The sequence below is a fragment of the Methylobacterium sp. Leaf102 genome, from assembly GCF_001422425.1.
Lineage (GTDB): Bacteria > Pseudomonadota > Alphaproteobacteria > Rhizobiales > Beijerinckiaceae > Methylobacterium.
On the sequence record NZ_LMMX01000039.1, the window covers coordinates 1 to 213894 of the forward strand.

The window sequence follows — 213894 nt, forward strand, 5'->3', positions numbered from 1 at the left end:
CCATCGTCGGCCTTCCCAGCGGTCCGGAGCGTCTAGAGCCCCGTCGTGCCCCTGTCAACCCAAGCAATCCAGCAAGCCAGACCACCCAACCAACACGAAACACCACCCCAAAGACAAAAACAGTGGACCATCCAGCCAAAGCCGGATCATCCATCCGATAACGCCTCCAAGATAACCAGCGCCGCCGCCAAGACCAAAGTCCCGCTGGCCGCCGCCGATGAACAGGCTTCTACGGGCCCACAGCCCAACCGTCAACGGCCAAATGACNGCAGAAATACTCGCCGCCGATTCGAACGGCCAACGGATAGGCGGCAAAGCTCATCGGCGAGAGCCCCCAAGATAACCAGCGCCGCCGCCAAGACCAAAGTCCCGCTGGCCGCCGCCGATGAACAGGCTTCTACGGGCCCACAGCCCAACCGTCAACGGCCAAATGACCGAACGATGCGATTTTCGCGACAGATCAACGACACCCCAGCCAAAGGCCTTCTAAACGTAGGGAAACGCCGTTCCGGTCCGCCATGGCTTCGGGCCGGCATCAGCCCGTGGGTGAACGGCCCTCGACGATACGGCGCCGAAACCAATCCCGCAGCAGGTCACGCTCGTGGTCGAACGCTCCATTGGCGAAGCGCGATGCCCGCGACAGGAAATTGATGTCCGTCACCGTCTCCTCGGCGGCGGCCAATCGACGGCGGCCTTCTGTCAAGACGTAGTGCAGGCGAAACCGCGGCGGAGAAATGTCGCTGACGACGCGTAGGCCGAACGGCACGTTGGCACCCGGCCGTTCGATGCCAGCGAGGTCGATGTCGAGAACGTCGATGGCGAGGGTCCGGCCCGGCGGCAATCCCCGTGTCGCGAGCCCCTCGAAGATGCGGCGGATCTCCCCGAGGGTGACCCGCAGTGTGGCGCCAGACCCGAAACGGTTCTCCGCATCGGTGTAGCGCTCGGGCTCGATGAAGCGGACAGTGACCTGCGCCGTGGCCGCATTGGTCCAGAGGGTCAAAGCAAGGGTGAGAAGCATCAGGCCGGCGCGCATCGTCAGAACCCCTTCTTCACCTGAGCCAACGCCCGCGTGAGTTCCTGCGCGATCTCCTCGCGATCGATCGGCGAGACGTCGCGTGCGACAACCACATATTCACGGCGCGACACCAGCGTCAGGGTTTGAAGGCCATACTCCTCGTCCTCGATCCGGGTCAGCTTCGTCCACAGGGGGTTGAAGCGCCACTCGCGACGCTCGCCCCGATGGGTGACACGGGCCAGCATCACCACGAGGGGCGTGATCATCACTTCCTCGAACGACCGTCCCCGACGGAAGCTTGCCTGGAGGGCAAGGTAGAGGCCGATCATATCGAGGCCGAAGAACCCGGCCACGGGCCAAAATCCGGCCCGGATACAGGCAATGGAGGTGACGAGGGAGACGAGCCCGCACCCGATCATCACGTTCCGGAAGCCTTGAGGACTCAAGGATTGGTTCGGCCGGATCGTCGCCCGGAACACCGGACGGTCGAAGCTGTCGGGATCGAGGCCGTCAGGGTGCATCGGGATGTTGCCGCTCGCCATGCGGGCAATATAAGGCTCGGATGCGCACCCGACAGACGGCCTCGCCTAAGAACCCCCGAATTGTTGCCGCCCTTGTCGAACCGATCGTCGCAGAGGCCGAACCGGTCCGCTCGGTCGTGCCGCCGGATGTGCTTGCGGAAATCTTCGCGCGGTTGCGTGCCGCGGATCCCGAGCCGCGCGCCGAGTTGGTCTTCGGCAACGCCTATACGCTCCTTGTGGCCGTCGTGCTGTCGGCCCAAGCGACGGACAGGAGCGTGAACCTCGCCACCGCCCCGCTCTTCGCCATCGCGGACACACCGGAGAAGATGCTGTCGCTCGGCGAGGAGCGGGTGCGGGATTTCATCCGAACCATCGGGCTGTTCAACACCAAGGCGAAGAACGTCATCGCGTTGTCGCGCATCCTGGTGGAGCGGCATGGCGGTCAGGTGCCGAAATCCCGCGAAGACCTCGAAGTGCTTCCCGGTGTCGGCACAAAGACCGCGAGCGTCGTCCTCAACGTCGCCTTCGGGGTTCCGACCATCGCCGTCGACACGCACATCTTCCGGGTCTCCAACCGCATCCCCCTCGTGATCGCGCCGACGACGGACAAGGTTCAGGCCGGGCTGGAGGCTATCGTGCCGGAACCCTACCGGCTCAATGCCCATCACTGGCTGATCCTGTTCGGCCGCTACGTCTGCAAGGCACGGAAGCCCAACTGTCCGATCTGCCCCATCGCAGACCTGTGCCGGTATCCAGCGAAGACCGCGGCCCTCTGAGCGCGGCATGTTCCATTCACCGTGCCGCCCGAAACATGGGGCCAGCCCTCCCCCGCGCGGATGTCACCCATCCGGCCAACGCGTTGTGCTGACACGCCGCTTCGGGTAGTTTGCGCCACGGTCGCGGAGGCTTTCGACGAACGATGCGTTTTCACGGCCCGACCGCTTCGGCAGTCACCACGCCGCGGGTTCCGCATCGTCTCTCGCTGAAAGGAGCCACGGCCCTTGGACTTCCTCAAACCACGGTACACGCCTATGAACCGCCGCCGTCGCATCTACGAGGGCAAGGCGAAGGTCCTCTACGAGGGTCCGGAGCCGGGAACGCTCATCCAGCATTTCAAGGATGATGCCACCGCCTTCAACGCGCAGAAGCACGACGTCATCGACGGCAAGGGCGTGCTGAACAACCGGATTTCCGAGTTCGTCTTCCAGCACCTCAACGACATCGGCGTGCCGACGCACTTCATCCGCCGCCTCAACATGCGCGAGCAGCTGATCCGCGAGGTCGAGATCATCCCCCTCGAAGTGGTGGTGCGCAACGTCGCCGCCGGCTCGCTCGCCACGCGCCTCGGCCTCGAGGAGGGCACACAGCTGCCGCGCTCGATCATCGAGTTCTATTATAAGAACGATGCGCTCAACGATCCGATGGTCTCCGAGGAGCACATCACGGCATTCGGCTGGGCTACGCCCCAGGAGATCGACGACATCATGGCGCTGGCCATCCGAGTCAACGATTTCCTGTCGGGCCTCTTCCTCGGCGTCGGCATCCGCCTCGTCGACTTCAAGATCGAGACCGGCCGTCTCTGGGAAGGCGACATGATGCGCATCGTCGTGGCCGACGAGATCTCCCCGGATTCGTGCCGCCTGTGGGACATCAAGTCGTCGGACAAGCTCGACAAGGATCGCTTCCGCAAGGATCTCGGCGGTCTGATCGAGGCCTATACCGAAGTCGCCAAGCGTCTCGGCATCATGTCCGAGAACGAGAAGGTGCAGACGGGCGGTCCGCGCCTCGTCCAGTAGCCGTCAGCGCGGCGCGACCGGGCCGGTCATCTGCCAGCCGGATCGCAGCCGCGTGTAGGTGCCGAGATCGGGGTCGAACCCGGAATGATAATGGGGGTCCTGCGCCAGCAGCGGCCCCCATCGCTTTTTGAAGGCCGTGACCTCGCGGTCATGCCGTGCCCTGGCCTCGGGCGTCCAGCGGCGGCTCGCCGCTTCGTCGTGGATCAGGATCGCGCCGCCGACGTAGAGGGTGCGGTAACCGGCCTCGTTCAAACGCAGGCACAGGTCGACATCGTTGAAATCAACCGCGAAGGCGCCGGCGTCGAAACCGCCGACGGCTGCGAACTTTCGTGCTTCGATTACCAAGCAGGCCGCCGTCACCGCTGACACCGCACGGGTGGCGAGCAAGCCGGACAGATAGCCCGGAGCGTCCCCGGAAAAGTACCGATGCGCGTGGGTGACGAGGCCGCCGGGGCCGAGAATCACACCGCCGTGCTGGATGCGCCCGCGCCCGTCGATGAGCCGTGCACCGACGGCGCCGATCTCTGGCCGCAGGGCCTCGCGAACCATTCGGTCGAGCCAGGTCGGATCGGTGACGGTCACGTCGTTGTTGACGAAGGCGAGAACCCGCCCCTTTGCGACGGCCGCCGCCCGGTTGTTCATGGCCGCGAAATCGAACGGGCCGGGACACGGTACGACACGGATGACGCCGTCGGCTGCGAGATCGCCGAGATAGACCATGGTTTCTGGATCGCGACTGTCATTGTCACACACCAGGATCTCGCGGTCCGGCCAGTCGGTGCGATGGATCAGGCTGTCGAGGCAGGGTCTCAGGAGATCGAGGCGGTCGCGGGTCGGGACGATGAGGCTTACGCTCGGTACCGGGTCGGGTAGTGAGCGCCAGAGGGTGATGACGCCGTCCTCGTCCATCCGCGTCGCGACATCGCCCTCCCCCGCGCGCACGAGATCTCGGCGGACAATCGCGAGGCGGCCGGCGCGGCGGCTCCGCCCCCCCTCCCCTGCCGCAACCGCCGCGCCAATGGACAGGATCTGCGGGAGATGGCCGATACTGTCGGAGCCGAACCGTCCAGCGAGGCGCAGCAGAGCATCGAGAGCCGGCGCTTCGGGATCGAGATCGATGATGCCGCCGATCGCGTCCAGGGCAGTGCGGCGCACGGCGACGACGGGGCCGATGTAATCCACCGCCCTCAGATACTCTGCATCGAAGGCAGGCCGGAGGAGGGGCATAATCCTGGACCCCGACACGTCGAGGGCATCGCCATAGAGGGCAACATGGTGCGGATGCGCCGCGAAGGTGCGAACCAAACGTTCTTGGGAGCCCGACACCAGAGTGTGGCCGGGGGTGGTGAGAACGACGAGGTCCCTCTCTTCGATCACCGGCACGACCTCGCTCAGGAGATTGGCGATGCGCCGGTCCCGCCGCGTCAGCCAGAGTTTCCGGTGATCGAGCCCCAGCAGCGCGGCCCGGGCTTGTGCAGCACGGACGCGTTTGCCCATGAGCCGCGCCTTCGCGATGGCGAGGGTGGCGCTGGGGTGCTGCGCGAGGATCGCGACGGCCATGCGAAGGCGCGCGAGAATGCCCGGACGGATGCGGTGGGCGAACAGCAGGGCATCGCGGTGCTCGTCGGTCAGGGGACACTCTCCCACCGGGGCGCCGTCATTCGAGATCCTCGCCGAAGGTCGTGAGCGACAGACCCGGATGATAGAACGGGTCGTGCCGGATGGTGTCCCGCCAGCGCGCGACGAAGCGATCGGCCTCAGCCTCGAACCGGGCGCGGGCCGGGCCGATGGATGGGCCGCGGCTCGTGGATTCGAGATGGGCGAGGACGGCGTGGGGCGTCCAGACGGTCTTGTAACCCGCTGCGTTCAGGCGAAGACACAGGTCGACGTCGTTGAAGTCGATGGGAAACGTTTCGGCATCGAGGCCGCCGACCGCGTCGAATTTGCGCTTCTCCACGGCGAGACATGCGGCGGTGACGGCCGAGACCTCGTGGGCGACCCGCAGCTGTCCGAGATGCCCGGGGCTGTCCGAGGGGCGCCGGCGCAGGATATGTCCGGCGCGCCCACCGAGGCCGACGACGACGCCGGCATGCTGGAGGGTGCCGTCGGCGTAGAGCAGTTTCGCCCCGACGGCACCCACCTCCGGCCGGCAGGCCTGCCGGACCAAGGCGTCGAGCCAGTCGTCGCGCAGCACAGCGATATCGTTGTTCAGCAGGACGACGACCGAGCCCCGCGCCGCCGCGACCCCCGCATTGGTCATGGCGGAGAAGTCGAACGGAGCCGACCAGTCGAGGATCCTGACACGCGGATCACGTCGCAGACGCTCGTAGTAGGCGTGGACGTCCGCGTCGATGGAGCCGTTGTCGACGATGACGAGTTCGATCGCCGGATAGGCGGTGGCGCCGAGAACCCCGTCGGCGGCGATACGGATCAAGTCGAGCCGGTCTCGCGAGGGAACGACTACGCTGACGAGTGGGGCGGGCTCGGGGAGGGGCCAGAGCAGATCGGCGATGGCTGGATCGACACGCGGGCGCGACGGAACTTCGACCGCCTTCAGATTTTCCTCGAGGCGTTCGGTGTGCCGCGCCGTGGAATCGTTCGTGGGCCCGCGAAGAAGGACCCGCGGCACGTGGGCGACACGCGCAGGCAACACCGTCGCCGCGGCACGAACGCCGAGATCGATCCGGCAATCCTCGGGTGCGCCGAGGGGCAGATCCAGCAGCTGCGCCAGGAGTACACCCTTATGGAGTGTGAAGCCGGCATAACCCTGCGCCAGAGCGAGATCGGGACTCCAGTCCGGTTTCAGCCGCGGGCATAACAGGGCATCGCCGGTTTCCTCGTCGGCGTAAGCCATCTCGCCGCCATCGGGCGATTCCAGAGCTCTGGCGAGGAGCGCGAGGGCCTCCGGCTGCAGGCATTCCCCAGGGCTGAGAACCCCGACACAGCCCATCTCATCGGCGACGAGATCCCGAAGGGTTCCGCCCGCGGGCCATTGCACGTGGGTTACCCGGGGATCGGTCGCCGCGTCCACATCCGGTCCGTCGACCCAGGCGACGACCGCGCGCCAATCGGCTCCGACCTGGGCGGCGAGGCAGCGCAGGGTTTCGGCGACCCGGGCGTGATCGGCGTGCCGCGCCGGAAGGATCAGGCAGACCGGCAATGCCGAGGTGCCGACTGGGAGGACGGCGTTTCCCCTTCGCCGCGACTCGGCCCAGACGTCGTAGCGCGCCCGGGGTGTCGCGCCACAAGTACCGCGGAGGATGTCCCGAAAGCGGCGCTCGTCACCACGCATCGCATTGTAGAGGGCCGCCGCGGCACGCAATGGACGCTTGCCGAGGCACTCGGCCGTCACGCTCAGATGCGTGCGTAGGCCGACCCGCTCCAGCACGAACTCCGTGCGAGGATCGATGGCGAGGTGAAGATCGGTACAATCCTGCGGCAGGTAACCGAGCCAGGACGCCGCCCCGAGCGCTGACCCCGGCAAGACAAAGTCTTCGTACCGGGCCGGTCGGCGGATAAGGCGGAGCAGGGGCCGGAGCGGGCGCGCCACCGCCCGCTCGCGGTAGGTCAGCACGATCCAGCATCCGCGCGGCGACCCATGCAGGCGCAGGCGCCGACCGAAGACCGGATCATCGTGGGGCTCGAGGGTGAAGGCCGCGGCACGGCCGAGCCATCCACCGCGCGGCGGCGTGGTGCCGTCCCGTGCGCTCAGGAGCCGTGCCCTGGCGGCGGAGTGATCATTCGGCCGTCGCCGGAACGGCAACCGGCGCCTCGGAGGTCGCCAGCGGCGGCGCCGGCTTGCGCTTGGCCGGCGCGCGTTGAGGCGTCCCACCCCCGAGACGAACCTCGATGTCGTAATCACCCGTCTGGGCGACGGGCACCATCAGGTCGTCCTCGATGATGGAAAACAGACCCTGTGCCTCACCCGGCGGGACGATGACGGAGACGCGGCGGGCGCGGGAGACGATCGTCTTGCCCGAGGATTTGAGGGAGACCGTCAGCGGTGCCTCGAACCGGCCCGGCGCCCCGGCGGGGCCGAGGAGCACGTGGCCCTCGATACCGACCTTCACACGGATCGAGCCGTCCTGGAGCCGGTTGCATTCGCGGGCGAGGCGCCCGAGCGTGGTCTGGCTTCGCAATCCGGCGCTGCCCGTCGCACTGGGGGGATTGCGCAGGGCCGCGCCGCCTTCGGGCACATCCACCGTCGGGCAATAGGCCTCGTCGAGGGGCGCGGGCTGCGAGGGCGGAACGGTGGTACCGCCGTACTTGAACAGGTTCGAGAAGGCGTTGCCTTCCTGTGCCCCGGCCCCGTCCGCGGCGACGAGAACCGGAAGACCTACGATCAGGAGTCGCAGAGCGATCTGGCTGGCATGCTTCGACATGATCCGTTCCCGATTGGTGCCGGCGGACTGCCCGGTCCCGTTACTTCAGGCTCTCGAAACCTTGGCCGAACCCCTTCATGGAGAGGGGAATGCCGACGCCCTCCTCCGGGGTCTGGAACACGATGAATGTCGCCTGGGCACCGGCGTTGAACTGCTTGATCAAGCCTTCGTCCATCACGACCTCGGCGACGCAGCCCGTGGTGAGGCAGCGCACGAACCCGGCGCGGCCGACATCGGTCTTGTCGATCTTGAGCCCGAGGCCGGACGGCAGGAGCACGCCGAGCGGCGCCACCACCCGGAGCAGGTAGCCACGATTGTCGGCCGTCTTCAGAACGATCACCACGAGGGTCAGATTGGGGCGGTCCTCGGCGGCGAGATACTGCACCATGGCGCATTGCTCGGCTTTCGCGCCAGCCGGCGTCTCGCAGCGCAACTGCCAGTCCCCGAAGGTGTTGCGGACCATGCCCTGAGCGGCGGCGGGAAAGGCGGGCACAGCGCCCAGGAAACCCGCCGCTAGGGCGAAGCCGAACCAGCGGGCGACGGCACCTTCGCGTCGCAGCATTGCTCGAAACCCCACGCGCCAAACCCTTTCGTGCCGCGTCGGGCGCGGCGAAATCCGGGGCGTTGGGACCATGCGGACGCCGCATCTGTCAAGCGATGACCGTGCCGCGAGGCTCTCCAAACGCGAACAGGCGGCGCCATCGCGCCGCCTGTTCGATCATTCCGGACCTGACCGAGATCGGTCGGCTGATGAACGTTACTTCTTGCCGAACGACAGCGCGCCGAAACGCGAGTTGAAGCGCGAGACACGACCACCACGATCGAGCATCTTCTGCTCGCCACCGGTCCAGGCCGGGTGCGTGTTCGGATCGATGTCGAGGTTGAGGGTGTCCCCCTCCTTGCCGTAGGTCGACCGGGTCATGTAGTCGGACCCGTCGGTCATCACGACCTTGATGAAATGATAGTCGGGATGCTCGGTACCCTTGGCCTTGTCGGCCGCACTCTTTGCCATGACGAATCCTTGAAGTGCCACGCCGACCGGCTCGTCTGGCGGCCCGCGGCCATAGATCACGCGCAATCGGATGAAGGCGCGCCTATACCCCAGGCGTCGCCGCTGGACAAGCGCGCCGTCCCGGGCAATCGCGAGGCCGTCGAATTCCAAGTCCAGAGCAGCGACGTCCAGACAACCGGCGTCCCCAACACCGACGAGGCATGATGGCACGCGGTTCGAAGAAGAAGGCATCCGCCGAGGGACGGCCCAGGGCGCCCCTCGGCTCCCTGCGTCCGCTGGTCCCGTTCGCGGCCGTCTATCGCGGGCGCATCCTCGCCGCGTTCCTGTCCCTGCTGATGGCCTCGCTGGCGACCCTGGTGGTTCCCCTGGCGCTGCGCCGGGTCATCGATCACGGGTTCTCGCCGGAAGGTCAGAGCGTCATCAACGCTTATTTCGGCGGGCTCATCGGCGTCGTCGCCGTTTTGGCGATGTCGAGCGCCGCCCGGTACTACACCGTGGTCACGCTGGGCGAGCGTGTCGTCGCAGATCTGCGAAGCGCCGTGTTCCGCCGCCTCACCGAACTCGATCCGGCCTTCTTCGACCGGTCTCTCTCGGGTGAGATCATCTCACGGCTCACCGCCGATGCCACGCAGGTGAAGGCGGTGTTCGGCGTCAGCATCTCCATCCTGCTGCGCAACGCGTTCCTGTTCACCGGCGCCATCGCCATGATGGTGATCACAAGCCCGAAGCTCTCGATCCTCGTTCTCGTGGCGATCCCCCTCATCGTGTTCCCGCTGATCCTGTCGGGACGCGGCGTGCGTCGTCGCTCGCGCGCTGCGCAGGACCGGCTCGCCGATGCCTCGGCCTACGCCTCCGAGGCGGTGAGCGCGATCCGGACCATGCAGGCCTTCGGCATGGGTCGCTCCGCAGCCGCACGCTTCGCCGAAGCTTCGGAGAACGCATACGGCGCGGCCCGCAGTTCGATTCACGCCCGCGCGCTTCTCACGGGGGTCGCCATCTTCCTCATCTCGGCGAGCGTCGTCGGGGTGATGTGGTACGGCGCGCAAGGCGTCCTCGCGGGCACCATGACGGCGGGCCAACTCTCGCAGTTCGTGCTCTACGCGGTGTTCGGCGCGAGCGCTTTGGGCCAGCTGTCGGAAGTCTACGGGGAACTCGCCCAGGCGGCCGGTGCTGCGGAGCGCCTCGGCGAAATCCTGGCGGCCAAGCCGGCCATCGAAGCACCGGCGGACCCCGTCGCCCTTCCGACCCCGCCGCGCGGCGAGGTCGCCTTCGAGGCCGTCCGCTTCCTCTACCCAACCCGACCCGAGCATCCGTCGCTCGATGGAATCAGCTTCACCATCGCCCCCGGCGAACGCGTCGCCCTCGTGGGGCCCTCGGGGGCCGGCAAGACCACGGTGCTGCAACTGCTCCTGCGGTTCTACGACCCCCAGAGCGGCACGATCCGCGTCGACGGCATCGACATCACCCGCACCGACCCGGATGCCCTGCGCGAACGCCTGTCCCTCGTCCCCCAGGACCCGACCGTGTTCTCAGGCTCGGTCCTGGAGAACATTCGCTACGGCCGTCCGGACGCGACGGAAGCGCAAGTCCAGCGCGCCGCCGAACTCGCCCATGCCGACGGGTTCATCCGCGCCCTGCCCCAGGGCTACGCCACCACGGTCGGCGAGCGCGGCGTCACCCTCTCGGGCGGCCAGCGCCAGCGCGTCGCCATTGCCCGGGCCATTCTCAAGGATGCTCCGATCCTGCTCTTGGACGAGGCTACTTCGGCATTGGACGCCGAGAGCGAGCGGGCCGTGCAGACCGCACTGGACACCCTGATGCGCGGGCGTACCACCCTCGTCATCGCGCACCGCCTCGCCACCATCCGGGCAGCGGACCGCATCCTCGTCCTCGACGGCGGAAGAATCGTCGAGTCGGGCACCCACGAAACCCTGCTCGCGCGCGGTGCGCTCTACGCCCAGCTCGCCGCCCTCCAGTTCACCGACGCCTTCGAGGATACCGCCCGCAGCCGCGAGCCGCGCCGCGAAGCGCTGCCGGCCGAGTAGGACTCGCCATGGACCTGTCGCGGTTCCCCCGTCTGCCGCTCCTCGACCTGCCGAGCCCCATCGAGCCACTGGACGGGCTCGCCCGCCATCTCGGCGATGGTCTTGCCGGGGTGCGCCTTTGGGTGAAGCGCGACGACCTCGCGCGGTTCGGGCTCGGCGGCAACAAGCTGCGCAAGCTGGAATACCTTCTCGGCGCGGCCCGGGCCGAGGGCGCCGACACGGTGATCACCGTCGGGGCGATTCAGTCGAACCACGCCCGCCTCACCGCAGCCGCGGCGGCCCGGACGGGTTTCGCCTGCGAACTGTTCCTGACCCGGAGCGTACCGCGCACGGACGACGCCTATGCGCACAATGGTAACCGCCTCCTCGACGACCTGTTCGGCGCGACGGTGCACGAGCTCGCCGCCGGAGGCGATGCCCTGGCGTTGGCGGAACGGCGCGCCGATGAGCTCCGTGCAGCGGGGCGCCGCGTCTATGTCTTCCCCTCGGGCGGCTCCAGTCCCGTCGGCTGCCTGGGTTACGCGGCCTGTGCCGGTGAAATTTTCGCCCAGGCGGACGCAATGGGCCTGTCACTGAACCAGATCATCGTTCCCAACGGCAGCTGCGGCACCCACGCAGGCCTCGCCGCCGGCCTACGGGCGGACGGGCACGACCCGCGTCTCGCCAAGTCCTACGCGGTGCTGGAAACGGGTGAGCGAGCCGGGGCGATCACCCTCGACAAAGCCAACGCGACTTTGGCAATTCTGGCGCCCGGCCTGACGTTGACATCCGACGACATCGTCATCGACGGCGCGCATCGCGGGCCGGGCTACGGTATCCCCACGGCCGGCATGCTGGAAGCGGTCCGGCTTCTGGCCCGCACGGAAGGCCTGCTCCTCGACCCCGTCTACAGCGGCAAGGCGTTCGCCGGTCTCCTCCACGACGTTCGCGGAGGCCTTTACCCATCGGGAGCGAACGTGCTGTTCGTGATGACGGGCGGCGTACCGGGCCTGTTTGCCTACCCGGACGTGCTCACCGGACAGGTGGAGCAAACTACCGCTCCGTGAGTTTCATCTCGATTCGGCGGTTGCGCCCGTAGGCCTCCTCGGTCGTTCCCGAATCGAGGGGCTGGAACTCGCCGAAGGCACCGGCGAGGAGGTGCTGGGGCGGGACGCCCTTGGACGCCATGGCCTGCACCACCGCGATGGCGCGGGCCGCCGAGAGGGACCAGTTCGACGGGAACTGGGCGCTGGCGATGGGTCGGGCGTCCGTGTGGCCGTCGACCCGCAGCACCCACGGGATATCGGCGGGGATCTGCCGGGAAAGTTCCAGAATCGCGCCGGCGATGCGGTCGAGTTCCGGTCCCGCCTCGGGCTTCAGGGTGGCGGATCCGGCGGGAAACAGAACCTCGGATTGCAGAACGAAGCGGTCGCCGACGACGCGGATATCCGTGCGTGTGCCGAGGATCTGGCGCAGACGGCCAAAGAAATCCGATCGGTAGCGAGCGAGTTCCTGCACTTTTTGAGCGAGGGCCACGTTGAGGCGACTGCCGAGATCGGCGATGCGGGCTTGGCTCTCCTTGTCGCGATTCTCGGAGGCCGCGAGGGCATCCTCCAAGGCGGCGAGCTGCCGGCGCATCGCCGCGATCTGTTCGTTCAGCAGATCGATCTGGGTGGCGGCGCGGGCCGAGCCCGCCCGCTCGGCAGCGAGTTGCCGGTCGACGTCGCCCTGCTTGGCGCTGGCGCCCTGGCCCGATTCGGCCTGGAGCCGGAAGCGATCCCGCTCGGCCTCGGCGCCGAGCAACGTATTGCGCAGCGAAGAGGCGGTGGCCTCCTGCGCCTTGCGGGTCGAGCGTTCCAGGGCGAGGAGATCCGTGAGGTCGGCGATCTGGCGGTTGAGGCGGGTCAGCACCGAATCGCGGCCGGTGATCTCCTGCGACAGGAAGAATTGGCCGACGACGAAGATGGTCAGCAGAAAGACGACGGCGAGCAGCAGGGTCGCGAGGGCATCGACGTAGCCCGGCCAGACGTTGAGGGACCGGTCGCGCCGTGTGCGGAGCGAGGCCATCTCAGCTGCGCTCGCGGCCGAGGCGGTCGAGAACCTGCTTCAGTTCGCGCTCGCGGGTGGCCTGCGCCTCGACCCAGTCGCGGATCATCTGCTGCTCGGCCCGCATGTGCTGAACGAGGCCCTGGATGCCTTCGGCGAGGTTGGTCATCGCCTGTGTCGCCACCCGGCCGTTGGCGCCCTCGGCGATGACAGCCGTGAGGCGGTCTACCGCTTCCTGCAGTTCACGGGCGGAGGCCGGCTCCTGGGCTTTCGTCGGCGCGACTGCCACGGTCTCGCCGGAAACGAGCCAATCCTCGAGTTCGTTGTGGAAACGGGCATGCGCCTGTCCTGCCTGAAGATCCAGGAACCCGGTGACGAGGGAGCTCGCGAGGCCGAACAGGGAGGCGGAGAAGGCGAGGCCGATGCCCGACAGCGGCACGGCGAGCCCATTCTTGAGCTCGTCGAACATCGCCGCCGCCTCGCCGCCGCCGCGCATAGTCTTGATGACAGAGCCCACGGCGCTGAGCGTGTCGATGAGGCCCCAGAATGTCCCAAGCAGGCCCAGCAGGATGAGGAGCCCGGCGACGTAGCGCAGGATCTCGCGGCCCTCGTCGAGGCGCGCCGCCACGGTATCGAGGAAGGCGCGGGTGCCGGGCAGCGTGATCCCGTCCCGTCGGGCGGCCAGCGCGGACGCAAGCGGCGCCAGCAAAGACGGCGCCTTCGTGGGCGTTTCGCCGGCCGCCACGGCGTTGACGTAGGCGACCTCGCGATAGAGCCGGATCACCTGCCCGAAGGCGAGCAGGACGGCGATGAACAGCACGCCGAGGATCAGGCCGTTCAGGCCCGGATTGGCGAGGAAGGCCGGGGTGATCTGCCGGAACAGAACGAAAGCGAGAAAGCCCACGAGGGCGAGGAACACCAACATCCGCACGAGGTAGATGCCGGGCTTGGCGAGCGTCGCGGTCGCGGTCGCGGGAGGGGTCGCCATCGGCTCGGACACTCTTCACGCAAAGACTTAAGTGCCTGCTCGACCGAGCGGACAACGGGCCAATCCCGGCCGCACATTGGCTGTAGGTCGAGCGTCGATCAACCCGCCTGCGGTGAACATCCCCCGTAGGCGAGCTAATCCCAGCCGCGCGGCCAGGTTTCCTCAAGGTGCGGCCCGAGGCGCACGGGCCAGACGCCCGTGGCGAGGCCGGTGCGGTCGTCGGTCTCCACCGCGATGCCGCACAGGGTCCCCTCCCCGTGCGCAGCCTCCAAACGCGCGCCCGGCGTCTTTTGGAGGAAGCGGCGCAGAGGTTCGTCCTTCTGCATGCCGAGGATCGAATCGTAGTCGCCGCACATGCCCGCGTCCGAGAGGTAGGCGGTGCCACCGGGCAGGATGCGGTGGTCGGACGTCGGGGTATGGGTGTGAGTGCCGACCACCAGGCTGGCACGGCCGTCGAGGAAATACCCGAAGGCCTGCTTCTCGCTCGTCGCCTCGGCGTGGACATCGACGATGACCGCGTCGGCGACCTCACCGAGCGGACAAGCGGTGAGTTCGCGCTCGGCCGCCGCGAACGGATCGTCGAGGGCATCCATATAGATGCGGCCCATGACGTTGAGGACGAGGACCCGGGCGCCCTTGGCCGTCTCGACCACGGTGGCACCGCGCCCCGGCGTGCCGGGCGGGTAGTTCGCCGGGCGCACGAGGCGCGACTGCCGGGCGATGAAGACGAGGGCCTCGCGCTGATCGAACGAATGATTGCCGAGGGTCACGGCATCGGCACCGGCCTGGAGCAACTCGTCGCAGATGGCCTCGGTGAGGCCGAAGCCCCCTGCGGCGTTCTCGCCGTTGATCACGACGCAATCGAGACGCCAGCGTTCCCGTAGGTTCGGTAGGCGGTCGGTGATCACTTGGCGGCCGGGCCGGCCGACCACATCGCCGAGGAAGAGAAGACGCATCGCTTGTTCGTCAGGTTCGTTTCAGCGGGACCGGGCCCGCTTCGGTGATGAGATGATCGAGGGGCTGATCGTGCGATTCGGCCGGGACCTCGTCCACCGCCTGCACGGAAAACGCGATCCCGATGGTCAGCACCGGTCCGTTTCGCCCGAGGCGCGCGATGGCCTGATCGTAATAGCCGCGCCCGTAGCCGATTCGGTGCCCACGCGTGTCATAGGCGGCAAGCGGCACGATGAGCGCGGTGGGATCGAGGGGCGGCAGGCTGTCGTCCGGTTCGCTCAGGCCGAAGCTGCCACGCACCAGGGCTTCACCGGCGCGCCATTCACGGAAGACGAGGCCGTCGGGTGTCACTTTCGGCAGAGCGACCCGCTGGCCGCGCGCGAACAGGCGCTCCATGAGCGGTCGGGGATCGACCTCGCTGCGGATCGGCCAGAAACCTCCGACGATGGGGGCTTCGGCAAGGCCATCGATGCGCATCACGGCATCGGCAATCGCCCGGGCACCGGCACGCCGCACCTCCGGATCGAGGGCATCGCGCCGCCCGAGGGCCGCTTGGCGAAGGGACGCTTTCAAGGAAGCGTGCGAGTGAGAGTGCGGAGCCACATGAGCCGTTGGAGTGTCGATCCCGGGAAACCTACAGTGTAGGTGGGCGCCGTGTTGGCCGAGTCCAGGGACAGGGCCAGGGACAGCTCCCTGGGGAGTCGATAAGGCCCCGGGGAAAGTTCTCCTGACGAACGCGGCAGCCCCGCAAACCCTATGTAGCGTCGGCCAATGGCTGGCGCCAGGGGCATGGTGGCGTCAACCAGCCGAAAGCGTCTTTGCCAAATGCTCGATCCGCTCGGTGCAACGGCCGAGGCCGGCGGCGATGCGGGTCTCCTCCGCGGCACGGGTCGCATCGGCGGTCTCCACCTGGGCGCGCAGGCCGGTGGTCTCGGCCTCCAAGGCGGCGAGCCGACGCCGCGTCTCGTCGAGCTCATCGGCTTGCAACAGCGCCGCCATGACGTGCAGGCGCATGTCGCCGATCTCGCCGAACGACGCCCGCAAACCGGTGATGCGCCCGTCGAGCTCCGTCGCGAGGGCGGTGAGATGCGGCTCCTCGCCCTCGGCGCAGGCCATACGGTAATTCTTGCCATCGATGGTGACGTTGATCTGGGGCATCGAATCCAGGCTAGCGCGCGGGGGAGGATGGGACCAGTACGCCCTCGACGGCGGCGATGGCCCGGCCGAGGCGATGCCCGACGTCGTCGGAGGCGGCCTCCACCGCGGCGAGACGGGCGCTGGCGGCATCGAGCTCCGCGCCCAGGCGAGCGCGGTCTTCTCCCATGATGGCGAGTTCGGTTTCGAGGTCGCTGGGATCGCGCTCGGCCTCGAACCGCTGCCCCACGGCCGCCTCCAGGCGGGTCAGGGCAACTTCGAGCCGCGACAGGGCGTCGTCGATGGCCTCACTCACGAAACGCGTCTCCCAAAGCTCCGCACCGGTCTGCATCCACATGCGACACGCCCCGATACCATGACGTGCGCCGCGCGGCACAGCTAGCATCCGGCTCGGGAATGGAGTCGAATGACAAACAGGCTCCCGTGCCTGTGCGCGCAATGCCCGCAAAGCCCGACCGACCTTTGCCGGGCAGATCGAGCATGGTAGAGACCGGCCGCCCGCCAAACCGGATACAGCATTCCGTGACAAGTTCAGGCCCCTCGCGCGCATCGTCCGGTTCCCGGATGATCCCGAATGGCCGGATGGCGGTCGCAATTCATCGTGCGTTCAAACTGGATTCGCACAGAGCGAGCGATAAATCGGGGCTTGTCCTTCGGGCCGGCCGCTTCGATCTCCATGCTGGAGGGCGCCGCAGGGTCGGTGTCCGTTTAACGGAAGGGTTCACGCCGTGTCGGTGAAGGTAGCCATCAACGGGTTCGGACGTATCGGTCGCAACGTTCTGCGCGCCATCCACGAGGCCGGTCGCAAGGACATCGAGGTGGTGGCCATCAACGATCTCGGCCCCGTCGAGACCAACGCCCACCTCCTGCGCTTCGATTCGATCCACGGCCGCTTCAACGCCAAGGTCGAGGTGGATGGCGAGTTCATCGTCGTCGACGGCAACCGCATCCGGGTCACCGCCGTGCGGAATCCTGCTGAGCTGCCTCATCGTGAGCTCGGCGTCGATATCGCCCTCGAATGCACAGGCATCTTCACCTCGAAGGACAAGGCGAAGGCCCACCTGGATGCAGGCGCCAAGCGGGTCATCGTCTCTGCTCCCGCAGATGGCGCCGACCTCACGGTCGTCTACGGCATCAACCACCAGGCGCTCACCGCCGATCACCTCGTGATCTCCAACGCTTCGTGCACCACCAACTGCCTCGTGCCGGTGGCCAAAGTGCTGAACGATCTCATCGGGATCGAGCGCGGCTTCATGACCACGATCCATTCCTACACCAACGATCAGCCGTCCCTCGATCAGATGCACAAGGACCTCTACCGGGCCCGCGCTGCCGCCCTGTCGATGATCCCGACCTCCACGGGTGCGGCCAAGGCCGTAGGCCTCGTGCTGCCGGAGCTGAAGGGCAAGCTCGACGGAACTTCGATCCGCGTGCCGACCCCGAACGTTTCGGCCGTGGACCTCGTGTTCACCGCCAAGCGCGCCACCACCGTGGACGAGATCAACGGCGCCATCCGGGCCGCGGCGGACGGCCCGCTCAAGGGCGTGCTCGCCTACACGGACCAGCCCAACGTCTCCATCGACTTCAACCACGATCCCCACTCGTCGACCTTCCACCTCGACCAGACGAAGGTGATGGACGGCACCTTCGTGCGGATTCTCGCTTGGTACGACAACGAGTGGGGCTTCTCGAATCGCATGGCCGACACGGCCGTGGCCATGGGCAAGCTGCTCTGATCCGTGCGGACTGACGGATCGTCCGCTCCTTGAAGAAACACGATGGTGTGCCCGAGATGACAGAGACCTCCCCCACCGGACGCGACTTCATCCCAGGCACACCTCCGGCCGGGCCGTCGGTGGCCCCGCCCCAGCCCCAGGCGTCCACGCCGGTCGTCGTGGGCAAGGCCGAGACGCTGTCTCCAACCGCGGCTCCGGGTGGCGATCAGCTTGCCCGCATCGAGGACAAGTGCGCCCGTATCGAGGACAAGTATGCTCGCTCGGAGGCGCTGCTGTCGCGTGTCGAGGAAAAGATCGAAGGCGCTGCCGCGCGCATGAACGAGGCCGCCCGACAGACCGATCTCGCCGCCCTGCGCAGCGAAGTCCGCGCCATCGGCGACCGAACCCGGGGTCTGCCGGGTTCCGGCGCCCTGGTGTTGACGGCGATCATCACAGCGGTGCTGACCGTAGCGCTCACCATCGCCGCCCAGCGCTTCCACTTCGACGCACTCATTCCGCCGCGCTGACCCTCGAATCGCCGCCCAATTCCTGCCCGCGAGACCAAGACCTACTCGCGGGACGCCGGTACTTTCCGAGACCAAGGACCCGATGACCGCTTTCCGTACCCTCGACGATGCCGGCGCCCTGAACGGCAAGCGCGTTCTCCTTCGCGTGGACGTCAATGTGCCTATGGAAAACGGTCGCGTCACCGATGCGACCCGGATCGAGCGCATCGTCCCGACGATCCACGAGATCGTCGACAAGGGCGGACGCGTGGTGCTGCTAGCGCATTTCGGCCGTCCCAAGGGCAAGCCGGTTGCGAGCGAATCCCTGAAGCCCGTAGTCGCGACCATCGCCGCGCACCTCGGCCGGCCGGTGGCTTTCGCCGAAGATTGCGTCGGCCCCGCCGCCACCGAGGCCGTCGGTGCCCTGAAGGACGGCCAGGTGCTTCTCCTCGAGAACACCCGCTTCCATGCCGGCGAAGAGCAGAACGATCCGGCCTTCGTTGCCGAACTCGCGGCCAACGGCGACCTCTACGTCAACGAGGCGTTCTCGGCGGCGCACCGCGCCCACGCCTCGACGGAGGGGCTCGCCCACGTTCTGCCGGCTTATGCCGGGCGCCTGATGCAGGCGGAACTCGATGCCCTGACCAAGGGTCTCGAAGCGCCGACCCGGCCGGTCATCGCCCTCGTGGGCGGCGCCAAGGTGTCGTCGAAGATCGACCTGCTTCAGAACCTCGTCGCCAAGGTCGACATGCTGGTCATCGGCGGCGGCATGGCCAACACCTTCCTGCACGCGCAAGGCCTCGGGGTCGGCAAGTCCCTCTGCGAAAAGGATCTCGCCGAGACCGCCCTTCGCATCGTCGAGGCCGCCAAGGCTGCGAACTGCCGCATCGTCCTGCCGGTGGATGCCGTCGTGGCCAGCGAGTTCAGGGCCAACGCGGCGCACGAGACCGTCGCCGTCGATTCGGTGCCCGAGGCGGGCATGATCCTCGACGCCGGCCCCAGAACGGTCGCCGAGATCAACGCGGCCATCGACACCGCCGCGACCCTGGTTTGGAACGGCCCGCTCGGCGCTTTCGAGTTGTCCCCCTTCGACGCCGCCACCGTGGCGGCGGCCCGTCACGCGGCGGAGCGGACCACGGCCGGCAAGCTGGTCTCCGTGGCGGGCGGCGGCGACACCGTGGCGGCCCTGAACCACGCGGGCGTGCGCGAGACCTTCTCGTACGTCTCGACGGCCGGTGGCGCCTTTCTCGAATGGCTGGAAGGCAAGGAATTGCCCGGCGTCGAGGCCCTGCGCATCAGAGCTTGAGCGTCCGCCCACGTGGTCGTGACGGTTCCGACCGGCTTTATCCCGGCGAAACGATCAACAAGGCCGATTACGGTTGCAGTCGCGCCGTTCTGGCTTGAGAAGACGACGAATTCTGAAGGAAGGCGCTATCCGGCGCGTCTGAGCGAACTGCCCCGACGGCGGTCGAAATCGAGGAGAAACCCATGGCCCGCATCACCCTGAGGCAGCTCCTCGACCATGCCGCCGAGTACGAGTACGGCGTGCCGGCGTTCAACCTGAACAACATGGAGCAGGGTCTCGCCATCATGGCGGCGGCGGACGCCACCGATTCGCCGGTCATCCTCCAGGCAAGCAAGGGGGCGCGCGCCTACGCCAACGACATCGTGCTCGCCAAGCTCATCGACGGTCTCGTCGAGGTCTATCCGCACATCCCCGTCTGCATGCACCTCGACCACGGCAGCGACGAGGCCACCTGTGCCACGGCGATCCAGTACGGCTTCACCTCGGTGATGATGGATGGGTCCCTCAAGGCAGACGGAAAGACTCCGGCCGACTATGCCTACAATGTCGAGATCACCCGCAACGTCACCAGGATGGCCCATTGGGCCGGCGTCTCGGTCGAGGGCGAACTCGGCGTGCTCGGCTCCCTGGAGAGCGGCGAGGGCGAGGCCGAGGACGGACACGGCGCCGAAGGCGTGCTGAGCCACGACCAGCTTCTCACCGACCCGGACGAGGCCGTTAAGTTCGTCGAGGCCACCAAGGTCGACGCCCTCGCCGTCGCCATGGGCACCTCGCACGGCGCCTACAAGTTCACGAGGCAGCCCGATGGCGACGTGCTCGCCATGAACGTGATCGAGGAGATCCATCGGCGCCTGCCCACCACACACTTGGTGATGCACGGCTCCTCCTCGGTGCCGCAGGACCTGCAGGACATCATCAACCAGTACGGCGGCCAGATGAAGCCGACCTGGGGCGTGCCCGTCGAGGAGATCCAGCGCGGCATCAAGCACGGCGTGCGCAAGATCAACATCGACACCGACAACCGCATGGCGATGACCGGTCAGATCCGGAAAATCCTGGCCGAGAACAAGGCCGAGTTCGACCCGCGCAAGTACCTCAAGCCGGCCATGGAGGCGATGACGAAGCTCTGCCGCCAGCGCTTCGAAGAGTTCGGCACCGCCGGTCAGGGCTCGAAGATTCGCCCGATCTCCGTCGCCAACATGGCCAAGCGCTACGCCGACGGCTCCCTCGATCCGAAGATCGGCGCGGCACGCTGAGCGCCCGACGCTTCCTGAAGGACCCCTATGGCCGAGCCCCGTACCCGCCTCGCCCTCCTCACCCCGCACCGTATCGAGGCGGGTGACGCCGACGTCCTCGCGGCAGCCCTGACAGCCGCGTGCGCCGCCGGCGACGTCGCGGCCGTGATCCTGCGCCTCGCTCCCGCCGATGAGCGCAGCCTCGTCAAGCTCGTCAAGCGTCTCGCCCCCGCGGCGCAGGGCACGGGTGCGGCCTTGGTCTTGGCCTGCACCGGTTTCCCGGGCGATCTGGTGAGCGTCTCGGCGCGTGGCGGCGCCGATGGAGTCCATCTCGACAAGCCGAAGGATGGGACCCTGGCGGACCTGCGCGGACGCCTCGACGACGGGCGCATCCTCGGGGCTGGTGGCCACGAGCAGAAACACGCGGCCATGGAGGCCGGAGAGGCCGGCGTCGACTACGTGATGTTCGGCGGCCTGTACGCAGACGGAATCGCGCCAGAAGCGGCCACGATCCTCGACCGGACGACGTGGTGGACGGAGATCTTCGAAACGCCCTGCATCGCCGTCGCCCACGAAGTCGGGGAGGTGGCGGCCCTCGCCGCGACGGGCGCGGAATTCCTCGGACTCGAAAGCGCCCTGTGGATGGGCAACGACGCGGACGTGGCCGCGATCCAGGCGATGGTGAACGCCGCGGGGTCGGCTTCGTGAGAAGTGCCGCCCGTTTGCTTGCGTCGGTCCTGGCGTTGGCCGGCCCCGGAAGCGCGCTGGCACAGTCGCCCCAGCCGGTGATGCCCATCGTCCCGGGGGCGAACGCGCAGGCACCGGTCCCGAAGCCGGCGTCGAAGGAAGTCTTCACAGCGCCGCTGAAGGAATTGCCGACGCCCTACACGCCCGGCGTGATGGGTGCGAACCCGCCGACGTCGAACAAGGAAACCGATGTCGCGTTCGGTGCCTATCAGCGCGGCCAGTACACCACCGCCCTCCGCGAGGCGACGAAGCGGCTCTCGGCCAATTCCAGGGACGCGGCGGCGATGACGCTGCTCGGCGAACTCAACAACCAGGGTCTGGGCATCAAGCAGGACCCGGTGAAGGCCGCCGAGTGGTACCGTCTGGCCGCGGCCCAGGGCGATGTCCACGCCATGGCGTCCCTCGGTCTCATGTCCATCGATGGACGCGGGGGCCCCAAGGACCTGAAGGCCGGTCGGCGCTGGCTCGAACAGGCTTCGGACAAGGGTGACGCCACCGCCTCTTACAATCTGGCGCTGATCCTGCTCGGCTCGGGCACGGAGGCCGATCAAGCCAAGGCCGCGACCCTGTTCCGCAAGGCGGCCAACGGCGAGATCAGCGCCGCCCAGCACGGCCTCGGCGTCCTTTATCTTCAGGGCCGCGGGGTCGCGAAAGACCCGGCGCAGGCAGCCGAACTGTTCCGCCGGGCGGCCGACAACGGCGATCTCGCCGGCGAGGTCGAGTTCGCCATCCTGCTGTTCAACGGAACCGGCATCGCCAAGGACGAGGGCCGCGCCGCCCGCTACTTCCTCCATGCCGCCTCGCGCGGCAACGCCATCGCGCAGAACCGGATCGCACGCCTCTACGCCAACGGTCGCGGCGTACCGAAGAACCTCGTGGAGGCAGCGGCCTGGAACCTGGCCGCCGCGGCGCAGGGGCTCTCCGACGCATGGCTCGACCAGACCCTGACGGGACTCAGCCCCGAGGAGCGTACCCGGGCCGAGCAGATGGCGTCCGAACGCGCCAACGTGAAATAGGCGCATCCCGCCCGTGCTCCGACGGGGATGAGGCCGGCGCCAAACGTGCTATGGCCCCCCTCAGACCTCTCGCGTCTCCGACGCTCTTTGAATCGACCCGGACCCTTCAAGCGATGATCAGCTCACCCCTCATGACCGTCATGGTCGATGCCGTCCGCAAGGCCGCCCGCGGCCTCAAGCGCGACTACGGCGAGATCGAGAACCTTCAAGTCTCGCGCAAGGGACCGGGCAATTTCGTCTCGGCGGCCGATCGCAAGGCTGAGGAAGTCCTGCGCGACGCTCTGATGAAGGCCCGGCCCGGCTACGGCCTCGTGCTCGAGGAATCCGGCATCGTCGAGGGCGCCGACAAGAGCCACACCTGGCACGTCGACCCCCTCGACGGCACCACCAACTTCCTGCACGGCATCCCGCATTTCGCGATTTCCGTGGGCTTGGAGCGCGAGGGCCAGATCGTCGCCGGCGTGATCTACGATCCAGCCAAGGACGAGTTGTTCGTGGCCGAACGCGGCAAGGGCGCCTACCTCAACAACCGCCGGCTGCGCGTCTCAGGCCGTGTCGACATGGCCGACGCCCTCGTGGCCTACGGCTCACCCTACCTTGGGCGCGGCGATCATCCGAAGCTCCTGCGCGAGGTGGCGGCCGTGATGGCCGTGAGCGGGGGCATCCGCCGGTTCGGCTCGGCGGCTCTCGATCTCGCCTACGTCGCCTGCGGCCGCTCGGACCTGTACTGGGAGCGCGACCTGCAGACCTGGGACATCGCGGCCGGCATCATCCTGGTGCGCGAGGCCGGCGGCTTCGTCTCCAGCGCCGATGGCGGCGCCGAGCCCCTCGCCGCGCGTTCGGTGGCCGCCGGCAACGAGAACCTGCATGGGGATCTCGTGAAGCTCCTGCGCCGCGCCAACGCCTGAAACCCACGCCCACTCATCATCGAACTCGACGAAGGCCGCCGCCATGGATTCCCGCCGCCATATCGAGCTGAAAGAGTCGATCCGCTCGATTCCGGACTACCCGAAGCCCGGTATCGTGTTTCGCGACATCACCACGCTATTGAGCGATCCGCGTGCCTTCCGTCGGGCGGTCGATGCCCTCGTGCATCCGTTCGCGGGCGGCCGGATCGATCAGGTCGCCGGCATCGAGGCGCGCGGGTTCATCCTTGGTGGCGCAGTGGCGCACCAGCTTTCGTCGGGCTTCGTACCGATCCGCAAGAAAGGCAAGCTGCCCCACAAGACCGTGTCGATCGCCTATGCCCTCGAATACGGCACCGACGAAATGGAAATCCACGTCGATGCGATCAAGCCGGGCGACCGGGTGCTTCTGGTGGACGATCTCATCGCCACCGGCGGGACGGCCTGCGCGGCGGTGAACCTGCTTCGTCAGATCGGTGCCGAGGTCGTGGCCGCCTGCTTCGTCATCGATCTGCCCGAGATCGGTGGGGCGCAGAAACTGCGGGATCTCGACGTCCCGGTGCGGACGTTGATGGAGTTCGACGGGCACTAGGTCCGTAAGACGCGCGGTCCTGCAAGAGGGAATGCCTTCGCTGCGCGGAGGTCGTCTCCCTCGACCTCCCGCTCCGCGACCGCCCTCCCCGACACAGAGGGAGGGTCGAAGGCCCTATGCAGCCAAGCTCGCGAACAGGCCGCGCCCGTCCGTGCCGCCGACGAGATCTTCGACGAAGTTCTCCGGGTGCGGCATCAGCCCGAGTACGTTGAGCTTCTCGGAATAAATGCCCGCGATGGAATTAAGCGAGCCGTTGCGATTGGCATCCACCGTCAGCGCGCCCGACGCGTCGCAGTAGCGGAACGCCACGCGGCCATCGCCTTCGAGGCGCACGATGGTGTCGGGATCCGCGAAGTAGTTGCCCTCGCCGTGCGCCACGCACACGTCGATGACCTGATCCTTGGTGTAGGCCGTGGTGAAGCGGGTATCGGCGCGCTCGACGCGCAGGAGCTGCCGGTGGCAGATGAAGCGCCGGTCGACGTTGCGCATGAGGACGCCGGGCAGCAGACCCGACTCGCACAGAATCTGGAAGCCGTTGCAGATGCCCAGCACCAAGCCGCCGCGCGCCGCGTGCGCGCGCACGGCATCCATGGCCGCCGCGCGGCCCGCGATGGCGCCGCAGCGCAGGTAGTCGCCGTAGGAAAAGCCGCCCGGCAGGACGGCGAGGTCGGTGCCCGCCGGCAGTTCGGTGTCGGCATGCCAGACCTTGACCACTTCGGCCCCGGCCTGAGTCAGGGCACGGGCGACATCCGCGTCACGGTTGGAGCCCGGAAAGACGATGACGGCGGCGCGCATCAGGCGATCTCGATCGCGTAGTTCTCGACCACGGTGTTGGCCAGGAGCTTCTCGCAGGCGGCCTTGAGGGTGGCCTCGGCTGCGGCGCGGTCACCGCCCGCGAGTTCGACGTCGAAGACCTTGCCCTGGCGCACACCGTCGACGCCGGACAGGCCGAACGACGTCAGCGCCGCCTCGATCGCCTTGCCCTGCGGATCGAGCACGCCGGTCTTCAGGGTGACGATGATGCGTGCTTTCATGGGGTCGAACTCGGCTGCGCGTGGCGGGGCGCCCCCGCGATAATCGGGAAACGCCGCCCTGGCAACGCGGAGGGACCCTGCTCGGCTAGCGGCGCTGTACGGCGGGGGCGGCGCGCAGGGGTTCGATGCTGATGGCCCGACGCCAGAGCTGCAACATCACCCAAGCGGCGAAGAGGCTGAAGACGGCCATCAGCACGTGGCCGACGGTGTCGCCGAGTTCGAAGATGCCGGCCAGCGCCCATCCGGCCGCAATGGCGACGGCGAAGACTTCCGTGCCCACTAGCACCATCATGCTGACGATCGTGATGAGGTTGCGCGTGTTCACTGGCGTAGCATCCCGATTGTCGTTCCGTCACCGCGCGATCCCGTTGCGCGGGCGGTCGAGGGAAGTAGCGCGATCTGGTCGGACCACGCAACTTCGCCCCTTCCCGTCGTCAGCGCGGCGCGCGTTTGGCCAGGATGCGCTGCAGGGTGCGGCGATGCATGTTGAGGCGACGCGCCGTTTCCGAGACGTTGCGGCTGCACAGCTCGTAGACCCGCTGGATGTGCTCCCAGCGCACCCGGTCGGCCGACATCGGGTTCTCCGGCGGATCGGCCCGCTCGCCCGGCTGGGCCATGAGGGTGCCGTGGATCTCGTCGGCATCCGCGGGCTTGGCGAGATAGTCGAACGCGCCGAGCTTCACCGCCGTCACCGCCGTGGCGATGTTGCCGTAGCCCGTAAGAATCACGCCGCGGGCCTCCGGGCGACGCTCCTTGAGACGGGCGATGACGTCGAGGCCGTTCCCATCTCCGAGACGCATGTCGATGACCGCGAAGGCCGGCGCCCGCGCATCCACCATCGAGACCCCCTCGGCCACGCTCTCGGCGACGTGGACCTCGTAGCCGCGCATCTCCATGGCGCGGGCGAGGCGGGTCGAGAACGGTTTGTCGTCATCGACGATGAGCAGGCTACGATCGGTGAAAGCGGCCAGCGGATCGTTATCGCCAAGTTGCATGATATCGGCGCCAGGCGCCGTTGTACCGGTCTGCGTCTGCATTCGACGCGTCTCCTGCGTTCCTGTAAGTCTTCAGGAACTTATATAGGCGCCGGAACGGTCCTGATCAGGGGTTGCCAGCTCTCCATTCTGTGCATGACGCGCAACCGCGATGCCGCGCTCGAACACGTGCCGCGCCCAGGACACGCGCACGACGGCGCCCGTCGCAGTGGGATCGGGCGCGTTCGACAAGGTGAGTTGCGCACCTGAGCGCTCGATAAGGGTTTTGGCGATGAACAAACCCAGTCCCAGGCCTGCACCCGTGGTCGCGCCGGATTTCGCCCGGTCGTTGCCCCGAGTGGTCACGTAGGGCTCGCCGGCGCGAAGCAGCACCTCGCCGGAGAAGCCGGGACCGTCGTCGCGCATCTCGAGCCAGACCTGCTCATAAGTCCAGCGCGCCTCGATGATGACGCGGGTCTTGGCGAAATCCACGGCATTGTCGACGATGTTCGCGAGCCCGAACAGGACGCCGGGGTTGCGCCGGGTCGAGGGCTCCTGCCCCTCCCCCCTGCTGGTGACGTCGAGGATGATGCCCATGGCGCGTTGGGGCGCCACCAATTCCTCGACGAGGTGGCTCAGGCTCACGGTCTGGAGGAAGCCCCCCCCATCCCCATCGAGTGATGTGAGCTTCGACAGAATGCTGCGGCAGCGGTCGACCTGATCGCGAAGGAGCGCGAGATCCTCACGTACGCCCGGCGACGCCGTCGGAGCGAGCTGACGGCTCAGCTCCTTCGTCACCACCATGATGGTGCCGAGCGGTGTGCCGAGCTCGTGCGCCGCCGCCGCCGCCAGACCATCGAGCTGCGAAAGGTGCTGCTCGCGGGCGAGCACGAGCTCGGTGGCGGCAAGCGCCTGGGCCAGGAGCCGGGTCTCCTCGGAGACCTTCCAGGCGTAGACACCGGTGAAGGCCGTACCGAGGAGAATCGCGGTCCATACCCCGGAAATGTAGAGGAACGGCAGTTCGAGGCGGCCATCGGCGAACCACGGCAGCGGCCGGTGGATGAGGGCCAGCAGGGTCGCGAGGCCGATGGCGAGGAGCCCAAGGGCCAGGGTCCGCTCGGGCGGCAGGGCTGTGGCCGAGATCAGCACAGGGGCGAGGAACAGGAGCGAAAACGGGTTCTGCAGGCCACCCGTGAGGAACAGCAGGGCCGCGAGCTGGATGATGTCGAACGCCAGCAACAGTGCAGCCGAATCGTCGCTGAGGCGGTAACTCGCGGGAAACCGGATACGCAGGGCGAGATTCAGCCACGACGAGGCAGCGATGACGAGGAAGCACCAGCCGAACGGCAGTGGCAGCCCAAGGCCGAACTGGGCGCCGACCACGGCCGCGCTCTGGCCGGTGATCGCGAGCCAGCGCAGGCGGACGAAGGTATCGAGCCGGAGGTGCCGGGCGTCGCGCACGAAGCCGGTGGTGCTCATGTCCATCATGTCCATCAGAACGATAGGGCCGCGTGATCCAACGTCCATCCCATCGTGGGCAATCAAGTCTTCCGCGCCTGGTTCGAAGCGGACGCTTTCGTTCGCATCGCCACGCCGATCCGTGACAGGACTTCGCTCTCCCGCGTCGGAGGCGGCAAAGCGGCCGGAACGTCACGCACGGGACTTGTCGCCGCAGGTTGCGCCCTAAGTCGGAGACAAGCCCGGGCTGAATGGCGCGGCACGAACCATGCGCCATTCTTCATGCATCAGGCAGGCGCTGCGTTCCGGAACAGGGGGAGGCCATCGTGAACCTGTCCTACTACTGGTATGAGACCGCTCGGATCATGACGACGCCGGCGCGGGTTGCCGCCGACATGGTCAAGCACAGCCTTCAGAACCCAGCCAATCCGCTGTCGTACGGCCCCTATGCCCGCAGCGTCGCGGCGGCCTGCGAGATGTTCGAGCGGATGACGCGTCGCTACGCCAAACCGGGCTTCGGATTCACCGGCACCTGGATCGAGGGCCACAGCGTGCCGGTGAGCGAACGCGTGGTGTGGGAGCGGCCGTTCTGCCGGGCCATCACCTTCGACCGTGGTTTTGTTCGCGGTCCGAGCCAGCCACAGCCGAAGCTCCTCATCGTGGCGCCGATGTCCGGGCATTACGCCACTCTCCTGCGCGGCACCGTGGAGGCGATGCTGCCGGACCATCAGGTCTTCATCACCGATTGGGCCGATGCTCGCATGGTGCCGCTGAGCGCCGGGCGCTTCGACCTCGACACCTACATCGACTACCTCATCGCCCTGTTCACCATGCTCGGGCCCGACCTCCACGTCATGGCCGTGTGCCAGCCGGCGGTGCCGGTGCTGGCCGCCATCGCGGTGATGGAGGCGCGCGGGCACGCCACCGTGCCGACTTCCATGACCCTCATGGGCGGCCCCATCGACACGCGGCGTTCGCCCACCGCTGTGAACTGCCTCGCCCAGGAGCGCGGCACGAAGTGGTTCGAGCGCAACTGCATCACGACCGTGCCGGCTGGGTATCCGGGGGCGTGGCGCAGCGTCTATCCGGGCTTCTTCCAGCTGTCCGGTTTCATGTCGATGAACCTCGATCGTCACGTCGACGCCCACGCGGAGATGTTCGACCACCTCGTCACCGGCGACGGCGATTCGGCCGAGAAGCACCGCGACTTCTACGACGAGTACCTCGCGGTGATGGACCTGACGGCGGACTTCTACCTGCAGACGATCAAGACCGTGTTCGTCGATCACGCCCTGCCGAAGGGCACGATGATGCACGCGGGCACGCGCGTCGACCTTGGGGCGATCCGCACCTGCGCGATCCTCGCCATCGAGGGCGAGAACGACGACATCTCGGGGGTCGGGCAGACGCAGGCGGCCCTCGATCTCACGCCGAACCTGCCGCCCGAACGAAAAGCCTATCACCTGCAGAAGGGCATCGGGCATTATGGGGTGTTCAACGGCTCCCGTTATCGCACCGTGATCGCGCCGCGCATCGCCGAATTCATACGCGCGATGCAGGCCCGCCCCGCCATCGCCCACGAACCGGCGGACTGAGGCGACCTGCCCCCAGCAATTCGCCCTCCCGACGATGGCGGCGCGGCGGCGGCACCGCTAAGCTGCCCGCATGCGATTGGCGCTGCTGCGCGGGCCGGACCCGGACCATCTCGATATCGCCCACGAGGGTGAGACCTTCCGCATCGCCCTGCGGCGTCGACCGACGGCGCGTCGCTTGACGCTGCGCGTGTCGAGCGCCACCGGTGAGGTGGTGATGACCCTACCGGCGCGGACCTCGCTGGCGGTGGCGCAGAAATTCGCGATCAGCCATAGCGGCTGGATCGCCCTGCGGCTGGCCAAGCTGCCGGAGCGAATCGCCTTCGTGGATGGCGCGGTGCTTCCCCTGCGCGGCATCCCCCATCGCATCGTTCACCGGTCGTCGACGGGCGGCCTGACGCGGGTCGAGGCGACGGCGGACGATCCCGTGATCTCCGTTGCCTGCGAGGCACCGCACATCGCCCGGCGCATCGGCGATTTCCTCGAACGGGAAGCGCGCCGGGATTTGACCGCGGCCGTGAAGAGCTATGGGGGAGCCATCGGACAAGCGCCGACGCGCATCACCGTGCGCGACACCCGCAGCCGCTGGGGTTCATGCACGGCCCAGGGTGCCCTGAATTTCTCGTGGCGGCTGATCCTGGCCCCGCCGCTGGTGCTCGACTACCTCGTCGCCCACGAGATGGCGCACCTGAAGGAGATGAATCACTCGGCCCGGTTCTGGAGTCTCGTCGGCGCCATCTGCCCGCATGTCGAGGAGGCGGAACGCTGGCTCAAGCGCAATGGATCGAGCCTGCATCGCTACGGCTGAGGACGTACTTCCCGAACGCTCACCCAGCTTCGGCACGAGACGACGGAGAGGCAGGACCCTTTTCGTCAGCCCTTCACCCGCAGAACGCGGCGGCGCGAACCGGGCTCCTCGGGCCAAGTCGGACGGGCATCGACCTGACCTGGCGCGAGGGTGCGCGGCGCGACGCTGTCGCAGACTTCGCGCTGACGCAGAATCACGGGTTGGCCGAACTCGTCCCGGCGGCGGATGATGCCACCCTCGTGGCAGAAGCCGGCGAGTTCGGCGGACGAGCCGGACTGACGCCCACCCGGCGTCCGGGCGATGGGTCGATGCTCGACGACGAGACGGCCGTCGCGGTTCAGGGAGTTCTCGACATAGGTGGTCTCGTCGACCGGAAGCGACCCGGCCTCCACCTGCGCCATCCCGGCGAGGAGCATCAGTGCGGGAAGGGCGCAGAATCGCATGGCGTTCGTCCGTGTTGAAGCGTAGCCGTCAGGATTAAGGCCTGGCTGCCCCTAGCGATAGTCCACTGCGGGAACATCGATTCCGGGACAAGCCTTCGGCCAAACCCGTTAAGAATTCGCTAACCATGCGGTTCAACGCGGTATGAAGTCGATGGATCGCATCGGACCGCCGCTCGCGAGCGACGGTCCGGTCACATCCGTGTCAGTTCAGCAGGCGGTTCTGCGGGCGCGTCTCGGCCGCGAGGGTATCGCCCACGGTCAACCCGAGGGGCCCGAGCCGCACCGGCACCGATTCGCCGTCGTGGATCGATCCGGACAGGAGCTGCTCGGCGAGACGGTCCTGTACCGCCTTCTGGATCACCCGCTTCAGCGGACGGGCCCCGTAGGCCGGATCGTACCCCTTGTCCGCGAGCCAGTCGCGGGCATCGGGCTCGACGTCGATGGTGATCTTGCGCTCGTCCAGAAGCTTCTGGAGGCGCCCGAGCTGGATGTCGACGATGGCGCCCATCTCCGACCGCTTGAGGCGGTGGAACAGGATGATCTCGTCGATCCGGTTCAGGAATTCCGGCCGGAAGTGATGGCGCACCACACCCATCACCTCGTCGCGCACGGCATCGGTATCATCGCCCTCGGACTGGTTGACGAGGTACTCGGAGCCAAGGTTCGAGGTCATGATGAGGAGGGTGTTGCGGAAGTCCACCGTGCGCCCCTGCCCGTCCGTCAGGCGCCCATCGTCGAGCACCTGCAGGAGGACGTTGAACACGTCCGGATGCGCCTTCTCGACCTCGTCGAACAACACGACCTGATACGGCCGGCGCCGCACGGCCTCCGTGAGGGACCCTCCCTCCTCGTAGCCGACGTAGCCCGGAGGCGCACCGATGAGGCGGGCAACGGCGTGCTTCTCCATGTATTCCGACATGTCGATCCGTACGAGCGCCGTGTCGTCGTCGAACAGGAACCCAGCGAGCGCCTTCGTCAGCTCGGTCTTGCCGACGCCCGTGGGCCCGAGGAACATGAACGAACCGATGGGCCGGTTGGGGTCCTGCAGGCCGGCCCGGGCCCGGCGCACGGCGGTCGCGACAGCCTCAACCGCCTCGCGCTGGCCGACGACGCGCTTCGCCAGAGCCGATTCCATGGCGAGCAGCTTGTCGCGCTCGCCCTCCAGCATCTTGTCTACGGGCACGCCGGTCCAGCGCGAGACAACCCCGGCGATGTGGGCAGGGGTCACCGCCTCTTCGACCATGCCGTCGCGGCTGACCGCGGACTCGGCCGCCGCCTCGATCTCGGCGAGCTGCTTCTCCAGGCCCGGCACCACGCCGTAGGCGAGTTCGCCGGCGCGCTGGTATTGACCCTGGCGCTGGGCGTTGGCGAGTTCCGTGCGGGCCTCGTCGAGCTTCTTCTTCAGGTCGGCCGCTGCCCCGAGCTTGTCCTTCTCCGCCTTCCAGCGCGAGGTGATGGCCGAGGATTGCTCCTCAAGATCGGCCAACTCCTTTTCCAGCCGCACGAGGCGGTCGCGGGAGGCGGTGTCGGTCTCCTTCTTCAGGGCCTCGCCCTCGATCTTCCGGCGCACGATCTCGCGGTCGATATTGTCGAGTTCCTCGGGCTTCGAATCGACCTGCATGCGCAGGCGCGAGCCCGCCTCGTCCATGAGGTCGATGGCCTTATCGGGAAGGAAACGGTCGGTGATGTAGCGGTTCGACAGGGTGGCGGCCGCGACCAACGCCGCATCCTGGATACGCACGCCGTGGTGCTGCTCGTACTTCTCCTTGATGCCGCGCAGGATCGAGACCGTATCCTCCACGGTGGGCTCGGACACGAAGACGGGCTGGAAGCGCCGCGCCAGGGCGGCGTCCTTCTCGACGTGCTTGCGGTACTCGTCGAGGGTTGTTGCGCCGACGCAGTGCAGTTCGCCCCGTGCCAGGGCGGGCTTCAGGAGGTTCGAGGCATCCATCGCCCCGTCGGCCTTTCCGGCGCCCACGAGGGTGTGCATTTCGTCGATGAACAGAATGATGCCGCCGTTCGCCGCCGTCACCTCGGACAGCACGCCCTTCAGGCGCTCTTCGAACTCGCCGCGGTATTTGGCGCCCGCGATCAGCGAGCCCATGTCGAGGGCGAGCAGGCTTTTGTCCTTCAAGCTCTCGGGCACGTCGCCGTCGACGATGCGTAGGGCGAGCCCCTCGACGATGGCGGTCTTGCCGACGCCGGGCTCGCCGATGAGCACGGGATTGTTCTTGGTGCGCCGGGACAGGACCTGGATCGTACGCCGGATCTCCTCGTCACGGCCGATCACCGGATCGAGCTTGCCTTCGCGGGCGGCTTCCGTGAGGTCGCGGGCGTATTTCTTCAGGGCGTCGTAAGCGTTCTCCGCCGTGGCGTTGTTGGCAGTGCGGCCCTTGCGCAGGGCGTTGATGGCTCCATTCAGCGACGCCGGCGTCACGCCCGCGGCGGCGAGCGCCTTGCCGGACTCGGTGTCCTTCTCGACGGCGAGCGCCAGGAGCAGGCGCTCCACGGTGACGTAGGAATCGCCGGCCTTCTCGGCCGCCTTCTCGGCGGTGTCGAACAGGCGCACGAGTTCGCGCGTCGCCTGGGGCTGGGACGAATTGCCGGACACCTTGGGCTGTTTGCCGAGCCAGGTTTCGACCTGCGCGAGGGCGACGCGGGACTGCCCGCCCGCACGGTCGATGAGGCCGGCACACAGGCCCTCGGGGTCGTCGAGAAGCACCTTCAGGAGGTGACCCGGCTGCAATTGCGGATGACCCTCGCGCATGGCCAGGGTCTGCGCCGACTGGACGAAGCCGCGGGCGCGTTCGGTGTAGATCTCGAAATTCATGCTCTTTCCACCTCCCCGTGTCGGTCCGGTCCCGCCCGCATGAGGCGGCGCGGCCGTTCCGAGACGTCGTTCCCCGGCTCCGGTCCCATACCTTCACTGCGAGAACCCCGGCGCCATCCAGCCGCCGGTGACACGGATGTGGTGTTGTAAATACGCACCACAAGGGGGTCCGGATCGAAGTGGGGGCGGGATCTTCCGGACCCTTGCAAGCGGCTTCGTCACCGGTCCATGCTCTTCCGATGACGAACGAACTGCACCTCGACGCTCTCCATCGCTACCCCGTGAAGGGCCTCTCGCCCGAACGGCTCGACAGCGTCGATCTGGAGGCGGGCGACTACTTTCCCGGCGATCGCTTGTTCGCCGTCGAGAACGGCCCGTCCGGCTTCGATCCGGCGGCACCCGTGCATCAGCCCAAGATCAAATTCCTGATGCTCATGCGCCACGAAGCCCTGGCCCGCCTCGACGCACGCTACGAGGGGCATACGAACGTCCTGACGATCCACGGTGATGGCGGCGTCGCGGCGCAGGGTGATCTCGGCACGGCGGAAGGACGCGGCGCCATCGAAAGCTTCCTGGCCGGGTACCTGCCCGACGCCCTACGCGGCCCGCCCAAGGTGCTGGGCGCGCCCGACGGCTTCCGCTTCACCGATTCGCCCCGTGGCTTCGTTTCGCTCCTCAATCTCGCCAGCGTCGCGGCGGTCGAGACCCTGACGGGTGCTGCCGTCGATCCCCTGCGGTTCCGAGCGAATCTCCACGTCTCGGGTCTGGCGCCTTGGGCCGAACTCGACCTCGTCGGGCGCACGCTCGTCACGCACGGCGGGGTCGCGCTGCGCGTTCTCAAACGCACGGAGCGTTGCGCGGCAACCAACGTCGATCCGGTCACGGGCATTCGCGACCTCACGATCCCCCGCGCCCTGTCGCAGCACCTTGGCCACACGGATTGCGGAGTCTACGCAGAGGTGGTGGCCGGCGGCACCTTGCGGACCGGCGATCGCCTCACGCTCGAGCCGGCGAACGTCTGAGTAGGCCGACCGTCCGACGCCAACCGAAACCGTGCGTCGACGGAGCAGTCGTGCTGCGAGTGATGCGACGAAGTGGGGATCGACCGGGTTCGCGATCGGCCCCTTCGGCGTCAGATGGCGTCGCGGGGGACCAGGACAACGGCTGCCGCGTAGCCGGCGCGCCTCAGATGGCGCAGATCGGCGTGGCGGCGCTCGCAGGTGATCTTGAGGTAGCGATCGTCGCCTCCGGGCAACCCGGCCGACGCCGCCATGGCCTGTCCGTGGATCAGGCATTCCATCGGTGTTCTCGCGGGCGCGATGATCACGTCGAGGGCTGTTTGGCGGGAGCAGTTCTGAACCAGCATGGTTTGCATGCAGACGAGGGCGACGGACAGCAATTCGGACATGACGGACCTCTTGTTCGAGATGGCGAAGAAGGTCCGCGGAGTGGCTCTGGCGTTCGAGCGGCCGCGTGATTGTTGTCTGGGGCGTTCCTCGAAGATCTGGTTTCGGGTTATTGGTCTTGGTGTCCATCCTCCCCACGCACACCGTATGCCAGGGGCGGATTCTCGAGACGCATCGCGCCCGTGTGTGACGCTTGGGCCACCCTCAGTCCCGGCCCTGAAGCCAGAGAGGCTCGGGCTCGGCGCGCGGCAGCAGCGCCGCCACGGCGTCGAGATCGACGATGTAATGCTCGGTGAGACGGCGCCAGACCTCGGCCGTCGAGGCGGCCTCGGTGCCGATCCGGTGCAGCGCGCTGGCAAGCAGGCCCGGATTCGTCAGGGTCTGGCGGGGGGTGAAAGAATCGGAGTTGGACAACGGCTTAGTCCCTGATCGACGGGACCCAGGATCACGATTCAAAGTTAAGCGGACGTTAAAGGCCCGGTGCCTCCGGCGGAAATCAGTTCTCTCCAATCATCACGCTTCCGGGAGTGTCCGATGGATTGTGTTTCGGCATGCGGTCGCACCCGCAGATGAAGATCGGCCCGTCGTCGCATCGGAGCGCGGAACTCCAGGGGGACGGTGAGCGTCTCACAAGCCGGTCCCGCGACGCCTTCCCGGACGCGGCCGATGACGTTTCCCCCGAAGGACACCATGGACACGACGCCGCTTCCCGCCTCGGCCTTCAAGGCTCCCGCCATCCTGCTCTCCGGTCCCGTGGACCAGTCGATGTACAAGGATTTCCGCCAGCAGTTCGATGCGGCGTCGGATCAGGATTTCGTCGTGGTCGAACTCTCGACCCTCGGCGGTGATCCGGAAGTGGCTCGGATGATGGGCGAGGACATCCGCTTCGCCAGCGAGGTCGATCCGCACCGGCGGATCGTCTTTCTCGGAAAAGCAGCGATCTACTCGGCCGGCACCACCTTCATGAGCTTCTTCGCCCGCTCCAACCGCTACCTGACGCGCGGCACCCGCCTGATGATCCACGAGCGCAAGATCTCGAAGAAGCTGCACATCGACGGTCCGCTCACCACCTGCATCGCCACGGTGACGGCGGCCCTGCACGAACTCGAATGCTCCATCGAGATCCAGAACGAAGGGTTCGCCAACCTCGTCGCGGGATCGACGGTGAGCCTCGACGAAGTGCTGACCCGCGCCCCCTCGAACTGGTACATCGAGGCCGAAGAGGCCCGCGGCCTCGGCCTGATCGAGGCCGTCATCTGACGGACAGACCGGCGGTTGCGCCCGCTGCCGCGTGGCTGGGCGCAAAAATTGCCCGCTGCCTGCTTCGCAGGGTCACATGCCTGCGGTAGAAGCCCGGCGCCGTGCACGACCGCCCGGCACGCATCGAGGAACGAGCCCCACGATGAAAGACCCGTTGCCGAACGTGCACGTGCGTGCCGAAGTCCTGGTTCAGGCCCTGCCGCATATGCAGCGCTACGACCAGGAGATCGTGGTTATCAAGTATGGCGGCCACGCCATGGGCGACCGTGCCGCGGCGGAGGATTTCGCCGAGGACATCGTGCTCTTGGAGCAGTCCGGCCTCAAGCCCATCGTGGTCCACGGCGGCGGCCCGCAGATCGGCCGGATGCTCGGGCGGCTCGGCATCGAGTCGGAGTTCAAGGGCGGCTTGCGGGTCACCGACGAGGCCACCGTCGAGGTGGTCGAGATGGTCCTGGCCGGCTCCATCAACAAACAGATCGTCGGCTGGATCTCGGCCGAGGGCGGACGGGCCATCGGCCTGTGCGGCAAGGACGGCAATATGGTGCGGGCCAAGAAGGCCACACGCACCATCATCGATCCCGAGAGCCAGACCGAGCAAGAGGTCGATCTCGGCCTCGTCGGCGAACCGGATCACGTCGAGCGCGGCGTCCTCGATGCGGTGCTCAAGGCCGAACTCATCCCGGTCCTCGCTCCTGTGGCCTTCGGCGCCGACGGACAGACCTACAACGTCAACGCCGACACCTTCGCGGGCGCCATCGCGGGGGCGCTGCGGGCCAAGCGCCTGCTGCTGCTCACCGACGTACCGGGCGTCCTCGACAAGGACAAGAAGCTGATCCCCGAACTCACTCTGGAGGATTGCCGCCGGCTCATCGCCGACGGCACCATCACGGGCGGCATGATCCCGAAGGTCGAGACCTGTATCTACGCCCTGGAGCAGGGCGTCGAGGCGGTCGTCATCCTCGATGGCAAGGTCAGCCACGCCGTGCTCTTGGAACTGTTCACCGATTACGGTGCCGGGACCCTGATCCGCCGGAGCTGACACCGTGACCCGGTTCGCCCGGCAGGGCGAACCGGGACGAGGGCGGTCACGCGGGCAGCGATTGCGGGATCGATCGAAACGCCACCAGAGTCATGTCGTCCCGGCGCGCTTCGCTGCCACGGTAATCGGCAAGAGCCTGCTGCAGGGCCGCAACCTGATCGCCGAGGCCGTCATGCGATCGCGCGATGAGGATGTCGGCGACCCCACGATGACCGAGCAGTCGACGCCGCTCTCCGCCCATCTGGTCGGTGATCCCGTCGGTCATGAGGTAGAACGTCGTCTCCACCGAGGTCGGGACGACGATCTCGTCCACCGCAAAGATTTCCCCTGCCCGCCGAGGATAGCCGAGGCCGTTCTTCGCGCCGCGGATGCGCGTGACGGTCCCATCCGTGACACTCGTGAGGGAGAGGCCGGCCCCGGCGAAGCGCAGGGTCGCGGTTTGCCGATCCCAGATGCAAATCCCGCAATCGAGGCCGTCATCGGAAACCGCGCCCCGACCGTCCTGGCGCAATTGCACCCGGACCATGGAGTCGAGGGCACGCAGCACCTCGACGGGGTCGCGCAGGCGCCGCTCGTGCAGGATGCGGTCGAGGGCCGTGGCGACGATGAGGGTGAGGAAGGCCCCCGGGACGCCGTGACCGGTACAATCCGCCACCACGATGATGCCGAGCCCGTCGATGTTCTCGAGCCAAAAGTAGTCGCCGCCGACGACGTGAAGCGGTTCCCACAGGACCCCGACCTCGAGGCCGGTGCTCACGAGCGCCGCGCGGTCGGGCAAAACCGAACTCTGGATGCGTCGTGCGTAGCCGATACTCTCCATGACGAGGCCGTTGGCCTCGGCGAGCTTGGCATGCGCCGTCTCGAGTTCCTGTAGCAGCCGCTTCGCTTCGTCGCCCGTTCGGAGACCCTCGACCATGCGGTTGAACGCCTGAGAGATCACGTCGATTTCGTTGCTGGCCCTGAAACGGGCACCGGATTCGACGGTGACCCAGTTCTTGTGCTCGACCTCGCGCATGGCGAGGAGCAGGCGCTTGAGGGGTGCCAGAACGTGCGCCCGTACATTGGCGTGGAGGGTCAACACGAAGGCGAGCATCAGGATGAGACTGGTCACGAGGGCCAGAATCGCCTGCTTCTCGGCGTTGCCGCGCAACGCCTCGGCCGAGATGGCCAGGGTGAGGTGTCCAACGGGTTTGGTCTCGGATGGGAGGGAGAGATCAGCCTGCGCGACGACCATGTCCCAGGACCGACCACGCGGCATGTCACCCAGCGACATGACCACGGCCCCCGCGGCATTGCGCAGAACCACCGCCCGGAACGCCGGATCCAGGGTTAGGGCCTGGACTTGATACCGGTAGATTTCGGGCCGGGTACTCCAATCTGGCCGAGCGACGGCACTTGCGGTCAGGGCGGCGAGCAGCTTTGCCCGCTCGGTGTAGAGCCGGATCTGGTCGCTGTAGTTCACCCAGGCGATGCCGATCTGCGTCACCAGGACGACGACGGCGATGACCGGGTAGATCCGCAGGAACAGGGTATGGGCGAGACTATCGAGGTCGCGCCCTCGGGCAGACCCGCGCAGGGATCCGGGCCTCATGGTCGGGCCGGCGGCGCTTTCGGCCAGCGGCATATCGGTGAACCCGGCGGCTTCGAGGAAGTCGCTGCTACGGCGTGGGCCGGCACCCCGCAGGGAACCGCCGCGCCGAACCGGCGCAGCTTCGGCGCTCGGCATGCCCTCGGGAATCATGGGCCCTCGGGGGTCATGCGGATCGGTCGACCGGGGGCGGAGCCCAATGCATCGGGGGCACTGCGCACACGATCGCGTCCGCTGTCCTTGGCCGTATAGAGGGCGGCGTCCGCGCGCTGCATGGCGGCTTCGAGGGATCCACCGGGTCGGGCCTCGGCGACGCCGATGCTGACGGACAGGATGACGGTCCCGCCCGGCGTCTCGATCGCGGCCGATGCGACCGCGACCCGCAGACGTTCGGCAATCGCCAGGGCCGCGTCGAGGGCGGTGTTCGGAAGCAGAACGGCGAACTCCTCGCCGCCGGTGCGGCCGATGATATCGTGTGGACGCAGGTTCGCCAGGCAGGCCGCCACACAAGCGACGAGAGCCGCATCACCGGCGGCGTGCCCAAAGCTGTCGTTCACGAGCTTGAAGCGGTCGAGATCAAGCATCATGACGGTGATCGGCGTGCCGTCGATCGCATGGCGCTGCCACGCGCGGACGCTCATCTCCATGAAGCGCCGCCGGGACAGGGCACCCGTCAGGTCGTCGGTGTCGGCGAGGCGGCGCAGTTCGGCTTCGAGGCGCGAGCGGTGTTCGATCTCCCTGGAGAGCGCTTCGTTGAGCGCCTGGAGATCGCGACGCTGCTCGGCGAGGCAGTGATTGGCCTTCTGCAAATCGAGTTGCATCCGGTCGCTCATGCGGACGAGGCGTTGCTGCTCGCGGTAGCCGCGGCGGTACGCTTCCGCCAAGGCGTTGACGCCGGCGGCGGCATCGGAAAGCCCAGCCAGCATCGTCTCAGCTTGCCGGATCACGGCTTCCTCGGCATCGTAGAGGCTGAAGGCGTCGCTCGCGGGGCGGGCCGTGGCGGCACGGGGCGCGGCCTTGGGCACCGACGTCATGCGAGCTCCTCGACCATCTCGAAGCGGGCATGGGAGAAATCGGCGGCGAAATCCTCACCGGCTTCCGCGATTGTCTCGTCGCCATCGGCGTAGAACCAGCGGATCGTCACCGGCCGACCCTCGGCGGCGGCATCCTCCAGGGGCATGAACAGATTCATGAGCGCCTTGGCACTCGAGGAATTGAAGTAGGCGAGCCCGACTTCGAACACGATGGGATCGGTGGCGGCCTCGGCGAGATATCCCCGGAGGGCCTGAAGAAGCGGTCCGTAGAACGCCGCGGCGTCCTCGGGATAGGATTCGCCGCGCAAGGCGAGGTGGCCGCGCCCGAAATCGAAATCGATGCGCGGCGACCGCTCGGTCGCGGGAAGGCTGATGGTATCCATCGGTCCGGCGCCGTTCAGATGTAGGCTTTGAGGCAGAAGAAGCTCCGCCCATCGCCGAGTTCCTGGAAATCGTACTCGACGGGCGCGCTCGACCGGCGGGCGATCTCGATGAGGCCGATACTACCGCCTAGGCTTCCCTCGTCGGGCGGCTGACGGAGTTTCTCACGGTAGAACGCCTTCAACTCGTCACCTGTCATCGTGGTCAAGTGATCGAGGCGCGCGCGCAGGGTCGGTACATCGCTGTCCGGGACCTCGTTGCCGCACACCACGTAGAACCGCTCGCCAGCGACCCCGACGACGATCATGCCGGCGCTGATCAGACCGCGGGAACCCGTTGGCTCGGCGACCTTGTCGGCCGAGTAGCGGATGATGTTCTGCGCCTGCTCGACGAAGATACCGAAGACTCGCTTCGTGACACTCGAATGCGTCGCATCTTGGCCCATGCGCAATTTCAGCACTTCCCCGAGGGAAAAAAGAACGTTCTCCGAGAGATCACCGCCGAACGACAGGATCACGCCCTCACGTCGCGACGCGTTGAAGAAGCTCCGAAAATCTCGGGCGAGCAATGCATCCCTCCCAAAGGGTTCGACGTGTCGATTGGGATCGTCGTGAGACGGGCTGAACCCAACCTAAGACTGGGGTCGTATATGAATGTTTAAAAACAGCGCCAAGCCTACCCATTTGCGCCGGATCGACAAACGCTAGACAGGGGTTTGGTCTTCGTGTCCATGAGCGAATACAGGAAGGTGGTGACGAAATAAACAGCATCCTTGGCGCGCGAATGCGCAAGTCGAAGACAAACTCGACGTACGAGGCTTCGATAGATTCCAGGGTGAACGATGGCCCTGTCCCATATCAGACCGTGATGCACCATTCGGGCCATTGGCGAACCTTGGCGCTTCCAATTTCGGCGCCATGCCCCATCTTAGCCGTCCCGGCCGGATCATCCGGCCCAACCCTTAAGTCGAAGCGCCTTGTTCCTTCCCGGCGAAAACCATTTCACCTCCGTCCGATCCCGTGGGTTCGATCATGTCGACACCTGGGTGTTCGATCTCGACAACACGCTCTACCCGAGCGACGCACGGGTTTGGCCACAGGTGGACGAGCGGATCACCCTCTACGTGATGCGCCTCTACGGTCTCGATGGGCTCTCGGCGCGTGCCCTGCAGAAGTATTTCTACCATCGCTATGGCACCACCCTGAAAGCGCTGATGATCGAGGCGGCCATCGATCCGCACGATTTTCTCGATTTCGCTCACGACATCGACCATTCGAGCATCAGCCTCGACCCGGCCCTGGGGGCCGCCATCGCCGAGTTGCCCGGCCGCAAGCTCATCCTCACCAATGGATCGCGTCGGCACGCCGAGAGCGTGGCGCGAAAACTCGGAATTCTCGACCATTTCGAAGACGTGTTCGATATCGCCGACGCGGATTTCGTGCCCAAACCCGAACGCTCGACCTATGAGCGTTTTCTCCTCCGCCACGGGGTCGATCCGCGCCGTTCGGTTCTGTTCGAGGACATCGCCCGCAATCTCGTAGTGCCGCATGAGATCGGCATGGCGACGGTGTTGGTCGTGCCCCGAACCCTCGATCCGTTCCGGGAGGCGTTCGAGCAGGAAGCGGTGCAGGAAGCGCATATCGACCACATCACGAGCGATCTCGCGGGCTTCCTCACGCACCGCGTCCTACCGGTGATCCGGTGAGCGGCCTGCAGGACGACCATAGTCTAGAGGACACGCAGCAGGGGGACACACGGCAAGAGGACACACGGCAAGAGCCTTGGGCCGAACGTCATGCTCCGTCCCTGGACGACATCGAAGCGCTCGCTCATGCGGCGTTCGTAGATCTCCCACCTGCGTTTCGTGCCCTTTGCCCGGGGATCGTCATCCATGTCGACGAATTTCCCGACGACGACACTCTGATCGAGATGGACTGCGCCAGCGAATTCGATCTGCTGGGCCTGTTCCGGGGCATCGGACTGGCGCAATCGGGCGAGTTCACGACCGGCCAGATGCCAAACCAGATCTGGCTCTACCGCCGGCCCTTGCTCGATTATTGGGCCGAGCACGAGGAAACCCTCGGGCACCTCGTCACCCATGTCCTCGTCCACGAGATCGGGCACCATTTCGGCCTGTCGGACGACGACATGGCCGGCATCGAGGCACGTTCCGACGGTTGAGCCCGGAGCGGTGGCCTACGAAACAGGCGCCGCGCCGGAGGCTCAGAGGGTCTCCGGGTGACCGATCTGGCTCGCCTTCGGGCGGCGGGTGCGGAACTGGCCGCGTGCCACGGCGACGAAGGCCAGGATCACGACCGTCAGGGTGGTGAGCCACCACATCACCGTCAGGCCGACACCGATACAGGTGATGGTGAATGCGGCGGCGAAGGCCGCCATGGCGCCGGGGACGAGGACGGGCGTCCCCCGTCCGCTGCGGCGGATCGCGGCCTGAAGCGCGAACGCCGCGGCGAAGGCGCCGACGACGCCCAGTTCGTACCACAACTCGAACAGCAGCGTGGTGGGCGCATTGGCCGGGAGGAGATTGACGATCCTGCCCCGCAGCGCCGTCTCGAAACCGTGCCCCGTGACGAGGCGCAACGGCTCCGTGGTGACGATCTTCTGCCAGGTCTTGAGCGACAGGGCGCCGGGCGAAGCCGGGCCGAGCAGGGTCGAGGCGACGGGTCGTGCGAGGAACGGCAGCAGGGGCGCCCCCACCAAGAGGGCTGCCGCACCGAGGCTTGCGACGCGTACGCCGAGGAACGGCCGGAGACTGGTGAGGGCGAAGGCGGCGGCGCCCACCGCCAAGGCTGCGAGTTGAAGCGCGTTCGGCGAAACCACCAGGGCCACGGCCACGAGGAGCGCGAGGCCTAGGGATTCGAGGTCGCGCCCGCGCGAGCGCAGCCACGCCACGGCCGGCCAGACCAGGAGCGCGAGAAGCGTCAATCCACGGTCCAGAGTTCCATCGATCTCCGTTGGCGTTCCTGGGAGACGATGCCCGAACAGGCCGAGCAGAATCGCCACGAGAGCGGCGGCCGCGGTGCCCACGGGCAGGAGGTATAGGTTGGCCGAACGCATCCGCTCCGGCAGGGCGAGATAGCCCGCGAGGGTCAGAAGGATCGTCGCGATCAGGTTGAGCAACCGCTCGGCGGCAAGATCGAGGAACGGCGTCCACACCAGGGACAGAGCCGCCCACAGGATGACGAGGAGCCCGGCGAGGAAGGCCGGCATTCGCAGCAGGCGCCCGGCGGCTGGCCTCCAGGGCCCGGATTTGCCGTCGATGGCGCTGGCCAGCACAAGCAGCACCACGGCGATGGGCGCCAGAATGACGGCCGCGCGGCGACCCATCTGCGTCGTCACCGGCACGAGGACGAACAGGCCGAAGAACCCGATGCGCCGCAGGAGCGCGGCGGCATCGAGGGCCGGATCGACAGAAGGGTGGGACGCACGCGCCATGATTGCGACTGTCGACCGTGAACCGGCGCCACGAGTTGACCCGCGCGCTACGGCGCCAGTCGTAGTGCACTCGTCCTGGTCGGGCTGTAGATGCCGTGCAACACCTGTGCCCTGGCGGACACGGTTCAGGCGGTGACCGAGACGGACGGTCGATGGATCAGACGCCGCCCGAAGTCGCACAGAACCCGCCATCCCGCCCACGCGGCGAGGAACCCGAGGAGCCCGGCCACCAAGCCATCGGCGGTCGTCGGGATCGCGGGGCGATAGTCCTCGTAGGTCGCCCGCGCGAGATGGAGGTCGGGGTCGCGGATCAGGGCCGCAAGTCGGCCGAGAGAACCACCGGCGGTGTCGAGGGCGGCGCGGCGTGCCGTTAGGGTGGCGAGCCGATCGAGATCCGCGCGCGCGGCTGCCCCACGTCGAGAAACAAGAGCATCGGAATCGCCGCGCAGCCGCGCAATGGCACTGTCACGGGTATGTCCCGTCGCCTGTGCATCGGCTTCGAACCCGGCGACCACGCGGCGCAACTCCTCGACGGTCCCAGCCAACCGCTGGCCATACTGCTGAGCGAACTCAGGTCCCTGCGCCCCAACGATGCCCGCAAGCACGCCCAGTGCGAGGCCCAAGGTGCGGAGGACACGAAACACGGGCACCTCCCACACGGGTTCGACGCTCGGACAAGCCGCGGGGCAGCTCCGGTGTTCCCTGCCCTCGATCGAGGCGCGACGTCGGCTTCGTCCGGAGGGGGCCACAGAAGCGGTCACGTGTACGCTCGAACGATCTTGCGGGATGCCGCCGCAGGCTGCTTGACAGCCCGGGCGGCCGAACATACACCCCCGACACCGCAGCGGAGACGAGGCGGGACGCCACGCGGGCGTAGCTCAGTTGGTTAGAGTGCCGGCCTGTCACGCCGGAGGTCGCGGGTTCGAGTCCCGTCGCCCGCGCCATTTACAAGCCTACCATTCCGAAAGTCCGATCTCGCGCGACGCGAAACGTGTCTTGTGCGGATCGCTTTCCACGCCACGCGGGCGTAGCTCAGTTGGTTAGAGTGCCGGCCTGTCACGCCGGAGGTCGCGGGTTCGAGTCCCGTCGCCCGCGCCATTTTTATTCCCCGACAATCTGCATTGTGTTGCAAGGACTTCGCGTCCCCAAGGTCCCGCCTGCCCGCGGCGGCGACGTTGCGCCGGCTCGCTTTCGCTTGTGGGAATCCTAAGCTCATCGAACGCAACCGGCCGGAAGATGCTCGTGTCGTCGGTCAAGGCTTGCGGAGGGTGAACGATGCCGGGGTTTTTCTTCCTCTACTTCACAGCCTGCATGACCAACGCGCCGGACACCTGCGAAGCGCGGCGGCTCGCCCTCGACGTCGCCGACGCGCGTGCCTGCCACCACGTGGCACAGCCGCAGCTGGCGCGCTGGGTCGGGACGCATCCGGACTATCGCATCACCGGATGGCGCTGCGGTGCGCCGTTACGCGATCCGGGTACGCGGATCTGAGCCGGGGCGTGCCCAGCATGCCACGGTGACGAGCGAACGGATCGGCGTGGGACCGTTGCCGCGTTTTCGCCGCATGGGGCCGCAAGGGGCATGGAACCGGGAAAAGCATGGAGCCGATCCCGCCCGAGCCCATGAGCCGATGCCCAAGTTATCCTCACGCGCCTTCGCTTACGTCGTGGCCGCATCCGTCGCGGTGACTTTGGCCGGTTGCAGCGCACCCACCCTCCTCGGTCCCGATACGCCGACCAGCGTCGTGATCCTCGATGAGCAGGCAGCGGCCGCCGCCATCTCACGCTACCGGGCACAGCACGGTCTCGGGCCGGTGGTGATCGACACCAGCCTGATCCGGGCCGCGTCGTATCAGGCGGCTTCCAATGCGAAGGCCGGCCGTCTCAGCCACGAGATCGGCGGCACCTTCGATGCACGCATGGCGGAGGCGGGCTTCGGCCGCGCCTACGCGGCGGAGAATCTCAGTGCAGGCTCGAACACCTTCGACGAGGTGCTGGCGCGCTGGAAGTCTTCGCCGGAGCACAACAAGAACATGCTGATGCCGCAACTGAAGCGCGTCGGCATCGCCCGCGTCGATGCGCCGGGCACTCGCTACAAGCGCTTCTGGGCCCTGGTCCTCGCCGGCGGCTGAGTGCCGTCAGCTCTCGCCGGTGTCGGCCTCGGCCAGGCCGTCCTGCAGGGTTCGAATGATGGTTCGCATCTCGGGGATCATCGCGATCGCCTTCGCGATCCGTTGCGCCTCGTCACGGGTCATCGCGCCGGTTGCCGTGCGCGAAGCCTCATCGTCCGAGAAATAGGTCCACGCGACGGCCACGCCGGCGGCATCCTCGACGCAGAAGCTTTCCGCTTTCTCGACGACGAGCCAAGGGGTGGGAAATCCGCGTGGCTCGGTCATGTCAGGCGATCCGATGTCGTCCCGCGAGACGGGACAGGGCCTGGTGGGCGGTGACGGGCTCGAACCGCCGACCCTCTCCGTGTAAAGGAGACGCTCTACCAACTGAGCTAACCGCCCAGGCGCGCCGTGTCGTACCGAAGCGGCCGTCGGCACGCAACCCGTAGCCTCACGAGGATGGGAAGCCGCACGAAGAAAGAGACCCCGGAGTTTCCTCCGGGGCTTCTTCGCCTGTCAGCGGTTCAGTGCGCGATGACCGTGGCGGTCTCGTCCTCACCGATCACCGGGCGAACCGGCGGGGCCGGCTCCTCCCACTCGATGGGTTCGGGTACCCGCACCAGGGCATGCTTGAGAACCTGATCCATCCGCGAGACCGGGATGATCTCCATCCCGTTCTTAACGCTATCGGGCACCTCGGCGATGTCCTTGGCGTTCTCCTCGGGGATCAGCACCGTCTTGATACCTCCACGAAGAGCCGCGAGCAGCTTCTCTTTCAGACCGCCGATGGGCAACACCCGGCCACGGAGTGTCACCTCTCCGGTCATCGCCACATCCTTCTTCACGGGGATGCCCGTGAGGGTGGAGATGATGGCGGTGGCCATGCCGATGCCGGCGGACGGGCCATCCTTCGGAGTCGCTCCCTCCGGAACGTGGACGTGGATGTCCCGGCGCTCGAACAGCGGCGGCTCGATGCCGAAATCGACGGCCCGCGAGCGGACGTAACTCGCCGCAGCGGAAATCGACTCCTTCATCACGTCGCGCAGGTTGCCCGTCACGGTCATCTTGCCCTTGCCGGGCATCATGACGCCTTCGATGGTCAGCAACTCCCCACCCACCTCGGTCCACGCGAGGCCCGTGACCACACCAACCTGATCCTCCTCGTCGATCTCGCCGTAGCGGAACTTCGGAGCACCGAGGAACACCGGCAGGTTCTCCTCGGTAACGGCAACCGCCTTCACCTTCGTGATGAGAATCTCCTTCACCGCCTTGCGGATGAGGTTGGAGATCTCGCGCTCCAGGTTACGGACGCCCGCTTCCCGCGTGTAGCGACGGATGAGCATCAGCAGCGCGGCATCGTCGATCTGCCATTCCTTGGCGTCGAGGCCGTGCTTCTTGACCGCGCCCGGGATCAGGTGCTTCCGCGCGATCTCAAGCTTCTCCTCCTCGGTGTAGCCGGCGATGCGGATCACCTCCATGCGGTCCATGAGGGGCGCGGGGATGTTCAGCGTGTTGGCGGTCGTAACGAACATCACGTTCGACAGGTCGTAATCGACCTCGAGGTAGTGGTCGTTGAAGGTCGAGTTCTGTTCGGGGTCGAGGACCTCGAGCAGGGCGGCCGAGGGATCGCCCCGGAAATCCATGCCCATCTTGTCGATCTCATCGAGGAGGATGAGCGGGTTCGAGGTCTTGGCCTTGCGCATGGACTGCACGATCTTGCCGGGCATCGAACCGATATAGGTACGGCGGTGACCGCGGATCTCGGCCTCGTCGCGCACGCCGCCGAGCGACATACGAACGAACTCACGGCCCGTCGCCTTGGCGATAGACTTGCCAAGCGAAGTCTTGCCGACGCCGGGGGGACCGACGAGGCACAGGATCGGTCCGGTGAGCTTGTTGGCCCGCTGCTGCACAGCCAGATACTCGACGATGCGCTCCTTGACCTTGTCGAGGCCAAAATGATCCTCGTCGAGCATCACCTGCGCGCCGAGCAGATCCTTCTTCATCTTCGAGCGCTTGCCCCACGGGATGCCGAGCATCCAGTCGAGGTAGTTGCGCACGACGGTGGCTTCCGCCGACATGGGCGACATCTGACGCAGCTTCTTCAGCTCCGCCACCGCCTTGTCGCGGGCCTCCTTGGTGAATTTGGTCTTCTCGATCTTGTCTTCGAGTTCGGCGAGCTCGTCCTTGCCGTCCTCGGAATCGCCCAACTCCTTCTGGATCGCCTTCATCTGCTCGTTGAGGTAGTACTCGCGCTGAGTCTTCTCCATCTGCCGCTTCACGCGGGTCCGGATGCGCTTTTCCACCTGCAAGACGGAGATCTCGCTCTCCATCAGCGACAGCACCCGCTCCAGGCGCTGCGCGACCGTGGGAATCTCCAGGATCGCCTGCTTGTCGGCAATCTTCACCGCCAGGTGGGAGCCGACTGTGTCGGCGAGCTTCGAGGGCTCGTCGATCTGTGTGACGGCGGAGACGACCTCGGGCGAGATCTTCTTGTTGAGCTTCACGTAGTTCTCGAACTCGGCGATGACCGAGCGGGCGAGCGCCTCCGCCTCGACACTGTCACCGAGCTCATCGGTGAGAGTCTCGGCCTCGGCCTCATAATAAGAGTCCGACTTGCTGAAATGGGTAATCTTGGCGCGACCAGCCCCCTCGACCAGCACCTTCACGGTACCATCGGGCAGCTTCAAGAGTTGGAGCACGCTGGCGAGCGTTCCGATCTTGTAGATCGCGTCGGTCGCCGGATCGTCGTCGCTGGCATTGATCTGGGTCGCGAGAAGAATGTGACGATCCGTCCGCACGGCTTCCTCAAGGGCGCGGATCGACTTCTCGCGACCGACGAAGAGCGGGACGATCATATGCGGAAACACGACGATGTCGCGAAGCGGCAGGACGGCATAAGAGCCCGTCGAGCCCGGGACCACAGGCTGGCGCGATTTCGGTTGAGTCATGTCGGACTTCCTCATGAGGGACGCCGGGCAGTCGCTCCTCCGGGGAGCAAGCAACCTGCCAGGAGCCGACCGGGCCGCGAAGGGGTCGGAAGTGTTATCGGAGAAGCGGCTGGCGGCGGGACACCGCACCTCGAAAGGCGAGCGTGCGGCCATCGCGCGTCTGAATTCAGATGGAAGCGGGGGCGGATGTTTTCAAGCATCCGCCCCGAGGCCGGCCATCATGACGCGAGCCGGACAGGGTCAGGCAGCGCTCAGGCGCTGACGCTGGCCGGGGCTTCCTTGTTGCGGTCCCCGTGGATGTAGAGAGGACGCGACTTGCCGTCGACGACCTCGGGGCCGATCACCACCTGCTCGACGGATTCGAGACCCGGCAGATCGTACATGGTCTCGAGGAGAATGGTCTCGAGGATCGAGCGCAGGCCACGTGCACCGGTCTTCCGCTCGATGGCCTTGCGGGCAACCATGGACAGGGCCTCGTCCTGGAACGTCAGGTCGACGTTCTCCATCTCGAACAGGCGCTGGTACTGCTTGACCAGAGCGTTCTTAGGCTCCTGAAGAATCCGCTTGAGGGCGGTCTCGTCGAGATCTTCCAAGGTCGCCAGCACGGGCAGGCGGCCGACGAACTCGGGGATGAGGCCGAACTTCAGCAGATCCTCGGGCTCGACGTTGCGGAAGATCTCGCCCGTGCGACGATCGTCGGGAGCTTGAACCGTGGCGCCGAAGCCGATTGAGGTCCCCTTGCCGCGCGCCGAGATGATTCGCTCGAGGCCTGCGAAGGCGCCACCGCAGATGAACAGGATGTTCGTGGTGTCGACCTGCAGGAACTCCTGCTGCGGATGCTTGCGGCCGCCCTGCGGAGGCACGGAGGCGACGGTGCCTTCCATGATCTTCAGGAGCGCCTGCTGCACGCCCTCGCCGGAGACGTCGCGGGTGATCGACGGATTGTCGGACTTGCGCGAAATCTTATCGATCTCGTCGATGTAGACGATGCCGCGCTGCGCCCGCTCGACGTTGTAGTCGGAGGCCTGGAGCAGTTTGAGAATGATGTTCTCGACGTCCTCGCCGACGTAGCCCGCCTCCGTCAGGGTGGTCGCGTCCGCCATGGTGAACGGGACGTCGAGAATGCGGGCGAGCGTCTGCGCGAGCAGCGTCTTGCCCGAGCCCGTCGGCCCGATCAGCATGATGTTGGATTTGGCCAGCTCGACGTCGTTGTGCTTCGAGGCGTGGGCGAGGCGCTTGTAGTGGTTGTGGACCGCGACGGAGAGAACCTTCTTCGCAAAATCCTGACCGATGACATAGTCATCGAGGACGCGGCGGATTTCCTTCGGCGTGGGGACGCCGTCGCGCGATTTCACCAGGGAGGATTTGGATTCCTCGCGGATGATGTCCATGCACAGTTCGACACACTCGTCGCAGATGAACACCGTCGGGCCCGCGATCAACTTGCGGACCTCGTGCTGGCTCTTGCCGCAAAACGAGCAGTACAGCGTGCTCTTCGAGTCGTTGCCGCCAGTCTTGCTCATATCGGTCTCCGTTCGCGGGCATGGCGCCGGTCCGGGGCGCACACGCATCCTTCGAATTTAATGGCATCGGCCTAAAGAAACAGTCACCTGCGCGCATCTGCCGGTTTCGGATCAGACTGACGATGCAAGCACGCGGCCGCGGCCGGATCAAGGCAGAGACGACGCCCCGCCTCGAAACGACGCGGCCGAACCCCGGAATGGGGTCCGGCACCTACGGGCGGGATCAGGCGGCAGCCGGCTCCGGACGCTTCTGGATCACCTCGTCGATGAGGCCGAATTCCTTGGCGGCGTCGGCCGTCATGAAATTGTCGCGCTCGAGCGCCTGGACGATGGTGTCGTAGTCCCGTCCCGTGTGCTTCACGTAGATCTCGTTGAGGCGCTTCTTCAGGGCCTCGATCTCGCGGGCATGGATCAGGATGTCGGTGGCCTGACCCTGGAAGCCGCCCGACGGCTGGTGCACCATGATGCGAGCGTTCGGCAGGGCAAAGCGGTGCCCGGGCTCGCCGGCGGTGAGCAGAAGCGAACCCATCGACGCGGCCTGGCCGACGCAGAGGGTCGTCACCGGGCAACGGATGAACTGCATAGTGTCGTAGATCGACAGACCCGAGGTCACCACGCCGCCGGGCGAGTTGATATAGAAGGAGATCTCCTTCTTCGGGTTCTCGGCTTCGAGGAAGAGCAACTGCGCCACGATGAGCGAGGCGCCGTAATCCTCCACCGGGCCGGTGAGGAAGATGATCCGCTCGCGCAGCAGGCGCGAATAGATGTCGAAGGCACGCTCGCCGCGGCTCGACTGCTCGACCACCATGGGCACGAGCGCGGAGTTATAATAGTCGACCGGATCTCTCATCATCACGTGCCCCAGGCTTCGAGGGGTCCGGCCGCGCCGCGAATCGGGCGCGGGCCGGACATTTCAGCGAACTCCGACGACGGTGAACGTCGCCTCTACTCTCGGCCCGCCGCCCACGAAGGGAGCACCGGGCTCAGTCGGCCTTGGCGACGGCAGGCAGGGCCTCGTCGCCGGTCGAAACAGTCTCGTCCTTATCGGACGTGGTCTTGGAGGCCCCGTCGGACGCCTCGGATTCATCCTCGTCGGCGAACAACGCCTCCTTGGAGACGGGCTCTTCGACGAGCTTCACCTGCGCGAGCACGTGGTCGACGACCTTCTCTTCGAAGATCGGCGCACGCAGTTCCGCGAGCGCCTGGGCATTCTTACGGTAGAAGTCCCAGACCTGCTGCTCCTGACCCGGGAACTGCCGGACCCGGGCGATCAGGGCCTGATTGACCTCGTCGTCGCTGACCTTGATATCGGCGGTCTCACCGACCTGCGCAAGCACCAAGCCGAGACGCACGCGACGCTCAGCGATTTTGCGGTACTCGGCGGTGGCCTTCTCCTCCGTGGTCCCCTCGTCCTCGAAGGTCTTCTCGCGGGTCTTCAGGTCCTGCTCGACCTGGGCCCACACGGCAGCGAACTCCTGGTGGACGAGGCTGGGCGGCAGCTCGAACGCATACTTGGTGTCCAGGGCGTCGAGGAGTTCCTTCTTGAGCTTGCGCCGGGACTGCGCCTCGAAGTCGCCGCCGATGGCGGTGGACACGGCCTCCTTCAGCTTATCGAGGGACTCCATGCCGAAGCCCTTGGCGAGTTCGTCGTCGATCTTGGTCTCGCCCGGCGCCTGGACGGCGGTGACGGTGACGTCGAACTCGGCCTCCTTGCCGGCCAATGCCTCGGCACCGTAGCCCTCGGGGAAGGTCGACTTCACCACGCGGTTCTCACCGGCCTTGGCGCCGACGAGCTGCTCTTCGAAGCCGGGGATGAACTGGCCCGACCCGAGTTCGAGGTCGATGCCCTCACCCTTGCCGCCCTCGAACTCGACGCCGTCGATGCGGCCGACGAAGTCGATGGTGACGCGGTCGCCGGTCTCGGCGGCGGCACCCTCGTCGCGCGCCGTGAAGCTGCGGTTGGACGACGCCATGCGGGTGATGGCTTCGTCGACCTCGGTGTCGGAGGGCTTGGCCACGAGCTTGGTCAGGCTGACGTCGGAGAGATCGGCGAGCTCGAAGGTCGGGAGCACTTCCAGGGCGACGTTGAACTGCAGGTCGGCCTTGGCGTCGAGGGCGCGCTCGACAACGGACTGCTCGCCGGGGAACTCGACCTTGGGCTCGAGGGCGAGCTTGAGGTTGTTGTCCTGGACGATCTTCTGGTTGGCCTCGTTGACGGCGTTCTGCAGCACGTCGGCCATCACCGAGCGGCCGTAGAGTTTGCGCAGGTGGGCCACCGGCACCTTGCCGGGGCGGAAGCCCTTGATCTGGGCCTTGTCCTTGAGGGTCGACAGCTCGCTGTTCAGGCGCTCCTCGAGCTCATGCGCGGCAAGGGATACCTGAAACTCGCGCTTCAGCCCCTGGGAGAGTGTCTCGGTCACCTGCATGGTCGTCTTTCCGCTGTCGTGCGTATGTTGGCGCAAATTTCGTTCGCTCCCCGCCACCCGTCGGGGCCGGGGAAGGTCGGCGCCAGGATATCACGCGAAAACCAGAGGCCGAATCGCGACGAACGGCCCGGCCGGCCATTCGCGGTGAGCCAATCCGTTCCGACGGCGATGGACTGGTGCGGGCGGAGGGGCTCGAACCCCCACGTCTTGCGACACTGGTACCTAAAACCAGCGCGTCTACCAGTTCCGCCACGCCCGCAAGCGACGACCTCCGGCGCGTAATCCCACCGCCAGAGCGCGGTCCTATAGCACGGGCGCAACGGGCCGCAGCAAAAAAAGTCGGGGTGTGCGATTTCCGCGTGGAAGGCCGCCGTCGGCGGCGATCGGCAGACCGGTTGGCGGGTCTTGGCCCTGAGTCTACAAGCAGCGCGGATCCGTTCGACGGACCGCTTCCGTCCTCCGCCAGAGGTGTCATGCCGCATCGTCGCTCGTCGCGTATCGGGTTGGTCTCCGACCCGGCCGTCTCACGCCGGACCCTGCTCGGTGGCGTCGCGGCTTTCGCCCTCGGATCGACGGAAGCCGTCGCGCAGGCGCCGGCGCGCCCGGCTGTGCCGGCAAAATCCGCCCCCGAGGTCAAGCCCGATGCCAAACCGGAAACCCCAGTCCGCACTTTGAGCGCCGTGCCCGGTACGACGCGGCTGAAGCCCGAGCCGGCCGTCGCGACCCCGGTGTGGTCCTTCGACGGCGCGGCCGTTCCCCCGGTGGTTCGGGTGAAGCTCGGCGAGACCGTGCGCTTGCGGGTCGAGAACAAGACCGACAGGCCGCTCTCCCTGCATTGGCACGGTGTGCGCAACCAGAATCCCATGGACGGCGTCGGCGGCCTGACCCAGGCTCCGATCCCGCCGGGCGGCGATTTCACCTACGCCTTCGTGCCTCCCGACGCCGGCAGTTTCCTGATTCGGCCCCTCGTGGTGGGCGGATCGAGCGAGCCATCGGGCCGAGGGCTCGCCGGCATGCTGGTGGTCGAGGAGGTCGTGCCGCCCCCCGTCGACCACGACCTCACGGTCCTGATGCAGGATTGGCGTCTTTCCGACGACGGAACACTGTTGCCCTTCGGCCAGACCGCCTTCGCGGCGAGTTCGGGACGGCTGGGCAATCTCGTCACGGTCAACGGGAAGCCGGTGCCCGACGCCATCACGGTCCGCCCGGGTAGCCGGGTCCGCCTGCGCCTCGCCAACGCGTGCAATGCGCGCGGCACCCGCATCCGCTTCGACAACCTCAAGGTCTACGTTGCGGCCGTGGACGGCCAACCGACCGACACCTTCGAGCCGCTGCGCGCCACCCTCCCGTTCCCACCCGGCACGCGCTACGACCTCATGCTCGACATGCCGGCGGAGGCCGGCGCCTCGGGCAGCATCACCGCGCTGGTCGGGAACGGCCTGGCGCTCGCCACCCTCACGACGAGTGGCGAACCGGTCACGGGCAAGCGTGGGGCGATCGGGCCCATCGGCGAGAACAAGCTCCTGCCGGCGGAGGTAAGACTCCAGAACGCGTTACGCCGGGACGTAGTGCTGACGGGCGGCGCCCGCATCGACAAGGACAAGCCCGCGGCCGAACCGGCCTACACGGGTGATGCGGGGAAGGTCTGGGCGGTCAACGGTGCGTGGGGCAATGCCGGCGTGGCGCCCCTGTTCACGGTGAAGCGCGGCCAGGTGGTGGTTCTGGCCCTGCGCAACGACACCGCCTTTCCCCAGGCGCTCCATCTGCACGGCCATTCCTTCCGCCTGCTCCACCCCCTCGACGATGGCTGGGAGCCCTATTGGCTCGACACCTTCCAGCTTTTGGAAGGCCGTACCGCCCGCATCGCATTCAAGGCCGACAATCCCGGCCGCTGGGTGATCGGCGCGACGGTGCTGGAGCGGTTCGACACCGGGCTGTGGGGCTGGTTCGAGGTGACCTGAACCGTTCGGTCAGGCTTCGATCAGCCCCCGCAGCACTGCCGGGATCAACTCCGGCATATCCTCGGCGATGAGGCCGGGGCCGTGGCGGCGGCCGGCATCGCCGTGCATCCAGACGGCTGCGGCCGCCGCCTCGAACGGATCCATTCCCTGCGCCAGCAGTCCCGCGATGAGGCCGGACAGCACGTCGCCCGAACCGGCCGTACCGAGATAGGGCGTGCCGTGGTCGTTGATGGCCGCCCGGCCATCCGGCGCGGCGATCACCGTGTCCGCCCCCTTGAGAACCACGACCGCCCCGGCCACCGCCGCGGCCCGACGGGTGCGCTCCAGCTTCGACAGATCCTCGGCCACCGCGTCCGTCCCCTCGAACAGCCGGGCGAACTCGCCGTCATGCGGGGTCAGCACCGCCTGCGCGTCGCCGTCGGCGATGTGGGCGGCGAGGAGCCGGGCCTGCGCCTTGAAGCTCGTCAGCGCGTCGGCATCAAGCACGAGGCGACGCCCGGCGGCGGCGGCCATGGCGACGAGGTCGCGCGTGGCCTCGCCGATCCCGAGACCGGGCCCCGCCAGAACGACGTTCAGGCGCTCGTCCACGAGGAGGTCGTCGAGATCGTCCGCGCTCTCGTACGGGCGCATCATGATGGCGGTGAGATGGGCGGCGTTCTCCGCGAGCGCGGCCGGTGGCGAAGCCAAGGTGACGAGGCCGGCGCCGATCCGCAACGCCCCGCGCGCGGCGAGCCGCGCCGCGCCGGTGCGGTGCGCCGGACCGGACAGGACCAGGGCGTGCCCCCGCGTGTACTTGTGGCTCGACGCGTCCAGGCGGGGGAACGCCGCGCCCCACAGGGCGGGGCCGTTCCGCCAGAGCGGCGCCTCGCCATCGAAGCCGGCCGCCAGATCGTCCGGGCCGGTACCGATCCCGGCGACGTGCAGGGCTCCGCAATGGGCGCGCCCCGGCTGAAGCAGATGCCCCGGCTTGAGCGCTACGAAGGTCACGGTCTCGACGGCGCGCACGGCGACGCCGCGCACCGCCCCGGTGTCGCCGTCGATGCCGCTCGGGACGTCGACGGCGATCACCGGTACGGCCGCTCGCGCCAGGCGCTGCACGAACGCGGCGGCCTCCCCATCGAGGTCGCGCGACAGGCCGGCGCCGAACAGGGCATCGACGACGAGGGCGTAGGCCGCGAAATCTTCGACATCGGCGAGCGTCATGACCGCGCCCGTCCATCCGGCCGCTGCGCCGGCGGCATCGCCCGCGAGGTCGGCCACGGGTACGAGTACGGCGAGTTCGACGCGGACTCCACCCTCCGCGAGATGCCGGGCCGCGACGAATCCATCACCGCCGTTGTTGCCCGGTCCGCACAGGACGAGCACGCATCCGCCCTCCGGGAGATGGGCGCGCACCCGCGCCGCGACGGCGCCACCGGCCTGTTCCATCAAGGTGGAACCCGGCGTTCCGAAGAGAATCGCGGCGGCATCGACCCGGCGCATCGCCTCGACGGTGAGCAGGCGCGTCGTGTCCATCGGGAGTCCCCAAGAGTTCGCGAAAAAGAGGTGGCGGAAGACGCGTTGGCCGTCGAAGCTTCGGCTGGCAACATGCCCGCATCCCGCCCAGCCGTGCCCTCGATCGTACCAAAGAGGGACGAAGGCCCGAACGATATGCAGGGCATGCACATTCGTTGTGCAGATTTCCGCGTGCCATCGTCAAAACGGCGTGGCGGCGATCCGGCGGCGATGATACCAAAGTGGTTCAGAGCAGCATCGAGGTCAGGCCCGCCCGGCATGAAGAAGATCGAAGCGATCATCAAGCCTTTCAAACTCGACGAGGTGAAGGAAGCCCTTCAGGAGGTCGGCCTGCAGGGCATCACCGTGATCGAGGCGAAGGGTTTCGGCCGCCAGAAGGGCCATACCGAGCTCTATCGCGGTGCCGAGTACGTGGTCGATTTCCTGCCGAAGGTGAAACTCGAGATCGTTCTGTCGGATGCCCTGGTGGAAGGCGCCGTCGAGGCGATCCGCAAGTCGGCCCAGACCGGCCGCATCGGCGATGGCAAGATCTTCGTCTCGACCATCGAGGAAGCGATCCGCATCCGCACCGGCGAGACCGGCACCGACGCGATCTGAAGTCCGTCCCCTGACGTCCAGCGAAACCGTACGACAAGAAGGTGTCATCGCCTTCCAGTCCCGGCGCGTCGATTGCGCGGGCCCGGGCATGATGACGGAATCGTCGACCAGTTGCACGGCGATGGCGTTTTCTTCTCGCCGCCTGGGTCCACCCCGCGCGAAAACCCTATAAACCCGAGCCAACCGCGGGCCGCCCTTTGGCGGCCGGCGGCAAAACCACGGCTGAATGCCGCGACACGAAGGAGACCCCCGAGGATGGCCAAGACTGCAGCCGAAGTCCTGAAAGAGATCAAGGACAACGACGTCAAGTACGTGGACTTCCGGTTCACTGACCCGCGCGGCAAGTGGCAGCACGTGACGTTCGACGTCTCCCTCGTGGACGACGAGATTTTCACCGACGGGACCATGTTCGACGGCTCGTCCATCGCCGGCTGGAAGGCCATCAACGAGTCGGACATGCTGCTCATGCCCGATCCGGCCACCGCCTGCATGGACCCGTTCTTCTCGGCCTCCACCATGTCCATCGTCTGTGACGTGCTCGAGCCCTCGACCGGTGCGCCCTACAGCCGTGACCCGCGCAGCACGGCGAAGCTCGCCGAGGCCTACCTGAAGTCCACGGGCATCGGCGACACCATCTATGTCGGCCCCGAGGCCGAATTCTTCGTGTTCGATGACGTGAAGTTCGCCTCCGAGCCGTACCAGACCGGCTTCAAGCTCGATTCCACCGAGCTGCCAATCAACGGCTTCACCGACTACGAAGGCGGCAACCTCGGCCACCGCATTCCGATGAAGGGCGGCTACTTCCCGGTGCCGCCGCAGGATTCGGCGCAGGACATGCGCGGCGAGATGCTGGCCGCCATGCAGTCCATGGGCGTGAAGGTGGAAAAGCACCACCACGAGGTGGCGAGCGCCCAGCACGAGCTCGGCATGAAGTTCGACACGCTCACCCTGCTCGCCGACCACATGCAGATCTACAAGTACTGCATCCACAACGTCGCCCAAAGCTACGGCAAGACGGCGACCTTCATGCCGAAGCCCGTCTACGGCGACAACGGCTCGGGCATGCACGTGCACCAGTCGATCTGGAAGGACGGCAAGCCGCTCTTCGCCGGCGACAAGTACGCCGACCTCAGCCAGGAATGCCTGTGGTTCATCGGGGGCACGATCAAGCACGCCAAGGCCCTCAACGCCTTCACCAACCCGTCGACCAACTCCTACAAGCGCCTGGTGCCGGGCTACGAGGCTCCCGTGCTGCTGGCCTACTCGGCCCGCAACCGCTCGGCCTCCTGCCGCATCCCGTGGACGACGAACCCGAAGGCCAAACGCGTCGAGGTCCGTTTCCCAGACCCGATGGCCAACCCCTACCTCGCCTTCTCGGCCCTGCTCATGGCCGGCCTCGACGGCATCCTCAACAAGATCGATCCGGGCCCGGCCATGGACAAGGATCTCTACGACCTGCCGCCGCGCGAGCTGAAGAAGATCCCCACCGTCTGCGGCAGCCTGCGTGAAGCCCTTCAGAACCTCGACCGCGACCGCGCCTTCCTCAAGATGGGCAACGTCTTCACGGACGATCAGATCGACTCGTTCATCGAGCTCAAGATGACGGAAGTGATGCGCTACGAGATGACCCCCCATCCCGTCGAGTTCACCATGTACTATTCGCTCTGAAACGAGCCGGCCGGGCATGATGCCCGGCCTTCGGACGACCGTGACGCCGGAGCCCTGAAGGGGGCTCCGGCGTTTCGCGTCGGAGACGCCGCGGCGACCGGAACCGAACGGGCCGCGTCCGGTCCAATCGGACATGTCCGCCCGGTTGCGCAGACGATCCGTGGTCGAGTGCGGGCTCTCCGTCACCGCTCATCGTCTCGACGTGTCCGATCTGATAGGGCGGGTGCCCATGGTCCGCACGATCCTCTTTCGCCTTCACTGGGCTCTCGGCCTCACCGCCGGCCTCGTCCTCGTCGTCCTCGGTGTCACGGGGGCGTTGATGAGCTACGAGGAGGCGATCGGCGAATGGGCCGACCGCGACCGGGCCTCCATGCCGGTTCAGGATGCAGCCCGCCTCGGTCCGGAGGCCTTGGTTGCACGGCTGCAGGCGCAGCGACCGGGCGCGAGGGTGAGTACCCTCACCCTTTCGGGCGACCCGGAACGCACACCGCGGGCCCGATTCAGCACGGACGCCAAGACCGGCGCGCGGCCGCCCTCGGCCTACCTCGATCCCTACGACGGACGCGACCTCGGCCCGCCGCGCCTCGAATCTGCCTTCGCGACGATCCGCGACCTGCATCGCTGGCTCCTCGTGCCGGGCGACGGCAAAGGCTGGGGCCGCAGCGTCACGGGCGCCAGCACCATCGCCTTGCTGGTGTTTCTCGCAACGGGCCTCTACCTGCGCTGGCCACAGATCCATTCCTGGCGGGTCTGGCTGAGGCCCCGCCTCGCACGTCCGGGCCGCGCGCGCTGGTGGTCGCTCCACACCATCGCGGGAACCTGGCTCCTGCCGGCCTATGCCCTGATCGCACTCTCGGGCCTGTGGTGGTCCTACGACGGGTACCGGACGGTCGCCACCTGGGCGCTGACGGGCGAGGCTCCGCGCACGCGGCCTGGCCGCATGCCCGGCCGCAGCGGACCGGCGGAACCGCTTGCCCTCGACCGGGCCTGGGCGGCGTTCCAGGCCGGGGAAGGCGCCGGTGCCACCCTCGCCATCGTCACCCTTCCGGCCGCCGACGCCACCGCGATCCGCATCCGCTACCTCACCCGCGACGCCCCCGATTCAAGAGCGCGCAACGACATCACGTTCGATGCGGCCACCGGCGCGCAAGCCTCGGTGAGCCGCGACGCCGACAAGCCCCTCGGCCAGCGCATGGCCGACAACATGCTGGAGGTCCATCGCGGACGCTTCTTCGGCGGGATCGTCGCGTTCGTGTTCTTCGCGGCCTCGCTGCTGATGCCGGTCCTGGCGGTGAGTGGCCTCGTCCTCTACGCGCTGCGCCGACGCAGCGCTCGCCGGCGCGCGACATCCGCAAGTCCCGGTCTCGAAACCGCTCGACCTTTGAAGGTTTGACAGAAGGGGCTGGCGGCGCGCTCCCCCGCGCGTAGATTGAGCGGAACGGGCCGCAGATGCCCACCGCCTGGGAGACCGTCCGCCATGCCCGTCATCTTCTCCGCCCCGACCGTCACCGCCTACAGGTGCGGCCGTACGCTGCTCCTTGGCGCCGTTGCGAGCCTTGCTCTCACGAGCCTCGCGGCGACCGGCGTCCGGGCGGAGGGCGACGCCCGCATCATCGGCCTATGGAAGCTCGTCTCCTACGAGGTCGAGGTGCGCTCCAGCGGCGAGAAGGACCCGGTGATGGGGGCGCACCCCACGGGCTACGCCTATTTCACGCCCGAGGGCCGGGTGTTCTTCAACCTCACGGGCGAGGATCGCAAGCCGGCCAAGGACCCCGAGGGCAAGGCGCGCCTCCTCGACACCATCGTGGCTTACACGGGCAAGTTCACCACCACCGGCGACCAGTGGACGACCCGCATCGACACAGCCTGGAATCCCGACTGGATCGGCACCGATCAGACCCGCACGTTCAAGCTCGACGGCAAGCGGCTCACAGTGCTCACCCCGTGGCGGATCATGCCGAACTGGGCCAAGCAGGGCGAGACCCGCAGCATCGTCACCTTCGAGCGCGCCACCGACGGCTGACCTGGACCAACCCAACACCGGAGCACGCCATGACCCTCGTGATACCCGTGATCCTCGGCTCCGTCCGCACCGAACGCCAGGGCCTGCGCGCCGCGCGGTTCCTGGTGACGCAACTGGAGGCGCGCGGCGTCGAGGCGCCCCTGGTCGATCCGGCCGAGTTGCAACTGCCGCTCCTCGACAAGATGTACAAGGAATACCCCAAAGGTTCGGCGCCGCCGGCCCTGGAGGAACTGGCGACGCTCTATCGCCGCTCGGATGCCTTCGTGGTGGTCTCGGCCGAGTACAATCACTCGATCCCACCGGCTTTGTCGAACACCCTCGACCATTTCCTCGAGGAGTATTCCTGGCGGCCTTCGGCGATCTGCTGCTACTCGGCCGGGCAGTACGGCGGCGTGCGGGCGGCGATGCAGTTGCGGGCGATGATGGGTGAACTCGGTGCGTCGAGCATCCCGTCGCTCCTGCCGATCCCGCGCATCGGCAAGGCCCTCGACGCGGAGGGCAATCCGCAGGAGGCGTGGCTGACCCGGGCGGCTTCGCGCTTCCTCGACGAATTGGTCTGGTACGCCGAAGCGCTGCAGGCCAAGCGAGCGGGCGGTACGCCGTATTGAGATCGCGGTCTGGCGCGGGGCTTGCCCTCCTCCGGCACCCGCTTTCGCCAACGGACGAACCCCATGAACGATGTCAGACCGCTCCTTTCCAGCCTCGTGAAGGCGGCCCTGATGGGGGACGACCGCGCCAGTCTCCTGTGGCGCGAAGAGGCGCGCCAGAGCCACGCCCGTATCCTCGCCGACCCGTCCGCCGTCGCAAACCTCAAGATCGACGGAATGTGGACCCTGGCCGTGGGCGATGCGGAGGCGCCGGAGTTTCGGGAGGCGGAGGGTCAAGTCGAGTTCGGATTGCCGGCCCTATGCCCGTTCACCCTCAGGGAAATCGCCGCCCCCGATCTCGACATCGACGCGGCGGTGGAGCGCATCCGCGGATCGGCCGCCACGGGCTGATTCCCTGCGGCCGACGAAACCGTGTTGAGGGGCGCGACCGTGCCGTTGCCCGAATGCGGAGTCGGGCCCATGTTACGGGCACAGGCCGTGATCCCGCGCCGGGATCGGCCGATACCTTATAGTGTCGGGCCCTTCGCCCGCGCCGCGAGCCCGAGCCTTTGGCCAAACGCATCAATCCGAATCCAGCACGTCCCGCCCTCCCCTCCCGCGAAGAGATTCTCGGCTTCATCGCCTCGGCGACGGAAAAGGTCGGCAAACGCGAGATCGCGGCGGCTTTCAACATCAAGGGCGCCGACCGCATCGGCCTCAAGCGCATCCTCAAGGAAATCGAGGAGGACGGGGCCATCGAGCGTGGTAAGGGCGGCCTGACGGAGGCTGGACGCCTGCCGGCGGTGGTGCTCGCCGACATCAAGTCCCGCGATCGCGACGGCGATTTCCTGGCGATTCCGGTCGAGTGGGATCAAGCCAAGGGCCCACCTCCGAAAATCACCGTGATCGCGCCACGCCCCGGCCGGAAGCCAGGGCTCGCAGCACCGGGCGTCAACGACCGGGTGCTCCTGCGCGTCGAGCCCACCGAGGGCGAGACCGGGCGCTATTCCGGCCGGGTCATCAAGGTCGTCGGGAAGAACAAGGCCGAGATCATCGGGGTCTACCGCGCTGGCAAGGATGGCGGCCGCATCATCCCGGTGGAGAAGCGGGCGCAGGGCCGCGAGATCGCGATCCCGGCGGGCGAAGAAGGCGAGGCCCGAGACGGCGACCTCGTCAGCGTCAGCCTGCAGCGCGAGACCCAGTTCGGCCTGCCCCAGGGCCGGGTGAAGGAGCGCCTCGGCTCGCTCGGCTCCGAGAAGGCCGTGAGCCTCATCGCGCTCCACCTACACTACATTCCCCACGTCTTCGCCGCAGCGACCCTCGCCGAAGCCGATGCGGTGGAAGCCGTAGGGCTCGACGGACGCGAGGATTGGCGCGCCGAGCCGTTGCTGACCATCGACCCGCCGGACGCCAAGGACCACGACGACGCCGTGATGGCGATCCCGGATCCCGATCCGGCCAACACAGGCGGTTTCGTAATCACCGTCGCCATCGCGGATGTGGCGACCTATGTGCGCCCCGGTTCGGCCCTCGATCGCGAGGCCCTGATGCGGGGCAACTCGGTCTACTTCCCCGACCGGGTGGTGCCGATGCTGCCCGAGCGCATTTCCAACGATCTGTGTTCCCTGCGGCAGAACGAGGACCGCCCGGCGCTCGCCGTCCGCATGGTCGTCACGGCCGATGGCACGAAGCGCCGCCACAGCTTCCATCGTGTGATGATGCGCTCGCGGGCGAAGCTCTCCTACGCCCAGGCGCAGGCGGCCATCGACGGGTTCACGGACGAGACCACCGCGCCGCTGGTCGAGCCTGTGCTGCGTCCGCTCTATGCGGCCTACGAAGCGCTGAAGCTGGCACGCGACGCGCGCGGGCCGCTGGCCCTCGACCTGCCCGAGCGCAAGGTGCTGCTCACGGCCGAGGGCGCCGTGGATCGCGTCGTAGTGCCGGCGCGCCTCGACGCGCACCGGCTCATCGAGGAGTTCATGATCCAGGCGAACGTCGCCGCCGCCGAGACCCTGGAGCAGGCCAAGCAGCCCCTGATCTACCGGGTCCACGACGAGCCGGCCCTGGAGAAGATGCGCGCGCTCGGCGAAGTGCTCGCCTCCATCGGCATCAAGATCCCCCAGGAAGCCAAACTCCGTCCCGCCCTGTTCAATCGCATCCTCAGCTCAGTGGCCGAGACCGAACATGCGATCTTCATCAACGAGGTTGTGCTTCGGTCCCAGGCCCAGGCGGTCTACGCCGCGCAGAACCTCGGGCATTTCGGCCTCAACCTGCGCCGCTACGCTCACTTCACCTCGCCGATCCGGCGCTACGCCGACCTCATCGTCCACCGCGCCCTGATCGCGGCCTGCCGCCTCGGGCGCGACGGGTTGTCTTCCGAGGTCACCGTGGGGATGCTCGATGGGATCGGCGAGCAGATTTCGGCCGCCGAGCGCCGTGCCATGGCGGCCGAGCGCGAGACCATCGACCGGCTCATCGCCCACCACCTCGCCGACCGCGTCGGCGCGACCTTCACCGGACAGATCTCGGGTGTCACGCGCTCGGGGCTGTTCATCAAGCTGGACGAGACCGGGGCCGACGGCTTCGTGCCGATCTCGACCATCGGCGCCGATTTCTATCGGCACGACGAGGCCCGGCACGCCCTCGTGGGTGAGCGCTCGGGTGAGACCCATCGTCTCGGCGACCGCGTCGAGGTGCGCCTTGTGGAGGCGGCCGCCGTGGCGGGTGCTCTGCGGTTCGAGCTGCTCTCGGAAGGCCAGGCCAGGCCGGAGCGGTCGTCGCCCGGGGGCAAGCCTCGGACCGCCCGCAAGTCCGGGGCACCGGGGCGTCCCCCTGGCATCCGCAACGCCGGGTCGCGTCACCGCGGGTCGCGCCGCTAGGTTGGTTAGGGTAAATTGGGGGGACCCGAGGCACAGGATGGAATCCGCATGACCGCGCGCGTCGAGACCCTCCCTGGCGAACGCAAGGGCCTCGTGAGATCGATGGGGCGCGGCTTTGTCGGCCGCTGCCCCCATTGTGGCGAGGGCCGAATCTTCGGGCGCTTCCTCAAGGTTCAGCCGGAATGCGGCACGTGCGGCCTTGCTCTGCACAGCCATCGGGCCGACGACCTGCCGCCCTACGTCGTCATCTTCATCATCGGCCACATCGTCGGGTACTTCATCCTCGAACTCGAGACGAATTACGACGTGCCGCTGTGGTTTCAGCTAACCTTCTGGCCGTTCATCACCTTGGCTTCGGCCCTGGCGTTGCTCCAGCCGGTGAAGGGAGCCGTCGTCGGCCTGCAATACGCCCTTGGCATGGGGGGGTTCGCCACGCTACCCGTGGGGCCGAGCGTGGCCGTTTCGGCGCCGAAGGAGCTTCAGCGTGGACCCGGCGACACTCGCGAGCATGGCCTCGGACGAACCTGACGCCCCGAGGTCGGGGATTGCGAAGAAAGCCGCCCTGCGGCCCCGCAACGCTGCCACCCTCATCATCCTCGATCGCTCGAAGAAGACGCCGAAGGTCCTGATGGGCCGGCGCCACGCGTCGTTGGCGTTCATGCCCGGAAAGTTCGTGTTCCCCGGGGGGCGCATCGAGCCGGGTGACCGGCACATGCCCGTCGCCGGGGCGCTCTCGGCCCGTGCCAGCGACGCTCTGGCTGCACAGGTGCCGCGTGCCTCGCATGGCCTCGGCCGCGCCTTGGCACTCGCGGCTATCCGGGAGACCTACGAAGAAACCGGCCTGATGCTCGGCACTCGCGAGTACGGGCCACCGGATTCGGCACCCGAAGGGGTTTGGCAGGTGTTCCGGGAGGCCGGGATCATGCCCGACCTCGAAGCCCTGCACCTCGTGGCCCGCGCCATCACCCCACCGAACCGGCCCCGCCGGTTCGACACCCGCTTCTTCGCCGTCGACCGCAGGGCTGTGGCGGGCAAGGCACCCGGCGTCGTGACGGCGGATTCAGAACTGGTGGAAATCGTCTGGGTCACGTTCGCGGAAGCCCGTGCCCTCGATCTGCCGCGTATCACGAGCCTCGTGCTCGCCGATGTCGAAGCGCAGGTCGCAGGCAATCTCGCCCCGTACCTGCCGATACCCTTTTATTACGAGCGTCGGGGCAAGGGACAGCGAGAGGTGCTTTAACGCCACCCTTCCCCACCGCTCGACGCCGATTCCGGAACTGAGTCCCGATCCAGCCCGTTGAAAAGTGAATATCTTCTCGGGAGTCGCATCATGCTAAAAGGTGGTTTGCTTTGGTTGATCGGCATTCCGTTGCCGATCATTCTGATCATCTACTTCTTCACCGGTTGGTTGCACTGAAGATTTCGCACCGGGAAAAATAAGAAGGCCCCGCTTCACCGGCGGGGCCTTTTCTCATTCGGCCGCGTCGAGCCGTGGCCGCTCGATCTCGGCGCGCTCACGCTTCACCAACTCGGCGGTGAGGAACGCCACCTCCAGGGCCTGCTCCGCGTTGAGCCGCGGGTCGCAATAGGTGTGGTAGCGGTCTTGCAGGTCGTCGGCCGTCAGCGCCCGGGCGCCGCCCGTGCACTCCGTGACATCCTTGCCGGTCATCTCCAGGTGAATACCGCCCGCGATGGTCCCCTCGGCGCGATGGATGCCGAAGAAGCTCTCGATCTCCTGCATCACCCGCTCGAACGGACGGGTCTTGTATCCGCCGGCCGAGATGGTGTTTCCGTGCATGGGATCGCACACCCACACGACCTTTCGGCCCTCGCGCTCCACCGCCCGGATCAGCCCCGGCAGGTGATCGCCGACCTTGTCCGCGCCGAAGCGGCAGATCAGAGTCAGGCGACCGGCCTCGTTGCCCGGGTTCAATTGGTCGATGAGTCCGATCAGACCGTCGGCCGTCATCGACGGACCGCACTTCAGGCCGATGGGGTTCTTGATGCCGCGGGCGTACTCGATGTGCGCGTGGTCGGCCTGACGGGTCCGGTCGCCGATCCACAGCATGTGGCCCGACGTGGCGTACCAGTCGCCGCTCGTGGAATCGACGCGGGTCAGCGCCTCCTCGTAGCCAAGCAGCAGGGCCTCGTGACTGGTGTAAAAGTCCGTGGTGCGAACCTCTTGGTGCGTCTCGGGATTGATTCCGATGGCGCGCATGAAGTCGAGGGTCTCGGTCATCCGCTCGGCGCAATCGGCGTAGCGCGCGGATTGCGGCGAATCCTTCACGAAGCCCAGCATCCAGCGGTGCGAGTTCTCCAAGTTGGCGTAGCCGCCGGTGGCGAAGGCGCGTAGCAGGTTGAGCGTCGCCGCCGACTGGCGGTACGCCTCCAACTGCCGGCGCGGATCGGGAATGCGCGCCTCCTCGGTGAAGGTGAGGCCGTTGACGATGTCGCCGCGGTAGCTCGGCAGGCTGACACCGCCCAGGGTCTCGGTCGGCGACGAGCGCGGCTTGGCGAACTGCCCGGCGATGCGCCCGACCTTCACCACGGGCGATCCGCCCGCGAAGGTGAGGACGAGGGCCATCTGCAGGAACACGCGGAAGAAGTCGCGGATGTTGTCGGCTGAATGCTCGTCGAAGCTCTCGGCGCAATCGCCACCCTGGAGAAGGAAGGCCTCGCCCGTGGAGACGCGCGCCAGGGCCGACTTCAGCTTGCGCGCCTCACCGGCAAAAACGAGGGGCGGGAAGCTCGCGAGTTGGGTCTCGACCGTCTTGAGAGCCGCCGCGTCCGGATAGGCCGGTACCTGCTGGATCGGCAGGTTGCGCCAAGATTTCGGCGTCCAACCAGTCTTCGATGTCCAACGCTCACCCATGATCGTCTCCCGCCACCCCTTGGCCGGCTTTCACGCGCAACACGATGCTGCGTGGAAAGCGCGGCTTATAGAGAGGTTTTTCGCAGGAGGCGAGTTAGCCCGGGAACCAGTCTGCCCTGCTTGAGGATCAGGCGACGTCGCCGTCCTCGATAGCGATTCCGTGCTCCGAGAGGATCCAGAAGATCGCCTCGAGATCCTCTGACGTCACGTCGCGCGGTGGCAAAGCCTCCTCGAGATCCTCGTAGGTCAGGCGGCGCATGCGTTGCGCCTCCGCTTTGGCCAGAAGCGTATCCACCGCCTTGCGCATGTCCGGCGGCAGGGCATCGTGGCTCGGCAGGCGATAGTCGTCGACCGGATGCAATGCCTCCGCCAGCATCCGGTCGATGATCACCTGACGGCGATCGTGCGCGTCGTCGTGCTGTTCCATGGGGGTTGTTATGGGTCGGCCAAGCGGTGCGTCGAGGGGTAAGGGTTAGGCCGGATGCGTGAGCGCCTCAAGACGCGGCAGCGCGCGCCACCCGCACGGGGATCGCCTTGGCCGCCGGGGTCTTCGCCTGTTCGTCGTGGTGCCAGAGCGGAATCAGCGGGTTCAGCTCAGGGTAATAACCACCACAATTGCCCGGCGGAATATCGTACTGGATCACACGCAGGCCCTTCACCGATCGCTCGAAGCCGTCATCGGACGGCGTCGACAGATCGACGGTCTCGCCATCCTTCACACCGATCCGGGCCATGTCTCCGGCATTCATGAACAGGATCGCGCGCGTGCCCTTCACGCCGCGGAAGCGGTCGTCGTAGCCGTAGATCGTGGTGTTGAACTGGTCGTTCGAGCGAAGCGTCATCAGATCGAGGATGTCGGGGCCGCGGGCCGGCATGTCCGGGTTCTCGTCGAGGCCCTCCGGCACGATGAAGTTGGCCTTACCCGTCTCCGTCTCCCATTTGCGCTCGCGGGCCGGGATCGGCTTGTGCAAGCCACCCGGATCGAACATCCGTCCGTTCAGGTCGTGGAACACCGTCGGGTAGGTCGTCTCGATGGCATCGCGGATCTTGGCGTAGTCTCCGACCCAGGCATCCCAGGTCACCTTGGGATTGGGAGCCAGGGTCGCCTTGGCGAGTTCGGCGACGATCCACGGCTCGGAACGGACATGCGCGCTGACGGGCTTCGTCACGCCGCGCGAACCGTGGAAGCACGAGGTCGAATCCTCCATGGACACGGCCTGCGGACCGGAGGCCTGCGCATCGATCTCGATGCGGCCGAGGCAGGGCAGGATGTAGGCGATCTTGCCGTTGACGAGGTGGGAGCGGTTGAGCTTCGTCGAGATCTGCACGGTCAGGCGCATGCGCCGCCACGCCTCCTCCATCCGGACCGTATCCGGGATGGCGCGGACGAAATTGCCACCGAGGCTCAGAAACGCCTTCACCGACCCGTCGACGATGCCTTCGCAGGCCTCGACGGTGTTGAGACCCTTCTCGCGCGGCGGCTCGAAACCGTATTGGGTGGCGAGGGCGTCGAGGGGGGCGAGTTCGGGCTTCTCTGTGATGCCCACCGTGCGCTGTCCCTGGACATTGGAATGACCGCGTACCGGACAGAGGCCAGCGCCGGGGCGTCCGACATTGCCACGAAGCAGCATGAGGTTGACGAGCATCTGCACCGCCTCGGTGCCCTTGCGGTGCTGGGTGAGGCCCATGCCGTAGACGCCAAGGACGGCGCGCGCCCGGCCGTAGGCCGCGGCCGCCGCCTCGATGGCGTCTCGAGTCAGCCCAGAATGCGCTTCCAGGGTCGCCCAATCCTTGCGCTCGCAATAGGCCTTGAACGCATCGTACCCATGGGTGTGCTCCTCGATGAACGCCACGTCGAGGATTCGCGGACGACCCACGACCCGGGCTTCGTCGTCGGCAGCGAACAGGGCCTTGCACATGCCGGTGATGGCGGCGATGTCACCGCCGGCCTTGACCTGATGGTACTGCGTCGAAATCTGCGTCTCGCTGCGGGTCACCATCTCGACGGGCGATTGCGGGTTGGTGAACCGCTCCAGTCCGCGCTCGCGCAACGGGTTGAAGGTGACGATCGGCACCCGGCGCTTGCGCGCATCCTGCAGGGGGTGAAGCATCCGGGGCGCGTTTGAGCCGACGTTCTGACCGAAAAACAGGATCAGGTCGGTGCTCTCGAAATCCTCCAGCACCGTGGTGCCGACGGCCGAACCGATGGAGGCCTTGAGGCCCACCGAAGTCGGCTCGTGGCACATGTTGGACGAGTCGGGCAGGTTGTTGTTGCCGTACATCCGCGCGAACAGCGCGTACATGTACGAGGTTTCCAGGGATGCCCGGCCGGAGGCGTAGCAGACCACGGATTTCGGATCCAAGGCGCGCAACTCCCGCCCGATCTCGGCGAAGGCCTCGGCCCATTCGACCGGAACGTAGCGGTCGCTCACGGGATCGTAGCGCAAGGGATGGGTGAGACGGCCCTTCTCCTCCAGTGCGTAGTCGGTCCATCCCAGGAGTTCCGTGACCGTGTGCGCGGCGAAGAAATCCGGTCCGACGCGCTTCGTGGTCTGCTCCCAGGCGGTCGCTTTGGCGCCGTTCTCGCAATACTCGAAGGCGGCTGGCTTCTTCGGCTTCGACCAAGCGCAGGACGTGCACATGAACCCGTCGGGCTTGTTCTGCTTCAGGAGCAAAGCCGCGCCGGATACGGGAATCTCCTCGCGCAGCAGGATCTCCGCCAGCGACGACGCAGAGCCCCAGCCGCCCGCCGGACCGGTATAGGGTTCGATCTTCGGTGCGGCCATCTTGTCGGTCATGGGATATCCGGTTCGCGCGGTCGCCCTGGGGAGGCGCCCCTCGAAAGCGCTATCGGGAACCGGCCCCGGACCCGACCTGTTCCCAGCTGCGACGCCAGGTGCGCGCCGACCCCGCTAACCGACCGCTTCCGGATGCTTGGTGACCACGGGCGAGCGCATGGTGACGAGCTCCTCGCCGGCGGTCGGGTGGACCGCGATGGTACGATCGAAATCAGCCTTGGTGGCGCCCATGGTGACCGCGATGCCCACCGCCTGAATGATCTCGCCGGCATCGTGCCCGAGGATGTGGACGCCGACCACTCGGTCGCTGGCGCAATCGACGATCACTTTCATCAGGACCTTCTCATCGCGGCCCGACAGCGTCGCCTTCATCGGGCGGAAGCTCGACCGGTAGACGTCGATCTTTCCGTAGCGCTCCCGCGCCGTGCTCTCGTTGTGGCCGACGACGCCGATCTCCGGCGTCGAGAACACGGCCGTGGGGATGAGGTCGTGATCGACGGCCCACGATTTGTCCCCGAACACCGTGTCGGCGAAGGCGTGGCCTTCGCGAATGGCGATGGGGGTCAGCGCCGCGCGGTCGGTCACGTCGCCGACGGCGTAGATCGAAGGCACGCAGGTCTGGGAGAGCGCGTCGACGGGGATCGCCCCGGCCTCGTCGAGGGTGATCCCGACGGATTCCAACCCGAGGCCTTCGACCTTCGGGCGCCGGCCCGTGGCGTAGAGAACCTGATCCACCTCGAGCGTCGTGCCGTCGCTCAGGGTCACGCCGAGGCCGCCAGCGACGCGCTCCAGGCGCTCGACGCTGATGCCGAGGCGCAAGTCCATGCGCCTGGCGTAAGCCTCGTCGAGGGCGTCGCGGATCTCGTCGTCGAAGCCGCGCAGGAGCCGGTCGCCGCGATGAGCCAGGGTGGTCTTCGAGCCGAGCGCCGCGAACACGCCGGCGAACTCCACCGCGATGTAGCCGCCACCGACAACGAGGATGCGTTCCGGGAGGCTTTCCAGCTCGAAGACCTCGTTGGAGGTGATGGCGAGCTCGCAGCCCGGCACCTCCGGGACTTTCACCGGATGCGCGCCCACGGCGACGAGGATGACCTTCGCCCGCACCCGCCGCCCGGAGGCAAGGCGCACCGTGTGGGCATCCTCGATCACCGCACGCTCATGCACGATCTCGACGCCGGCCTTGCCCAGATTGGTACCGTAGATGCCCTCCAGCCGCAGGACCTCGGCGTCGCGCCGCCGTTTCATCACGCTCCAGTCGAAGCGCGGCTCGGGCACGGTCCAGCCAAAGCCGGCGGCATCCTCGAACTCGTCGCGGAACCGGCTGGCATAGACCATGAGCTTCTTCGGGACGCAGCCCCGGATCACGCAGGTGCCACCGACCCGGTATTCCTCGGCGAGTTGGACCCGCGCGCCGTAGCCGGATGCGATGCGGGCGGCTCGCACACCGCCGGAGCCGCCGCCGATGACGAACAGATCGACGTCGAATTCCTGAGTCATGGATGCGGGTTCCGGCAATGGCAGCATTGTGCGCCCTCCATCGCCCGAACCTCGCCCGGCTTCAACCGTGACAGTCTGGCCGCGGCCCAACAAAAAAGCCGCCTCCCCTAGCGAGGAAGCGGCCCGATGGCCGGCGCTATGCGGCGATCGGCTTACTTGATCTTGGTTTCCTTGAAGTCGACATGCTTACGCACGACGGGGTCGTACTTCTTCATGGAGAGCTTCTCGGTCTGCGTGCGGGAATTCTTCTTCGTGACGTAAAAGTAACCCGTGTCGGCGGTCGAGATCAGCTTGACTTTGACGGTGACGGCCTTGGCCATGGCGCGGCGCTCCTGTGATGGCGGCATTCCGCATCAGCGAAACGCAAAAGGGCCGGCCCGAGCCGGCTGAATACCGGCGCGTGATTGCCCCATCGGACCGGGTTCGTCAAGGCCGGGGATAGCCTTGCAGGCGCCAAGCCACGAGTCCCGCATAGGCGAGGAACAGGACGCAGAGGCTGTAGGCGAAGCCCTGGGGCGGCACGAGGTCCATGCCGCCGCCGATGATCGGGGGGCCGACCATGAGGCCGACATTGTAGAGGAGCACGAAGGCCGCGTTGGCCCCGGCGAGTTCCGGCCCGCGCACGCTGGCGCCGAGCTGGGCCAGCCCCACGGTGTAGAGCGTGCCGGCCAAGCCGCCCCAGACGAAGAGGAGCACCAAGAGCGTCGGAAAGGACGCCGAGGCGACGGGAATCAGGATTGAGCCGAGGGCTCCGCACAGGGCCGAGGCCAGGAGGACGATGCGCCGGTCGATGCGGTCGGCGAGCCAGCCGAACGGGATCTGGAACACGACGTTGCCGAGGGCCAGGACCGAGACGAGACTGGCCGCCGTCTGCGCGTCGTAGCCGAGGCGCAGGCCGTAAAGCGGCAGGATCGCGAAGCCCCCGGTCTCGACGGCACCGTAGACCAGGGCGGCCCCGGTCGCTGCCGGCGCGAGGCGCAGATACGCCAGGATCGAACGACTGCCGCCGTGCCCGATCTCCGGCGAGAGGCCGCGCGCCAGCAGCAGCGGGACCATGGCGACGAGGAACAGGCACGACCCGGCGAGGTAGGGCGCGTAACCTTCGGTGCCGAGGAGGGCGAGCAGGGTCGGGCCGACGGCGAAGCCAAGGGCCAGCACGGTGGCGTAGATGCCCATCACCAACCCGCGCCGGGCCGGCGGGGCGGCCTCGCTGATCCAGAACTCGGACAGGACGAACAGGACGCCGAGGGTGGCCGAGAACACGAACCGCAGGGGAAACCACCAGGCGATGTCCTGGAACAGCTTGAAGCCCGTGAGCATGAGAGCGCCGAGCCCCAACGACAGGACCAGCAAACGGACCACGCCGATGCGCGCCGCCACGCGCGGGACGAACGGAACCGTGAGGATACTGGCGAGGCCGGCCACGGCAGTGTTGATGCCGATCAGAGTGCTCGACGCACCCATCCGTGCCATCTCGATGGACAGGAGCGGGATGGTGAGGCTGAGACCGATGCCGACGACGGCGACACAGACGATGGCGGCGGTGATGGAGGCGAAACGGGCGCGATCGTCGGGCTGCGACGGGTCCTGAACGGGCATGATCGGCGAAATCGGTCCTGGGCGGGCCGCGCCGCGGCCTCGGGACCGCTTTCTCTACGCCGAGATGGACGAGCGCAACCGCCAGAGCCGCGTTAGCGCGCCGCCGCCGTCACGGGCTTGTCGTCGGTCTTGGGAACCTGCCGCTCGATTCTCTGGCCGTCGCGCAGGTCGGCGGGTGGGCTGAGGACGATCTGCTCACCACCCTCCAGCCCCCGGTCGATCTCCAGGACCGTGCCGAGATCGCGCTGGACATGGACGTTGCGCCAGCGCGCCTGCCCGTCGTCGCCCGCGATCGCCACTTGGGTGCCGCGCTGATTGAAAACCATGGCCTCCGCCGGGATCACCGCGACTGATTGCGTGCGCGGCACCTTGAAGGTCACGGAGACATAGAGGCCCGCGCGAAGCGTCAGATCGGCGTTCGGGACGTCGACCTGCGTGGTCAGGGTGCGCGACGACAACAGAAGGGCGACGGAGCTGCGCTCGACCTTGCCCGAGAACACGCGGCTGGGCATCTGCGGTACGCGGACGGCGGCATCTAATCCCTCGCGAATCCCCCCCGCCGCACTCTGGGGCACGTTGACGGAGACGCGCAGGACGTCGTCGCGGTCCATGGCGAGAAGGGCCGTGCCGGTGCCGTCGGCGTGGACGAGGTCGCCGACATCGACGCCCCGTGTGGTGATCACCCCGTCGAAGGGCGCGACGATATCCTTGAAACCCGTCAGCGCCTTCAGGCGGTCGACCGTGGCGGTCTGCGCCTTGATGTTGGCCTCGGCCACCTTCACGCCGGCCTGGGCCGAGGCGAGGGTCGCGGTCTGGCTCAGCACGCTCGCCTGGGAATTGTCGGCGTTCTGTTTCGAGGCCCAGCCCTGGCCGGCGAGGGTCGAGGTTCGGGAATTGGTGACGTTGGCGAGGCCGACGTTGGCCTTGGCCTGATCGACCATGGCGCGGGCCTGGAGGAGTTGCGCCTCGAGCTGCCCGACCTGCGCCTCGGCCTGCGCGAGCTGCTGGTCGAGGTCGGGTGCGGCGATTCGCAGGAGGATGTCGCCCTTGCGCACGCGGGAGCCGATGTCGACGCGGCGCTCGGCGATGTACCCGGTGGCGCGGGCGTAGAGCGCCGCCCGCGCGAAGGCATCGGTCTGGCCCGGCAGGGTGATCTCCATGGGCTTGTCGGCCCGATCCACCGTGGCCGTGCGCAGGCGCGGCACGTGGGTGTCGATCCTGCGCTGGGTTTCCGTGGCGGCGGCGCGCTGCTGCCACTGGCCGTAGCCGCCCCAGGCCAGGAGCCCGGCGATCCCGAGGCCGACGAGGACGAACGGGCCGGCGCGGGGCGGCGGCGGCACGTCGGACGGGTCGCGGGGGCTGTGGGTCACGCGTAATCCTCCAGGGGCCGAACCTCGCCCCGGCGCAGGAGCGCGTAGAGGAACGGCACGAACAGCAGCGTCGAGGGGGTACCGACGGCGATGCCCCCCATCACGGCGCGGGCGAGGGCAGCGTTCTGCTCACCGCCCTCCCCCGTGCCGAGCGCCATGGGGATGAGGCCGAGGAACATGGCGCCCGCCGTCATCAGCACCGGGCGCAGACGGGTCTCGCCGGCGATGAGCGCGGCCTCCACCGCGCTGCATCCCGTGGCTTCCCGGTGTTCCTTCGCGAAGGTGACGAGGAGGATCGAGTTGGCCGACGCGATGCCGACCGACATGATCGCTCCGAACAGCGAGGGAATCGAGATCGTCGTCCCGGTGATGAACAAGCTGGCGACGATACCACAGAAGGCGAGCGGCAGGGCCGCCAGCACCACGAAGGGGTCGCCCCAGCTCTGGAAGTTCACGGCCATCAGCAGGTAGACGGCCACCAGCGCGATGGCGAGGCCGACCTGGAGCCGCGTGAAGGCCGATTGCATGCTCTCGATCTGGCCCCGGACGGTGATCTTGTCCGGCGCCGGCAGGCCCTTCTGTTCGTCCGCCACGATGGCGCGGATCTCCTTCGCCACGGACCCGAGATCCGAATCCTGAACCGCCGCGTAGACGTTGAAGGTCGGCTGGGTGTTGACGTGGTTGATGACCGTCTGGGTGCCCTCGCGCCGCATGGTCGAGACGCTGGAGAGCAGCGTCAGCACGCCGGGGGCCTCCGGACCGCCCTGAACGAGGAGCGGTGTGTTCTCTAGGGCGGTGAGGGAGTCGTTGCGGAATTCCGGGGTCTGGACCCAGAGTTGATAAGGAATACCGGTCTTCGGGTCTGTCCAGAAGTTCGGCGTCACCTGGAAAGAGCCCGATAGGGAGACGTTGAGCCCCTGCGCGATCTGCTGCTGGGTCAGGCCGAGCTCCGAGGCGAGCTTGCGATCGACGTCGACGAAGAATTGCGGCGTACCGACGATTTGATGGAGATGGACGTCGACGGCTCCGCGCGTCGCCCTGAGCCGACGGACGATGTTCTGTGCGACCTCCAGATCCTTCGCGGTGTTGCGGCCGGAAACCTGGATGTCGATCTGCGCCAGGGTGCCGAAGTTGAGAATCTGGGTGATGATGTCCGAAGGTTGGAAGTAGAACACTACGTCGGGAAAGCGCTCGCGCAGCACCTCGCGCAATTGCTTCGTATAATCGGCGACGGATCCGTGACCTTCCTTGAGATTGATCAACATCTGACCGTCGTTGTAGGCGACGAACGAACCATCCGAGAAGGCGAAGTTGTAGTTATTCGACGGCAGGCCGATGTTGTCGAGGATCTGATCGATCTCACCCTCGGGAATCACTTCCCGGACCACGCGCGAGACGTCGGCGAACACCTGCTCCGCCGTTTCGATCCGCATGCCCGGGCGGGTGCGCAAATGTAGGGTCATCTGGCTCGACGCCACCTGCGGGAAGTAGTCCTGGCCGACGAAGGTGAACAGGCCCGCCGAGCCCGCGAGCACGCAGGCGACCACCGCGAGAGTCGCGACGCGCCGGGCCAGCACGACGTGCAAGAGGCCGACATAGCCGCGGTGGAAGCGGGTGAAACGCGCCTCGAACCCGTGGCCGATCCAGCCGGCGAGCCGCAGGAAAGGACGGCCGAGCCAAGCGAGGGCGCGAGCGATGCGGCCCCGGCGTGGAGGCGCGCCGCCGCCGCCATGGCGCTCGGCGTATTCGCGCGCCACCAGGACATCGATGAGCACCGGCACCAGGGTGCGCGACAGGACGTAGGAAGTCAGCATCGCGAACACGACCGCCAGCGCCTGGGGCGTGAACAGGTACTTGGGCGTGTCGGTCAGCGCGAAGACCGACACGAAGGCGGCGCAGATCGACAGCGTCGAGATCAAGGCCGGCTTGGCGATGCCGGCCGCACCCTCGACCACGGATTTCCGGAACGGCTCACCCTCCTCGAACAGCCGATAGGTGTTCTCGATGGCCACCGTCGCGTCGTCGACGAGGATGCCGACGGCCAGCGCCAAGCCGCCGAGCGTCATCACGTTGATGGTCTCGCCGAGTGCGGCGAGGATGGCGAGCGACGTGAGGATCGAGAGGGGAATCGAGACCAGCACCACGATGGTGGAGCGCCAGGAGCCGAGGAACAGCAGGATGGTGAGGCCCGTCAGCGCCGCGGCGATCACCGCCTCGTGGATCACCCCCTCGATGGCGGCCGAGACGAAGACCGACTGGTCGAACAGGGGCTTGAGGGTCATGCCCTCGGGGGCGGCGGCGCGGATATCGGGGAGCGCCTTCTTGACGTTGTTGACGACGTCGAGGGTCGAGGCGGTTCCGTTCTTGAAAATCCGCATCAGCACCGAATGCACACCGTCGGCGCGCACGATATTGACCTGCGGCGGACCGCCGTCGCGGACGTGAGCCACGTCGCGCACCAGGATCGGCTGGCCACCCACCACACGGATGGGGATCTGGTTCAAGGCGTCGATGGCGTCGGGCGAGGCATTGAGCTGAATCGGGTATTGTTGCTCGCCGATCTTGGCGAGGCCCGAGGGCACCGTGAGGTTCTGAGCGGTGACGGCGTTGGTGACGTCGAGTGCCGTGAGCCCGAGCGCCTGGAGCGCGTGAAGGTCCAGATCGACCATGATCTGGCGCGGCGTGCCGCCGAAGGGCGACGGAAGGGTCGAGCCCGGCACCTGGGTCAGGCGTTGGCGGATGCGGTATTGGGCGTAGTCGTAGACCTTGGTCAGGCTCTCGCGGTCGGAGGCGAGGGAGAGCTGGATGACCGGTACGGAGGAGGCCGAGAATCGCAGGACGATGGGCGGCTGAACACCAGGCGGCATGGTCGCGCGGATGGAATTCATCGCCGAGACGGTCTGGGCGATGGCGAGATCGATGCTCACGGCCCCGTCAAAATAGATCTTCTGAATCGCCGTACCCTGCAGGGTGGTCGATTCCATACGGGCGATGTTGTTGACGTTGTTGGAGAGCGAGAACTCGGCGTAGGTGGTGATGCGCCGTTCCATCTCGGAGGTGGAGAGCCCGTTATAGGTCCACACCACCACGACCACCGGAATATCCACGGTGGGCAGCACGTCCTTCGGCGCCACCACCACAGCCGCCGCCCCGCCGAGCATCATCAGCACGGCGAGCACGTAGATCGTGATCCGGAACTTCAGCGCGTATTGAACGAGACCCATGCCGTCTCCACGAACGAGCGCTCAGCCGTGGTCGCACAGGCTGCCAGCCGGGACCCATGGATACTGGATGCAGGGGATTTGTTTCGGGATGAATGCTGACCGGCGCGACACAGGCGCCCGATCGGGCGCCCGTACGCTAGATACGGATCGGGTGGGGTGTCCTCAACAGCAACGAAAGCCGTTCCGGTTCCCCACTCCGAAGCGGGCATTCTCGCGGTTTCGGAAAAAATCCCGCTCGCTCATCGGCTCCTGATCCGCATGCGTCCTGCGGATGTGGCTGGCATAGGCCTCGTAATCACCCTGCCCGACCATGAGGCGGGCGCCGTCGCAGACGCATTTCGAGAAGGTCTTGAGACGGTCCCGCAACTCCATCGACGACAGCGCCATGGTGCCTACTCCGCTGCGACGGCGGCGGGGCCGCCGCTCTCCAGGGCTGTCCAGCGATCGGCGCGATAGGCCTTCACGCAAGCCTTGATGCCGAAGACGCCGATGGCCACCACCAGCCCGACGAACATCACCGCGAGGGCCGCGTCGATGCGGTCGTTGAAGACGATCTTGTGCATGTCGGCCATGTTCTTGGCCGGAGCCAGCACCTTGCCCTCGGCGATCGCCGCCGAGAAGCGGTCGGCATGCGACAGGAAGCCGATCTTGGGGTCCGCCGAGAAGATCTTCTGCCAGCCGGCGGTGAGGGTGCAGATGCACAGCCACACGGTGGGGATGATCGTGACGAAGGCGTAGCGCTCGCGCTTCATTTTGAAGATCACCACGGTGGCGAGCGTCAGGGCCACGGCGGCCAGCATTTGGTTCGAGATGCCGAACAGCGGCCACAGGGTGTAGATGCCGCCGAGCGGATCGGTGACGCCCTGGTAGAGGAAGTAGCCCCAGGCGCCGACGCACAGCGCGGTGGCCAGGATGCTGGGCGCCCAGGCCGTGGTGTCCTTGAACGTCGGTGAGATCAGCCCGAGGAGATCCTGCAGCATGAAGCGGCCGGCCCGGGTGCCCGCGTCCACGGCGGTCAGGATGAACAAGGCTTCGAACAGGATGGCGAAATGGTACCAGAACGCCATCATGGCCTTGCCGCCGATGGCGGAGGAGATGATGTGCGCCATGCCGACCGCGAGGGTCGGCGCACCGCCGGCGCGGGAGATGATCGAGTGCTCGCCGACGTCGACGGCAGTCTGGGCGATCTGTTCGGCGGTGATCGCAAAGGCCGGGTCGAGTTTCGTCACCGCGGCGGCGGCGCTCTCCGGCGTCGTGCCGACGAGGCCGGCGGGCGAGTTCATGGTGAAGTAGATACCCGGCTCGATGACGCTGGCCGAGACCAGGGCCATGACGGCCACGAAGCTCTCCATGAGCATGCCGCCGTAGCCGATGAAGCGTGCGTCGGATTCCCGTTCGATGAGCTTGGGGGTGGTGCCCGACGAGATCAGGGCGTGGAAGCCCGACACCGCGCCGCACGCGATGGTGATGAAGAGGAACGGGAACAGCGTGCCGGCCCAGACCGGACCGGACCCGTCGACGAACTTGGTGACCGCCGGCATCTTCATGTGCGGGGCGACGTAGACGATGCCGAGCGCCAGGCCGACGATGGTACCGATCTTGAGGAAGGTCGAGAGGTAGTCGCGCGGGGCGAGGAGCAGCCAGACCGGAAGGATCGAAGCGACGAAGCCGTAGCCGATGAGCATCCAGGTGAGCTGGGTACCGGTGAAGGTGAAGAACGGGCCCCAATACGGATCGGCCGCGACGTTGCCGCCGTACACGATGGCGAGCATCAGCAACACGAAGCCGAGGATCGAGACCTCGCCGACCTTCCCGGGGCGGATGTAGCGGGCATAGAGGCCCATCATCATGGCGATCGGGATCGTCGCGGCGACGGTGAAGGTGCCCCATGGGCTCTCGGCCAGAGCTTTCACGACGATCATCGCCAGCACGGCGAGGAGGATCACCATGATCATGAAGGTGCCGAACAGGGCGATGACGCCCGGAATGGTGCCGAGTTCGGCGCGGATCAATTCACCGAGCGAGCGGCCGTCGCGGCGCATCGAGATGAACAGGATCATGAAGTCCTGCACGGCGCCGGCGAGAACCACACCCGCGAGGATCCAGAGCAGGCCAGGCAGGTACCCCATCTGCGCGGCGAGCACGGGGCCGACCAGGGGCCCGGCGCCCGCGATGGCGGCGAAATGGTGCCCGAACAGCACGTTGCGGTTCGTGGGGACGTAATCGAGACCGTCGTTGTGCACGTGGGCGGGCGTCTGGCGCGTATCGTCCAGGCGCATGACCTTGCTGGAAATGAAGAGCGAGTAGTAGCGGTACGCGATCAGGTAGGTGCAGACCGCCGCCACGACGATCCAGAGAGCGTTGACCGTCTCGCCCCGGGTCGTGGCAACGATGGCGAGGGCGGCCGCGCCCAACGCTCCGACGAGGGCCCATGGCCCGTGCTTGGTGATCGCACTCATCGACGTCTCGCTCCTGCGACCTGTCCTTGCTGGCAGATCGTCAAGCCCCCTTGTTACGCAATTCGACGGCGAGGGCCAGACATCTCGCGCGATCCGCAAACATCATTTGCAGAGTGTCACCAGCCCGCCCACGTCCGGCGAATCAATCGACCACGATCACCCGGTTCGGCAGAAGGTCAGGTCCGCCGCCGCGCTCCGGCAGTTCGGCCGCGAGAATCGCCCCGACATCCACCACGGCGGCGATGAGACCAGCCTCCATCTCACCCCGGCGCAGGGCTCCGAGCAGCGCACCGATGGAAGCGTTCCAGGCGGCGGACGGAACCCGAGCGGCGATCCCGGAATCGGCCACGATCTCGGCATGCCCCTCGGCGCAGGCGAGAAAGATGAGCACCCCGGTGCGCTCCGGCGTCCGTGCCAGCCCCCGCGAACAGAATTCCCGCCGCGCCGCATCATGCGCCCGGGCCCGGCGGATCGCGCGCGGCACGAGAACCATCCGCAGGCGCGGGTGCAAACCGGCCGCCAGGGCCGCGAGAACGACGACGGCCTGCCCGAGGGCGATGGAGACGGCGCTCCACGGCGTCAGCAGGATCAGCGGCCAGGGCACGAGGAGGCCGCAGACCAGGGCGAAAGCCAAGGGCGCCGACCGGTAGGATCCCGCGCGGGCCGCGACCAGGACGACGATCTCGCCCGATGTCGCGGCTTCCGCACGGCTGACGGCTTCGGCGATCCGCGTTCGTGCCGCGCAGTCCAGGATCGGCTTACCAGTCACCCGAGGCTCCTCCGCCACCCGACGAACCGCCCCCACCCGAAAATCCGCCGCCATCACCGAAGCCGCCCGAAACGCCGCCGCTCCACCCGCCGGTGGACGGGCCGGGAAGGATGACGAAACCGCCGCCGCGCCGCCCACGATTCATCCGGTAGGCGAGAAACAGGATCACCAGGAAGATGACGATGAAGACGATGACTTGGCCGGGGTCGGCCTCGTCGCGGCGGATCTCGGCCTTGCGATGCCATGTCTCGGCATCTCCGGACAGGATCGACAGCATGGCATCGGTGCCGGCGTTCAGACCACCGACGTAATCCCCATCCTTGAAGCGTGGGGCGATCGCCGTGGTGATGATCACCTTCGACAGGGCATCCGTCAGGGCTCCCTCGAGACCGTATCCGACCTCGATACGAACCTTGCGGTCCTTGGGTGCCACGATAAGCAAAGCGCCGTTGTCGATCTTCTTCTGGCCGAGGGCCCAATACCGGAACAGGCGGTTGGCGTAATCCTCCACCGTCAGGCCCTGGAGGTCCGGCACCGTGGCGACCACGACCTGATCGGAGGTCTTGTCCTCGTAGGCCTTGAGCTTCGATTCGAGGCCGGCGCGATCCTCCGGTTTCAGGATACCGGCCGCGTCGACGACCCGTCCGGTCAGTGCTGGGAAGGACGGATCGGCCGCGAGCGCCAGTCCCGCCTGGAACACGAAGGCGAGCCCAAGAAGGACGGCACGCAATCCTCGCCCCGGGATCACCGGCATGAACGTCTAAAACTTCACGTTCGGCGGCCGCTCGGAATTCGGCGTCGCCGTGAAGGTCTCCATCGGCTTGGCCTCGGGATAGAACCACGCCGCGATCCAGCGTCCGGGAATCGTCCGGACCTCCGTGTTGTAGGCCTGCACCGCGCCGATGTAGTCGCGGCGCGCCACGGCGATCCGGTTCTCGGTGCCCTCGAGCTGCGACTGCAGGGCAAGGAAGTTCTGGTTCGATTTGATGTCGGGATAGCGTTCCACCGTCACCAGCAGGCGTCCGAGGGCACCCGAAAGCTGGTTCTGGGCATCTTGGAATTCCTTGAACTTCTGCGGATCGGTCACCGTCGAGGCGTCGACCTTGACGCTGGAAGCCTTGGCCCGCGCCTCGGTGACGCCGACGAGCACGTCCTTTTCCTGCTGGGCGTAGCCCTTCACCGTCTCGACGAGATTGGGGATCAGGTCAGCCCGGCGCTGGTACTGGTTCTGCACCTCGCTCCACGACGATTTGGCACTCTCCTCGAGGGTCGGCACCCGGTTGATGGCGCCGCATCCCGCGAGGGCGGTCGCGAGCGCCAAGGCGACGAATGCCGTGCGGATCCGACCGAAGACGGAGGGTCCGGCCGAAAGGGCGGCGCCAAGCTGCATGAACGAGACTCCCGGGGGCAACGACGTGCGGAACCGCACTGCCCTGCGACAGATAGGCATGACCGCAGGCACGGGAAGGGCCCGGCCCGACATACGCCTCGGGAAACGCGTGCCGGAGGCCTCGGTACGACCTCGAAAATACCTCCTCCAGACCTCCGCGCCGCAGCCGTCGCGCTGTTGACAAGGCAGGGAGGTTCGGTGCGCTGTGCCGGGCATGGACGGTACTGCACTCGCCCCGCAAGAGAAGCCGAGGGTCTCCATTACCTACTGCACGCAGTGCCAGTGGCTCCTGCGTGCAGCCTGGATGGCCCAGGAACTGCTCTCCACCTTCCGGGACGATCTCGGGGAGGTCGCCCTGATTCCCGGAACCGGAGGCGTATTCATCATCGCCTGCGGCCCCGACACCATCTGGGACCGAACGCTGGATGGCGGCTTTCCGGACGTGAAGGCCCTGAAGCAACGGGTGCGGGACCGGGTCAGTCCGGCGCGCGATCTCGGTCACGTCGATCGCCCATGAGGGAGCCCGAGCCGCATTCCGGCGATGGCACGCACGTGCCCGGTGGCTTCCCACCCGAGCGGACGCGGTTCGGACGATTCCGGCGGCGCTCGAAGCGTCTCGGCCGGCTCATTCCCGATCTCTGGCGCCGAGACGTCTCGACACAGGTCTACCTCATCGCCCTCGTCGTCGCGCTGATCGGGCCGGGCCTCTTGTTCACCGCGATCCTGCTCGTTCGCTACGCCGGAACCGAGCGGGCACGCTTCGAACAGGATGCCCGCGAGAACGTCCGGAGCATCGCCCTATCGGTGGACCGGGATACGGCCGGCCTCGTTTCCGTGCTCCAGACCCTCGCGACCTCGCCACGCCTAAGGGATTCGGAGTTCGCGAATTTCGACACGCAGGCGCGCCTCGTCCGCGACGCCGTCGGTCTCGACCTCCTCCTGCGCCGGCCCGACGGGCAGCAACTCGTCAACACGGCGGTTCCCATTGGCGCACCGATGCCGAAGGGGAGCCTGCCATTCGACCGGGAGATCACGGCGGGCGGGCAACGGGCCGTCGTGTCCGGGCTGCTGCACGGAGCGACTCCGCGGGCGGCCACCTACGCCATTGCGGTTCCGGTGATGCTCGACACCGAAGTCGCCTACATCCTCAGCTTCACCGCACCCGTGGGACGTCTGCAGGCCCTCACCGCCCGGGAGAGCATCGTCGGCTGGACCACGGGCATCTCCGACCGGGACGGGATCGTGCTCACCCGCATTCCCGATGCGGACGCCATCGTCGGTCAGCCACGCCTGGCGACCCTGCGGCAGAAGCAGACCGGTACCCCGGGGGTCTGGGAGGGCAAGGACCGGGCGATGCGGCCCGTCACCGTCGTCGAGGCCCGCGCCCGGCTCACCGGATGGACGGTGGGCGCCGTCATCCCGCAATCCCTCGTTGAGGCACGCCTGCACGGCTGGATCTGGGCGTTCTGCGGCTTCGGGCTCCTCGTCCTGGCGACCTCGTCGGTCCTGGCCGTGAGCCTGTGGTCTCGGGTGGCGCGCCCCCTGCGGCGCCTGGCGGCGACGGGGCCGGCCCTGGCGCGCGGCGAGGCGATCCCGCGCATCACCTCGCCGATCAACGAGATCCGCAGCCTCGGCGAGGTCCTCGCCGAGGCCTCCGAGCGCCTGCGGACCCGCATTACCGAACGTGACCGGGCCCTGGCCGAGACCGAACGCGGCTTGAGCGCCTTGCGGGAAAGCGAGGCGCGGTTCCGGCACATGGCCGATTCGGCGCCGGCCCTGATCTGGATGACCGACGCGTCGGCCGAGATCAGCTTCACCAACATGCATTTCGAGCATCTGTTCGGTGCGGCGGCCCACACCCTCGCGGGCGACGGCTGGCACCGGATCGTCCATGCCGACGACCTGCCCGGATTCACGGCCCTGTTCCGAGAGGCGTTCGAGGCTCGCCAGCCGTTCCGCGGCGAGGTCCGCGTCATTGACCGCACGGGGCGCATCCGCTGGCTCCGCTGCGAGGGCGTGCCGCGCCAGGACGATACCGGGGCGTTCCTCGGCTACACCGGATGCAATGTCGACATCACCGACGCCAAGCGCGCCGAGGAGCATCTCCTGCTCCTGATCCACGAACTCAATCACCGGGTGAAGAACACCCTCGCCACCGTGCAATCCATCGCCGGCCAGTCCCTGCGCCGGCTCGAGGGAGAGGACGCGGCCGCCGCGCGAGCCGCGTTCGAGGCACGCCTCCTCGCCCTGGCGCGGGTTCACGACGTGCTCACCCGCGAGAGTTGGGAAGGCGCCGAACTCGCCACGGTGGTGGCCGACGCCATCGCACCGCTCGATGCGTACGGGCCGAACGGCGATCCGCAATCTTCCCGCTTCCGCGTCACCGGACCACCCCTGCGCCTACCGCCGCGCTTCGCCCTCTCCATCGCCATGGCGCTTCACGAACTCGGGACCAACGCGGTCAAGTACGGGGCACTGTCCCGCGAAGGCGGCCGTGTCGCGATCGCCTGGTCGGCGATCCGGGATCCGGAGCTGCGCCTTCACCTCCGTTGGAGCGAGCGCGGCGGTCCGCCCGTCGTACCACCGACCCGGACGGGATTCGGCTCCCGCTTGATCGAGCGCAGCCTCGCCCGTGATCTCGCCGGAGAGGTCAAGCTTCACTACGCGTCGGACGGCGTGGTCTGCACCATCGAGGCACCGGTGCCATCCCCGACGCTCATGGAGCGCAAGGCCGGACTTGTTCTTCCGGCTGTCGACATCCCCTTGCCCGGCCCTGTCGGAACGGACGCGGGCGGCATCGCAGCACAGGCGTAACCCCGAAGGTCGATCACATTCCTGCGATTCTTGTGCGGATCCGAAGCGACGCCGTGATGCCATTGCATCGCAAAGGCTTGGGGAAATGGTTTATCGATATTTACCGCGCCCTATGACAATTCGATTTGCACCGCACAATGGTGGCGATACACAACCTGCCAATACGTTCTGAGCGCTGCATCGCAAGATTAAGCACAACTCAAGGATAGCTGCCGGACTCGAGTGCAAGTCGATTGATGTCCATGCCTTCAGCGTTTCTTAACTGGGGGACACTAATTTTTAGGCACCACCAACAGGACGCCCACGATGCTCGGTTTTCCCCTCGCTAGGTCCACGAAGACCCGAGCCGCGTCCGAAGAGCCCGTGGCCGCGATGCCGGCCTCGGACGATGCCCGTCTGGTACGCGCGGTCGAGCGCCTGATGACGACGCAGGACCGCGATGCCATCGATCTCCCTGACGGTCTTCTGAAGACCGCCTTGGGCCAGGTCCGGGTCGATGCCGATCGAGCCACGCTCCGTGCCCTCGGCAGCACGGCCCGCCTGGCACGGGAGGCGTCCGAAGCCGCCACCAACACGGGGTGGATGACCTACGACGTCGGCGAAGTGGCCCGCGCGACCCAGACCATCGCGGGTGCGACGGAGGAACTCGCCGCCTCCATCGCCGAGGTCGCCCAGACCTCCGACACCGTGGTCAGGGTCGCCGACGACGCGCTGTCCGCCATGCAGACCTGCATCACCGACGGCAGCCAAGCCCGCAACGCGATGCAGGAGATCGAGGGTCGAACCGTCCAGATCGCCGACCGCGTCGTGGTGCTGGAACGCGCCATCGCCCAGATCGAAGTGATGGCCACCGCCATCGCGGCGATTTCGAGCCAGACGAACCTGCTCGCCCTCAACGCGACCATCGAGGCGGCACGGGCCGGGGAAGCCGGTCGCGGATTTTCGGTCGTCGCCGCCGAGGTCAAGTCGCTGTCGGCCCAGACCGCAAAATCCACGGGCGAGATCCGCTCCCTGCTCAACACCCTCACGGTCGAGATGGGCTCCATCGCCCAGGCGGTGAGCGAGAGCCGCGTCGCCGTCGCGACGGGCCGCAACATTGTCGATGGTCTCGAGACACGGGTTTCGCAGGCCAACGAACGGATCGGTGAAGCGAGCGACCTCAACCGAGCCATCGCACACATGCTCGGACAGCAGCGTCAGGCCACGGCCGAAATCTCCAGCAGCGTCCAGAACATCGCCGGCAAGGCCTCGAAGACCCACGAGGAAATCGAGCTGATCACCAATCGCCTGGTGAAGGCCGAAGCCCTTGGGCAGACGGCTCTGGCATCGAGCGGTCATGAGCCGTCCACCTATGCACTTGTACGCCTTCCGGCGGATATCGGAGCCTGGAAGCGCAAACTGGCGCGAGTCTTGGTGGGACTCGCCGAACCCGACCGCGGCCTCGCAAAGCTGCCGTGGAACAATGGAGCGAGCCTCGGCGCGCTCCTGCGGACCGGTCCCCTCGGCGCTCACCCCGCTCTATCGGACCTTCTCAAGTCCGAAGCCAAAGCCCTGGAGGAGGCTGAACGGATGATCGCAGCCCTCGCGACGCAGAATTGGGACGTCGGGACGCCGGCCTATCGGGGTGCGACGGATGCGATGAAGGCGATGCTCGCCACCACCCGGACCATGCTCGGAGAAACCGAGACCGCGTAATACTGTTTCCGTCTGATTGACGCGGCGGGGATTCCCGCCGAGCGGAGTGATGGTTAGGGTTTGGGCCATGTCTCATGGAGGCGAACCCAGCTCACATCGTCGATCATCTATGTTTTGCGGAACTGGGTCGGCGTGCTCGAACCAGCGACGACCTGCGCGCGGCGCGGCATTACCAGGCGATCTGGCTTCTGGCGCAGAGCAAGCCGTTGGCGGAGGTCGGGGCCACGACCGGCTTCGTGCAGCGTTGGCTGGAACAGTTGGCCAAACGCTACAATCAGTTCGGTCCTGATGCGCTGGGCGACCGGCGCCGCCGCAAGGGAACGGCCCCACGACTTCTGCCCCCTGATCTTCTGGACAAGCTGTCGCGTACGCCTCGCTGGGCCTCCGCCCGATGGTGGGCCCTGGAGTAAGCCCACGATCGCAGCGTGGATGACAGCTGAACTCGGGTTGGTCTCGGTCTACCCGCAGCGTGCCTGGGAGGCGCTGCAGGCGATCGGCTGCTCGATCCAGGCACCACGGGCGAGGAACCCGGCCGCAGCCGGCCCCGAGACACAGACCACCTTCAAAAAACTCGCCGCCACCCTCGCCGAGGAAGAGGCACGCCACCCCGGCCGGCCGGTCGCGCTTTTCTGCACGGACGAGCACCGCGTCGACCTGAAGCCGATCACGCGCCGGGTCTGGCCGCCGCGCGGACGACGGTCGACCGCACCCGGCCGTCACCGCTACGAATGGCTCTACGTCACCGCCTTCGCAGCGCCCGCCAGCGGCGAGCGCCACTGGTACGTCGGCAACGGCGTCTCCAAGCCGCACTTAGGGCCTTCTGGCGCTGTTCGCCCTTGAGGTCGGGGCGGGCGAGCGACGCACCGTTATCCCACGTCTCGACGGGGCCGGCTGGCACACGGAGCCCGGTCTGCGCGCGACCAGAGGCCTACGCCTGATCTACCTGCCGCCCTACGCGCCCGAACTCCAGCCCGCCGAGCATCTCTGGAGGCTCGGCGACGAACCCATCGCCATTGATGACGAGCCCGGTCGTCGCCAGCATCCTGAAAGGACCGCGGGCCGTAGCTGTCAGATTGCGTTCCTCGCCTGATATCCGTTCCAGCGCGCACGCGCCGACAGGTTGATCACACCTGCTGCGCGCGCTCCGTTCCAACACCAAGACCGCGGCTGGCACCGGTTCCGCGTGGCGATCGAGGGCGATCCACTCATCCTCCGATACCATCCTGGCTTCATCTTTCCGCAGGACTGTGCGGCGTTGGCGGCGCGATCTCGCACGATCCGAAGCGCTCACGAGCCCGTCGGAATTCTTCCGGTCGAAACGGAGGGCGGGTGCGCTTCGATGGCGCGGATCCTGCTGGCTCCTTACCCCACGGCCGGGACGGTCACGAAACTCACCACCGCGCCCGTGATCGCCGCGTTCAGGGCCCGATACGGCGAGATCCGCACCACGTGGCGGCGGTTGCCGTCACGGATCGTGGGCTGCTCGATCTCGCGCTCGATCTCCTTGCCGTCGGTCAGGACGCGGGTGAGGTCCTCCGCAAGGTCAGGGTAGGCCGGACGTACGGCGAAGTCGGTCAGGGGCCGGCCGCGGTCGCTGTCCTGGATCGGGATGAACCGTGCCACCGCCGGCGTGAACGTGCGGATGATGAGGTCGCGGTCGAGAAACACGATGGCAAGGCCGCTGGCGTCGAACAGGTTGCGGAGATCGCTGTTCGCCCGGTCCAGGACGTCGATCTTACCGCTCAATTCATGGTTGACCGTCTGCAGTTCCTCGTTGAGCGATTGTAGCTCCTCTTTGGAGGCTTCCAACTCCTCGTTGGTCGATTGCAGCTCCTCATTGACCGAGACCAGCTCCTCGTTCGACGACTTCAGCTCCTCGAGGGCGGTCTCGTATTCCTCGATCAGCGTCTGCAGGCGCTCGCGGGTGTCGCGCAACTCATGTTCGAGTTGCAGCGCGTCCGAGCCGGGCTTCGGCCGCGCGTCGCGTTGCTCGGCGTCGCTCCGGCTCAAGGACGGCCCTTGATCGTGGAACAGCACGACGAGGAGTGGATCGGCACCCTCGCGCAGGGGTAGCGGCTCGACGGTGATCGAGACGACCTGGATACGCCCTTCTTCGCCCTCGACGGCGATATCCGAGCGGAAGGCGGGGCCGTGCGACTCGATCGCCTCGCGCAGGGCCGAGCGCAGATCGAGACGCAGGCCCCGGCGCGCCAGGGTCAGGAGCTGGCGGCTGGGCAGCCCGGCGGGCGCCTCCAGATACTTTCCGGTGCGGGTGGAGTAGTGGACCACGTCGCCTTCGCGGTCGACGACGACGTGGGCCGGGGCGAAACGCTCGACGACGTGGCTCTCGACCGCCTGCCGCACGGACGCGCCGGATTCCGGATTGAAGGGAGGCGGGCGCACGGCTTGGCCGGAGCGCCGCGCGAACGGGGCGAGTTGCGTGCCGCTGATCGCGAGCGGCAGCGCGGCGCCGGATCGCTCGGTGTCGCGTGCCTGGAAAATGCGGTGCTTCTTGTCGATCGGCGTGAAGAGGTCGCCGAACTGGCTGACGTTCTCGGCCGTGCCGAGGAAAAGGTGCCCGCGCGGGCGCAGAGCGTAGTGGAAGATCGGGATCACCTGCGCCTGCACGACCGGGCCGAAATAGATCAGCAAATTGCGGCACGAGACGAGATCGATACGTGAGAACGGTGGATCGCGGATCACGCTGTGGGGCGAGAAGACGCACAATTCGCGTACCGCCTTGACCACGACGTAGGAACCGCCCTCGGCCGAGAAGAACCGACGACGGCGTTCGGGCGAGACGGTGTCGAGAAGCGCCTCCGGGTAGCGTCCGGATCGAGCGACGGCCAGGGCCGGATCGTCGATGTCGGTGGCGAAGATCTGTACGCGCGGCACGGCGCGCAGGCCGTCCATGTGCTCGCGCATCAACATCGCGATGGAGTAGACCTCCTCGCCCGTAGCGCATCCGGGCACCCAAACCCGGATCGTGTCGCCTGCTCCGCGCCCCTCGAACAGGCGGGGCAACACCCGCAGCTTCAGGGCCTCGAACGCGTCGCCGTCGCGGAAGAAATTGGTCACGTTGATGAGCAGGTCGCGGAACAGCGCGGTGACTTCGGTCCCGTCCGCACGCAGACGCTCGACGTAGTTCTCGATTCGGTGGAGGCGGGCCACCTGCATCCGGCGCTGGACCCGCCGGGCAAAGGTCTTCGGCTTGTAACCAGAAAAGTCGTGTCCGACTTGATCGCGGAGCAAAGCGTGGATCTCGGACATGGCCGCCTCGGCGGCCGCCGTCTCCAACCCCTCGATCACACCGAAGCTGCGGGCGTATTCGGCGAGTTGGGCGCCGATGGCGTCGGCCGGCAACTCGAAATCGACGAGCCCGGTGGCGATGGCGCTGGCAGGCATGTCCGGATGACGCGGCACCGTGCCGTCCGATCCTTGCGCGAAGGTCAAACCGCCACGCTCCTTGATCGCCTTGATGCCGAGGGTCCCGTCCGTGCCACCGCCGGAGAGGACCACGCCGACGGCGTATTCGCCGTAGGCCCGTGCCAAGTCGCTGAAGAACAGGTCGATGGGGTTGCGCTCGCGCTGAACCGGGTCGTGCTCGCGCAGTCTGAGACGGCCATCGGCGATGCCGAGCAGCATCCTGGCCGGAAGCACATAGATGCGCCCCGGCTCCACCGGCATCCCGTCCTCCGCCACGATCACCGGGAGTTTGGTGAAGCGGCCAAGCACCTCATGCAGCAAGCTTTCTCTGTCCGGGCTGACATGGGTGACGACCACGTAGGCAAGGTCGCCGTCGAGGCCGAGGCCGGAGAACAGCGTCTCCAGCGCCTCGATTCCACCGGCCGAAGCGCCGATGCCGACCACAGGGAAGCGCGCGGGCCCGATCATCACGCGTCTCCGACGGGGCGCACGTGCTCGCCGGGCACCCTCGACCGGGGCGCCATCATGACGCCCGCGACCGGGCAAGGATCTCCCGCGACCGTTCCGTGGTTTCACGCGCCGCACGGATCACTTCGGCGATCTCGCCCGACAACTGGCGCGCCCGTGCCAGTTGCCCGGGCCGGGCCGACTTGCGCAGGCTGTTCAAACGCTCTGCGAAGGGTACTTCCATCAGGGGAATGCCGGCGGCATCGGCGATGACGAAGGCGTAGGGCAGTGGACTGAGCCCCTTGCGCGCGAATTCCGCCGCCATGTCGGGAATCGAAGCACAGACTTCGAGGTAAGCGGTGTCGAGGTCGGCCAGGGCGAGGCCGTCATCGTCGGGGTCGAGGCCGGCCGGCGTACGCAGGTGGAAGTGGAACTGTGGCAAGAGCGGGCTCGCGATGGTCTGAGCCGCACGGGCGGCGTTACGGCAAAAGAATGCTAACACAGGTCATGGCTCGATGAACTTACCTGGATCAGGTGCGGCGCGGTGTCCGCGTTCCGCACATGGATGGAAGTCGGAAACGGAGGACCGGACCGTGGATCACCCTCTGATCGCCAAATTGGAGCAGTTCAGTCGCCTGTCCGACGAAGATCGGCGGACACTCGAGATCCTCACCGAGGGCCCGGTTCGCCGCTTCGCCTCGCGTGCGGACATCGTCCGCGAAGGTGAGGCCCCGCGGGCAGTGCGCCTCATCCTGTCCGGGTGGGCCTGCCGCTACAAGCAACTCCCCAACGGACGTCGCCAGATCGTGGCGCTTTTTTTGCCCGGCGACCTATGCGACCACAACGTCTTCGTGCTGTCCGAGATGGATCACTCCATCGGAACACTGAGCCCCGTCGCGCTCGTCGAGATTCCGCCGCCCGCGTTCGAGGAGATGATGACGGCCCGTCCACGGGTCACGCGGGCGCTGTGGTGGGAATCCCTCGTGAACGCGGCGACGCAACGCGAGTGGATCCTCAACCTCGGCGGGCGGGACGCGGTGGAGCGCCTCGCCCACCTGTTCTGCGAGCTGTTCTATCGCCTGCGCGGGATCGGCCACATGCAGGACGGAGGCTGCGATCTACCATTGACGCAGACGGATCTCGCCGAGGTCGCCGGCCTCACACCCGTCCATGTCAACCGGACCCTGCAGTCCCTGCGTCGGCAAGGGCTGCTCGAACTGAGGGGGCGCCGCCTGACCATCCCGGACCTGCCGGCCCTGGAACGCGTCGCGTCCTTCAACCCGAACTACCTGCATCTCGACCGGGTCGGCGCGCGGTTCGATGCCTGAATGGGCGGCCGGGTGATCGAGCGCGCGCGGATTTCGCGTCGGTGAGTGGGTTTCCCGTTTCCGTCCGCAACGCGGGGACGGCATCCGACCTCGCTTCAGGCCCTGCGCTTATGGTTCGCCAATTGTGCGGCAACCGGAAACGGCGTCGGTGCCGCCGCCAGGATCGGCTTCCACGTGGCACTCCAGTCTTCGAGCGGAACGGGAGCGGAGCGGTGGACCAGATCGAGGAAGGCCAGGCCGACCTCCGCCGTCGCACGCTTCACCAGCGGATTCAGCGGTCCACCGTTCCTCAACGATCGGTCGGTGAACACGCTGTGCGAGCCGCCCTGGAACACCACGAGGGCCTTCTGTTGCGTCGGCATCGCCGCATAGACATCGAGGCGGTCCTGGACGGGGGAGTAGCGACCGGGAATGCGGATCGTGTCTTCCGTCGTGGTCACGTGGAGCGTGGGAACGTCGACGGAGGCAAGGACTGCCGCGAGGTCGGTCTCGCCGTAGAAGGGCGGGGCCGAGATGACGATGCTGGCCGAGAAGCGCGGGTCGCGGAAGCCGAGGAGCTTTCCATCGCGCACCACCTGGGCGCCGGTGAGGATCAGCGTGGTGTTGGCCCCGTAGGAATGCCCCGCCGCGACGATGCGCTTCCGGTCGATGGCGGCGTGGAAGGGATTGCCGCGCTGGAGCAACTGGTCGAGGCCAAAGCTCACGTCGTGCGTCCGCTCGATGGCCTCGCGTTCGTCGGCCGCGCTGTCGAGGCGGTCGAGGAGCAGGATCGGGTTGCCCTGCCACAAGGTCTGGTCGCTTCCGACGTGCTGGATGTGAAGGCTCGCCGTGCCCTGCGCCGACCATGCTTCGCCGAGGTAACTGTAGCCCGTCCGCGAGCCACCGAGGCCATGGGAGAACACGATGAGCGGCACCGGCCCCTTTCGGGCCGAGGCGCCCGGCCAGTACAGCCGCGCCGGTACCGCGCGGCCGCGTGCGGGATCGACCCATTCGAAATCGACGAACCGGGTCACGTCCGATGCCGGCGCCGACGCGGCTGGAAGCCCCGAGAGCAGCCCTCCCGCACCGGCACCGAGCAGCATGGCGCCGACGCGACGGCGCGTCAGGCCCCCGTTGCCCGTGCGTGGGCCCACGGGACCGGCCGGCGATACGGGAGCGACATCGTCGGCGTGGGTCACGTTAGCCTCGGGCCTGTAACGAGCTTGGCCTCTTCCGAAACCCTCGCGGCGGCGGAATGGTGGGACCGGATCCGCGGAAGGGATTCGGTCAACTTCACGGCCAAGGTGAATGCCGAAGGCGACGCGGTCTACAGCCGCCGGTGCCGGGCGGTGTGCTCCCGCACCGGCTGTGTCGGAAACGGGTGACAGGCCGGCGAGCGCAACCCCGGCGCGACCGGCAAACCGTCTGTCCGAGCCGGTCCGCCAGCCCCGAAACTCCACGGTGCACAGGGCCGATGCCGGAGGCGCTTTCGTCAAGGCGTCCTAAGCGTTTGATACGCAGGTACCAGATTTCCATGAGGCGATTCGGAACTTGCCCGGGTGCGGTCCGTTGGACGCCCGCTGCCACCCTGGCGGCGGGGAGCGAAGCGGACCCGTGACGTCTGGCGTCGACAGACATGAACTCCGGCAGATCATCGCCGGCCTCAGCGAGGGCGTGATCCTGGTCGAGCCAGATCAGTCGATCACCTACGCCAACGAGGCCGCGTTGGCGATGCACGGCGCCGACGCCCTGGAAGAACTCGGCGCCACCGTGGACGCCTACCGCGAGCGCTTCTCCCTCCGCTATCGCAACAACCGTGCACCCGAGCACTACCCGATGGAGCGCGTCGTTTCGGGCGAGACGTTCCATGATGTCGTGGTCGACGTGAAGCGGACCGACCGTCCGGACGTCGCCTTCGTGCACTCCCTGCGAAGCCTCGTGGCCACGGACCGGGAGGGACGTCCGAGCTGCCTCGCCCTGATCCTCAAGGACGTGTCCGATCAGTTCGAGGCGGAGGAACGATTCGAGAAAACTTTCAATGCCAATCCGGCGCCCGCGGTGATCACCCGGCTGTCGGATCTGCGCCACGTCAAGGTGAACGCCGGGTTCCTCGAAATGACCGGGCACACCCGCGACGCCGTGATCGGCCGCAACGTCTACGAAGTCGACGTGCTGGCCGGTGCCCGCAGCCGCGACCTCGCCATTGCCCGGCTCAACGCGGGCGGCACCATTCCGCAGATGGAAGCGTGCCTGACCCTGCCCGATGGCGGGACCCGCTTCGTCATCGTCGCCGGGCAGCCCATCGAGATGGGTGACGAGCCCTGCATGCTGTTCACCTTCGCGGACCTCGAGTTGCGCAAGAAAGCCGAGACCGCCCTGCGGCAGAGCGAGGAGCGTTTCGCCAAGGCATTCCAGCTCACGCCCGTTCCGACCATGCTGTGCCGGGCCGATGGCTTCTCCATCACGGGCGTCAACGAAGCCTTCAGCCGGGTGTTCGGCTACGGACAGGACAAGGTCACCGGCCGCACCCCCGAGGAGATCGGCCTCTGGGTCAACGAAGCCGCCCGCGTCCGATTCGAGGCGGCACTGACCCGAACCGGTTACGTGCTCGGGCTGGAGACCTGCCTGAGCTCCCAGGAGCCCAGCGAACTCGACTGCATGATCTCGGCGGAGCGGGTGACCATCGCCGACGAGGCTTTCGTGCTCATCGTCCTGCAGGACATCACGGAGCGCAAACGCTCCGAGCGCGATCTGTTCACCGCCATCGAGGCGGTGATGGCCGACACGTCGTGGTTCAGCCGCGGACTCATCGAAAAGCTCGCGAACCTGCGCCAGCCGGGTGAGCGGACTGGGGACGATCCGACCCTCACCCTCACGGTCCGAGAGCGACAGATGCTCGGCCTCGTCTGCTCCGGACTGAGCGACGACGCCATCGCCAAGCGCCTGAACCTCTCGCGCAACACGGTCCGCAACCACACCGCCGCGCTCTACCGCAAGCTCGGTCTTCACAAGCGCTCGGAGGTAATCGTGTGGGGGCGCGACAACGGATTTCCGAACCCCACCGCACCGTAACAAAAAGCCAAGATACCAGTACATCCGTATTATTGCGCCAAGTCCACAGAGGTCCATCTGACCATCGTGACCAGTGCATCGCCCTTGGGGACGGACATGACCGATACGCGCAAGCCGACCTCTGAGAAGGAGAAGAATTCCGTCGCCAAGGCGTCCATCAAGGAGGCCATCGGCAAGCTGACCGGTGATGTGAAGGTCGAAGCCGAGGGCAAGGCCGAAAAAACTTCCTCCGAGTCCGAAGGGACGCCCGAGGGAAAGTCCGGCTCGGCGCGCTCGTCGTAGCCCGAACCGCCAGAAGCGAATGCTTCCAACGCAACAACAACCAACAGGATGAACATCATGGTCGATACGGACCGCGTGATGGGTGCTGCCCGGGAACTCGCCGGACAGGCTCAGGGCACCATCGGTGATCTCATCGGGTCTCAGAGCGACTCCGTCGAAGGCCGCTTCCGCGAAGCGCAGGGTAGCGCCGAAAATCTCTACGACCAGGCGAAGGATAGCGTCGGGCATGCAGCCGACCAGGCGCAGGCTTACGCCGAGGACGCCTACGAGAATTCCGGCCACTACCTTCGCGAAGGCCGGCGTGCCGTGGCCCACCGAGTCGAGGAAAGCCCACTCGTCGCGCTCCTGATCGCTGGCGCCGTCGGCTACGGCCTCGCCCTCCTGATCCATTCCCGTCGCTGATATCCGGCGCCGCCGCGTGGGACGCCCTCGGCAAGACGCGGGGCATCCCGGGCGATCAGGCGAAGACGCAGACCGACGACGACCAGAAGCAGGACGACGGCGCCGTGGCCGACCGCTACGACGCGCGTCGCGCCTGATCCCTTCGGCCTCGGTTCCCCGGGGCCGGACCCTCCGCCGGTTGGGATCGACCGGTCCGTTCACCCCCCTCGCAGCACAGGAGCTTTTTCGATGAGCAGCACCACCGACAAGATCAAGGGCCTGGCCAACGAGGCCGTCGGCAACGTCAAGCAGGCCGCTGGCAACGTCACCGGCAACGACAAGCTCGTCGCGGAAGGCAAGGCCCAGGAACTGAAGGGCGAAGCTCAGAAGACCGTCGGCGACGTCAAGGACGGCGCCCAGAACCTCGCCGACAAGGTCAAGAGCAAGATCTGATCGTGCGCCTCGCGGGACGGCATCGCGCCGTCCCGCCCTTACGATTTGCCCATTGAAGTTGCCTGTCCCAATAGGAGCCGACCATGAACAGCGACCAGTTCCGAGGCGCCACGCGCCATCTCAAGGGTCGGGCGCAATCGACCCTCGGCGGCATCACGGGTGATCCCGCGCGTCAGGTGCGCGGCGCCGTCGATCAGGTCGCCGGAGGTGCGCAATACGCCTACGGACAGGCCCGCGACCGTGCGGAGGATTGGATCGAGGACGGCAGCCACCTCGCCCACGAGGCACGCCGCCGCGGCGAGCGCCTTCTCGACGACGGCAGCCGCTACGCCCGCGAGACCCGTCGCCGGGGTGAGGCTTACGGGCGACAGGCGGTCGGTTACGCCGACGCCAATCGCGGCGCAACGGTGCTGGCCCTGGCCGCGTTGGCCTTCGCCGCCGGTTGGCTGCTGCGCCCGTCTCGCTGATCCAGTCCTCCATCCTAGTCCAAGGTCTCGTCGTCGCCCGCCCCTTTCGGGCCCGACGTGCCACCGAGACGATCCCGTTCAGACGAAAAGGACACCACCATGAGCAAGGGCTACCCCTCGATGACCGCCCTTCTGGGTCTGCTGGCTGTCGCCGGCTACCAGAACCGTGACAAGATCGCCGAGCTGCTGAAGAGCGGCAGTGCCGGTGCCGCGCACGGCACCGTTCCGCACGTTCCACAGGGCAGCGGGTCGAGCAACCTCGGGAATCTCGGTAGCCTGCTCGGCGGAGTCGGTACGGCCGGCGTCGGTGGCCTCATCGCCAGCGGCTTGAGCGAACTCGTCGACCATTTCACCAAGGGCGGCCATGGCGAGACGGCGAATTCCTGGATCAACCAGGGCCAGAACCGCGACATCCCGGAAGCGGACCTCGAGAAGGCCATCGGCGCCGAGACCCTCGACGGGCTTCAGAAGCAGACCGGCCTGAGCCGGGCCGACATTCTCTCGCGCCTGTCGCGCGACCTGCCCTCGGCCATCGACCGCTACGCCCAAGACGGCCGCCAACCGGCCTGACGTCCCAGCAAGGCACGTGAAGGCCGGCGCAGAAGCGTGCCGGCCCTTCACGCGAGACGGTCACGCCGACGCGACGGACCTGCCGCTCAACCCGTGCCTTCGATGAGGTTGCGGATTCGGGCGGCCAGTGCTTCGAGGGCGAACGGCTTGACCATGACTTGCATGCCGGGCGCCAAGTGGCCGTGGTTGAGGGCCGCGTTCTCGGCGTAGCCGGTGATGAAGAGAACCTTCAGGCCAGGCCGCGAGAGTTGCGCCGCCTCCGCCATCTGCCGGCCGTTCATGCCACCGGGTAGGCCGACATCGCTGACCAGAAGGTCGATGCGCACATCCGATTGCAGCACCTGCAGCCCGGAAGCGCCATCGGCCGCCTCGATGGCCGCGTAGCCGAGATCCTCCAACACTTCTGTGACGAGCATCCGGATGGTCGGTTCGTCGTCGACCACCAGCACCGTCTCGCCCGCCCGCGCCCGTGCCGCCTCGGACAGGTCCGGGACCACCTCCACCCCTTCCGCCTCCCCGAGATGACGGGGCAGGTACAGGCACACCATGGTGCCCTCGCCGGGCTCGGAATAGATCCTCACCTGCCCGCCCGATTGCTTGGCGAATCCGTAGATCATGCTGAGCCCCAAGCCGGTGCCCTCCCCCATGGGCTTGGTGGTAAAGAACGGGTCGAAGGCCTTCGCGACCACGTCCGGCGTCATGCCGGTGCCGTTGTCCGAGACGCAGAGGGAGATGTACTGGCCCGGCTCCAGGTCCCGCTCGCGGGCGCTGCGCGAGTCGAGCCAGCGGTTGCCGGTCTCGATGACGATGCGCCCGCCGTCCGGCATCGCATCGCGCGCGTTGATGCACAGGTTGAGGAGCGCGTTCTCCAGTTGGCTCGGATCGACATGGGTCGACCACAGCCCTGCCGCCCCCACGACCTCGACGGAGACCGCCGGCCCGACGGTGCGGCGCACCAGCTCCTCCATGCCCTCCACCAGACGGTTCGCATCGATGGGCTTCGGGGCCAGGGTCTGACGACGCGAGAACGCCAGAAGACGATGGGTCAGGGCGGCGGCGCGGCGGGCCGCGCCCTGTGCGGCGGCGATGTAGCGCTCGATATCGCCGACCCGGCCCTGGAGCAGTCGGGTCTGCATCAGCTCCAACGAACCGACGATGCCCGCGAGCATGTTGTTGAAGTCGTGGGCGAGGCCCCCGGTCAATTGCCCGACGGCCTCCATCTTCTGGGACTGGCGCAGGGCCTCCTCGGTCCGCATCAGCTCGGCCGTCCGCTCGACGACCCGCTGTTCCAGGGTCTCGTTGAGGCTGCGGAGCTGCTCGGTGACGCGCTCGCGCTCGGCCTCGACGGCGCGTCGCTCCTCGACGTCGATCAGGACGCCCGGAAACCGCAACGGCGTGCCGTCCGGAGCGTGCTCGACACGCCCGTTCGCCTCCAGCCAGTAGTAGAGCCCGTCCGCACGCTTGGTACGGTATTGGTGCGCGTAGGGCCCGCCTTGCACCAACGCCGTGCCAATCGCCGCCGTCAGGGCGTCTCGGTCGTCCGGGTGCACGGTCTCGATGACCTGGGCGAGGCTCAGGCCTTCGCGTCCCACGGTGGGATCGAGGCCGAAACTGCGGGCGAAGGATCCCAAACCCAGGTCCCGATGATCGCACCGGCGGCCAACGCCAGTTGCACGCGCTCGACATTCTCGCGGGCCACGGCCTCGCTGGCACGCAGGGCGTCCTCGGCCGCGCGCCGTGCCGAGATGTCCCGGAACAGCACGGAGACCTGGCGCCGGCTCGGCGGTTCGATCCGGGCGGCGGAAACCTCGATGTGGCGCCCGGCGGCCGGAAAGGCGCGCTCGAACCGGATCGATTCGCCCGTCCGCAGGACGCCTCCGTAGAGGTCGAGCCAGCCATCCGCCTCGGCGGCCGCAAGATCGCGCAGGGTACGGCCGACGATGTTCGGGATGCCCGTATGGCGCTCGTAGCCCGGGTTCGCCTCGACGTGGACGTAGTCGCTCGCAGGTCCGTGAGGCCCGTCGAAGAACTCGATGATGCAGAAGCCGTCGTCGATGGCCTCGAACAGCGCGCGGTACCGTGCCTCGCTCGTAGCCAGCGCATCGCGGGCATAGCGCTGTTCGGTGATGTCGCGCGCCACGCCGGAGAAGCGGACCGGACGGCCGGTGCCGTCGCGCTCGATCTCGCCCCGGCGGGCGATCCAGCGGAGTTCCCCCGTATCGGGTCGCCGGATCCGGTACTCGACGTCACGGATGAGGTCCCCGCGCCGACGGCTCTCCGCCGTCGAGACGAGGTGTGAATCCTGCGGGATGATCAGAACCTCGAACGCCGCCGCCGGATAGGTCGCCCGCTCGGGCAAGCCGTAGAGGCGGCAGAATTCCGGCGTGGTGTAGAGGATGCCGTCGTCGATCCCGACGGAGAACACCCCGATGCCGCCGGCTTCCTGCGCCCGGCGCAGACGCGTCTCGGTCTCTTCGAGGGCGGTGCCGATCCGGTGCTCCTCGGTGCGGTCGCTCAGGACCTTCACGAGGCCGATGAGGTCGCCACCGGGATCGCGCAGTGGCGTCGTCTCCCCGGACGCCCAGAACCGGGACCCGTCCGCCCGCAGATACCAGCGCTCGCTGTCGGCACGGCTCTGGTCATGGGCACGGCGCCGCTCGGCTGCGGGGTGGCCGGACAGGACATCCTCCGGCGTGAACAGCCGTTCGATCGCTTGGCCCCGGATCGTCTCGCGGGTCCAGCCGAAGATGCGCTCGGCGCCCGTATTCCAGTCGGTGACGCGTCCGTCCGGGTCCATGCCGATGATGGCGATGCGGGTGGTACTGTCGAGGATCGCTCGCGCGTGCCCCTCGGCCTCTCCCGGCCCAGGCGGGGAGATCCCGGACTCCGGCACGGTCGTTGGGTCTTTGGCCCAGGGCACCTGCCCGTGCACCTGAGCACGCAACCGCGCGGCTTCCTCCGCGAGGGCGTCGGCACGCTGCAGGAGTTCGGCAGCCTCCGGACCCGTCATACGGACGAGCTCGAAGGGGCGCAGCGGATGACTTGAGCAGCGAGCGGTTCGGACGGGCACGGCCAAATCTTGCACCCCGCGTCGATGCGGCCGGCCGTGGGACGGGAATACGGTGGCAAGCGAATATCGGAGAGTGGGCGTCGTTCCATAGGCGTCTCTTGCCGCAAAACAGACTTGCGCTCCAGACGGCGACGCCATGGGTCGGCCGCAAAAAGCCGCGGCGACAGGTTCGAGGCCGCCTGACCGTCAGCGGCGACCGGAAGTGGCCTACGAAGATTCACGGAACCTTCGCCCGCAGGGCACACGCGAAGATGGATATAGGGGCAATACGCTCGGATTGTTCTACGGTCGAGATCACATCGCTGTACGCCAGCATGGATTCATGCGTTGCGGGCTTCCGCGTAGAGACGCTCGCATCGGTCGAGCCACAGATTCTGGGTAAAGTTTTGTCGCACGCGCGCATGCGCGATTCGGCGAGGGATCGCGAGAGCCTCCGCGATGGCACCGGCCAAGGCGGCCTCCAGGGCGTCCTCGTCGCCGGACGGGGCGAAGGCCCCCGCCTCGCCGATGACTTCGCGGGCCGCACCCCGATCGATGCTGGCGACGGGAAGCCCGCACGCCATGGCCTCGATGGCGACGAGGCCGAACGGCTCGTCCCAGCACGGCGTGAACAGAAATACGGAGGCCTTTCCGATTTCCCGTGCCAGGGATGGACCGTCGAGGTGCCCGCCATAGCGGATCGCGCCGCCGAGTAGGGGCAAGACCACGCCTTCCCAGTACGCGGTGTCCTCCGTCGAGCCGAACAGGGTCAGGGCGATGCCGGCGCGCCGTGCGGCTCGGATCGCCAGATGCGTGCCCTTGAAGGGGGTAATCCGGCCGCACCAGACCGCGCTTCCATCGCCGTGGTCGCGATACGGCCAGGCCGACGGATCGACGCCGTTGTGCAGCACCGAGACCTCCGGTGGGCTTCCTTGCGGAAACCACGCATGCATCTGGCCGTGCGACGTGGCGGTGATGCGGTGCACGGGCGAGATGCTGTTCTGCACGAACCAGCGCAGGGCGTCGTAGGGCGGAACGTGCAGCGATGTGACCGTCGGCACGGCCCGCGTCCGCCGCTGTTCCAGGGGCAGGCGGCTCAGGCTGTTGTTGTGCAGGACATCGAAGCCACCGGCGGCGATGCGGTCGCAGGCTGCCGCATAGCCGGCGTCGAGATGGGCGATGAGCGCCGGATTGCCGGTGTGCTCCTCGCCCGGGAACGACTTTTCCTGATGCTCGGGCAGCACCGGATCGATCGCGAAACGCCCGTCGCTGTCCCCCGAGGCGAACAGCACGACGTCGTGGCCGCGCGCCCGGAGCCCCTCGGCGAGGTGCCAGCTATGGGCCTCCATGCCCCCCCGGAACGGCGGCGCGATGGGCTGGCGCACATGCGCCAGGAGGGCGATCCTCATGCGGCTGCGGGCTCCGTACCTGCGGGTTGCCCGGCCGCGATTCGCGCGTCGAGGATGCGGATGACCGAGGCGGTGTTGGTATAGGGCTGGTGGCCATGCTGGCCCGTGAGTGCGCGATCGTCGGCATCCGGTTCGCGCAGGATGCGGATCGGCTGGCCGGGCGTATCGTCGATCAGGCCCATGAGGCGGAAGGCGTAGAGCCAGTGGCCCATGGTGCGGTAGCCCCACTTGGCCTCGAACAGCTCGGCGTTGCGCACCACGCTGGCGATGTGGTGAATCGGCGGCATATGGTGCGGATGGTGCTGGTGATAGACCAGCGCACCCTTCAACCACGCAATGGCGATGCCGCGTTCATCCAGGGTCTTTCCGAAATCCGTGTCCTCGCCGCCGTAGCCGGAGTAGCGCTCGTCGAAGCCGCCGAGCCGCAAGAAAGTCGCGCGCAGCATTGCGAAATTCAGCGACCAGAAGCAGCGGTAGTCGCCGCAGACCTCGATGCCCTCGGCCGGTGGTCCGCGCCGGTCCGAGTGCTTTTCGGCGACGGCCGCGAAGGCCTCGTAGGTCCAGTCGCCCAGGGTGGCACCGGCCGGGAGATAGAGCACCTCGCCCATGAGCAGGCCGTCGAATTCTTCGAGATGACGGGTGTAATCCGCGACAAGGGACGGCGCCGGGATGCAATCGACGTCGAGGAACACGATTACCCCGCCCGACGCCGTCGCCACGGCGCGGTTGCGCGCGGCTGCCAGGGGCAGCGGATCGCCGGCCATCACGATCTGGCGGATCGGGAACGGCGTCTCCGGCAAATCGTAGGGCTGCTCCTGCATGCATGCGACGATGAGTTCGTCCGGCATTCGGGTCTGGCGCATCAGGCCCCGCACCACGTTGGCGAGATGCTCCGGCCGCCCCTTGGCCAGCGTCACGACGGAAACGGTCGACATATTCTGCGGGTCCGAACTGGAGTTGAGCATACGATCAGACGCCGGGCGCGCCGGCCCAGAGGTCGTCGGTGAGGCTCTCGAGCCAGCCCGCGGCACGGGTTGCGGCGTCCGGCGCATGGAGCGGGCGCAGGGTTTCGCCGTCGAGGCGGCGGGCGCGGTCGAGGAGGTCGCGCCAGCCCTGGAGGTCACCGGGCCAGTTCGGCGCCTGCACGGCTGCGCCGAGACGTACGAGGGCGTCGGCCTTGCGCGTCTGCTCGCCGAAGTAGCGCCATTCCGGCATCACCACGAGCCGTCCCCCCACCCGTGCGACCTCGTGGACCGTGTTGTCGCCGGCCGAAGCGATGATGATGTCGGCGGCCGCGAGGTAATCGGTGACGGATGGGACCCAGCCGAGCTCGCGCAGGTTGGCGAAATCGGTTTCGTGACCTTCGCGATGGGTCGGTCCGAGGGTCAGCCACAGGGCGTCCGGCACGGCCCGCGCGGCAACCGTCAGCGGCGCGTAGGGCGTACCACTGCCTCCGCCTCCCGTGACGGCGACGACGATCTCGCGGTCGGGGTCGAGCCGCAAGCGGGCGCGGGCGTCAGCGCGCGACGGCACCGGATCGACGCTGGTGCACAGACCGCCGCTGTAGAAGGTCTTGGCGCGCAGGTAGGCGGGGTAGTCGTCCTGTTCCAGGCGCGGGTCGAACGGCGCGAGCATGCCGACACAGGCCTCGTAGGACCCGATATGGCCGATATCGGAACGGTCGCCGTGCATGCGGATCTGCACGGCCGGCACGCTCGCGGCGCGGGCCAGCAGGGCGATCTCGGCCGAGACGTCGACCACGAACAGACCGACCTGCCGATCGTCGAGGTGGTCGAGGATCGTCCGCATGGTCCGGCGGGTCTCGGCGACGCCGAGCGGCACGCAATGCATCACCTGCGGCGTCGGTTCGGCGAATAGGCGCGCCGTCGGCACGGCGGCGCCGATCATGTTGGGCAGGGCGATGATCTCGATGTCGCGCGAGAAGCCGTCGAACAGGCCGGGATCGGCGGTCAGCACCGAAACCGGCCGCGCGGCGGAGAATTCGGCCACCAGGGCGCGGGTGCGGTTGGCGTGGCCGCGCCCCTGATGGTGGACGAAGAAGGCGATGGGTTTCGGCATGGGCCTCGGGCGGGTCAGGAGAACAGGCAGGTACCGGGCCGGCGGGCGGCGGCGATCTCGGCAGGCGACGGCGCGCGCAGACGGCGGATCGCGGGCGCGTCCGCATCCCAACCGATGAGCCCGGCGTCGCGGAACTGGCCGAGCCAGTACTCCATGCACCATGTCCCGTGCCGGGCGTGGAAGCGGGCGGCGTTGCGCAGGATGGAATCGAAGTGCGGCAGGGGCGGCACGTGGACGGGGTGATGCTGGTGATAGGCGCGCGCGCCGGCGATCCAGTCGGTCGGCACGCCGGACGCGGCCAGACGCACGGCGAAATCCGTCTCCTCGCCACCGTAGCCGACATAGCCCTCATCCATGCCGCCGATCTTCGCGTAGGCGCGGGCCGGAAGGGCGAAGGACAGGCCCCAGAGTTCCTTCGCCTCGGGTTCCCGGCGCAGGCCGCTGGCGGGAATGGAGGGTTTGGCCGGATGCACCCGCCCGACCCGGTCGAGGGCTGCGCAATCGAGGTGCGGACCGATGGCGCCTTCGGGAAGGTAGAGCACCTCGCCGAGCAAAAGCCCCTCCGCCTCGGCACCCGCATAGGCCGCGACCAGCCCCGGGCCCGGGATGCAGTCCACGTCGAGGAAGATCAGGCGCTCGCCCCGCGCCGCAGCGGCGGCCCTGTTGCGGGCGGCGGCGAGCGGCATCGGCTCCCCGGGCACGTGGAGGTGGCGGACGGGACAGCCGGCATCCGGCAGATCCAGCGCGGGCTCCGGCTGCATCCAGGCGATGACGAGTTCCAGGGGGGGCATCGTCTGCCCGGCGAGCCCGAGCATGAGGTTACGCAGGTGCGCGTCGCGGCCTCGCACCAGGGTGAGGACGCTGACGCCGGCCGCTCGATCAGATGGCATGCGCCGGACTTTTCCGGAAATGGGCGACGCCCTCGATGACGCCGCGCGCATGGGTGGCGCGGGCGACGTAGGAATGGCCGAGCGCCGCGTGGCTCGCGAGGTCGTCGGAGAAATTCGCCACGATGATCGCCTGCCGTCGGGCACGCAGCATCTCGACATCGTTGCCGGAATCGCCCGCCACGAACACATCGGCTTCAGCGAGACCGTAGAGGGCACGGACGCGATCGACGGCGGTCCCTTTCGAGGCCGCCGGCGGCAGGACGTCCAGGTAGCGGCCATGGCTGTGGATGATCGTGGCCGCGAGGCCGTCCGTGTCGAGCCGCGCCCGCACCTGCCGGGCGGTGGCGACGTCCCCGAAATAGCTGAGCTTGTGCGTCCGCTGCTCCAGGGGCCCCTGCGGCACGAGGCCCGCGACTTCGGCGAGCGCCGCGTGGACGCGCGCCCGGTCCCAGCCGCGGGACACCACATCCCGCCAGGTCCGGTCGGCCGTGTAGCTCACCCCGTTGGGGTCGAGGTGATAGATTTCCGACCCCACGGAGGTGATCATCACCTGGGGTCGCGGGCTCGCCTGCTGCTCCAGGATCGCCATGGCGCTGTGGAACGAGCGCCCGGTGGCGACGCCGAACGCGAGGCCTTCCTGCTCGCTGCGCCACTGACTGAAGGCCTTCAGGCCCGCCTCGCAACCGACCAGGGTGTTGTCGATATCGCAGATGAGCAGTTGGCGCGGATTGCTGAGGGGCGGCTCGGCGACGGAAAGGGCGCGCAACAGGGCGTGATAGCGCGCGGCGTGCCGGTCCCAATCGTAGGCGGCGGCCGCCCGCGCGCCACCGGCGACGAAACGCTCGCGCAGGCCCGGCTCGTCGAGGATCCGCAGGCAGGCCCGCGCGATCTCGGAGGGCGCGCGCGGATCGACCAAGAGCCCGTTGCCGCAGGTCTCGACGATATCGTTGGGACCGCCGCTGTCCGTCGCCACCAGGGGGAGCCCTGCGGCCGAAGCCTCCAGCAGGGTGAGGCCGAAAGGCTCGTTCAGGGCCGGATTGACGAAGACCCCGCCCCGGGTGCGGGCATAGGCGTAGATCGCCGGCACGTCCTCCGGGCGGTGGGTCTTCGGATAAGCCACCCGCCCGTAGAGATCGTATCGATCGATGAGTACGAGCAACTCGCGCATGGTCTCGGCCATGCCGCCGTCGAGGTCATCGAGGTTGTCGCGGGTTCCCGCGACGAGAACCAGGTTGGCCCGGGCCTGAAGTTCGGGGCTCTCACCGTAGGCCGTCACCAGGGCGGCGAGGTTCTTGCGCGCCACCGGACGGGCGAGCGCCAGCAGTGCCGGCTTCCCGGGTTCGCGCAGGAACCGGTCGAGGGTGGCGTCCACCCGCGCGCAGGTCCGAGCCGACTGGAAGCGTGCGAGGTCGCTTCCCGGCGGCAGGACGCGAATGCGGCCGGCATCGTAGGCTGCGTAGGTCGCGTACTGGACCTCCGCTTCGTCGCGGGACGACGCGATGACGAGGGCCGCGCGCGCGAGACCCGTCTCTTCGGCCGCGATGCGGTGGTCGAGCGCCGGCGTGTCCGTCGCCGGGCATCCGAGCGCCCTCGCCTTCACACGCCCGAGGGAATGGGCCGTGAACACGAACGGAATGCCGAGTCGGTCCTCGACGTTCGCCGCGACGACGGCGGCATCGGCATAATGGGCGTGGATCACGTCGGGACGGGTCGGCTGCGCCAGGATCCAGGCGACCAGAGCGTCCGACAGGCTCTCCACCTCGGCGTGGAGCGCCTCCTTCGGCAGGTAGCCCGGCGACGCGCTCGCGAGTCGCACGATGGTCACCTTGCTCGACACTGGCTCCTCGGGCACGGCGTAGGCGTCGCCGAACGCGCTTCCGAACAGGCGGGTCGCGATCACGATCCGGGCGATCTCGGTGTCCTGCGCGCAGGCCTCGACCAGATCCAGCAGGTAGCGGATATGACCGCCCGTATCCGCCGTGAGTCCGTAAGCGACATTATCGCCGCGAAGACAACCCTGAAGCGCGATATGAAGAACGAACATCAAAGGCAAGGCGTCACAAGATGACGCGTGGGAAACTCGACGAACTTCATGTCTAAAGCCGAAATATCATCCGCGATCCGTGTCGCACAGGTTGCCCCCAACATCTTTCCGACGCCGCCCCTGCACCATGGGGGGACGGAGCGCGTCGTTCACGATCTGAGCGTAGCCCTGCAGAACCTCGGCGTGGAGGTAACGCTGTTCGCGCCGTCCGACAGTGCGACAGATATACCAAGGGTCGGGGATTACCCCAGTCTCGCCGCCCTCGAAGCCCGCGAGGGCCAGGTCGCACCGGGGGTGCCCTCCGCTTTGGAAGCTCTGCAGATGGAAGCGCTTGCCCGCCGGCTCGACAGCTTCGACATCGTGCATTGCCACGGCGAATTCGCCCATGCGGCGATCCTCGGCGCGCGCCGATGCCGCAGCCTGACGACGGTGCATTGGCGGGTGGACGAGCGCGACCGGGCACTGTTCTTCGCCGGCTTTCCCGATCTGCCGGTGGCGGCGATCTCGGCGGCACAGGAAGCCGGCGTCCCGGCGGCGAACAGGGCCGGCATCGTCCACCACGGCATCGCCCGCGACCGCTACGCCCTGAATTCGAATCCGAAGGGCCACCTCGCCTTCGTCGGCCGGATGACCGATCAGAAGCGCCCCGATACGGCGATCCGCGTCGCCCGTGCGGCGGGCCTGACCATCCGTCTCGCCGGCACGGTCGATGTCGGCAACCCCGACTACTTCGACCGGGCCGTGCGTCCGCTCCTCGACGACGACGCGGTCTATGTCGGTCCGGTGGACGACGCCGCCAAGGGTCGGCTGCTCGGCGATGCGCGGGCACTCCTGTTTCCCATCGACTGGCCCGAGCCCTTCGGCCTGGTGATGATCGAGGCCATGGCCTGCGGGACGCCGGTGATCGCCTGGAATCGTGGCTCCGTGCCGGAAATCATCGAGGACGGCATCACGGGTTTCATCGTCTCGTCCGAGGCCGAGGCAGTGGCGGCGCTCGCCCGCGTGGGAGACCTCGACCGGGCGCGCGTCCGGAAGCGCTTCGAGGCACGCTTCACATCCGAGCGCATGGCGGCCGATTACCTTTCGATCTACCGCCGGCTGCTCTCCGCGTGAGCGGAATCGTGCGCACGGCGCTGCTCGCCTGGGACTACCCGCCGGCCCCGAGCGGCCTCTCCACCGCCGCGCGGGAGATCGCCGAAAGCTTGGCGGCTCGGGATGTGGCCGTCACGGTGTTCACCCTCGACCGCATCGGCATGGGCGAGACCGGCGGTGTCGCCGTGCGGGGCATCGGCCTCGCGCCGGGCTCGGCCCTGGCGCGCTTGCGCCTGTGGGGCTCGGCCGGACACCTCGCCGCGCCGCTGGCGTTTTACCGGGCGGTTCTGGATGCCCACGCACGGCAGCCCTTCGACTGCATCGAGGCCACGAATTGGTATGCGCCGGCCGCCTTCCTGACGCGGTCGGGACCGCCGCTGGTCACACGCAACTCGACCCCGGCCGCGTTCACGCGGGGTCCTGCGACGTCCCTCCGCGACCGCCTCGACGGCCGTACCGCCGACTGGCTGGAGCGCTGGCAGGCGCGCGGCAGCGCCGGCCTGATCTCGAACACGGACGACCACGCGGTCCGGATCGCGAGCCTTTACGGCATCCCGCCCCAGCAGGCTCACGCCGTGATCGGCCTGAGCCTGCCGCCGGACATGCTCCAACGCGGCCGGACCGCACCCTACCCCGATGCCGTGGAGGCTCCGGTGCGGCTGCTGTTCGTCGGCCGGGCCGAGGCCCGGAAGGGCTTCGACCTTCTCCTCGATGCCGCCGCGCTGCTCGGGGCCGAGTGCGAGGCCGGCATCGTACCGCCCTTCGTCGTCGATCTCGTGGGCGTCTCCGAAGCCGACCTTCCGCAGGGCGTTTCGGCTTTGGCACGACGGCACTTGCGCCCCCTCGGTCGCATCGACGGGGCATCCCTCGCCGAATCCTACGGGCGAGCGCACCTCGTGTTGGCGCCCTCCCGCTACGAGAGCTTCGGCCTCGTCTATCAGGAGTCCCTCGCTTACGGCCGCCCGGTGGTGGCCTGCGCAGCCGATGCCAGCGCCCGCGCCTTCGTCGGGCGGCCGGGAGCCGGCCTGCTCGCACAGGAAGCGACCGGTGCGGCGCTGGCCGACGCCATCCGGCCGCTGCTTCGGGACCCGGACCTGCGCACAAAACTGCGCGCGCGGGCCCTGGCGGCGAGCGGGGCCTTCGACCGGGCGCGCCTCGGGAGCGAGACTTTGGCGCTCTACGAGCGCGCCATCGCGGCGGCGCGTCAGGGTCGATAGACCCGCAACAGGGCCGCCGCTTCTTCGACGCGTCCGCGGCCGGGGTCCAGGGCCTCGTACCGGATCGAGCGCGCCGCCACGTGGGCGCGCGACAGACGATGATCGATGGAGCCGTGAAGGGCGATGACGCTTCGGCGCCAGTCGCCGCCGAGATCCGGCCGCTCGTGCACGCGCCCCTGGAAGCGCACCGTCGCGTGGTTGAGGCGGTACTGCACGTCCGGGTACACGTCCGACAGCACGCCATCGACGACATTGCGCCGGGGCAGTCCGATGGACACGGCGGCGCCCTCCTCCGCCAGCGCGGCGAGCGCCGGAAGCAGCCCGGCGGTGGCGGGCGACAGCGCTTCGTCGGCGTCGAGCTGGAGCATCCAGGTCTGCCGCGCGAGGGCCTGGAGCGCGTTGCGCTGGGCCGCGAAATCACCCGCGAGGGGACGCGCCGCAACCCGTACCGCGCCGGGCGGAAATACGGCCAGCGCGCTGGTTTCCGGCGGAGCCTCCGGCGCATCGACGAGCACAGCCACGTCCCGGGTCCAGGCCGCGTGCGGCGGCAGGCCACCCAGGACGGATTGCAGGTCGTCGGGTCGGCAGAGAACCCCGAGGGAAACCTGGGCCTTCGGCATCGCCGCGAGGTCGACGAGGCCGCCGCGGGCCGCACGCTCGGAATGCGGTCGCAGAAGCGCCGCGCGGTCGTCCTCGCTCAGGGCGCGGATGCCCCGCGCGAGCCGGGTCGCGGCGGTGCGCAAGGTGTAGAGGTCGAGGCCGTAGGGCGCGTCCGGCGCGAGTCGGAACGTCTCACCGGCGAGATGCGCCGCGAGGTGGTCCCAGCATGCCGCTTCGTCGGCACCGCGCTCGAACAGCACGCCGCAGGAGGCGCAGGCGAACGGAAACCTCCGCCGGACACCGCCTTTGTAGGCGATCGATCGGTCCGTCGGCTCCAGGGTATCGGCCAGGCAGACGAAACAGCGTCGCATGGTTCCGGTCGCTCCTGCCCCTGCCCGACTGTTCGGCGCGACGCTGCGTACACTGTCGGGGCGAACCCCGCATCTCCTATGACCCGGCTCGACTTTCAGGTCCGAAGGCGTCCCGTTCCATGCCGTCCATCCCGGATTTCAACGCCCCGAGCCTCGCCCTCGTGGGCAATGCCCCCGAGCTCGGCGACCGGGGGCAGGCCATCGACGCGTCGGCATCGATCGTGCGATTCAACAACGCACCCGGTTTCGGCGGCCCGGCGGGCACGCGCGTGACCCTCCTCGCCCTCGTCAATCGCGGCGGGCAGGCGCGGGCTTGGGTCGAGGAGGACGGCTTTACCGCACGCCCGGCTATCCGGCGAGCCGCGCGGTTCCTGCTGCCGTTTCCCGAACTCGCGCCCGACGAGGAAGGCGCGTCCGAACGCGTGTGCTGGACGGCGCCCCTTCGGGACCGCCTTACCGGCCGCCCCGTGCATACCCTGACCCGCGCGCTGCATGCGCGCGCCCACGACGTGCTGGCGCCTCGAACCTCCGGGCCGCCGAACCCCAGCACGGGTCTGCTCGTCGCCCTTGCGATCCTGGACGCGCGCGCCCCGTCGCTGCCGCCCATCGATGTCTACGGATTCGGGTTCGCCGGGTGGCCGGGGCACCCTTGGGACGCCGAACGGCATTGGTTCGAAGAAGCCCAGGCGGACGGGCGCCTGCGACTCCATCCGCCTATCGCGTCCTGACGTCCCCTCCCTTTCACTTGGATCGCCCATGGCCACCCTCCTCACCGTCCTGAAGCATGGGGGCCGCTACGATGCGGTCTGGGTCGAGCGTCTCGCTGCCGGCGCCCGCCGGTTCGCACCGGCCTTCGACCGGATCGTCTGCCTGACCGATCGCACCATCGCCTGTCCGGGGGTCGAGATCGTGCCGCTGCGGCACGACTGGCCCACCTGGTGGTCGAAGATGGAGGCGTTCCGGCCGGGCCTTGCGACGGGTACCACGGTGCTGTGCGACCTCGACACGGTGTTCGCGGGCGATGCGTCGGCGCTGGCCGAACCGGGCTTTGCCACCATGGAGGACTACTTCCACAAAGGCAGGGTCTCCAGCGCCTTCGTGCGGTGGCACGCGGACGATCTCGCCTTCCTGTACGAGCGGTTCGCCACCGATCCGCAGCACTGGATGGCGCCGGGCTCGTGCGGCCCGGTGCCGAACGCCGTGCACGGGGATCAGGTCGTCATCGACCATTTCCTGCGCGCGGCCGAGCGGCCACCGCGATTCCTGCAGGCCTTGCATCCCGGCTTGCTCGACTTCTACCATCCGCCCAAGACCGCGTACGGGCCGCTGATCGTGTTCATCGGGGCGGCGAAGCCCGACACGGCGACGGGACCGGCGCATGCGCTCTGGATCTCGGGGACGCCGGAGGATTGACGGACGGTCTACCGCCGACCCTGCGCGAACTGCGCCGCGTAGAGCTTCCCGTAGGCACCACCGGCCTCCAGAAGAATCTCGTGCGGCCCCTGCTCGACGATGCCGGCCTCTCCCACGACGACGATGCGATCGGCCTGCCGGATGGTGGCGAGGCGGTGCGCGATGACCAGGGTGGTTCGGCCCCGGGCGAGGTCCGTGAGCGAGCGCTGGATCTCCTGCTCGGTCTCGGTGTCGAGGGCCGAAGTCGCCTCGTCCAGGATGAGGATCGGCGGGTTCTTCAAGAACACGCGGGCGATGGCGAGGCGCTGCTTCTGGCCGCCGGAAAGCTTGACCCCCCGTTCGCCGATGAGGGTATCGAGCCCCTCGGGCAGGCCGGCGAGTAGCCCGTCGAGGCGGGCCCGGCTCGCGGCCGCGCGGATAGCCGCATCGTCGGCATCGAGGCGTCCGTAGGCGATGTTCTCGCGGATCGAACCGGCGAACAGGAACACGTCCTGCTGCACGATGCCGATCTGGCGGCGCAGGGAGGCGAGGGTCACGTCGCGGATGTCGAAGCCGTCGATGGTGATCCGCCCGGCGTCGACCTCGTAGAAGCGCGGGATCAGGGAACACAGGGTGGTCTTGCCCGCGCCCGAGGGGCCGACGAACGCCACGGTCTCGCCCGCCCGGATGGCGAGGTCGAGGCCGGACAGGACCGGACGGTCCTCCGCGTAACCGAACCGGACGCCCTCGAAGCGGATGTCGCCGCGCAAGGGCGGCGCCGCGACGGCGCCCGGGCGGTCGACGATGTCGGGCGCGGTGGCGAGGAGCGCGGCGTAGCGCCGGAACCCCGCGATCCCCTTGGGGTAGGTCTCGACCACGGCGCCGATCTTCTCGAGGGGCCGGTAGAACACCCCGACCAGCAGGAGAAAGCCGACGAAGCCGCCGGGGGTGAGTTCGCCCCGCACCACGTAGGCGGCACCGCCGAGCAGCACCACGATCTGGACGAGGCGCATGCCGAGGTAGTTGATCGACAGGCTGGCGGCCATGATCCGGTAGGCTTCGAGCTTGGTGGACCGGTAGCGCGCGTTGTCGGAGGCGAAGAGACGCCGCTCGTGCGGCTCGTTGGCGAAGGCCTGGACCACGCGCATGCCGCCGACATTCTCCTCGATGCGGGCATTGAAGGCGCCGACGCGGCCGTACTGCGCCTGCCAGTTCCGGGTCATGCGTCCGCCGTAGCGCAGCGTCACGAAGGCGATCACGGGCAGGATCGCGGCCGTCATCAGGGCGAGCGGCGGGTGCACGAACAGCATCAGGGCGAAGGCGCCAAAGAGCGTCATCACCGCGATGAACAGGTCCTCGGGGCCGTGATGGGCGACCTCGCCGATCTCTTCCAGGTCCTTGGTCACGCGGGCGACGAGGTGGCCGGTCTTCTGGTTGTCGTAGAACCGGAACGAGAGCTTCTGCAGGTGGTCGAAGGCGCGGGCCCGCATCTCGGTCTCGATGTTGATGCCGAGCACGTGGCCCCAGTAGGTCACCACCACCATCAGGCCGGCATTGGCCAGGTAGACCAGCCCCAGGCCGAGGGCAGCGAGCAGGATGAGTTGCCAGTCCTGGCGCGGCAGCAGCACGTCGACGAAAGCTTTCACCGCCATGGGGAAGCCGAGCTCGAACAGGCCGGACAGGACGGCGCAGCCGAAATCCACGAGGAAAAGGGTCCGGTGCGGCCGGTAATAGGCGAAAAAGGCCTTCAGCATCGGAAACCCGGTCAGGCGTTTGGAGAGTGAAGGGCGGAACAGGCCCTCCCGCAGATGGTCAGGCACGGAAGCCGGTGGCGCAGGCAACTGGTGCGCCGCCGTCGGCGGCCGCCGGCACGGGGGACACGGTTTGTCCCGGGGGCTCCTAACGCAGCCGGCGCCGCCGCACCAGACACGGGGGCTATCCCCGAGCGGGCATGGCGCAAGGGCCACGAAGGGTCGCAGATGCCTGTCCACCAGCCCGGCGAGGCCGGGTAACGCGGGGGCCACCCGGGCCGAGGCCCTGTGTTCGACGACGCGGCAGGCCCGTTTATAAATTTTCGCTAATCAATTCGGCGTGGGCGACCTGCGTCTACAATCGTTTACCGTTATTCTGACGGTACGATCATTTGATTTTTTCTCCGGCTTATTGACGACGGAACCTCCGATTGGTGCATCGTGCTGTCAAGCCCTTGCGTAGATTCCGCGATGCTATGATTCAATGCTTTCGAGAGGTCGACTATCTCGAACGTTACAAGTGGTTCGGCATCGCCGAGTGCTATGAGGCAGGTCGATTCGATAAAATAATCGCCAAGATTCGGAGAAACAATCAAGTTTATCCAAATCGTATTCATGTACGATTTTGTACATTAAAGAGTTGGTAGACTTTTTGGTACCAAGCGACGCTCTGGCGCGTTGCAATTGCTGAGTATAAATCGGATTGGAAAATTTTTCGCACATCATGGGTTCATTGCAGATCTCATCGGTGGATATCCCAACCGGTGCCGATGCCTAAGAACACGCATTTCTGAGGTCAGGGTCATGGGCGAGACTTCGATGATTGGCCGACATCCACGGTTGGTATTTCAACGTGGTGCACCGATCCGACGGCTACAGAACGGCGTCCGATCGACGCATGGGCGAGACCGAACACCGCAACAATCGTGCCCAGCGTAATGCGGTGCCCGGTAGTCGAGGGCCCGTCGAAACAGATTTGGAAAGACGGTTTGATCTAGAACAGCGAGGGACGGATGTTATCAGCGATGACGAACGTTTTCGCCCCCGAGGCTGCGGGCATCGTCGGAACTTGGAACACCGATGTCGCCGCGGGCCTCTCCCTGCTGGACGAGGGGGCCGCCGCCTTGCTTGCGGGGAATCCCGATATCGCGGGCAAGCCGATCCCCCTCGATGTCGCGTTCGCACGCATCCACCCCGACGACCGCGAGTGGGTGTTCGCATGGGTCCGCCATGTGCGTGAGATCGGCGGCCCCGTTGCGGCCGAGTTTCGTGTCCTGACCGCATCCGGTGAAATCCGGTGGATCCTGAACCGCGGGCATCTCCACCGCGACGCGACCGGTGTGATGCGTGGACATGGAACCTACATCGACACAACGGACGCCCACCGGGCCCTGGCGCCGCCCGATGTCGAGGCCGACACCGACCCGCTTCATCAGGCCGCCGACCATTGCATGCGCGCCCATGCGGCGATCCGGCGGAGCGGTGACACCCACTTGGCCCTCATGGTCGACATGCTCCTGCTGGAGATCGGATGCGTCCTGGCGCGGAGATCGAGGCCCTGACCCGTCAAGATGCGATGACTTCCGGAGGTTCGTTGCGAGACCATCGAACCCCCTCGAAAGCTCGCGTATTTCTTCGCTCTAGTCGCCGTTTGGCCTCAAGCCGAAGCGGCAGACCAGATCTCGTGCAGGCCACCGGTGTTGCGAAACCAGTAGACGCTCCGGCACGTGTCGAGGCCGAATTCTCCGAACGAGGTCGCGAGGTGCCGCACGATCCGAGAGGCTTCTCCCTCGCTCTCGATTTCGCAGGCCAGAACCTCCGGCATGCAACATTGGGCAGGATCGATTCGTCTGACAAAAATCGAATACGACATCAGCAAACTCCAGATCGCGTGTTTCGATTTATGAAGTTAGAACCCTTGAATACGCGTCCCCATCTCAACGTCTGGTGGAACAACATGTGCCCGTCAAAGCCATAGGATAGTTAATACGACCGTTAATTATTGCAGTTTAAGCGATATTTCTGCTCATCATGCTCGCATCGAGCATTTTATCCATTTATCTGCTTTGAATTCGCTGCCCTGAAGACTGATCGACAGCGATGGTTCGAATGGCACCCGGCAGCGGCTCGGCGATGGACCTATCCCCGAGCCGTTGGGGATGATTCTCCGATCAACCCGGCAGGCGTCCCTCCTTCATCCCGTAATCGAGGAAATGTTGGAGCGGATCGATATTGGCGGCCACCACGTCAGGGTTGTTTTCGAGATAGGCGTTGGTGTCGAAAGCCGGGCCGGGGTTGCGCCCCTCGCGCCAGCCGAACTCCTCGTAGTGAAGGAGGGGATTGAGGCCCGCCTCCGCCACGTCCGTGTAGGCGGTGAGATAGGCGCCCGGGTCGAACAGGGCGTTCGGAGCGCGCCCCTCGTCGGCGCCGTAGTTCAGGTAATGCCGGAAGGCGTAGTCCGACGGGGTGACGGTCAGGGGCGCAGCCGCGGCCGCCGCTGCGGCAACGTCGGGGTTCTGCGTGAGGTAGAATCCTGGATCGAAGGCCCCGGTATGGCCGCGGTCGTTCTCCCCCTCCTGAACGTTCCGGCCCTCGCCGCGCCCGTACTGGAAGTAATGCTCCAGGGCGTTGTCACCGTGCGCCGCCACATCCGGGTTGAGGGAGAGGTAGGCATCCGCCGAGAAATGCGCGCTGGGGCTGCGCCCTTCCCGCTCGCCGTACGTAACGTAGTGTTCGAGGGGGTTCAGGCCGGCAGCCGCGACATCCGTGTTCGTGCCGAGGTATTCGAGGGTCGAGAAGTAGGCGTTGGGGTCTCGCCCCTCCTGCCAGCCATACGTGGCGTAATGGGTGTCGGCGTCCATCTTCGCCGCCCAGACATCGAGGTTGTGCGACAGGTACCAGACGTCGTCCACCACTCCGTGCCCGTCGTTCTGCCGGATCGACCCGTCGGTGAAGGTCAAGGTCCCGATTCCATTCAGGTCGTGCTGGGTCCCGTCGGGGGCCGTGAGAACCAGGGTTTCCCCCTTCAGGTCGACCCGCGCCTCGCTGAAGGCGAAGCCGAACGCGAGATTCTGTGGCGGAACCGCGCTGCCAAGGGAGACGGAAAGCCCCGCCGAAGTGGACAAGCCTTTCGCATCCGAGACCGTGTAGGTGAAGACTTCGGTGTACTGCCCGCCGGCACCGAGGTTGCTCGAACCGATGGCCTGGTAGCTGTAGCTGCCATCGGCCGCCATGTGCAGCGTCCCGTGCTCGCCGAGGATCGTGGTCGTACCGTCCGCCGGGACCGCCACGGTGATGCCGCTGGCAAACCGCACGGCGGTGACGTGCAGGCTGTCACCCGCGTTGGGGTCGGTATCGTTGGCGAGCACGTTGCCGATCACCGCAGCCGCGTGGGTCGCGGTCGCGATCCCATCCGAAACCGGTGTGGGCGCGAGGTTGCCGCCGTCCGTCGCATTCCCGCCACCGCTTCCCACCGGTCCGGCGTCGCGCGGATCGATGGTGAGGCCGTAGGGGATCGAGGCCGGACCGCGGTTGCCCGCCGCATCAGTCGCGCTGGCCGTGAAGGCGTAGCTTCCCTCCGGCAACGGCGGCAGTTCGACGCTCCAGAGACCGTCGGTTCCCGCCACCACCGTGGCCGTCCGGGGTCCGCCCTGCGTCTCATAGGCGATGAACACGGTGCTGCCGGGCTCGGCGGCGCCGAGAAGCGTCGGCGTCGTATCGGCGGTGACGCCGTTGCCGACGAGTCCCGTATCCTCGGTGAAGCCCGTGACCACCGGAGCGGCGGGGCCGACGGTGTCGAGGGTCACGGCGTTGCCGGTGGCCCGGGCTTCGTTCCCAGCGGCGTCGGTGGCGAGCACGGCGCTCGTCACCGGCCCATTCAGGCCCGTCAGGTCGACGGCGTAGCGTCCATCGGCGGTGACCCGGGTGGTGAGCGCGTGCGTCCCGTCCGTGAACGTCACCAGGGCGACCGCTGCGGCATCGAGGCCGGACACGGTGTAGGCCGTGTCGATGGCCTCCCGGGCGTTGATCACCCCGTCCGCAGTCGGCTCGATGCTGAGGGCGACGGCCGGGCCGGTATCCGCCACCGTGTCGACGACGACGGTGAAGGGCTGGCCGGCCTGCAGTACATTGCCCGCCGCGTCACGCCCTGCGGCGACCACGCTGTAGTTCCCATCGGCCAGATTCGGCAGCGGCGCCGTGAAGCTGCCGTCGGCACCGACCGGCACCGTGACGGTGCGGGGGCCGGTCCCGTCGGTGTAGGTCACCGTGACCAGGGCACCGGGCGTACCGGTTCCCGTCACGGTCGGCGTCGGATCGCTGGTGATGCCGTCGCCGGGAACACCCGTGTCGGGCTGGAGGCCGACGACCACCGGGGCGACGACGGAGGGCGGAGCGTTCTGACCGGGCTCCGTGCCCGTGCCGGGAGGCACGATCGGGGGAGTCGTCGGATCTTGGGGATTGGGGTCTTGAGGATTCGGATTCTGTGGGTTGGGGTTCTGCGGGTTGGGGTTCTGGGGGTTTGTGCCGGTCTGACCGATGACGAGGCTGTTGCCGCTGCCCGATGCGGTGTTGCCGGCAGTATCGGAGACCGCGAAGGTGGAGGTGACGGTTCCGGTCAGTCCCGACAGGTCGGCTTGATAGGTGCCGTCCGCCCCGGCGTTGACCCGCACCGTATTCGACCCGTCGGTGAAGGTGACCAGGGCGGAGGAGCCGGCGTCGAGGCCCGCGACCGTGAATCCTACGGCCGCCGCCTGGGCCGGGGTCAGGCTACCGCCCGCTGGGCCGTTCACGCTGAGCGACACGGCCGGCACCGCATCCGCGATGGTGTCGATGGTCAGAGCCAGGGGCACGGACGTTCCGGAGGGAACGTTCGCGGCCGTGACCGCCGACGCCGTGAAGCTGTAGCTGCCATCGGTCAGGGTTGGGATCGCGAGGGTCCATTGACCGGTGCCGTCCACCGGACCGGTCACGGATTTCGGCACGCCGGCCTCGACGTAGACGACCGTGACGGTGCCACCCGGCGCGGCGGTCCCCGAGAGGATCGGGGTGGTGTCGCGCGTGATGCCGTCGCCGGGGATGCCGCTATCCACGTCATAGCCGGTGATGAAGGTCGGCGCCGGTGGCGGGGTGGCGCCGATCGCCACCGATCGCGACGTCGCCGACAGGGTGGCGCCGTTGCCGAACCCGTCCGCGATGTCCGAAGTGCCGGCGAGGCCGAGCGACAGGGTACCGGTGCCGGTCACGTCCAGCACCGACACCACATAGGTGCCGCCGGTGCCGCTGACGGAGACGATCCGCCCCGCCGCGGTCCCGGTGCTCGCGAGGACGAAGTCGTCCAGGGTCACGTCGAGGACCGTTTCCGGGAAGGTCACCGTGTAGGTGAACCCGGTGGCGCCGGTGTCCGTCGGCGTGGACGGAATGGCGGTCCCGATCGGAGCGACCGCGTCGATGACCACCGCGGTGCCGTCACGGGTGATCGAGTTCCCGGCGGCGTCCTGAATGGCCAGGACGGAGGAAACCGGACCGGCGAAGCTCGACAGGTCCACGGTGTAGGTCCCGTTGCGGACATCCATGACCGTCAGACCATGGGTGACGTCGCGGAATGTCACCGTTCCCATGGCGTCCGGGTCGAGGCCCGCCACGGTGAAGGCCACGGTTCCGGCCTCGGCGGCATCGATCCTCTGATCTCCGCCGGGATCCACGGACAGGGTCGCGACGGCACCACCATCGGCGGTGGTGTCGATGGTCAGGGGAAGCGGCGCCGACGTCCCGATAGGGGCGCCGTTCGCATCGGCGAGGCTCGCCACGAACGCGTGGGCGCCGTCCGACTGGGTCGGGAGCGTGACGCTCCAGGTGCCGTTCGCCGCGACCGTCGCCTGCACGGACGGTGATCCGGGCGACGCCGTATCGGTGATGGTGACGGTCCCGTTCGCCAAGCCAATACCCGACAGGGTGGGAGCCTGGTCGGACGTGACGCCATCGCCCTGCACGCCGGTGTCGACGGTGTAGCCGGTGATGACCGGCTGGACCGGAGCGACGCCGGTGACGAGGCGGGTGGCCGGTACCAGGGTGGCGAGGTTGCCGGCGAGATCGGCGATGTCGGAGTCGGATGCCAGGCCGAGGGTCAGCAGCCCGGTTCCCTGGATGCCCGCCACCGTGACCACGTAGCTTGCACCGGAGCCCGTCACCGACGTGATCTCGCCGGTGAGACCGGGGGGGCCGGACAGGGCGAAATCACCTGCCGTGACGTTCGCGACGGCCTCCGAGAAGGTCACCGCGTAGGTGAAGCTCGCCACCGTGACGCCGCCGGAAGGATCGCCCACGGCCGTGCCCTGCGGAGCCACCACGTCCACGGTCAGACCCGCCGGCAGGGCGAGATTTGCCCTAATGGAATTGTCGGCGACATCGGCCAGAACCACCTCCGCCGTGATGGAACCGGACAGGGTCGAGAGATTGGCCGTGTAAGTCCCGTTGGCGGCGATCGGAACCGTGACGGTGGTCCGGCCGTCTGTAAACAGGATGCTTCCCGATGATCCGGTGTCGAGGCCCGTGAGTTCGAAGGTCACGGCACCGGCCTCGTTTGCGCCGAGGCGGGTATCGCCGGAGGCGAACTGCACGGCCACCAGGGGGACCACGTCCGCGTTCGTGTCGATGGTGAGGGCGAACGGCGCCGTGCTGGCGCTCGGCAGGCCGCTGGGACCCGTGGCCGACGCGGTCACCGTGTAGGCGCCGTCGACGAGGGTCGGCACCGTGACGCTCCAGACGCCGCCAGTGGCGATGGTCGGAATCGTCTGGACACCGCCCGGCCCGCTCACGGTGACCAGGACTGCGGCATTCGCCTCCGCCGTGCCGGTGAGGACCGGCGTGTTGTCGTAGGTGATCCCGTCCCCGGGCGTACCGGTGTCGGTGACCACGGCCGTTATGATGGGCGGGGCCGTCGGCGTGGTCTCGACCCGGATGGCGTTGCCCGCGACTGTCGCGGTGTTCGCCGCCGGATCGGTGACGATCAGGCTGGTGGCGACCGTTCCGTCGAAGCCGGACAGATCGACCATGAAGGTACCGTCGGCAGAGATCGGAACGTCCTTGACCAATGCGCCGAGGGCGAAGCGGACGATGGCCGTGCTGCCGACGTCGAGGCCGGCCACCGTGTAGGAGACCATGGTCGCCTCGGTCGCGTCGATCACGCCATCGGCGGTGGCGGACACGGCGAGGCTGACCCGCAAGCCCGCATCGGCGACGGTATCGATCACCAGGGGACGGCTGGCGGAGGTGCCGAGCACGTTGCCGAAGGCGTCCGTGAGGGTCGCCGTCAGCGCATAGGTGCCGTCGCCGAGGGACGGCAGCGGGACGGACCAGTCGCCGCTGCCATTGGCCCGCACGGTCACGCTGGCCGGCACGCCGGCCTGATCCGTATAGGTCAGCGTGATCGTACCGTTGGCCAGAGCGGTGCCGCTGACGACGGGGTCCGCATCGTTGGTGATGAAATCACCAGGCGCGCCGGAATCGGCCGTGATGGCGGCGATGACGGGCAGATCGCCCGGCTGGACCACCACGGGGACGTTGACGAGGTGCAGACCGGCCTGGGCCACGATGGCGGCGTTGCCGGCGAGATCCGCGATGTTGGACGAGCCCGCGAGCCCGAGGGCGAGGGACCCTGTCCCGGTGACATTGCCGACCGTGACCACATATGTGCCGTTGATCTCCGTCGCGGAAACGATCGTACCGGCCGCCGTCCCGGAGCCCGTGAGGACGAAATCGGTACGGTCGAGGTTCGCCACCGCTTCCGGGAAGGTGACCGTGTAGGTGAGGCTCGTGGCGCCGGCGGGGGCGGCCGGGTCGGCCACGATGATGGCCGCCGGAGCCACGGCATCGATGGTGATGGGGTCGAGCGGCAGGGTCGCGCGGTTGCCGACAAGGTCGACCACGGAGACGCTCGCCGTCACGGTCCCGCCGAGGCCGGACAGGTCGACGGGCGGGAGCGGTCCATTGGTGAGGACGACGGACACGGTTCCGCCCTGCCCCGTGAAGGTGAGCGTCGCGGTGGCATCGCTATCGATGCCCGAGACGGTTCCGACGAGGGCTGCGGCCTCCGAAGCATTGAGAAGGCGGTCGGCCGGCAGATTCAGGGTGACGCTGAGGGGTGTCGCATCCCCTTCGGCCAGGAGGTCGATGGTCACGGGCAGACCGACGGACGGGGCGCTGACGTTGCCGGCGGCGTCCTGTGCGGTCGCGGTCAGGCTCACGGTCCCGGCGCCGAGGGCCGTGGTCACCGGGATGCGCCAGTTGCCGCTGGTGTCGACCTCCGCCGTGAGGGTTTGTCCACCGACCACCACGGTGACGATGGACCCGGCTTCGCCGGTGCCGACGAGGATCGGGGTCTGATCGTTCGTCGCCGTCACCGCGACGGGCCCGGCGGAGGCGAAGCCCTGGATCGTCGGGACGGTCGGCAGCACCGTGTCGAAGATCGCGCCCGGCCCGACGAGAATTTCGGGTATGCCGTTCTGGACCGTATAGGTGAGGCTCGAGGTCACGAGGCCGTCGAGGGCCGACAGATTGAGGGTACCGCCCCCGTTGACGAGCGGGACCACGGCTTGCGTTCCGTCCGCGTCCGTGAAGGTCACCGACAGGACGGCGCCGGGGGGCAGACCGCCGAGGGTATAGGACAGGCCCGCCGCATCCGCTCGGTTGATGATGTTGCCGTCGAAATCGATGGCGAGGGTGAAGGGGAGAGCCGTCGGCGTGTCGATGGTGACGACCTTCGGCGCAGTGGGAAGGCTGACATTGCCCGCGGGATCCTGGGCCGTCGCCGTGAAGGCGTAGCCGCCATTGGCGAGGGCGGTCGGCACCGTGGCCGTCCAGTTACCGGCCCCATCGACGGTGGCCGCGAGGATCCCGGTCGCTCCGCCGGGCCCCTGGTAGGTCACCGTGACGGTGCTTCCCGCCTCCGTGGTGCCGGACAGGGTCGGCGTGGTGTCCGCCGTGAGGAAACCGTTCGGAACCCCACCACCGTCGCTCACCAGACCCGTGATGACGGGCCTCGGCGGTGGCACGAGATCGAGGGACACCGGGGCGACTGGGAAAAGTGTCGCGAGGTTGCCGGCGGTGTCCACGATATTCGCGTTGGCGGACAGGGCGAGGCCGAGGGTTCCGGCACCCGAGAGGTTGCCGACCACGACGGTGTAGCCGCCGGCTCCGTTCGCTGTCGCCTGGGTGACGGTGCCGACGATGGATCCGGTCCCGACGACCTGGAAGTCGGTGGTGTCGAGCCCCGTGACGGTCTCGGGGAAGGTGACGTCGAACGAGACCGTTGCGGCCGCCCGAGCGCCGAGGACAGCTGTGCCGACGGGGGCGATGAGATCGATTGTCAGGGCCGGGCCCGTGAGGGGCGCGGTGTTGCCCACCGGATCGGTGAGCACGATCGACGAGGTGACCGGACCAACGAGGCCGGAGAGGTTAACCACGGCGCTGCCGTTCGACCCCAGGGTGGCGGTGACCGTATTTGCGTTCGCATCCGTGAAGGTGACGGCGGCGATGGCGCCCGCATCGAGCCCACTCACCGCCACCGGCACGGCGGCGATCACGCCGGCTCCGACGGGCAGGCCCCCGTTGACGCCGAGGGTGAAGGGTGTGCCGGCATCGGCGGTGAGATCGATGGTGAGATTGGCGAGCGCCGGGATGGCGACGTTGCCCGCGGCATCGGTGGCGCTGACGGAAACGGCATAGGATCCGTCCGTCAGGGCCGTGCCCGCCCCCGCCGCCAGCGGCAGGGCGAAAGCGCCGTCGATCACGGCTGCGGTCGTGGTGAGAACCGCGGTGCCGGCGCCATTGGTGATGGTCACCGTCACGGTGGCGCCGGCGGCGAGACCGGCCGCAGTCCCTTCGAGAACCACGCCGGCCGCGAGTTCGGCCTGGGAGAGGACGCCGTTCCCGGCGATGGGCTGGACGGACAGGACCGGCGCGGTGCGATCGAGGGTGAGGATGGGGCCGACGGGCGCGGACACGCCCGGCAGGGCGTTGCCGGCGGCATCGACGATCCCGGCGGGGTTGAAGGTGAGGCCGAGGGTGCCTTCGGCGGTGGCGGCCGGAACCGTGACCGTGTAGGTGCGCCCGCCATCCGCCGTCACGACGGTGGGAACGAGGCCCCCGGGGGTCGTGGTGACGGCCGTACCGGTGAGACCGAGATTGGCCGCGGTCAGGCCGGTGACGGCCTCGGAGAAGGTCAGGGTGAAATCGATCACCGTGTCCTTGGTCACCGCGGCGTCCGGTGAGGTGACGCTCAAGAGGGTGGGCCTCACGAGATCGACGGTGACCGCCTGGCTCAGGGCGACGGAGGTGGCGCCGTCGGTCCGCTGGACGAGGACGCTGACGTCGCCGGACGCCTGCAGGACCGGAATGATGCCCGAGAAGGTCGTGACGCCGTTCGCCGTCACGACCGTGGCACCCGTGAGCGGCGTCACGGTGCCGCCGAGACGGACGGCCAGGGTCTCGCCCGCGCCGAGCGGCCCCGCGAGGGTCCCGGTGACGGGGACGGTTCCGGCGGCGGCCTCCGCGATGTTGACCACGTTGTCGCCTGCCACCCGCACGGCGGTGACAGTCTGCACGGGCCCCGGCGCGACAAGGTTGTAGACGGAGCCGAGCACACCCGCGACCGGAATGCCGGTGCCGACCTGCAGGGTGCCGGTGGTGCCGCTCGCCAGGGCGAGATCCTGGCGGCCGTCGCCGTTGATGTCGAGGAGGGCGAGGGCGCCGAGGCCAGCCTGGGTCTCGAGGATGACCGGGGCGGAGAAGTTGCCGGCGCCGTCGCCGTAGACGACCCGCACATTGCCGTCCGCGCCGGCGTAGAGGATGTCCTGGCGACCGTCGCCGTTGGTGTCGCCGATGCGGATATCCGTGGCGGCCGCCCCGGCCTGAAGGGTCGTCTGGATCGTCCCGGCGGCGGAGCTGCCGCGGATCTCGAGGGTGCCGCCCGTGCCGGACGAGACGATCTCGGCCCGGCCGTCGCCATTGAGGTCGCCGGCCGCAAGGCCGCCGGCGCTGGCGCCGACGGTCAGGGTCGAGCGTGCGAACGTGCCGTTGGCCGCCTGGGTGAGAACCGCGATCTGGGTGCCGTTGTCCGCCAGGGCCGCGAGATCGATGCGACCGTCTCCGTTGAAGTCGGCGGCCACGAAGGCATCGGGGCGGACCCCGAAGGATTGTGCCGTCCCGGCGCTGAAGGTTCCGGTGCCGTTGTTCGTCAGCACGGTGGCGGTGCCGCCCGCGAGACCCTTCACGACGAGGTCGGCGTAGCCGTCGCCGTTGACGTCGGCGATCAAGGCGCCGTCCGCGTTCGCGGTCGCGCGGCTGGTGACCGTGAAGGTGCCGTCGGTGCCCTGCTTCAGGATCTGAACCGTACCATTGCCGGCGGTGACGATATCGGCGAGGCCATCGCCCGTGATGTCGCCCGTCGCGATGGTGTTCTGCCCCGCCGCGATGGTCACGGTCTGGGTCGCACCGAGCGAACCGGTGCCGGTGCCCCGCGTCACCACCACGGTGTTGTTGACGAGGAAGGCCGCATCCCCGAGCCCGTCGCCGTTGAAGTCGGCCGTCGCAGTCTCACGCGCCGGACCGATGTTGACCGGGGCGAGAAGAGCGAAATCGGCGCCGCGCAGGCCGTTGCCGGCAAGGTCCGTCACGCCCGAGAGATTCGACGGATTGAGCGCGAGACCCAGGGTGCCAGCGCGCCGATCGAGGCTGACGCCGTCGAGGCCGAGGCCGACGCTGACGATGTAGGTGTTGGGGCTCAGGGTCGGCAGCAGGGTGACGAGGTGGATACCCGGCAGCGTTCCCGTCGCCTGGAAGAGGTTGGCCGTGAGGCCGAGCACAGGCTCCGAGAAGGTGACCTCGTAGCGCAGCACACCGACGAGATCGAGAAGACCCAGGGGATCGAGGGTATCGAGCTGGTTGACCGAGACGATGGTCGGTCCGGTGGTGTCGACGCGGACGGGAAGCGCCAACGACGTCGTCGTCGTGGTGATGCCGAGCAGGGTCGCGCTCTGGGTTGCACGCAGGTTGTGCGTGCCCTCCGACAGGTTGAGGCGCACGGACGAGAGTGAGGTGCCGAGGAGTCCCGCCGGGACGGTCGCGAGGATCTCGCCGGTCCCGGGGGTGCCGCTGTTGTCGCGATCGTCGAAGATCGTGATCGGACCACCGAGGAGATTGAGGCCGACGATGCCGACATCGACGCCGTTGCGCCGGGTGAGCCCATCGAGGGGAAGGCCCGTATCGCTCGTCGGGGCGAGGACAAGTGCGAGGGTGCCGGCCATCTGCATTTCCCGTTTCTGAGGCACGTTCCCGCATGCGCCGCGGAGGGACCTCCGGGCGGGGATGACGATGCCTGAATGAACTTGGTGCGCGTCTCGGCGGGCGTCGAAGCATCTCCGGCCCGGTTGCATATATCAACCTACAGAAGAACAGTCCGGCCTCAAGCCCGATCCCGGGCTAAGCCATTATTTTTCCTGATTTCGCCGTTCCGTACGCTACTCGTCCCAATTATTGTGAACGAACGTTAAAGATCGGATTTTAACTGCCGATCGTGTTCGGATTTTCCGGTTCACGGGTCGGCATTTTAGGAATGTCTTAACAGTCGCCCGTTCGTCATGGTTGTGCCCATCCCTGCTCTAGGCGAATTAGCACAACCGAATTCGCTCAAATTAACGATATAGAGGCGAATGCATTCGCCATACTCCCGCATCATCACTATCGAGAGGCGATCTGGCATGCGAGCGGATCAAACATCCGAGTTGAGGCGAGCGCTCTTGCGCTGCCGACGTGCCTTCCTCGGCGTCGCGGTCATGAGCGGTGTCGTCAATGTCCTGTACCTGACGGGGTCGTTCTTCATGCTGGAGGTCTACGACCGTGTGATCCCGGCCCGTTCCATTCCGACGCTCATCGGCCTCGGCGCCCTCGCCCTCGCCCTGTTCCTGTTCCAGGGGATTATCGAGCTCATCCGCGGACGGGTGCTCGCCCGTATCGGATGCTCCCTCGACGAGGCGGTCGCGCCCCGCGTGTTCGACGCGGTCGTGCGCTACCCGCTCAAGTCGCCGACCGGTGGCGACGGGTTGCTGCCGCTGCGGGATCTCGACCAGATCCGCAATTTCCTCTCGGGCCTCGGACCGACGGCGTTCTTCGATCTGCCTTGGCTGCCGGTCTACCTCGCGATCTGCTTCCTGTTCCATCCGCTCATCGGGCTCGCGGCTTTCGCCGGTGCGGTGATCCTGGCGGTGCTGACCCTGCTGACGGACCGGCTGACCCGGCAGCCGCAGCGCGAGGCCACCCGGCACGGCGCACGCCGCAACGAACTCTCGGATGCGGGGCGCCACAATGCGGAGGTGCTGCACGCCATGGGCATGCAACGGAATCTCGCACGGATCTGGAGCGAGGAGAGCAGATCCTACCTCAGCCGACAGCGCCGCGTCTCGGACATCGCCGGGGCGCTGGGCACCGCCTCGAAGGTGTTTCGCATGATCCTGCAGTCCGGGGTCCTGGCGCTCGGCGCTTATCTGGTGATCCAGGGCCAGGCCACGGGCGGCATCATCATCGCATCGTCGATCCTCGTCTCCCGGGCCCTGGCCCCGGCGGAGATCGCCATCGCCCATTGGAAGGGATTCGTCGCCGCCCTACAGGGATGGGCCCGACTCAACGAGATCCTGACCCGGTTCGCCCCGGAGGCCGACACCCTGGAGCTTCCCGCCCCGCGCGAGGCCTTGACCGTGGAGCAGGCCTGTCTCGTGCCGCCCGGCACCCAACGGGTGGTGGTTTCCGACATGAGCTTCGGACTGAAGGCCGGTCAGGGCGTCGGGATCATCGGCCCGAGCGCATCGGGCAAATCCACCCTCGCGCGTGCGCTGGTGGGTGTCTGGACCCCGGCCCGCGGTTCGATCCGCCTCGACAGCGCCACCCTAGACCAGTGGCACGCGGACAGCCTCGGCCGTCATATCGGCTACCTCCCGCAGGACGCCGAGCTCTTTGCCGGAACCATCGCGTCGAACATCGCCCGGCTGTCCCCCTCCCCCGATGCGGAGGCGGTGATCGCCGCCGCCCGCACGGCCGACGTGCACGATCTCATCCTGCGGATGCCGGAGGGCTACGAGACCCAGATCGGACCGAGCGGCGCGAACCTCTCTGCCGGCCAGCGCCAGCGGATCGGGCTGGCGCGCGCGCTCTACGGCAATCCGTTCCTCGTCGTCCTCGACGAACCCAATGCCAACCTCGACGAGCCGGGTGAGCTCGCTCTCACCCGTGCCATGCTCAGCGTGCGGCAGCGCGGCGGCATCGTCGTCGTCGTCGCCCACCGGCCGAGCGCCCTCGCGGCCGTCGATCTCCTCCTCGTCATGGAAGAGGGCCGGGCGCGAGCCTTCGGCCCCAAGGACGAGATCATGAAGCAGCTGATGCGCCCGACGGCCGTGCCGAGCGTCCGCGCATCGAAACGCCCCCCCGCGGTCCAGGCCGACCCCGCCCCGCAAGCGAACCTCAAGGCACGCGCATGACCTCCGCGATCCCCAATCCCACAATCCCCACTCCAGTGGTTCCGTCTCCCAGCGGGGCCGGTGCCCGGCCGTTCGACGCGGATCGATCCATCGGCGTCCACCTTCTCAGCGTTTCCGCTGTGATCTCCGTGCTGGTCTTCGGCGTCGGCGGATGGGCCACCTTCACCCCCATCCACGGAGCCGTCATGGCGTCGGGCCAACTCGTGGTCGAGAGCGACGTGAAGAAGGTCCAGCATCCGACCGGCGGCGTGGTCGGTACGATCCGAGTCCGCGACGGATCCCGGGTCACCGCCGGCGACATCCTCATCACCCTCGACGAGACCCAGATTCGGGCCAACCTCGACATCGTCCTCAAGGCCATGGACGAGCTGAGCGCCCGCCGGGCCCGGAACGAGGCCGAACGGGACGGGACCCCGCACATCCGGTTTCCCGACGAACTCGTCGCGCGCCGATCCGCGGACGCCGCCGTCGCCCAGCTCATCGACGGCGAGGTTCGCCTGTTCGAGACGCGGCGGTCGGGGCGCGAGGGCCAGAAGGCTCAGCTGGAGCAGCGGGTCCTCCAGATCCGGCAGGAGATCGGCGGCTTGACCGAACAGGCCGCCGCCAAGGCGCAGGAGATCACCCTCATCGGTGACGAACTCGTAGGCGTCCATGAGTTACGGGCGAAGAACCTCGTCGCCCTCTCGCGGGTGACGGCCCTGGAGCGGGATGCTGCCCGTCTCAAGGGCGAGCGCGGTCAGCTCATCGCCGCGCAGGCTCAGGCACGGGGCAAGATCTCCGAGACGGAGCTGCAGATCCTGCAGATCGATCAGGACATGCGCGGCGAAGTCGGCAAGGAACTCGCCGACATTCGCGGGCGCTGGTCCGAGCTGGCGGAGAAGCGCGTCGCGGCCCTGGACCAGCTCAAACGCACCGACCTGCGCGCGCCGCAGGACGGCGTGGTGCATCAGATGACAGTGCACACCGTCGGCGGCCTGGTGGTCCCGAGCGAACCCGCGATGCTGATCGTGCCCGATGACGACAGCCTCGCCGTCGAGGTGCGGATCCAGCCGCAGGAGATCGACAACGTCCATCTCGATCAGGAGGCCGTGCTACGGTTTCCCGCCTTCAACCAGCGGGTCACACCCGAGATCGACGGTCTCGTGACCCGCATCTCGGCGGATGTGAGCCAGGACGTGAAAACCGGGGTCAGCTACTACACCACCCGGATCCGCGTGCCCGAGGCACAGCGTGAGCGCCTGGGCAAGGTGCGCCTCGTACCAGGCATGCCGGTGGAAGCCTACATCCAAACCGGCGAGCGCTCGGTCCTCTCGTATCTCCTCAAGCCGTTGGGGGATCAGGTCGCCAAGGCTTGGCGGGAACGCTGAACCGTGGCTTTCGTCCGGTCATGGTACTGAGGCGAGCCCGGGGGTTCGGCTCAGTACCGCGCCGCTTCGCCCCTCGGGCAACCGAGGGGCTCGCTGTCGGTTCGGAGTAACGGAGGGGGACTCGCAAGACGGGAGGGTGAAGCGGACCACGCTCGCCCCAGCGCACGCGTCCGTGACTTCGCGGCGGGCCGGACCGGCCTCAGTACGCTACCGTCCGGCTTCGATCTCGCAAATCACGCGGGCAAGCTCGGACAGGAGATAGCGTGCGCGCGGATCCCGGATCTTCTCGAACGAATCCCTGAAGATCTTATCTTCTGCATTGGCACTCGAGCTCACGGGAGAAGCCAAAGCGCCCCGCTCGGCTGCGCTGTTCTCGGGCTTTCCATCGTAAAAGTAGCTGATATCGACACCCATCGTCTGAGCGATCTGGTGAAGCTTATCGGCCGCGATCCGGCTACGACCGCTTTCGTACTTCTGGACCTGCTGGAACGTCACGCCGAGCGCGTTACCGAGATTGGCTTGGCTCAGGCCAGCCGAACGCCGCAAGGATTTGATGCGGTGACCAATCTCACCTGCGGCAAACTCTTTGTTCGGCTCAGCCATAACGTCTTGCTCGATCTTGGTCTTTGTCACTGGCTTCACGAACGCCGTCCAGTTACCAGAAACCCATTCATCACGTTCTCCAAGCCTCGCACATGCCTGGAACTCTGATCCGCGGCGAGCTGTAAGGGAGAAACAGCGAAGCGCCAATCCAACCCGGGTTTCACATTAAGGTGTTCGCCAGCAGATACCCGATCATAGGTTAAATTCACCGATCGAACTTTTTGCCGCAAACTCACCATTATTGTCTTTGCTACATCCTCGCTCCGGATAATGCAAGCTTTGCGTGTATGGAGACTTGGTCGACGCTGAATACCAAGCCCACCGGCCATTCGATGTGCACGGATTTCGCCCGCCCAGGTATGACCGGCACTCCTACAGGCAAATAAGCCCGAAGGCCAGCATGCCACTCGGTCTGGAGTAAACTTCAAAATACTTAGGTAGCAATCAATCCTCAAGATAAACTTGGTTCAGGATGACCTGATGCTAAGATCAAGACAAATAACTTGAAATTTGGCTCGGGAAACAGCCATGATTTGGAGGATATGGCAAACGGCGCCAGCGGTTGAGTTTATTTTTTTGCGATATTTCGAAAAGGTGTAAAATTATAATGGATTGGACGGAGCGGCCAATGCCCTGGACGGGCGCACAAGGCGCTTCGTTCTCACCCCTCCGTTGCAAATGCGCCGCCTGCCCGATGCAAGAGCCGTCGAACGTCCCGTGCTCCGCAGCAACATCCGCATCGGATTCGCGCCCTTTCGTGGCGTACGAGAAAGCTCGAAATAGTACATCTGGCGAATGCTACTGAGGCGACATGTATCACCAGATGAATCGCTATCCACATCCCCGAACATTCTTCAACGGAAGGCTTGGATGTTGCCAGAGCCAACCAGCTGTGTTTCTGGTGCCCCTCCGGACCACGCGATGATCGAGATCGATCAGGCACTTAACCACGACCGCTCGGCCTGCCATCGGGGGCACGCGACGACCGCCCCGATGCTTGTAGCCTCACGATCTTAAGCACTTTCAAACCATAGTCGCAGATCAACTGAAAGGCGAGTTTCTCTTCCATAACTTCGCACTAACATCGATCAGGTTCGATCGAAGCTAGAAGTTCGCACTCAGGCTGCGGCCTGGTTGCAAGACACGCAAGGCAGGAGCGCGATGTCCATGGTGCATCCCACCCACGAGCAGGAACGGTTGGACGCCCTGCATCGCCTGCGCATCCTCGGGTCCACGCCCGAGCCGCATCTCGACGCCGTGTGCCGCATCGCCTCCGACATGTTCGACGTGCCCATGGTCTTGGTGCTCCTCGTCGATGAGACGCGCGTCTGGTTCAAGGCCAAGTGGGGTGTCGACGGGGAGGGCATCGACCGAGAGGGTGCGTTCTGCGATCTGACGATCCAGAATCAAGCCGGTTCACCGCTGATCATTCACGATCTCACGGGAGATCCCCGATCCGCCGAAAGTCCGCTCGTGGCCGGGCCACCCAATGCCCGCTTCTATGCCGGCGTGCCGCTCGCCCTGGGTTCCGGGTTCAACCTCGGCACCTTCTGCATCATGGACTGTACGCCGAGGCCGGATTTCACCGAGCGACACGCGCGCCAACTCAGGGACCTGGCCCTCATCGTCGAAGCACACCTGCGCCTTCACGAGGCTCGGGTCGACGGTGAGGCGGACGCGGCCAGGCGCCTCAAGGCGGAGAGCGCCTTGCGGGATAGCGAGCAACGCTTCCGGCTCCTGGCCGAGACCACTACGGATGTGATCCTGTGGTCGGGGCTCGATACCACGCGTCTGTACGTCTCGCCCTCCATCCGGACGGTACTCGGTTACACGCCCGAGGAAATGCTGGGCACGAAACCCCTCGACTTCGTTCATCCCGACGATGCGGGGAACTTCAGCCGCGTCCTCGACGACCTCACCAGCGGCCGGGTGGAGCATGCCTCCACCTGCCAGCGCTACCGACGCAAGGACGGGACGTGGGTGTTCATGGACGTGTCGCAGAGCCTCGCGCGCGATCCCACGACGGGCGCACCGGCCGGATACGTGACCTCCCTGCGCGACATCACCGAGCGCAAGGCCGATGAACGGCGCATCGCCCATCTCGCCCTGCACGATCCCCTGACGGACCTGCCCAACCGAACCCTGTTCTGGGAACGTCTGGCGGAGGAGACCCGTTACGCGGCGCAGCACGGCACCCGGGTCGCCGTCCTCACCTGCGACCTCGATCGGTTCAAGCTCGTGAACGACACCCTCGGTCATCCCGCCGGAGACCACCTGCTGCAGATCATCGCCGCGCGCCTCCTCGCCGTCGTGCGTGAAACCGACACGGTGGCCCGCCTCGGCGGCGATGAATTCGCCATCATCCTGGGCCGGATCGAGACGCGGGACGATGCAAGCATCCTCGCAAGGCGCATCATCGAGGCGATCAACCGCCCCATCGGCTTCAACGGCCACAGCATGAGCGTCGGGGCCAGCATCGGCATCGCCCTCGAAAGTGGGGGCGCCCTCGATGCCGTGGCGCTGTTCAAGCGCTCGGATATGGCCCTGTATCAGGCGAAAGCCGCCGGGCGGAACACCCACCGCTTCCACGATCCGGCGGCCGATCCGGCGTCGACGCAGCCGGGTCCCCTCAAGGCGGAGATGAAGGGCGCGATGAAGCGGGGTGGCTTCCTGCTGAACTACCAGCCCATCGTAGACCTGGCGACGGGTACCATCGCGGGGTTCGAGGCCCTGATGCGGTGGCGCCATCCCCGCAGGGGCGAACTGGCGCCGAGCGAGTTCATTCCGCTGGCCGAGGAGAGCGGCCTCATCATCTCCCTCGGCGCCTGGGTCCTGAAGGAAGCCTGCCGGGAGGCGGCCGCGTGGCCCGACCACGTGCGGGTCGCGGTCAACGTCTCGGCGCTGCAATTCCAGCAGATCAGCATGGAAGAGACGGTCCTGCACGCCCTCGCGGCCTCGGGCCTGCCACCGCACCGCCTCGAACTCGAGATCACCGAGACGATCCTGATGCAGAAGACCGAAACGGTGAGCCGGACCATGCGGCGCCTGCGCAAACTCGGGGTCCGCATCGCCCTCGACGACTTTGGAACCGGGTATTCGAGCCTGAGCTACCTGCACAACTTCAGTTTCGACACCATCAAGATCGACCGGTCTTTCGTGGTCGGCATGTCGAATCCACGGACCGTCGCCATCACGCGCGCGATCGTGGCGCTGGCGGTGGATCTCGGAGCCCGGGTGACCGCCGAGGGCGTCGAGACGGAGGAGCAGTTGGCCTTCGTGCGGGCGGCGGGCTGCACCGATGTACAGGGTTTCCTGTTCCATCCGCCGCAACCGGCCAAGGATATCGCACGGTTGATCGAAGGCGGTCCGGTCCGGCTCGCCGCCTGACTGCGGTTGCGGGAGGCGTGCATCCGGTCGAACGCCCGGACCCCGCCTCTCGCTATCGAGTGCGCGATTTCAGCTTTCCTTGAACCCGTACTCGGGCACACCGTCCTCGTTGTCGTAATATTTGTAGGGCAGGAACTTACCCGAGAGATTCATCTTCACCCGGTCGCCCTTGTTGTTCGGCTCACGCTCCATGGTCATGTTGAAGTCGATGGCCGACATGATGCCGTCGCCGAAATCCTCCTGGATCAGCTCCTTCCAGGTGGTACCGTAAACCATCACCAGTTCGTAGAAGCGGTAGATCAGGGGGTCGGTGGGGGGCATCTGCGGAATCGAGCCGCGATACGGTGCCTCGTTGAGCATCCGCTCCTCGGCCTGGGTGAGGCCGAACAGGGCCGCCGCCTTCGCCGCCTGTGCCTTCGGCAGCTTCATCTGCCCCATGCACGCGGCAGTGATCAGGATCGGCGAAATGCCACCGATCTCGGCCTGAATATGCTTCCAGGTCCAGCCCTTCTCGCGCTTGATGTCGAGGAGCTTCTCGGTGAGGTCTTCACGCTTCATACTCGTCTCCAGATTGTCGCGGTCGCAGCGCCGCGAGGGGCGGCATCCATGCGCGCACCAACCTGTCATCAAGGGTCATGCCACCGCTCCCACGGCCCGAACGGGGTGGAACGGGTCACCGGACCGACCCCTGGACTCTCCGGTCAGGCGACGGCGCCTGCGACGGGTGCCCGTGTCAATGCACTTCCGTCGCGCGCTTGACCTTCTGCTCGCGCTTGTAGGCCGTGATCGCCGAAGCGCAGGCGGGCGTGAGCTTCTTGATGTTCTCCCGGAAGCAGGCCTCCACCTCAGGACCACCCGGCGCGTGGTCGCCGCAATGCTCGAGGTAATCCCCCGTACAGGACCGCTTGAGAACTTCGCGGATCGCCGAGGGATCCGCTTGCGCGACGGTCGGAACCAGAAGGGGACCGAGAACGAGAAGTGTCTTCGTGAGGCGAGCCATGGGCGGAAACATCCTATGCGAGACGATGGCACCAATCCGCCGGCCGGCAACGATCGATGAGTGAAACGGGACTGGCGGCTTCAGGCCTGAAGTACCGGGGCGCGATAGAAGGTGCCGCCGGTCTCACCGGTGAGTTCGACGACCCAGGTCCGCGTCGCATTGCGGCTCGGCGGCGCTGTCCAGCGGCAGGCCCGGGCCAGCCGATCGGCCAGTTGCATCGCGTCGGCGAGGAGCGAGGTTTCGAGGGTCTGGGGGGCACGCCAAACCATCGCGTCGGCGGATCTTATTTGAAGACGATACACGGGACACACTCCTCGGAACGCCGAGAAGTATAGGCCTGCCCAGCGGTGGAGAGGCTTCTTCTAGGGATCGGTCGGGAACGCAGCAATCGTGTGGCGTTGCCTCAACGGTCCATTCTGGTCGCGATACATCCCAAACATGCGGTCCGCCTTCGCGGAGACGGATCAGCGGACCTCGACGAACCAGCGCTTGAAGCTCGCTTTCGGCGAAGCATCGCGGGCAGGACCTGCACCAGCGACCACGATGCACTGGCGGAACTCGCCCGGCGTCATCCCGAACGCCTCCCGGAAACTGCGATTGGCGTGGCTCGCACTGGTGAAGCCGCTGGTCCAGGCGACCTCCCGGATGGAACGCACGTCGTCCCCACGGGACAGGGCCCGGCGCATCGGGTGGATGCCGGCGATGCCGCACCCGAGTCGCGAAGCCGCCGAGGGGCTCGAACATGCGGTATAGCACGCTGCGCGACACACCCGTCCGCAACGCGATCAACTCGGCGGTGAGATCGAGGCGAGCGAGGTTCGCTTCGATGGAGCCGGGCATCTGGCTGCGCTTTGCTGCATCAAAAAGCGGCATGCCGCTCACGTTTCCAGCACTGACTCCCAGGGTCGTGCCAAGCAGGGCGCCTAAGGTCGCGGTGGCGGTCGCCTCCGTCCGGTCTCCCGTGGTCGCACCAGTGCGCGCCAGAGATTGCAGAAGATCCCGAAACAGGGCGTTCCCGCTCGCTGGCAGCACCAAGCCGTGGAGATTGATGAACGGCGACACCATTCCGCGCACATCCGCGGCAGCCCCCCGCGCCGCACGCGTCATGCGCAACACCGTCGCTCTGGAAGACGGCTTTCCCCTGATCCAGCCCGATGGCGTGTCGCGCCTCGACCCTGTCGATCCTCGCACCTCCGAACGCATCGACGTGTTCCGGGGGTCGCAATCGGCGCTGTTCGGCAACTATTCCACCGGCGGCGCCATCGCCCTGCGCACCCGGACGGGCCGCGAGATCGACGGCTACGAAGTCGGCACCGACCCCGGACAACCACTACGGGCTGGCGCGGCTCGGCTACGAGCAGGCCGGTGGCCCATTCAATGGGTTCGGAACGTTCGTCGAGGCCGTGGCCCAGGACGGGGCCTTCCGCGACAGCGCCGATCTGCTGACGACCCCCAGGCGACATGATCCTCAACGCCGGCGTGCCTTACGCCGTCGATCTGCCCGGCCCGTATGCCAAGCGAGTCATCCTCTATCTCGAAGCCCGCAACCTCCTCGACCGCACCTACGCGGCCTCGGCCCAGAACCTCGCCAACAGCGTCGATCCCCGAACCTGCCTGCAGAACGCGGCCGCGGTGCTCGCCGCCACGCCCGGCTCGCTCCTCGCCGGTGCCCCACGCAACATCGGCAGTGGGATGAAGCTGGCGTTCTGAACGCGGTCGTCAGGACATCCCTCGGCATCGACGTGCCAGGTAGACCGACCGGTGAAATTCAGGGGCACGGTGGGGGCACGCATCGTTGGATGGTTGTCTGATCGAAACCACCGGCCGGTGAACTTCGCGTTCGGCCAATCAAAAGTTGTCTACCGCTGGCGTCACCTGGGCGATGCATAAATGCATCGGCGACACCGAAAACCGAGCCGATGACGATGTAGGGAAACCTCAGCCTTGAGGCGGGCGAGAGCTTTTTTCCTGGGCGAATACGCTCGTTCCAGTCACGAAACCGCCGTACCGGTCCCGGGCATATCGAGCCGACTCGGTGCAGGCCGCCGCACCGGGATCCGCTCTGGTATCGCGCGGACGCACGTTGTGCAGGCAGAACCGGCGCCCCCGTCGCAGCCGCCAGTTAGAGGCCGCGCATGGAGGAGGGCACAGACCCGGACGAGGCGTGATTTTGTATTTTGGATTTGGAATAGATCCAGAACATAGCGCTTGCAGCGCTCGGCCGCCATGGCCAATGAAAAGAGTGCGCCGATGCCTCAAGTAGAACTATTCCAATCCGGCGCAGGCGTTCATCGAGTTCCAGTGCGAGTCAGAAATCCCGTGGATCACGTTCCTGCGAAGTCTTGCGAGATGCAGATTCAACCGAGCGGTCAACGCTTGATTGTCCTGGTGTTGCTTTCGAGCGTCGCCATGATCGGCCTGTCCGCCGGCGGGGCTTCTGCTCAGCCCGCTGCCCAGACCGTGACGCTCGATACCCTGTCCGTCGAGGGGGTTGGCCGCGGGCCGGCCGTCGCCGGAACCGATCCGGGGGGCGCCCTCGGAGCCGTGCCGGGTTACGTCGCCTCTCGCAGCGTGGTCGCCACGAAGACCGACACGCCGATCCTGGAGACGGCGCAATCGGTCTCGGTGATCGGGCGCAAGCAGATCGAGGACGCCAACGCGCTGACCATCAACCAAGCGCTGCGCTACACGCCCGGCGTCACCACGGAGCAACGCGGCGGAGCCGGCTCGACCCGCCTCGAACAGTTCCTCATTCGCGGCTTCAACGCTCCGGTCTTCCTCGACGGCATGGCGCTGCTCGGTGGGCGCGATGCCAACGCCAGTGTCGATCCCTACCGCTTGGAGCGCATCGACGTCATCAAGGGCCCGGCTTCGGTGCTCTACGGCCAGTCGGGTCCGGGCGGCATCGTCAACCTCGTCTCGAAGGTGCCGCGCTTCGTGGAGCACGGCGAGATCTTCGTGCAGGGCGGGGGATTCAACGAGGTCCGCGGCGGCGTCGATGTCGGCGGCCCAATCCATTCCGACGTGCCCGGTCTTGCCGACCAGTTCGCCTATCGCATCGTCGGCTTCGGCTGGAACGGCGACGGCCCCGTGGACACGACACGCGTCGAGCGTGTGCTGATCAACCCGAGCGTGACGTGGCGCCCGTCCTCCGACACCTCGCTGACCATCATCGGCAACTACCAGCGCGATCCGTTCTCGGGCTTCTACGGCGGCTTCCCGGCGGTCGGCACGGTGTTCCCGCGCAACTTCGGCAGCGGCGTCATCGGTCGCCTCCCCGTCAACTTCTACGACGGCGACCGCAACATCGAGCGCTCCGACCGCACCCAGGCCTCCATCGAGTACCTGTTCGACCACCGCGTGAACGAGAACCTCCGGTTCCACTCCGCCGGCCGGTACCTGCGCACGCAGGGCGACTACCGCAGCGTCTATAGCGCCTTCAGCCCACTCAACGGGCCCTTCGCGTCCGGCCCGCTGTTGCCGCGCGCGGTCATCGGCACACAGGTCGATGCCGAAGCCTACACCATGGACACCAACGCGGTGATGACCTTCGACACGGGCTTCATCGCCCATACGGCCTTGGTGGGCGTCGACCACCGTACCTTCAGCACCCGGACCCTCGGGACGCCGTTCCCGACGGCGCCGAGCCTCAACGCCCTCGCGCCGGACTACGCGATGAACATCGCGTTCCCGGCCTTCAACACCGCATCGCGTGTCGATGCGCAGCAGACCGGCGTCTACTTCCAGGACCAAGCGAAGTTCGACCGTCTCGTCCTCACGTTGGGCGGACGCTACGATGTCGCGAGCCAGACCGGTCCGACCCGGTCCTTCAACCTGGCGAACAACACCAGCACCCTGACCCTTCAGGATGCGCCGGCCGATGCCTTCACCGGCCGGGCGAGCCTGCTCTACCTGTTCGATTCGGGCGTCGCCCCGTACGTGTCCTACAGCCAGGCCTTCGAGCCCATCGTCTCGGGACGAGTCTTCGACCCCGCCTTCGGCACCGTCGGACGCATCCCCAACCCCCAGCTGAGCGATCAGTACGAGGCCGGCATCAAGTATCAGCCCCCCGGCACCGACATCCTGCTCACCGCGGCGGCCTTCGACATTCGTCAGTCGAACCGGACCACAGCCGATACGACGCTTGGCCGTCCCACCGGCTTCGTGCTGCAGACCGGGCAGGTCGGCGTGCAGGGCTTCGAGTTCGAGGCACGGGCGAACCTCGCCGAAGGTCTCAGCCTCATCGGCGGCTTCTCGGTTCTCGACGCCCGCAACGTACGCGACGACGGCAGGACCCTGAACGACCTAACCCAGCAGAACGTGGCCCTCGAAGGCCGCCGTCCCGTGCTGGTGCCGGACAAGACCGCCTCGCTGCTGGCGACCTACCGCTTCCTCGACGGGCCGCTGCTCGGCCTCGAGATCGGCGGCGGCGTGCGCTACCTCGGACCGTCCTGGGGCGACGCCGCCAACACCTTCAAGGTGCCCGAGAGCGTGCTGGTGGATGCGACGGCCTCCTACGACCTGAAGTATCTCGATCCCTCGCTCCAGGGCTTCTCCATGCAGGTCAACGCCACCAACCTCCTCGACGAGCGCTACGTCAGTGGGTGTAACGGCTACACGAGCTGCTATTACGGCTTGCCGCGCACGGTCTACGCGACCCTGCGCTACCGCTGGTAAGGTTCAGGGAGCCGGACATGAAGAACGGCTTTCGCCAATCCATGGCCTGGCTGCACACCTGGGCCGGCCTCATCGTCGGCTGGGTGCTGCTGGCGGTCTTCGTGACCGGAACGGCGAGCTACTATCGGGCCGACATCTCGCGCTGGATGCGGCCCGAGTTGCAGCATGTCTCGGCGGCCACCGATCCGGCCGCTTTGGCGAAGGCCGCCGAGATCGGCCTCGCCTACATGACCGAGCACGCGCCGAACGCCCGGACCTGGTTCATCGGCCTGCCCCGGGCCGAGAGCCCCGTCCTCGATCTGTTCTGGCGCACGAAGCCCGGCACGCCACCGGGCCATGCCGTCCTCGACCCGGTGACCGGTGCCCCGGCCCTCATGCGGGATACCAAGGGCGGCGATTTCCTCTACCGATTCCACTTCGAACTGCACATGCCGCCCCTCTGGGGCCGCTGGATCGTCGGCATCTGCGCGATGATCATGCTGGTGGCCATCGTGTCCGGCATCGTCACCCATCGGCGGATCTTCGCGGATTTCTTCACCCTGCGGCGGGACAAGTCGGCCCAGCGCGGCTGGCTCGACGCCCACAACGTCACCGGCGTGCTCGCCCTGCCGTTCCACCTCATGATCACCTACACGGGCATCGTCACCCTCGCGCTGATGTACATGCCGTGGGGCGTGACCACCGCGTATCGCGGCGACAATCAGGCCTTCTACGCCGAGAGCGGACAGATCACGGCGCAACGCCCAGCCGCCGGGCGCCCCGGACAGCTCGCACCCGTCGGACCGATGGTGACCCGGGCGACGGCACTCGTCTCCGAGCCCCTCGAACGCCTCTCCGTCATCAACCCGAAGGACGCCAACGCCACCGTGGTGGCGGTGTTCGAGGAGCCGCACGGCCTGTCGCACGCGCATCCGCAGGTCGCCTTCGACGGCACAACGGGGGCCGTCGTGGAGGTCCTGCAGGGTGGTCTCAAGCCGGCAGCCGAGACCTTCACCACCATGGTCGGCCTGCACGAGGCGCATTTCGCCGGCACGGCCCTGCGCATTCTGTTCTTCGTCTGCGGCCTCATGGGCAGCGCCATGGTGGCGACGGGTCTGATCCTGTGGTCGGTGGCGCGCCTGCCGAAGCCCGGCACGCAGCCGTTCCTCGGCTTGCGTCTCGTCCAGGCCCTCAACATCGGCACCGTCGCGGGCCTGCCGGGGGGCATCGCCGCCTACTTCCTCGCCAACCGCCTCCTGCCCGTCGGGTTGGTCGGCCGGGCCGATTGGGAGGTCTACGCCTTCTTCGGCACCTGGGCGCTCGCCATCCTGCTTCCCCTCGCCCGGCCGCAGCGCAGGGCTTGGGTCGAGGCGATGGCGGTGCTGGCGATGCTCACCCTCGCGGTGCCGGTCTTCGACGTCGCCACCATGCCCGCGCACCCTCTTCGCACGGGGACGGGCGATGCCGCGCTCTTCCTGTGGTTCGACGGCGTTCTGCTGGCGCTCGCCGCCCTGTTCGCCCTCTGCGCCCTCAAGGTCGGACGTTACCAGGGGCCGGGTGCGAACCGGCGCACCGCCACCGTGCAGGCGCCCCGCTCGACGATCGCACCCGCCGGACACCAAGCCGCCGAGCGTCACGCTGCCATGACCTGATCCGCGTCAGGACCTGATCCGCGTTAGGCCGTGGTCAAGCTCGGTGCCCGCCGCGCCGCGGTCTCGCGCAAGGAGCGGTCGGCGTAGGTGCCCTTCAGGGCCGCACGGCCGCCATGGTCGAACAAGTCGAGCATCAGCGCGCTGTGAATGAAGGCGAGGTGGCTGAACGCCTGCGGGAAGTTCCCGAGGAACGTCCCGTCCTCCGCCACCTCCTCGGCGTAGAGCCCGACATCGTTCTGAAGGGCGCGCAGGGCCTCGAAGCGGGTCCGGGCCTCGCCGTCGCGCCCGAGCCAAAGCAGGGCGTCGACGAGCCAGAACGCGCAGATCACGAACGTGCCCTCATGCCCCGGCAGCCCGTCGTCGGTCTTGTAACGGTACACCAGATGATCGTGCCCGAGGCGGGCGATGATTTCGTCGACGGTGCGGGCGAACACCGCCTCGTCCACGGGAAAACCCACCATGGGGGCGATGAGGAGCGCGGCATCGACATCGTCGCTGCCGATGAACTGCGGATAGTAACCCGCCGCGTGAACCGCCTTTCCGTTGACGCAGGCGACGATCCGGTCGCGCTCACGACACCAGTCCGGCCGCTCGCCGAAAAGACGGATCGCCCGGTCGAGGGCGACCCAGTTCATGATCGCGGCATGGAGGTAGCGTTGCTCCGGCTTGCGCGGCTCCCACAGGCCGGCATCGGGCTCGTTCCAATGCGCGGCCGAGAAGTCGGCGAGTTTCGCGCCGTGCGCCCGAATCGACCCGCTCAGGGTGCCGCCGAGGCGCTCGTAGAGATAGATGAGATCGAGCACCTGACCGTAGGCGTCGCTCTGGTGCTGCTCGGCCGCCTCGTTGCCATGGCGCACGGGCGCACTGCCGCGCCAGCCCTCGAAATGCGTGATGGTGCGCTCGGTGAGATCCGCCTCGCCGGCGATGCTATAGAGCGGCGCGAGGGCGCCGGTGTTGCGGTCGGCCAGATCGGCCACGAAGCCGAAGAACGCCTCCGCCTCTCCGATCATGCCGAACTTCTTCAGGACGTAGAACGACAGGCACGCGTCGCGGATCCAGCAGAAGCGGTAATCCCAGTTGCGAATGCCGCCGATCTCTTCCGGCAGCGAGGTCGTGGCCGCCGCCACGATGGCGCCGGTGGGCTCGTAGGTCAGGGCCTTGAGGACCAGGGCGGAGCGGATGAGTTCATCGGCGAGCGGCCCACGATAGGCCGCGTCCTCCGTCCACAGCGACCAGGCCCGACGTGTCACCTGCAGCAGGTCGCGCAGCTTCGGCAGGGCAGCCGGGGTTGCATGGAGATAGAGCGCGAAGCCGACATCTTGGCCGCCCTCCACGGTGAAGCGGGCCACCGCGATGCCGTCCTCGACGGTGAACGCCGCATCGGACACGAGATGGGGGTGATCCGGGGCAGTCACCTGGCCGTCCGTAATCATCAGATCCGCGAAACTCTCCGCGAATCCGTCGAGGGGGCGGTAGAGCGCCACCATCGGGACGGCGCCGGACACACCGGTGACGAGGCGCACGAGGCGGGGGCGGTCCACGCCGGCCTGCCTCGGAACCATGAAGTCGTGCACGGTGACGAGGCCGCTCGGGGTGGTAAATGTCGTTTCCAGGATGTTGGTGCGGCTCACGTACTGCCGCGCCGTCTCGAATCGCTCCGCTGGCTGAAGGGTGAAGTATCCGCCGCGCGTCCGGTCGAGGAGCCGCGAAAAGGTCGGGTCCGCGTCGAAGCGTTCGAGGCAGGCCCAGTCGATACCGCCATCGCGGGCGACGAGGGCACAGCCCTCGCAGTTTCCGATGAGGGCATAGGCCTCGATGGGCTGGTAGGGCCGGTCGCCGAACGCTGTCATGGGGATCCTGTGCGGGGCACTGCTCGGCGGCCGCCCGCTCTGTGGAAATGTGGGATGCGGAACACCGGTTCAGTCAGGCGGTGAGACGGAACGCCGGTTCGAGCAGCCCGCATGCACCGATGCCGACGAGGAGCGTCCGGCCGTGCTCCGGGTCTGCGGCACGCTCCGCCTCGTCCAGGCCCTCGTAGGCCGAGGTCACCAAAAGCTGGTCGAGGTCGCGCCCGGCGAAGGTCGGGCAGGTCGGCTGGCGCGGCGGCACCGGAACGGTGCGGATGCGGTCTCCCGCCGGGCTGTAGGCGTCGAGGCAGGCAGCACCGAAGCGCGCCGTCCAGATCACCCCGTCCGCGTCCACCGCCGCCCCGTCGATGCCACCCGTGCCGTCGCCGTGGTGGTAATGGGTGTCCGGCTCCCCCACCGGAATACCGGTGGCGGGATCGACGGCGACGCGCCGAAGCACGCCCTCCATTGTATCGACGAAGTATCCGACCCGGCCATCGGGCGAGAACGCGATACCGTTCGGGATCGTGATCCCGGAATACAGCCGCGTCACCCGGGTGCCGGCGACGTGATAGATCGCGCCGCGCCCCCGCTCGGCGTCGCGTCCCATGGTGCCGATCCAGAGGGCACCGCTCGGGTGCACGCGGCCGTCATTGGCACGGGTGGACGGATCGTCGTCCTCAAGGGCGCAGTGACGCGTCAGACGGCCATCTAAGGGCGTGCGGACATAGAGACCATCCTCACCCGCCAGGAGGTGGCGCGCTCCGTCGATAGCGGCGATGTAGCTGGCCATGAACGGCAGGTCGTGGACGCGTACGGGCCCGGCCCCCTCCCCAAGGGGCATTTCGAACAGGCGTCGGTCCAGGATATCGACCCACCAGGCCGTATCCGTTGCCGGGTCGTAGCTCGGCCCCTCGCCGAGATGGCACCGGGGGGCGTCGAGAACACGGATCGTCGGTTCGGTCGTCACCCGCATCTCCCGCTGTGATCGGCGGTCGATGACGCCCGCATGGGGGCAAAAGTTCCTTTCGGATCAACGCCAAAGGCCGATCGGTTGTGCTTATCCGCGCACGTTTGAGGCGCGCGGAAAATCCTTCCGCCCCGCGCATCGACCTATCCCCCCTGCAGAACCGGCGACCCCCTGCGTGGCCGGACGGCACGCCTGACAGATCCAGCGGTTCGTGAGGTTCAACGGGCGGGCACCATGATTTCGTAAGGACTTCGTCAAGACTTGGACATTATTGCCGGTCACATGCACGGCCGGCCGCCGCAACGATCCACCGGATCGAACGGGCCGATATCGAACGCTCCCTTCCCCGTCGTTTTCCACACCCTGCATCGGGGCCGGCCCCGTGCCGGCTCGGCGGCCATCATAGGATCTGAACCGTGAGCTTCACCGTCCACGCGCGGATTTCGCTGCGCGCGCTCTCCTACCAGCACGGTTCGATCGTCAGTGCCCTCGAGCAGGGGCTGTCCCTCCTCACCGCCGGCATGTCGGACGTCCGCATCGTCGATGCGAGTGGGCGGAGCCACAACCCGACGGCTCTCTACGCCGCGCTGTTCGGGCCCCGCTCCGCCGCTGCCGTTGCGACCGTCGAGGCCGAACCGTTGGTCCTGCCCCTAGCCGCCTGAAACCGGGCGTTACCGTCACGGTCGACGACGGGGCCGACCTCGTGGAAGGATGCGGGCGGTCCGGTCTCCGTCGCGCGCGACATCGGCCCGGGGAAGCGATTTCGGCCCGGAGGTCTCGTGACGGAGGACGTCCATCCCTACGATCTCGCCATCATCGGCGGTGGGGTGAATGGCTGCGGTATCGCGCGGGACGCAGCGGGGCGCGGCGCGCGCGTCGTACTCTTCGAGCAGGGCGATCTCGCGGGCGCCACCTCGTCGGCTTCGACGAAACTCATCCACGGCGGCTTGCGCTACCTCGAACAGGGTGCTTTCCGGCTCGTCCGCGAGGCGCTGATCGAGCGCGAGATTCTGTGGGGCATGGCCCCGCACATCATTCGCCCCTTGCGGTTCGTCCTGCCGCAGACGGCAGAGCAGCGCCCGGCCTGGCTCCTGCGCCTCGGGCTCTTCCTGTACGACCATCTCGGCGGCCGCCGTGACCTGCCCCCGACCCGCGCCTTCGACCTCGCCCGCGATCCCGCCGGATCGCCCCTGCGGGCCGGACCGTCGCGGGCATTCGAGTATTCCGATTGCTGGGTCGACGATGCCCGGCTCGTCGTTCTGAATGCCCTGGATGCCGCCGAGCGCGGTGCCGCGATCCACACCCGCACGAAAGTGATGCGGGCGCGCCGGACGAACGGTCTCTGGGAGATCGAGACGGGGGCGGCCGGAGGAAACGCCGTCGTGCGTGCCCGGGTGCTCGTCAACGCCGCCGGCCCCTGGGTCGCGGACGTGCTGTCGGGGATCGTCGGCCGCAACACGCGGGCCGCCATCCGCCTCGTTCAGGGCAGCCATATCGTGGTACCGGCCCTGTTCACCCATGACCGCGCCTACCTGTTCCAGAACGGCGATGGGCGCATCGCCTTCGCGATACCCTACGAGGGGGATTTCACCCTCATCGGCACCACCGACCGCGACTATGCCGACGACCCGGCCCAGGTCGCGGCGGGCCCCGAGGAGATCGCCTATCTCTGCGATGCGGCGAGCCGGTGGTTTCGCGCACCCGTACGACCGGAGCACGTGGTCCGGAGCTTCTCGGGGGTGCGCCCGCTCCACGACGATGGGGCCGGCGCGGCCCAGGCGGCCACGCGCGATTACAGACTCGACCTCGATGCACCGGACGGCGAAGCGCCACTGCTGTCGGTGTTCGGCGGAAAGATCACCACCTATCGGCGCCTCGCCGAGCACGCCCTCGACCGGTTGAAAGTCCACCTTCCCGCTGCCCCGGCCTGGACAGCAGGAAGCACGCTTCCGGGCGGTGATTTCTCACGCGACGGGATGCCGGCCCTGGTCGCAAGGCTTCGGGGCGCGGCGCCATGGCTCGCCCCGGGGCATGCAGCGCGGCTGGCAGGGGCCTATGGGACCCGCGCGAGGGAAATTCTCGGGACCGCCACCGCTCCAGCCGGCCTCGGCGAAGTCTTCGGCGCCGACCTGACGCGGGCCGAAGTCGACTACCTCGTGCGGGTCGAATGGGCGCGCACCGCCGAGGACATCCTCTGGCGACGCTCGAAGCTCGGATTGCGCGTCCGGCCGTCCGAGGTTGCCACCCTCGACGCCTATCTCCACCGTGTCGCCAGCGCGGCCTGACGCCGATCGGAGGCTCGCCCATGCCCACTTTCGTCCTCGCCATCGACCAGGGCACCACCTCGACGCGGGCGATGCTGTTCCGGCCCGACCTTTCAGTGGCGGGCATCGCACAGGCCGAGATCGCCCAATCCTATCCGGCCCCGGGCTGGGTCGAACACGATCCCGAGGGCATCTGGGCGAGCGTGCTCACCACCGTCCGGGCGGTGCTGGCCCGCGCCGGGGTGACGGCGGCGTCCGTCGCCGCCCTCGGAATCACCAACCAGCGCGAGACGACGCTGATCTGGGATCGCGCCACCGGTGCGCCGATCCATCCGGCCCTCGTCTGGCAGGACCGGCGCACGGCCGATGCTTGCGCGCGCCTGAAGGCCGAGGGGCACGAGCCCCTCGTCACCGCCCGCAGCGGCCTGATCCTCGACCCCTACTTTTCGGCCACCAAGATCGCCTGGCTCCTCGATACGGTGCCGGGCGCCCGCGCCAGCGCCGAGCGCGGCGAACTGGCCTTCGGTACGGTGGATTCCTGGTTGCTGTGGCGCCTCACCGGCGGCCTTCACGCCACCGACGCCACGAACGCCGCCCGAACCGCCCTGTTCGACATCCATCGCGGGACCTGGGACGACGATCTCTTGGGCCTGTTCGGCATTCCGCGCGCCCTGCTGCCGGAGGTGCGCGACTGCGCCGGGGATTTCGGCAGCACGCGGGCCGACCTGTTCGGCGCCGCGATCCCCATCCGGGGGGTCGCGGGGGATCAGCAGGCGGCGACCATTGGGCAAGCCTGCTTCACTCCCGGCATGGTCAAGGCCACCTACGGCACCGGGTGCTTCGCCCTTCTCAACACCGGCGCGGAGCCTCGCGCCTCCACCAACCGCCTCCTCACCACCATCGCCTATCAGTTCGCCGGTCGGCGCACCTACGCCCTCGAAGGCTCGATCTTCGTGGCCGGCGCCGCGATCCAGTGGCTGCGCGACGGGCTGGGTGTGATTCGTGACGCGGCCGAGAGCGGCCCCCTCGCCGCAAGGGCCGACCCGGCCTCCGAGATCTATCTCGTGCCGGCCTTCGTCGGCCTCGGCGCACCGCATTGGGAGCCCGACGTGCGCGGCGCCCTGTTCGGCCTCGTCCGCGACACGGGCCCGAAGGACCTCGCACGCGCCGCCCTCGAGAGCGTCTGCTACCAGACCCACGATCTCCTCGCGGCCATGCAGGCCGACTGGCCGCACGCGGAAACCGGAACAGTCCTGCGCGCCGATGGCGGAATGGCCGCCTCCGACTGGACCATGCAGCGCCTCGCGGACCTCCTCGGCCTACCCGTCGACCGGCCGGTGGTGCGCGAGACCACCGCGCTGGGGGCCGCCTACCTCGCCGGATGGCACGCCGGACTGTATCCGGAACCCGACGACTTCGCCGGCCTCTGGCACCTGGACCGCCGCTTCACTCCCGCCATGCCGGACGCCGACCGTTCGGTGCGCCTCGATGGCTGGCATCGGGCCGTGCGGGCCCTGCGCGGCATGCGGGCGCCCCTGGAGGCGGTCGAAGGCCCCCTGCCCTGAAGGATCTCCGTCGAACACCCCGACGCACGCCGACCGCGACGTCGTGACAGATGGCTCGCCGGAACTGGCGACGGGCCCCGTAGCTCCGTTCGCGCCCGGCACCCGGGCGATCGCCGTGATGCGCAACGCAATCCGCGACGGTCAGGCGGTGGCGCCGTAGACCTTGTCGGCGCGGGCTTCGAAAGCATCCGTGAACTTGCGAAAAGCCCGGTCGAACATCGTGCCCATGAGAAGGCCGAGGGTCCGGCTCTTGAATTCATAGGTGATGAAGAAGTCGACGTTGCACCCACGCCCGTCCGCCTCCTTGAACAACCAGCGGTTCTCGAGGTGGCGGAACGGGCCGTCGATGTATTCGGCAATGATCTTCAGGTTCGCCGGATCGAGGGTCACCCGGGTTGTGAAGCGCTCGCGGATCGCCTTGTAGCCGACCCCCATCTCGGCCACGAGAATCTCGGTGCCGTTCTCACCCGACTGCCGACGCAGGACGCGTAAGGATTCGCACAGCGGCAGGAACTCGGGGTAGCGCTCCACATCGGCGACGAGGTCGTACATCGCGCGCGGGCTGTGCCGCACGAGGCGGTCGATACGAAAAGACGGCATGCGGGGCTTCTACAGCATCGGTCCGGAGGGTGGGAACCGGTTTTCCGGCCGATGCGTCAAGCGTGCACCGCCTCCGGCGCGAAGCGGGCAAGCCGCGCAGCCTTCAAACGAGCGAAGTCTTCGCCGGCATGATGGGAGGAGCGGGTCAGGGGTGTCGCCGAGACGAGGAGGAAGCCCTTGGCATAGGCCGTGGTCTCCAAGCCCTTGAACTCGTCGGGCGGCACGAAACGGACCACCTCATGATGCTTCTTCGTCGGCTGGAGGTACTGACCGATGGTGAGGAAGTCGACGTCGGCCGAGCGCAGATCGTCCATGAGTTGAACCACCTCGTTCCGCTCTTCGCCAAGACCGACCATGATGCCGGACTTGGTGAAGATCGTCGGGTCAAGCTCCTTCACCCGCTGCAGCAGGCGCACGGAATGGAAGTAGCGGGCTCCGGGGCGGACGGTGAGGTAATTGCCCGGCACCGTCTCCATGTTGTGGTTGAACACGTCGGGCCGCGCCGCGACCACGACCTCCAGGGCGCCGTCCTTGCGCAGAAAATCGGGTGTCAGGATCTCGATGGTGGTGGAGGGGCTCATCCGCCGGATCGCCCGGATCGTGCGGGCGAAATGCTCGGCGCCGCCATCGGCGAGGTCATCCCGGTCGACCGAGGTGACGACGACGTGGTGAAGCCCGAGCTTGGCCACGGAATCCGCGAGCTTCTCGGGCTCGCCGGCGTCGAGACCCTTCGGCAGGCCGGTGCGAACGTTGCAGAACGAACAAGCCCGCGTGCAGGTGTCGCCCATGATCATGAAGGTGGCGTGGCGCTTCTCCCAGCACTCGCCGATGTTGGGGCAGCCGGCTTCTTCGCACACGGTGACGAGGCCGTGTTCGTGGACGATGCGGCTCGTCTCGGCCCAGCCGGGGGAACCGGGGGCCCGGACGCGAATCCAGTCCGGCTTGCGCTGGATCGGCTTGTCGGGCCGGTGCGCCTTTTCCGGGTGCCGGGGGCGCTGATCGTTGCGCAGGAGATCGAGAACGACGGCCATCTCACACCAACAGGGTGCGCCCGCGACGGCGGGTGCCACAGGCCAGACTTAAGGGGTCGCCGGGTCGATCGCAAACCGAGCCCGGGGGGTTCGCAAACGCCCGGGCCGATCTGTCAGTCGCGCTTGGCTGCACAATCCGTGCGCATATCGCCGTCGATCGGGGGAACCGACCACGGGCGAACCCGTTACAGACCGCGTTTCCGCGGCGATGAGCGCTGCGAGCTGCCCCAGAAGGTTAACCCCATGGCCCTGAAGACCATTTTCGCCGCTGCCCTCGTGGCGGCGCTGCCGACGCTCGCCTCCGCTCAGGAGACGGTGAAGCCGGCCGTGCCCGTCGCGACCACCGGCGGCATGACCATGGCCGACAAGGCCAGCGTGAAGGTGACCTACGTGACCGCGCAGCCCGCCGACGTGATGTCGTCGAAGCTCATCGGCCTCAACGTCTACAACAACGCCAACGAGACCGTGGGTGAGATCGAGGATCTGGTGATCGTCGACGGCAAGACCGTGAGCGCGGTGATTCTCGGCGTCGGTGGCTTCCTCGGCATGGGCGAGCGCTACGTCTCGGTCAGCCCGTCGAGCATCACCCTGGCGAAGAAGGACAACACTCTTCGCGCCCTCATCGACACCGACAAGGACACGCTCAAGTCCGCCCCGGCCTTCGAGTATTCGAAGAAGAAGTAAGTCTCTCGGCGCCTCAAGCGCCGTCGTTCAACCGTTCAAGGCCGTTCATGCCTGCGCATGGACGGCCTTTCGTTTTGCCGAATCAGGAGTGGATCACTTTGCCGTAAGCGTCGAGGACGCTCTCGTGCATCATTTCCGATAAGGTCGGGTGCGGGAACACCGTGTGCATCAGATCTTCTTCCGTGGTCTCGAGATTCATCGCGACGACGTAGCCCTGGATGAGCTCGGTGACTTCGGCACCGACCATGTGGGCGCCGAGCAACTGGCCGGTCTTGGCGTCGAACACCGTCTTCACCAGACCGTCCGGCTCGCCCAGCGCAATGGCCTTGCCGTTGCCCGCGAACGGGAAGCGGCCGACCTTGACGGCGAATCCCAGCTCCTTCGCCTTGGCCTCCGTGAGGCCAACGGAGGCGATCTGCGGCTGGCAATAGGTACAGCCGGGGATCTTCGCCTTGTCCATGGCATGGGTCGGCAGGCCCTTGATGGTCTCGACGCAGAGCACGCCTTCGTGCTCTGCCTTGTGGGCGAGCATCGGCGGCCCGGCGACGTCGCCGATGGCGTAGAGGCCGGGCACGTTGGTCTGGCCCAAGCCATCCGTGACCACGATCCCACGATCGATACCGACGCCGAGTGCTTCCAGGCCGAGCCCCTCGATGTTGCCGACGACACCCACCGCCGAGATGAGCTTCTCGGCCGTGAGCTGCTGGCTCTTGCCGTCACCGGTCTCGATGGTGGCGGTGACCGCGTCAGCGGATTTCTCCACCTTCGTCACCTTGGCACCCGTGAGGATCTTGATGCCCTGTTTCTCGAAGCGCTTGCGGGCGAGGCCAGCGATCTCGGCATCCTCCACGGGGAGGATCTGCGGCAGCAGTTCGATCACCGTCACCTCGGCGCCCATGGTGCGGTAGAACGAGGCGAACTCGATGCCGATGGCGCCCGAGCCCATGACGAGAAGCGACTTCGGCATCGCCTCCGGCACCATGGCCTCGTAGTAGGTCCAGATCTGGTGTCTGTCCGGCTCGATGCCCGGGATCGCACGGGGCCGCGCTCCGGTCGCGACGATGATGTGCTTGGCCGAATACGAACCGGCGGCGAGCGCCCCCTTCGGGGCTGGCGCGCGGGCGGTCTCCTTCACCGTCACCTTGCCGGGCGAGTTGCCCTTGGCCGCCGCCGCGATGGTGGCCTCGCCCCAGATCACATCGACCTTGTTCTTCTTCAGCAGCATGCCGACGCCGCCGTTGAGGCGCGTCGAGACCGCGCGCGAGCGCTTGACGATGGCGGCCGTATCGAACCCGACCTTCTCCGCCGACAGGCCGTAATCGGAGGCGTGCTGCATGTAATGGTAGATCTCGGCCGAACGCAGCAGGGCCTTGGTCGGGATGCAGCCCCAGTTCAGGCAGATGCCGCCGAGGTGCTCGCGGTCGATCACCGCCGTCTTGAACCCGAGTTGCGCCGCCCGGATCGCCGCGACGTAGCCGCCGGGGCCCGCGCCGATGACGAGGATGTCGTAGGTGTCGGCCATGCCTGTTCAACTCCGGATACGAGAACGCAGGCTATCAAGGGTGGTTCGTTCCGCCGGTAGCACGAAAGGAGCATCCTTTCGCCCGCGCAGACTGAGAATGTCTCCGTCCTTCCACTCCTTGACGCCCGGGCGATAGGCCTCAAAGGACGTACACTCCCAACCGCCGCCGCTCTTCCGCGTGGCGGGGTTGAAGCTGGCCGCGGGATAGCTGAAGCAAATCCGCGACTGTTCGAGGCGCCTGACGAGACGGCCTTTTTCCATGAATTCAGTCGCGAACGGCTCTGGCTTCCAGCGGCCTTCGAGGATCACGTCGTTTCCAGGATACCAGAGGTAGACTTTCCCATCTTTGGTAGCGAATTCGACCTGAGTTCCGTGTTCGGTGTTGTGCGTCAGAAGGGTGCTGTCGGACATCGCGGCCCGGACATCCTGGATCGTTACCGCCTCACGCAGCCTCAGGGCATGAACGAGGATGCCTTTTCCACCTTCCGTATCGACTTCAACGCGTTTGACGTTCGTATTCTCGGCTTTCCGGGTCTCCGCATGCGCAGGGTAAGCTGCGTAGCAGGTGAACAGAGCTAGGAAGAGGAAGGCGGATCGCATCGTGATAGGCCGGGGGCTCACACCAACATCCCCATCGGGCTCTCGATCAGGCTCTTGAACGCCGAGATCAGCTCCGCCCCCAAGGCACCGTCGAGCACCCGGTGGTCGCAGGACAGTGTCGCGGTCATCACCTGCGCCACGGCCGGCTGGCCGTCCTTCACCACGATGCGCTTCTCGCCCGCACCCACGGCGAGGATCGAGGATTGCGGCGGGTTGATCACCGCCGTGAAGTGCTTGATGCCGAACATGCCGAGATTGGACACCGAGGTGACGCCGCCCTGGTACTCCTCGGGCTTGAGCTTCTTGGCCCGCGCGCGGCCCGCGAAATCCTTCATCTCGTTGGAGATGGTGGAGAGCGTCTTCTGGTCGGCCTTACGAATCACCGGCGTGAACAAACCGCCGTCGATGGCGACCGCCACGCCGACCTCGGCGTTGTCGAACCGCAGGATACGGTCCTCGGCCCAGACGGCGTTGGCGGCCGGCACGCGCATGAGCGCGAGGCCCATGGCCTTGATGACGAAGTCGTTGACGGAGAGCTTGAACAGCGGCTTGCCGTCCTTGCCCTGGCCGGCGCTCCTGTTGAGCTGCTCGCGCAGGGCCATCAGGGCGTCGAGCTCGCAATCCACCGTGAGGTAGAAGTGCGGAGCCACCTGCGTCGCCTCGGTGAGGCGCTTGGCGATGGTCTTGCGCATGCCGTCCAGCGGCACTTCTTCGTAGGTGCCCTTGGCGTAGAAGCCGCGCACCTGATCGACGGACAGGCCGGCCGGGCTCGCGGCCTTGGCGGGCGCGGGCGCCGCCTTCGGCGGCTCAGCGGGAGCCGGCGCTTCGGTGAGGGCCGGAGCCTTGGTCTGCGCGGGGCCGGCGGCCTTGGCGGCGCGGACATCGCGCTCGATCACGCGGCCGCGCGGGCCAGAGCCCGTCACGGCGGCGAGGTCGATGCCCTCCTGCTTGGCGATGCGGCGGGCGAGCGGCGAGGCGAAGACGCGGGCCCCCTCCCCCTGGGTGGCGGCGGGCTGAGCGCCGTCCGGTGCCTCGTTCACCCGCGCATAGGACATCTGGCCGCCGCCGGGCGTCGCGTTCTCGCCGACGGGGTCCTTCGATGCCTCGGCTTTCGGCGCGTCGGCCTTCGGTGCCCCGCCGGCCTGGACGCTCGACGGGTCCTCTCCCTCGCTCGCGATGATGGCGATGAGGTCGTTGACCGGCACGTCGGCCGTGCCCTCGGGCACCAGAATCTTGGCCAGAATCCCCTCGTCGATGGCCTCGACCTCCATGGTCGCCTTGTCGGTCTCGATCTCGGCGAGGACATCGCCGGATTTCACTGCGTCGCCCTCCTTCTTCAGCCATTTCGCGAGGTTGCCCTTCTCCATCGTCGGCGACAGGGCGGGCATCAGGACGTTGATCGGCATGGCATCAGGTCTCGAGCGAGGGGGGCGGCGGGGCGGCCGGATCGTCGAAGGGGAACAGGCTGTCGAGGGGGAACGGGACGGCGTCGAACGGCGGGAGGCCCACGGTCTCGCCGCGCTCGACCGTTCCGAGAAGAAGCCATTGCCGACCGGTGAGCGCGAAGGCTTCGAGCACCCCGTCGCCGGGATCGAGGAGCCAGAGATTGCCGACACCGGCCTCCGCGTAGATGCGGCGCTTGGGGCCGCGATCGAGGCGCACGGTGGCGGGCGAAAGGATCTCGCAGACCCAGTCCGGCGGGGTCTCGATATAGGCGGTCTCCGGCTCGGCGGAGAGGCATTCGCGGCGCCATCCTGCCAGATCCGGCACCACGACGTGGGACCCCAGGTGAAGCTCCGGCTCGACCATGAAGATCCAGCCGCCCGGCCCCCCACGTCCGCGACCGAAGGGGTGGCCGAGTTCGGCCGCCAAGCCCGCCGCCGCCATGGCATGCCGCGGGCGCGGCCTTGGATGCGTCTCCAGGGTGCCGTCGACGATCTCGGCCACGAGCCGGTCGGGCACGGCTTCGAGATCGGCGTAGGTGGCCCGGCGGAACGCGGCCTCGGCCATGCTGAATCCCCCCGCTAGTTCAGATCGCCGGGATCGAGACCCTCGGCCTCCCACCCGGCGCGGATACGCTCGAAGGCTTCCTCGTCCGACATCTCGGTCTCCAGGGCGTAGGTCCGCGCCGCCTGCCGGGCGAGATCGATGAGCAGGCGGCCCCAGGTCGCCGGATCGTCGAACGAGCGGCGCAGGGCCACGCTGACCGCGCCGTCCACGACGGCGGCACGCAGGACCTCGATGCCACCGTTCTCGATGGCATCGGGCGGTGCGGAGAGTTCCACGAAGGTCTTCGTCATGTCCTGTCCGAACGAAAGCGTTGGCCCACCTCACCCCGGGGGACGCATCCAGCTACCCTAAGCAGGTTCCGCAAAAGTGGTCACCGGTTTTGCGTCGAAAACCTGCGACAGATCAAGGAGCTAAGCTGGGTGAAGCGTTGGCTTGCCAACGCGAACCTGCTTAGCGGTAGCAGACCGCTTTCACCGCCTCGATCACCTCGCCGACGTTGGGCAGGGCGAGTTTTTCGAGGTTGGCCGCGTACGGCATCGGCACGTCCTTGCCGGTGACGCGCAGGACCGGGGCGTCGAGGTAGTCGAAGGCATCGACCATGAGCCGCGCGACGATCTCGGCGCCGATTCCCGATTGCGGAAAACCTTCCTCCACGGTGACGCAGCGGCCGGTCTTCTTCACCGATTCCACCACCGTCTCGGTGTCCATGGGCCGCAGGGTGCGCAGGTCGATGACCTCCGCCTCGATGCCCTGTCCGGCGAGCGCCTGCGCCGCCTTGAGGGCGTAGGTCATGCCAATGGAGAACGACACGATGGTGACGTCCGTGCCGGGGCGGTGGATGCGCGCCTTGCCGATGGGCAGGACGAAATCGTCGAGCTTCGGCACTGGGAAGCTCTGGCCGTAGAGGATTTCGTTCTCGAGGAAGATGATCGGGTTCGGGTCGCGGATCGCCGCCTTGAGCAGGCCCTTGGCGTCGGACGCCGTGTAGGGTGCGATGACTTTGAGGCCGGGCACGTTGGAGTACCACGCAGAGTAATCGTGGCTGTGCTGGGCACCGACGCGGGCGGCAGCACCGTTGGGGCCGCGGAACACGATGGGACAGCCGAGCTGTCCGCCGGACATATAGAGGGTCTTGGCTGCCGAGTTGATGATGTGGTCGATGGCCTGCATGGCGAAGTTGAAGGTCATGAACTCGACGATGGGACGCAGACCCGTGAACGCAGCGCCGACGCCGATGCCGGCGAAGCCGTGCTCGGTGATCGGGGTATCGACGACCCGACGCGCGCCGAATTCCTGCAGCAGCCCTTGCGTGATCTTGTAGGCGCCCTGGTACTCGGCGACCTCCTCGCCCATGACGAAGACCGAATCGTCGCCGCGCATCTCTTCCGCCATGGCGTCGCGCAGGGCCTCGCGGACGGTCATGGTGACCATCTCGGTGCCCTCGGGGAACTCGGCCATCACCGGGGCGGGCGCCTTGTTGGTGATGGTGGCGGGGGCCGCCGGCGCCCTCTGAGCGTCGTCGCCGCTCTTCGCCGTCGCGGCGGGGGCATCCGCCTGCCCTTCCGCCTGCATCGTCGGCGTCGGTGCCGCCTGGGCCGGGGTGTTGGCGGCGGGCTTCGGCGCGGAAGCGGCCGAGACGTCTTCGCCCTCGGCGGTGATGATCGCGATGGGCGTGTTGACCTTCACGCCCTCGCTGCCCTCCGCGACGAGTATCTTGGCGAGCACGCCCTCGTCGATGGCCTCGACCTCCATGGTCGCCTTATCGGTCTCGATCTCGGCGAGCACGTCGCCGGATTTCACCGGATCGCCCTCCTTCTTCAGCCACTTCGCCAGCTTGCCCTCCTCCATGGTCGGAGACAGGGCGGGCATCAGGATGTCGGTCGCCATGAAAGACTCGTCGATCGAGAAGGAGGGGCGCGGTCCGGGGACTCGCGGGTCAGGCGCGCGCTTCCAGCAAAATATCCGTCCACAGCTCGGCGGGATCGGGCTCGGGATCGTGGGTGGCGAACTCGGCCGCGTCGTTGACCGTCTCGCGCACCTTCGCGTCGGTGGCCTTCAGATCCGCTTCGGGCACGCCGTGCGCCTCGATCAGGCGCTTGCGCACCATCTCGATGGGGTCGTGCTCGTCGCGCATCTTCGAAACCTCGTCCTTGGTCCGGTATTTCGCCGGATCGGACATGGAATGGCCGCGATAGCGGTAGGTCTGCATCTCCAGGATGTAGGGGCCCTCGCCCGAGCGGGCGTGCTCGATGGCCCGCGCGGCCGCCTCGCGGACGGTGCGCACATCCATCCCGTCGACCTGTTCGCCCGGAATGCCGAACGAGATGCCGCGCTTCGAGAAGTCCGTCTGCGCCGAGGCGCGGGCGACGGAGGTGCCCATGGCGTAGCGATTGTTCTCGATGACGTAGACCACGGGCAGCTTCCACAGCTGCGCCATGTTGAAGCTCTCGTAGACCTGCCCCTGGTTGGCCGCGCCATCACCCATGTAGGTCAGGCTGACCTGGCCGTTCTTCCTGTAGGCGTCCGCGAAGGCGAGGCCCGTGCCGAGGGACACCTGCGCGCCGACGATGCCATGCCCGCCGAAGAACTGTTTTTCGCGACTGAACATGTGCATCGACCCGCCTTTTCCGCGGGAATAGCCTCCGCGACGGCCGGTGAGCTCCGCCATCACGCCCTTCGGGTCCATGCCGCAGGCGAGCATGTGACCGTGGTCGCGGTAGCCGGTGATGACCTGATCGCCGTCGATGGAGGCCATCTGCATGCCGATGACGACGGCCTCCTGGCCGATATAGAGGTGACAGAACCCGCCGATGAGGCCCATGCCGTAGAGCTGTCCCGCCTTCTCCTCGAAGCGACGGATGAGCAGCATCTCGTGATAGGCGTGGAGGTCTTCGTCGCGGGTGAATTGCGGCGTGTTCGGCGCCGGCGCGTGGCTGCCGGCCTCCGACGGCGTCGGATCGGATTTGGGCTGGCCCGCCTCGGTTGCGGAATCCATCGGCTCTCTCCCCGGGGACCGTCTGTTCTCCCGGAGGTTCTAGGACACGTGTTTTCGGAAAGCGAGATCGGCCGCCCGACAGATCGGAACGGTTGTCAGGTGCGCTCCATCGCCGCCCGGCGAAGCGGCGGAACAGGGCTACGGATTGATGACCACCACATCGTTGGCGTGGACCCGGCCGAGGACGACGCGTGCCCGCTCCTCGAGGAGGTCGCGGTCGATCTGCTCGCTGCGCAGCAGGGTGACGCGGTGCTCCCACTCGGCCCGGTCGGCCTTCACGGCGGCGAGTTCCTGATTGAGGCCGTAGGCCTGGATCTTCAGGGCGCGCTTCGCTTCGAGGCCCCGGTTGCCGCCCTCGGCCTGATGCACGAAATAGCCGACGACGAGCCCCGAGACGGCGTACAACGCCAAGGGCATCAGCACGGAACGGACGCGACGACGGATCACCATGGTCAGACCATCGCGCCGCAGGGTTAAGAAAGTCTTTTCGCGAGGCATGGGCGGGGACACGGCGCGATGATGCGCTTCGATCTCGTCGATCTCGGCCTGTTCCGCCACGTGGTCGAGGCCGGCTCCATCACCCACGGGGCGGCACGGGCCAACCTCGCGCTGGCGGCCGCCTCGGCCCGCATCCGCGCCATGGAAGTGTCGCTCGGCGCCGCCCTCCTCACACGCGGCCGGCAAGGCGTGACCACGACGCCCGCCGGGCGCACGCTCCTGGCCCACGCGCGCGATCTCCTCGATGGGATAGACCGGATGCAGGGCGAGCTCGCGGGCTTCTCCGGCGGCACCGTCGGTCAGATCCGGGTCCTGTCGAACACCAACGCCCTGACCGAGTTCCTGCCCGAGGTGCTGAGCGCCTTCCTCGCCCGCCAGACCGGGGTCAGCGTCGACATCGAGGAGCGGACGTCGGACGAGATCGTCGGCCTCGTGGCGGAGGGCGGCGCCGACCTCGGCATCGTGGCCGGCACCGTCGACACCGGCGCCCTCGAAACCTACCCGTTCCGGCAGGACCGTTTCGTCGTCGTGGCGGGCGGCGGCCATGCCTTGCGCGACCACCCGGCCGTGGCGTTCGCCGACGTGCTGGAGCACGACCTCGTCGGCCTCGACCGGACGAGCGCCCTCACCCGCTTTCTCGCCGACAAGGCGGCGCGGACGGGGCGGCCCATGCGGTTGCGGGTCCAGTTGCGCAGCTTCGATGCCGTGTGCCGCCTCGTCGAGTGCGGCGTCGGCCTCGGCATCGTGCCGGAGACCACCGCCGCCCGCGCGGCCCGCACCATGGCCATCGCGATCGTGCCGCTCCTCGATCCTTGGGCGGTGCGCGATCTGACCATCTGCGTGCGGACGCTCTCCGCCCTACCCGCCTTCGCGCGGGACTTCGTGGCCCACCTGCGCGCACCGCCAACTGCCTGAGCGGATTCGAGGATTGACTTCGCATCCGCGAACACGCATATCGCGAATGCAGCGTCAGCGGCCGTCATGGTTCCGCTTGAGAGGGCTGCGTGACGGATCGACGGGTCGCTACGTGCGAATTCCGACCGACCTGAGCCCCTCTCTTCAACGTGCATGCACCCGGACTGCCCCGGCACGCGGGCGGCTCCAGCTCAACGGACCGATTCGCAATCGATCTGCGTACCGACCATCGTTGGATGGCGTGCGCCACGGTCCCGCTGCCTTGAAAGATTAGACTTGACCCAGTTCACCGATTTCGGCCTCGCCCAGCCCGTGCTGCGGGCGCTGGAGGAGGCCGGCTACAAGACGCCGACCCCGATCCAGGCCCAGGCCCTCCGCCCCGCCATGGAAGGTCGCGACCTCTGCGGCATCGCCCAGACCGGTACCGGCAAGACGGCCGCCTTCGCGTTGCCGATCCTGCACCGCCTCGCCCAGAACCCGCGGAAAGCCATCCGCCGCGGCTGTCGCGTGCTGGTGCTCTCGCCCACCCGCGAGCTCGCCAACCAGATCGCCGAGAGCTTCTCGGATTACGGCCGGCATCTTTCGTTCACCAACACCGTGGTGTTCGGCGGCGTCACCATCTCCCGCCAGGAGAAGGCGCTGGCCAACGGGGTCGACATCCTCGTCGCCACCCCGGGCCGCCTCATGGACCTCATCGAGCGCCGCTCGCTGACCCTCGAGGCCGTCGAGATCCTCGTCCTCGACGAGGCCGACCAGATGCTCGACCTCGGCTTCATCCATGCCCTCAAGCGCATCGTGAAGATGCTGCCGAAGGAGCGTCAGAGCCTGTTTTTCTCCGCCACCATGCCGAAGAACATCGCCGGCCTCGCCGACCAGTATCTTCGCGATCCGGTCCAGGTCGCCGTCACTCCCGTGGCGACCACCGCCGAGCGCGTCACCCAGGAAGTCATCTTCGCCCATACGGGTGCGAAGCAGGCCCTCCTCAACCACATCCTGCGGGATCCGAAGATCGAGCGCGTCCTCGTCTTCACCCGGACCAAGCACGGCGCCGACCGCGTGGTGCGTGGCCTGGAGAAAGTCTCGATCAACGCCTCCGCCATCCACGGCAACAAGTCCCAGCCGCAGCGCGAGCGGGCGCTCGCCGCTTTCAAGGACGGCTCGTGCCGGGTTCTGGTCGCGACCGACATCGCCGCGCGCGGCATCGACGTCGAGGCCGTTAGCCACGTCATCAACTACGACCTGCCGAACGTGCCGGAGAGCTACGTCCACCGCATCGGCCGCACGGCCCGTGCCGGCGCCAACGGTCTCGCGATCTCGTTCTGCAACGACGAGGAGAAGGCCTACCTGCGGGACATCGAGCGCACCACGCGTCAGAAGATTCCCGTCGGCGCCTTCCCCGAGGGCTTCACGCCCCCGTCGCGCCAGGAAGCCATGGATGCCGCTCAGGCCGAGGAGCGCCGTCCGGCGCCCCAGGGTCAGCGTCCCGGTCAGCGCCAGGGCCAGCGTCCCGGCGGCGGTCGTCCCGGTGGCGGACGCCCGGGCCAGGGCCGCAGCGAAGGCGGTCGTGGTGGCCAGGGTGCGCCCGGTCGCAACGCCCGTCCGGATGGGGCGGCCCGCCCGCAGGACGGTCGCGGCGAGCGCCGTCCGGCCGTTCACGGTTCGGAGAACCGCTCCGAGCCCCGCAGCGACACCCGTCAGCGCACGCCGCGCCCGCAGGGTGCCGGCACCGGCACCGGCGAGGGCCGCACCATCGGCTGGCTCGACCGTTTCCCGCGCTGAGTCTCTCCGCGCTGAGCCTTGCGGTCCGTCATGACGACACCGCCCCGGGTCTCCGGGGCGGTGTTTTCGTTTGGGGAAGCACCACTTGCCGCGAAATCGCGCGACGCCATCTCATGGCGTGATCGTGAAGCGTGAGGGTGCCATGCGGTTTGAACTCTATCGGGATGCGACCGGCGACTGGCGTTGGCGCCTGCGCGCCACGAACGGCAACGTCGTGGCCGACTCCGCTGAAGGTTATGGGCGCCGGGAAGATTGCGAGCACGGCATCGCCCTCGTGAAGGGCAGCCAGGCGGCGTCCGTCGTCGACATGACCATGAAGATCGCTTGAGCGACCCGAACGCTTCGTTGACCCAACCGACATCCGGAACGATCCGGCCCGGCAACACTTCCGGGCTTCGTGCGTTTCAAGCGACCGGGTCCGATTCCGGAACCGTCGGCGCTTCACGTCCTGCCGACTTATCTCAGGGAGTTTGAGAACGTGCTCAGGAAACTCGTGCTGGCCGCGTTGCTGGCCTTAGGCTTCGCCGCGACGGCGCCGCAGAACGCGTCCGCCGCCCCCATCGGCCCTGCCCTCGCCTTGCAGACCGAGGCCGCACCCGCGGTCGCCCAGAATGTCCAGTACTACGGCTACCGTCGCCGGTTTTACGGTCCGCGTCCGTTCTACCGTCGTCCGTACTACGGTCGCCGCTTCTATGGCCCGCGTCGGTTCTACGGTCCGCGTCGCTTCTATGGCGCGCGTCCGTTCTACGGCCCGCGCCGCTTCTACTACTAAGCTCCGACGCGGTGGCGCGTTCGTCGGCGCCGCAGCATCGCTCTGAATAGCTTTGCTCGAAAGCCTGGCACTCTGTTCGAGTGACCAGGCTTTTTGCATGAAAATGCATCATAAGATTAGGAAACATGCATGATCGTGCGATAGGTCTTGGCGGCGATGCGAGCTTCATCCTCGGGGCTCTCGGAGGCAGACCATGACCGAACTCACCGCGACCGAAGTGCCAGCCCATGGCCTCTGGCATTCGATCCCCCTCGAGCTTCTGATGTCGGTCGGCGCCGTGATCCTCGCGGGCGGTCTCAAACTCACGGGACTGCTACCGTGAAGGTGGCGACGCCGCCCCCCGACGGCAGGAAGTCTGCGTAGGATCGGGCTGGATGAAACGCAAAGGCGGATTGGTATGACGGTCGAAGAGGAAGGTGGAGGTCCGCGCGGCGATCTCACCGTTCGAACCAGCGCGATGCCGGCGGACACCAACGCCAACGGCGACATCTTCGGCGGATGGGTGATGTCGCAGATGGATCAGGCCGGCGGCATCGCGGGCGTCGACAGGGCCCAGGGACGCGTCGTCACCGTGGCGGTGGACGCCATGACCTTCATTCGGCCGGTTCGTGTCGGCGACGTCCTCTGCGTCTACACCCGCGTCGGGCACGTCGGGCGCACGTCGATGAAGATCGAGGTCGAGGCCTGGGCCCGGCGCTTCCGCACCCAGGTCCGAGAGAAGGTCACGGAGGCGACCTTCACCTTCGTGGCCATCGACGATGCCGGCCGGCCGCGGGCCGTCGATCTGCCCGCACGGGCAGACGATTGAGGCTGCCTTCCCTTCCGCTCGGACGCGCCATGCCGTAAAGGCGCGAGACCCCAGACAAGGTCCCGTGCGCGCATGATCCGCCTCGAAAAAATCGGCAAGCAGAACGGCCGGCAGATCGTCTTCATCGAAGCGTCCGCCGCCCTTCAGAAGGGCGAGAAGGTCGGGCTCGTCGGCCCCAACGGCGCCGGCAAGACCACCCTGTTCCGGATGATCACCGGCGAGGAGGAGCCCGACGAGGGTCAGGTCGCCACCGACAAGGGCATCACCATCGGGTATTTCAGCCAGGATGTGGGCGAGATGTCCGGGTGCTCCGTGGTCTCGGCGGTGATGGATGGCGCCGGCCCCGTCAGCGTCGTCGGCACCGAGTTGAAGGCCCTTGAGGCGGGGCTCGCCGACCCCGACCGCGTGGACGAGATGGAAGCGCTCATCGAGCGCTACGGCGAGGTCCAGGCACGCTTCGAGGAACTCGACGGCTACGCCCTCGAAGGCCGGGCCTACGAGGTGCTGGCGGGCCTGAGCTTCTCGCAAGGCATGATGGACGGCGACGTCGGCAAGCTGTCGGGCGGATGGAAGATGCGCGTGGCTCTCGCCCGAATCCTCCTCATGAACCCCGACGTGATGCTGCTGGACGAGCCCTCCAACCACCTCGACATCGAGAGCCTGATCTGGTTGGAGGCCTTTCTCAAGAACTACGAGGGCGCTCTCTTGATGACCTCGCACGATCGCGAGTTCATGAACCGCATCGTCACCAAGGTGATCGAGATCGACGGCGGCACGCTCACCACCTATTCCGGCGACTACGCGTTCTACGAGCAGCAGCGGGCGCTCAACGAGACGCACCAGCAGGCCCAATTCGAGCGGCAGCAGGCGATGCTGGCCAAGGAAATCAAGTTCATCGAGCGCTTCAAGGCGCGCGCCTCGCACGCGGCGCAGGTGCAGAGCCGAGTGAAGAAGCTCGACAAGATCGAGCGGGTCGAGCCCCCGAAGCGCCGTCAATCCGTGGCCTTCGACTTCCAGGCTCCGCCGCGTTCGGGCGAAGACGTCGTGATGCTCAAGAACGTTCACAAGAGCTACGGCAGCCGCCGGATCTACGAGGGGTTCGATTTCTCCATCCGGCGCAAGGAGCGCTGGTGCGTCATGGGCATCAACGGCGCCGGCAAGTCGACGCTCCTGAAGCTCGTCACCGGCTCGACCCAGGCCGATGACGGCACCGTCTCCGTCGGCGGCAGCGTCAAGCTCGGCTACTTCGCCCAGCACGCCATGGATCTGCTCGACGGCGAGCGCACGGTGTTCCAGTCCCTGGAAGATGCGTTCCCACAGGCCGCGCAAGGGTCACTGCGCGCCCTCGCCGGGTGCTTCGGCTTCTCCGGCGACGATGTCGAGAAGCGCTGCCGCGTGCTGTCGGGCGGAGAGAAGGCCCGTCTCGTCATGGCCCTGATGCTGTTCGATCCCCCGAACTTCCTCGTCCTCGACGAGCCGACCAACCACCTCGACATGGGCACGAAGGAGATGCTCATCGCGGCGCTTTCGGCCTACGAGGGCACCATGCTGTTCGTGAGCCATGACCGCCACTTCCTGGCCGCTCTGTCGAACCGGGTGCTCGAAGTGACCCCCGAGGGAATCCACCAGTATGGCGGCGGTTACACGGAGTACGTCGCCCGCACCGGCCAGGAAGCGCCCGGCCTGCGGAGCTGAGACCGACAGCGCCGGACATCAGACGTTCGGTGCAGCGACGCGCTTGCGAAGACCGGTGATGACCGCCTTCAAGATTTCCGATCCGGCCTCCTCGCTGTCCATGCCATGGCCCATGCACCGCATGGTGACGATGCGCTCGTGGACGAAGGACAGTTTGGCGATCACCGCCGGCGTCAGCTTGAACGGGTAGAGCGCCGGCTGCCCCATGCTGCGGCTCAGGGAGTTCACCGCGTAGGTGAGCGGCAGCCACGCTTCGACCAGGCGGCTGAAATCCGGAATCTGGTAGGGATCGTAGTCGATCACGACGGGGTCCGCCGGCCCGTTGCGCAGGCGCGGCCGCACGTGGAGTTCGAAGGTGCCGGCCGTCTCCACCGTGTCGACGATGTGGAGATACTGTGCCCAGGTCTCGGCGAAATCCTCCCACGGATGGCTGGTGGCGTAGGCGCTGACGTGGGATTCCTCCCAATCCGGCGGTGCGCCTTCCCGGTAGTGCCGCTGCAGTGCACGGCCGTAATTGTCCCGCTCGTCGCCGAACAGCGACCGGAACGTCCACAAACTCTGGTCGAACCGCACCAGCACGTTCCAGAAGTAATGCCCGATCTCGTGGCGGAAGTGCCCCAGCAGGGTGCGATAGTACTCACCGAACAGCATCCGCCGCCGCTCACGTTCGACGTCGTCGGCCTCGGCGATGTTCAGGGTGATGATGCCGCTGTGGTGCCCCGTCAGGACGGGCGGCCCGATGCGGTAGCTCTCCGACGGATCGACCAGGAAATCGAAGGCGAGCCCCGTGGTGGGATTCTCCGTCCGGTTCATCAGCGGTAGGTTCAGGCGGAGCAGGGAGTAGAACAGCCGATGCTTGGCCGCCTCGATCTGGCGCCAGCGCGTGAGGTTCCAGGTGATGCCGAGGTCCGGCACCACACGGTTGTGACGACATGCGGTACAGTACCGCTCCGGCATGTCGTCGGGCACGAGCCAGTTGCAGGCGCCGTGCTCCGCATTGGCGCAGAAGCGGTACTTGCGGGTCGGGTTGGCATAGGCGTGCCAGATCTCGCCGACGGGCTCCAGTGCCGACATCTCATGCACTTCACCCACATAGCCGAGGCGGCGCTGGCAGCTCTCGCAAGCCGTGCTTTCGAAGCTGACGGGCTGATCGCAGGCCTGGCACTGGAAGATCTTCATGATGCCGTTCCGATGCCCGTCCCTTACCACCCTCAAGCACCACGTGCCCACCGGGAACGACCCGCCCCCCGACGCGGTGAGCTAAGCGGTGGCGTCCGACTATGTTCCCAGACCGGGCCGCCAGCGGATCATGCACGGAACTTGCTTACGGACTCGCTTCGATGCGAGGTCTGTGCCCCACGGCACGACGGCACATCGTCGGCAAGCCCATCGCACAAGCGCGACCGTTGGCGTATGGCTTGAAGACAGCATCCCCCGGGAGCACCGCAGGGCGGTGGCCCGGTTCTCCGCAGCCGGATCGGGCGTGTCCACGCCCCTCCGGCCCCACGCCCTGGTACTGCGGGAGTCCCCGTGTCGATCAAAGCCGCCCTGCACCACGTCACGCACTACACCTACGACCGGCCGATCGCGCTCGGTCCACAGGTGATCCGCCTGCGGCCCGCGCCGCACACGCGCACCGCCGTACCGGCCTACTCCCTCAAGATCCTGCCCGAGAACCACTTCATCAACTGGCAGCAGGACCCGAACGGAAACTGGCTCGCGCGCCTCATCTTCCCCGAGAAGACCACCGAGCTGAAGATCGAGGTCGATCTCACCGCCGACATGTCGGTGATCAACCCGTTCGACTTCTTCGTGGAGGAGTATGCCCAGGCGCGCGGCTTCACCTACGCCGACGATCTCACGGCGGAGCTGAAGCCCTACCTCGTGCTCGACGAGGCCATGGCGCCGGAGGTCGACGAATTCCTGACCCGCCTTCCGGCCGAACCGAACACGGTCCTGTTCCTCGTGGCCCTCAACGCCCAGGTGGCGGGCGAGATCACCTACGGCGTCCGCATGGAGCCGGGCGTGCAGAGCGCCGCCGAGACCCTGACCCTGAAGAGCGGTTCGTGCCGCGATTCCGCGTGGCTGATGGTGCAGATCCTGCGCCGCCTCGGGATGGCCGCCCGTTTCGTCTCCGGCTACCTGATCCAGCTCATCCCCGACACCACCGCGGTCGACGGCCCCGTCGGGACCTCCACCGATTTCACCGACCTGCATGCCTGGGCCGAGGTCTATCTCCCGGGCGCCGGCTGGATCGGCCTCGACGCCACGTCCGGCCTTCTCTGCGGCGAGGGCCACATCCCGCTCGCCGCGACCCCGCACTACAACTCGGCTGCGCCCATCTCGGGGCTCGCCGAGCCGGCCGAGGTCGCGTTCGGCTTCGAGATGACGGTGACGCGGGTCGCCGAGGCCCCGCGGATCACCAAGCCGTTCTCCGACGAGATCTGGGCGGCCATGGACGCGCTCGGCGACCGCATCGACGTGGATCTGGCCGAGCAGGACGTGCGCCTGACCATGGGCGGCGAGCCGACTTTCGTGTCCATCGACGATTTCGAATCGGCGGAGTGGAACGCCGCCGCCGTGGGACCGACGAAACGCGGCTTGGCCGACAAGCTCATCCGGCGCCTGCGCACGCGCTTCGCACCCGGCGGCATGCTCCATTACGGCCAGGGCAAGTGGTATCCGGGCGAGAGCCTGCCGCGCTGGGCCTTCGCCCTGTACTGGCGCCGCGACGGCGTGCCGGTGTGGAAGGACGACAGCCTGATTGCCGCCGAGGATGGACCGCGCGACGCCAACGCGACCCAAGCCAAGGCCCTGATCGACGGGGTCGCCAAGCGCATCGGGCTCGGTCCCTATGTCTTTCCCGCCTTCGAGGATCCGGTCTACTGGACGGAAAAGCGCGATGAGCTTCCCGTCAACGTCACCACCTCGGAACCGAGATTTCCGAATCCCGAGACCAACGCTCGCATGGCGAGGGTGTTCGAGCGCGGGCTCGGCGCTCCCGCCGGATACGCGTTGCCGCTAGCGAGCCTTCCGACAGGCCGGGAGGGTGCTGCGGACCGCATCTGGGTCTCGGAAGCCTGGGAGTTCCGGCGCGGTCACGCCTTCCTCACGCCGGGCGATTCCCCCGTCGGCTACCGCTTGCCGCTCTCGTCGCTGCCCTACGTGCCGCCGCAGAGCTATCCCTACTACCAGCCCCAGGACCCCCTGGAGGCACGCGACGCCCTGCCGGAAGGCCATCAGGGCGCCGAGACCATCAACGGGTCGGGCATGACCGGCGTCGCGGTGCGCACGGCCTTCGCCGTGGAGCCGCGCAACGGCGTCATTCACGTATTCATGCCGCCCCTGGAACGGGTGGACGAGTATCTCGAACTCCTCGGCCATCTTGAGGACGCGGCGGCCGAACTCAAGCAGACCTTGCACATCGAGGGCTACGAGCCGCCGTTCGATCCGCGCATGAACGTCATCAAGGTCACCCCGGACCCCGGCGTCATCGAGGTCAACGTCCATCCTGCTCCGTCCTGGCGCGATGCCGTGACGATCACCACGGACCTCTACGAGGACGCACGCCAGATCCGCCTCGGCGCGCAGAAATTCATGACCGACGGTCGCCACACCGGCACCGGCGGCGGCAATCACGTCGTGCTCGGCGGCGCCACGCCGACGGATTCACCGTTCCTGCGCCGGCCCGACCTCCTGAAGAGCCTGGTGCTGTACTGGCAACGCCATCCGGCCATGTCGTACCTGTTCGCCGGACTCTACATCGGCCCGACGAGCCAGGCTCCACGCATGGACGAGGCGCGCCACGACGGACTCTACGAACTCGAGATCGCCATGGCGCAGGTGCCGAAGCCCGACGAGCCCAACATCCCGCGCTGGCTGGTCGATCGCATCTTCCGCAATATCCTCGTGGACGTGACGGGCAACACCCACCGCTCCGAGATCTGCATCGACAAGCTCTACTCGCCCGACGGCCCGACGGGACGGCTCGGGCTTCTCGAATTCCGCTCGTTCGAGATGCCTCCGGACCCCCGCATGAGTCTGGCCCAGCAACTCCTGCTGCGCGCCATCGTGGCTTGGCTCTGGCGCGAGCCGCAGGAGGGCGGTTGTGTCCGCTGGGGCACGGGCCTGCACGATCGCTTCATGCTGCCCCACTTCCTGTGGGCCGACTTCCTCGACGTGCTGGAGGATCTCCGGGGTGCCGGCTACGATTTCGATCCAGCCGCGTTCGTGGCGCAGCGCGAGTTCCGCTTTCCCGTGTTCGGGACCGTAGAGCATGGCGGCGTGAAGCTGGAACTGCGCCAGGCCCTCGAGCCCTGGCACGTGCTGGGTGAGGAAGGCGCCATCGGGGGAACCGTGCGCTACGTCGATTCGTCCGTGGAGCGGCTGCAGGTCAAGGTCGAGGGCTTCGTGCCCGGCCGGCACGTGATCGCCTGCAACGGACGTCGCCTGCCGATGACCGGCACGGGCACTGCCGGCGAGGCGGTGGCGGGCCTGCGCTTCAAGGCGTGGCAGCCGGCCTCGTCCCTGCACCCGACGATCCCCGCGCACGCGCCGCTCACCATCGACATTCTCGATGCCTGGAGCGGCCGGTCGCTCGGCGGCTGCCGCTACCACGTCAGCCATCCGGGCGGGCGCAACTACGAGACCTTCCCGGTCAACACCTACGAGGCGGAGGGGCGGCGCCTTGCCCGCTTCCAGGCCCACGGCCACACCCCCGGCAAGGTCGAAATGCCCGTGGAGGAGACCAATCGGGAATTCCCGATGACCCTCGACCTGCGGAGCCCGGCTCCGCGATGAGCGCTGCGGCCGAGGCGGAGGTCTCCGGGCGGGCGGAACGGCTGGCACGCTGGACCTCCGGCTACCGGCCGCTTTCCGGCGTACCCGATGCATTCATGGACGCCTCGGGCAAGCCGCGCGCGGCCTGGACGCGCGTCCTCGACCACCTCGGCAACCTCACCGAGGTGGATATCGCCGCCCGGTTCGTCTCGGCGGTACGCCACATCCGTGACACCGGGATCTCCTACCGGATCTACGGCGACAAGCGCGATCACGCTTGGCCGCTCGGCTCCCTCCCGTTCGTGGTGGAGGCGGCCGACTGGCAGGACTTGAGCGCAGGCATCGTCGAGCGGGCGGAGCTGATGGAAGCGATCCTCGCCGACATCTACGGCCCCAACCGCCTCGTCGCCGGCGGTCTCCTCCCGGCCGCGGTCGTTGCGGGCAGTCCGGAATTCATGCGTCCCCTCGCGGGCATCGCGCCGCCGGGCGGTCGCTTCCTCAAGCTCTATGCCGCCGACGTCACCCGGGGACCCGACGGGCGCTGGCAGGTGCTGGCCGACAGGACCCAATCGCCGTCCGGACCGGGCTACGCCCTGGAGAACCGGATGGTGCTCACCCGCGCCTTCCCGGATCTCTACACCGATCTCCACGTCGAGCGTCTGGCGCCGTTCTTTCAGGCCCTCCGGCAGGGACTTGCCCTGGGTTCCCAGCGCAGCGACCCGCGCATCTGCCTGCTCACGTCGGGCCCGTTCAGTTCGACCTATGTCGAGCAGGCGGTGCTCGCGCGCTATCTCGGCCTGCTCCTGGTCGAGGGCGACGACCTCGTGATGCAGGACGGCGCGCTCCATGTCCGCACGGTCTCGGGCCTGAAGCGGGCCGATGCCCTATGGCGCCGCATCGATTCCGACTACGTCGACCCCCTCGAACTGAACCCGTCGTCCCGCCTCGGGGTCCCGGGCCTGATCGAGGCCCTACGCAATGGAAGCCTCGTCGTCGGCAACATGCCGGGCTCCGGCATCCTCGAGTCCGGTGCCCTCGCCGCCTATCTGCCCGGCATCGCCCGGCAGATGATGAACACCGACCTTCGATTGTCCGGCCCGCGCACCTGGTGGTGCGGGGATCCGGACAGCCTTGCCCATGTGCGCCAGAACCTCGACGCCCTGACGCTCCGGCCGGTGGCGACGCCCCCCAAGGGCATGGCCCGCGACGCGATCATGGCCCCCCTCGCCTTCGGGGCGGACCGCGAACGGGTCGTGTCGGCCTTACGCGACCGACCGTTCGACTACGTCGCCCAGGAGCGGGCGCCCCTCGCGACGACGCCCGGTTGGGATCGCACCGGCGGCTCCCTGCACCTCGTGCCCCGCCCCTTCGCCTTGCGGGTGTTCGCCGCGATGACGCCGGAGGGTTGGCGGGTGATGCCCGGCGGCTTCTGCCGCATCTCGGAGCGTGCCGACCTCGACCCCATCGAGATGCGCGCCGGCATCAAGGCGGCCGACGTCTGGATCCTCTCCGACGGCCCCGTCGAGTCGGTCCCGACGATTCAGCCCGCGACCCAGAAGGTGCGTCGAATCGCCGGACACCTGCCGTCGCGGGCCGCCGACAACCTGTTCTGGTTCGGGCGCTACGTCGAGCGGGCGGAGGCGGTGATCCGTCTCGTGGTCGCGCATCTCGGCAGCGTCGGCGCCGCCGTCAGCGCCGATATCGTCGGTGATGCACGGTCTCCGACCTCGTTGCGGATCCGAGCCCTTCTCGACGATTGGGGGGCGATTTCGGCCCCCGATCTCCCCACAGCCACCTTGGCGCGCGAGGCCCTGAGCCAGCGCGACAATTTCGGTTCCGCCCTGTGCCACAGCCTCTCGGCACGCGCCAACGCGGCGATCCTGCGCGAGCGGCTCTCAGGCGAAGCCTGGCGGGTTCTGGCCGATCTCAAGGACCTCCTCGATATCGGCGACGCCCGTGCCTATTCCGAGGCCGAACTCGTCGGTTTGGCCGAGCGGGGCCTCGGTCTCATCGCCGCGCTCGCGGGTCTGGCACAGGAGAACATGAACCGCACGGCGGGCTGGCACTTCGTCGATCTCGGGCGGCGCATCGAGCGGGTGATCAACACCTGCGCCTTCGCGACCCAATTCGCCGGGGATACGGCCACCGCCGAGGATCTCGGCGTGATGCTCTCGCTCTGCGATTCGCATATCGCCTTCGGCGCACGCTACATGCAGGGGGCCGCCCTCGACCCCGTGCGCGACATGGTACTCCTCGATCCGTTCAATCCACGCTCCGTCGCCTTCCAGATCGTCGCCATCGAGCGGCACCTGTCGGATCTGCCGACGCTCCGCGTCGATGGACTGCCCGAGCCGCATCAGCGCCTCGCCGCCAGGATCGGTGCCGAATTCGCCACGGGCGAAGCGGCCGAGTTCGACGGTGCGACCCTGGCGCGCCTGGAGAACGAATTCGAGCGCTTGGCCGACGCCATCGCGACCCGCTATTTCCCCAATGGTCCGCACGCCCTGCGGCCGGAGAAGCTCGTGGGGCTCGGGTGATCTACACGCTGCGCCATCTCACGACCTACCGCTACGCCCGGCCCGTCCGCTATGCCCGCTGCGGCCTGCGCCTGCGCCCAACGGACGGCGAGGGCCAGACGGTGCTGGGCAGCACCCTCACCATCACCCCCGAGCCGCGCCAGCGGGTGGTCCGGCGCGACTATTTCGGCCTCGACGTGGTGGCGGTCACCATCGACACCCCGCATACGGAGCTACGGGTCGAGTCGCTTTCGCGGGTCGACGTCACGCGCGCCCCCGCACCCGCGCCCGAATCCGGGCCGTCCTGGGAGCGGGTCCGCGACGGCGCGTTGGATCGGCGGTCACTCGCGCCGGACGCACCGGTGCACTTTCTCTTCCCCAGCATTCGCGTGCCCCTCGCCCCCGAGGTGACCGAATATGCGCGGACGAGCTTTCCGCCCGGGCGTAGCGCCTATGGCGGCGCCTTCGACCTGATGCAGCGCATCCGAAAGGATTTCCGGTTCGACGCCAAGGCGACCTCCGTCCGGACCCCGCTCGCCGAATCGTTCGCCCTTCGGGCCGGGGTCTGCCAGGACTTCGCCCACATCATGATCGCGGGCCTGCGCGGTCTCGGACTGCCAGCGGCCTATGTCAGCGGCTACCTGCGCACCATTCCCCCCGTCGGGCGCCCCCGCCTGCGCGGCGCCGATGCCAGCCACGCCTGGGTCTCGGTCTGGTGCGGAGAGGGCTGGATCGGCCTCGATCCCACCAACGGAATCGGCATGTGCGACGACCACATCGTCGTGGCGCGCGGACGCGACTACACGGACGTCTCGCCCATCGACGGCATCGTCTCGTCATCCGGCTCGCAGAAGCTCAAGGTCGAGGTCGACGTGGTGCCGGATGGCGAGCCGATGCCCGAAACGGCGAGTGCGGAAGCAGTGGACTCCGTCTGACGTTCGCTCGCGAACGCACCCCCCGCATGGACACGCGCACCTCGCATGGCTTAATCGCGTCACGTCCCCGCAAGGGCGTCCGGTGGAGTGCGAGCCTTGGTCGAGAGACACAGCGTGGAGACGGTGAGCGAAGCGCGCGAGGCCATCCGCGCGTTCATCCTCGGGCGCAATCCCGGTCTCGCTCCCGACGCCATCACGGGCCGGACGTCGTTGGTGACGAGCGACGCGTTGGATTCCATCGGCGTCCTCGATTTGATGATGGACCTCGGCGAACGCTTCGGGTTCGAGATCGAGGAGAACGCGTTCGCCCTCGCCCATTTCGAGAGCATCGATGCCCTCGCGGCCTATGCCGCGGCCAAGCGGGATCGAGCCTGAGGCGATGGAAGGGCCGACCCGCGTTCACCATTTGCTGGACCGGCCGGCCGGGTACCGCACGGCCCTCGTGGCCGGCGCGGAGCGTCTGACCTACGCAGGCTTGCGTGACCGCGTCGCCGCTTTGGCGGCCCGGCTGATCGAAGCCGGTGTCCGCCCCGGCGATCGGATCGCGGTTCTGTTGCCGAAATCCACCGGCGAATGCGCGGCCCTGTTCGCCATCGCGCAAGCCGGCGCCGCCTTCGTGCCGATCCATCCGAGCCTGCGCGCGGCCCAGATCCGCCACATCGTCGAGGATTGCGGCGCACGCGCCCTTCTGACCGAAGCGGTCTTGCGCACCGCCCTCGGAGACGGTCTCGCGGTCGAGGCCGAGGCATCGATGCCCGGCGGCGTCCTCCTGATCCTGCCGGAGCGCGACGGGCCGGCCCCGCCCCCGGATCTCGCCGCCATCCTCTACACCTCCGGCTCCACCGGCCTGCCGAAGGGCGTCATGCTCTCGCACGCCAACCTCCTCGCCGGAACCCGCATCGTGCGGACCTACCTCGGCCTCACGCCGGACGAACGCATCCTGTCGGTGCTGCCCCTCGCCTTCGATTACGGCCTGAACCAGCTCCTCACGGCCGTCGAGCAGGGCGCCTGCCTCGTGCTCCTCGACGCCCGGTTCGGCGACGAAGTGGTGCGCGCCATCGAAACACACGGGATCACCGGTCTCGCCGGGGTGCCGACCCTGTGGACCCTCCTGACCCGCGCCGCGCCGCGCCTCGCCACGGCGGATCTGGCGAGCCTGCGCTACGTCACCAATTCCGGGGGGGCGGTGCCCCTGGACACCGTCGCACGCCTCCGCCGGGCACTGCCCCACACGGACATCGTGCTGATGTACGGGCTGACGGAAGCCTTCCGGTCGACCTGGCTCCCGCCCGCGGAGCTCGAAGCCCGCCCGGCCTCCATGGGTCGCGCCATCCCGGAGACCGAGATCTTCGCCGTCACCGCCGACGGACGCCGCACCGCGCCGGGCGAGCCCGGAATCCTCATGCATCGCGGCCCGACCGTGTCCCTCGGCTACTGGAACAGGCCCGAGGACACCGCGCGCGTGCTGGTGCCCGATCCGTTCGTTCCGGGCGGACCACCCGTGTGCCGCTCGGGCGACATCGTCGTCGAGGACGCGGACGGCTACTTCACCTTCGTCGGCCGCGACGATGCGATGATCAAGACCTCGGGCTTTCGCGTCAGCCCGACCGAGGTCGAGGCGGCGCTGATGGCGACGGGCGGCTTCCGTGCCGTGGCGGTCATCGGGCTGCCCGATCCGAGTCTCGGGCAACGCATCCATGCCATCGGTATCGCCGCCGAGGGCGGCCCGGACCCCGAGGCGGCCCTCCGCGCCCTGCGGGAAACCGTGGCGCCCCACATGGTCCCCCGCACCATCGAAACGGTGACGTCCCTGGCCGTCACGCCCAATGGCAAGATCGACTACAAGCGCCTCGCGGCGGAACGCCGGGATGTCTGACGACGGTCTCGCCCAACACCTGATCGCCGCCGATTTCCCGAGGCACGATGGGGTGATTCACGTCGGTGGACTCGATCTCGCCGCCCTCGCACGGGCCCACGGCACGCCGCTCTTCGTCTACGATGCCGATCTCATGCGACGGGCCTACCGTGCCCTGTCGCAGGCCGTCGCGGGCTTCGCCGAGGTCGATTATTCCGTCAAAGCCAATCCGCGCCCGGCCGTCATCCGCGTGTTCGCCGAGGCGGGAGCGGGTGCCGAGATCGCATCGGGTGCGGAATACGAGGCGGCCCTGGCCGCCGGCGTGCGATCCGAGCGGGTCCTGTTTGCCGGACCGGGAAAGAGCGAGGCCGATATCGATCGGGTCGTCGCCGGCGGCATCGGCGAGATCCATCTCGAGAATATCGAAGAGATGGAGCGCGTCGCGGCGGCCTCCGCCCGGCACGGATGCAGGACCGCCGTGGCGATCCGGGTCAATCCCGGGCCGGACGCGCAGGGTGGGGCCATGCGCATGGGCGGCAAGCCGTCGCCCTTCGGCTTCGACGAGGAGGAACTGGACGCCGTCGTCGATCGGGTCGAGGCCGAACCCGACCTCCGCCTGGTCGGCCTGCACCTGTTCGCCGGGACGCAGGGGCTTTCCGCCGCGACCCTCCTCGGCCAATGGGCCTACGGCCTGCGGCTGGCCGCCCGGGTCGCCGCTCGGATCGAGCGCCCCCTCGAGACCGTCGATCTCGGCGGCGGCCTCGGTATCCCGTACTTCGCGGGCGATACAGCCCTCGACCTCGACGCCGTCGGCGCCGGCATCCCGAACCTTCGCGCGATGGTGGCCGCCACTCCCGGCCTCGCGACCGCGCGCATCGTCCTCGAACCGGGACGCTATCTCGTCGGAGCGGCCGGGATCTACGTGGCGGAGGTCCGCGCCGTGAAGGTCTCGCGCGGGCAACGCTTCGCCATCACCGACGGCGGCATGCATCATCATTTGGCTGCGTCGGGCAATCTCGGGCAGATCGTCAAGCGCGACTATCCGGTCGCCGCGGTCGTCGAACCGCAGGGTGGCGTGCGCACGCCCTGCGCCGTGGTCGGCCCCCTCTGCACGCCCCTCGACATGCTGGCGCGCAATGCGCTCCTGCCCGATCTCGCCGCCGGGGACCTCGTCGCCGTGCTGCAATCGGGTGCCTACGGCCTGACCGCGAGCCCGACCGGCTTTCTCAGCCACCCCCTGCCGGCGGAAATCCTCGTCGATGGCGGACGGGCGGTGCCGATCGGGCGGTGACGCCCCTCAGACCTTGCCCTCCGAGAAGCGCCGGAAGGCTTCCAGGGTCTCGGCGCTGACATGGTGCTCGATGCCTTCGGCATCGCGCCGGGCCGTCTCGGCGCTGACGCCGAGGACGCACAGGAATTTCTCGACGATGCGGTGGCGCTCCCGGCTCTGCACCGCAAGCGCCTGCCCGGCCGTGGTGAGGAAGACGCCACGATACGGCCGCTGCTGGACGAGGCCGTCTTCCACCAATCGCTTGAGCATCTTCGCGACGGTCGGCTGGGCCACGCCGAGGCGCGCGGCGATGTCGACCTGGCGCGCCTCGCCGCCGTCACCGATGAGGTCGGCGATGAGTTCGACGTAATCCTCCACCAGCTCCAAGCGCCTCGCCTCGCGGGCCTGGCGAAAGCTCTCCACATGCACGTCGGGATCGACGAGCGCGGTGGCGGGATCGGATCGCGACGAATCCTGCATGTGACCGGCCGTCTCCCTTCCCGTGGATGCGCCGGATGGGCGTCCGATCTCCGCTGTGTAGCGAAGGCGGCGCGCGAAAGGGACCCCCCATCCGCACCGTCCGACTGCGTTGACACCTCGGCAACACCGGCGTGCTAGGGCTCGATGCGGCTCCAGCGGGTAAGCCCGCGTCGACGACGGGTGGAACAGAACGGTGGAAGCGACGGGACGCCATCGACGTCCAGCAACGCCCGCCCGATCCGTGGATCGTCGATGATCGCCCGCCACACCCTCACCTATGTCGGCTCGCGCGGAGTTGGAGCGGCCCTCAACATGGCGTCCCTGGCGGTCTTCACCCGGCTCGCACCGGTGGAGGCTTATGGCGGCTACCTTCTGATGCTGTCATGGGCCTTGGTCCTCTACGGCGCCACCTGCCAGTGGCCGAAGTTCTCGTTCTTCGCCCTCTACGAAGAGGTACGCGCGCCGGATCAGGTCGGTACCGTCGTGCGCCTGCTCGGGGCGATGATCGCCCTCGCCGCCCTGGCGGCCGCCCTCGGAGCCTGGCTCGGAATCGTCGCGCCCGCCGCGGCCGCCGCCATCGTGGCGGCCGTCCTCGGCATGATGGTGTTCGAGGGGGCCTGCGAGATCGCCCGTACCCGTCTCGAGGTCGGTGCCGTGGCCGTCGCCATCGTCCTGCGTGCAATCCTGGTTCTCGTGCTCGGAAGCGGCGTCCTCCTCTGGACCGGACACGCCGTCGATCTTCTGCTCGCGACGGCACTCGCCAACATTCTGGCCGCCCTGTCCCCGCTGTTCGCCATCGGACCGCTCCTGCGCGGGCGCGGGAGCTGGGCAGAAGCGCGCCGCCTGCTGAGTTATGGATGGCCCCTGGTCCTGTCCTTCGCCGCCGCGGCCCTGGCTCAAACCATCGACCGCCTCATCATCGGCCAGAGCGTCGGTGTCGCCGAACTCGGCGCTTACGGTGCGTTCTCCGATTTTCTCCGACAGAGCTTCGTCGTGTTCGGCGACAGCATCGCCCTCGCCCTCGTCTCCATCGCCAAACGGGAGGCGCGCAGCGGCGGCATGGAGGCCGCCCGCCCGGTTCTGGAGGGCGCCGCGCGGCTCATGACGCTCATCGCGGCTTTCGGGGGCGTCTTCTTCCTCGCCTTCGACGATCTCGTGGTCGCGATTCTCCTCGGGCCGGATTATCGCGCCGCCGCCCTCGGCGTGGCCCCCCTGCTCGTGGCCGCCAGCGTCCTTCTGATGCTGCGCTCGTACTATTTCGGGCAGGTGATCTACTTTTCCGCGTCGAGCCGCCTCGACGCCGTCGCGTCCGTCACACTCCTGATCATCATCACGGGCCTCTCGGCCGTGCTGATCCCACCGTATGGGATCATCGGCGCCGCCATCGCCGTCGTCGTCGGACAGGCTTTGGCGTGCCTCGTCTTCATCGTCGGCGACCCGAGCGGCATCCGGATGCCGGTGCCCTGGCGCGACGTTTCCATCATCGCAGCGACCGCCCTCGCCTGCAGGCTCGCCATCGGGTGGATCGAGGCTTCGGGCGCCGGGCGGACGGTACCGGCCGTCGTCCTCGAACTCGTGATCCTGCTCTTCGGGGCCGGCGCCATGGCGTGGCGCTTCGACATCCTCGGAGTCGCGACCCTGATCCGACGCAGACGCGGCACCTGATGGCCGGTCGCAGGGACACCCCGCCCTTGCATCGGGCCGATGACTGGGTCGCCGCGTTGCGCCCCCTCGATCCGACGGCGCCGTGGATCGCGGCCTGGCGGACCCTGAGCCAGCGTCCCTTCATCGAGAACCTGTTCTACGACGCCGATTTCGCCCTCTCCGCCCGGGAGGCCTTCGGGGCCGGCGTAGAGGTGCTGCTGGTGGGAGATCGCCCGCCGGAAGAGCCAGGCCTCCGCCTCATTGCCGTGTGGCCGTGCCGACGCGGATGGCGACGCTGGGGCTTTCCCCTGCGGCTCGCCATGGGCTGGATGCACGGGTTCGGTGTTTTCGGTGTTCCCCTCCTCGATCCGGACAGGCCGGCCCACGCCCTCGATGCTCTTCTGCGTGCGGCCGGTCACCTCGCCGGCCGGCGCCTGATGCTGACCTATGTGCCCACACGCGGCCCCTTCGCGGAACTGCTGTCGGGGGCGTGCCGCGCATACGGTTTGCCGCGTGCCGATTTCTGGCCCCATGCCCGCGCCGTCCTCGAGCTCTCCGGCCGGACGGAGCCCGAGCGCGCCGCCGCGCTCGACCACCTGTCCTCGCGACGCCGCCGGCGCCTCCGGCAATCGGCCAAACGCCTCGGGCCCCTGACGTTCGAGATCGTGCGTGATCCGGTGAACCTCGGCGCGGCCCTGGACGATTACGTCGCCCTCGAAGGTAGGGGTTGGAAGGGCCGCGCCGGGACCGCCCTCGGCGATTCTCCGGAGCAGGTCGCGTTCCTGCACGCATCCGTGGCCGCCTTCGGGGCGCGCGGAACGGCCCGGATCGACCGGCTACGACGCGGGGACACGACGCTGGCCAGCGCGGTGACCTACGTCACCGGAGGTACGGCGTGGTGCCTGAAAATCTCGTTCGCGGAAGCGGAGGCCCGCGACTCCCCCGGCGCACAACTCGTCCATCGCATGACCCTGAGCGTCATCGCGGATGCCGGTCTCACCGGAGCCGATTCCTGCGCACCACCGGATTTCCGCCTCGCCGAGACGTTCTGGGCGGGACGGATGCCCCTCGCGCACGTGCTTGTTGCGACGCCGGGGGGCGACCCGCTGTTCGGACTTGCCCGGCGGCTCGAAGCCTTACGTGCCTGGCTGAGCCGTTCCCTCGCTCGCCGAAGCCGGGCTTCGGTCCTCGCAAGCGTGTGGCCGTGGAGACGTTCGGCGCGCCCTACCAGCCGAAGCGACTGATCCGTGCCTGCGCCGCCGACACGGAAGCGGGATCGCGGCCGAAAGCGGCGATGCGCTGCGACAGGTCGTGGCAGGTGACGCAGAACGGCAGGGACGCCAGCACCACGGCCTCCCGCGAACGGGCGACGGAAGCGATGAGGCAGGCGATGGGGAGATCGGACGCGGGCTCCCCAAGGCAATCGCCGCGGGGACTTCCGAAGAACGGCCGGTTCGGCCAGTCGAGAACGACGACCGTGCCGCCGCGCCGGTCGGGCGCCGGCGGCAGGCTGTAGCTCCGCACGAACAGGGCGCAGAAGGCCAGAACCAGGGCCGGGATCAGGAGAAGACGGGACAGGCGTCGCATCACTCCTCAGCCCGGCTCGTCGAAGCGGCTTCGGCGAAACACCTCGGTCCCGGCCCCGTCGATGACCCGTACGGCTTCGGCGGGTCCGCCGCCGCGCTGCGGCGCGCGGGCGCGGGCGAACAGGCTCAAGGCACGCTCCGTGGCACTTTCCAGACTGCCGACGCGGACGGAGACCCGCTGGCGCACGGGGTCCTCGCCGTCCGCCACCGGTTCCGGGCTCAAGATCTCGATGTGGAAGGTCTCGCGTGGGGTCAAAGGTGGAACGCTCCGGCTTTCCGAAGGGGGCGACGGATGACATAGGGCATCGCGGGCGGCGTCGCGCGTGAAACCATGGCGGGCGGCTTCGCCCGTGAAACCATGGCGGGCGGCTTCGCGCGTAAAGCTCGGCATCGTTCCGCGGGATGTCGATCGCCCGGGCGCCCGAATTCCGGCGATGGATGCATGTCGCGCCGGGATATGGTTGAGTGTGCCCATCCCCGAGACTGCATGGATTCAGACAAGATGGCGACGACGCCTTTCGTGACCGCCGAATGGCTCAAGGCCCGGATCGCGGCCCCCGACATCGTGGTCCTCGACGGCTCATGGTACCTGCCGGCGCAGGGGCGCGACGCGGCGGCCGAGTACCGGGCCGGGCACATCCCCGGCGCCGTGCGCTTCGACATCGATGCCATGAGCGACGGGACGTCCGGCCTGCCGCACATGCTGCCGCGGCCGGAGGTGTTCGCCGCACGGATGGGGGCGCTCGGCATCGGCGATGGTGCACAGATCGTGGTCTATGACGGCTTGGGGTTGTTCTCGGCACCCCGGGTGCGGTGGATGCTGCAGGTGTTCGGCGCGCGCGACGCCGCGATCCTGGAGGGTGGATTTCCGGCCTGGGTCGCGGCGGGTGGGCCCGTCGAGGACGGCGAGGGGCGGGCGCGCGAGCCCCGGCCCTTCACGGCCCGCCTCGACAACGGGGCCGTGGCGGATGCGCAAGACGTTGCGCGCGCTCTCGAATCCGGATCGGCCCAGGTGGTCGACGCGCGGTCCGGGCCGCGCTTTCGCGGCGAGGAAGCGGAGCCCCGGCCCGGGGTCCGTCCGGGCCATATGCCGGGCGCCCGGAACGTCCATTATTCGGCGCTGCAAGCGGGGGGCCGGCTGAAGGAGCCCGACGCCCTGAGGGCGGTGTTCGCCGAGAACGGCGTCGATCCCGGCAAGCCGGTGATCACCACCTGCGGATCCGGCGTCACGGCCGCCATCGTCTCGCTCGCCCTGGAGAGCCTCGGCCGGCCGGCACGGGCCCTCTACGACGGGTCGTGGTCGGAATGGGGTTCGGACCCGGAGCGCCCCGTCGCCACCGGCGCATGAGGTGTCGGCGCGCGCCGGCGCACGCCCTGTTGTGACGGCCGGCGACCGTTCCACGCCGCCCATGCGCCAGCGCTCGGACGGGCGCGTGCACCTGCGCGTCGGACGGCTCGGTTCCGACACGCGAATCCTCGACATCGCCGAAGCCGGCCCCTTGCGCGTGCGCCTGCCGCGCGGGCCGGCGGGGCCGTGCGAGGCGGTGCTGCTGAACAGCGCCGGCGGCATCGCCTGCGGCGACCGCTTCGCCGTGTCCGTCGCCGTCGGGCCGGGGGCGGAGCTCGTGCTCACCACCACGGCGGCGGAGAAGATCTATCGCTCCGACGGGCCGAGGACGATCATCGAGACGCGGGTCGCAGTGGGTGCCGGCGGCCACCTCGCCTTCCTGCCGCAGGAGACGATCCTGTTCGACGGAGCCAGTCTGGAGCGCAGCCTCGTCGCCGATCTCGACGGCGATGCGGGCCTGCTCGCGTTCGAGGCGGTGACGTTCGGGCGGGTGGCGCGCGGCGAGCGGATCCGCGAGGGCCGCTTCCACGATCACTGGCGGATCCGGCGCGACGGGCGCCTCGTCTACGCCGATTCGGTGCGCCTCGAGGGCGCGATCGCGGACGCCCTGGAACGGGCGGCCATCGGGGACGACGCCCGGGCGATGGCGACTCTGGTCGACGTGGCGCCCGGGGCCGAAGGCCGCCTGGACGCCATACGGGCGCTGCTCGACGGAGCGGGCGCGCGGGATGGCGTCGAGGCGGCGGCGAGCGCCTGGAACGGGAACCTCGTGGTGCGGTTCCTCGGGAGCGACCCGGCGGCCCTGCGGGCCCTGGCCCAGCACATCCTCGTCGGTTACCGCGGCGGCCCCCTCCCCCGGGTGTGGCAGGCCTGATGCAAAAAGGGGCCCCGGCATCGCCGGAGCCCCTTTAAAGAACCGGATCAGGCGGTTCGAATCAGTAGGCGGCGGGATCGGGGCTGTCGCTCGGGTTGGCGAACGCCTTCACCATGGCCTCGCTCATGGGCAGGTTCAGGTTGATGCCCCGCGGCGGGATCGCCTTGGTGAACCAGGTGTCGTACAGCGCCTTGCCCTCGGGGCTCTTGTAGAGCTTGGCCGTGGCTTCGTCGACGACCGCCTTGAACGGGGCGTCGTCCTTGCGCAGCATGATGCCGTAGGGCTCGGGCTTCGACAGGGCCTCGCTGGAGATGCTGTAGGCGCCCGGCTCCTTGGAGCTGGCGGCGAGCGAGGCGAGGAGCACGTCGTCCATCACGAAGGCGACGGCGCGGCCGGTCTCGACCATGAGGAAGGCCTCGGCATGGTCCTTGGCCGGCAGGATGGTCAGGCCGAGGTTGCGGGCCGTGTTGATCTCGTTGATCTGACGGATGTTGGTCGTGCCCGAGGTCGAGACCACGGTCTTGCCCTTGAGATCGTCGATCTTGTCGAGCTTGGCGGACTTCTTCGACACGAAGCGGGTGGCCGTGAGGAAGTGGGTGTTGGTGAAGGTCGCCTGCTTCTGGCGGTCGGGGTTGTTCGTCGTCGAACCGCACTCGAGATCGATGGTGCCGTTGGCGATGAGGGGGATACGCGTCGCCGAGGTGACCGGGTTGTACTTCACCTCAAGCTTCGGCAGGCCGAGCTTGACCTTCACCGCATCGGCGACCTTCTTGCAGATCTCGAACGCGTAGCCGACGGGCTTCTGATCGTTGTCGAGGTAGGAGAACGGCACCGATGCATCGCGGTAGCCGATGGTGATCCCGTTGGTTTCCTTGATCTTCTTCAAGGTGCCGGTCAGATCGTCGGCCTGGGCAGAACCCACGGCCGTGGCCGAGACCGCAAAAGCAACGAAAGCCGCCGTGACGGCGGATCTTGAATGACGCGAACGCATTGTCAGGCTGACTCCCGGGGGGCGATTGGCACGACGTCCATCGCTGAAGGCGCTTATAGCAAGTTAGCGACGGCCACCGCCGACGCAATCGGTGATTTCCACGGATCTCGTGGAATGCGCACTGTTCGGCGCAACTTGTAACTCGCAACTCGCGTGCCGGACTGGGCCAGGCCGAGACGCAAAAAGGCCCGGCTTCGCAGCCGGGCCAGTTCGTGTTCTCGAAGGTGTGGTGGTCCCGACCGGTCGGATGTCGCAGCGACACCGACCGATCGAAAGCGGCTTAGAAGTCGCGCTGGATGCGCATGCGCATCTGGTAGGTGTCGTCGGCCGTGACCGTCTTGACGTTGCCGTTGGCGAGGTTGATCGCGTTGACTGCACCGTTGGAGCGGGTCTGATCGACCACACGGCCGCTCTGGACGCCGACCTTGGTGTAGACGCCCTCGACGCCGATATCGAGATCCTTGACGGGCGACCAGATCAGGCTGGCGCCGGCGACGATCTGATAGGTGTCACGCAGCACGGGGCTGACGTTGTAGGACGGCGTGCCGATGATGCCGGTGAACTGCGAGCCGGCAAGTGCATTGAGCACGGCGGAGCTGGCGCCGGGGGCACCCGTCGCCGTGGCGTACGCGAGGGCGTTGTTGAAGCGGGCGCCGCGGGCGAAGCTCAGCTCGCCGTAGCTGGCGAAGATCGCCGAACGCCACTCGGGCGACCAGTAGTGCAGGAACGAACCGACGACGGTGAACGAGGTCGAGAGCTCGATCTTGCCCGTGAGCGGGTTGAGGGTCGCATCCGACATGTAGGGGTCGAAGGCGGCGCCCGCGATGGTGCTGGCGCGGGACGTGTAGGAGCCGTTGTACGAGGAGTAGCCGGTGTAGAGGGTCGCGCCCTCGCCGTAGGCGCCCTGGAGATAGAAGGTGTCGCCCGGGGCGATGAACGGCATGTTGATCTTCACGCCGCCCTGCACGGCCCAGCCGAACTCGGAGGCGGGACGGGCGGTGAAGCCGGCGAAGTTGGCGATCGGCACGCCGGCCGGGGGAGCACCTGCAGCGTAGCCCTGAATGAAGTTGGCGGTGTTCAGCTCCTTGGCGGCGGCCGAGAGCTGGGCCGAACCCCAGGCGGCGTCGTAGCGCAGGACACCGACGAAGTCCGGCACGCGGTTGCGCTGGGACACGTCGACGGCGCCGAAGACCGGGCGACCGAAGGCATCGGTGCTGATCAGGACGCGCTGCGGCGCAGGCGAGGTGGTGGCCTCCTGCGAGTAGATGGTGTTGCGGCGGAAGCTCGGGTCTTCCAGCGAGACCGTGGCGGAGAAGCCGCCGGTGCCGAGCTTGGTGGTGTAGGCGAGCAGGTTGGTGGAGGCGAGGTCCGAGCCGCCGGTGGCGGAGCTGATCTCGAAGTCGTGGGCGTAGAAGTCGAAGAACGAGGAGGCGCGACCGGCGGTGAGGCCGGCGAACTGGATGAAGGCCTTCTCGGTGCTCACGAACTGCTGGACGCGACCAACCTGATCCTGACCGATCGCCGTGAAGGCGTTGCCGATGCGCTCCTGGGTGCCCGAGCGCAGGCCCTGGGTCGAACCGGTGCGAGAGGCGAATTCGAGGCGGGTGAAGGCGCGCAGGGTGCCGTAGGCGGTCTGGGTGCGGGCGTCGACGTTGATGCGGGCGAGGCCGCGGTAGCCGGTGGTGTCACCGTTGCTGCCCGAGCGGCTGTCCTGCTGCTGGTAGCCGATTTCGAGGCGGGCGCGGCCGGAGAGACGGATGCAGGTCTCGGTGCCGGGGATGTAGAAGAAGCCGGCGCCGTAGGCGGAGCAGACGCGAACGTATTCGATGGGGGCAGCCTTCTTGACCGGAAGGTCGGCTGCGTGTGCTCCAGCGACGGCTGCAAAACCAGCAGCAGAGGCAAGAAGCGAGCTCTTCAAGAGCTTCATTGATATCTCCAAAAGCTTCGAGACCCGAGGGATGAACGATTTCGGGCATGGTGATCCGGCGGACCACGACCCGTGTCGTCCTTATTTTTCAACAGCCGAGCGATGTTCGCTGGTTTGCAGAAGTGTTGCGCTGGCGATGCCCCCAGTGCCCAGTCACTCTGTGCGAGCCGGTTCCGCCGGGCAACTCGAAAACGTGATCAGCACAGCGGTTCCGCTGCCGTGTTGCGGCCATGCAACGTTGCACAGGCGGCTAAGCGTATGACGCACAGGCGGTTTCCAGGCCGCTGCGATGCGCGCCTAGACCTGGACCAGGGAGAACAAACTGCCCTATAACGGCTCAATCTTGAATTATGATTCCGCTTCTAGATTGAAAAAGGCCTAAAATCATTCTTCCGTTGATTTGAATGGCGTTTTCTGAGGCAGGCACGGGATTATTTTCAAGATGGATGCCGAGTCGGAGCCGACGCTTGGCATACCAAGCGATCCCGTCGGGCGATCCCGGTGGATCGGCCATCACGGCCCGGCGGCGTCCACACCCCCTGTGGATGACGCGGGGCCCGGCCTCCCAGCTCCGGGTAAGCCCGTGCGAATCGGGCGACGCCGGGGGATCGGGGTCCTGAGATCCGAAGGCGGCCAAGCGGCTTCGTCCCCCGGGCGTCCCGGGTGACGCAACACCGACGGTCCCCGGCCCGAGGCCCGACCCCGCGCTGTCGAGGCCATGCCCCGAGCGGTTCCATGGCGCCGATGGGCCGGGTGGGACTGCTCGGTCCCCCTCAGGCGGCGCGCAGGCGAGCGGCGGCCTCGGCCGAGCGGCGGATCACCGCTTCCTCGGGCAAGCCCGCGGGCACCACCCAGGAGCCGCCCACGCACAGCACCGGCTTCAGGGCGAGCCAGTCGGGCGCGGTGGCCTCGGTGATGCCGCCGGTCGGGCAGAAGCGGACGGCGTGGAACGGCCCGGCCAGAGCCTTGAGGGCCTTGATGCCGCCGGCGGCCTCGGCCGGGAAGAACTTGAACCGATCGAGGCCGTGATCGAGGCCGCGCATGATGTCGGCCGAATTGGCGATGCCCGGCAGGTAGGGCACGCCCCGGTCGATGGCCGCGCGGGTGAGGGACTCGGTGAGGCCCGGGCTGACGATGAACCGGGCGCCCGCCTGCAGGGCGGCGTCGAGATCGCGCGGGTTGAGCACGGTTCCGGCGCCGACGACGGCGCCCTCGACCCCGGACATGATGCGGATCACCTCCAGGGCGGCGGGGGTGCGCAGGGTCACCTCCAGGGCGGTGAGGCCGCCGGCCACCAGCGCCCGGGCGATGGGCTCGGCATGGGCCACGTCCTCGACCACGAGGACGGGGATGACGGGAACGGAGCGCATCAGCGCGTCGATGCTGGTCATGGGGCGGTCCTCGGGGTTCGGGAAGCGGAGGCTATCATACCAAACGCGTGCGCTCGCCTGGGATCGGGCGGTCGCGACGGGCTCCCCCTCCCGGGAGGAGAGGGAGCCCCCGCCTTGCCTCTCCCTCGCGGAGACACGCGGCGAACCGATGGGCCGGAAAGGCCATCCTACAATCCGGCGGCGGCCAGCATGGCGGAGGCGCCCTGCTCGGCGCCGTCGGCGCCGTGGCGCAGGAAGGCGAACAACTCGCGGCCGGTGCCGAAGGCGGGCGCGGGGGCCGCGGCGTCAGCGCGAAGATCCCATTCGGCGGGATCGACGAGGACTTCGAGGCTGCCGTCCTCCGCGCTGAGGCGCACCCTGTCGCCGTCGCGGATCTTCGCCAGGGGGCCGCCGCCGAGGGCTTCTGGGCTGAGATGGATCGCCGCCGGGACCTTGCCGGACGCCCCCGACATGCGCCCGTCGGTGACGAGAGCCACGCGAAACCCCCGGTCCTGCAGCACGCCGAGCTGGGGCGTGAGCTTGTGGAGTTCGGGCATCCCGTTGGCGCGCGGCCCCTGGAATCGCACCACCACCACGACGTCGCATTCAAGTTCGCCGGCCTTGAACGCCGCCAGGACGTCGTCCTGGTCGTCGAAGACGCGGGCGGGCGCCTCGATGGTCCAGCGCGACGGCTCGACGGCGCTGGTCTTGAACGTCGCCCGGCCGAGGTTGCCCTTCACGAGGCGCATGCCGCCATCCGTCTGGAACGGGTCGGCGGGGCCGCGCAGGATGCTCTCGTCGTGGGATCTTTCCGGCGCGTCCTCGAACACCAGCGCGTCGTCGACGAGCTTGGGGTCGCGGGCGTGGTCACGCAGGCGCGTGCCCGCCACCGTCAGGATGTCATCGTGCAGCAGCCCGGCGTCGATCAGGCTGGCGATGACGTAGCTCATGCCGCCGGCGGCGTGGAAGTGGTTCACGTCGCCCGAGCCGTTGGGATAGACCTTGGCGACCTGGGGCACCACCGCCGAGAGCCGGTCGAAATCCTCCCAGTCGAGGACGATGCCGGCGGCCCGCGCCATGGCGGGCAGGTGGATGGCGTGGTTCGTCGAGCCGCCGGTGGCGAGCAGCCCCACCACGGCGTTGACGATGGCCTTCTCGTCGATACAGTGGCCGAGCGGCCGGTAATCGTTGCCCGTGGCGCCGATCTCGGAGAGGCGGTGCACGGCGGCGCGCGTCACGGCCTGGCGCAGCTTCGTGCCCGGATTGATGAACGAGGCGCCGGGCATGTGCAGGCCCATCACGTCCATCATCATCTGGTTGGAATTCGCCGTGCCGTAGAAGGTGCAGGTGCCGGCCCCGTGATAGGAAGCGGATTCGGATTCGAGCAGTTCGTCGCGCCCGACCTTGCCCTCGGCGTAGAGCTGGCGGACGCGCTGCTTCTCCTTGTTGGCGATGCCCGACGGCATGGGTCCGGCCGGGATCAGGATCATCGGCAGATGGCCGAAGCGCAGGGACCCGATGATGAGGCCCGGCACGATCTTGTCGCAGATGCCGAGCAGGGCGGCGGAATCGAACATGCCGTGGCTGAGCGCGATGGCGGTGGAGAGCGCGATGGTGTCGCGCGAGAACAGGGACAGCTCCATGCCGCGCTGGCCTTGGGTGACCCCGTCGCACATGGCCGGCACGCCGCCCGCCACCTGCGCGGTGGCGCCGACCTCGCGGGCGAAGATCTTCATCTGCTCGGGGTAGCGGCCGTAGGGCTGATGGGCCGAGAGCATGTCGTTGTAGGCCGTGACGATGGCCATGTTCATGGTGCGGCCGGCGCGGATCGCCGGCTTGTCCTCGCCGGAGGCCGCGAAGCCGTGGGCGAGGTTGCCGCAATTGAGCATCGGCCGGTGGACGCCGTGGTCCCGCTCGCGGGCGACGAGATCGAGATACGCCGTTCGCGTCGGCCTGGAGCGCTCGATCACCCGCGCGGTGACGGCGGCGATCTCGGGGTGAAGCTCGGTCATGTCTGGTCCTCGCGTGGTGCGAAGTCTGGCGCGAAGTCTGGAACGCCTTCAGACCACGGCGGCACCGCCGTGGCTACCGGGGCGTCCGGTCAGTGCCCTGAGGCAAGGGTCGCGCCGGGTTTGTCGTGGGTGGCGAGACGCTCGACCAGGGTGGCGGTCGCGGCGTTCATGCCGACGATCTCGACGGTTACGCCGCGGTGGCGGAACTTCAGCACCACCCGGTCGAGGGCGTTGACGCCGGTGATGTCCCAGAAATGGGCCGCCGTGAGGTCGATGACCAGGCGCTCGAGGCCGTCCTCGCGAAAGTCGAAAGCGTCGTGGAAGGCTTGCCCCGTGGCGAAGAAGATCTGCCCCGTCACCCGATAGGTGCGTGCGGCCCCGGCGCGCTCGGAGGCGACGGCGAAGAACCGCGTCACCTTGTGGGCGAAGAACAGTCCGCTCAGCACCACGCCGAACAGCACGCCGCGGGCGAGGTCGTGGGTCGCCACCACCACCGCGACGGTGCCGAGCATCACGACGCTCGAACTCTTGGGGTTGGTCAGCAGGGTGCGGACGGAGCCCCATTGGAAGGTGTTGATCGACACCATGATCATCACGGCGACCAAAGCCGCCATGGGGATCTGGGCGACGTAGGACCCGAGCACCACGATGAGGAACAGCAGGAACGCGCCCGCCCACAGGGTCGAGAGCCGGCCGCGCCCGCCCGACGAGACGTTGATCACCGACTGCCCGATCATGGCGCATCCGGCCATGCCGCCGAAGCACCCGGCGGTGATGTTGGCGAGACCCTGGCCGGCGCATTCGCGGTTCTTGTTCGAGCCGGTGTCGGTCATCTCGTCGAGGATGGCGGCCGTCATCAGGCTCTCGAGCAGGCCCACCATGGTGAGGGTGAGCGCGTAGGGCAGGATGATCCGCAGGGTCTCCCACGTGAACGGCACCTGCGGCAGGGCGAAGAACGGCAGTTCCGTCGGAAGGGCCCCCATGTCGCCGACGCGGTGGATCGGCAGGCCGAACGCGACGGCGACGATCGTGAGCAGCACGATGGTCACCAGCGGCGAGGGCACGGCCCTCGTGAGGTACGGCAGGCCGTAGATCAGGGCGAGGCCGGCGGCCGTCATGGCGTAGACCGTCGCGCCCTGGCCTAAGAGTTCCGGCATCTGCGCGAGGAAGATGAGGATCGCGAGCGCATTGACGAAGCCGGTGACGACGGAGCGCGAGACGAACCGCATGAGGTTGCCGAGTTTCAGCGCCCCTGCGCCGATCTGCAGGAATCCCGTCAGGATGGTGGCGGCGAAGAGGTAGCCGAGGCCGTGCTCCTTCACGAGGGTCACCATCACGAGCGCCATGGCGCCGGTGGCGGCCGAGATCATCGCCGGGCGCCCGCCCGCGAAGGCCGAGACCACGGCGATGCAGAACGAGGCGTAGAGGCCGACCTTGGGGTCGACCCCGGCGATGAGGGAGAACGCGATGGCCTCGGGAATGAGCGCGAGGGCCACCACCGTCCCGGCCAGGAGTTCGCGCGTGATATCGGGAGCCCACTCGCTCCGCAGGTTGCGTCGGGTCATGGAAGATCAGTCCGTTCGCCCCGTGCGCGGGCCGGCCCGTTCGGGGCTGCGGCGTCGGGGGATGCCAGGAGGAGGCGCGGCGCCCATGCGGGCATCCGCGCGGAGACGCGGTCCGGTGCAGGCGACCTATGGCGGCCCGAGACGGCAGTAGAGTCTTGCGCGGTCCTTCAGCATGCCCGCCCCATAACACGCGCCTCTCGCAAAGGGAAAGAACGGCCGAAAACCATTGCGTGATACAAGGCCGCGCGGCGTTTACGGTCCTGCAAGCGAAATGTACGAAATTAAACCGAGTCGTACTGCCGGAAGAGACGTGTCGCCCCGATGTTACAGAGCGAAATCGATGCGAACCGGTTTCGTCCCTGGTACAGACTTTCGTTGCCGCCCGACCTCGAAGCGCGGTTCCGGGCCGGAGACGATGCGGGCGCGGGCACCTACATCCGCTCCTGGCTCCTCGTCTTCATCCTGTTCAACATCCTGTCGCTGAAGCTCGACTACGAGGTGTTCGGACCGGACGCGTTCGCCGTTCCGGCCTTCCTCACCCTCGGGGTGTTCACGCCGGTCGCCTGCCTGGCGATCCTGTCCCTGAACGACCGCCCCTCACCCCTGCGCCGAACCGTGGCGGCGACGGTGACGAGCCTGCTCGACATGGCCATCGTCCTCAACGGCGCCCGGACGGTGCCGGACGGGCATGCCGACGTCTACATGGTCCTCGCGGTGATCGTGCCCCTCGTGGTCGGCCTCATCGCCGCCCTGTCGTTCCGGCACAGCCTCGTGTTCTGCGGCCTCTCTTTCGCGCTCTACCTCGGCTGGGTGGTGGCCCTGCACGAGGGTGACCTCGCCGGGAACGGCCTGCCGCTCCTCGTGGCGAGCCTGATCCTTGTTCCGATCAAGGTGAGTTTCTCGCGGGAGCGGCAGGAGAAGCAAGCGTTCCTCCTGCGGCTCTCCGTGGAAGCGCAGGCCGCCGAACTGACTCAGGCCAATGCCCGCCTCAAGGTCCTGTCGGAGATCGACGCGCTCACGGGCCTCGCCAACCGGCGCGTCTTCGACGCGACCCTGGCTGCGGCGTGGGACGGGGCCGAGGATTGGTGCTGCGTGGTCGCCATCGACATCGACCGCTTCAAGGACCTGAACGACACGGCGGGCCACCCCGAAGGCGACCGCTGTCTCGCCGCCATCGCGGCCGCCCTCGACGGGCCGACGCGGGCGGCAGGAGGACTCCTCGCCCGCTACGGCGGCGAGGAGTTCATGGCCTTCGTTCCCGCCTGCACTCCGGAAGACGCCCTCGACTTCGGCGAGCGCCTGCGAGCGGCCGTGGAGACCATCGGCTTCCGCTATCGCAAGAACGGCCGCGACCGGACGGTCACCGTCAGTGTCGGGATCACCGCCGCCCATGGTGCGACACGGGTCTGCGGCGTTCGGCCCTCCGGTCTGCTCAAGGTTGCCGATCTCGCGCTCTACGACGCCAAGAGCCGGGGCCGGAACCGCGTCGAGGCCCGACCCGTCCTGCCTGACGCCGCCAACCGCGATGCCGGACCGCGCGACGGGATCTCGGGCGCGTACTCCGATGCCGGGTCCGGCGCCTATTCGGCCGCGTTCTCGTAGGGCGCCGCCGCCTCGCCGAGGAAGCCGCCGGACTGGCGCTGCCACAGGCGGGCGTAGAGACCGCCCGAGCGGATGAGGGCCGCATGGGTCCCCTCCTCGACGATGCGCCCGGCCTCGATGACGATGAGACGGTCCAGCGCCGCGATGGTCGAGAGGCGGTGGGCGATGGCCAGCACGGTCTTGCCCTGCATCAGGGTGTCGAGGCTGTCCTGGATCGCCGCCTCGACTTGGCTGTCGAGGGCCGAGGTCGCCTCGTCGAGGATCAAGATCGGCGCATCCTTGAGGATCACCCGCGCGATGGCGATGCGCTGGCGCTGGCCGCCGGACAGCTTGACCCCGCGCTCGCCGACCTGGGCGTCGTAGCCGGTGCGGCCCTTGTGATCGACGAGGGTGCGGATGAAGGTATCGGCCTCCGCCAGACGCGCCGCCCGCTCGACCTCCGCCAGGGTGGCGTCGGGGCGTCCGTAGGCGATGTTGTCCCGGATCGAGCGGTGCAGGAGCGAGGTGTCCTGGGTCACCATGGCGATGGCGCTGCGCAGGGACCCTTGCGTGACCTCGGCGATGTCCTTGCCGTCGACCAGAATGCGGCCACTCTCCAGGTCGTGCAGGCGCAGCAGCAGCGCCGTGATGGTGGTCTTGCCCGCGCCGCTCACGCCGACGAGCCCCACCTTCTCGCCCGCCCGGATGTGGAGGTTCAGACGCTCGATGATGCTGGAATCATCGCGCCCATAGTGAAAACTCACGTCCTCGAAGCGGATGTCGCCGCCGGTGACCCGCAGGGTGGCGGCCTCGGGCCGGTCGGTGATGGCGTGCGGACGCGCGATGGTCTGCATGCTCTCCTGGATCACCCCGACATTCTCGAAGATGCCGCGCACGGTCTGCATCACCCAGCCCGACATGGCCATGAGGCGCAGCACCAGGGCGAGGCCGGCCGCCGCTTCGCCCGTTGTCATGCCGCCACGCTGCCACAGGACGAGACAGACGCCCGCCGTGGAGACGATGAGGGCGCTGTTGAGGACGCCCAGCACCGTGGTGGTGGAGCTGACGAGGCGGAACTGGTGCAGGTAGGCGCGTGTGTGAATGTCGACGGCGTCGCGCACCGCCGCGCGCTCCTCGCGGTCGCGGGCGAACAGCTTCACGGTGAGGATGTTGGTGTAGCTGTCGACGATGCGCCCGATGAGGGCCGAGCGGGTGTCGGCCGTGACCAGCGACCGGGTGCGGGCGCGGGGCACGAACCAGCGGGTGAGGAAGCCGTAGGCCAGCACCCACAGGACCACCGGCAGGGCGAGCCACAGGGAGATGGACCCGAACAGGCCCACCGCCGTCACGGCGTAGATCGCCACGTACAGGAGCGTGTCGATGAACACGACGGCGAGTTCGCGCACCGCCGGCCCGACCTGCACGACGCGGTTGGCGAGCCGCCCGGCGAAATCCGCCTGGAAATAGGAAAGCGAGTGGCCGAGCGTGTAGAGATGCGTGCGCCAGCGGATCTGGTTCGTCACCTGGGGCACGATGAGCTGGTTCGACAGGATCTCGTGCAGCCAGATCGTGATCGGCCGCACCACCAGCACCAACCCGGCGGCGAGCAGGATCTTGGTGCCGTGATCGGCCCAGAACGTCGCCCGATCGGCGGTGTTGAGGAGGTCGATGAACCAGCCCATGAGCAGGTAAAGCGACGCCTCGACGGTGCCGGCGACGATCGCCACCAGGAACAAGGCGAGGAGCGCCGCCCGCACGGGCTTCAGGTAGAAGCCGGCGAAGCCCAGCACGGTCTTGGGCGGCATGCGCCCGTCATCGAACGGCGCGAACGGTTCGATGCGGCGCTCGAGCCAGTCGAGAAACATGAGATGTCCGATATGCGGTTGCGGCAGCGCCCTTATAGCTAGGCAGCGTAGGGCCCCTGCCAACCGGAGGCGATGCCGCACGAGAATCCGCCTGCCTTACTTGGTGCTTCCATCCGATACGCCAGCCACCCCTTCCCCAACCGCGACGTCGCCCATGCTCCGCCTCGCCCTCTACCAGCCAGATATTCCGCAGAACACCGGCACCCTGCTGCGCCTCGCGGCCTGCCTCGGGATCGCCGTCGAGATCATCGAGCCGGCCGGGTTCGACGTGTCGGACCGGCACCTGCGCCGCTCGGGGCTGGACTACCTCGACCACGTGACGATCACGCGCCACCGCTCGTGGACCGCGTTCGACGGGTGGCGCCGGCAAGCCGGCCTGCGCCTCGTCCTGGCGACGACGCAGGGCGCCCTGCCGTACGGCGACTTCGCCTACGGCTCGGACGATTGCCTGCTCATGGGCCGGGAATCCGCCGGGGTGCCGGATTCCGTCCATGCGGCCGCCGATGCCCGGGTGGTGGTGCCGATCCGGCCCGGATTGCGCTCCCTCAACGTCGCCGTCTGCGCCGCCATGATCCTCGGCGAGGGCCTGCGCCAGACGGACGGTTTCCCGGGCGGCGCGCAAGCGCCTATTTGAACGCCGTGCATAAACGCACTTGAACACTGTTCAATCCGTGGCAATCTCCTCCTCGACGGCAGCGCCCGTCGCTCGGGAGACCGCCCCATGTTCAACCTGTTTCGAACCCTCGCCCGTGGCGCCGCCGCCCAGGCCCGGGAAGACCTCATCGACCGCAACGCCCTGCTGATCCTCGACCAGCAGATCCGCGAGACCCGCGTCTCCCTGGAGCGCAGCCGCATGGCCCTGGCGACGGCGGTGGCCGGCGACACGTCCGAGGCCCGCCGCCTCGCCGAGGTGCAGAGCCGCGCCAGGGACCTCGAAGACCGGGCCGTCGCCGCCCTCGACGCCGGCCGCGAGGACCTCGCTCGGGACGCCGCCGACGCCATTGCCGAACTCGAATCCGAAGCCGAGGCCATCCGCACCGCGCGGACGCGGTTCGCCCGCGAACTCACCCGCATCCGCGCCGTGGTGAGCGACGCCACCCGCCGGCAGGCGGAACTGGAGCGGGGCCGGCGCATCGCGGCGGCGGCCGAATCCGCCCGCCGCCTCGGCGTCGCCGCCGCACCGGAGGACCGCGCCACCCTGCGGGAAGCCGAGGCGACCCTGGCCCGCCTGCGCAGCCTCCAGGCGCACGCCGCGGACACCGAAGCGGCCCTGGCCGAAGCCGAGTCGGGCGCCGACATCGCCGAGCGTTTGGAGCGCGAAGGGTTTGGGAAAGCGACGCGTCCGACGGGAAGCGCGGTGCTCGAACGCCTACGCCAGCGCGCGACCGCCCAAGCCTGATTCACGCACTTGCCCTGCGAAATACCCCCTTCAAAAAGGACCGATCCCATGACCAACGAAACCACGCAGCATTCCGGCGCCTGGGTCGCCTTCACCTACGCGTCGTTCCTCGGCGCCGCCCTGATGGTGGCGCTCGGCATCCTGTTCATGCCCATCGACATCTGGATGAAGGGCTACTTCGCCATGGGGGTGATCATGCTGGTCCAGTCGTGCATCACCGCCACCAAGACGGTCCGCGACGTCCACGAGGGCCGCCGCATGGTCAACCGCATCGAGGACGCCAAGACCGAGCGCCTGCTGATGTCGGTCGGCAAGGATTGAGGGCGCGGTGACGGCGAGGCGACGGCGAGGATTGAACCGCCGGGATCGATATGGGACATCGGGGCCATGACGCGCCCCGACACGCCCTTCACGCCCCTGCCCGAAGCCGAGCTGACGGCCCTCAAGGGCGAGGCGACGGCGTGGTTCACCACCCTGCGCGACCGCATCGTCGCCGCCCTGGAGACCCTGGAGGACGAGGCGACGGGGCCGTTCCACGAGGACGCGCCGGCCGAGGCCGGACGATTCGAGAAGACGCCCTGGGAGCGCACGGATCACACCGGCAAGCCCGGCGGCGGCGGCACCATGGCGATCCTCAAGGGGCGGGTGTTCGAGAAGGCCGGCGTCCACGTCTCGGCGGTGCACGGCGAGTTCGCGCCGGAGTTCCGGGCGCAGATGCCGGGGGCCGCGGAGGATCCGCGCTTCTTCGCCACCGGCATCTCGCTCATCGCCCATCCGTGGAATCCGAACGCCCCCACGGTCCACATGAACACCCGGTTCGTCGCCACCACCCGGACGTGGTTCGGCGGCGGCGCCGACCTGACGCCGGTCCTCGACCGCCGGCGCAACCAGGACGACACCGACACGCTCACCTTCCACGCCGCCATGAAGGCGGCCTGCGACGCCCATGCGCCGGCCGCCGACTACGCCCGCTACAAGGCGTGGTGCGAGGAGTACTTCTATCTGCCGCACCGCAAGGAGCCGCGCGGCATCGGCGGGATCTTCTACGATTATCATTGGACCGGCGATCCGGCGGCGGATCTCGCCTACACCCGCGACGTGGGCGGGGCCTTCCTCGAGGCCTATCCGGCGATCATGCGCGCCAACATGGGCACGCCCTGGACGGAGGCGGACCGGCTGGAGCAGCAGGTCCGGCGCGGGCGCTACGTCGAGTTCAACCTGCTGCACGACCGCGGCACCATCTTCGGCCTCAAGACCGGCGGCAACGTCGCGTCGATCCTGTCGTCCCTGCCGCCGACCGTGCGCTGGCCGTGAGCGAGACCGCGCTGCCGACCCGGTTCGCGCCGCAGCAGGATGCGGCGCTGAAAGCCATCGCCGACTGGCGCAAGGGCGGGGGCGCCCAGGTGTTCCGCCTGTTCGGCTATGCGGGCACCGGCAAGACGACGCTGGCCCGCCGCATCGCCGACGACGTCGACGGCACCGTGGTGTTCGGCGCCTTCACGGGCAAGGCGGCCTCGGTGATGCGGTCGAAGGGCTGCCACGACGCGGCGACGATCCACAGCCTGATCTACCGCACCAAGGAGACGGAGGAGGGCGGCCCCGCCTTCACCCTCAACCGCACCGGGCCCATCGCCAAGGCCGAACTCGTCATCATCGACGAGTGCTCCATGGTGGATTCCGACCTCGGCAACGACCTCCTGTCCTTCGACAAGCCCGTGCTGGTGCTGGGCGATCCGGCGCAGCTGCCGCCCGTGCGCGGCGGCGGCTTCTTCACCGAGGCCGAGCCCGACGTGATGCTCACGGAGGTCCATCGCCAGGCCGCCGACGACCCCATCGTCCGCATGGCGATGACGATCCGCGAGGGCGGCCGCCTCACCCTCGGCGAGTACGGCCGCAGCCGCGTGGTCTCCCGGCGCAGCCTCGACCCCAACGAAGTGATCGCGGCCGACCAAGTGCTCGTCGGCATGAACAAGACTCGGCGGCTCTACAACAATCGCCTGCGCGAGATCGCCGGCCACACCGACCCGATGCCGGCGGTGGGCGAGAAGCTCGTCTGTCTCCGGAACGACCGCACCAAGGGCCTGCTCAACGGCTCGACCTGGACGGTGCAGGCCCAGCGCGCGGCCCAGCGCCCCGACACGATCCGCCTCGACGTGGTGCCGGACGACGATCCGGCGCTCCGCCGCCGCCCCGTGGACATCAAGGTGCTGCGCGCGGTGATGTCCGGCTCCGAGGAGGAGATCCCGGCCTTCCTCCGCCGTGAGACCGACGAGTTCACCTACGGCTACGCGCTCACCGTCCATAAAGCACAGGGCTCGCAATGGGACAGCGTGGTCCTGTTCGACGAATCCTTCGCCTTCCGCGAGCACCGGGCGCGCTGGCTCTACACCGGCCTGACCCGGGCGGCGCAGGCGATCACGGTGGTGATGTAGGACCGCGCGACGCGGCAAGAACGCCTCGTGAAGCCAATCGCGAGGGTTGCGGACATGCGGGATTGTTGCCCGACCAAAGTCTGTCCGAAGACGAGCGGCCAGCTCATCAAATCCTCGCCACGACCGGATATAAACCAATGAATTCATGGACCGCTTGCGTCCGGATCGACGCCGACGCTCCGCGGAACTCAGCACATGATCGAGCCGTATCGCAGAACACATTTACGTTCCTGTACTTCCGATCGCCGATGCCGAATGGTTGTGCGAAATAATCACCTTGGGTTGATGGCCGTCCATGACTGCAACCACGCCGAACGAAGCCGACCGTCTGGCCGATCTTCGTGCACTCGCCCTCGTCGGGACGCCGCCGGAGCCGCATTTCGATGCCGTCTGCCGGACGGCTCAGGCACTGTTCGGCGTTCCGATCTGCCTCGTCACCCTCGTCGATGAACACGAGCAGTGGTTCAAGGCCAAGTGCGGTCTGGCCCTGGAAGGCACGTCGCGCGCGGTGTCCTTCTGCAGTCATGCCATCCTCTCGGACGCGGTCATGGTGGTCGAAGACGCGGAGAACGACCCTCGATTCGCCTCGAATCCCCTTGTCACGGGCGCGCCGCATATCCGTTTCTACGCGGGCGCCCCACTGATCCTGCGACCGGGAGTCCGGGTCGGCACCCTGTGCCTGATCGGCACGAAGGCTCGGGCCCTCACCGATGCGGAGGCACGCCAACTCGAGGATCTGGCGCGCGTCGTCGTGGCTCACCTGCGCCTCCGCGGCGCCTTGCGGGCCGGAGAAGCCGCCGCCGAGCAACGTGCCCTCGATGTCGCCGCCCGCAGGAACGCCGAGCAGGCGGCGGCCGAGAGCGAGGCGCGCTACCGTGAAGCCCTGGACTCGACCCACGATGCCATCCTGGGCCAACTCGTCGAGGGGGTCATCGTCACCGACGGCAACGGCCGCATCACCCTCGTCAACGAAGCAGCGGGCAGAATTCTCGGGACGGTCCATCTCGACGTGACGCCCGATCAGTACAGCGACGCCTACCGCGTCTTCACCGAGGACGGTGCGCCCTACGATTCGCAGAACCTGCCCCTGGCACGCGCCGTCCGGGGCGAGACGGTCCTGGATGCCCGCTGGCGGGTCCGGCGGCCGGACGACACCGAAGTGCTGGGCATCGGCAGCGCCCGGCCGCTGCTGACCCGTGACGGACGGCAGATTGGCGCCGTCATGACGCTTCGGGACGACACCGCGCGCGATGCCGCCGAGCGGGCGCTTCGGGCGAGCGAGACGGAGCTGCGCGGATTGAACGCCACCCTGAGCGAGCGGGTCGCCGCCCGGACGCATGATGCCGAAACGGCCAAGCGGGAGGCCGAGCGGGCGAGCCTCGCCAAGACCGAGTTCCTGGCCTCCATGAGCCATGAGATCCGGACGCCCCTGAATGCGATCATCGGCTTCACCGACGTGATGATCGCTTCGGATCGGCTTCCCCCGGACCTCCGGCACCAGGCCGAACTCGTACGCACCTCCGGGTCGGCGTTGCTGACGATCGTCAACGACATCCTGGACTTCTCGAAGGTCGAGGCCGGAGCCGTCGTGCTGGACCGGCAGGCTTTCGATCCACGGGTGCTGATCGACAACTGCCTCAGCATCGTTCGAGGCTCCGCGGACCAGAAAGGCCTGGATGTCAGGGCGATGATCGACTCCGCTTTGCCCCCAAGCCTGAACGGAGACCAGGCGCGCCTCCGGCAGGTCCTGCTGAACCTCCTGAACAACGCGATCAAGTTCACGGCGCACGGCTCCGTGACACTCAATGCCCAGTACGAGGGTACCGGGGAAACCGGCGAGCGCCTGCGCTTCAGCGTGGAGGATACGGGGATCGGCATCGCCCGCGCGAAGCAGGATCGACTGTTTCAGCGCTTCTCGCAGATCGACGGCTCCATCGAGCGGAACTTCGGTGGGAGCGGCCTCGGCCTTGCCATCTGCAAGCAGCTGGTCGACCTCATGGGCGGCGAGATCGGCGTCCGCTCCGAGGAGGGCATGGGTGCAAGGTTCTGGTTCGCCCTGACACTGCCGCTCGGGACCGGCGAACCGTCGGCGCCGCGCGCCAGTTGCCCCCCCATCGCGCAGCGGCCCGGGCGGATCCTCCTCGTGGAGGACAACCGGATCAACCAGGACCTCGCCCGGGCGGTCCTCGAGGTCGCGGGCCATGCCGTCGAGATCGTCGCGGACGGAGCCTCCGCCATCCGCGCCGTGGCCGAAGGGTGCTACGATCTGATCCTGATGGACGTGCAGATGCCGGGTATGGATGGCATGACGGCGACCCGGCACATCCGTGCGCTCGGGGCCGAAGCGGCCACGATCCCCATCCTGGCGATGACCGCCAACGTGCTGCCGGACCAGATCCGGATGTTCCGGGCAGCCGGCATGGACGATCACGTGGGTAAGCCCTTCGCCCGGGCGGACCTCTATCGCATCATCGATCGGTGGCTGTCGCGGGCGCCGGCCCGGACGACCCAATCCGACCCGCTTGCCACGGGCGTCGATCGGAGCGGCGAGGATTCGAGCCTGCTCGACCGAAGCGCCTACGACGCCATGATCGGCGTGATCGGCCGTGGGCCCGTCCACGACGCCCTGGGGATGCTCGCCGAGGAACTGGACGCGCGCTTCACCACGGCCGGGGAGACCGCGGCGGACCGGGATCAGCTGCGCTTCGAAGCGCATACCTGTGTGTCGTCCGCCGGCACGCTGGGTTTCCTCGCGCTCTCGAATGCCTGCCATGCCGTGGAGCTCTGCAGCGAGCAACGGATCGCCAGCGAAGGATCGGCGGTCTTCCAGGACCTGTTGGACGAAGCCCGTGGTCTGGCCCGGAGATCGGCGAGGCATGCCTTGCGGGTGGCGGCCCAGCCGCCAAGCCACGCGTCGGTCCATGCGGGTGTCGAGCGCCGCAACTGACGCCGATGCGCTTCACGCAGCGATGGGATCCGGTCCCGACGCCTCCGGCACCCGCATCCGCTCGGTGATCGCCGCCAGGGTGTCGGTGGTCAGAATTTCGATGGCCGCCAGGGTCTCGGCGTCGGGCGGGACACCGCCCGAGCGGGCGTCCTCCTCCAGGACGGCGAGGCGTGCCGCCAGGGCCCGGCCGCCGATGTTCAGACTCATGGACTTGAGGCTGTGGGCCGCACTGGCGAGCGCGGGCGCGTCGCCCGCCGCGCAAGCCGCCGCGATCTCCACCAGGGCGACGGGGGCGTGCTCGGCGTAGAGGGCGACGATGCGCTCGGCGAACCCGCTGCCGGCGGATAGTGCCATTTCGACGAGGCCGTTCACCACCTCGTCGTCGAGGAGGCCATCGGGCTCGGCACCGGGGTCATCGGGCGCGATTGCATCGGAACTCATCGCCTCGGGATCGAGAACGCGCGACAGCATCGCGGCGAGCGCCGCCAGGGTGAAGGGTTTGGTCAGCGTGCCGTCCATGCCGGCGTCGCGCCAGGCCTCGGCCGCCGCGCCGATCACGTGGGCGGTGAGCGCCACGATGGGGATGCGCCGGCCGGACGAAGCCTCTTCGGCCCGGATCGCGCGGGCGGCGTCGTAGCCGTCGAGCACCGGCATGCTGCCGTCCATGAGGACGAGATCGAACGCCTGCGCGCGGCACGCCTCCACGGCCTCGCGCCCGTCGACCACCGTGACGATCCGCGTGATGCCGCAGCGTGCCAGGGCCGCGCAGGCGACCTCGCGGTTGACGGCGCTGTCGTCGGCCACCAGCACCCGCGCGCCGGGGAACTGGGCCAGGGCCGCGCCGGCGAGCCCGGTCCGCGCCGCTGCGGCGAAGGGGGCGCCGCTGGCCAGGGCGCCGAGGGCCCGGTCCCATTCGTCCTGGACCACGGGCCAGCGGAGGAGGTCGTCGGCGAAGCCCGCCCCCAGCACCGTGCCGGCGGCCGGATCGCCCATGCGGGCGATGGCGAGCACCCGGCCCGTCGCCGACGGACGGCGACCGAGGGCGACGAGATCGGCCGCATCGGCGATCCAGTGGGCGGTCGCGGCCTGCGGCGCATCGGCGGCGACCGGCACGAAGCCGGCCGCGACCAGGCGCTCGCACAGGCTCGCGACGCTGGCGGCGCCCGCATGCGCCACAACGACGAATGCCGGGATGCCGTCGGCGCGCCGATCTGCCCTGACCGCATCGTCCACGGCCTCCAGGGGGAGTTCGGCCCAGAAGGTCGAGCCCTCGCCCAGGACGCTGTCGACCCCCATGGTGCCGCCCATGGCCAGCGCGAGGCGGTGGGCGATGGAGAGGCCGAGGCCGGTGCCGCCGAAGCGGCGTGTGGTGGATTGGTCGGCCTGCGAGAAGGCCGAGAAGATGGTGCCGACCTTCGACGCGGGAATGCCGATCCCGGTGTCGCGCACGCTGAGGCGCAGGCGGTCCGGGCCGGCCCGTTCGAGGCGCACCAGCACGTGGCCTTGCGGCGTGAATTTCAGGGCGTTGTTGACGAAGTTCGAGAGGATCTGCCCCAGGCGCACGGGATCGCCGACGATCTGACGGGGCACGTCGGGCGCGATGAAGGCCGCGAGATCGAGGTTCGCTTCGCGGGCCTTCTCGGCGAACAGCGACACCACCGTATCGACGATCTCGGCGGGCGCGAGCGCGATGCGCTCGAGGTCGATCTTGCCGGCCTCGACCTTCGCGAAATCGAGGATGTCGTTGATGATGGCCAGCAGATTCTGGCCCGAACGGGCGATGACCTCGGCGTAGCGCTTCTGCCGGTCGGGCAGGTCGGCGGCGGCGAGCAGTTCCGCCATCACCAGCATGCCGTTCAGGGGCGTGCGGATCTCGTGGCTCATGGTGGCGAGGAAGGACGATTTCGCGCCGTTGGCGGCTTCGGCCGCCTCCTTGGCCTCGTGCAGGTCGGCCGTGCGCGCGGCGATGTCGCTTTCCAGGCGCTCCATGTGGCGGGCGAGGCGGTCGCCGCGCTCGCGCACGGTGCCCAGCAGGGTGTTGAAGGTGCGAGCCAGCACGCCGACCTCGTCGTCGCGCACGATGCGGGCGACCTCGCCGTAATCCTCGGCCGCGCGGACCCGGTCCATGGTGGCGGCGAGTTCGGCGATGGGCTGTGTGATGGAGCGGTGCAGGCCGTACGAGACGGCGAGGCCGAGGGCCAGCGCCAGGGCCGAGGCCAGAGCCGACGCCTTCAGGATCGTGAGGAGCCGGTCGATCAGGTCGGTGGTGTCGGCGACGAGCACGAGGGTGCCGACGGTGAGGCCGGCATGCAGGATCGCGACGCGCACCTGCGCGGTCCGGCTGCCGAGCAGCCACAGGGGCGAGCCGCCGGCATCGAGGTCGACGTCGCTGTCGAGGCGGATGGCGAGCCCCTGGTCCGCCAGGGTCGAGCCGTCCGGGCGCTCGATGCCCGCGTAGACGAGGTCGGGCCGGCGGGCGATGGCGCTGAGCGTGCGCGTCGCCTCCGCGGCATCGCCTTCGGAGACGGCCCGGGCGCTCGACGCGGCGAAGACCTGCGCGATGGTCGAGAGGGCGTCGCGCTTGGCCTCGGCGTAGCGATGGACCTCCTGCCACAGGTTGAACGCCGCCGCCGCCGCGAGGGCGAGGGCGACGGACGCGAACACCGCCAGCGCCAGCCGCCCCGCGAGGGAGCGGAACACGGGCAGGCGCCGAGGGCGCGCGGACGCGGCCGGCGCGGTCACTGGGAGAGCTCCGTGTTGGCCGAACTCGGGCCGACGCCCCGGGGCACCGGAACGTCGGTGGCGCCGTACCGGGCGTTGAGGACGAGGTTGGGGCCGTCGTACAGGTTGATGAGCCGGGCGATGATCACCGTGTAGGCGGATTGATCGGCCACCGGCCTCTTCGAATCGATGATGAGTCGACCCGAAGGCAGGTAGATGGTGCCGAGCAGGGTCCGCGCCTCGTCGCTGATGATGCGGTATTCGCGCAACGGCAGCGGCCCGCCGGGCGGCGGCTTCGGCTTGCCCTTGCCGCCCAGCGGCGGCGGGAGTTCCACCACGAGGCCGACCACACCCGTGGCGAGACTGCCGACGCCGTTGACGACGCCGCCGACGCCCCCGAGGAGGGAGCCGACGAGGGAGCTGGACACGGCCTCGGCGACGAGGTTCCGCTCCTCGAAGAACAGCAATCCGCGCATGGGCTCTTCCTTGGGCGCGGTGAGGCTGATGACGCTCTTCTCGTCGAACAGCAGGCCCGCCCGCGGGCCGGTGAAGTAGAAGCCGACGTTGACCCCCTCCAGGGAGCTCTTCTTGTCGACCACCAGGGGCCCGTCCTTCATCACGTAGACCCCCGGCCGGAGCGTCACCGTCGCGCCCTTGGTGATGTGGAGGCCGCCGCAATAGGTTCCCGGATTCAGGGTCGCCACGGTGGTGACGATGTTCTTGCCGTAGGCCGGATTGTCGGGGTCCTCGACGTACTTCTTCGGGTTGAGCAGGCTCCCGAGGTCGAGGCACGGCTCGATCCTCGGAGCCGGGAGGTGCGCGAGGGGGTCGCGCATGACCGGACAGCCCGTGGCGGGCTGGGGTGAGAAGTTCGCCCGGCCGGCATAGCCGCCGGCCGAGCAGATCGAGATGGCCTGCGCCACGGCGGCGTTCTCGCCCTGGATGCCGGCGGGATTGATCGAGTTCGAGTAGAGCGAGCAATCCGAGGCGGTGATCCGCGCGGCACTCTCGAGGTGGAACGCGCCCATGGACAGGCCGTCCAGGGCGAGGAGGCACAGGCGGGTGGTGCCGGCGAGCTTGGCCGTCGACTGGACCCGGACGTCCAGGCTCGGCAGGTTCAGGAGCCGGCCGAGGGTGAGGACGATGGTCTCCGAGAGAGTGACGCGCACGCCGGAATGCGTACCCACCACCTCCGCCGCCGCCGCGACGGGACGCTGATTCCCGGCCTGGGCGCGGGCCATGGCGATGGCGGTGCGGACCGCGCTGGCATCGTCGGTGTTGGCGAGCTTGAACTGGTTGACGCCCGCGATGGCGCCGCTGTCGGCCGCGCGCTGGAGCTCGGACCGGCGCTTGACCAGGGACCCGTATTCCACGGCCGCGGCGCTCATCCCCGTCACGACGGGAAGCAGCAGCGCGAAGATCAACACGATGCCGCCGCGCTTGTCCCTGGCGAATTCGGCGAACGACCGGCTCATCTTTCAGCTCCCATGCCTAGGAATGGGCACGGACCGGTTGAGATTGAATAAACCTCGCGAAGTTGCGCCGCCGAGGCGAGACAACTTCGAACAGCCATCCTGATAAATTTTAAGGTTATCGGTTGACGAACACGTTATCGTCGGCGGATCGATGCTGGCGCACACGGTGAATTAACCGCCGCCATGCGATCCCGTTGCGAGCGTGTCGCCGTCGCGCCGCGCGCAGGTTCCCCTCACGCCCGTGTTTCCGCCCGCCGCTCACCGCCGAACACGAAGCTGCGCGGCTCCGGATGCAACGGAGGCCGGGCACGCGGGCGAGACACGTCCCATCGGGGCGCATCGACGAGTCCGGGGTCTGGCCGGGCGGTTGCGCCGGGACACGGGCGGGGCCGCGGCCGTCGAGTTCGCCGTGGTGATCGTCCCGCTCTTCGTGGTCATTCTGTTCGTCCTCGAGAACGCCCTCGTGCACTGGATCACGGCCTCCCTCGACAACGGCCTCGACAGCGCGATGCGGCAATTCTACGTCCGCGCCGACGGCTCGGGCGGCTCGCCCCTCGACGGGGTCCGCACGGAGCTGTGCCGGCAGGTCGCTCCCTTCGTGAAATGCGACGCCCTCAAGGTCGATGTCGCTGCCTACGACAGCTTCGCCAGCGTCGACCGCGCCTCTCCGGTCGATGCCGCCACGAAGGACTGGCGGCCGGGCTTCGGGACCCAGCACGGGTGCCTGCTGAAGGGCAGCGTCGTCGTGGTCCAGGCGGCGCTGGCCCAGCACACGTTCCAGCCCTTCGGGATCGCCCCGGGCCAGTTCCGAGACGGCAGCCGCCTCATCAATGCGGCGGCGGTGATCCAGCTCGAAGGCAATTCCCCCGTCGCGAGCGGATGCTGAGCCGGGCCGCACGGAGCGCAGCGCGTCGCCTCGCCGGGCAACGCGACGGCGTGGCCATCGTCGAGTTCGCCCTCCTGATCCCGGTCCTGCTGCTGCTCTACTTCGGCACCGTCGAGATCACCAACGTCCTGCGCCACGCGCGCAAGCTCGACATCCTGTCCCGCACCATCGGCGATACCCTGTCCCAGCGCACCCGTCCGACCTCGGCGGAGGTCGAGGACATCTTCCGGGCGGCCGCCATCGTTCTCGCGCCCTACGCCGCCGACGGGGTCCGCATCACCATCAGCGCCGTCGGCGTCCCCGGCGGCACCGAGCCCGGGCCCCTGCGGGTGTGCTCGAGCGCGGCGGCGTCCGGTTCGCCCCTGCGCGCGCCCGAGGCCCCGGCGCCGGTGAGCGACACCGAGGCGACCCAGCCCGCCGGCACCCGGCTCATCCTCGTCGAGATCACCAGCACCTACCGGCCCGTCTCGGGGCCGGGCGTGTTCCGGGACGCGGTGTCGGGCCTCGACCTCGTGCGCAAGACCCTGTGGCCCGTGCGCTACGGCCGGCGCTACGCCAGCGAAAGTCCCGAGATCGTGCTGCCGGGTGGGCTGCCCTGCCCGCCCTGAGGCCCGTCCGGTGAAGCGAAATGGCGCCGGCCGGAAGATTTCATTCACCCTGTGGCACGCGACGGGCAGCCAAGACGGCGCCGATAGTCCAGAAAACGAGCGCGACCGCACGGCACGGCGGGGGCTCGGCCCCCGGGCGTACGATGGCGGTCCGGGATCTCAAGGCCACGCGATGTTCGTTCTCGTCCTCGACGACGCCCCCCTGAACAACATGCTGATGGCCGAGGCCATCCGGACGATTCCGGACTGCATCGTGCGCGACTTCACGCGGCCGGCGGACGCCCTGGCCTTCGTCGCCGCCAATGCCGACGCCATCGGGCTGGCGATCTCGGATTACGACATGCCGGGCATGAACGGCGTCGCGTTCATCCGCGCCGCCCGCGCCGTGCCGGGCTTCGAGCACGTTCCGGTGGTGATGGTGACGAGCCTCGACCAGCGCAGCCTGCGCCGGGAGGCCCTGGAGGCCGGCGCCACGGATTTCCTGGCCAAGCCCTTCGACCCCATCGAGATCCGCGCACGGGTGTCGAACCTGCTCGCCCTCAACCGCGCCCGCATCGGAGAACGGGAGCGCGCCGCCTGGCTCGACCGCGAGGTCAAGGCGGCCACCGCCCTCATCGCCGCCCGCGAGCGCGAGATCGTGCTGATGCTGATGAAGGCCGCCGAGCATCGCGACAACGAGACCGGCAACCACGTCGCGCGGGTGGCCGGGCTCGTCGCCCTCATCGCCCGCGGCCTCGACCTGCCCGACGCCGAGGTCGAGCAGCTCAGCCTCGCCTCGACCATGCACGACGTCGGCAAGATCAGCGTGCCGGACACCATCCTGCTGAAACCCGGCCCCCTGACGCCCGAAGAGCGCACCGAGATGGAGCGCCACGCCGAGCGCGGCCGTCGCATCCTCGAGGGTTCGTCGTCCCTCCTCATGCAGCGCGCCGCCGAGATCGCCGCCACCCACCACGAGCGCTGGGACGGCAGCGGCTACCCGGCGGGCCTCGCCGGCGAGGCGATTCCCCTGTCGGGCCGCATCGTCGCCGTCGCCGACGTGTTCGACGCCCTCACCTCCGACCGGCCCTACAAGAAGGCCTGGAGCGAGCGGGAAGCCCTCAACCACATCCTGGCCAACGCGGGCTCGCATTTCGACCCGGCCTGCGTCGCGGCCTTCGCCCGGATGCTGCCGAAGGGCGGGACGCCGGCCTGATCCCGTCCCCGGTTGGCGCCCGGCGGCCCGACGACCTATCTCCCGGCCGGACACGCACACGGGAGAGACCACTTGGCATACGGGACGAGCTCGGCACACGAATCCGGCGGCCCGCCGCAGATGCACGCGACGACGATCCTGATGGTGCGCAAGGGCGGGCGCGTCGTCATCGGCGGCGACGGTCAGGTCAGCCTCGGCCAGACCATCGTGAAGGGCAACGCCCGCAAGGTGCGGCGGCTGGCCAAGGGCGCGGTGATCGGCGGCTTCGCCGGCGCCACGGCCGACGCCTTCACGCTGTTCGAACGGCTGGAAGCCAAGCTCGAACAGTATCCGGGCCAGCTCACCCGCGCCTGCGTCGAGCTCACCAAGGATTGGCGCACGGACCGCTACCTGCGCCGCCTCGAAGCCATGATGCTGGTCGCCGACCGCGAGGTCAGCCTGCTGCTCTCGGGGTCCGGCGATGTCCTCGAGCCGGAGCACGGCGTCATGGCCATCGGTTCGGGTGGCAACTACGCCCTTGCCGCCGCCCGCGCCCTCGAAGATGGACAGCACGACGCAGAAACCATCGTCCGGCGGGCGATGGGGATCGCGGCCGAAATCTGCGTCTATACGAATCACAGTCTCGTCATCGAGGCTTTGGATGCATGATGGACTGAGCGAAGTCTCGTACGATTAACGAACCTTTTCGAGATTCCCCCCAAACTGACGCGAAAAGCTGTTCTGGGGAGTCGAAGATCATGCGGATCAGGGCGAAGATTCTGGCGTTCGTCATCGCCTGCAGCGCGGTGACGCTTCTCGTGGCGGGCGTCGGGGTCTTCACCCTGCGGGCGTTCGACACCGCCATCGAGCAGGGGCGTCTCGCGACCCAACGCGCCCTCGACGCCGCCCGGCTCAACCGCCACGTCACCACCATCGCCCTCGAGTCCCGCGGGATCTACGCCGCCAAGGACACCGCCGATGCGGTGAAATACGCCGCGCGCCTGCGCCAGAACCTCACGGACATGAACGCGGTCCTGGCGGCCTGGCCGGCCCGCCTCACGCCGGCCGAGGAGGCGCTGTTCGCCAAGGTGGCCGAAGGGGCCGCCGCCTTCACGCCGCTGCGCCTCGAGACCGCGCGCCTCGGCACCGAGGTCTCGCCGAAGGCCGCCGCCGACCAGGGCTTCACGGAAGCGAACCGCGCCAATCGGCAGGCCTACCAGGACAGCATCGACGCCCTGGTGGCCGACAGCCTGTCCCGCCTCACCGCCATCGAGCGCGCCACCGACAGCCTCTACGATCAGCGCATCGTGCTCCTCGTCGCCCTCGCGATCGGTGGGCCCCTCGCCTGCCTGCTCATCGGCGTCGGCGTCGGCAACAGCCAGATCGCCCGCCCCCTGGTGGGCGTCGCCGCCGCGATCCGGCGCCTGTCCGAAGGCGATCACCAGCTCGCCGCCATGACGCCGCGCCGCGACGAGATCGGCGACATCCAGCGCAGCATGGCGGTGTTCGCCACCGCCATGCGGCAGGCCGAGACCCTGCGGATCGATGGGGACCGGGCCTCCACGGATGCGAGCGCGCGGCGCCGGGCCGATCGGGTCGACCTCGCCGATCGGTTCCAGGGCAGCGTCGGCGGCCTCGTCGGCACCCTGTCGGGGGCGGCCGCCGCCCTGGAGGAGACCGCCCGGACGATGGCCCGCAACGCCGAGCACGCCGACGCCCAGTCGAGCGCCGTCATGCAGGCGGCCAATGCCACCGCCCTCAACGTCCAGGCGGTGGCGGCGGCGACCGAGGAACTCGCCGCCACCGCCGACGCCATCGGCCAGCAGGTGGCGCACACCTCGGCCGCCGCCGCCGGCGCCGTGGAGAGCGCCCGGCGCACCCATGCGCGGGTCGACGTGCTCGCCGGCAGCGCCGCCCGCATCGGCGATGTCGTCGCCCTGATCTCGAACATCGCCGGCCAGACCAATCTTCTCGCCCTCAACGCCACCATCGAGGCGGCCCGTGCCGGCGAGTCCGGGCGCGGCTTCGCCGTGGTCGCCGCCGAGGTGAAGGACCTGGCGTCCCAGACCGCCCAGGCGACACAGGAGATCACCGCCCAGATCGCCACGATCCAGGCCGCGACCCGCGAGACCGTCGAGGCCATCGCGGAGATCGGGACCACCATCGGCAGCGTCCACGGCATCGCCCAGGGGGTGGCCGCCGCCGTCGAGGAGCAGCAGACCGCCACCCAGGCCATCGCCCGCAGCATCTCCGACGCCGCCCACGGCACCCAGGAGGTGACCCGGACCATGGGGCAGGTGCGCGCCGCCGCGGCCGAAGTCGGCACGGGCGCGGCCCGGGTCCTCGGCGCGGCGGCCGAACTCGCGCGCCAGACCACCACCCTCGACGGCGAGGTCACGGGCTTCGTCGGCACCATCCGGGCGGCCTGACCCCGCGTCCGGGCGGCGTGAGCCCGCGTCCGGGCGGCGTGAGCCCGCGTCCGGGCGGCGTGAGCCCGGCCGCACCCTGGTAAGGCAGCCCCGGCGCGCTTAAGTCGGCAGCGTGGAACAGCCCCCGACCGCCTCCGCCCTCGCCCTCCCGGGCGACGGCCCGCTGCCGAATCATGCGGTGCTCCTGCGCGCCGGGGTGGCACGCGGGATCATCACCGACGATCAGGCCTTGGCCCTCGACCGATTGGCGCGCGAGGACGTCGCCGCCCAGGACGAGCCCCGCGACGACGAGCGCCTGCGCTTCGTCACGGGGTTCGCCGATATCTTTGTGACCCTTGGCCTCGTACTGTTCTTCGGCACCACCGGTTATCTCGGGATAGATCGGCTGGGGCCGGTCGGCGGTTACGGTCTAGTCGCCATCGAGGCCTGGGTGCTCGCGGAGTTCTTCACGCGACGCAGACGCATGGCCTTGCCGAGCATCGTCCTACTCGTGGTCTTCGCACTGGCGACCTATAACGCCGCCGGCTTCACACTGGTCGATCCGGATACGGAGGCCTCACGGGGGACGACGTTGTTCGATCTCGTGTTTCGCGGTCATCCGGAAGCGCGGCCGTTGATTGGTACCGGCCTCGTCACGCTGCTTCTCGTGGGGCTGCATTACTGGCGCTTCAAGGTGCCCATCACCATCGCGGCGGGAACGGCGGCCCTGATCGGCCTGCTCCTTGGTCTCGTCGCCGCCGTCGATCCGTTCTTCGCCTACGACCGGCTGCCCTGGCTGCTGAGTGCCGCGGGCCTCGGGACCTTCGCGCTCGCGATGCGTTTCGACCTGTCGGATCCCCGGCGGTTGACGCGCCGGACCGACATCGCCTTCTGGCTCCACCTCCTTGCGGCCCCGATGATCGTCCATCCGGTACTCAGCGCTGTCGCGAATGGGAACACCTCGCAGATCGGCTTGGCCTTTCCAATTCTCGCCATCGTCCTCGGGTTAGCCAGCGTTGCCCTTGTGACGGACCGGCGGGCGATTCTCGTGTCGAGCCTGGTCTATGCCGGCCTTTCGTTCGACGCCCTCCTGCGTGAGATCGGAATCACGGGCAACGTTCTGCCCTTGGCGCTCCTCGCCCTCGGCACCTTCATCCTTCTTCTGAGCGCCGGCTGGCATCCCCTGCGGGCCCGAATCCTGCGCGCCCTCCCCCGCCCTTGGGCAGCCCGGCTGCCGCACCCGATCGGAGCGTGATGACCAGTTTCTCCCCCCGCGAGATCGTTTCGGAACTCGATCGCTTCATCGTCGGCCAGGCCGACGCCAAGCGCGCCGTCGCCATCGCGCTGCGCAACCGCTGGCGCCGCCAGCAATTGACCGGTCCTTTGCGCGAAGAGGTCGCGCCGAAGAATATCCTGATGATCGGCCCCACCGGCTGCGGCAAGACCGAGATCGCCCGCCGCCTCGCGCGCCTGGCCGGCGCGCCGTTCCTCAAGATCGAGGCCACGAAGTTCACCGAGGTCGGCTATGTCGGCCGCGACGTGGAGCAGATCGTGCGCGACCTCGTCGAGGTCGGCATCGGCCTGAAGCGCGAGGAGAAGCGCCGCGCCGTGAAGGCCAAGGCCGAGGCGGCGGCCGAGGGCCGCATCCTCGATGCCCTGGTCGGCCCTACCTCCGGTCAGGCCACCCGCGACAGCTTCCGCAAGAAGCTGCGGGCGAGCGAACTCGACGACAAGGAGGTCGAGATCGAACTCAGCGGCAACCCGTCCGGCGGCCTGCCGATGTTCGAGATCCCGGGCATGCCGGGTGCGTCCATGGGCGCGGTCAACCTCGGCGACATGCTCGGCAAGGCGCTCGGCGGCCAGAAGGGCAAGCCCCGGCGGATGACCGTGAAGGAGGCCTACGCGCCCCTGCTGGCCGAGGAATCCGACAAGCTCGTCGACACCGAATCCCTGACCCAGGAGGCGATCCGCGAGGTCGAGGACAACGGCATCGTCTTCCTCGACGAGATCGACAAGATCTGCGCCAAGGAGGGTCGCTCGTCCGCCGACGTGTCCCGCGAGGGCGTGCAGCGCGATCTGCTGCCGTTGATCGAGGGGACCACGGTGGCGACGAAGCACGGGCCGGTGAAGACCGACCACATCCTGTTCATCGCCAGCGGCGCCTTCCACGTCTCGAAGCCGTCCGACCTCCTGCCGGAATTGCAAGGGCGCCTGCCGATCCGCGTCGAGCTGCAGCCCCTCACGGTGGAGGATTTCAAGCAGATCCTCACCACCACGGAGGCGAGCCTGCTGAAGCAGACCGTGGCGCTGATGCAGACCGAGGGCGTGACCCTCGAATTCAGCGACGACGCGGTGGATGCCCTGGCCAAGGTCGCGGTGGACGTGAACAATTCAGTGGAGAACATCGGCGCCCGCCGCCTCCAGACGGTGCTGGAGCGCGTCATCGACGAGATCTCGTTCACCGCCACCGACCGGTCCGGCGAGACCGTGCCCATCGACGCCGCCTACGTCCGCGCGCGGGTCGAGAGCCTGGCGGCGAACGCGGACCTGAGCCGGTTCATTCTGTGAGGCGGCAGGGCGTCAGCCGGTTCATCCTGTGAGGCGGCAGGGCGTCAGCCGGTTCGTCCTGTGAGGCGGCAGGGCGTCAGCCGGTTCGTCCTGTAAGGTGGCAGGGCGTCAGCCCTGCCAGACCTCGCCCGGCCGGAACGCCCGGAAGCGCTCCGGCGCGATCCCGTTCTCGGCGCACGCCACCGCCAGGGCCTCGACGGGTTGCTCGATCCCCTCGTCGGTGAGCTGGAAGCTGCCCCAATGGTGGCCGAGCATCTGGTCGGCGCCGAGCAGCAGCCCGGCCGCTACGGCCTCCGCCGGGTCCATGTGCGCGTCCTTCATGAACCAGCGTGGCTCGTAGGCGCCGATGGGGAGCGTCGCGAGGCGGGGCGGGCCGAAGCGCTCGCGGGCGTCTCGAAAGATCGCGCCATCGCGAAATCCGGTGTCGCCCGAATGGTAGTGCACGCCCACCGGCGTCGTCAGCACGAACGAGCACCACAAGGCCATGCGCTTGTCGTTGAGCCCACGCGCCGACCAGTGATTGGCCGGCGTGACATGCACCGTGAGGCCGCCGCCGAGGTCGATCGCTTCGCCCCAGTCGCGGGTCTCCACATGCATGGTGTCGTCGTAGGCCCGCAGGATCGCGTCGTTGCCCAGCGGCGCCAGAATGAGCGGCTGATGCGCCTGCCACAGGCGCGCGGCGGTGGGGCCGTCGAGGTGGTCGTAGTGGTTGTGGGTGATCAGGACCACGTCGATGGGCGGGAGGTCGGCATAGGCGATGCCGGGCGGGTTGACGCGCTTGGGGCCCGCGAACCGCACCGGGCTGGCCCGGTTCGCGTAGACCGGGTCGACCAGGATGTTGCGCCCCGCCACCTGGAACAGGTAGCTCGCGTGCCCGATGAGGGTGACGCGCAGTCCCGCGAACCGCTCGGGCGGCCGGTCCCGGAACGGGCTCGGATGGTGCTTCGGCCACAGGGCCCGCACCGGACTGTCGATGCCGCGCCGGCGGCGCCAGCGGGCGATGTCCGAGAGATCCTTGTCGGCGGGCTGGTCCGGCCCGTGGAAGCGCAGGCCGTCGAAATGATCGCTCTTCGGCCCCCAGTAATACGGGTTGCGCGTGCGCTTGTGCGCCGCATAGCCGACGCCCCCGAGGGTCATCACCGTGGCGGCGCTGAGGGCCGTGATCAGATCGTTGCGCTTCATCCACCCGAGATGGCTGGTGCACGCGGCCGTTCAAGCGGCCACGCTGCGGTTCAAGAGCGCCAGCGCAGTTCCTGCGTCGCTAGGGGATTGCGGAACGGCCGGCCCTCGCGGGCGGCGGCGAGGGCCTCGCGCTTCAGGCGGAAGTACCATTGCGAGGGCAGATCGCCCTGGCCGAACAGCACCATGGTGGGCTTCCGGTCGAGGCCGGCTTGGGCGTGCTGGAGCACCTGCTGGTCCTGGGTCAGGAACTGGCGCATCAGCGGGCGGGCCACGGGCTTCAGCAGGTTCAGCGCCGGCATGTTCCAGTACAGGGCGTTGGTCAGCAGGGTGCGGTTGTGGGTGAGCGGCGTGGCGAAGGTGTAGTTCGCCACGCGCTTGGCCCCCGCCACGATCCGCTCCAGCCGCACGCCGGGCAGGCGGAACTCGATCTCCACCGCCGGGGCGCCGCCGAGCAGCCGATAGACCGGCGAACTCGTGGTGGTGGCGTGGCTCGTCATGGTGAAGCCGTGCGGCGTCGGCGTGAAGGTCTTCACCTTCTCGCGCAGTTCCTTCGACGGGCGGAACCACCAGGAATCGTGCACGAACGCGACGTGGCCGGGATCGACGAGACTCAAGGTGGTGAGATCGAACGAGGCCTCGACCACGAGTTCGATGACGACACGGCCGGCGGCCTCGAACCCGAGTTCGGGCAGGGCCGGCACGTCGGTGCCGGACGGGCTCCCAAGATACGAATTGACCCAGGCGAAGCCCGCGCTCTCGCGGACGGGGAAGCGCTGCACCGCGATCTTCGAAAAATCGGCGGCGTCGGAGGAGGACAGGGTCGGCACGTCGCGGCAGCGCCCGTCGGTGCCGAAGCGCCAGCCGTGGAACGGGCAGGTCAGGGCGCCGCCGTCGAAGCGGCCCTTCGACAGGGCCATGCCGCGGTGGGGGCAGCGATCCCGGAGTGCGAAGACGGCTCCGGCGGTGTCGCGGCCGAGGACGATCTGCTCGCCGTTGAGTTCCACCGCCTTGAGGCTGCCGGGCTTCAGACCGTCGGAGCGGGCGACGCAGTACCACGCGTCGCCGAGCGGCTGGCGCATGGCATCGGGATCGAGGGCGGCCTCGTCGGGCGCCGGAGCGCGCGGGCTGGGGCTGGCGGACATGGCGGGTTCCGGGCACGCCCTCCCGGGCGGGTGCCAGCGTCTTAGACTTGGGGCCTCGCCGTGGCCAGTCGACTTCAAGTCCACCTCGGCCCGCCCGGGTCTGGAGGGGAGCGGCGGAAGGGCGCAACCGGGGCCCTTTTCAAATCCCGATCCGACCCCTACCTTGCCCTCAGTCGCAACGAACGAAAGGAGGTGATCCAGTGTCTCATTGTCATCAGCCGCTCTCCCCGGCCACCCTGACCTGGACCGTCGCCTCCGGCGCTGCCTACTAGCGCCTCGGCGGGAAGAACAAGGGATCGGCCGGACAACGAGTGGTCCGGCAATGGAAGGCCCGCCCCGAAAGGGGCGGGCCTTCGGCCTGTCTGGCGCGCCTGCGGCTTGCCTGAAGACGAGCCTGCGGCTTTGCCTTGGATGTCGGTTCAGCGACGCTGGAACAAGGGCTGGGCCAGGGTTTCGGCCCGGGCCATCCAGAGATCCCGCTCCGAGCGGGCCTGAGCGAGCTCCTCGGCGTTGGCGTTGATCTTGGTGCGCATCTCGCGCATTTCGCTGGCGGCGGCGGCCGTGAGGGCCTTGAGCTGATCGCGCTCGGCGCGGACCTCGTCGAGGGCCTGCATTTCGGACTCGACATGGCCACGCAGGCCCCGCAGCTCGTCCGCCAGGACTGCCTGGAGGCTGTCGTAGCGCTCGAACTCGACCTTCAGCTTGGCCTTCAGCATCAGATTCTCGGCCATCAGGTCCGAGAGATCGGTCTCGGAATCGACGAGGGGCGCCGGCGTCGCCGCGCTCGGTGCGACGACGCGGGGGGTCCAGGCCGGGGCCTCGGCCTGCGGCTCGGCCACCTCTTCGACGGGCTGCGGCATGCCGGCGGGGCGCGAGGCCTGCGCCGCCTGGGTGGCCGTCACCGCCTTCATCGCGGCGAGCCAATCCCGGAGCGGACCCGGCTGGGGACGACCCGGCTGATCGTTGGGCGGGAATTGGCGGGCGGGTTCCGACATCGGATGTGTCCTCGGCTTTCGCGAGCATCCGATCAAAATATGCTTAACGAAGTGTGAAATTCGGCGCGCGAACCGTTACGGGCGGCTCGGATGTTTGGGGTGGCACCCGGCGAATGCCGGGATGGTCGTCGCGCTGTCCGGAACAGGGTATCGAGGCCTCCCCGTCGCCGGAGCCAACGACCATGTTCCTCGAAGCCCCAGAATTGCGGGCCCTGCCGGGCCTGCGCCACGCCTTCTTCACCCGGGAGGGCGGCGTCTCGGACGGGCTCTACGCCTCCCTCAACGGCGGCCTCGGCTCGGCCGACGATCCGGCGCGTGTCACCGAGAACCGGTCCCGGATGTGCACGGCCCTCGGCGTGGCACCGGAGAACCTCGCCAGCCTGTATCAGGTCCATTCCGCCAAGGCCGTGGTGGTGGAGGCCCCCATTCCCCACGCGGCGCGGCCGCAGGCCGACGCCATGGTGACGCGGGTGCGCGGCCTCGCGCTCGGAATCGCCACGGCCGATTGCGGACCGATCCTGTTCGCCGACGCGGAGAATGGCGTCGTCGGCGCCGCCCATGCCGGCTGGAAAGGCGCTCTCACGGGCGTGATCGAGGCTACGGTCCAGGGTATGGAAGGGTTGGGCGCGCGCCGGCCCGGCATCGTCGCCGTGCTCGGGCCGACGATCGCGCAGGCCGCCTACGAGGTCGGCCCCGACTTCATCGCGCGCTTCCGGGTCGAATCCCCCGGATGCGAAGCGTTCCTGGGTGCCGGAGAACGGCCAGACCACGCGCAGTTCGATCTGCCGGGGTTCATCGCCGCCCGCCTGGCCGAGGCCGGCATCGTCCAGGCCTCCAGTCTCGGGCTCTGCACCTATGCCGATGCGGAGCGCTTCTACAGCTTCCGCCGCGCGACCCACCGCCACGAGGCCGATTACGGCCGGCTGATCTCGGCCATCACCCTCGTCTGATCACCTTGGGGCGAGGTGCGACAATCTGGCAGAACTTTTTATGCAACGAATCGCGTCGAGGGTTGAACCTTGGCCATTGGTGCGCGTTAGCCCGGCGAGTTGCCAGAAGATCGAGGCGGGCACCGCCACAATGGGGCCGCCTTCCCGGCAAGCGACGTGTTCGCAAAGCCACAGCTTCTTCCGGTCGACTGGACTAAAGACGGGGAACTGCACCGGATGCCTCCAAAAGGAGCGGCGGGGCGAATTGGTAGAGGACCATACTATGAAATCCATTCTTCGCGGCGCCACCGCGCTCGCCGGCATCCTGATCGCCGGTTCTTCTTTCGCCGCCGACCTTCCGCGCCGCGCGGCTCCGCCGGTGTTCGTGCCGGTGCCGGTGTTCACCTGGACGGGCTTCTACGCCGGTTTCAACGCCGGTTACGG

General features: G+C 67.9%; 183 protein-coding genes, 4 tRNA genes, 1 other RNA gene and 1 pseudogene. 93 read left to right on the top strand and 96 right to left on the bottom strand.

Annotation, left to right across the window (positions count from 1 at the left end; translation table 11 throughout):
- Nucleotides 1-54 precede the first annotated feature (54 nt).
- The 3 genes from ASF27_RS22925 to ASF27_RS18870 all read right to left on the bottom strand — a co-directional run.
- On the bottom strand, nt 55-267 hold a 213-nt coding region (locus ASF27_RS22925; RefSeq protein WP_210166286.1), incomplete at its 5' end, for a hypothetical protein.
- 268 nt (nt 268-535) lie between these two features.
- On the bottom strand, nt 536-1033 hold the full coding sequence (locus ASF27_RS18865; RefSeq protein ID WP_056362485.1) for a DUF3016 domain-containing protein: 498 nt from the start codon (nt 1031-1033) through the stop codon (nt 536-538).
- A 2-nt stretch (nt 1034-1035) separates the two neighbouring features.
- Complete coding sequence (locus ASF27_RS18870) at nt 1036-1557, bottom strand: DUF2244 domain-containing protein (protein WP_056267915.1); 522 nt, start codon at nt 1555-1557, stop codon at nt 1036-1038.
- A 20-nt stretch (nt 1558-1577) separates the two neighbouring features.
- Between ASF27_RS18870 and nth the strand changes: the two genes are divergently transcribed.
- Both nth and purC read left to right on the top strand, forming a co-directional pair.
- Nucleotides 1578-2312, top strand: a complete 735-nt coding sequence (gene nth / locus ASF27_RS18875) for an endonuclease III (RefSeq protein WP_082479350.1) — start codon at nt 1578-1580, stop codon at nt 2310-2312.
- Between the two features lie 225 nt (nt 2313-2537).
- Nucleotides 2538-3332 carry a phosphoribosylaminoimidazolesuccinocarboxamide synthase gene (gene purC, locus ASF27_RS18880; RefSeq protein ID WP_055955211.1) on the top strand — a complete coding sequence of 265 codons (795 nt, stop codon included), beginning with the start codon at nt 2538-2540 and terminating at the stop codon, nt 3330-3332.
- A 3-nt stretch (nt 3333-3335) separates the two neighbouring features.
- On the opposite strand, the gene ASF27_RS18885 is transcribed toward purC, so the two are convergent.
- The 5 genes from ASF27_RS18885 to rpmE all read right to left on the bottom strand — a co-directional run bounded on the left by ASF27_RS18885 (nt 3336) and on the right by rpmE (nt 8726).
- A complete protein-coding gene (locus ASF27_RS18885) occupies nt 3336-4979 on the bottom strand; it encodes a glycosyltransferase (protein WP_056362488.1) in 1644 nt (547 codons plus the stop codon).
- 10 nt (nt 4980-4989) lie between these two features.
- Nucleotides 4990-7095 (bottom strand): glycosyltransferase, encoded by a 2106-nt coding sequence (locus tag ASF27_RS18890; protein WP_244481057.1) that lies wholly within the window; start codon nt 7093-7095, stop codon nt 4990-4992.
- Nucleotides 7070-7714, bottom strand: coding sequence for a hypothetical protein (locus ASF27_RS18895; RefSeq protein ID WP_056267910.1), 645 nt, complete (start codon nt 7712-7714; stop codon nt 7070-7072). Before ASF27_RS18895 ends, ASF27_RS18890 begins: the two co-directional genes overlap by 26 nt.
- Before the next feature lie 40 nt (nt 7715-7754).
- Entirely contained in the window at nt 7755-8276 is a 522-nt protein-coding gene (locus tag ASF27_RS18900) for an invasion associated locus B family protein (protein ID WP_056176159.1), read from the bottom strand.
- A 195-nt stretch (nt 8277-8471) separates the two neighbouring features.
- Entirely contained in the window at nt 8472-8726 is a 255-nt protein-coding gene (gene rpmE / locus ASF27_RS18905; protein WP_018045309.1) for a 50S ribosomal protein L31, read from the bottom strand.
- 203 nt (nt 8727-8929) lie between these two features.
- Between rpmE and ASF27_RS18915 the strand changes: the two genes are divergently transcribed.
- Nucleotides 8930-10771 carry an ABC transporter transmembrane domain-containing protein gene (locus tag ASF27_RS18915; RefSeq protein ID WP_056362491.1) on the top strand — a complete coding sequence of 614 codons (1842 nt, stop codon included), beginning with the start codon at nt 8930-8932 and terminating at the stop codon, nt 10769-10771.
- Nucleotides 10772-10779: 8 nt separating this feature from the next.
- Nucleotides 10780-11817, top strand: a complete 1038-nt coding sequence (locus ASF27_RS18920; RefSeq protein ID WP_056362494.1) for a D-cysteine desulfhydrase family protein — start codon at nt 10780-10782, stop codon at nt 11815-11817.
- Here the strand turns inward: ASF27_RS18920 and ASF27_RS18925 are convergent.
- The 7 genes from ASF27_RS18925 to ASF27_RS18950 form a co-directional block, all read right to left on the bottom strand.
- Nucleotides 11804-12817, bottom strand: coding sequence for a peptidoglycan -binding protein (locus ASF27_RS18925; protein ID WP_056362506.1), 1014 nt, complete (start codon nt 12815-12817; stop codon nt 11804-11806). The genes ASF27_RS18920 and ASF27_RS18925 overlap by 14 nt on opposite strands.
- A 1-nt stretch (nt 12818) precedes the next feature.
- Complete coding sequence (locus tag ASF27_RS18930) at nt 12819-13784, bottom strand: MotA/TolQ/ExbB proton channel family protein (RefSeq protein ID WP_056362509.1); 966 nt, start codon at nt 13782-13784, stop codon at nt 12819-12821.
- A gap of 134 nt (nt 13785-13918) precedes the next feature.
- Entirely contained in the window at nt 13919-14740 is an 822-nt protein-coding gene (locus ASF27_RS18935; protein WP_056362512.1) for a TIGR00282 family metallophosphoesterase, read from the bottom strand.
- 10 nt (nt 14741-14750) lie between these two features.
- Nucleotides 14751-15341, bottom strand: coding sequence for a 5-formyltetrahydrofolate cyclo-ligase (locus tag ASF27_RS18940; protein ID WP_056362514.1), 591 nt, complete (start codon nt 15339-15341; stop codon nt 14751-14753).
- Nucleotides 15331-15487, bottom strand: a non-coding RNA gene (gene ssrS / locus ASF27_RS21865) — 6S RNA. Before ssrS ends, ASF27_RS18940 begins: the two co-directional genes overlap by 11 nt.
- A gap of 49 nt (nt 15488-15536) precedes the next feature.
- Nucleotides 15537-15896: a cell division protein ZapA gene (gene zapA, locus ASF27_RS18945; RefSeq protein ID WP_056362517.1), complete on the bottom strand. Its 360-nt coding sequence runs from the start codon at nt 15894-15896 to the stop codon at nt 15537-15539.
- 10 nt (nt 15897-15906) lie between these two features.
- A complete protein-coding gene (locus ASF27_RS18950; RefSeq protein WP_082479352.1) occupies nt 15907-16224 on the bottom strand; it encodes a DUF4164 domain-containing protein in 318 nt (105 codons plus the stop codon).
- 397 nt (nt 16225-16621) lie between these two features.
- Between ASF27_RS18950 and gap the strand changes: the two genes are divergently transcribed.
- The 8 genes from gap to ASF27_RS18990 all read left to right on the top strand — a co-directional run bounded on the left by gap (nt 16622) and on the right by ASF27_RS18990 (nt 23915).
- Entirely contained in the window at nt 16622-17629 is a 1008-nt protein-coding gene (gap, locus tag ASF27_RS18955; protein WP_056176130.1) for a type I glyceraldehyde-3-phosphate dehydrogenase, read from the top strand.
- Nucleotides 17630-17685: 56 nt separating this feature from the next.
- Nucleotides 17686-18135, top strand: a complete 450-nt coding sequence (locus ASF27_RS18960) for a hypothetical protein (protein WP_056362520.1) — start codon at nt 17686-17688, stop codon at nt 18133-18135.
- Between the two features lie 82 nt (nt 18136-18217).
- Entirely contained in the window at nt 18218-19420 is a 1203-nt protein-coding gene (locus tag ASF27_RS18965) for a phosphoglycerate kinase (RefSeq protein ID WP_056362523.1), read from the top strand.
- 182 nt (nt 19421-19602) lie between these two features.
- Nucleotides 19603-20676 carry a class II fructose-bisphosphate aldolase gene (fba, locus tag ASF27_RS18970; protein ID WP_056176123.1) on the top strand — a complete coding sequence of 358 codons (1074 nt, stop codon included), beginning with the start codon at nt 19603-19605 and terminating at the stop codon, nt 20674-20676.
- A gap of 27 nt (nt 20677-20703) precedes the next feature.
- Nucleotides 20704-21363 carry a thiamine phosphate synthase gene (locus ASF27_RS18975; RefSeq protein ID WP_056362526.1) on the top strand — a complete coding sequence of 220 codons (660 nt, stop codon included), beginning with the start codon at nt 20704-20706 and terminating at the stop codon, nt 21361-21363.
- Between the two features lie 14 nt (nt 21364-21377).
- Complete coding sequence (locus ASF27_RS18980) at nt 21378-22418, top strand: tetratricopeptide repeat protein (RefSeq protein WP_244472950.1); 1041 nt, start codon at nt 21378-21380, stop codon at nt 22416-22418.
- A 113-nt stretch (nt 22419-22531) separates the two neighbouring features.
- Nucleotides 22532-23326: an inositol monophosphatase family protein gene (locus ASF27_RS18985; protein WP_056176116.1), complete on the top strand. Its 795-nt coding sequence runs from the start codon at nt 22532-22534 to the stop codon at nt 23324-23326.
- Between the two features lie 43 nt (nt 23327-23369).
- On the top strand, nt 23370-23915 hold the full coding sequence (locus ASF27_RS18990; protein ID WP_056362529.1) for an adenine phosphoribosyltransferase: 546 nt from the start codon (nt 23370-23372) through the stop codon (nt 23913-23915).
- A 114-nt stretch (nt 23916-24029) separates the two neighbouring features.
- On the opposite strand, the gene purQ is transcribed toward ASF27_RS18990, so the two are convergent.
- The 5 genes from purQ to ASF27_RS19015 form a co-directional block, all read right to left on the bottom strand.
- A complete protein-coding gene (purQ, locus tag ASF27_RS18995) occupies nt 24030-24710 on the bottom strand; it encodes a phosphoribosylformylglycinamidine synthase subunit PurQ (RefSeq protein ID WP_056176109.1) in 681 nt (226 codons plus the stop codon).
- A complete protein-coding gene (gene purS, locus ASF27_RS19000; RefSeq protein ID WP_056362533.1) occupies nt 24710-24949 on the bottom strand; it encodes a phosphoribosylformylglycinamidine synthase subunit PurS in 240 nt (79 codons plus the stop codon). Before purS ends, purQ begins: the two co-directional genes overlap by 1 nt.
- Nucleotides 24950-25034: 85 nt before the next feature.
- Nucleotides 25035-25274 carry a hypothetical protein gene (locus tag ASF27_RS19005; RefSeq protein ID WP_056176103.1) on the bottom strand — a complete coding sequence of 80 codons (240 nt, stop codon included), beginning with the start codon at nt 25272-25274 and terminating at the stop codon, nt 25035-25037.
- A 109-nt stretch (nt 25275-25383) separates the two neighbouring features.
- A complete protein-coding gene (locus ASF27_RS19010) occupies nt 25384-25986 on the bottom strand; it encodes an ActR/PrrA/RegA family redox response regulator transcription factor (RefSeq protein ID WP_056176100.1) in 603 nt (200 codons plus the stop codon).
- Nucleotides 25987-26016: 30 nt separating this feature from the next.
- A complete protein-coding gene (locus ASF27_RS19015) occupies nt 26017-27411 on the bottom strand; it encodes an ActS/PrrB/RegB family redox-sensitive histidine kinase (RefSeq protein WP_056362775.1) in 1395 nt (464 codons plus the stop codon).
- Between the two features lie 296 nt (nt 27412-27707).
- On the opposite strand from ASF27_RS19015, the gene phaZ reads away from it, so the two are divergent.
- Nucleotides 27708-28976 (top strand): polyhydroxyalkanoate depolymerase, encoded by a 1269-nt coding sequence (gene phaZ, locus ASF27_RS19020; protein ID WP_056362535.1) that lies wholly within the window; start codon nt 27708-27710, stop codon nt 28974-28976.
- Between the two features lie 70 nt (nt 28977-29046).
- Nucleotides 29047-29781, top strand: coding sequence for a SprT family zinc-dependent metalloprotease (locus tag ASF27_RS19025; protein WP_056176093.1), 735 nt, complete (start codon nt 29047-29049; stop codon nt 29779-29781).
- A 65-nt stretch (nt 29782-29846) separates the two neighbouring features.
- Here ASF27_RS19025 and ASF27_RS19030 read toward each other — a convergent pair whose 3' ends face one another.
- Nucleotides 29847-30224: a hypothetical protein gene (locus tag ASF27_RS19030; protein WP_056176091.1), complete on the bottom strand. Its 378-nt coding sequence runs from the start codon at nt 30222-30224 to the stop codon at nt 29847-29849.
- A 202-nt stretch (nt 30225-30426) separates the two neighbouring features.
- Nucleotides 30427-33054: an ATP-dependent chaperone ClpB gene (gene clpB / locus ASF27_RS19035; protein ID WP_056362538.1), complete on the bottom strand. Its 2628-nt coding sequence runs from the start codon at nt 33052-33054 to the stop codon at nt 30427-30429.
- A 239-nt stretch (nt 33055-33293) separates the two neighbouring features.
- Here clpB and ASF27_RS19040 point away from each other — a divergent pair, with 239 nt between their 5' ends.
- A complete protein-coding gene (locus tag ASF27_RS19040; protein ID WP_056267865.1) occupies nt 33294-34076 on the top strand; it encodes an MOSC domain-containing protein in 783 nt (260 codons plus the stop codon).
- A 110-nt stretch (nt 34077-34186) separates the two neighbouring features.
- On the opposite strand, the gene ASF27_RS19045 is transcribed toward ASF27_RS19040, so the two are convergent.
- Together ASF27_RS19045 and ASF27_RS19050 are read right to left on the bottom strand one after the other, a co-directional pair.
- The gene (locus ASF27_RS19045) at nt 34187-34462 is read right to left on the bottom strand and encodes a hypothetical protein (protein ID WP_056176082.1); all 276 of its coding nucleotides are present in this window, start codon (nt 34460-34462) and stop codon (nt 34187-34189) included.
- Between the two features lie 202 nt (nt 34463-34664).
- The gene (locus ASF27_RS19050) at nt 34665-34874 is read right to left on the bottom strand and encodes a hypothetical protein (RefSeq protein WP_056176079.1); all 210 of its coding nucleotides are present in this window, start codon (nt 34872-34874) and stop codon (nt 34665-34667) included.
- Nucleotides 34875-35150: 276 nt separating this feature from the next.
- Here ASF27_RS19050 and ASF27_RS19055 point away from each other — a divergent pair, with 276 nt between their 5' ends.
- Both ASF27_RS19055 and argB read left to right on the top strand, forming a co-directional pair.
- Complete coding sequence (locus ASF27_RS19055) at nt 35151-35720, top strand: hypothetical protein (protein WP_056176230.1); 570 nt, start codon at nt 35151-35153, stop codon at nt 35718-35720.
- 142 nt (nt 35721-35862) lie between these two features.
- Nucleotides 35863-36759, top strand: coding sequence for an acetylglutamate kinase (argB, locus tag ASF27_RS19060; RefSeq protein WP_056176076.1), 897 nt, complete (start codon nt 35863-35865; stop codon nt 36757-36759).
- A 46-nt stretch (nt 36760-36805) separates the two neighbouring features.
- Here argB and ASF27_RS19065 read toward each other — a convergent pair whose 3' ends face one another.
- From ASF27_RS19065 to ASF27_RS19080, 4 genes are read right to left on the bottom strand one after another with little or no spacing between them, the layout of a single operon-like run.
- The gene (locus tag ASF27_RS19065) at nt 36806-38485 is read right to left on the bottom strand and encodes a SpoIIE family protein phosphatase (protein WP_082479375.1); all 1680 of its coding nucleotides are present in this window, start codon (nt 38483-38485) and stop codon (nt 36806-36808) included.
- A gap of 11 nt (nt 38486-38496) precedes the next feature.
- Nucleotides 38497-39381: a GGDEF domain-containing protein gene (locus ASF27_RS19070; RefSeq protein WP_056362546.1), complete on the bottom strand. Its 885-nt coding sequence runs from the start codon at nt 39379-39381 to the stop codon at nt 38497-38499.
- The gene (locus tag ASF27_RS19075) at nt 39378-39764 is read right to left on the bottom strand and encodes a DUF1987 domain-containing protein (RefSeq protein ID WP_056267856.1); all 387 of its coding nucleotides are present in this window, start codon (nt 39762-39764) and stop codon (nt 39378-39380) included. The genes ASF27_RS19070 and ASF27_RS19075 overlap by 4 nt, the downstream gene beginning before the upstream one ends.
- A 14-nt stretch (nt 39765-39778) precedes the next feature.
- Complete coding sequence (locus ASF27_RS19080) at nt 39779-40330, bottom strand: SiaB family protein kinase (RefSeq protein WP_056267854.1); 552 nt, start codon at nt 40328-40330, stop codon at nt 39779-39781.
- 408 nt (nt 40331-40738) lie between these two features.
- Here ASF27_RS19080 and ASF27_RS19085 point away from each other — a divergent pair, with 408 nt between their 5' ends.
- Together ASF27_RS19085 and ASF27_RS19090 are read left to right on the top strand one after the other, a co-directional pair.
- Nucleotides 40739-41467, top strand: coding sequence for a pyrimidine 5'-nucleotidase (locus ASF27_RS19085; protein WP_056304328.1), 729 nt, complete (start codon nt 40739-40741; stop codon nt 41465-41467).
- A 101-nt stretch (nt 41468-41568) separates the two neighbouring features.
- Entirely contained in the window at nt 41569-41943 is a 375-nt protein-coding gene (locus ASF27_RS19090) for a metallopeptidase family protein (protein ID WP_056362776.1), read from the top strand.
- 42 nt (nt 41944-41985) lie between these two features.
- Here ASF27_RS19090 and ASF27_RS19095 read toward each other — a convergent pair whose 3' ends face one another.
- Entirely contained in the window at nt 41986-43215 is a 1230-nt protein-coding gene (locus tag ASF27_RS19095; protein ID WP_056362549.1) for a hypothetical protein, read from the bottom strand.
- Between the two features lie 125 nt (nt 43216-43340).
- Nucleotides 43341-43859: a DUF2937 family protein gene (locus ASF27_RS19100; protein WP_056362779.1), complete on the bottom strand. Its 519-nt coding sequence runs from the start codon at nt 43857-43859 to the stop codon at nt 43341-43343.
- A gap of 223 nt (nt 43860-44082) precedes the next feature.
- Between ASF27_RS19100 and ASF27_RS19105 the strand changes: the two genes are divergently transcribed.
- The 4 genes from ASF27_RS19105 to ASF27_RS19120 all read left to right on the top strand — a co-directional run bounded on the left by ASF27_RS19105 (nt 44083) and on the right by ASF27_RS19120 (nt 45346).
- Nucleotides 44083-44159 (top strand) — tRNA-Asp (locus ASF27_RS19105).
- Nucleotides 44160-44236: 77 nt separating this feature from the next.
- Nucleotides 44237-44313 (top strand) — tRNA-Asp (locus ASF27_RS19110).
- Nucleotides 44314-44490: 177 nt separating this feature from the next.
- A complete protein-coding gene (locus tag ASF27_RS19115) occupies nt 44491-44706 on the top strand; it encodes a hypothetical protein (RefSeq protein WP_056267845.1) in 216 nt (71 codons plus the stop codon).
- Between the two features lie 139 nt (nt 44707-44845).
- Nucleotides 44846-45346 carry a CAP domain-containing protein gene (locus tag ASF27_RS19120; RefSeq protein WP_056176052.1) on the top strand — a complete coding sequence of 167 codons (501 nt, stop codon included), beginning with the start codon at nt 44846-44848 and terminating at the stop codon, nt 45344-45346.
- A 6-nt stretch (nt 45347-45352) separates the two neighbouring features.
- Here the strand turns inward: ASF27_RS19120 and ASF27_RS19125 are convergent, their stop codons facing one another.
- The 7 genes from ASF27_RS19125 to ASF27_RS19155 form a co-directional block, all read right to left on the bottom strand.
- Nucleotides 45353-45610, bottom strand: a complete 258-nt coding sequence (locus tag ASF27_RS19125; protein WP_056176049.1) for a hypothetical protein — start codon at nt 45608-45610, stop codon at nt 45353-45355.
- Between the two features lie 41 nt (nt 45611-45651).
- Nucleotides 45652-45727: transfer RNA gene (locus ASF27_RS19130), tRNA-Val, on the bottom strand.
- A 122-nt stretch (nt 45728-45849) separates the two neighbouring features.
- Nucleotides 45850-48276: an endopeptidase La gene (gene lon, locus ASF27_RS19135; RefSeq protein ID WP_056362552.1), complete on the bottom strand. Its 2427-nt coding sequence runs from the start codon at nt 48274-48276 to the stop codon at nt 45850-45852.
- A gap of 251 nt (nt 48277-48527) precedes the next feature.
- Complete coding sequence (gene clpX / locus ASF27_RS19140) at nt 48528-49799, bottom strand: ATP-dependent Clp protease ATP-binding subunit ClpX (RefSeq protein ID WP_056097220.1); 1272 nt, start codon at nt 49797-49799, stop codon at nt 48528-48530.
- 223 nt (nt 49800-50022) lie between these two features.
- Nucleotides 50023-50649, bottom strand: a complete 627-nt coding sequence (locus ASF27_RS19145; RefSeq protein WP_026176059.1) for an ATP-dependent Clp protease proteolytic subunit — start codon at nt 50647-50649, stop codon at nt 50023-50025.
- Nucleotides 50650-50782: 133 nt separating this feature from the next.
- Nucleotides 50783-52225 (bottom strand): trigger factor, encoded by a 1443-nt coding sequence (tig, locus tag ASF27_RS19150; protein ID WP_056362555.1) that lies wholly within the window; start codon nt 52223-52225, stop codon nt 50783-50785.
- Nucleotides 52226-52399: 174 nt separating this feature from the next.
- A tRNA-Leu gene (locus ASF27_RS19155) sits at nt 52400-52484 on the bottom strand.
- Between the two features lie 214 nt (nt 52485-52698).
- Here ASF27_RS19155 and ASF27_RS19160 point away from each other — a divergent pair.
- On the top strand, nt 52699-54186 hold the full coding sequence (locus tag ASF27_RS19160; RefSeq protein WP_056362558.1) for a multicopper oxidase family protein: 1488 nt from the start codon (nt 52699-52701) through the stop codon (nt 54184-54186).
- Nucleotides 54187-54195: 9 nt separating this feature from the next.
- On the opposite strand, the gene ASF27_RS19165 is transcribed toward ASF27_RS19160, so the two are convergent.
- Nucleotides 54196-55701 carry a bifunctional ADP-dependent NAD(P)H-hydrate dehydratase/NAD(P)H-hydrate epimerase gene (locus ASF27_RS19165; RefSeq protein WP_056362562.1) on the bottom strand — a complete coding sequence of 502 codons (1506 nt, stop codon included), beginning with the start codon at nt 55699-55701 and terminating at the stop codon, nt 54196-54198.
- Between the two features lie 258 nt (nt 55702-55959).
- Here ASF27_RS19165 and ASF27_RS19170 point away from each other — a divergent pair, with 258 nt between their 5' ends.
- The 9 genes from ASF27_RS19170 (at nt 55960) to ASF27_RS19210 (ending at nt 64695) form a co-directional block, all read left to right on the top strand.
- A complete protein-coding gene (locus tag ASF27_RS19170; RefSeq protein WP_003600526.1) occupies nt 55960-56298 on the top strand; it encodes a P-II family nitrogen regulator in 339 nt (112 codons plus the stop codon).
- A 255-nt stretch (nt 56299-56553) separates the two neighbouring features.
- A complete protein-coding gene (gene glnA / locus ASF27_RS19175) occupies nt 56554-57966 on the top strand; it encodes a type I glutamate--ammonia ligase (RefSeq protein WP_056176032.1) in 1413 nt (470 codons plus the stop codon).
- A 229-nt stretch (nt 57967-58195) separates the two neighbouring features.
- A complete protein-coding gene (locus ASF27_RS19180) occupies nt 58196-59359 on the top strand; it encodes a PepSY-associated TM helix domain-containing protein (protein ID WP_056362564.1) in 1164 nt (387 codons plus the stop codon).
- Between the two features lie 84 nt (nt 59360-59443).
- A complete protein-coding gene (locus ASF27_RS19185) occupies nt 59444-59989 on the top strand; it encodes a lipocalin-like domain-containing protein (protein ID WP_082479356.1) in 546 nt (181 codons plus the stop codon).
- A 29-nt stretch (nt 59990-60018) separates the two neighbouring features.
- Nucleotides 60019-60597, top strand: a complete 579-nt coding sequence (locus tag ASF27_RS19190) for an NAD(P)H-dependent oxidoreductase (protein ID WP_056304335.1) — start codon at nt 60019-60021, stop codon at nt 60595-60597.
- 63 nt (nt 60598-60660) lie between these two features.
- On the top strand, nt 60661-60987 hold the full coding sequence (locus ASF27_RS19195) for a hypothetical protein (RefSeq protein ID WP_056176023.1): 327 nt from the start codon (nt 60661-60663) through the stop codon (nt 60985-60987).
- A 158-nt stretch (nt 60988-61145) separates the two neighbouring features.
- Nucleotides 61146-63455 (top strand): ribonuclease R, encoded by a 2310-nt coding sequence (gene rnr, locus ASF27_RS19200; protein ID WP_056362567.1) that lies wholly within the window; start codon nt 61146-61148, stop codon nt 63453-63455.
- 48 nt (nt 63456-63503) lie between these two features.
- The gene (locus tag ASF27_RS19205; protein WP_056362580.1) at nt 63504-63983 is read left to right on the top strand and encodes a DUF983 domain-containing protein; all 480 of its coding nucleotides are present in this window, start codon (nt 63504-63506) and stop codon (nt 63981-63983) included.
- Nucleotides 63964-64695 (top strand): NUDIX domain-containing protein, encoded by a 732-nt coding sequence (locus tag ASF27_RS19210; RefSeq protein WP_156467588.1) that lies wholly within the window; start codon nt 63964-63966, stop codon nt 64693-64695. The genes ASF27_RS19205 and ASF27_RS19210 overlap by 20 nt, the downstream gene beginning before the upstream one ends.
- Nucleotides 64696-64926: 231 nt before the next feature.
- Here ASF27_RS19210 and ASF27_RS19215 read toward each other — a convergent pair whose 3' ends face one another.
- The 13 genes from ASF27_RS19215 to ASF27_RS19275 form a co-directional block, all read right to left on the bottom strand.
- Nucleotides 64927-66327 carry a 3-deoxy-7-phosphoheptulonate synthase class II gene (locus ASF27_RS19215; RefSeq protein WP_056362586.1) on the bottom strand — a complete coding sequence of 467 codons (1401 nt, stop codon included), beginning with the start codon at nt 66325-66327 and terminating at the stop codon, nt 64927-64929.
- 127 nt (nt 66328-66454) lie between these two features.
- The gene (locus ASF27_RS19220; protein ID WP_056176006.1) at nt 66455-66754 is read right to left on the bottom strand and encodes an RNA polymerase sigma factor region1.1 domain-containing protein; all 300 of its coding nucleotides are present in this window, start codon (nt 66752-66754) and stop codon (nt 66455-66457) included.
- Between the two features lie 67 nt (nt 66755-66821).
- The gene (locus ASF27_RS19225; protein WP_056362787.1) at nt 66822-69113 is read right to left on the bottom strand and encodes an FdhF/YdeP family oxidoreductase; all 2292 of its coding nucleotides are present in this window, start codon (nt 69111-69113) and stop codon (nt 66822-66824) included.
- 126 nt (nt 69114-69239) lie between these two features.
- Complete coding sequence (gene gor, locus ASF27_RS19230) at nt 69240-70622, bottom strand: glutathione-disulfide reductase (protein WP_056362589.1); 1383 nt, start codon at nt 70620-70622, stop codon at nt 69240-69242.
- Between the two features lie 152 nt (nt 70623-70774).
- A complete protein-coding gene (gene rpmG, locus ASF27_RS19235) occupies nt 70775-70942 on the bottom strand; it encodes a 50S ribosomal protein L33 (RefSeq protein ID WP_018044575.1) in 168 nt (55 codons plus the stop codon).
- A gap of 106 nt (nt 70943-71048) precedes the next feature.
- Complete coding sequence (locus tag ASF27_RS19240; protein ID WP_056362592.1) at nt 71049-72221, bottom strand: MFS transporter; 1173 nt, start codon at nt 72219-72221, stop codon at nt 71049-71051.
- A 92-nt stretch (nt 72222-72313) separates the two neighbouring features.
- Nucleotides 72314-73591, bottom strand: a complete 1278-nt coding sequence (locus tag ASF27_RS19245) for an efflux RND transporter periplasmic adaptor subunit (protein WP_056362595.1) — start codon at nt 73589-73591, stop codon at nt 72314-72316.
- Nucleotides 73588-76815, bottom strand: a complete 3228-nt coding sequence (locus tag ASF27_RS19250) for an efflux RND transporter permease subunit (RefSeq protein ID WP_056304341.1) — start codon at nt 76813-76815, stop codon at nt 73588-73590. The genes ASF27_RS19245 and ASF27_RS19250 overlap by 4 nt, the downstream gene beginning before the upstream one ends.
- A 162-nt stretch (nt 76816-76977) precedes the next feature.
- On the bottom strand, nt 76978-77202 hold the full coding sequence (locus ASF27_RS19255) for a YbdD/YjiX family protein (RefSeq protein ID WP_056362598.1): 225 nt from the start codon (nt 77200-77202) through the stop codon (nt 76978-76980).
- 5 nt (nt 77203-77207) lie between these two features.
- Entirely contained in the window at nt 77208-79274 is a 2067-nt protein-coding gene (locus tag ASF27_RS19260) for a carbon starvation CstA family protein (RefSeq protein WP_056175991.1), read from the bottom strand.
- Between the two features lie 142 nt (nt 79275-79416).
- Nucleotides 79417-80043, bottom strand: coding sequence for a hypothetical protein (locus ASF27_RS19265; protein ID WP_056362601.1), 627 nt, complete (start codon nt 80041-80043; stop codon nt 79417-79419).
- A complete protein-coding gene (locus tag ASF27_RS19270) occupies nt 80033-80797 on the bottom strand; it encodes a TPM domain-containing protein (RefSeq protein WP_056362604.1) in 765 nt (254 codons plus the stop codon). Before ASF27_RS19270 ends, ASF27_RS19265 begins: the two co-directional genes overlap by 11 nt.
- Nucleotides 80798-80803: 6 nt before the next feature.
- Nucleotides 80804-81433 carry a LemA family protein gene (locus ASF27_RS19275; protein ID WP_056362607.1) on the bottom strand — a complete coding sequence of 210 codons (630 nt, stop codon included), beginning with the start codon at nt 81431-81433 and terminating at the stop codon, nt 80804-80806.
- Between the two features lie 214 nt (nt 81434-81647).
- On the opposite strand from ASF27_RS19275, the gene ASF27_RS19280 reads away from it, so the two are divergent.
- The 5 genes from ASF27_RS19280 to ASF27_RS19300 all read left to right on the top strand — a co-directional run bounded on the left by ASF27_RS19280 (nt 81648) and on the right by ASF27_RS19300 (nt 86782).
- Nucleotides 81648-81950, top strand: a complete 303-nt coding sequence (locus tag ASF27_RS19280) for a SelT/SelW/SelH family protein (protein WP_056304346.1) — start codon at nt 81648-81650, stop codon at nt 81948-81950.
- A complete protein-coding gene (locus ASF27_RS19285; RefSeq protein ID WP_082479358.1) occupies nt 81947-84247 on the top strand; it encodes an HWE histidine kinase domain-containing protein in 2301 nt (766 codons plus the stop codon). Before ASF27_RS19280 ends, ASF27_RS19285 begins: the two co-directional genes overlap by 4 nt.
- A 306-nt stretch (nt 84248-84553) precedes the next feature.
- Nucleotides 84554-85942, top strand: a complete 1389-nt coding sequence (locus ASF27_RS19290) for a methyl-accepting chemotaxis protein (RefSeq protein ID WP_056175976.1) — start codon at nt 84554-84556, stop codon at nt 85940-85942.
- A 74-nt stretch (nt 85943-86016) separates the two neighbouring features.
- The gene (locus tag ASF27_RS19295) at nt 86017-86352 is read left to right on the top strand and encodes a helix-turn-helix domain-containing protein (RefSeq protein WP_056362610.1); all 336 of its coding nucleotides are present in this window, start codon (nt 86017-86019) and stop codon (nt 86350-86352) included.
- A 19-nt stretch (nt 86353-86371) separates the two neighbouring features.
- A complete protein-coding gene (locus tag ASF27_RS19300; RefSeq protein WP_156467585.1) occupies nt 86372-86782 on the top strand; it encodes a hypothetical protein in 411 nt (136 codons plus the stop codon).
- Between the two features lie 522 nt (nt 86783-87304).
- On the opposite strand, the gene ASF27_RS19310 is transcribed toward ASF27_RS19300, so the two are convergent.
- Nucleotides 87305-89836 carry a CheR family methyltransferase gene (locus tag ASF27_RS19310; RefSeq protein WP_056362618.1) on the bottom strand — a complete coding sequence of 844 codons (2532 nt, stop codon included), beginning with the start codon at nt 89834-89836 and terminating at the stop codon, nt 87305-87307.
- A 55-nt stretch (nt 89837-89891) separates the two neighbouring features.
- Complete coding sequence (locus ASF27_RS22775) at nt 89892-90257, bottom strand: hypothetical protein (protein ID WP_200918890.1); 366 nt, start codon at nt 90255-90257, stop codon at nt 89892-89894.
- A gap of 151 nt (nt 90258-90408) precedes the next feature.
- Between ASF27_RS22775 and ASF27_RS19320 the strand changes: the two genes are divergently transcribed.
- Nucleotides 90409-91143, top strand: coding sequence for a Crp/Fnr family transcriptional regulator (locus ASF27_RS19320; RefSeq protein ID WP_056304349.1), 735 nt, complete (start codon nt 90409-90411; stop codon nt 91141-91143).
- 95 nt (nt 91144-91238) lie between these two features.
- Here the strand turns inward: ASF27_RS19320 and ASF27_RS19325 are convergent, their stop codons facing one another.
- The gene (locus tag ASF27_RS19325; RefSeq protein WP_244481058.1) at nt 91239-92321 is read right to left on the bottom strand and encodes an acetylhydrolase; all 1083 of its coding nucleotides are present in this window, start codon (nt 92319-92321) and stop codon (nt 91239-91241) included.
- Nucleotides 92322-92736: 415 nt separating this feature from the next.
- On the opposite strand from ASF27_RS19325, the gene ASF27_RS19330 reads away from it, so the two are divergent.
- From ASF27_RS19330 to ASF27_RS19355, 6 genes are all read left to right on the top strand, one after another.
- Nucleotides 92737-94194 carry a helix-turn-helix transcriptional regulator gene (locus tag ASF27_RS19330; RefSeq protein ID WP_056175961.1) on the top strand — a complete coding sequence of 486 codons (1458 nt, stop codon included), beginning with the start codon at nt 92737-92739 and terminating at the stop codon, nt 94192-94194.
- A gap of 96 nt (nt 94195-94290) precedes the next feature.
- Nucleotides 94291-94476, top strand: a complete 186-nt coding sequence (locus ASF27_RS19335) for a CsbD family protein (protein WP_056362621.1) — start codon at nt 94291-94293, stop codon at nt 94474-94476.
- A 57-nt stretch (nt 94477-94533) separates the two neighbouring features.
- A complete protein-coding gene (locus ASF27_RS19340; RefSeq protein ID WP_056362796.1) occupies nt 94534-94878 on the top strand; it encodes a CsbD family protein in 345 nt (114 codons plus the stop codon).
- Nucleotides 94879-95106: 228 nt separating this feature from the next.
- Nucleotides 95107-95310 (top strand): CsbD family protein, encoded by a 204-nt coding sequence (locus ASF27_RS19345; RefSeq protein WP_056267776.1) that lies wholly within the window; start codon nt 95107-95109, stop codon nt 95308-95310.
- Nucleotides 95311-95393: 83 nt separating this feature from the next.
- Nucleotides 95394-95777, top strand: coding sequence for a CsbD family protein (locus ASF27_RS19350; RefSeq protein WP_056362624.1), 384 nt, complete (start codon nt 95394-95396; stop codon nt 95775-95777).
- A gap of 99 nt (nt 95778-95876) precedes the next feature.
- On the top strand, nt 95877-96347 hold the full coding sequence (locus tag ASF27_RS19355) for a YidB family protein (RefSeq protein WP_056267771.1): 471 nt from the start codon (nt 95877-95879) through the stop codon (nt 96345-96347).
- 86 nt (nt 96348-96433) lie between these two features.
- Here the strand turns inward: ASF27_RS19355 and ASF27_RS19360 are convergent.
- From ASF27_RS19360 to ASF27_RS19385, 6 genes and pseudogenes are all read right to left on the bottom strand, one after another.
- Nucleotides 96434-99186: pseudogene (locus ASF27_RS19360) on the bottom strand (PAS domain S-box protein); the annotation flags it as partial.
- Nucleotides 99187-99737: 551 nt separating this feature from the next.
- Complete coding sequence (locus ASF27_RS19365) at nt 99738-100805, bottom strand: glycosyltransferase (protein WP_056362627.1); 1068 nt, start codon at nt 100803-100805, stop codon at nt 99738-99740.
- On the bottom strand, nt 100802-101740 hold the full coding sequence (locus ASF27_RS19370; protein WP_056362629.1) for a galactosyltransferase-related protein: 939 nt from the start codon (nt 101738-101740) through the stop codon (nt 100802-100804). The genes ASF27_RS19365 and ASF27_RS19370 overlap by 4 nt, the downstream gene beginning before the upstream one ends.
- 34 nt (nt 101741-101774) lie before the next feature.
- Entirely contained in the window at nt 101775-102884 is a 1110-nt protein-coding gene (locus tag ASF27_RS19375; protein WP_056362632.1) for a glycosyltransferase, read from the bottom strand.
- A gap of 14 nt (nt 102885-102898) precedes the next feature.
- Nucleotides 102899-103774, bottom strand: coding sequence for a galactosyltransferase-related protein (locus ASF27_RS19380; RefSeq protein WP_056175938.1), 876 nt, complete (start codon nt 103772-103774; stop codon nt 102899-102901).
- On the bottom strand, nt 103764-105818 hold the full coding sequence (locus ASF27_RS19385; protein WP_056362635.1) for an HAD-IIB family hydrolase: 2055 nt from the start codon (nt 105816-105818) through the stop codon (nt 103764-103766). The genes ASF27_RS19380 and ASF27_RS19385 overlap by 11 nt, the downstream gene beginning before the upstream one ends.
- A gap of 48 nt (nt 105819-105866) precedes the next feature.
- Here ASF27_RS19385 and ASF27_RS19390 point away from each other — a divergent pair, with 48 nt between their 5' ends.
- The gene (locus tag ASF27_RS19390) at nt 105867-106931 is read left to right on the top strand and encodes a glycosyltransferase family 4 protein (RefSeq protein WP_056362799.1); all 1065 of its coding nucleotides are present in this window, start codon (nt 105867-105869) and stop codon (nt 106929-106931) included.
- Between the two features lie 8 nt (nt 106932-106939).
- Nucleotides 106940-108127, top strand: a complete 1188-nt coding sequence (locus tag ASF27_RS19395) for a glycosyltransferase family 4 protein (RefSeq protein WP_056362802.1) — start codon at nt 106940-106942, stop codon at nt 108125-108127.
- On the opposite strand, the gene ASF27_RS19400 is transcribed toward ASF27_RS19395, so the two are convergent.
- Nucleotides 108115-109098 carry a hypothetical protein gene (locus ASF27_RS19400; protein WP_056362637.1) on the bottom strand — a complete coding sequence of 328 codons (984 nt, stop codon included), beginning with the start codon at nt 109096-109098 and terminating at the stop codon, nt 108115-108117. The genes ASF27_RS19395 and ASF27_RS19400 overlap by 13 nt on opposite strands.
- A gap of 119 nt (nt 109099-109217) precedes the next feature.
- Here ASF27_RS19400 and ASF27_RS19405 point away from each other — a divergent pair, with 119 nt between their 5' ends.
- Nucleotides 109218-109826 (top strand): hypothetical protein, encoded by a 609-nt coding sequence (locus tag ASF27_RS19405; protein ID WP_056362640.1) that lies wholly within the window; start codon nt 109218-109220, stop codon nt 109824-109826.
- A 28-nt stretch (nt 109827-109854) separates the two neighbouring features.
- The gene (locus ASF27_RS19410; RefSeq protein WP_056362643.1) at nt 109855-110511 is read left to right on the top strand and encodes a hypothetical protein; all 657 of its coding nucleotides are present in this window, start codon (nt 109855-109857) and stop codon (nt 110509-110511) included.
- 8 nt (nt 110512-110519) lie between these two features.
- Here the strand turns inward: ASF27_RS19410 and ASF27_RS19415 are convergent, their stop codons facing one another.
- Nucleotides 110520-112244 carry an ABC transporter ATP-binding protein gene (locus ASF27_RS19415; RefSeq protein WP_056362646.1) on the bottom strand — a complete coding sequence of 575 codons (1725 nt, stop codon included), beginning with the start codon at nt 112242-112244 and terminating at the stop codon, nt 110520-110522.
- Nucleotides 112245-113266: 1022 nt separating this feature from the next.
- On the opposite strand from ASF27_RS19415, the gene ASF27_RS19420 reads away from it, so the two are divergent.
- Nucleotides 113267-113803: a PAS domain-containing protein gene (locus ASF27_RS19420; RefSeq protein WP_244472953.1), complete on the top strand. Its 537-nt coding sequence runs from the start codon at nt 113267-113269 to the stop codon at nt 113801-113803.
- 95 nt (nt 113804-113898) lie between these two features.
- Here the strand turns inward: ASF27_RS19420 and ASF27_RS22505 are convergent, their stop codons facing one another.
- Together ASF27_RS22505 and ASF27_RS19425 are read right to left on the bottom strand one after the other, a co-directional pair.
- On the bottom strand, nt 113899-114114 hold the full coding sequence (locus tag ASF27_RS22505; protein ID WP_210166287.1) for a hypothetical protein: 216 nt from the start codon (nt 114112-114114) through the stop codon (nt 113899-113901).
- Between the two features lie 298 nt (nt 114115-114412).
- Nucleotides 114413-124543 carry an Ig-like domain-containing protein gene (locus ASF27_RS19425; RefSeq protein WP_162238657.1) on the bottom strand — a complete coding sequence of 3377 codons (10131 nt, stop codon included), beginning with the start codon at nt 124541-124543 and terminating at the stop codon, nt 114413-114415.
- Between the two features lie 453 nt (nt 124544-124996).
- On the opposite strand from ASF27_RS19425, the gene ASF27_RS19430 reads away from it, so the two are divergent.
- Together ASF27_RS19430 and ASF27_RS19435 are read left to right on the top strand one after the other, a co-directional pair.
- Nucleotides 124997-126766, top strand: a complete 1770-nt coding sequence (locus ASF27_RS19430; RefSeq protein ID WP_056362650.1) for a type I secretion system permease/ATPase — start codon at nt 124997-124999, stop codon at nt 126764-126766.
- Nucleotides 126763-128133: an HlyD family type I secretion periplasmic adaptor subunit gene (locus ASF27_RS19435; RefSeq protein WP_082479362.1), complete on the top strand. Its 1371-nt coding sequence runs from the start codon at nt 126763-126765 to the stop codon at nt 128131-128133. Before ASF27_RS19430 ends, ASF27_RS19435 begins: the two co-directional genes overlap by 4 nt.
- 207 nt (nt 128134-128340) lie before the next feature.
- On the opposite strand, the gene ASF27_RS19440 is transcribed toward ASF27_RS19435, so the two are convergent.
- Nucleotides 128341-128775 carry a helix-turn-helix transcriptional regulator gene (locus ASF27_RS19440; RefSeq protein ID WP_156368916.1) on the bottom strand — a complete coding sequence of 145 codons (435 nt, stop codon included), beginning with the start codon at nt 128773-128775 and terminating at the stop codon, nt 128341-128343.
- A 1128-nt stretch (nt 128776-129903) separates the two neighbouring features.
- Between ASF27_RS19440 and ASF27_RS19445 the strand changes: the two genes are divergently transcribed.
- Complete coding sequence (locus ASF27_RS19445; protein ID WP_162238658.1) at nt 129904-132123, top strand: EAL domain-containing protein; 2220 nt, start codon at nt 129904-129906, stop codon at nt 132121-132123.
- 69 nt (nt 132124-132192) lie between these two features.
- Here ASF27_RS19445 and cynS read toward each other — a convergent pair whose 3' ends face one another.
- The 4 genes from cynS to ASF27_RS19465 all read right to left on the bottom strand — a co-directional run bounded on the left by cynS (nt 132193) and on the right by ASF27_RS19465 (nt 133809).
- A complete protein-coding gene (gene cynS / locus ASF27_RS19450) occupies nt 132193-132681 on the bottom strand; it encodes a cyanase (RefSeq protein WP_056175899.1) in 489 nt (162 codons plus the stop codon).
- Nucleotides 132682-132856: 175 nt separating this feature from the next.
- A complete protein-coding gene (locus ASF27_RS19455; protein WP_056175897.1) occupies nt 132857-133123 on the bottom strand; it encodes a hypothetical protein in 267 nt (88 codons plus the stop codon).
- Between the two features lie 80 nt (nt 133124-133203).
- The gene (locus ASF27_RS19460; RefSeq protein WP_056362655.1) at nt 133204-133392 is read right to left on the bottom strand and encodes a hypothetical protein; all 189 of its coding nucleotides are present in this window, start codon (nt 133390-133392) and stop codon (nt 133204-133206) included.
- 195 nt (nt 133393-133587) lie between these two features.
- A complete protein-coding gene (locus ASF27_RS19465) occupies nt 133588-133809 on the bottom strand; it encodes a helix-turn-helix domain-containing protein (protein ID WP_056362660.1) in 222 nt (73 codons plus the stop codon).
- Nucleotides 133810-134171: 362 nt separating this feature from the next.
- On the opposite strand from ASF27_RS19465, the gene ASF27_RS23290 reads away from it, so the two are divergent.
- The 4 genes from ASF27_RS23290 (at nt 134172) to ASF27_RS19480 (ending at nt 139431) form a co-directional block, all read left to right on the top strand.
- Entirely contained in the window at nt 134172-134588 is a 417-nt protein-coding gene (locus ASF27_RS23290; RefSeq protein ID WP_244481059.1) for a TonB-dependent receptor plug domain-containing protein, read from the top strand.
- Nucleotides 134585-134833 (top strand): hypothetical protein, encoded by a 249-nt coding sequence (locus tag ASF27_RS19470; protein WP_056362663.1) that lies wholly within the window; start codon nt 134585-134587, stop codon nt 134831-134833. The genes ASF27_RS23290 and ASF27_RS19470 overlap by 4 nt, the downstream gene beginning before the upstream one ends.
- A gap of 639 nt (nt 134834-135472) precedes the next feature.
- The gene (locus ASF27_RS19475; protein WP_056362666.1) at nt 135473-137800 is read left to right on the top strand and encodes a TonB-dependent siderophore receptor; all 2328 of its coding nucleotides are present in this window, start codon (nt 135473-135475) and stop codon (nt 137798-137800) included.
- A 17-nt stretch (nt 137801-137817) separates the two neighbouring features.
- On the top strand, nt 137818-139431 hold the full coding sequence (locus ASF27_RS19480; protein WP_056362670.1) for a PepSY-associated TM helix domain-containing protein: 1614 nt from the start codon (nt 137818-137820) through the stop codon (nt 139429-139431).
- Between the two features lie 23 nt (nt 139432-139454).
- Here ASF27_RS19480 and ASF27_RS19485 read toward each other — a convergent pair whose 3' ends face one another.
- Nucleotides 139455-141281, bottom strand: coding sequence for a glycoside hydrolase family 15 protein (locus ASF27_RS19485; protein ID WP_056362672.1), 1827 nt, complete (start codon nt 141279-141281; stop codon nt 139455-139457).
- Nucleotides 141282-141354: 73 nt separating this feature from the next.
- Nucleotides 141355-142248, bottom strand: coding sequence for an SMP-30/gluconolactonase/LRE family protein (locus ASF27_RS19490; protein WP_244481060.1), 894 nt, complete (start codon nt 142246-142248; stop codon nt 141355-141357).
- Between the two features lie 416 nt (nt 142249-142664).
- On the opposite strand from ASF27_RS19490, the gene ASF27_RS19495 reads away from it, so the two are divergent.
- From ASF27_RS19495 to glpK, 3 genes are all read left to right on the top strand, one after another.
- Nucleotides 142665-142910, top strand: a complete 246-nt coding sequence (locus ASF27_RS19495) for a hypothetical protein (protein ID WP_056267709.1) — start codon at nt 142665-142667, stop codon at nt 142908-142910.
- Between the two features lie 117 nt (nt 142911-143027).
- A complete protein-coding gene (locus tag ASF27_RS19500) occupies nt 143028-144533 on the top strand; it encodes a glycerol-3-phosphate dehydrogenase (RefSeq protein WP_056362679.1) in 1506 nt (501 codons plus the stop codon).
- Nucleotides 144534-144553: 20 nt separating this feature from the next.
- Entirely contained in the window at nt 144554-146077 is a 1524-nt protein-coding gene (gene glpK / locus ASF27_RS19505) for a glycerol kinase GlpK (RefSeq protein WP_056362682.1), read from the top strand.
- A gap of 141 nt (nt 146078-146218) precedes the next feature.
- Here the strand turns inward: glpK and ASF27_RS19510 are convergent, their stop codons facing one another.
- Together ASF27_RS19510 and lipA are read right to left on the bottom strand one after the other, a co-directional pair.
- A complete protein-coding gene (locus ASF27_RS19510) occupies nt 146219-146677 on the bottom strand; it encodes a type II toxin-antitoxin system RatA family toxin (RefSeq protein ID WP_056175869.1) in 459 nt (152 codons plus the stop codon).
- A 56-nt stretch (nt 146678-146733) separates the two neighbouring features.
- A complete protein-coding gene (gene lipA, locus ASF27_RS19515; protein WP_056362685.1) occupies nt 146734-147708 on the bottom strand; it encodes a lipoyl synthase in 975 nt (324 codons plus the stop codon).
- A gap of 243 nt (nt 147709-147951) precedes the next feature.
- Here lipA and ASF27_RS19520 point away from each other — a divergent pair, with 243 nt between their 5' ends.
- Entirely contained in the window at nt 147952-148392 is a 441-nt protein-coding gene (locus tag ASF27_RS19520) for a PRC-barrel domain-containing protein (RefSeq protein ID WP_056175863.1), read from the top strand.
- 82 nt (nt 148393-148474) lie between these two features.
- Here ASF27_RS19520 and lpdA read toward each other — a convergent pair whose 3' ends face one another.
- The 8 genes from lpdA to ASF27_RS19560 all read right to left on the bottom strand — a co-directional run bounded on the left by lpdA (nt 148475) and on the right by ASF27_RS19560 (nt 155969).
- Nucleotides 148475-149914, bottom strand: a complete 1440-nt coding sequence (gene lpdA, locus ASF27_RS19525; RefSeq protein ID WP_056362688.1) for a dihydrolipoyl dehydrogenase — start codon at nt 149912-149914, stop codon at nt 148475-148477.
- Between the two features lie 6 nt (nt 149915-149920).
- On the bottom strand, nt 149921-150514 hold the full coding sequence (locus ASF27_RS19530; protein ID WP_056362692.1) for a hypothetical protein: 594 nt from the start codon (nt 150512-150514) through the stop codon (nt 149921-149923).
- Nucleotides 150515-150531: 17 nt separating this feature from the next.
- A complete protein-coding gene (locus ASF27_RS19535; RefSeq protein WP_056362695.1) occupies nt 150532-151920 on the bottom strand; it encodes a pyruvate dehydrogenase complex dihydrolipoamide acetyltransferase in 1389 nt (462 codons plus the stop codon).
- A 4-nt stretch (nt 151921-151924) separates the two neighbouring features.
- On the bottom strand, nt 151925-152524 hold the full coding sequence (locus ASF27_RS19540; protein WP_056362698.1) for a Uma2 family endonuclease: 600 nt from the start codon (nt 152522-152524) through the stop codon (nt 151925-151927).
- 14 nt (nt 152525-152538) lie between these two features.
- Nucleotides 152539-152814 (bottom strand): DUF5076 domain-containing protein, encoded by a 276-nt coding sequence (locus ASF27_RS19545; protein WP_056175852.1) that lies wholly within the window; start codon nt 152812-152814, stop codon nt 152539-152541.
- Between the two features lie 160 nt (nt 152815-152974).
- Complete coding sequence (locus tag ASF27_RS19550) at nt 152975-154411, bottom strand: pyruvate dehydrogenase complex E1 component subunit beta (protein WP_056362701.1); 1437 nt, start codon at nt 154409-154411, stop codon at nt 152975-152977.
- Nucleotides 154412-154460: 49 nt separating this feature from the next.
- Nucleotides 154461-155519, bottom strand: coding sequence for a pyruvate dehydrogenase (acetyl-transferring) E1 component subunit alpha (gene pdhA / locus ASF27_RS19555; protein ID WP_056175846.1), 1059 nt, complete (start codon nt 155517-155519; stop codon nt 154461-154463).
- A 138-nt stretch (nt 155520-155657) separates the two neighbouring features.
- Nucleotides 155658-155969: a septum formation initiator family protein gene (locus ASF27_RS19560; protein ID WP_056176197.1), complete on the bottom strand. Its 312-nt coding sequence runs from the start codon at nt 155967-155969 to the stop codon at nt 155658-155660.
- 66 nt (nt 155970-156035) lie between these two features.
- Here ASF27_RS19560 and ASF27_RS19565 point away from each other — a divergent pair, with 66 nt between their 5' ends.
- The 7 genes from ASF27_RS19565 to ASF27_RS19590 all read left to right on the top strand — a co-directional run bounded on the left by ASF27_RS19565 (nt 156036) and on the right by ASF27_RS19590 (nt 161986).
- Nucleotides 156036-156932: a LysR substrate-binding domain-containing protein gene (locus ASF27_RS19565; protein ID WP_200918892.1), complete on the top strand. Its 897-nt coding sequence runs from the start codon at nt 156036-156038 to the stop codon at nt 156930-156932.
- A gap of 276 nt (nt 156933-157208) precedes the next feature.
- The gene (locus ASF27_RS19570) at nt 157209-158711 is read left to right on the top strand and encodes a DEAD/DEAH box helicase (protein WP_056362704.1); all 1503 of its coding nucleotides are present in this window, start codon (nt 157209-157211) and stop codon (nt 158709-158711) included.
- A 142-nt stretch (nt 158712-158853) separates the two neighbouring features.
- Nucleotides 158854-159039: a DUF1508 domain-containing protein gene (locus tag ASF27_RS19575; protein ID WP_056362814.1), complete on the top strand. Its 186-nt coding sequence runs from the start codon at nt 158854-158856 to the stop codon at nt 159037-159039.
- 150 nt (nt 159040-159189) lie between these two features.
- Nucleotides 159190-159483, top strand: a complete 294-nt coding sequence (locus tag ASF27_RS19580) for a hypothetical protein (RefSeq protein ID WP_056362817.1) — start codon at nt 159190-159192, stop codon at nt 159481-159483.
- Between the two features lie 193 nt (nt 159484-159676).
- A complete protein-coding gene (locus ASF27_RS23460; protein ID WP_274533805.1) occupies nt 159677-159805 on the top strand; it encodes a hypothetical protein in 129 nt (42 codons plus the stop codon).
- Nucleotides 159806-159880: 75 nt separating this feature from the next.
- On the top strand, nt 159881-160291 hold the full coding sequence (locus ASF27_RS19585; protein WP_056175838.1) for an acyl-CoA thioesterase: 411 nt from the start codon (nt 159881-159883) through the stop codon (nt 160289-160291).
- Nucleotides 160292-160363: 72 nt separating this feature from the next.
- Nucleotides 160364-161986 (top strand): ABC-F family ATP-binding cassette domain-containing protein, encoded by a 1623-nt coding sequence (locus ASF27_RS19590; RefSeq protein ID WP_056175835.1) that lies wholly within the window; start codon nt 160364-160366, stop codon nt 161984-161986.
- An 18-nt stretch (nt 161987-162004) separates the two neighbouring features.
- Here the strand turns inward: ASF27_RS19590 and ASF27_RS19595 are convergent, their stop codons facing one another.
- Entirely contained in the window at nt 162005-163165 is a 1161-nt protein-coding gene (locus ASF27_RS19595) for a putative zinc-binding peptidase (protein WP_056175832.1), read from the bottom strand.
- 351 nt (nt 163166-163516) lie between these two features.
- On the opposite strand from ASF27_RS19595, the gene ASF27_RS19600 reads away from it, so the two are divergent.
- The 6 genes from ASF27_RS19600 (at nt 163517) to ASF27_RS19625 (ending at nt 173362) form a co-directional block, all read left to right on the top strand.
- A complete protein-coding gene (locus ASF27_RS19600) occupies nt 163517-166786 on the top strand; it encodes a transglutaminase family protein (protein ID WP_082479364.1) in 3270 nt (1089 codons plus the stop codon).
- Nucleotides 166783-169302: a circularly permuted type 2 ATP-grasp protein gene (locus ASF27_RS19605; RefSeq protein WP_056362710.1), complete on the top strand. Its 2520-nt coding sequence runs from the start codon at nt 166783-166785 to the stop codon at nt 169300-169302. The genes ASF27_RS19600 and ASF27_RS19605 overlap by 4 nt, the downstream gene beginning before the upstream one ends.
- Nucleotides 169299-170216 carry a transglutaminase family protein gene (locus tag ASF27_RS19610; RefSeq protein ID WP_056362713.1) on the top strand — a complete coding sequence of 306 codons (918 nt, stop codon included), beginning with the start codon at nt 169299-169301 and terminating at the stop codon, nt 170214-170216. The genes ASF27_RS19605 and ASF27_RS19610 overlap by 4 nt, the downstream gene beginning before the upstream one ends.
- A gap of 123 nt (nt 170217-170339) precedes the next feature.
- Nucleotides 170340-170591 carry an acyl carrier protein gene (locus ASF27_RS19615; RefSeq protein WP_056362820.1) on the top strand — a complete coding sequence of 84 codons (252 nt, stop codon included), beginning with the start codon at nt 170340-170342 and terminating at the stop codon, nt 170589-170591.
- 4 nt (nt 170592-170595) lie between these two features.
- Nucleotides 170596-172092 carry an AMP-binding protein gene (locus tag ASF27_RS19620; protein WP_056362716.1) on the top strand — a complete coding sequence of 499 codons (1497 nt, stop codon included), beginning with the start codon at nt 170596-170598 and terminating at the stop codon, nt 172090-172092.
- Nucleotides 172085-173362: a type III PLP-dependent enzyme gene (locus tag ASF27_RS19625; protein ID WP_056362721.1), complete on the top strand. Its 1278-nt coding sequence runs from the start codon at nt 172085-172087 to the stop codon at nt 173360-173362. Before ASF27_RS19620 ends, ASF27_RS19625 begins: the two co-directional genes overlap by 8 nt.
- 6 nt (nt 173363-173368) lie before the next feature.
- Here the strand turns inward: ASF27_RS19625 and mntR are convergent, their stop codons facing one another.
- Nucleotides 173369-173821: a manganese-binding transcriptional regulator MntR gene (gene mntR, locus ASF27_RS19630; RefSeq protein ID WP_056267662.1), complete on the bottom strand. Its 453-nt coding sequence runs from the start codon at nt 173819-173821 to the stop codon at nt 173369-173371.
- A 252-nt stretch (nt 173822-174073) separates the two neighbouring features.
- On the opposite strand from mntR, the gene ASF27_RS19635 reads away from it, so the two are divergent.
- Together ASF27_RS19635 and ASF27_RS19640 are read left to right on the top strand one after the other, a co-directional pair.
- Nucleotides 174074-175486 carry an oligosaccharide flippase family protein gene (locus ASF27_RS19635; protein WP_056362723.1) on the top strand — a complete coding sequence of 471 codons (1413 nt, stop codon included), beginning with the start codon at nt 174074-174076 and terminating at the stop codon, nt 175484-175486.
- A 26-nt stretch (nt 175487-175512) separates the two neighbouring features.
- Nucleotides 175513-176709, top strand: coding sequence for a GNAT family N-acetyltransferase (locus ASF27_RS19640; RefSeq protein WP_244481061.1), 1197 nt, complete (start codon nt 175513-175515; stop codon nt 176707-176709).
- On the opposite strand, the gene ASF27_RS19645 is transcribed toward ASF27_RS19640, so the two are convergent.
- Both ASF27_RS19645 and ASF27_RS19650 read right to left on the bottom strand, forming a co-directional pair.
- Nucleotides 176690-177052 (bottom strand): hypothetical protein, encoded by a 363-nt coding sequence (locus ASF27_RS19645; RefSeq protein WP_056304385.1) that lies wholly within the window; start codon nt 177050-177052, stop codon nt 176690-176692. The two genes, ASF27_RS19640 and ASF27_RS19645, sit on opposite strands and share 20 nt — an antisense overlap.
- A gap of 6 nt (nt 177053-177058) precedes the next feature.
- On the bottom strand, nt 177059-177307 hold the full coding sequence (locus ASF27_RS19650) for a hypothetical protein (RefSeq protein ID WP_056304386.1): 249 nt from the start codon (nt 177305-177307) through the stop codon (nt 177059-177061).
- Between the two features lie 246 nt (nt 177308-177553).
- Here ASF27_RS19650 and sseA point away from each other — a divergent pair, with 246 nt between their 5' ends.
- Together sseA and ASF27_RS19660 are read left to right on the top strand one after the other, a co-directional pair.
- Complete coding sequence (sseA, locus tag ASF27_RS19655) at nt 177554-178399, top strand: 3-mercaptopyruvate sulfurtransferase (protein ID WP_056362823.1); 846 nt, start codon at nt 177554-177556, stop codon at nt 178397-178399.
- Nucleotides 178400-178460: 61 nt separating this feature from the next.
- A complete protein-coding gene (locus tag ASF27_RS19660; protein ID WP_056176182.1) occupies nt 178461-179273 on the top strand; it encodes an urease accessory protein UreD in 813 nt (270 codons plus the stop codon).
- A 61-nt stretch (nt 179274-179334) separates the two neighbouring features.
- Here ASF27_RS19660 and ASF27_RS19665 read toward each other — a convergent pair whose 3' ends face one another.
- The 5 genes from ASF27_RS19665 to ASF27_RS19685 all read right to left on the bottom strand — a co-directional run bounded on the left by ASF27_RS19665 (nt 179335) and on the right by ASF27_RS19685 (nt 187138).
- Nucleotides 179335-180264 carry an amino acid ABC transporter substrate-binding protein gene (locus ASF27_RS19665; RefSeq protein WP_056304387.1) on the bottom strand — a complete coding sequence of 310 codons (930 nt, stop codon included), beginning with the start codon at nt 180262-180264 and terminating at the stop codon, nt 179335-179337.
- Between the two features lie 280 nt (nt 180265-180544).
- Nucleotides 180545-182191 (bottom strand): porin, encoded by a 1647-nt coding sequence (locus ASF27_RS19670; RefSeq protein WP_056175789.1) that lies wholly within the window; start codon nt 182189-182191, stop codon nt 180545-180547.
- Nucleotides 182192-182964: 773 nt separating this feature from the next.
- Entirely contained in the window at nt 182965-183582 is a 618-nt protein-coding gene (eda, locus tag ASF27_RS19675) for a bifunctional 4-hydroxy-2-oxoglutarate aldolase/2-dehydro-3-deoxy-phosphogluconate aldolase (RefSeq protein ID WP_056175785.1), read from the bottom strand.
- Nucleotides 183583-183749: 167 nt separating this feature from the next.
- Nucleotides 183750-185573: a phosphogluconate dehydratase gene (gene edd / locus ASF27_RS19680; RefSeq protein ID WP_056362729.1), complete on the bottom strand. Its 1824-nt coding sequence runs from the start codon at nt 185571-185573 to the stop codon at nt 183750-183752.
- Between the two features lie 89 nt (nt 185574-185662).
- Entirely contained in the window at nt 185663-187138 is a 1476-nt protein-coding gene (locus ASF27_RS19685) for a SulP family inorganic anion transporter (RefSeq protein ID WP_056362732.1), read from the bottom strand.
- 375 nt (nt 187139-187513) lie between these two features.
- Here ASF27_RS19685 and ASF27_RS19690 point away from each other — a divergent pair, with 375 nt between their 5' ends.
- Nucleotides 187514-188740: a GGDEF domain-containing protein gene (locus ASF27_RS19690; RefSeq protein ID WP_347379641.1), complete on the top strand. Its 1227-nt coding sequence runs from the start codon at nt 187514-187516 to the stop codon at nt 188738-188740.
- Here ASF27_RS19690 and ASF27_RS19695 read toward each other — a convergent pair.
- Complete coding sequence (locus ASF27_RS19695; protein WP_056362736.1) at nt 188719-190584, bottom strand: ABC transporter ATP-binding protein; 1866 nt, start codon at nt 190582-190584, stop codon at nt 188719-188721. The genes ASF27_RS19690 and ASF27_RS19695 overlap by 22 nt on opposite strands.
- Before the next feature lie 154 nt (nt 190585-190738).
- Between ASF27_RS19695 and ASF27_RS19700 the strand changes: the two genes are divergently transcribed.
- From ASF27_RS19700 to ASF27_RS19725, 6 genes are all read left to right on the top strand, one after another.
- Nucleotides 190739-191218, top strand: a complete 480-nt coding sequence (locus ASF27_RS19700) for a tRNA (cytidine(34)-2'-O)-methyltransferase (protein WP_056267630.1) — start codon at nt 190739-190741, stop codon at nt 191216-191218.
- Nucleotides 191219-191305: 87 nt separating this feature from the next.
- On the top strand, nt 191306-191983 hold the full coding sequence (locus tag ASF27_RS19705) for a PspA/IM30 family protein (RefSeq protein ID WP_056362739.1): 678 nt from the start codon (nt 191306-191308) through the stop codon (nt 191981-191983).
- A gap of 48 nt (nt 191984-192031) precedes the next feature.
- Nucleotides 192032-192304 carry a YiaA/YiaB family inner membrane protein gene (locus ASF27_RS19710; protein ID WP_056175765.1) on the top strand — a complete coding sequence of 91 codons (273 nt, stop codon included), beginning with the start codon at nt 192032-192034 and terminating at the stop codon, nt 192302-192304.
- A 66-nt stretch (nt 192305-192370) separates the two neighbouring features.
- Nucleotides 192371-193297 (top strand): oxygen-dependent coproporphyrinogen oxidase, encoded by a 927-nt coding sequence (hemF, locus tag ASF27_RS19715; protein ID WP_056362742.1) that lies wholly within the window; start codon nt 192371-192373, stop codon nt 193295-193297.
- Nucleotides 193294-194415, top strand: coding sequence for an AAA family ATPase (locus ASF27_RS19720; protein ID WP_056362745.1), 1122 nt, complete (start codon nt 193294-193296; stop codon nt 194413-194415). The genes hemF and ASF27_RS19720 overlap by 4 nt, the downstream gene beginning before the upstream one ends.
- Nucleotides 194416-194710: 295 nt before the next feature.
- A complete protein-coding gene (locus ASF27_RS19725; RefSeq protein ID WP_056362749.1) occupies nt 194711-197362 on the top strand; it encodes an ATP-binding protein in 2652 nt (883 codons plus the stop codon).
- 12 nt (nt 197363-197374) lie between these two features.
- Here the strand turns inward: ASF27_RS19725 and ASF27_RS19730 are convergent, their stop codons facing one another.
- Nucleotides 197375-200104: an ATP-binding protein gene (locus tag ASF27_RS19730; RefSeq protein WP_244481062.1), complete on the bottom strand. Its 2730-nt coding sequence runs from the start codon at nt 200102-200104 to the stop codon at nt 197375-197377.
- The gene (locus ASF27_RS19735) at nt 200101-201558 is read right to left on the bottom strand and encodes a TadE/TadG family type IV pilus assembly protein (protein WP_056175756.1); all 1458 of its coding nucleotides are present in this window, start codon (nt 201556-201558) and stop codon (nt 200101-200103) included. The genes ASF27_RS19730 and ASF27_RS19735 overlap by 4 nt, the downstream gene beginning before the upstream one ends.
- Before the next feature lie 367 nt (nt 201559-201925).
- Here ASF27_RS19735 and ASF27_RS21875 point away from each other — a divergent pair, with 367 nt between their 5' ends.
- The 7 genes from ASF27_RS21875 (at nt 201926) to hslU (ending at nt 209202) form a co-directional block, all read left to right on the top strand.
- Nucleotides 201926-202444 (top strand): TadE/TadG family type IV pilus assembly protein, encoded by a 519-nt coding sequence (locus ASF27_RS21875; RefSeq protein WP_056175753.1) that lies wholly within the window; start codon nt 201926-201928, stop codon nt 202442-202444.
- A complete protein-coding gene (locus ASF27_RS22510; RefSeq protein ID WP_056362752.1) occupies nt 202438-203052 on the top strand; it encodes a TadE/TadG family type IV pilus assembly protein in 615 nt (204 codons plus the stop codon). The genes ASF27_RS21875 and ASF27_RS22510 overlap by 7 nt, the downstream gene beginning before the upstream one ends.
- Nucleotides 203053-203224: 172 nt before the next feature.
- Nucleotides 203225-204247 (top strand): HD domain-containing phosphohydrolase, encoded by a 1023-nt coding sequence (locus tag ASF27_RS19750; protein ID WP_056362754.1) that lies wholly within the window; start codon nt 203225-203227, stop codon nt 204245-204247.
- Between the two features lie 120 nt (nt 204248-204367).
- Nucleotides 204368-204895, top strand: a complete 528-nt coding sequence (hslV, locus tag ASF27_RS19755) for an ATP-dependent protease subunit HslV (RefSeq protein ID WP_056175741.1) — start codon at nt 204368-204370, stop codon at nt 204893-204895.
- Between the two features lie 89 nt (nt 204896-204984).
- Nucleotides 204985-206655 carry a methyl-accepting chemotaxis protein gene (locus tag ASF27_RS19760; RefSeq protein ID WP_056362757.1) on the top strand — a complete coding sequence of 557 codons (1671 nt, stop codon included), beginning with the start codon at nt 204985-204987 and terminating at the stop codon, nt 206653-206655.
- A gap of 112 nt (nt 206656-206767) precedes the next feature.
- Nucleotides 206768-207889, top strand: a complete 1122-nt coding sequence (locus ASF27_RS19765; protein WP_244481063.1) for a hypothetical protein — start codon at nt 206768-206770, stop codon at nt 207887-207889.
- Nucleotides 207889-209202, top strand: coding sequence for an ATP-dependent protease ATPase subunit HslU (gene hslU, locus ASF27_RS19770; RefSeq protein WP_056304397.1), 1314 nt, complete (start codon nt 207889-207891; stop codon nt 209200-209202). Before ASF27_RS19765 ends, hslU begins: the two co-directional genes overlap by 1 nt.
- Before the next feature lie 108 nt (nt 209203-209310).
- Here hslU and ASF27_RS19775 read toward each other — a convergent pair whose 3' ends face one another.
- From ASF27_RS19775 to ASF27_RS19785, 3 genes are all read right to left on the bottom strand, one after another.
- Nucleotides 209311-210384: an MBL fold metallo-hydrolase gene (locus ASF27_RS19775; protein WP_056362759.1), complete on the bottom strand. Its 1074-nt coding sequence runs from the start codon at nt 210382-210384 to the stop codon at nt 209311-209313.
- A 50-nt stretch (nt 210385-210434) separates the two neighbouring features.
- Nucleotides 210435-211526, bottom strand: coding sequence for an aromatic ring-hydroxylating dioxygenase subunit alpha (locus ASF27_RS19780; RefSeq protein ID WP_056362762.1), 1092 nt, complete (start codon nt 211524-211526; stop codon nt 210435-210437).
- Nucleotides 211527-211945: 419 nt separating this feature from the next.
- Nucleotides 211946-212521: a hypothetical protein gene (locus ASF27_RS19785; RefSeq protein WP_082479369.1), complete on the bottom strand. Its 576-nt coding sequence runs from the start codon at nt 212519-212521 to the stop codon at nt 211946-211948.
- Nucleotides 212522-212703: 182 nt separating this feature from the next.
- On the opposite strand from ASF27_RS19785, the gene pgeF reads away from it, so the two are divergent.
- A complete protein-coding gene (gene pgeF, locus ASF27_RS19790; RefSeq protein ID WP_056362765.1) occupies nt 212704-213471 on the top strand; it encodes a peptidoglycan editing factor PgeF in 768 nt (255 codons plus the stop codon).
- The last annotated feature ends 423 nt before the right edge of the window (nt 213472-213894 follow it).

Bases quoted from the DNA above. Each gene is read 5' to 3' on its own strand.
- ASF27_RS19735 (WP_056175756.1), bottom strand. From the start codon at position 201,558: ATGAGCCGGTCGTTCGCCGAATTCGCCAGGGACAAGCGCGGCGGCATC.
- ASF27_RS19070 (WP_056362546.1), bottom strand. From the start codon at position 39,381: ATGACGTCGGTGCCCAAGGCCGCGCCCCGTGCCGCCACGGCCCGCCCC.
- ASF27_RS19565 (WP_200918892.1), top strand. From the start codon at position 156,036: ATGATGCGCTTCGATCTCGTCGATCTCGGCCTGTTCCGCCACGTGGTC.
- ASF27_RS19535 (WP_056362695.1), bottom strand. From the start codon at position 151,920: ATGCCGATCAACGTCCTGATGCCCGCCCTGTCGCCGACGATGGAGAAG.
- ASF27_RS19180 (WP_056362564.1), top strand. From the start codon at position 58,196: ATGGTCCGCACGATCCTCTTTCGCCTTCACTGGGCTCTCGGCCTCACC.
- ASF27_RS19550 (WP_056362701.1), bottom strand. From the start codon at position 154,411: ATGGCGACCGACATCCTGATGCCCGCCCTGTCTCCGACCATGGAGGAG.
- tig (WP_056362555.1), bottom strand. From the start codon at position 52,225: ATGCAGGTGACCGAGACACTCTCCCAGGGGCTGAAGCGCGAGTTTCAG.
- ASF27_RS19530 (WP_056362692.1), bottom strand. From the start codon at position 150,514: ATGCGATCCGCCTTCCTCTTCCTAGCTCTGTTCACCTGCTACGCAGCT.
- ASF27_RS19385 (WP_056362635.1), bottom strand. From the start codon at position 105,818: ATGTTCGTTCTTCATATCGCGCTTCAGGGTTGTCTTCGCGGCGATAAT.
- ASF27_RS19470 (WP_056362663.1), top strand. From the start codon at position 134,585: ATGATCCTCAACGCCGGCGTGCCTTACGCCGTCGATCTGCCCGGCCCG.
- fba (WP_056176123.1), top strand. From the start codon at position 19,603: ATGGCCCGCATCACCCTGAGGCAGCTCCTCGACCATGCCGCCGAGTAC.
- glpK (WP_056362682.1), top strand. From the start codon at position 144,554: ATGCCCACTTTCGTCCTCGCCATCGACCAGGGCACCACCTCGACGCGG.
- ASF27_RS19665 (WP_056304387.1), bottom strand. From the start codon at position 180,264: ATGCGTTCGCGTCATTCAAGATCCGCCGTCACGGCGGCTTTCGTTGCT.
- ASF27_RS19125 (WP_056176049.1), bottom strand. From the start codon at position 45,610: ATGACCGAGCCACGCGGATTTCCCACCCCTTGGCTCGTCGTCGAGAAA.
- ASF27_RS19065 (WP_082479375.1), bottom strand. From the start codon at position 38,485: ATGCCGAGCGCCGAAGCTGCGCCGGTTCGGCGCGGCGGTTCCCTGCGG.
- ASF27_RS19605 (WP_056362710.1), top strand. From the start codon at position 166,783: ATGAGCGCTGCGGCCGAGGCGGAGGTCTCCGGGCGGGCGGAACGGCTG.
- ASF27_RS23290 (WP_244481059.1), top strand. From the start codon at position 134,172: ATGAACGGCGACACCATTCCGCGCACATCCGCGGCAGCCCCCCGCGCC.
- ASF27_RS19705 (WP_056362739.1), top strand. From the start codon at position 191,306: ATGTTCAACCTGTTTCGAACCCTCGCCCGTGGCGCCGCCGCCCAGGCC.
- argB (WP_056176076.1), top strand. From the start codon at position 35,863: ATGAAAGACCCGTTGCCGAACGTGCACGTGCGTGCCGAAGTCCTGGTT.
- ASF27_RS19480 (WP_056362670.1), top strand. From the start codon at position 137,818: ATGAAGAACGGCTTTCGCCAATCCATGGCCTGGCTGCACACCTGGGCC.
- ASF27_RS19335 (WP_056362621.1), top strand. From the start codon at position 94,291: ATGACCGATACGCGCAAGCCGACCTCTGAGAAGGAGAAGAATTCCGTC.
- ASF27_RS19010 (WP_056176100.1), bottom strand. From the start codon at position 25,986: ATGCAGACGCAGACCGGTACAACGGCGCCTGGCGCCGATATCATGCAA.
- mntR (WP_056267662.1), bottom strand. From the start codon at position 173,821: ATGCAGGATTCGTCGCGATCCGATCCCGCCACCGCGCTCGTCGATCCC.
- ASF27_RS19455 (WP_056175897.1), bottom strand. From the start codon at position 133,123: ATGGCTCGCCTCACGAAGACACTTCTCGTTCTCGGTCCCCTTCTGGTT.
- ASF27_RS19255 (WP_056362598.1), bottom strand. From the start codon at position 77,202: ATGGCGCTGTCGTCGATGGAGTTGCGGGACCGTCTCAAGACCTTCTCG.
- ASF27_RS22510 (WP_056362752.1), top strand. From the start codon at position 202,438: ATGCTGAGCCGGGCCGCACGGAGCGCAGCGCGTCGCCTCGCCGGGCAA.
- hslU (WP_056304397.1), top strand. From the start codon at position 207,889: ATGACCAGTTTCTCCCCCCGCGAGATCGTTTCGGAACTCGATCGCTTC.
- ASF27_RS19055 (WP_056176230.1), top strand. From the start codon at position 35,151: ATGGACACGACGCCGCTTCCCGCCTCGGCCTTCAAGGCTCCCGCCATC.
- ASF27_RS18920 (WP_056362494.1), top strand. From the start codon at position 10,780: ATGGACCTGTCGCGGTTCCCCCGTCTGCCGCTCCTCGACCTGCCGAGC.
- ASF27_RS19420 (WP_244472953.1), top strand. From the start codon at position 113,267: ATGACGAACGTTTTCGCCCCCGAGGCTGCGGGCATCGTCGGAACTTGG.
- ASF27_RS19400 (WP_056362637.1), bottom strand. From the start codon at position 109,098: ATGCGACGCTGTTTCGTCTGCCTGGCCGATACCCTGGAGCCGACGGAC.
- rpmG (WP_018044575.1), bottom strand. From the start codon at position 70,942: ATGGCCAAGGCCGTCACCGTCAAAGTCAAGCTGATCTCGACCGCCGAC.
- ASF27_RS19225 (WP_056362787.1), bottom strand. From the start codon at position 69,113: ATGGCCGCACCGAAGATCGAACCCTATACCGGTCCGGCGGGCGGCTGG.
- ASF27_RS19380 (WP_056175938.1), bottom strand. From the start codon at position 103,774: ATGCCATCTGATCGAGCGGCCGGCGTCAGCGTCCTCACCCTGGTGCGA.
- ASF27_RS19165 (WP_056362562.1), bottom strand. From the start codon at position 55,701: ATGGACACGACGCGCCTGCTCACCGTCGAGGCGATGCGCCGGGTCGAT.
- ASF27_RS19295 (WP_056362610.1), top strand. From the start codon at position 86,017: ATGGAGGCGAACCCAGCTCACATCGTCGATCATCTATGTTTTGCGGAA.
- ASF27_RS19340 (WP_056362796.1), top strand. From the start codon at position 94,534: ATGGTCGATACGGACCGCGTGATGGGTGCTGCCCGGGAACTCGCCGGA.
- ASF27_RS19160 (WP_056362558.1), top strand. From the start codon at position 52,699: ATGCCGCATCGTCGCTCGTCGCGTATCGGGTTGGTCTCCGACCCGGCC.
- ASF27_RS19595 (WP_056175832.1), bottom strand. From the start codon at position 163,165: ATGAAGATCTTCCAGTGCCAGGCCTGCGATCAGCCCGTCAGCTTCGAA.
- sseA (WP_056362823.1), top strand. From the start codon at position 177,554: ATGGCGACGACGCCTTTCGTGACCGCCGAATGGCTCAAGGCCCGGATC.
- ASF27_RS18930 (WP_056362509.1), bottom strand. From the start codon at position 13,784: ATGGCGACCCCTCCCGCGACCGCGACCGCGACGCTCGCCAAGCCCGGC.
- eda (WP_056175785.1), bottom strand. From the start codon at position 183,582: ATGACCAGCATCGACGCGCTGATGCGCTCCGTTCCCGTCATCCCCGTC.
- ASF27_RS19645 (WP_056304385.1), bottom strand. From the start codon at position 177,052: ATGCGACGCCTGTCCCGTCTTCTCCTGATCCCGGCCCTGGTTCTGGCC.
- rpmE (WP_018045309.1), bottom strand. From the start codon at position 8,726: ATGGCAAAGAGTGCGGCCGACAAGGCCAAGGGTACCGAGCATCCCGAC.
- ASF27_RS19585 (WP_056175838.1), top strand. From the start codon at position 159,881: ATGACGGTCGAAGAGGAAGGTGGAGGTCCGCGCGGCGATCTCACCGTT.
- ASF27_RS19410 (WP_056362643.1), top strand. From the start codon at position 109,855: ATGGCCACCCTCCTCACCGTCCTGAAGCATGGGGGCCGCTACGATGCG.
- ASF27_RS19430 (WP_056362650.1), top strand. From the start codon at position 124,997: ATGCGAGCGGATCAAACATCCGAGTTGAGGCGAGCGCTCTTGCGCTGC.
- ASF27_RS19285 (WP_082479358.1), top strand. From the start codon at position 81,947: ATGAGGGAGCCCGAGCCGCATTCCGGCGATGGCACGCACGTGCCCGGT.
- ASF27_RS23460 (WP_274533805.1), top strand. From the start codon at position 159,677: ATGACCGAACTCACCGCGACCGAAGTGCCAGCCCATGGCCTCTGGCAT.
- ASF27_RS19460 (WP_056362655.1), bottom strand. From the start codon at position 133,392: ATGGTTTGGCGTGCCCCCCAGACCCTCGAAACCTCGCTCCTCGCCGAC.
- ASF27_RS19350 (WP_056362624.1), top strand. From the start codon at position 95,394: ATGAACAGCGACCAGTTCCGAGGCGCCACGCGCCATCTCAAGGGTCGG.
- ASF27_RS19415 (WP_056362646.1), bottom strand. From the start codon at position 112,244: ATGCTGAAGGCCTTTTTCGCCTATTACCGGCCGCACCGGACCCTTTTC.
- ASF27_RS18865 (WP_056362485.1), bottom strand. From the start codon at position 1,033: ATGCGCGCCGGCCTGATGCTTCTCACCCTTGCTTTGACCCTCTGGACC.
- zapA (WP_056362517.1), bottom strand. From the start codon at position 15,896: ATGCCCCAGATCAACGTCACCATCGATGGCAAGAATTACCGTATGGCC.
- ASF27_RS19170 (WP_003600526.1), top strand. From the start codon at position 55,960: ATGAAGAAGATCGAAGCGATCATCAAGCCTTTCAAACTCGACGAGGTG.
- gor (WP_056362589.1), bottom strand. From the start codon at position 70,622: ATGACTCAGGAATTCGACGTCGATCTGTTCGTCATCGGCGGCGGCTCC.
- ASF27_RS19685 (WP_056362732.1), bottom strand. From the start codon at position 187,138: ATGACCCGACGCAACCTGCGGAGCGAGTGGGCTCCCGATATCACGCGC.
- ASF27_RS19575 (WP_056362814.1), top strand. From the start codon at position 158,854: ATGCGGTTTGAACTCTATCGGGATGCGACCGGCGACTGGCGTTGGCGC.
- ASF27_RS19075 (WP_056267856.1), bottom strand. From the start codon at position 39,764: ATGGATACCATCAGCCTTCCCGCGACCGAGCGGTCGCCGCGCATCGAT.
- edd (WP_056362729.1), bottom strand. From the start codon at position 185,573: ATGACCGAGCTTCACCCCGAGATCGCCGCCGTCACCGCGCGGGTGATC.
- ASF27_RS19205 (WP_056362580.1), top strand. From the start codon at position 63,504: ATGACCGCGCGCGTCGAGACCCTCCCTGGCGAACGCAAGGGCCTCGTG.
- ASF27_RS19210 (WP_156467588.1), top strand. From the start codon at position 63,964: ATGGCCTCGGACGAACCTGACGCCCCGAGGTCGGGGATTGCGAAGAAA.
- ASF27_RS19345 (WP_056267776.1), top strand. From the start codon at position 95,107: ATGAGCAGCACCACCGACAAGATCAAGGGCCTGGCCAACGAGGCCGTC.
- ASF27_RS19260 (WP_056175991.1), bottom strand. From the start codon at position 79,274: ATGAGTGCGATCACCAAGCACGGGCCATGGGCCCTCGTCGGAGCGTTG.
- ASF27_RS18915 (WP_056362491.1), top strand. From the start codon at position 8,930: ATGGCACGCGGTTCGAAGAAGAAGGCATCCGCCGAGGGACGGCCCAGG.
- ASF27_RS19250 (WP_056304341.1), bottom strand. From the start codon at position 76,815: ATGGGTCTCGTTCAATACGCGCTGAAGTTCCGGATCACGATCTACGTG.
- ASF27_RS19375 (WP_056362632.1), bottom strand. From the start codon at position 102,884: ATGCCGAAACCCATCGCCTTCTTCGTCCACCATCAGGGGCGCGGCCAC.
- ASF27_RS19425 (WP_162238657.1), bottom strand. From the start codon at position 124,543: ATGGCCGGCACCCTCGCACTTGTCCTCGCCCCGACGAGCGATACGGGC.
- ASF27_RS19445 (WP_162238658.1), top strand. From the start codon at position 129,904: ATGGTGCATCCCACCCACGAGCAGGAACGGTTGGACGCCCTGCATCGC.
- pgeF (WP_056362765.1), top strand. From the start codon at position 212,704: ATGTTCCTCGAAGCCCCAGAATTGCGGGCCCTGCCGGGCCTGCGCCAC.
- ASF27_RS19590 (WP_056175835.1), top strand. From the start codon at position 160,364: ATGATCCGCCTCGAAAAAATCGGCAAGCAGAACGGCCGGCAGATCGTC.
- ASF27_RS19520 (WP_056175863.1), top strand. From the start codon at position 147,952: ATGGCCCTGAAGACCATTTTCGCCGCTGCCCTCGTGGCGGCGCTGCCG.
- ASF27_RS19300 (WP_156467585.1), top strand. From the start codon at position 86,372: ATGACAGCTGAACTCGGGTTGGTCTCGGTCTACCCGCAGCGTGCCTGG.
- ASF27_RS19015 (WP_056362775.1), bottom strand. From the start codon at position 27,411: ATGATGGACATGAGCACCACCGGCTTCGTGCGCGACGCCCGGCACCTC.
- ASF27_RS19775 (WP_056362759.1), bottom strand. From the start codon at position 210,384: ATGAAGCGCAACGATCTGATCACGGCCCTCAGCGCCGCCACGGTGATG.
- cynS (WP_056175899.1), bottom strand. From the start codon at position 132,681: ATGAAGCGTGAAGACCTCACCGAGAAGCTCCTCGACATCAAGCGCGAG.
- ASF27_RS19710 (WP_056175765.1), top strand. From the start codon at position 192,032: ATGACCAACGAAACCACGCAGCATTCCGGCGCCTGGGTCGCCTTCACC.
- ASF27_RS19280 (WP_056304346.1), top strand. From the start codon at position 81,648: ATGGACGGTACTGCACTCGCCCCGCAAGAGAAGCCGAGGGTCTCCATT.
- ASF27_RS19310 (WP_056362618.1), bottom strand. From the start codon at position 89,836: ATGATCGGGCCCGCGCGCTTCCCTGTGGTCGGCATCGGCGCTTCGGCC.
- ASF27_RS19545 (WP_056175852.1), bottom strand. From the start codon at position 152,814: ATGACGAAGACCTTCGTGGAACTCTCCGCACCGCCCGATGCCATCGAG.
- ASF27_RS19190 (WP_056304335.1), top strand. From the start codon at position 60,019: ATGACCCTCGTGATACCCGTGATCCTCGGCTCCGTCCGCACCGAACGC.
- ASF27_RS19270 (WP_056362604.1), bottom strand. From the start codon at position 80,797: ATGCCGGTGATCCCGGGGCGAGGATTGCGTGCCGTCCTTCTTGGGCTC.
- ASF27_RS19220 (WP_056176006.1), bottom strand. From the start codon at position 66,754: ATGGAACAGCACGACGACGCGCACGATCGCCGTCAGGTGATCATCGAC.
- ASF27_RS19025 (WP_056176093.1), top strand. From the start codon at position 29,047: ATGCGATTGGCGCTGCTGCGCGGGCCGGACCCGGACCATCTCGATATC.
- ASF27_RS19635 (WP_056362723.1), top strand. From the start codon at position 174,074: ATGATCGCCCGCCACACCCTCACCTATGTCGGCTCGCGCGGAGTTGGA.
- ASF27_RS18935 (WP_056362512.1), bottom strand. From the start codon at position 14,740: ATGCGTCTTCTCTTCCTCGGCGATGTGGTCGGCCGGCCCGGCCGCCAA.
- ASF27_RS18990 (WP_056362529.1), top strand. From the start codon at position 23,370: ATGGATTCCCGCCGCCATATCGAGCTGAAAGAGTCGATCCGCTCGATT.
- ASF27_RS18965 (WP_056362523.1), top strand. From the start codon at position 18,218: ATGACCGCTTTCCGTACCCTCGACGATGCCGGCGCCCTGAACGGCAAG.
- lpdA (WP_056362688.1), bottom strand. From the start codon at position 149,914: ATGGCCGACACCTACGACATCCTCGTCATCGGCGCGGGCCCCGGCGGC.
- ASF27_RS18950 (WP_082479352.1), bottom strand. From the start codon at position 16,224: ATGCAGACCGGTGCGGAGCTTTGGGAGACGCGTTTCGTGAGTGAGGCC.
- ASF27_RS19560 (WP_056176197.1), bottom strand. From the start codon at position 155,969: ATGGTGATCCGTCGTCGCGTCCGTTCCGTGCTGATGCCCTTGGCGTTG.
- ASF27_RS19475 (WP_056362666.1), top strand. From the start codon at position 135,473: ATGCAGATTCAACCGAGCGGTCAACGCTTGATTGTCCTGGTGTTGCTT.
- ASF27_RS19695 (WP_056362736.1), bottom strand. From the start codon at position 190,584: ATGTTTCTCGACTGGCTCGAGCGCCGCATCGAACCGTTCGCGCCGTTC.
- ASF27_RS19355 (WP_056267771.1), top strand. From the start codon at position 95,877: ATGAGCAAGGGCTACCCCTCGATGACCGCCCTTCTGGGTCTGCTGGCT.
- ASF27_RS18895 (WP_056267910.1), bottom strand. From the start codon at position 7,714: ATGTCGAAGCATGCCAGCCAGATCGCTCTGCGACTCCTGATCGTAGGT.
- ASF27_RS19120 (WP_056176052.1), top strand. From the start codon at position 44,846: ATGCCCAAGTTATCCTCACGCGCCTTCGCTTACGTCGTGGCCGCATCC.
- lon (WP_056362552.1), bottom strand. From the start codon at position 48,276: ATGACTCAACCGAAATCGCGCCAGCCTGTGGTCCCGGGCTCGACGGGC.
- ASF27_RS19670 (WP_056175789.1), bottom strand. From the start codon at position 182,191: ATGAAGCTCTTGAAGAGCTCGCTTCTTGCCTCTGCTGCTGGTTTTGCA.
- ASF27_RS19030 (WP_056176091.1), bottom strand. From the start codon at position 30,224: ATGCGATTCTGCGCCCTTCCCGCACTGATGCTCCTCGCCGGGATGGCG.
- ASF27_RS19725 (WP_056362749.1), top strand. From the start codon at position 194,711: ATGACTGCAACCACGCCGAACGAAGCCGACCGTCTGGCCGATCTTCGT.
- ASF27_RS18870 (WP_056267915.1), bottom strand. From the start codon at position 1,557: ATGGCGAGCGGCAACATCCCGATGCACCCTGACGGCCTCGATCCCGAC.
- ASF27_RS18985 (WP_056176116.1), top strand. From the start codon at position 22,532: ATGATCAGCTCACCCCTCATGACCGTCATGGTCGATGCCGTCCGCAAG.
- pdhA (WP_056175846.1), bottom strand. From the start codon at position 155,519: ATGGATTCCGCAACCGAGGCGGGCCAGCCCAAATCCGATCCGACGCCG.
- ASF27_RS19215 (WP_056362586.1), bottom strand. From the start codon at position 66,327: ATGGGTGAGCGTTGGACATCGAAGACTGGTTGGACGCCGAAATCTTGG.
- ASF27_RS19620 (WP_056362716.1), top strand. From the start codon at position 170,596: ATGGAAGGGCCGACCCGCGTTCACCATTTGCTGGACCGGCCGGCCGGG.
- clpX (WP_056097220.1), bottom strand. From the start codon at position 49,799: ATGAGCAAGACTGGCGGCAACGACTCGAAGAGCACGCTGTACTGCTCG.
- lipA (WP_056362685.1), bottom strand. From the start codon at position 147,708: ATGGCCGTCGTTCTCGATCTCCTGCGCAACGATCAGCGCCCCCGGCAC.
- ASF27_RS19185 (WP_082479356.1), top strand. From the start codon at position 59,444: ATGCCCGTCATCTTCTCCGCCCCGACCGTCACCGCCTACAGGTGCGGC.
- purS (WP_056362533.1), bottom strand. From the start codon at position 24,949: ATGAAAGCACGCATCATCGTCACCCTGAAGACCGGCGTGCTCGATCCG.
- purQ (WP_056176109.1), bottom strand. From the start codon at position 24,710: ATGCGCGCCGCCGTCATCGTCTTTCCGGGCTCCAACCGTGACGCGGAT.
- ASF27_RS19750 (WP_056362754.1), top strand. From the start codon at position 203,225: ATGTTCGTTCTCGTCCTCGACGACGCCCCCCTGAACAACATGCTGATG.
- ASF27_RS19240 (WP_056362592.1), bottom strand. From the start codon at position 72,221: ATGCCCGTTCAGGACCCGTCGCAGCCCGACGATCGCGCCCGTTTCGCC.
- ASF27_RS19785 (WP_082479369.1), bottom strand. From the start codon at position 212,521: ATGTCGGAACCCGCCCGCCAATTCCCGCCCAACGATCAGCCGGGTCGT.
- nth (WP_082479350.1), top strand. From the start codon at position 1,578: ATGCGCACCCGACAGACGGCCTCGCCTAAGAACCCCCGAATTGTTGCC.
- ASF27_RS19660 (WP_056176182.1), top strand. From the start codon at position 178,461: ATGCGCCAGCGCTCGGACGGGCGCGTGCACCTGCGCGTCGGACGGCTC.
- ASF27_RS18925 (WP_056362506.1), bottom strand. From the start codon at position 12,817: ATGGCCTCGCTCCGCACACGGCGCGACCGGTCCCTCAACGTCTGGCCG.
- hemF (WP_056362742.1), top strand. From the start codon at position 192,371: ATGACGCGCCCCGACACGCCCTTCACGCCCCTGCCCGAAGCCGAGCTG.
- ASF27_RS19510 (WP_056175869.1), bottom strand. From the start codon at position 146,677: ATGCCGTCTTTTCGTATCGACCGCCTCGTGCGGCACAGCCCGCGCGCG.
- ASF27_RS19115 (WP_056267845.1), top strand. From the start codon at position 44,491: ATGCCGGGGTTTTTCTTCCTCTACTTCACAGCCTGCATGACCAACGCG.
- clpB (WP_056362538.1), bottom strand. From the start codon at position 33,054: ATGAATTTCGAGATCTACACCGAACGCGCCCGCGGCTTCGTCCAGTCG.
- ASF27_RS19095 (WP_056362549.1), bottom strand. From the start codon at position 43,215: ATGGCGCGTGCGTCCCACCCTTCTGTCGATCCGGCCCTCGATGCCGCC.
- ASF27_RS19365 (WP_056362627.1), bottom strand. From the start codon at position 100,805: ATGAGGATCGCCCTCCTGGCGCATGTGCGCCAGCCCATCGCGCCGCCG.
- ASF27_RS19145 (WP_026176059.1), bottom strand. From the start codon at position 50,649: ATGAGAGATCCGGTCGACTATTATAACTCCGCGCTCGTGCCCATGGTG.
- ASF27_RS19485 (WP_056362672.1), bottom strand. From the start codon at position 141,281: ATGACAGCGTTCGGCGACCGGCCCTACCAGCCCATCGAGGCCTATGCC.
- ASF27_RS18960 (WP_056362520.1), top strand. From the start codon at position 17,686: ATGACAGAGACCTCCCCCACCGGACGCGACTTCATCCCAGGCACACCT.
- ASF27_RS19275 (WP_056362607.1), bottom strand. From the start codon at position 81,433: ATGCAGCTTGGCGCCGCCCTTTCGGCCGGACCCTCCGTCTTCGGTCGG.
- ASF27_RS19405 (WP_056362640.1), top strand. From the start codon at position 109,218: ATGCCGTCCATCCCGGATTTCAACGCCCCGAGCCTCGCCCTCGTGGGC.
- ASF27_RS19040 (WP_056267865.1), top strand. From the start codon at position 33,294: ATGACGAACGAACTGCACCTCGACGCTCTCCATCGCTACCCCGTGAAG.
- ASF27_RS18900 (WP_056176159.1), bottom strand. From the start codon at position 8,276: ATGCTGCGACGCGAAGGTGCCGTCGCCCGCTGGTTCGGCTTCGCCCTA.
- ASF27_RS22505 (WP_210166287.1), bottom strand. From the start codon at position 114,114: ATGTCGTATTCGATTTTTGTCAGACGAATCGATCCTGCCCAATGTTGC.
- ASF27_RS19625 (WP_056362721.1), top strand. From the start codon at position 172,085: ATGTCTGACGACGGTCTCGCCCAACACCTGATCGCCGCCGATTTCCCG.
- ASF27_RS19370 (WP_056362629.1), bottom strand. From the start codon at position 101,740: ATGTCGACCGTTTCCGTCGTGACGCTGGCCAAGGGGCGGCCGGAGCAT.
- ASF27_RS19195 (WP_056176023.1), top strand. From the start codon at position 60,661: ATGAACGATGTCAGACCGCTCCTTTCCAGCCTCGTGAAGGCGGCCCTG.
- ASF27_RS19290 (WP_056175976.1), top strand. From the start codon at position 84,554: ATGCTCGGTTTTCCCCTCGCTAGGTCCACGAAGACCCGAGCCGCGTCC.
- ASF27_RS19780 (WP_056362762.1), bottom strand. From the start codon at position 211,526: ATGTCCGCCAGCCCCAGCCCGCGCGCTCCGGCGCCCGACGAGGCCGCC.
- hslV (WP_056175741.1), top strand. From the start codon at position 204,368: ATGCACGCGACGACGATCCTGATGGTGCGCAAGGGCGGGCGCGTCGTC.
- ASF27_RS19390 (WP_056362799.1), top strand. From the start codon at position 105,867: ATGTCTAAAGCCGAAATATCATCCGCGATCCGTGTCGCACAGGTTGCC.
- ASF27_RS19045 (WP_056176082.1), bottom strand. From the start codon at position 34,462: ATGTCCGAATTGCTGTCCGTCGCCCTCGTCTGCATGCAAACCATGCTG.
- ASF27_RS19760 (WP_056362757.1), top strand. From the start codon at position 204,985: ATGCGGATCAGGGCGAAGATTCTGGCGTTCGTCATCGCCTGCAGCGCG.
- ASF27_RS19465 (WP_056362660.1), bottom strand. From the start codon at position 133,809: ATGCGCCGGGCCCTGTCCCGTGGGGACGACGTGCGTTCCATCCGGGAG.
- ASF27_RS18975 (WP_056362526.1), top strand. From the start codon at position 20,704: ATGGCCGAGCCCCGTACCCGCCTCGCCCTCCTCACCCCGCACCGTATC.
- glnA (WP_056176032.1), top strand. From the start codon at position 56,554: ATGGCCAAGACTGCAGCCGAAGTCCTGAAAGAGATCAAGGACAACGAC.
- ASF27_RS19540 (WP_056362698.1), bottom strand. From the start codon at position 152,524: ATGGCCGAGGCCGCGTTCCGCCGGGCCACCTACGCCGATCTCGAAGCC.
- ASF27_RS19435 (WP_082479362.1), top strand. From the start codon at position 126,763: ATGACCTCCGCGATCCCCAATCCCACAATCCCCACTCCAGTGGTTCCG.
- ASF27_RS19700 (WP_056267630.1), top strand. From the start codon at position 190,739: ATGCTCCGCCTCGCCCTCTACCAGCCAGATATTCCGCAGAACACCGGC.